The organism is Streptomyces albidicamelliae (genome assembly GCF_025642175.1).
Lineage (GTDB): Bacteria > Actinomycetota > Actinomycetes > Streptomycetales > Streptomycetaceae > Streptomyces > Streptomyces albidocamelliae.
The window spans coordinates 1-227366 of the sequence record NZ_CP106795.1 but is presented as its reverse complement, the minus strand read 5'-3'; the positions used below and the strand labels follow the sequence as shown (position 1 = coordinate 227366).

Below are 227366 nucleotides of genomic sequence, written 5' to 3'. Positions count from 1 at the left end.
AACGGGCGATCAGGCGCCCCGCGACGACCACACAGGCGGCGGCGGTTGGGTCGGCGACGCCAGTGGCATGCCGTGCGTCGCTCTGATCGACCTCCCAAGGCTCGCGCCTGGGATTCTTTCGCGATCGCGGGCATTCTCCTTCGAAGGCTAGTTGGGGGAGGGGGGTGACCCTTGTTTCGCGGCTCGCGTCCACCGCGGGAGGAACCCGTCTGGTCCGCCAGGGAGCTATGTCCCTATTGCGTAGATATTCTGTGAAGCGTGATCGAATCTGGAGGGCCGCGGCTGCGTCGTCGCCACGGCCTGGGCAGGTTCGTACGGATGTCGCCGGTTCTTCTGACCGTCGTGATCGCCGGCCTGGCGTACGCCACCCCGCCGGAGGTGGCATTCAGTCGCCTGCTGCCCGCGGCGCCGGCCCTCGCCGCCGCCATGTGGCCGGTGCTCCCCACCGTTCTGCTGGGGACGGTCTGCCTTCTGCTGATGATCGGTCTCAGCTTCGTGTTCCCCGGTCTGAACGCGTGGTGGACGTCCGCGGGGATCGTCGCGGTCACCGTGGCGGCCGCGTACGGAAGCCATGTCAGGCTGCAGCGGGAGCGGACCCTCATGCAGGTGCGGCTCGTCGCCGACGCGGCACAGCAGGTGGTGCTGAGTCCGATGCCGCGTCGCTGCGGGAGCATCGAGATCGAGTCGCTGTATCTCGCGGCCGCGGCGGAGGCGCGTATCGGCGGGGACTTCTACGAGGCCGTGGACACGCGATTCGGGGTCAGGCTGCTCATCGGTGACGTGCGCGGCAAGGGCCTGCCGGCGGTCGGGGCGGCCGCGGCGATCGTCAACGCCTTCCGCGAAGCAGCCCACGACGAGGCCGAACTGGTCGCCATCGCGCGGCGGCTGGACGCCAGCAGCATCCGGTACAACGCCGCGTTTCCCCCCGAGGGGACGATGGAGCGCTTCGCCACCGCCCTCCTCGTCGAGATCCCGCACGAGGGCGGGCGCATCGATATCCTGAACTGCGGGCACCCCCCGCCACTGCTCCTGAACCGGCGGGAACTCCGTTCCCTCGAACCCACGGCCCCCTCGCCCCTGCTCAACCTCGCGGGGCTGATCGGTGATCACTACAACGTCGACAGCTTCGACTTCATACCGGGTGACCTGTTGTTTCTCTACACCGACGGGATCGTCGAGACCCGTGCCGGCGACGGGGCGTTCTTCCCGCTGGCGGCGTGGATGCGCCGACAGCCGCCGACGGCGCCGCACGATCTGCTCACGGCCCTGCACCGCGACCTCGTCCGCTACAGCCGAGGACGCCTCGACGACGACATCGCGGCCCTCGCGGTGCGCCTGTGCGAACCCTGAGGCCGGCCGCGCGGTGGCCATGGCTCCGGAACGGGCTCACGGCTGCTCGTCCTGGTCCTCACCCTTTGGCCTGGAGTCTGTGTTAGTGTCATGCGTTTGCGTGGTCGTCGCGGTGGCGATTCTGCTGTTCGGTTCCGCTCGTGCGTAGCTGTTCGATCCTGCCGGGCCTTCCTCGGTACGTTCCTCTGCGGAAGGCTGTTCATGAAGCATCCCGATGGCTCAGGCATCGCCCACGGCGGTCCCGCCCGGCCCGGCGCCACGGCCCCGGCCGTCTCCTTCGCCGACCTGGACCTGCCGGTGGAGGTGCTGCGGACACTGAGCGGACTCGGGGTGCGCGAACCCTTCCCCATCCAGGCCGCCACCCTGCCCGACGCCCTGAAGGGGCGCGACGTCCTGGGACGCGGGCGTACCGGATCGGGCAAGACGCTCGCCTTCGGCCTGCCGCTGCTCACACGGACGGCCGGGCGGCGCGCCGAACCGAAGCAGCCTCTCGCCCTGATCCTCGTGCCCACCCGTGAGCTGGCCCAGCAGGTCACCGAGGCGCTGGCAACGTATGCGGAGGCACTGCGGCTGCGGATGGCCACGGTCGTCGGCGGCATGTCGATCGGCCGGCAGATCGCCGCGCTGCGCGAAGGAGCCGAGGTGGTCGTCGCCACCCCCGGACGCCTGCACGACCTGATCGAACGCAACGCCTGCCGCCTCGGACGGGTACGGATCACCGTCCTGGACGAGGCCGACCAGATGTGTGACCTGGGGTTCCTGCCCCAGGTCGTCGACGTGCTCGACCAGGTGCACCCCGACGGACAGCGGATGCTGTTCTCGGCCACCCTGGACCGCGACGTCGATCAACTGGTCCGCGACTACCTCCGTGACCCCGTCGTCCACTCGGTCGACCCGTCCGCGGGCGCGGTCTCCACGATGCGGCACCACGTCCTGGTCGTCCACGGCCCCGACCGCTGGGCCGTCACCACGGAGATCGCCGCCCGCGACGGCCGCGTGCTGCTGTTCCTCGACACCAAGCACGCCGTCGACCAGCTCACCCGGCATCTGCGGGCCAACGGGGTGCACGCCGGGGCCCTGCACAGCGGCAAGTCCCAGCCGCAGCGCACACGGACCCTCGCGCAGTTCAAGGACGGCCAGATCAGCGTCCTGGTGGCGACCAACGTCGCGGCCCGTGGCCTGCACGTCGACGACCTCGACCTGGTGGTCAACGTCGACCCGCCCACCGACCCCAAGGACTACGTGCACCGGGCAGGTCGCACCGCCCGCGCGGGGGAGACCGGCAGCGTGGTCACGCTCGTGCTCGCGGGCCAGCGCCGCGAGACGAGCCGCGTGATGGCGGAGGCCGGCGTCGAGCCGACCGTCACCAAGGTGCGCAGCGGCGAGGCGGAGCTGAGCCGGATCACCGGCGCCAAGGTTCCCTCCGGGACCCCGCTCGACGGCGGGGCCGCCGTCCCCCGCCAGAAGAACACCAACACTCCCTTCCGCGGCCTCGGCACCAGCAAGGACACCTCCCGCGGCGCCGGCGGCAAGTCCCGGAAGGCCGGCGAGGCCCGCAAGCTCGCCGAGGCCCGCAGGGCCGCCCAGGTGCGCCGCAACGGCTGAGAGCGGTTGCCCCAGGTTGCCCCGTCAGCTGAAGCTCCCCGGCCACCGGCTCGCGGATACCCGGACCGGCCTCACGACCGTCCCGCGCCCCCGCGCCCCCGCGCCCCCGAGCCCCGGGGCGAACGCTCCGGGCAGGGAGGGGATTTCCGCTGATACGGCGCGAGATGATGTTGCACGGCCCCGCGCCGTGCCCGGCATGACAAGCTGTGCCTGTCCACCCCCGAGCCCAGGAGGTCACCATGACCGCAGAGCCCGTCTCCACCGAAGGTTCGGAGCCGGCCGACCCGGAGACATCACCCCTGGCGCCGGACAGCGACGGCAACTACGACCTCAAGCGCAAGTTCCGCGAGGCCCTGGCGCGCAAGCGCGGTGCCCAGGCGGACGCCGCCGACGCCGCCGCCAACCCCAACGCGTCGAAGGTGCGTGCGGCGCACGGCCCGGCCGCCAGCCAGCGGTCGTTCCGGCGCAAGAGCGGCGGCTGAGCCCGACCGGTTCGGGATCCGCACGCCTCACCGGCACATTCGCTGGCCACTCGCCCGCAACGCGCGTCCCCGGGTGCGCGTTGCGGGCGAGGCGCACCCGGGCAGCTCGCCGCCAGGAGCGGCCCGGTCGGCGCGCCCCGGTCACGCCGCCGCGCCGGCGTCACGCTCAGGGCGTCCTGCCGCCGACGTCGCACGGGGCCGGCACGCAGTCGGCGGCGGCCCCCCGATGCGGCACGGCTCCCGCCGACCGTTCCCAAGCGCCCGAGCGGCTCATGCGTCGACGGGCACGCCAGGGCCGGGGACGTTGCGGAAGCGGAACGGCTCCGGTTCGCGACCGGGCTGGATGAACCAGCACTCGCCCGTGCCGTCACCGGTGAGGATCCGCACCACCGTGTCCGCGACGGTCTCGGCCGGGATGACCGGCATACCCTGCTCGGAGAGCATGCCGCGCAGGGGGTCGATGATCCGCGATTCGGCGAACCCGGGGCAGACCGCGTTGAAACGCACGTTCTCCGGCGCCAGAGCCGGCCCCAGGGAGCGGGCGAGTCCCACCACCGCGTGCTTGTTGGCCGCGTACAGGGGATCGAGCGGTACGGCCGCGAGACCGGCCAGGGACGCGGTCGCCACGATCGATCCTCCGCCGCGGGCCCGCAGCGCCGGCAGGACCGCGTGGGTACCGAAGACCACACCGTCGAGGTTGGCCCCCATCGCCCGCCGGTAGAGCGCGGGGGAGAAGTCCTCGCCGACGCCGCATCCGGTCGCCACGCCCGCGTTGAGCAGCGCGATGTCGACACCGCCGTACGTCTCCCGGGTGAACTCCACCAGGGCGTGGTTGGCGTCGAGGTCGGAGACGTCGCAGGCGCGGAAGTGGCCGCCGACCAGGTCGGCCACCTCCCGGCCGCCCCGCGCGTCGAGATCCGCGACGACCACGCGGGCCCCTGACTCCGCCAGCCTCAGCGCCGTGGCCCGGCCCAGCCCGCTGGCGGCGCCGGTGACGATCGCCACCTTCCCCCGAAGCGGGCTGTCGTCGTTCTGTTCGCGCCGCGGGGCGGCGACGCCCTCCGCGCCGGTCACGCCAGCTCCAGCACGAGCTTGCCGACGTTCTCGCCGCGGAAGAGCATCTGCAACGTCTCGGGGAAGTCGTCCACGGTGCCCCGCACCACATGTTCCTTGACCTTGATGCGGCCGTCGCCGATCCACGCGGAGATCTCCCGCGCGGCCTCCGCGTAGCGCTTGGCGTAGTCGAAGACGACGAAGCCCTCCATCCGGGCACGGCGCACCAGCAGCGAGAGGTAGTTGGAGGGCCCCTTCACGGGTGTGGCGTTGTTGTACTGGCTGATCGCGCCGCAGACCACGACGCGCGCGTGCATCGCCAGCCGGGTCAGCGCGGCGTCGAGGACGTCCCCTCCGACGTTGTCGAAGTAGACGTCGATGCCGTCGGGCGCGTGCTCACGCAGCGCCTTCCGGACGTCGTCGGCCCGGTAGTCGATCGCCGCGTCGAATCCGAGTTCGCCGGTGAGCAGCGCGCACTTCTCCGGTCCTCCCGCGATGCCCACGACCCGGCAGCCCTTGGCCTTCGCGATCTGTCCGACGATGGTGCCGACCGCACCGGCGGCCCCGGACACCACGACCGTCTCGCCGTCCTTCAGCGCGCCGACGTCCAGCAGACCGAAGTAGGCGGTCATGCCGGGCATGCCCAGCGCTCCCAGATACGTCGAGGGCGGGGCGAGTGAGGTGTCGACCTTCATCGCGCCCCGGCCGTCGGAGACCACGTACTCCTGGACGCCGAACGTGCCGACCACGTGATCACCCGGCTGGAAGTCCGGGTGGTCGGACGCGGTGACCTCGACGACCGACCCGGCGCGCATCACCTCTCCGATGCCCACGGGCGGCAGGTAGGAGGGCCGGTCGTCCAGCCAGCCGCGCATGGCCGGGTCGAGGGAGATGGCAAGCGTCCGCCCGGTGAACCGGCCCGGGCCCGGATCCTCGACGGGTTCGCTGCGGTGCTCCCAGTCCTCGGGCTTCACTTCGCCCACGGGGCGGGCTGCCAGACGGATCTGCCGGTTGGTCGCGGTCATCGCGCCTCCTGTCGTTGGCCGTTCCCCGCGACCATACCGACCAGTAGGTCGGTCCGTGGGAGTGATCTTCCCCACAAGTCGGCCGCGCACGCCAGGAGCTACGGTCCCGGGGGCGAGGACAGCCACCCGTCGAACGCTCACCGCTTCGACCTCGAAACGTGACACTCGCCAGCCTTATCAGGCATTCCAACCAGTCGGTATCGTGCGCCGTCACCATCGAGCTTCACCGCCGACCTCCCACGCACCCGAGCCGCACCGGAAGGCCTTGCGATGACATTTCCCGACGACAGCACGTACCCGTACCCGCCCCCGGCGGGTACGGGTTGGCCGCGGCCGCAGGCCGAGCCCCCCGCCCGTGACCCCTGGGGCGCATCCTCCGGGTGGCAGGCGCCGTACGGGCCCGGCGTTCCGCAGGACAACGCGTACACCTACGACGTCCACCGGCCCGACCCCTACGGGCAGACGCCCCGGCACCGGCCGTCCGCGTCCGGGGCGGACCGGCACGGCGGCGACCTCGACGCCCTGCGGTCCGCCTACCGCGTGCTCCGCCGCGTCTCCACGCTCACCGCGCTCGGTTCCTTCGTGGTGTACGTGCTGCTGTCCTGCTGGGCGCCGGACCTGATGGGGGCCGAGATCACCCATGATCTGAGCCTGGGCATGGCCCTGGGGGTCCTGCAGCTCGTCGTCACCTTCGCGGCGGTCCTCTGGTACGGCCGCAGCGCCGAACGCTCCGTGGACCCGCTCGCGCGGGCCGTGCGCGAGCGGGCGGTCCCCCGGACCGACCTGGAAGGCGGGGCGGCGAGATGAACGACTTCGGCACGGGGACGCAGACCGTCGTCCTCATCCTCTTCACCACCCTGGTGACCCTCACCCTGCTGATGTGCGTGCTGGCGGGCTCGGACCGTGACGACCTGACGGACTTCTACACCGGCTACCGCTCGCTCACGCCCCTCAAGAACGGCCTGGCGATCGCCGGCGACTACATCTCGGCGGCCACGGTGCTGAGCACCACCGGCATCATCGCGCTCGCCGGTTACGACGGTTACGTCCTGGCGGTCAGCACCGCCCTCTCGCTGGTGCTGCTGATGTTCCTGCTGGCCGAACCGCTGCGCAACGTCGGCAGTTTCACCATGGGCGACGTCCTGGCCCGCAACATGCCCGGGCGTGCGACCCGTATCGCCTCCTGCGCGGTGACGCTCAGCGCGACCCTTCCCTTCCTGGTCGTGCAGCTCTCCGGAGCCGGATCACTGCTCACCTTCATCCTGGGCCTCCCGCACGTGGCCGGCGCCAGGACGACGTGCATCGTCCTCGTCGGCAGCCTGATGATCATCTACGCGGCCCTCGGCGGCATCAAGGGAACCGCGCTCATCCAGATGATCAAGATCGTGCTCCTGCTCGGCACCAGCGCGGCCGTCGCCGTCCTCGTCCTCAACCGCTTCGACTGGAACCCCGAGGCGGTGCTCCGGGCCGCCCGGCAGGGCAGCGGAGCGGGCCCCGCCTTCTTCCAGCAGGGCCTTCAACTGGGCACCTCGGCCGTCGACCGGCTGGACTTCGCCAGTCTCCAGATCACCGTGATCCTCGGCGCGGCCTGCCTGCCCCACATCACGATGCGTCTGTACTCCGCGCGGGACGTGCCGGCCGTTCGCCGCTCCATGTCGTGGGCGGTCGGTACGGTCACCACGTTCTGCCTGCTGGTGATCATCATGGGTACGGGCGCGGCGGCGCTGGTGGGTTCGCGGTTCATCACCGCGGCCGACCCGCACGGAAGGGCGTCGGTGCTCATGCTGTCCCGGGCGCTCGGCGACGGCCCCGGTTCCGTGGGCACCACGGTTCTCTACGCGGCCATGGCGGGCACGGTGTTCATCACCCTGCTCTCCTCGGTCGCCGGAATGACCCTGGCCGCGGCCTCGTCGCTCGCCCACGACCTGTTCGCCCACGCCGTACGGCGGGGACGGGCCGCGCCCCGTACGGAGATGACGGTGGCGGCGTGGACGAGCGTGGCCGTGGGCATCGCCGCCATCGCGCTCTCCGTCCTGGTCCAGAACTGGGACGTCGCCGTGCTGACCACGCTGGCCATCTGCATCGGGGCGTCGGCCGTGGCCCCCGCGCTGACGTACTCACTCTTCTGGCGCGGCTTCACGCGCACGGGCCTGCTCGCGAGCCTGTACGGCGGCGCGGCCTGTGCGCTGGTGCTGATGGCCTTCTCCAAAGCCGTCTCCGGGACACCGGCCGCGGTCTTCCCGCACGCGGACTTCCATTGGTTCCCGATGCAGTCCACCGGACTCGTCTCCGTCCCGTTCGGCTATCTGGCGGGCTGGCTGGGCAGCCGTCTGGAGCACCGGCGCCGCGCCGCCCACAGCCAGGAGAGCCGGCGCCTGTACGAGGAGAGCGAGGCACGGCTGCTCGCCGCGGCCGAATGACCACAGCGGTGCGGGCGGACTGCGCAGACGGCCTCGGAACCGCCGCCGCGGTCCGCCCGCCCCTGAGCACCGGCGGACCCGGCACACCCGTGGCCGGGCTGTGCCGGGACACCACCCACCCGGCCCGCGACGGTCCTCGGGGACCGCGCCGCCGGCTCACTTCGTCAGCGGGCCGAACTCCTCGCGGGTGTCCACCGGCTTGCCGAACAGCTGCCACCGCTCGCCCTTGAACCGCATCAGCTGCATCGTCTCCAGCGGGAAGGCGTCGCCGTGGCCGGTGGACATGGTGACGCCGGGCAGCAGCATCCCCACCCGCACGTCCTTCAGGTTCCGCACCGCGTCCCGCAGCCCCTCCCTCGTAGGGCACTTCATCGAGTCCAGCGCCTTGTGCAGACTGGAGGCGACGGCCCAGCCGTAGGCGTTGAACTGATTGTCCGGGTCGGTGTCGGGGGCGTACTCGTGCAGCGCCTCCTTGTACGTCTTCACGTCCGGGTCGTCCGCCCACTGCGGATCGGCCGGGTCCTTGAAGTAGGTCGCGGAGACCACGCCCTGCACGTTCTTGAAGCCGACGGGCTTGAGCACCGCGGCGGACGACGCCACGTTGTTCACGATGTGCAGCGGGTTCCACCCGGTGTTCCTGGCGTCGGCGGCGAGGGCCTGGCTGCCGAACTTGGGGGTGGTGACGTCCAGCAGCACGTCCGCCTTCGAGCGGGACAGGCTCGCCATCTGCGCCGACACGGACGGGTCGGTCACCTCGTAGCTCTCCCTCGCGACCACCTTCACACCGCTGCCGGCGACCGCCTTCTCGAACCCGCCGAGCAGGTCCTTGCCGAAGTCGTCGTTCTGGTAGAGGACCGCCACCCTGGCCTTCGGCTTGGTGTCCTTGAGGTACTTGGCGTACACCCGCGCCTCGGCCACGTAGTTGGGCTGCCACCCGATGGTCCAGGGATGCCTGGCGTCCGTGCCCCAGACGGAGGCACCCGTGGCGACGAAGGGCTGCGGCACCTTCTGCTTGTCGAGGTAGTCCCACACGGCCGCCGTCGACGGGGTGCCCAGCGTCTGGAAGACCGCGAAGACCTTCTCCCGCTCGACGAGTCTGCGGGCCTCCTCGACCGCCTTCGGCGGCTGGTAGCCGTCGTCCCGGACGATGAACCGCACCTTGCGGCCGGCTATGCCGCCCTTGTCGTTGACGTACTGGAAGTAGGCGCCGACCCCTTTGCTGATCGTGCCGTACGCGGAAGCGGGTCCCGACAGCGGGTAGATCCCGCCCAGTTTGATCGTGTCGTCGGTGATGCCGGTGGTCTGCTGACCCTTGCAGGCACCGCCGGCGGCGGTGTCCCGGTCCGCCTCGTCCCGTCTGCTGCTGCAGGCGGTCATGGTGAGCAGGGCGGCGGTCGCGGCCGCGGCCGCCCGCAGAGCGGTCGTCTTGCGCATGTGATTCATTCCTTTTCCGTGCGGGGCGGAGCGCCCACGGGTTCGGCGTCGGCAACTGAGGGATCGGCAGCGGGAAGGGGCGCGGAGGCCGCGGATCCGGTCCGGGACCTCGGTTCCGCCTCCGTCGCGGGGTCGGCCTCCGGCGTCCCGTCGGGCGGGCCGGCGGTGCGGAGCGGGCGACGGGTTACCGCACTCAGGACGCGGACCGGAAGACCGGCCAGCCCGGTCGGGGCCACGAACATCACCGTGATGATCAGCAACCCGAACACCACGCCCGGCGCGGCCTCGCTGATGTCCTGCGAGAGGCTCGGCACGTACATCACGAACGCTCCGCCCAGCAGAGGCCCGTACAGCGAACCGAGTCCGCCGACCACCAGAGCGGCGAGCAGGGTGATCGACAGGACGAAGCCGAAGGAGTCGGGCGAGACGAAGCCGATCACCCACGTGTACAGGCACCCGGCGACCCCCGCGAACATCGAACTCCACGCGAAGGCCAGGGTCTTGTGCAGCGACAGCCGCACGCCCATGACCTCGGCGGCGCTCTCGTTGTCCCGCACGGCGCGCAGTGCCCGCCCGACCCGGGACCCCAGCAGGTTGCGGGCGAGCAGCAGGGCCACCGCGGCGACGGCGAGGACGACGAAGTACGTCCACTGGTCCTCGGCCAGCCCGCTCCACGCGGGCGGCTCCAGCTTGCTCACCGTCAGGCCCATGGAACCGCCCGTCACCGGTTCGAGCCGCTTGAGCAGGGGCGGCAGGAACACCGCGAACGACAGGGTGACCAGGGCCAGGTGCAGCCCGCGCAGTCGCAGGGCGGGCACGCCGAACCCGAGGCCCAGCAGGAAGCATCCGGCGGCCGCCACCGGCAGCGTGGCCAGGTGGCCGGTGCCGTACCGGTCGAGCATGACCGCCGCCGTGTAGGCCCCCGCGGCGAAGAAGGCGCCGTGCCCGAGCGAGATCTGCCCGCCGAAGCCGACCAGCAGGTTCAGACCGGCCAGCGCCACCGCGTACAGGAGCACCATGGTCAACTGGAAGACCTGGAACGGGGCCAGGTAGAACGGCGCGTAGACGACGACCGCCGCCACGACCGCCGTGATGAGCGCGGCCCGCAGCCGCCGGGCCCGTTCGGTGCCGAATGCCTCTGAGATCGTGCTCATGCCCGCTCCACCGCCGCCCGTCCGAACAGGCCCTCGGGCCGCACCAGCAGGACCGCCAGAATGATCACCAAGGGGACGCCCACCTTCAGATCGGCGCCGACCACGTCGACGTACGCCCCGGTCAGCGTCTCGGCGACGCCCACGGACAATCCGCCGACGACCGCACCGACGGGGCTGTCGAAACCACCGAGGGTGGCCGCGGCGAACGCGTAGATCAGCACCCCGCCCATCATGTTGGGCTCCAGGAACAGCACCGGGGCGACGAGCACGCCCGACACCGCGCCGACCGTCGCGGCCAGCCCCCAGCCGAGCATCAGCACCCGGCCCACCCGGATGCCCGACAGCCGGGCGGAGACCGGGTTGCAGGCGACCGCCCGCATGACCAGGCCGGCGGAGGTGTGCTGGAACAGCCCGTACAGCAGCCCCATCACGACGGCCACCACGCCGAGGATCCCGAGCGTCGACCAGTCCAGCCGCACGCCCGCCAGATCGATCCCGCCGTCGGGGAACGGCTGCGGGAAGTCCTTCACCGTGAACGACCACACCAGGCCGGCCAGAGCGTTGACGAACACGAACAGACCGACCGTGACGATGACCACCGTCAGCTCGGGCGCCCCCCGCACGGGGCGGATGACGATCCGCTCGACCAGCATGCCACCGGCGAACGACACCGCGAGGGTCACCGGCAGCGCCAGCCAGAACGGCATACCGGACGCGACCAGTTGCCAGGCGACGTACGTCGAGAGCATGGCCAGCTCGCCCTGCGCGAAGTTCACGATCCCCGTGAACCGGTGGATCAGCACCAGGGCCAGCGCGAGGCTGGCGTACACGGCCCCGGAGCCCAGCCCTTCCACCACTTGCTGGAGAAGATCGGTCACCGACCTCACCCGGCCTTCCGCGCGCCGACGGTGACACCGAGGTACACCTCGGCGACCTGCCCGTCCTCGCGGATCCGTGCGGCCGGCCCGGACAGCACCAGGCGGCCGGCCTCCAGTACGTGCGCCCGGTGCGCGATGCCCAGCGCGAGACGGGCGTTCTGCTCGACGACGACCACGGTGGTGCGTTCCTCCTCGTTGACGGCACGGACGATCTCGAACAACTCACGGGTGACCAGCGGCGCGAGCCCGAGGGACGGCTCGTCGAGGATCAGCAGCACGGGCCGCAGCATCAGCGCCCGGCCGACGGCGAGCATCTGCTGCTCCCCGCCGCTGAGGCTGCCGGCCGCCTGCCGCGACCGCTGACGCAGTCTGGGGAAGTGGCCGTAGATCCGCTCCAGGTCGGCCGCCACGGCCGCGCGTTCGGCGCGGCCCCGCCACCGGGAGCCGGTACGCAGGTGGGCGCCGATGCGCAGGTTCTCCTCGACCGTCAGGTCGTTGAAGGTGCCCCGGCCCTCGGGGACGTGCGCCACGCCGAGCCTGGCGGCCTGCTCGGGCGAGCGGCCCAGCAGCTCTGTGCCGTTCAGGGTGACCGAGCCACGGCCGCGGACCATTCCGCACAGCGCCCGCAGCATCGTGGTCTTGCCCGCGCCGTTCGGTCCGAGGACCGCGCACACCTCCCCACGGGCGACGGAGAAGTCGAGGCCCTGCAACACGCGGGCCTGGCCGTATCCGGCGTGCAGGCCGCTGACCTTCAGGAAGTCCGGCTCCGCGGCCGCCGGGGACTCGGCGGGACCGACGGCGGGCCCGCTCATGCGGCGACCCCCAGGTACGCCTCGACGACCGCCGGGTCGCGCTGGATCGCCTCCGGCGGCCCTTCGGCGATCTTGCGGCCGAAATCGAGACAGACCACCTTGTCGCACAGACCCATCACGAACCCCATGTGGTGTTCGACCACGACGAGCGTGAGGTCGAACTCCCGGCGCACCGACCGGACCAGATCCGCGAATTGTCCGACCTCACCGTGGCTGAGGCCGTTGACGGGTTCGTCCAGCAACAGCAGCCGGGGCCGCACGGCGAGCGCCCGCGCGAGCTCGACCCGTTTGAGAGTGCCGAACGGCAGTCCCGACGCCGGGTGCTCAGCGATGTCCGCCAGGCCGAGCCGGTGCAGCAAGTCGTCCGCCTGGTCACGCAGTTCCCTCTCCTCCCGCCGGACGCGGGGCAGCCGGAGTGCCGCGGCGAGGTGTCCGGTGCGCCCCCGGCTGTGGGCGCCGACCATGACGTTCTCCCGGACCGTGAGCCGCGGGAACAGGCCCAGGTTCTGGAAGGTGCGGGCGATGCCACGCCGGGCCACGGCGTGCGGAGCGAGGGCCAGCAGGTCCTCGTCCTCGAACCGCGCCTGTCCACCGACGGGAGTGCAGCGCCTGGTCAGGCAGTTGAACAACGTGGTCTTGCCGGCCCCGTTCGGTCCGATGAGCCCCACGGCGGTACCCGGCTCGACGGTGAACCCGACACCGTCCAGTGCCGTGATCCCGCCGAAGCGCACGGTGATACCGTCGACAGCGAGCATGGGTGACGCCCCTTCCGAGGTGCTGGGAGTTGGGCGAGCGTCACAGTAGGTGGGGGCTCTCCAGGCGCACATTGGGTGTGAGCACCCAACTTCCCGGCCTCCGGACTGTGCGCCGCGCACAGGTGATGGCAGACGTCTCACCCCGGGACTGTTGACGCGGCACGAGGCGGACGACGACGATCGGCGCCATGCCTCGCGGTCCCGCCCTGGGCACCCCCCGACTCTCCGAGCCGCTCCTGCGGGAGCGGTGGCGGATCCTGCACGCCGTCCACGACCGGGTCGAGGAGGTGGCGGAGACCGCCGTCGAGGTGATGCGCGCGGAGATCCCGTCGTACGCCCTGCAGGACGAGCCCTTCTTCGACGACGTGCGCGAGCAGGTGCTGGAGCACTACCGGATGCAGCTGGCGGCGCTCGCAGGTGACCGCGACATCGCGGCCGAGGACCTGGTCTTCAGCCGCGCGGCAGCGATGCGCCGGGCCCGCGCCGGGTTCGCCCTGGAGGACTGGATCAGCGCCTTCCGCGTCGGTCGGCAGGTGATGTGGGACGCGTTGCTTGACTGCGCGGGTACGTCAGCCGAGGCCCAGCAGGCCGCTCTGTCGCTCGTCACCCCGCTGATGCGCTACGTCGACTACGCCAGCACCCACGCCGCGCAGGCCTACGTCGAGTACCAGCAGCACGTGGTGGCGGACGCGGACCGCGAGCGCAGGGATCTCCTGGACCAGCTCCTGGCGGGCGTGGCACCGACGCGCGGTCCGCTCCTGGCCGCGGCCCAGGCGTACGGCCTCGGACCGCGCTCCCCGATGATGGCGGTCGTGGCGGTGTGCGTGGGCGACACACGCACGGGCGACCACGCCTCGGCCGAGAACGGCTATGCCACCAGCGCGTCGATCAGTGTCGCGGGGCCCTGGGCCGGCCGGACACTGGTCGTCGTGCGCCACGGTGAGGTGGTGGCCGTACCCGTGCTCCGGGCCGGCATGGACGCGGACGACGTATGCGCCCACTTCGAGGCCGTGCAGCAGCGGCTCGCGCGCCAGGGCACCATGCTCTGCATGGGCATCAGCACGGTCGCCCGCGGCGCCGCCGAACTGCCCCGGGCCTACGAGGAGGCGCGGGCCGCCCTCGACCTGGTGCCGACCACGGGCGGGGTGGCCGCGCTGCCGCGCCTGTCGCCCTTCGACTACCTGGCTCTGCGCGCCGACGACCTCGCGCGCCAACTGGTCGATCCCCGCGTACGGGCGCTCCTGGAGGAGGACCGCGAACGCGGCGACACCCTGGCCACCACCATCCGGGCCTTCGCGGAGGCGGACCTCAACCTGCGGCTGGCCGCCGGCCGGCTGCGGGTGCACCACAACACGGCGCACTACCGGCTGCGCCGGATCGAGGAGCGCACCGGCCGCAATCCGCGCCGGATCGCCGACCTCCTGGAACTGCTGGTCGCCCTCGCCATCCGTGACGGGGCCGGGGAGAGCGAGGAGTGCCCGTGAGCGGGATCATGGAGTCCGCGGGGACCGAGGCGGCACGTCAACTGCCGGGCGGCTGCGGCGATACGGGGGGCGCCGGGCAGGACCGGTCGACGCGGCACGCGCTTCTGGACGCCGCCCTGGACGTCTTCACCGAACGCGGTTACACCGACGCCGGCCTCACCGAGATCGCGGCGCGCTCCGGCATCCCGGTGGGCACCCTCTTCCAGCACTACGGCGGAAAGCGCGGGCTCTACCTCACCCTCTGGGAGGAGTTCCGGGAGGAACAGGAGCACCGGACCGCGGCCACACTGGCCGCCGAACGCAGCGGTGGTACGACCGACCCCATCGCCCTCTTCGTGGCGGGAGCCAGGGCGTACCTGGAGGGCGCCTGGGACAACAGGAAGCTCGGCAGACTCTTCGCAGACGACGACGGCCCCGCCGGCTTCGACGCGCTGCGCCGCCAGTGGGACCGCGCGTGGGTACGGCGCAACGCCCGGCTGTTGGAGGTGGACGAGCGGCGACGCGCCGGCCGCGTCCGGGTGAGCGTGCTGACGACCGTCATCGGCGGAGCGGCCCGTGAACTGGGCGACTGCGGCGACGAGACGGAGGCCCGGGAGATCGTGGACGAGGTGTGCGGCATCCTCATCCACCTGTCCGCACGGGCCGGCTGAGGCCGCCGGAGGCAGTGGTCCGTCAGCCACCGGCCTCACCGGTGCTGCTGGGCGAGCCACTACCGGTGGGGGAGGCGCTGGTGCTGCCCGAAGAACTGGCGGACGGACTGGCGGAGGGCCTCGTGGAAGGGGCTGCGGTCCGCGGAGGCGAACTCGGGCGACGGCTGCTGCTGGAGGCTCGGGGGCTCGGCGTCGCCCTCGCCGTCGGAGACGCAGACGGGGTGGGCGTGGCGGAAGGCCGAGAGGTCGGCGCGGTACCGCGACTCGCCGGCAGCGGACGCCGTACGTCGTCACCGCGACTGTCCCGGACGCCCTTGCGGGCCGGATGTGTGCTCGCCCGCTCCGGTGAAGCCTGGGGATCGGGTACGTCGGCCCCGGGCTCCTCCGGGGACGACTGATCCGGGACCGAGGCTGCCCGGGGGGCCGTCGACGGGGAGAACACCGTGGCGGCGCCCAGCCCCCCGAGGAGGGTGAAGGCGGCCGCGGCGAGGGACCGGACGGCGTACTTCTTGAGGGGCGCTGGACGGTCGTACCGGTCGCCCGGCAGGTCCATGGAGACAGTCGGTGATCCGGGAGGGGGCGAGCCGGGGGAGTTGGACCCGTCGATGAAGCGGGGCTCCAAGCGGGGCTCCGGCAGTGCGGCTTCGACGGCCGGAGCGCCGTCTCCCCGACCGCTCGGCTGTGCCACGGCGGGGTCGTAGGCCCCACACTCCGGGCAGGTCACAGCGCCGTTGAGCGTGCGGCTGCACGGGCTGCAGTAGTCCATCAAGCGCCCCTTTCGGTCCTACTGGGGCCAACGGGGGGCATCGCGCGGGTACTCATCCGCAGGAGCAAAAGTGGGCCAAGTAACTCCGTGGGGCGGGCGGTTGGACACCGGAGCGTGGTGGCCGGGCGGCTGCCGCCGAGCGGAGCGGGTGACTGGTCTACACCCTTGATGACTGGTCTAAACCCTTGACTGGTACAGACCAAAGCGGTTGAGTGTGCTTCCACACCCCCCACCACGGCCGCACCCACGCAGTCGCCGGACCGACCGGCCCGTGCGCTCGGGCCCCCGGCTCCGCGCTGCCCTTGTCCGGTGCGGCCGTGCTCCGCAAAGGAGTTGACCCTGTGTCGAAACGCCGCCTCTCCGCCGTGGTCACCGCACTCGTCCTGGGAACCACGGTGCCCGTCCTGCTGCCGGCCGCCGACGCGTCCGCCGCAGCGTGTTCGAGCTACCCGAGCTGGGTCGCCGGAAGGCAGTACAGGACGGGCGACATCGTGCGCTACTCCGACGGCAAGGCCTACATCGCCGAACACGACAACCCCGGCTACGACCCGATCATCAGCACCTGGTTCTGGGAGCCGTACGGCTGCGACAGCGGTTCCGGGACCCCGGTCGGCACCTTCGTGGTGAGCGAGGCCCAGTTCAACCAGATGTTCCCGAACCGGAGTTCCTTCTACACGTACAGCGGCCTGACCGCGGCCCTCAGCGCGTACCCCGCCTTCGCGAACACGGGGAGCGACGCGGTCAAGAAGCAGGAGGCCGCAGCCTTCCTCGCCAACGTCAGTCACGAGACCGGTGGCTTGGTGTACGTGGTGGAGCAGAACACCGCCAACTACCCGCACTACTGCGACTGGAGCCGCCCGTACGGCTGCCCGGCCGGACAGTCGGCCTACTACGGACGTGGCCCCATCCAGCTCAGCTGGAACTTCAACTACAAGGCTGCGGGCGACGCCCTGGGCATCGACCTCCTCAACAACCCGTGGCTGGTGCAGAACGACGCGGCCGTGGCCTGGAAGACCGGGCTCTGGTACTGGAACACCCAGACCGGGCCCGGCACGATGACGCCCCACAACGCCATGGTCAACGGCGCCGGCTTCGGCCAGACGATCCGCAGCATCAACGGCTCGCTCGAGTGCGACGGCAAGAACCCGGCCCAGGTCCAGAGTCGCGTGGACGCCTACCAGCGGTTCGCCCAGATCCTCGGGACGTCACCCGGGGGCAACCTCTACTGCTGATCGCCCTCCGCGAGGTCGCCGACCGGCGCGGCGCATCCCGCCATTGCCGCAGCCGGTGTGCGAGGTCGGCGGGTGTGAAGCGGGAGCAGTCGCCCGTGGCCGGATACGTGTCGGAGCCGACGAACGCCCACCCGGCGCCGGGAGGTAGGCGGAAGAACTACAGGCCCGAGCCCTCGTCCTGGAGTTGGACCCGGTCCTCGCCCGCCGCGCCGGCACCGACTTCGAAGCGGACGGCCGCGTACCGCGTGGTGCCGCAGCCGCCGTAGTAGAAGCCGCCCGGCTTCGGCCGGCGGAACCGGTGACCGGTCGCGACGCCGTAGGCGCGGGCGAGGCGTCGGACGTCGGGGACACCGACGCACGCCCGGCAACCCAGCTTTCTCGCCGCAGACTACAAGCCACCGACGGTGGCCGCGAGGGCTGTCAGCATCCTGCGCTGACAGCCGCTCGCGACGACTACGACCCGGCGGACCCGCCGGGGGGAGTGGCCCGGGTCAGCGGGTCGCGCTGCCCGCTACCCAGGCGCTCCACGGCATGTTCCAGTCGCTGAGGCCGTTGTCAGGGGACAGCGTGCTCTTGTCCTCGGAGTTCTTGATGACGACGACGTCGCCGATCAGCGAGTTGTCGAAGAACCAGGCGGCGGGCTGCTTGCCGTCGCCTCCACCCCTGACGTCCTTCAGGCCCACGCAGCCGTGGCTGGTGTTGAGCTTGCCGAAGACCGACTTGCCGCCCCAGTAGTTGCCGTGGATGAAGGTGCCCGAGTCCGTCAGGCGCATGGCGTGCGGCACGGCTTCGATGTCGTAGGAGGGCTTCCCGTCCTTCTCCGTGAGGCCGACGGTCGCGCCGTTCATACGGATCTGCCGGAACTTCTCGGAGATGACCATCCGACCGTTGTACGTCGGGTGCTCGTGGCTGCCGGACGAGATCGGGATGGTCTTGATCGTCTTGCCGTCCCGCACGACGGTCATCCGCTTCGTCTTGGCGTCGACGGTGCTGATCTGGCTCCGGCCGACCTTGAACGTGACCGTCTTCTGGAGGCCGAGGCGGGTGAGCTTCACGGTGACGGTGGAGCCGGCCTTCCAGTAGGACTCGGGACGGAAGTCCAGGCGATTGTCGTTGAACCAGTGCCCGACCACCTGCTGTCCGCTGCTGGAACTGACCTGGATCTCGGACTGCACGGCGGCCTTGTCGGTGATCGCCCGGTCGAAGTTGACCGTCACCGGCATGCCCACTCCGACGGTCGAGCCGTTCGTGGGGGAGACGTGCCCGATGAAGTCGTTGGCCGGGGAGACCGTGGTGATCGTGGCGTTACCGGCTGCGGAGCGCCCCTTGGCGTCCACGGCCTTCGCGGCGATCTGGTACTTGGTGGCCCGCTTGAGCGGACTGTTCGGCTTCCAGGACGTGCCGTCGGCGGAACGGGTGCCCGAGACCTCGGTACCGGTCGCGACCGCTGTCATGGTCACCTTGACGAGCTTGCCCTGGCTGACAGTGACCCCTACCGGGTCCGTGGTCCCGACGTTGTGGGCACCTTCGCCAGGCGTGATCGTTATTCGGGCATCGGACGCGTCCTGAGCGGGATCCACCGGCGCCTGCGCCGTTGGCTTGGGGTCGTTCCCGGCGTCATTGCTGCTGGTGGCAGCGGTGCTGGTGCCGCTGAGGGCGGTCACCGCGAGTACGCCGCCGAGCGCGCCGGCCAGGGTCACCAGCTTGGCGTGTCGTTTACGTGCCGTGAGCAAACGCTTCTCCCGTGTCAGTGGTCTGTGTGTGCCCGAGCAGGACGCCGGACAGCATGGTCCTGGCTCCATAACCCTATATAGCCATGTATCTATCCGAAAAAGGGCAAACTGTGGTGCAGCCCACGCATGTTTCGACTGGGTCGGCACCGGCCGAGGTGTGTCACGGCTCCACGATCCCCGTCGCGCCGAATCCGCAGGTCACACCCCTCGCGCGGCGCCTGGCCGGGGGCTTGCCGTGGCGGCCGTTCACTGTCCTGGCGCAGCTCTGCCCGCGCTGTCTCATCTGCCACGCACGCTGTCCCGGCCAGGCGAGCACATGTCCCGTGTGGCCAATCCGGTACACCGCTCCTCACCGAGATATGTGCCCGTTCTCGGAGCGCCAAAGGTCCGGGGAAGCAGACGTAGCGGAAGAGGTTGGCGCGTTCTCGTCGGCGAGCGGCGCGCCGCGACGGCTCAATGGCACTTTCGAGACGCGGGCGATGCGGCCCGCGTCGCCAGGGCGCGCCCCTGTGCGTCGTTCCGGCTGCGAAGCCGGCCCTGCCTTCCGGGTTCCGGTGGCAATGGCCGGGGGACACCAGCGGCCGGTTCCGCTCGGTCGTGCCGGTGCGGAGTCGGGGGACTACGGCTGGTGAGGGCCCGATCCGGGCGTGGATCGGTACCGGCTGCCGCCGCCCGCAGCGCCCCCCTCGCGCATGGCCGCCGTCCTCGCGTGCGGCCGGGCATCTGACGCCGGCGGACGCAGGTGCGTATCCCGGCGCACCGCGCCCGCGGCGGGATGTGCGCCACCAGGGTCGCCGTCGGCGCTGCAGCGATCCCGTCTCCTGGGCCTCGCGAAAGGTCCGGGGAAGGTGAAGGGCCGGTCCTGAAGCGGAGGTCGGAGGATCACCGTCCTGACATGCGGTTCAACTTTCATTAAATCGGTCGCCGGTCCGTCCGTGCCGAGATTGCACAGAGCACACCCGCGAAAGTCGCACCACCGCACAGCACGCCTTTTGCCTCCGCTTGGCTGGGCCCGAAGTATTACGGCGGTATTTCACGGGAAACGGAATGCGGTGCGCAGCCTTCCACTTCCGGCCCACGGCCTGACGCCCTCCGGAATTCGTAGCGCCGGCCGCGGTGGCCGGAAGTGCGGAAACGCGGTCCCCGCACCATCTGGCAACGATGTCCGGGGCGCGCCCGCGACGGATTCCCGACCGGGGCGACGTATTCCCTTCCTTTACGCCGTGCGGCAATCGCTTTCCCGGCGACTTTCGGGCACGGATGTATTTGCCCATGACCCCGTGGCGGAAAAGGAGCCTTGACCCCGGTGTGCGCCTGCTCCAGCTTTGATGCCGCCGACCGCCGGTCGGTTGCACATCCCGCTGAGAAGGGACTCGCTGTGAAGTCGACTGTCGCCATGAGCAAGAAGGCCGGCACGAAGAAGATTGCGGTGCGCCGCACCGGCGATGTGCGTCTGACGTCCGCCGCCTGTCAGTGCCCGTACTCCGTCCAGGCGTAACGATTCGCCTGCTGTTGGTACCGGTTCGTGCTCGGGTGCGCCGCGAGTCGGCGCGCCCGAGCACGTCCGGGCTCCGGGTCCTGAGGAGGACGAGTGACCGCTGACGGTCTCCTGTTCCACGAATTGAGCTTCGTACGCGAAGGCGACGACGTCGTGGTCGGCCGTCTGGACACGGGGTCCTACGCGGTCTTCCCGGCCGACGGGGCAGAGCTGCTGAAGCAGCTGACGGAGGGAATGCCGCTGACCGCGGCCGCGGACTGGTACGAGACCACCTTCGACGAGGAGGTGGACCTCGACGACTTCGTCGAGACCTTGCACGACCTGGGCTTCGTCCGTGAGGACGGCGGCCGGCAGGCCACCACCGCACCGGTCCCGGTACGCCTGCGCGGGCTCGGGCGCGCCGCGTTCTCCCCGGTGGCCTGGTGCCTGTACGCCGCCGTCGCCGCGGGATGGGCGTGGGCCGCGGCCGTCCACACGGACCTGGCCCCCCGTCCCTCGCACATCTTCTTCGTGCACTCGCTGCTGGTGGTCCAGCTCGTCATCACCCTCGGACAGGTGCCGCTTCTCCTCGTCCACGAGGGTTTCCACATCCTCGCCGGCCGCCGGCTCGGTCTGCCCACGCGACTGAGTCTGAGCAATCGTCTGACGTATATCGTCGCCGAGACCCAGATCAATGGACTTCTGAGCGTTCCGCGAGCGAAACGCTATCTTCCGTTTCTCGCCGGGATCGTCTGCGACGGAGTCGTTTTCGGTGCTTTCGGACTCGTCGCCGAGGCGACCCGGCACCCGGACGGAACCTTTTCCTTCACCGGCAGGCTCTGCCTCGCCCTGGCATTCACCGTCGGCGTCCGGATGCTCTGGCAGTTCCAACTCTATCTGCGCACCGACCTCTACTACGTGGCCGCCACCGCCTGGAACTGCCACGATCTGCACGACGCGGCCATGACGCTGCTGAAGAACCGGTTCTGGCGTCTGCTGAACCACCCGGACCGCGTCGTCGACGAGGAGCAGTGGACCGCCCGGGACCGCCGCGTCGGCACTTTCTACGGCCCCTTCATCGTGCTGGGCTATTGCGCACTGGCAGCCGTCACGATCTTCGTCAGCGTCCCGGTGACCGTCCAGTACGGCAGCATCGCCGCACGAGCGATCGGCTCCGGAGAACTGGACCCGGCCTTCTGGGACGCCGTGCTCTCCCTGTGCATGAACATCGCCCAGATCGTCGCTCTCGTGGTGCTGTCCCGGAGGAAACGCCGGAACAGCAAGGCGGGGCCCACCCACTCGTCGTCGTCCCCGGAGGTCGAACTCACATGACGCGCCACCTGAGGATCGTGGGCGAGAGGCGTGAGGACCGCCTCCGCACCGTCGCGGCCCACACCGACAAGGCACTCGTGGTCCGCTGCCACCAACGGCTGCGCGGTCCCTACACCGGCGTGGACACCGTACTGCGTGCCATCCTGCCCGAGGCTCATCTCCGCTGGCCCGACCTCGTGGACGAGCATCGTGTGGCCCTCCTGTACGGCATGCCTGAACTGGCGGAGATCATCGGGCCGCCACCGCGGACCCTGGCCGACGACGCCCCCTACGAGGAGCGGACGCGCTTCTTCGGCGCCGGCTGGATCCGCGCCATGAACCAGGGGATCGTCACCTTCCTCCTCGAGTACGCCCGGCGCCTCCAGACCGACGGAACCCCGGCCGACGAGGCCGCCGTACCGCTGGAGGTCGTCTTCGACGAGGTGCACGCCGCGGAGGCGACCACGCGGGAACTGCTCGCACTGCTGGTGCGCCGGGCCGACGCGCGCGTCCTGCGGATCGCGGTCGCGGCGAACGCGGGAACGCTGGCCGAGGAGTTGGACGCCGCACTCGGCGACGCGGTCACGCTCCCCGCCCCCCGTGACGGAGGGCGTACCCCGGTCCACCGCACCGACGCGGAACGCGTGGCCGCCTACGTCGACGGCGACTGCACCGACGACGATCCCGCGCTGATCCGCGCCTACCAGCAGGCGGACCCGCGGGAGGTCGCACTACTCCACGACCGGCGCGCCGACGCTCTGGAGGAAGTCGCCACCTGGGGTGCCCGCATGAGCGCGCTCACCCACCACCGGGAGCACGGCAGCGATCCGTCCGGCTCGGGACGGGCCGCCCTGCTGGCCGCACAGCGCCACGCGGTGGCGAAGGGGTTCTCCGCCGCCGTCGTCGACCTCGGCCTGCGCGGCCGCGGTGTGAGCGACCCGCGCGAACACGAGCACGACTACTGGGAGTTCACCCGGGAGGCGGCGGCCGCCTGCATCCCGATCGGCCGCCTGGAACAGTCCATGGAGCTGTACCAGGACCTGCTGCGCCGCTTCACCGACCCCAAGATCCACATGATGACCAGCTACGCCGTCGCCATGCTGCACACGCGCTTCCTGAGACCGCGCAACCACGAGCTGGCCGTCCAGTGGCAGCACAACGCGGTGGCCATCGCCGGCATCCTGCCCGACCCGGCCGAACGCCTCACCTACAGCGTCTTCCACGACAACGGCCTCGCTCTGGTCGAGATGCACCGCGGCAACCGGCACCGAGCCCTGGAACTGGTGGAGTCGTGCATCAGCCGCCTCGACGGCCAACTGGACGAGGACAGCTGGGTCCTGCACCGCTCCCAGCTGCTCTACAACCGGGCCCGCCTCCTCGTCGCCCTGGGCCGCCCCGACGAGGCCCACGCCGACTACTCACGCCTCGTCGACCTCGATCCCTACTACACGGACTACCTCTCGGAACGCGCCAGGATCGAACGTGACCGCGGCGACCTCGACGCCGCCCTGGCCGACTACGACCGCGCCGTACAGCTCGCGCCCCCCTTCCCGGAGCTGTACTACAACCGGGGTACGGCACGGGCGCAGCATGGTGATCACGAGGGTGCCCTGGACGACTTCACCCGCGTCCTGGAGATGGAGCCCGACGACCTCGACACGCGTGTCGCCCGCGCGGAGTTGCTGCTGGAGACAGGTGATCTCGACGGCGCCGAAGCGGATGCCGACACCGGTCTGGCACGGCACCCGGACGAGGTGCAACTGCTCTGCCTGAAGGGCACGGTCCTCCTGGAACGCGGCACGCTCGACGCCGCCCTTATCGCCTTCGACGGTGCCCTGCGCAAGGACCCCCGGTACCCGGCCGCGCTCGTCAACCGCGCCGTCGTCCACTACCGGCAGGAGCGGCCCGGCAGAGCCGTGGCGGACCTCACCGTGGCGCTCGACGTCGTCGGCGACGATCCCGACATCCTGCTCAACCGCGGTCTCGCCCACCTGGCCGACGGCCACACGGAGAGCGCGCTCGAAGATTTCGACCACGCCCTCACCCTGCCCGACGCCGATGTCGCCGAACTACGGCGGCAGCGCCAGCTGTGCGGCGGAGGGGGCGCCGAGTAGCGCCGACGAGGTTGCTTGCCGGGCCGGAGGAGTGCGGCCCTGCCACACCCGGGACCAGGCCGCGGCCGGTACCACGGCCTGGTGCGGGTAGCGACTCGGCAGCGACAAGAGGATCGATGAGGTGTGTCGGCCAGGCTCCCCTGCCGTGAGGAGCGTTCGTGGCGTTACCGCTCCCCTGGGGACTGACCGCGGGCATCATGTGGGCCATGACGCACACAGCCCGCCGGATGTTCGAGCTCCTGGAGCCGATCTGCCTCGTCACCTTCCTTGCCGACGAATGCAACGAGGAGCTGGCCGCGCTCGGCCATCGCACCTACTGGGACGGCTATTTCGCCAGCCGGGCCGCGCCGCTGGGGCGGGTACCGGCACAGGTCGTGCACGCCGCTTTCTACAGCTTCGCCGACGGGGAGGCAGCGCGGCACATTCCGAGTGCCTGGGAGACGATCCCGCCCGAGGCGTCCGTCGCCGCGCGGGAGCGGGGCAGTGCCGCCTCCGTACGACGGATCCTCGGCGAGGAGCTGGCCGGATCCCCGGGCCTCGTGCGCGCCGCAGACCTGACCACGAAAGCCGCGACGAGCGCGCCCACCGAAGGCCGGGTGATGTACGCCGGGATGCGTACCCTTCCGGTCCCGAGCGACCCGGTCGCCCGGCTGTGGCATTCCGCGACCATGCTGCGCGAGCACCGCGGTGACGGGCATGTCGCAGCGCTCGTCTGCGCGCGCATCGGCGGCACGGAGGCCCACGTGCTCTCGGCGCTCGCGGAGGGCATCCACCCGCCGGAGTCGTTCGGGCGCATCCATCACCTGCCCAAGGAGCGGCTCGCCGCGGTCATGGACGGCTTGCGCGAGCGCGGACTCGTCGACACCGACGGCCGGTTCACGGACGCCGGCCGCGAGACCCGGCAACGTATCGAAGCCCTCACCGACGAGCTCGCCGCCGCGCCGTACGACGCCCTGTCGCCCGCCGAGCTCGACGAGCTGGTCGCCGAGCTCGAACCCATCACCGCGAAGCTGGTCGCCGCGGGATCGCGGTGACCAGCAGGGGCTGACCCTTGGGGGTCGGCCGGCCCGGTCATTGCCTTTCGCCTCTCCGGAAGCTCCTGGAGGGCGTCACAAGTGTCCAGGCCCTCAGGACGGCTGGACCTCGTCGAAGAGGGCGAGGGCTGCCGCTGGGTCCGGGCTGACCAGGCGTTCCAGACCGGCCGTCGTGATCCGCGCCCACCGGCCGGCCCGTTCCCACATCCGTTCCTCGAAGGCGCGGACGGCCTCGTCGAGATCGTCCGGCCCGGCGGCGATGGACTCGGCGAGTTCGGCGCCTTCGAGCATCGCGAGGTTCGCGCCCGCCCCCAAAGGGGGCATCAGGTGGGCGGCGTCACCGAGCAGCGTCACCCCGGAGACGTGGGGCCAGGTGTGGGACACCGGGAGGACGTGGAGGGGGCGGTGGACGAAAGTGCCGCCGCGGCGGAGGAGTTCGCGGACGGGAGCGGCCCAGCCGTCGAACAGGGCGAGCAGGGCGGATCGCACGGCCTCGGCGTCGGCCCGGTCCAGGTGCGTGTGCCAGTCCAGCGGCGCGCGGAACTGGGCGTACACCTTGACGTGGCCGCCGCTGTTCCGCTGGGCTACGAGGGCTCGGTTCGCGCCGTACACGGCCATGGAGCCGTCGCCGATCAGCCGGGCGAGGTCAGGGTGTCGGGTGTCGACGTCGTCCAGGGCGGTCTCGACCGAGGTGACGCCGGTGTAGTGGGGTGTCACCGGCGAGACGGCCGGCCGGACACGGGACCACGCGCCGTCCGCACCGACCACGAGGTCGAACGCCTCCTGCCGTCCGTCCGCGAAATGGACCACTGCGCCCTCATCGGTGCCCGGCACCACCCGCGTCACGGCCCGCCCCCACCGGACGTCGAGGGTACCGAGCAGCAGGTCGCGGAGTCGGCCGCGGTCGATCTCGGGGTTGGCGCGCTCATCCGGGCGGGGGAGCCAGTCGCGCAGGACGGTCCCGTCCGCGTCCAGGATGCGCATGGCCTGACCCTCGGGACGGGACAGAGCCTCGAACTCGGCCAGCAGCCCCGCCTTTTCCAGCGCGAGCTGGCCCAGCCGCTCCTGGAGGTCCAGCGTGCCGCCCGGCGGGCGGGCGTCGGGGGCGGGGTCGCGCTCGAAGACGGTGACGGGGCAGTCGTGGCGGCGCAGGACGCGGGCGAACGTCAGACCAGCAGGGCCGCCCCCGACCACAGCGATGCGGTGTCTCATGTCGATACACTGTATTGAGACGGTACGTTGTATCGCAACAGTACGATCTAGGCATGACTGTGTGGGACCGGCCGGAGCCGCCGACTCGCCCCGTGCCGCTCGATCGGGATCGCATCGTGGCCGCCGCCATCGCGCTGGCCGACGAGGGCGGGCTGGAGGCCGTGTCGGTGCGCAAGGTCGCCGCCCGGCTGAACGCCGGCCCGATGCGGCTCTACGGCTACATCTCCACCAAGGAAGAACTGTTCGATCTCATGGTGGACGAGGTCCAGGCCGAGATCCTTCCCGAGGAGCAGCCCGGTGACTGGCGGGAGGCGCTGCGCACGCTCGCCCACCGCACCAGGCATGCCGCTCTCCGGCACGAATGGCTGGCCGACCTGCTCGGCGGCCGCCCGACCCTGGGACCGAACGGCCTCGCCGTGGCCGAGTCCACGCTGGCCGCCCTCGACGGCCTCGCCGACATCGACACCGTCATGCGCGCCGTGGAGACGGTCAGCGCCTACTACAACGGCGCGATCAGGCGCGAGATCGCGAACCTGCGGGCCGAGCGCGCCACGGGCCTGTCCAAGCGCGACTGGCAGCGCGCCTCCGGCCCGCACATCACGAGGATGCTGGCCACGGGCCGCTTCCCCGCGCTGAGCAAGGCCGTTCACGACGGCACGGAGGTGGACGCCGAGACGTCCTTCACGACCGGCCTGGACTGGATTCTCGATGCCGTGGCCACCAGACTCGCCCGGCCGCCGGCATGACTCGTCCCGGCCCGCTGCGCGGTCGTAGCGCCTCCTGCGTGTGGCCGTCCCGGTGAGTGCACAGTTCTTCCACCCGGAACGTCGAGCCGTGTGCGCAACCTCCCACCGGCTGCCGGGCTACGGACGGCCGTGGACCCTCGGTGGCCGGGCGCGCCGTCAGTGTCGCGAGTCCTTCGGCTGACGATGCGATACCTGCTTGCGTACCGTGCGCCACCGTGACCGCGCCTGCTCGACCACTGCGTCCCACTGTCTGCGCACCTCACGGTCGGTAGGACGGTCGCCCGCACGGATCCGGCGCAGCTCGTCCCGTACCTCTCGCCCCAGTGCCGCCGACGCGACCAGGGCGAGCATGGCGGTGAAGAGGGCGGAGATCAACGCGAAGACCGCACCCATCACCCCGTAACGGGCCGCGGAGGAGTTGAAGAGACGTGGCATGTAGATGCTCGCGCCCACTGAATACGCCGCCGTCAGAACAGCGCCTGTGACGCCGAAGGGGATCAGGTCCGGCCAGCCGATCCGTTTCGCCGACAACACCCATCCGCTCCAGACGAGGAACGCGGCGGTCACCGGGACCTCGCACACCACGGCGGCCAACCCCAGCGCGTGCCCGCCGAGAAGCGCGGACAGCACGGTGATGACCACCGCGTAGCAGCCGAGAGTGAGGATCCACCACAGGCCGTTGCGCGTGTTGCGCACACTGAGGGGCTTGAGTTCCCACGCCTGCTCGAAGAGTCGCTGTGCGGCGCGCGTGAAACTCAGCACCGAGATCGTCAGGAACACGATGCCGAGGATGCCCACGCTCGCGCTGGTCTCCTCGGCGGGGGAGAAGAGCGAGCTGACCGCCTCGGCGCCCGCACCGGTGAGGTTGTAGCGCTTGATGATCTGCTCTGCCGCGTCGTAGTGCCCGAAGACGGTGCCCAGGATGATGGAGACCGGGACGAGTGCGGTCAGAGCGCTGGAGGCCAGGGCCATCGAGCGGTCGAAACCCACGATCTTCTGGAACCGGTTGACGACGCGCAAGGCGAACACCGGCCGCAGCCAGAACGTCAGTGTTCTGAGAAGGCGCTCTCGATTGATCTCCGTCCTCCTGCCTTCCGCGAGGATGGGGCCTGTGCCGCGAACTCCAGAACGACCGGGGGCGCCCGACCAACCGTCGGGCGCCCCGGAGTCTCACTCCCCGTCCACGAGCTTCTTGTACGTCTTGGCGTCGAGCAGCCCGTCGAACCTTCCCTTCGCGGCCTTGATCTTGAAGAGCCACATCCCGTACGGGTCTCCGTTGACGTCTTCCGGGCTGTCCACGGCCTCCTCGTTGACCTCGATGACCTCGCCGCCCACCGGGGCGTAGAGCTCGGACGCCGCCTTGACCGACTCCACCGTGCCGATGGCGTCTCCCGCATCGACCACCTTGCCGACGGAGGGCAGCTCGAAGAAGACGATGTCGCCGAGGTTCCGCTGAGCGTGATCGGTGATGCCCACGGTGACGGTCCCGTCCTCCGTTCGGATCCACTCGTGGTCGTCGGTGTACGTGAGATCGGCGGGCACGTGGGACATGTCAGCTCCATCAGCCGTGGGGGATGCGGCACGGCCGCCACTGTCGGCGACCGGCAGGGACAGCTTGCTGTACGGCCCGGAGATGACGTGTATTTCGGCCCGCACGGTCCGCCGAGCGGGTGACGCGTGACGCACACCGGCGCAGAAGTGCGCGGCCCCGCGCGAAGCCGTGGTGGGGGCCTTGCGCCCCGGTACGGCCGCCTTCCACCTCGACGTCGCGGTACGGCCGCCTTCCGCCCCGGTTCGCGGTGCTGCCGTACTCGGGGGCCAGGGGTTCACGCTTCCTAGTGAGCCGAACCGGGCGCGGAGGCGGAGGCACCTGCGTCGTCATGGTCCGCGCAGGCCCGCGCGACCCGCTTCAGTGCCGAGGCAGTGGCAGGGTCACCCACCTTGGCGGGCTGTTCGTGGCCGCGCTCTTCGGCGTGCTCGCGGTGGAAATGCGACGGCGCCAACCGGTCGCCGGGACCGAGGTGCTCCTGCGTCGTGGTCTTGCCGGCCAACGCCTCGGCGGGGCCGGGGCCCGTGCCGGCCGGGGTCGACGGTACTGAGGCCCGGGCCGGCTCGTGCTGAACGCTTGCCTCCCGGACATCCGAGGTCGTGTCGTCGTACACGTCTGCCGCGGGGCGCGGCTGGGTCAGCCACGCGACGGCCGCACCGGTCACTGCGAGGGGCCACTCCACCACCCCCGCGAAGCCGAGCACACCGGCTCCGGTGTACACCGCCAGTCGGCGACCACGGGGAGAGACCGCTCCGATCCGGTTCAACGCGCCGTCGGTGATCTTGTTCAGCTGCTCGACACCGGGGATGCGGCGCAGTCCGGAGCCGATGAACGGCAGGGGCTGGGGCAGCTCCGATGCACTCGCCCTGACATGGCTCATAGCGGGCTCCCTCCGCGCGTCCTTCGAGAGTTCCACCCCCGAGTTTCCAGATCCCACGCTGTATACGCCCTGTGCGCCGCCGGCTCCGGGGGAATCAAGGTGAGTGTCCGGCTGCCTGTGCCGCTACTGGCGGAGCCTGGCCTCCACGCGGCCCTCGGTGACGCGGGTGTCGAAGGCGGGCTGAGGTGCGGTGGCGGGGCCTTGGACGTTCCAGCCGTCGGTCAGCCGGAAGAGGCTGCCGTGCCACGGACAGCGCAGGCAGCCGTCTTCGAGCGCCCCTTCCGACAGCGGGCCGCCGAGATGGCTGCAGTGCTCGGCGAGCACGTGCACCGTGTCGTCCGGCCGGCGTACGACGACCACGCCGACGTCCGCGACAGTGCGGCGTACCGGCTTGTCGTGGGGCAGGTCGCTCAGGTCGGCGACGTGGTGCCATCCCGGCCCCACCAGCTGTGCGACGGCTTCGGCATGGTTGGCCCCGGCGGCCTGCCGGTAGGCGAGATGTCCGCCGAGCGCGCCGCCCGCACCGATGACCGTCAGTCCTGCCCAGCCGAGCACTTTGCCCGCGGTGTGCCGTCCGCGGAGGCGGGCGCTGAGCGAGGTGGCGTACAGGGCGACGCCGGCGGCGTTGGCCGCGGCATGAACGAATCCGATCCGTTGCTGCGGCCGGTTGCAGTCCGCCCAGTCGACCCAGCCCGCCAGCGCGGCCGGGGCGGCCGCCATGAGGCCGGTGGCGACGAGGGTGCCTGCGGCGCGTCGCTGTCCGGGGAGCACGTCGAGCAGAGCCGCTGACAGCCAGCTGCCCACCGGTACCTGTACCAGCAAGGGGTGCACCGGGTGGCCGAGCCACCGGCCGTGCAGCCCGTCGCGGGCCCGGCCCAGCGGCGCCGCTTGGATCACCCGCTGCACGCGGTCGAGCAACCGGTCCGCGCCGGAGAACCGCTCCACCCGGTCGACGGCTTGCAGGACCCGGCCCGGGCCCTGGGCGTCGGGGGAGAGGCGCTCGGCCAGCGGAGGTATCCGATGCAGAACGTCACTGAGTTTCATCTGCTGCGAGTAGCCCCTCCGGCGGCTCGTAATCCGACACGATGCGAGGCGGGCGGTGGGTACCGCTGATTTGCGAACTTTAGTTCGATTTGCCGCATGCTGCCCGCGAGCCGTGGTTCAATCGTCACTGCTGGCCGGCCGGCCGGACCAGGTTGGCGCCAGAAGGAAACTTGACCAACTCAGCTCCCCGCAAGCTGCTGCGGTGACTGCTGAGGAGTCGTCACGAGGCGAAGTTGACGAACCGTCGGGTGCCCCGAAAATGCCAGCTCAGGTCCATCGCCACGCGGCTAGTGTGACCCAGTGACAGAATTCAACGTCCTCAGCGACAGCACTCCATGGCAGACCGGTTTCAAGGAGCGGTGGCGCGCCTCGTACGAGTCGGCAGGGCTCGGTGCGGCCGCGGCGGAGCGCATGGCCGGGGATTGGTGTACCGGCAACGACTGGACCGTCGCCGAGATCACGGACGCCGGTGCGCACGCGGGGTACGTCGCCGTGGCCGTGACCGACGTCAACGGCGCGCTCGCGGGCCGCATGGGCGACCTGCACCTTGACGTGTCCCATGCCGGCCGAGGGCACGAGCGGGCCGCCCGGGACTGGGCGGAGGGCTGGTGCGCGGAGCGCGGCGCACGCCGGCTGGACATACGCCTCACCGAGCCCGCCGGCGAACTGTTCGACGGCTACCGCATCCGCGGCCAGTTGAGGGCGCGTCGCGTGGGTTCCGCGCCGGAACCCACCAACGGCGTCACCGGACGGCCGATGACGCACGCCGAGTATCCCGATTGGCTGGCCTTCGAGAAGGACGCCTATGTCGGCGACATCGTCCGGTCGGGGGCCCTGAGCCCCGAAGAGGCCGTACGCAAGTCGGACCGTGACTTCGCCGAGTTGCTCCCGGAGGGCCTGTCCACGCCCGACAACACGTTCCTGGTCCTCGAGGCGGCGGGGGAGCGGATCGGCACGGGCTGGCTGAAGCACGGGTACGTCCCAGGAGTCAGCTACGGCTACTCGCTGCACGTCGAGGAAGCCCACCGCGGCAAGGGGTACGGGCGAGCGGCCATGGCGGTCGGCGAGCAGGCCACGCTCGCAGCCGGCGACTCGGTGCTGATGTTCACCGTCTGGGGCGGCAACGAGGTGGCGATGAACCTCTACACGAGCGCCGGCTACCGCATCGTGGAGGAAAGCCGTTCCGTCGGCCTTCCTCGCTCGGCGGCCTGACGCGACTCCCCTCTCGTCGTAGGCGGCCGATTCGCCGTGCGTGGCGCCGCGACTCGTCATGAGATGGCGTGTCCCGCACTGGGCCGCGCGCGTCACCGACGCCTGGGGCCAGTGACGCGCGCGGCCGGATATGTCCCGTCTTCATCCGGCACGGGCCGGTGAGGAGTTCGTCCGGTCGGCCGCCGCCCCGACGGCCCCGGTGCCTCGCGCGCGGCGGCACCTGTTCCGTTTCGCTTCGTGTCCAGCGCATGCGGCCTTCTCATGTGCAGTCGGCTCGAATGTGTAAGCGGTGAGCGTGCCGTGGACTTTCGAGCGCAAACCGAGTCACGGCAAGTCGAGAACCCGCCAAAAACCCGGCACGTGCATTGCTTGACTCGAACTCGGCGAAACTGTTAGAACATGTGACGGAAAACGGGGGCTGCCGCTCAGGGGTGGCGAAAGCAGGGCGGGGGGCGCTGCGTCAGGTATTTGTATTCCGGGGGTATCGGGCGCCGGCCCGACGTGTGCGCGTACCAGCAGCTCAGATCATTTCGGCATCGGACTGGGTGCCGTAATTCGGTCTGTCCGCATCCCAGGTGAGCGGATGGCTTCTCGACGCGCCCTTCATCTGCACCACTATACGGGAAAGTTGGCGTGAACAACACGCCCGCCCGTGCACTTCTGTTGCCTACAGGCTCATAGAACGGTGCGGTCACGTGAAAGCATATTTAGCCATTTTGCAGCTCAGGGACTACCGTCTGCTGTGGTCGGCCCTGGTATTGAATCTTCTGGGTGACGGCGCCAGTTACGCCGCGCTCGCCTGGATCACGCTCGACAAGGCCGGCGCCGCCGGCCTCGGCGTACTGGGTGTCTGTCTCACCCTCCCCGTGATCGTGGGCGGTGCGTTCGTCGGACCGCTTCTCGACCGGTTCTCCCGGCGCAAACTCTTCATATCCGACTCGGTGTTCCGCGGCTTCGTCGTCGCGCTGGTGCCGCTGCTGGCACTGGCCGGCGCACTGCACGTCTGGGTCCTGTACGTGGTCGCGCTGGTCTACGGACTGCTGAAGATCATCCCGCTGGCCGGCACACCCGCCGTCCTGCCCGAACTGGTCCCCGAGGACAAGCTCCAGGCCGCTTCCGGACTCGAAGCCACCGCCATGGGCGCCGCGAACGTCGTCGGACCCGCTCTCGGCGCATTGCTGATCACCGCGTTCGGCGCCCAGAACGTCCTGCTGCTGGACGCCGCCACCTACTTCGCCTTCGCCCTGCTGATCAGCATGATCGACGCGCCCCTCGCCCGGCCCGAACCGACCGGCGACGCCGTAGGCGAGAAGCCCGGCTGGAAACCCGTGTTCCGGCTGGTCACGCGAGACCGCTTCCTGCTGGTGCTCACCCTCTCCTTCGGAGCCTTCAACGTCTCCGCGGGGGCCCTGGTGGTCGCCCTGCCCTGGCTCGCCAAGGACGAGTTCCACGGTGGTCCCGGCGTGCTCGGCCTGATGCTCGCCGTCATGGCGGCAGGCGAACTGATCGGCTCCCTCGTCTCCGGTGCCGCGAAGACCTCCGAGAAGCAGATGCTGCGTATCGGCGCGCTGCAACTCCTGTCCGGCGCCGTGCTGTTCCTGCTCGTACCGAAGGCACTGCCGTTCATCCTGATCGGCCTGGTGCTCAACGGCATCCTGTCCGCGCCCATGACGGTCCTCGGCGGAGTGGTCCGCATGACCCGCGTGCCCAACGCCATGCGGGGCCGGGCGATGACCCTGATGCGTACCGTCATGGCCGGTGCGCTGCCGGCCGGCTCCGCCCTCGGCGGTGTGCTGCTGAGCGGCGACCACTACAGCCTGCTCATCCTGGTCGTCGCCTCGCTCGCCGTACTGCCCGGCGCCCTCACCCTGTTCCTGTTCCGCAACCTCGCCTTCCGGTTGGGGGTGACAGCAGCAGATGACCAGCGTGCGCAGCGGGACTCCGACCCGGACGCCGACGCCGTCCCCGCCGGTTCCTGACACCCGCCCCGACACCGACGGCGACGCCGTCCTCCTCGTCACCGACCACCCGCGCACCCGGGACGCCGCCGACACCGCGCTCGCCTCGGTGCGTCTGCGGAACGCGGCGACCCCGCACGACCTGGCGGCGTTCGCCCTCCTGCTGCACCGCTACACCGGTCAGCGGCGGCTGCTGCTCGACGTCGATCTGAGTGGACGCGGCGCGGGGGCGCTGACCCTCGCCGTCGAACCGGACGAACCCGCCTCCGCCCTGCTGGCCCGGACCGCACACGCGGCCCCGCACCGGCGCCCCGCGGAGACCGCCGTACGCTACGCCGACCACGCCGTGCCCGCGGGTTCGGCGGAACTCGAACTGACCCGGGACGGAACCGATCTGCTCCTGGGATACCGTCCCTCGCTGTTCGACGAGCCGACCGTACGGCGCCTCGGCGATCACCTCCGGCGCGTCGCCGCGTTCCTCGACCGCTCCCCGCAGGCCCCGGTGCACGCGGCGGACCTGCTGGGCGAGGATGAGCGGGCGCTCATCCTGGGCACCTTCAACGACACCTCCCGGCCCTACCCCGACAGCGCCGGCATTCCCGCCCTCTTCGGCGAGCAGGCCCGCAGGACCCCGGACGCGACGGCCGTCACCGACCGCTCCGGCCGGCTGACCTATGGCGAGCTCGACGCGGCAGCCGACCGGCTGGCCCACGCCATCCGGGCGGCGGGCGCACGACACGGCGAGCGGGTCGGCCTGCGCACCGGGCGTACCGCGGACCTCGTCGTCGGTGCGCTCGGCATCCTCAAGGCCGGCTGTGCCTACCTGCCGCTGGAGACGGGTCTCCCGGCCCGGCGTACCGAATGGCTGCTCGCCGACGCTTCGGTGCGCGTCCTGGTCACCTCACCCGAGGTGCCCGCGGACTTCGTCTTCGACGGGACGGTGCTCCACCCCACGGGCCACCCGTCCCCGCACCCCGCGGGTCACCCCTCACCGCACCCCGCGGACCACCTCACCGTGCCTCCCGCGGCGGCCGACCTCGCGTACATCTGCTACACCTCCGGAACCACCGGACAGCCCAAGGGCGTCGAGGTCACCCACCGCAACGTGGTGCGGCTGGTCAAGGGCACGGACTACGTACGGTTCGGGCGGCCCCTGCGGGTCCTGCCCACCGGCTCCATCGCCTTCGACGCCAGCACCTTCGAGCTGTGGGGACCGCTGCTGAACGGCGGCAGCGTGCACCTGGTGGACTCTGACGTCATCCTCGACGCACGCGCCCTCGGACGTGAGCTGGCCGCCCACGACATCACCACCCTGTGGCTGACGTCACCGCTGTTCAACCAGCTCGTGGAACAGGACGCCACCGCGTTCCGCGGACTGCGCGAACTCGTCGTCGGCGGCGACGCACTGTCGTCCGTACACGTCGCGAAGGCCATGACGGCCTGCCCCGGAGTCACCCTGGTCAACGGGTACGGCCCCACCGAGAACACCACCTTCTCGCTCACCCACCGCATCACCCGGGACGACCTGGGCCGGATACCGATCGGCCGCCCGATCGCCCACTCGACCGCCTACATCTTGGACGACCGGGGGCGGCTGTGCCCCGTCGGCGTCCCCGGAGAGCTGTGCCTGGGCGGGGACGGTGTGGCGCGCGGCTACCTCGGCCGGCCCGAGCTGACCGCCGAACGCTTCGTGCCGGACCTGTTCTCCCCGGGCGGCGGACGCCTCTACCGCAGCGGCGACCTGGCGCGCTGGCGGCCCGACGGCACCGTGGAGTTCCTCGGCCGGCGCGACCACCAGGTCAAGGTGCGCGGATTCCGCATCGAACCGGCCGAGGTGGAGAAGGCCATGCTCGGCCACCCGGACGTGGCGGAGGCCATCGTGCTCGCCCGCTCCCGTCCGGGCCGGGGCGAGAAGTACCTGTGCGGCTACTACGCCGGACCCCGCCCGCCCGCGCCGGAGGACCTGCGGGACCACCTCGCGCAGGCGCTCGCGCCCCACATGGTCCCCGCCCACCTCGTCCCCCTCGAGGCGCTGCCGCTGAACCACACCGGCAAGGTCGACCGCGCCGCCCTGCCCGACCCCGGCGGCGCCCACCTGCCGCCCGGCACACCCGCCGTCCCGCCGTCGGACGACATCGAGCGGGCCCTGGTGGACCTCGCCGAACAGGCCCTGGGCATCAAGGGCCTCGGCGTCGCCCATGATCTGCGCGACCTGGGCGCCGACTCCCTCACCGCCACCCTGATCGCCGCAGGCGTCCGGGAGGTACTCGGGCGTGACTGCCCCGTCAGCGCCGTACTGCGCTCGCGCACCCTGGGCGGACTCGCGGCGTTAGTGCGGGGGAGCGCCCCCGTCACCGAACCGGCGATCCGGCCCGCACCGCCCCGTCCCTCGTATCCGGTCACCCCGCAACAGCGTCGGCTGTACTTCGAACAGCTCAAGGACGAACGGGCCGTGCACTACAACGTGCCCATCACGCTCGCACTCCCCGCCCACACCGACACCTTGCGGCTGACCGACGCCCTGCGCCGGCTCACCCGGCGCCACGACGCGCTGCGCACCCGGTTCGCCGTCACGGACGACGGCGAGGTCGTGCAGCACATCGACGACGACGCCGAACCGTCGATCCAAGTCCACGACGGCGAACCCGGGCCCCTCGCCGCATTCGTCCGGCCCTTCGACCTGTCCGAGGCACCCCTGTGGCGGGCGGAGGTGCACCGCACACCGGCCGCCGTCACCCTGCGCCTGGACCTGCACCACATCGTGGTCGACGGCTACTCGCTGGCACCGCTGTTCGAGGACCTCGACGCCCTGTACGCGGGTGACGAACCCCCGCCCCCCACGCTCCGCTACCGCGACTACGCCGTCTGGCTGACCGGACCCGAGGGGCGAAGGCAGCAGAAATCCCAGGAGGCCTACTGGCGGCAGGAGTTCGCCTCCCCGCCCGACCCCGGCGACCTTCCCACGGACCGGCCGCGGCCGCCTCTGCGGGAACTCGCGGGCGATGTCGTCACCTTCGACCTGGGCCCGGACCGCACGGCACGCCTCCGGGAACTGGCCAGACAGCGGGACGTCACCCTGTTCGCGGTGCTCGCCTCGGCCTACGGCATCCTGCTCGGCCGGCTCAAGGGCACGGCGCACGTCACGTTCGGCACACCCGTCTCGGGCCGCACCGCCCCCGGACTGCACCGCACGGTCGGCATGTTCGCCCAGACGGTATGCCTGCGCGGCGACGCGGACCCCGCACTGCCCTACGAGACCTACCTGCGGCATACCACCCGCACCGCCGAGGAGGCCTTCGCCCACCAGGACTTCCCGTTCGACGACGTCGTCGCCCTCGCCGCGCCCGTACGCGACTACAGCCGCACCCCGCTGTTCGACGCCCTCATCGCCCTGCACAGCGGCCGCTACGCCGCGGTCGACTTCCAGGGCGCCCGGGTGCCGCTGCGCCTGGAACCCACCGGGCAGGCCGTCTTCGACCTCAACCTGCAGATCCATGAGGACGCCGGCACCCTGCGGGCCGCCTGGCAGTACGCCTCCGGACTGTTCCGCCGGGACACGGTGGAGGGCTGGCGCGACGACCTCGTGGCCCTGCTCGACGCCCTCGCCGCCGACCCGACGGCGCCACTCGGCGCCCTCTGTCCGGACCGCCCCGAGCGCCCGGCCCGGGCCGCCGCCGACATTCTCACCGCCGAACTCGACTTCGACCTCTGACCCGCCGGGCGCCCGGCGCCCACGCACCTGACGCGGTCACCCCCAACCGTCCAGGGGTGACCCACTGTGGCCGATCGGCCACCCCGCGCACACGTCCGACCCCACGTCGCTTCAGCGCAGGAGACATCGCATGCAATCGCTCGACCACGAGGCAGCACTCTCCGCACCGGACACGCACGACGGTCACTGGCGATCCCAGCTGGCCGCCCTCGCGCAGCCCTCCGGCTTCCTCCCCGACCTCCGGCCGCGCGACGGCCGACGCGCACCGGAGACCGGAACGCACGTCCGCCGCCTCGGTACGGCCCTCACCGAACGGCTCGACCGGATCAGCCGCGGCAAGCCCGACATGCTCCACGTCGTGCTCACCGCCGCGCTGGTCGCCCTGCTGGGCCGCCACACCGGCCAGGACGAGGTGACCGTCGCCCAGCCGACGCGCGGCGCCGCGCCCGAGTTCGCGGGCGGTCCCCTGCTGGTACGCGCCCGGCCCGGCGGCACCCTGCGCGAACTGCTGTCCAGGGTCTCGACCGCCGTACGCGAGGCCGAACAGCACCAGGACTTCGCGCTCGCCGAACTCGCCGCCCAGCTGGGTCGCTCCGACGTCTTCGAGACCGCGCTGGAACTGACGGACTTCCACGACCCCGGCCCGCGCACCCCGGGCGGCACCCGCTTCGTCGTCGCCCGCGAGGACGGCGAACTGGTGGTGAGCCTCCACTACGACCGCCACCGCTTCGCCGAGGACTCCATGCGGTACGCCGTCGCCCAGTACGCGCTGCTGCTGGATCGCGCCACGGCCGAGCCGGACCTGCCGGTGCACCGGATCGAGCTGCGCACCGCCGAGGACGACGCCGTCATCGCGGCGAGCAACGACACCCGGCAGCCCTTCGACGAAGACGCCACCCTGCACGGCCTGTTCACCGCCCAGGCGGCCCGCACGCCCGACGCACCGGCCCTCCTCACCGACGACACCACCGTCAGCTTCGCGGAACTCGACGCGCGCTCCGACCGGTTGGCCCACACCCTGCGCGAGCGCGGGATCGGTCCGGGCGCCATCGTCGCCCTGATCGCCGACCGCTCCCCGGAGCTGATCGCCGGCATCCTCGCCGTACTGAAGGCGGGCGCGGCCTACCTGCCGGTCGACCCCTCCTACCCCCGGTCGCGCATCGACTACCTGCTCGACGACAGCTCCGCCCGCCTCGTCCTGCACCAGGCCCGCTTCGCCGACGCCGCCGGCGCCACACCCGGGATCGACCTGGACGACGAAGCGTCCTACGCGGCCGACTCCGGGCCCGTCGCACCGTCGGCCGCCGCAGGGGACGCCGCCTACGTCATCTACACCTCCGGTTCGACCGGGCGCCCCAAGGGCGTCCTGGTGGAACACCGCAGCGCCGTCAACCGGTTGACCTGGATGCAGCGCGCCTACCCGATCGCCCCCGGTGACGTCCTCCTGCAGAAGACCTCCGTCTCCTTCGACGTCTCCGTCTGGGAGCTGTTCTGGTGGTCCTTCACCGGAGCCGCCCTCGCGCTGCCCGCCCCCGGCGCCGAGAAGGACCCCGCCGCGCTGCTCGCCGTGATCGAGAAGCACCGCGTCACCACCGTGCACTTCGTGCCCTCGATGCTCACCATGTTCCTGGGGCATCTCGCCCGGTTCGGCGACGGCACCGAACTCGGCACGCTGCGCCAGGTCTTCACCAGCGGCGAGGCACTGAACCCCACCCAGAGCGAGAAGTTCGCCGAACTCGTCCCCGGCGCCCGGCTCGTCAACCTCTACGGACCCACCGAGGCGACGGTGGACGTCACCCATCAGCCGGTGGCCGGCCTCGCCCACCTCGCCCGGCTGCCCATCGGCCGGCCCATCGACAACGTCCGGCTGTACGTACTCGACGCCGAGGGCCGCCGCAGCGCGGTGGGCGTCCCCGGCGAACTCCACATCGGGGGCGTCGGCGTGGCCCGCGGCTACCTCGGGCGGCCCGAGCTGACCGCGGAGAAGTTCGTCACCGGCGCGGCCGTACGCGCCGCCACCGGCGAGGAGCGGCTGTACCGCACCGGCGACCGGGCCCGTCTGCTGCCCGACGGCACGCTCGACTACCTGGGCCGCGTCGACCTCCAGGTGAAGGTGCGCGGCTTCCGCGTCGAGCCGGGCGAGATCGAGGAGCGACTGCGCGCCCACGACCAGGTGCGCGACGCGGCGGTGGTCGCCGTCGACGACGGCTGGCAGACCTCGCTGCGCGGCTTCGTCGTCCTGGACGGCGAGGTGAGCGAGACGGCGCTGAAGGAGCACATCCGCGAGGAGCTGCCGGAGTACATGATCCCGGGCCGTGTCCTGGTGCTGGAGCAGCTCCCGCTCACGCCCAACGGCAAACTGGACCGGGCGTACCTGCGCACCCCCGAAGCCCTGAGCAGGAGGGCACCCGCCCACGTGGCGCCGCGGGACGAGCGGGAGGAGACCCTCGCCGGCATCTGGCGGGACGTCCTCGGTGTCGCACGGGTCGGCGTACACGACAACTTCTTCGCCCTGGGCGGCAACTCGATCCATTTCGTCTCCGTGCTCGCCAAGTCCCGGGCGAAGGGACTCGACTTCACCTTCCAGCAGCTGTTCCGGCACCAGACCATCGCCCAGCTCGTCGAGTCCATCGACGGCGACGCCACGACCGGTGACGTCGTCGCGGACGTGGCGGCACGCGGCGCCTTCCAGCCGTTCGAGCTGATCTCCGAGGCCGACCGGGCCCTGCTGCCCGAGGACGCGGAGGACGCCTACCCGCTGTCCATGCTCCAGGCGGGCCTGATCTTCCAGACCGAGATCACCGGCGGCCTCGGCCAGTACCACGACGTGCTGAGCTACTCGATCACCGGCGCCTTCGACACCGAGGCGTTCACCGAGGCCGTCCGGCAGTTGACCGGCCGGCACCCGATCCTGCGCACCACCTACCACCTCACCGGCTACAGTGAGTTCCTCCAGATCGTCCACCGTGACGTGCCGCCGCCCTTGACCGTCGACGACCTGCGCCACCTCGACGAGGCCGGACAGGAGGCCTGGCACGAGGCGTGGCTGGCCCGCGAGAAGTCCCGCGCGTTCGTGTGGGAGGAGGGCGGCCTGGTCACCCTCCATGTGCAGGTGCTCGGCGACGACCGCTACCGCTACACGGTCAGCCAGCACAACTCGGCACTGGACGGCTGGTCCATCTCGCTGCTGCACACCCAGCTGTTCGAGCTGTACCACCAGATCCGCGAGGGCCGCGACACCTCACGCCCCCCGGTCGACAACCACCTGCGCAACTTCGTCGGCCTGGAACAACAGGCCCTGCGCTCGCCCGAGTCGAAGGACTTCTGGCGCTCGGTGCTGGCGGACCCGCGCCCCGCGAGCGTGCCGCCGCGGCCCGGCGCCGAGCACACCGACGACTTCACCGTCGTCCTGCGCGACGTACCGCTGCCCGCGGGGCTCGCGCGGCGCGTCGAGGCCACCGCCGACGCCCTGTCCGTGCCGTTCAAGGACGTACTGCTCGCCGCGCACATGAAGGTCCTCGGCCTGGTCACGGGCCAGGACACCGTGATGACCGGCTACGAGCACAGCGGCCGGCCCGAGCTGCCCGGCGCGGAGACCACGCTCGGCCTGCACCTGAACACCGTGCCCTTCCAGGTGGACGTGGCGAGCGGCACCTGGGCGGACCTCGTCCGCCGCGTCTACCAGGCCGAGCTGGACCTGCTGCCCCATCGCCGCTACCCCATGGCGAAGATGAAGCAGGACCTCGCCACCCAGCGCACCCTGTTCGAGACCACCTTCAACTTCACGCACTTCTACCTGCTGAAGAACCTCAGGCGACTGCCCGAGTTCTCCCTGCTGGGCATGCGCGTGGACTCGGAGACGGAGTTCCCGTTCCGGACGGAGTTCTCCCGCAACTTCTTCACCGACGAGGTCGAACTCTGCCTGCACTACCACACCCACCTCTACGACGAGGAGCAGATCGACCGGATCGGCGGCTACTTCGTCCGCGTCCTGGAGGCCATGACGACTGAGCCGGACGCCCCGCACGAGGCACGCCACCTGCTCGCCGACGAGGACGCGGCACTGCTGGGCCTCGCCCCCGCGGAGCAGCGCGCCGAGTCCGGCACGAGCGGTCCGGCCGACGGCACGGCCTCCGCGGCCACCCTCGCCCGCATACGTACGGCCTGGGCCGGCGTCCTCGGCCTGCCGGAGCAGGAGATCGGCGCCGACGCCGACTTCTTCGCCCTGGGCGGCAACTCGCTCTCCGCGCTCCGCGTGGTCCTGGAGCTCGACGGCCTTGTCACGCTGTCCGATCTGACCCGCGTGCCCCGCCTAACCGCCCTCGCCGCACTCGTCGACACCCGCGAACAGGACGACAAGGAGGAACTGCTCCACCTGCTGTCGTCCACCGCCGAGGGAGCCCGGGCCGCGGTCGTCTGCGTGCCCTACCCCTGCGGCCACCCGGTCAACTTCAAACCGCTCGCCGACGCCATCGGCGAACTCACCGACGAACTGGTGGTGTACGGGCTCGAACCGCCCGGGCACAACCCGAGCCGCCCGGGAGACTTCACCGACGTCATCGAGACGGTCGAGCGGACGGTGGCGAGGATCGAGGCGACTGCCGACCTGCCCCTGATCCTGTGGGGCCACTGCGGCGGCGCAGCCGTCACCGTCGAACTGGCCCGGGTGCTGGAGGAACGCGGATTCGACCTGCGGCACGTCTTCATCGGCTCCAAGCTGCTGCCGCCCGCGTCGGAGATGCGGGAGTCCATCGAGATGATCGAGAGCTGGACCGACGACGAGATCATCCGCTACATGGTCGACGAGACCGGCTACAGCGAACTGGACGGTCTCGACACCCGGTACACCGCGTTCACCGGCAGTCTCTTCCGGCACGACGTGTGCGGCGGCTACCGCTACTTCATCGGCCTGACCGACGACGGGCCCGACTGGCGCATCCAGGCGCCGGTCACGCTCGTCGTCGCCGACGACGACAAGGGGCTGGCCCACGCCGCCGACGTGTTCCGCTGCTGGGAACGCGTGGCCGACCACGTCGACTTCCAGCGGCTGTCCTCGGGCGGCCACTACTTCGTGCGGGGCAACCCCGCCGAGACCGGCGAACTCATCCGACGGGCCTGGGCGTCCGCGGCCGAACTGGAGAACTGACATGCGGATTCCCGTTCTGTGCTTCCCCTTCGCGGGCGCCGGCGCCTCGGCGTTCCGCCGCTGCCAGGAGTACGGCAGCGACACCGTCCTCCTCACCCCCGTCCAACTGCCCGGCCGTGAGGAGCGGTTCGGCGAGCAGCCGTACACCGACGTGGTCGCGGCGGTGGACGACCTGCTGCCCGCCGTGCTGGACCAGGTCGCGGGCAGCCCCGCCGTGGCCCTCTTCGGGCACAGCCTCGGCGCGGTCCTCGCCTACGAGATGGCACACCGCATCACCGCGCTCGGCCGGCCCGAGGTGGTCAAGCTGTTCGTCTCCGGTTCCCCCGGCCCCTGGACCAGGCGGGAGACCCGGGCCACCGGCCTGAGCGACGACGAATTCCTGCGACAGGTCCGGGACTTCGCCGGCTACTCCCATCCCGCACTCGAACACCCGGACCTGCGGGAGCTGCTGCTGCCGCCCTTGCGCGCCGACGTCGAGATGCACGAGAACTACCTCGCGCCCTCCCAGAAGCCGCTCACGGTCCCGGTGGTCTCGGTGCGCGGGGAGACCGACGAACTGGTCTCCAGGGAGCAGGCCGCCGAGTGGGAGGCGTCCACCACGGCCGGATGCCGCCAGGTTGAACTGCCCGGCGGACACATGTACCTGGTGGACTCGCCCGTCGGCCTGGTCCGGCTCCTGGACGCCGAACTCGCCGCGCCGGGGGTGCTCCGATGAGTCCGGTGCTCACCGCCGGCGCCCTCGCCGGCAAGGCCGCGATCGTCACGGGCGCGGCCCGGGGCATCGGCCGGGCGTGCGCGCTGGCGTACGCCCGGGCCGGGGCCGACCTGCTGCTCACCGACATCGGCCACGACCTGGACGGCGTGCCCTACCCGCTGGGCACCCCCGGGCAACTCGCCCACACCGCACGGCTCTGCCGTGAGCAGGGCCCCGGCATCACGGTGATCACCGCCGAGGCGGACGTCCGCGACCTGGACGCCGTACGCACGGTGGCCGACACCGCTCTGGACCGGTTCGGCCGGATCGACGTCCTGCTGAACAACGCGGGCATCGCCGCCCCGTCGGGCAAGACGGTGCACGACATCGCGCCCGACGAATGGGGCCTGATGCTCGACATCGACGTCTCGGGCGCCTGGCGCATGATCCGGTCCGTGGGCGCCGCCATGACCGGCCGCCGCTCCGGCAGCGTCATCAACGTCGCCTCCACCGCCGGCCTGGTCGGCTACCGGCACTTCGCCGGCTACGTCACGGCCAAGCACGCCCTCGTCGGGCTGACCAAGGCGGCCGCCCTCGACCTCGCGCCGTACGGGGTACGGGTCAACGCCCTGTGCCCGGGTTCGGTGCGCGACGACGACGCGGCCGAGGGCCGCATGCTCACGGAGATCGCCCGGTCCCTGGAGGTGCCGGTCGAGGAACACGAGGAGACCTTCGTGGCGGCCCAGCCCATGAACCGGCTGATCGAGCCGGAGGACGTGGCGGGGGCGGCCGTATGGCTCGGCTCCGACGACGCACGCCAGGTGACCGGTACGACCGTGACGGTCGACGGTGGCTTCACCAGCCGATGACGGGGGAGGGAACACGATGACCAACACGGACACGGACAAGCTGTGCCGGTCCATGGCACTGCGCGTGCACACCGGGGCCGACCCGCACCGGCTCGGCCGCGCGCTGGCACACGCCGCGAGCGGTGCCCGGCTGTGGGTGGAGGACGTACCGAGCGGCGCGGACAGCGAGATCGCCGCCCTGCACCGGGAACGCGAACTCTCCCGCTCCGCCGACCCGCACACCGGACCCGGTCTGCGCGTAGTCCTGCTGCGGTACCCGGACCAGGTCGCCGACCTGGTCGTGGTCGCCCACCGGGCGGTCCTGGCGGACCCGTACGAGCTGGCCCGGGCGGTGCTCGGCGAAACGGCCCCACCGGCCGCCGCGCCGGACGGCACGGTTCCGGCGGAGCACGGCGAGCGGCTGCGGGCGGCACTGAACGCCCTCGGCCGGACGGCGCCCCCCGAGTGGGGACTCGGCACGCCCGGTGACCCGGCCACCGGCGAGCACGCCTTCACGGTGCCCGCCGACGGCGCCCTCGCCCCCGAACTCACCCTGCGGGCCGCACTCGGCCTGGTGCTGGCACGCTGCACCGGCCGCGACGAAGTGGTGCTCGGCGTGGACGCGGAGCACGCCCTCACCCTCAGCACCGCAGGGGAACCCACGGTCGGCCAGTACCTCGAACGCGTACGGCGGGCCGTCCCGGCAGCCGGACTCGCCCCCGCCGTCGGCCTGTTCACCACCGACACCCCCGAACCGCTCACCGGCGAGGGCGTGAAGGCCGAGACCACCGCCGTCCGGCCCTTCCTCGCACCCCCGCACCACCTGTCACTGCACCTCGCCGACGACGGGTCCACGGTCCTCGCCGGCACCTGCCTCTACCGCCGCTCCGCCTTCGGCGCCGAGACGGTGCGCTGGGTCACCGGCATGCTCGCCACCGCCCACCGGTCCCTCGTCGCGGCCGACGCCGACACCCCGGTCACCGGCCTCGACCTGCTCGACGCGCCCCAGCGGCACGCCCTGGCCCGGCTCGGCGGCCTTCAGCCCCCGGACCAGGCGCCCGAGGAGCGGTCCGAGCGGATCGAACAGACCGTGGGAGGCTGGGCACGGCGCACCCCCGACGCGCCCGCCGTCACCTTCGGGGACCGCACCCTGACCTACCGGCAGCTCGACCAGGAGGCGGCCGGAGCCGCCGCCGGGCTGCGGCGGCTGGGCGTGCGCCCCGGCGACCGGGTCGGCGTCTGTCTCGACCGCTCCCTCGACCTCGTCGTGGTACTGCTCGCCGTGCTCAAGACGGGTGCCGCCTACGTCCCCATGGACCCGGCCTATCCGGGCGAACGGCTCGCCTTCACCACCGAGGACGCCGCACTGCGCCTGGTGGTCACCGAGTCCGAGGCGTTCCCCCGCACCGACGACGTACGGCTCGTACCGCCCTCCGCCCTCGCCGCCGACGGGGAACCGGACGACACCGCCGAGGAGCCGGCCGACGCCCCGGCCTACGTCATCTACACCTCGGGATCCACCGGCCGCCCCAAGGGCGTCGTCGTACCGCACCGCAACGTCGCCGCCCTGCTCGCCGCCACCAAGGACGACTTCGGGCTCGGCACCGACGACGTGTGGACGCTCTTCCACTCCAGCGCGTTCGACTTCTCCGTGTGGGAGATCTGGGGCTGCCTGATGACCGGCGGCCGGCTGGTCGTCGTACCGTACTGGGCGTCGCGGGACCCGGCGCAGTTCGCCGCGCTGCTCGCCGCCGAGCGGGTCACCGTGCTCAGCCAGACCCCGAGTGCCTTCGCACAGCTGACGCAGGTGGACCGGGACGAGCCGATCTCGGCATCCGTGCGTCTGGTCGTCTTCGGCGGCGAACCCCTGGACACCCGCCCCCTCAGGTTCTGGCTGGACCGCCATCCCGAGGAGGAGTGCCGCCTCGTCAACATGTTCGGCATCACCGAGACCACCGTGCACGTCACCGCACAGACCGTCACCCGCCACGAGGCGATCACCGGCTCGCGCTCCGTGGGCCGCCCCCTGCCCGGCTGGCACGTCTACGTCCTCGATCCCGAGGGCCGCGAACTGCCGCCCGGCGTCCCCGGCGAGATCCACGTCGGCGGCCGCGGAGTGGCGGGCCGGTACCTCAACCGCCCCGAACTGACCGAGCAGCGCTTCCTGCCCGACCCGCACGCCCCCGGACTCATGTACCGCAGCGGCGACCGCGGGCGGCTGCTGCCCGACGGCCGGCTGGAACACCTCGGCCGGCTCGACAACCAGGTGAAGCTGCGCGGCTTCCGCATAGAACTGGACGAGATCCGCAGCCGGTTGCTGGACGCGCCGGCGGTCGACGCGGCGGCCGTGGTGCTGCGCGAGGGCACCGACGGCGACACGGCGGGGGCCCGTCTCGACGGCTACGTCGTCTTCCGCGCCGACGGAGCCCTCACCGGCGACCTCCAGGACGTACGACGGCACGCGGCCCGCTTCCTGCCGGACCACATGGTGCCGTCCACCCTCACCGCGCTGTCGGCACTGCCGCTGACTCCCAACGGCAAGGTGGACACCGCCCGTCTGCCCCTGCCGCTCACGGACCAGGACACCGCCGTGCCCGAGACAGCCGGTGACGACCTCGCCTCACGGCTGCGCGCGGTGTGGGAGAGGCTCTTCGGTTTCCGGGTCGGCCCGGACGACGACTTCTTCACCCTCGGCGGCAACTCCCTGCTCGGTGTACGGCTGTTGGCGGCGATGCGAGAACAGGGCCTGCCCACGTTCCCGCTGCCCCAGCTGTATCTGCACCGCACGGTGAGCGCCCTCACGGCGGTCCTCGAAGGGGCGGGAGCCCGCACATGACCCTGCTGCTGATCGGCGCCGGCTCCCAGGCCTACCGCGCCTACCTGCTGCGCTCCGTGGCCGAGGAGTACGACATCCATCTGCTCGCCGACCGGGAGCCGACCTGGGAGACGCCGTACCTGAGCGGACACACGGTGCTGGACACCACGGACGTCGCGGCGATGCGGGAGGCGGCCCGCGCGCTTCCCTGCGAGGGAGTGCTGACCTGGGACGACACCAGGGTCGTGCAGACCGCCCGGCTGGCCGCAGGCCTCGGCCTGCCCGGCACCCCGCCCGAGGCGGCCCTGCGCTGCCGCGACAAACGGGCCACCCGCGAGGCCCTGGACCGCGCCGGGGTGCCGCAGGCACAGTCGATCCTGGTCACCTCGCTGCCGCAGGCCCGCGCCGCCGCGGCCCGGGTCGGCTACCCGCTGGTGCTCAAACCCCGCGCGCTGAACGCCAGTACGGGCGTCGTGAAGGTGGAGTCGGCCGACGCGCTGGCCCGCTCCTTCCGCCTCGCACGGGCGGCCACCGCCCCCGGGGCGCAGGAGGTGGCCCCCGGAGACGTCCTGGTGGAGGAGTACCTGGACGGACCCGAGGTCAGCGTGGACGCGGCCTGGCACGAGGGCCGAATGACACCGGCGTTCGTCGCCCGCAAGGAATGCGGGTTCGCGCCCTACTTCGAGGAGACCGGCCACCTGATCGACGGCGGGGACGCGCTGCTGTCCGACCCCCGTCTGCTGGAGGTGGTCCAGGCGGCCCACACCGCCGTGGGCTTCACCACCGGCTGGACCCACACCGAGCTGCGGCTCACCGCACGCGGCCCCAGGATCGTCGAGATCAACGCCCGCATCGGCGGCGACCGCATCCCCGACATCGGACGGCTCGCACTCGGCGTCGACGCCGCACGGACCGCGGCCCAGGTGGCCTGCGGGCGACTGCCGGAGCTGACGGCACGCGACCGCCGGGTCGCGGCCGTGCGGTTCCTGTACCCGGAGACGGACTGCATCGCGCGCGACGTGCGCATCGAGCCGGGCGCGCTGCCGGGCTCGGTGGACTCGGCGGAGGCGATCGCCCTGCCGGGCCAGGAGATCCGACTGCCACCGAACGGGCATGTGTCCGGCCGCTATGCGCTGATCACCGTGGCGGGGGAGAGCGCGGAGCAGTGCCGTGCCGATCTCGACAAGGCGTCCCAAGCGGTCGCCCTGGAGGTGCTGCGGGCGTTGTGAGGTCCTGGGGGGAGCAGCCAGTGTTCGCCGGGCATCAACCGTTCGGCTGGGCGGCGTTCGGTCGGGCGGCGCTCGGCTGGGCGGTGGTCCAGAATGTCTGCGCGGTGCCGCCGTCGGTCTGCTCGGTCTGCTCGGACGAGGAGCTGTCGACGAAGCTGTAGGGCGGCAGCGGGCCGTTGACCCGCAGGTCGAGGTGCGGGTGCCGCCGGCGGAAATCCTCGATGCCGGCCAGGAACCGCTCCGCTGACCGGCGGTCCACCAGGAAGGAGATGTTGGCCAGCCAGCCGGTGCTCTGCGCCCCGGCGCTGACGTGCGCGGCCAGTGGTGCGAGCGCCTGGTGCAACAGCTCCGCGTCGGTCACCTCGCGTTCCTGCACGGCGGCGGCGATCATCTCCCCGAGCCGCATCTTCTGCTCCTGCGTGCCGCCGCCGGCCTTCCGGTTCGCGTCCGCCAGCGACCGGATGACCTCCTGGTGCGCCATGATCTCGCGGAGGACGGCTTCCTCGTCATGGTTGGCCTTGACGTTGTACTCCGCCGTGCCGTCCAGCGCCTGCAGCCGCTCGAGGAAGTGTTCCGACCGCTCGGCGAGCACCGCGGTCACCGTGTCGTCGTCCACGGAGACACTGCCGAACCGCATCGGCAGCACCGTGCCCTCCGCTGCGGCCTCGTCCAGCACTCGCAGGTGGGCGAGCAGGTCCCGGCGCTTGGGCCGCAGCTCCTCGGGGGCGTCACTCACGATCGCGGCCAGCTCGCCCTGACGCATGACGCGTACCGGCCGCGGGGGCTCTCCGATGCCTTCGAGATCCTGGGGGAGAGGGGAGTGAGAAGCGCGGACGATCCCGTAGACATAGGTGCCCATCTTTCATTCCCCCCTCCTGCGCGCGGCCCGCTCACCCTGGCGCTCCCGGCCCTCGTCACGTGCCTGACCGAAGGCATCGGCGATCGTCTCGGCGGCGCCGGAGAGTGCTCCCTTGGTCTTGCCGCTGGCCCCGGACTCGGTGAGCTTCCCGGTGAGCTCGGTGAGGCCGGCCGGCTTGCGGGGCCCCGCTTCGAGGTCGAGGCGGTTGCAGGCCTCGGCGAAGCGGAGGTAGGTGTCCACACTGGCGACCACGACCCTGACGTCGATCTTCAGAATCTCGATGCCGACGAGAGAGACCCGGACGAACGCGTCGATCACCAGGCCACGGTCGAGGACGAGTTCCAGAACGTCGTAGAGGCCGCTTGAGCCGCCTCCGCCGCCCTGCTGCGTCACCATGGTCATCGCGACCAACCCCTTGTCATCTGCCTCTGCGGGGTTCCGCCGACGGACACCGTCGGCGGCAGCGCGTCGATCTCGCTGTCCCTCGCTGTGACGACGCCTAGGGAGGCGAGTAGCCCCACCACCCGTGATCAAACGCCAGTGCGAGAGGGTCGACGGCGATCAGACACACCGCGTGCCGGACCGCCGCCGACCGCGACCCTCGGGCGATCGGTCACAGAGCGTGAGAGCCTCGTCTCACACCGGATCGGTCCCGCTGTCTAGAGACCCAGCACTTCGCCGTACTTGATGGCTCCGTGGGGGAGTGCGAAGCCGAACGGGGTCAGCGACTTGCCCAGCGGGTACGTCTCCGTGGTGCTGGTCGGTGCGAACCAGACGCCACCGGACCTGGGCTCACCGGCGTTCTCCCCGGGCGCGCTCACCGCGGTGTCCCGCAGTCCGTCGCGGTTGTAGTCGCCGACGGCCACCTGAGCGCCGAAGCGGTCGCCGGCCTCGGCCGTGCCGGGCATGTTTTTGGTGCTCTGGCTGCGGGCCAGGCCGCCGTGGAGGCCGTGCTCCGTGCCGTTCATGGTCACGTATCCGCCCGCGTCCTTGACGGTGCCCACGTCCTCGCCGGGCACGCCGACCACCAGTTCCGGACGGCCGTCCCCGTTCAGGTCGCCCGCGGCCAGCGCGGCACCGAAATCGTCGCCCTCCTCGGCCGCACCCCCGACCTCGGGACTCGACTGGGTGATGCATTCGCTCTCACTGCCGAAGCCCGCGGTCTTCGAGCCCTTCAGCAGGAGCACCGCTCCACCGAGTCGGTCCACGCAATGCGTGCTCTCCGCCTCGGGGTTGGGCTGTACGAGGCCGACCGCGAGGTCGTCCGTGCCGTCCCGGTCGAAGTCGGCGGCGGCGAGCGAGCCGCCCCGGTCGGCGTCGGCGTACCACTGAGCCGGCTTGCCCTGGTGGTCCCAGCGCGTGAGGAAGGTGCCGGAGTCCTCCGCGCCCTGCCAGGTGGCGGCGAGGTCGTCCCGGCCGTCGCGGTCGAAGTCGCCGGTGACCAGGTCGCGGGTGGCGCCGCCCAGGCTGTAGCGGCGCAGGGTGGTGGTCACGCCGGCCGCGGTGAGGGGGCCCGGGCGGAACCGGAGCGAACCGCTCTCCTCGCCGTTCTCGCCGTACACGAGGTCGGTGTCGCCATCCCCGTCGTAGTCGCCCGTGGCGAGGGTGCGGCCAATGCTGCTGAACGCGCCCGCGCCCCTGGCCACGACGGTTCCCTTGACGTCCCATCCCGAGCCGTCCAGGACGGTGATGGTGCCCTCGTCCTTGCTCTGGTCGGAAGTGAGTGACTCGCCGCTGGAGCCGACGACGAGTTCGTAGACACCGTCGCCGTTCACGTCGACGGGTGCCACGGAGGACCCGAAGCGGTCGCCCGCCTCGGGCGTGCCGGGTATGCCGGCCTCTGCCTGGCTGATGACGCCGGTGGACTGGCTCGGGCTCTGCGGACCGCCGTAGATCACGCTGACGTAGCCGGCCTTGGCCTTGCCGTCCACCGTGGCGTCGGGCATGCCGACGGCGATGTCCGCGTATCCGTCGCCGTTGAAGTCGAACCGCGGAGTGGTCGTAGCGGCCGCGGCCGTTCCGGCGAGAGGCAGGGTGAGACCTGCGGCGGTGAGGGCCGCTACGGCGGCAATGGCGGCCAGGGTGCGTGCACGCACGGGGGAACTCCCGTAGTCGAAGGGGATGATGAGAACGGCGGTTCTCGGAGAGGTGACTCCTGAGGTGTACGAAGGGTTGCGTGAAGGTGGCCATTCGTCTTGCGAGGTCCGGCCCTGGTGAACGTGTTGGTCCGTGGCCTGGCCCTTGGCAACGCGCCATGGCACGTCCTGATGCGGGCCCCGAGGCATCGGTCGAGCGGAACCGGTGAGGCCACTGTGATGATCTTCGAGGCTTCTGCGCTCCTCCAGTGAGGCTCGACTGCCTCACTGAATCCACACCACGTCCGACTTGGTCGGGGCAGCGCATGCGCCTGCCCGATCGGCCAAGATCTACAAACTCCTTGGGGCAACCTTGACGAGAAGTGCAATGCCGAAGCGGCTGCTGGTCCGGACGGGGAGCGCGGTCGCGGCCATGACCCTTGCCCTCCTGGCCGCGCCACTGGCGGACACCGCGCACGCCTACAGCGCCACGTCGGGAACGCTGAGCTTCAACGGCGAGCCGGGCGAGCCCATTTCGGGAGGCCGGTCGTACGCGTACACATCCGGAGCGGTCCAGATGTTCGACGTCCAGGGCAGCACGGATGAGAACAGCCTCACTGTCGCGGTAGACGCGGAGCAAGGCACACTCTGGCGCCTCAACATCGCCGCGCCCGACGGCGAGAAGCTGACCGAGGGCACCACCTACACCGGAACGAAGCAATGGCCCGACGCCCAACCGGCGGATCCGGAACTCACGTTCAGCGGAACCGATGACGGGACCGAGAAGTGGTGCAATACCAGCTCCGGCTCGTTCACCATCGAGCACATCGCGTTCGGACCCTACGGCTACGTCCATGAGCTTGACGCATCCTTCGAGCAGTACTGCAACGGATCAACGGTGCCTCTGCGCGGCGAGGTTCACGCGGTCATGCCCGAGCCTCCGGTCGAACTGGCCATGGGGATCAAGGCCAGCCCCGAGGGCACGGTGGCCGTCCCGGAGGGCCGAATCGCCGTCGGTGGCACCGTGACCTGCAACAAGCCCGCGTCCGTCTCAGTCGTCGGCCAGGTCTTCCAGATCCAGAAGAAGGGCACACCGAGCGCAACGTACGACATCGCCGTGGCCTGCACGCCGGGCTCGCCCGTCCCATGGTCCGTCAGCCTCACCAGCCAGGAGCCCGGCACCGCCTTCCAACCCGGCCTCGCGACCATGCGCACCAGGGCCCGTGCAAACGACCGGGACTACCCGGTGACCGCCGACACCGGCCAGCAGGAGTCGCAGGTATGGCTCTCCAAGTCCTGATTCCAGCAGTATCAGCTGCCAGCGCTGGTGCGTATCCCCGCCTCTTGACCTGACCCGACCTGCCCTGACGCGCCCGCCGTGACTTGCGTCCGGCGGGCGCGTCCTTTTGGCGCGCAAGCCGGTCATGGGCCACCGCACCTCATGGCATCAAACGCAGAACCCTTGATGGCCTGATGTGACAGATCCTGGTCATTGCGGCCGCATCCGGCCCGGCGGGATGATCAGGCCATGTCCCCACCGCACCGCGTTGTGATCGTCGCCTTCCCCGGCATCGAGCTGCTGGATGTCACCGGCCCGGCCGAGGTGTTCTCCGTCGCCTCCCGGGTCGCCGGACCCGAACGGCCCGCGTACACCGTGCAGATCGCGACGGCCGACGGCGGCCCGGTGGTCACGTCCAGCGGCGTGCGGTTGATGGCTGATCTGACCCTCGACGACGTGACCGGCCCGGTGGACACCCTGCTCGTGGCGGGGGCGATCGAACTGGCCGACGGCGGCCGCGTGGAACCGGTGATCGACCGCGAGGTCACACACTGGCTCCGCCACGGGACTTGCCGGGCCCGGCGGATCGGATCGATCTGCGCGGGAGCGCACCTGCTGGCCGCTGCCGGGGTGCTGGAGGGCCGGCCGGCCACGACGCACTGGCTCACCGCGGGCAGACTGGCCGCCGAGCACCCCAGCGTGCGAGTCGACCCCGACCCGATCTTCATCCGGGACGGGCAGGTGTGGACATGCGCCGGCGTCACCTCCGGGATGGACATGGCGCTGGCCATGGTCGCCGAGGACCACGGCCAGGACCTCGCGCTCGCGACCGCCCGGATGATGGTGATGTACGTCAAACGCTCCGGCGGGCAGAGCCAGTTCAGCGTGCCGCTGTCCGTCCAGAGCGTCGAGGACGACCGGATCGACGAACTGCGGATGTGGATCGCCGAACACCTCACCGACGACCTCTCCCTCGAAGCGCTGGCGGCGCGCACACATCTGAGCGTGCGCCACTTCACCCGGCTGTTCCAGCAGCGGACCTCGACGACACCGGCCGCATACGTGGAAGCGGTCAGGGTGGAAGCCGCCCGCCGACTGCTGGAGGACAGCGACCGAAGCCTGCCGGAGGTCGCCGCCGTCAGCGGCCTCGGCTCCGTGGAGACGCTGCATCGCGCCTTCCGGAGGCGGTTGGGCACCACCCCGGCCGAGTACCGCCGCCGATTCTGACCCACCCCCACACCGCCCACCTGTCAGCCGGTGCCGCGTCAGCGCACCGGCCGAGCCTTGCCATGCCCGTACAGCAGGGCAGCGACCAGCCCACTTCGAAGGAAAGCCATGTCCCGCACCAAGGTCGTCCCCATCCCGGTCATGGGCCGCCACAACATCAACGCCTACCTGCTGCTCGGCCGCAGGCCCGTCATCGTCGACGCCGGCACCCCCGGCAGCGGCCGGAAGATCCTCGACCAGATCACCGCCCACGGTGTCGATCCCGCCGACGTCGCGCTGATCGTCATCACCCACGGCCACATCGACCACTTCGGCTCCGCCGCCGAACTGCACCGGCTCACCGGGGCCCCCGTCGCCGGACACATGGCCGACCTCGGGCCGTACCGCTCCGGCCGGGCCCGCGAACCGTACCTGCCCACCGGCCCTATGGGGCGCCTCATGGCACGCAACCGGAAGCTCCACGTTCGGGCCGAGCCCGTCGACCCGGCCGTGCTGATCCGCGGTGAGACCGGCCTGGAGGACTACGGGCTCGCGGCGCGCATCATGCCCACCCCCGGCCACACCGCCGGATCGGTCTCCGTCCTCACCGACGACGGAGACCTCGTCGCCGGCGACCTGATCGCGGGCTCTTTCATGGGCCTCGTCCCCGGCAGACCCGCCAACCCGCCCTTCCATGACGACCCTCGGCAGAACCTCGCCAGCCTCCACGAGATGCTCGCCCTCGACCCCATCAGCCTGCACGTCGGCCACGGCACGCCGCTCGATCCCGGCCGGGTCCGGCGGTGGGCCGAGAAGGAAGGTGACCGCCTGGCACGACTCGACGCCGCAGGGCGCCTCCCTGTCCGTGGCGAGTAACGCACTCACGGCGGCCCTGCACCTGGACGGCCTCCGACGGCCGACAGCCGCGTATGCCGCCCCTGGGCAGGCCCCATGGAGCGGGCGCGGACGGAGGTCGCACGGGTCGCCGGCCTGAGGTGTGAGGGTGCGTGTCCGGGCTCCGTCGCGCTCGCACCGGCGGGTGTGACGTGAGTCACGTATTTGTGATGTGCATTTCAGACAACCATCTTCGGCCATGGCGGGTCGTCCATGCGTACTCTTTCAGCCACTCACGTTCATGAGGTTCGTATGAAGCTTCGCCGGTCTCTGGCTCTCGCCGCCGCGACGGCCGCTCTGGCTCCGGCCGTCCTGCTGACGGCCTCGGCCGCCCACGCCGCGGACGACGACACCGCTTCCCCGACCGTCAGTGAGACGGCTCCCGCGGAAGAGCAGTCGACGCCCGCCGCCGAGGACACCACCCCGGCTGCCGAGGACACCACCGCGGCCGGCGAGGAGACGACTCCCGCCGCCGAGGACACTCCGCCGACGGCCGACGAAGACCTTCCCGCAGCCGCGCAGTCGTCTTCCAGCGCATCCGCGTCTGCATCCGTATCCGCGTCCGCTTCCGTGTCCGCCACCCCCTCGGCGTCCGCGTCGGGCGGCCCGTTCGAGTGCAACGAGGGCGAGGACAAGGTCCAGATCGACAAGGATCTGCACACCGGCCTCTCCGGCCTGCCGTCGAAGATCGTCGCGGGCAGCGGGTTCCACGCATTCCAGCTGAACGTGAACAACACCGGCGGCCGGACCTACCAGCGCGTCGACCTGGGCGTGTTCGCCGCCCAGATGAACGAGCAGGACTACTTCATCGACACCAGCCACCTCAGCCTGCAGTACAAGGACCCGTCCTCGGGCAAGTGGGTCGGCATCTCCCTGGACGAGAACGACGAGGGTGCCGGCTACCTCGGCTACACCGATGTGAAGGCCCACGAGTCCTTCTCCATCGATATGCGCCTGGCCGTCGACGCGAAGGCGCCGGCCGGCCTGGGCTACGCCATCAGCATCGGTATGTACGCCGATGACGAGGGCAACTGCGTCTTCTCCGGTGACGACAGCTTCTACGAGTTCGACATCCTGAAGGCCGGCGCGACGCCCGGCGACCCCGGTGACGCCAAGCCGCAGGGCGGCAAGAAGCCGCTGCCCAAGCACCAGCCCTCCGGCAACACCAAGATCGAGCCCCAGGGTCACCTCGCCGAGACCGGCTCCAGCTCGGTTCTGCCCGTGATCGCCCTGGCCGGAGGCGCTGCCGTGGTCGTCGGAGGCGGCGCGGTGTTCGCGGTGCGCCGACGCAAGAACGCGGACCAGGGCGCCGTAGCCTGACATTGGTGTCTGACCGGCTGAACGCGCAGGCTGCGTTCAGCCGGTCACAGGCCGGGCGGACTTGGGGCCGTGCCCTGTCTGGGAGTGGCGACCGGTGCTCCTGGGCGCCGCTGGTAGGTGATCTCGTCCGGCCGACCGCGTGAGGATGGGTCGCGCAGTTGGCCGTGGCGTGTTTCAGCTGCGAGGGACCCGTACGAAGGCCTTTCAGGCCCTTCTGGCGGCGGATGCGGTCACGGTCCCGGCTAGCGAGCCCTTCCACGGCCCGGGCCGTACAACATCTCTGGTCCGAACAGTGAGGTGACCATCGCCGTCTACCACGTCGGCTGACCCCCTCGCCGCATGGTGCCCTGTCCGCTCCTGGGGAAGGGCACACGGCGCGGGCGGTCATGGAGGCCCGCGCTGTCGAGTGTGCCTTCGTTGGCGGAGCGCGGCTCGCCGAGCGCCCGGCGGCGACACTCACGGTACGAGGGATGATCGTGCCCATGGCCGTCGAGCCGCTGGCCAGGGCCATTCGTTCGGTTGCCGGTGATCTGGTGCTGCATTGATCGGCCAGGCAGTTGCAGTCGAGGTATTCACCGGGGTGGAGCTGTTGGTCCGCCGGCGGTCGTGCGGGGCTGGCGCTCCTGTGCCTGCCTGCCGGCGTGAAGGGCGGTGAGGCCGAAGGCCAGTCCTCCGGCGATGAACCAGGGGTTCCAAAGTGCCAGCGTCCAGGCCCGCTGCTCACCGCTCACGGAAGGGTGCAGGTGCGTTGCGTCAGTCAGCAGCAGCACTTCGATGCCGATGCCGCGCGCGAGGAGGAGTGTGCTGACGCCCCAGCCCGACCACCGTGCCAGCCGAGCGGGGACGCCCTGAAGCGGGCACTTGGCGAGGATCCAAGCCAACACGGTGCCGAGCAGGCAGAGTGCGCCCACGCCCCACAGACCGGCTATGACGACCCACAGTGGTCGTTCCGTGGCCAGGGGACCGGCTGAAATGCTCAGCCCCACATCACCTCCCAGAGCCCAGTAGAAGTGCAGCCCGGCGAACACGGCCGCCCACGAGCCCGCGAGGCGCCCCCACAGCACGCGCCGTTCACAGCCGCCTGTCGCCGCCCGTTCGCGGTTCACCGCCGACCCTCGCGGTCCTCGGGCCGGTCTGCGCGCGGGACGTCCGTCTCCGGCACCACAAGGAAAGCGATGCCCTCGGTCAGGTCGACGCGCGAGAGGGGCGGTGCGCCGTCGCTCTCGTCGTCCCGCCGCAACAGCTCTACCCGCCGCTGCTCCAGCTCTGCCGTCTTGTTGCCGTTCACGGTGGCTGTGAATTCGTCGAAGGCGATGCTCGACAGGGACCGTCCGGTGCGCTTGCGTACCCAGGGGATCAAGCCCAGCCCGGTGAACCAGCGCCATGCGCTCTCCACGAAGGCGAACAAGATCAGAAGACATACGAGCGCCGGTAACGACGTGGCCCATATAGCCACAGTGAACCCCCATCTTCCGTAAGGCGGTCGGTAGTTGGGAAACGTCAAGGGGTGTGGCGTCGTTCCCATGGGGCGTGCTGTGCGGGATGTCCCGGGAGGCCGACGACCGATCCGCGAGTCGACCGCCGACGCGACCTGGGCGCGATCGTCATGACGGCACCGGCGATCACGTGTTTCGTGCTGAGTGTCCACGCCGAGTCATGAGGCTGCTACTGACCTACCGATAGCGCGACATCGCGTGTGAGGCGACACCATGTTGCCCCCGGAGTTCGGGGTTCGGCCGCTCTCTCACGTGGCTCGACGGAGGGTAGGCTTCCGGCTCGTCGTGGAGGGACAGGGGGCGTGCGTGAGTGAATTCGGGAAGTGCCGGCGCAGGGCTGTGGTGGCCGTCATGGTGCTGGCCACAGTGTTCCCGTCGGCCGGGTGTGGCACGGCCTCCGAGCCGGAGGGTTCTCGGACTCCCGGTCCGGCCGACACCAGCCTCCCATCGAAGGGCCATCAAGACGCTCTCACCTGGGAGTTCGCGCACATCGCTGACTTCGACGGTGAACTCACGGATGTCGCCGCCCTGGCCGAGGACGACATCTGGGCCGTCGGTTTCGAGAGGAACGGCGCGGCGGACCCCCGACTGCTGCACTACGACGGGAAGCGGTGGAAGCGCGAGCCCCTTCCCGGCGCTCTCGGCCCCACCGACTACGCGCCCGTGATCGACGAAGTCGGCGAGGACGTCCTGTGGATGCGCCCGCGGACCGACCGAGTGGGCACCGGCGTGAACCGCTGGGCACAGTGGGACGGCACCCGCTGGTCAGCAGTGCCGAGCCCGCCGCCGGGCAAGCTCGGACTCCTTGACGCAGCGGACCCGGACAACGTCTGGGCCCTCGCCGACGAGCAGACCGCTCTCCATTGGGACGGAACCCGTTGGACGACGACCCGGCTGCCCTACCGTGCGTCCGACCTCGAGGTGGCCGGGCCGGACGACGTCTGGGCGGTCGGCGGCAGATCCACCGGGCCGGGAACCCGGCTGAGCGACGGCGAACACTACGATCAGCCGGCCTCGATGCATTGGGACGGCACTTCTTGGCGGCCGGTCGAGACCCCGCTGGTGCGGTTCGCGGACCCCGTACCCCCGGAGCCGAGCGCCGGACTCAGCCAGGTCTTCGTTCTCGACAGCGGTGAGGTACGCGCCTACGGCATCAACAGCTTCAACCACGGCGAGGTCGAACCCGAACCCGCGGACGAAGCCATCCGGCTGCGCTGGACCGGATCGAAGTGGGTTGATCAGGAGTCAGTCCTCGGCCGCTGTGCTCGGCGCACGCCGGTGGGCCAGGACGACAAGGGCCTGTTCCTCGACGGCAATTGGTACCTGACCGACGACGGGCGATGCCTCAAGATCAAACGCCGTCGCCTGCCCCTGTCGACCGGTGCGGGCAAGGGTTCGCACCAGTCGCTGTGGCTGACGGAGATCCACCGGATACCAGGCACCGACGACTGGCTGGGCGCCGGAAAAGTCGAGGTAAACCAGTCCGGCGATCCCTTCAGCGCCCCTGTGGTCGTACGTCTGAAGCGCGGCGGGTGACCGTCTTCAATTGCGGAAGAGCATTGCGCGGATATGAGAAAGAGCATTGCGCGGACCGCTCGTCCTGCGCCCTTCCGGCGTCAGTGGGGCGTTGGGGTGCCCCGCCATATCAGCCCCTCACCTGGGGTGATGAGCGGCGCTGTGCCCCGGGGTGGACGGTAATCGTGCACAGCCTCTTGGTGGCACGGGTGAGGGCGACATAAAGGTCCCGCTCACCGCTGGGGCGGGCCGCAGCGATCTCCTCCGGGCCGACGACGACGATCGCGTCGAACTCAAGGCCTCGGGCCTCCGATGCCGGCACGAGGCGCGCCCACTGGGCGGCGCCGGCGGATGCCATGTCCTTGATCCGGGCATCCGCGCAGATCACGGCGAGCAGTTCGTCGGGGTGAGCTGCGGTCTGCGCCCGGAGTTCCTCGGTCACGGTGCTGGTGAGGGTGTGCGGGGATGCGGTGAGGTGGCGTGGAGGGGCCCCGTGGCGGATCGAGCGGCTTGGTGTCTGACCCGGGGCGATCCGTGCGAGCAGGTTGTGGGTGGTCGCCAGGATCTCGTGGGTCGTGCGGTAGCTGACGGTGAGGGTGTGCAGGGTGAACCGGTTGTCGAGATGCGGGCCCAGCGCCTGGGACCAGTCGCTTGCCGCCGTCGCCGGTCCCGCTTGGGCGAAGTCGCCGACCAGCGTCATCGATCGGGCCGGACAACGGCGCAGCACCATCCGCCACTGAAGGGCGGTCAGCTCCTGGGCCTCGTCGATGACGACGTGCCCGAAGGTGCGCTCCGGCGGCCCGTCCACGAGGTTGGCCACCTCGTCCAGCAGCGGGATATCGGCGTCCGTCCACGGACTGTCCGGAGAACGCAGTAGCCGGGAACGTTCGTCGTCCGTGAGCGACGGCAGGTGCGTGGTCATCGTGCGGGCGTCTGTCAGCAGGTCCCGGACGACCTCGTCGGGCATCAGCCGTGGCCACAGGACCTCCACGGCGTGGTCCACGTGGGCGTCGCCTTCGAGGTGGGCACGGAGGGCGTCCGCGTCGAACATCTCTGCCGGGTCCGTGGCCGGCGCGTCGTCGACGTCGAAACCGAGAGCACACAGGTCGGCCAGGGCCGCGGCGTCGAGATCCAAGCGGGTGTTCTCGGCGATGTCGGCGTCGATGCTTGCGAGGGCCTCGACGGTACGACGTTCCAGCGAGCTTGTGACGGTGCTGATCAGGCGGTCCTTGAACACCTCCCGCGCGCGGTTGTGCGCCAGGCCGCTCGTCGCAGCCGCCTCCCGGGCCGCCGTGATGTCCCCGCTGCTCAGGCGGACGCCTTCCTGCCCCACACGCACCGCGAATCCCTGGTCCCACGGCGCCTGCCGGGAACGCACCAGTCGTGCCAGTGCCTCGGCCAGCGTCAGGTCACCCTTGAGCCTGGCGACCTCGGCGGACGGCTCCACGATCTCGGGCACCATCCCGGTCAGGTCCGCGCACGTGGCCAGAAGGACGTCGCTTTCGCCGAGCGAGGGGAGCACCTGGGAGATGTAGTCGAGGAACCGTGGGTTCGGTCCGAGCACCAGGACGCCACGCTCGGCGGCCCGCGCGAAGGCGTACAGCACGTACGCCGCCCGGTGCAGGGCTACTACGGTCTTGCCTGTACCCGGTCCACCTTGCACCACCGTGACCCCCTGGTGCGGGGAACGGACGATCGCGTCCTGCTCCGCTTGCAGCGTCGCCACTGCCGCACGCATCCGCCCCGTGCGCTGGGCTTCCAGCGCTTCCGTCAGCGCACTGTCGCCGACGACGTCGCCGGGTGCAGGTGCGGAGCTGTCCAACAGTTCGTCGTTCACTGCACGGACTGCGCGGTGAACCAGACGCAGGTGCCGGCGGCGGCGCAGTCCCATCGGATGCACGGCCGTCGCCGTGTAGAAGGGGCGAGCCGCTTGCGCTCGCCAGTCGACGAGCAGCGGCAGGTCCAGGTCATCTGCAGGTAGGCCAACCCGTCCGATGTGCAGGACGGTTCCGTCCGCGCCGTCGATCCGGCCGAACACCAGCCCTTCCTCGGCGCCCTCCAGCCGGCGAAGCTGCCGCGACAGACGCTCCGCGGTCACATCACGCGCGTACACCTCGCCCGCGCTGTCGGCCGACGACCTCAGCACGTCCGCCAGCTCGGCCCGTACATCCGCCATCTGCTCATCGAGCCGCCCGTACATGGCGGACACGTGCGCCTGCTCCACCCGGACCTGTCCTGCGGCTTCCTCATTGAACTGCGACAACAGGTTTCCTCTCGACTCGACTCGGCCCTCCACTATGGAGTCGAATCTCCGCGAAAGTAAGGCTTGACTTACTTGTCCGAGTCGGCCGCCGGGGGGCTTCGTCGATGTGGACTCGGGTTCGGCTCACGCAGCCAGCCGGACGCCAGGATCTGCCGCTGCTGATGGATGACCCTCGGGTGTCCACTACACACGTGACGGTGGGGTTCGGTGCACACCGGCGCGTTGGCGGAGAACGCCGAGTTCGGGAGCTTGGCCGTCGCCGCGATTGGTGCGATCGGGTGATTGCGGGCATCTTGAGCAGTCCGCGCCCTAGGTCTCAGCGGATTACCGACGTCCGGACGCGACAAGCGGCCGACCGGCGGCGACTGCCGCCGCCACACGGAGGAAAGGCACTGAACATGACGTACATGGGCTCTCGGATGATGCGGAGTGCGGGGCTGATGGCCGCCGCGGGCGCGGTAGTGCTCGGTGGGGCCGCGGCTGCCTCGGCCGACAGCGGCGCGCAGGGGATTGCGGTCGGCTCGCCCGGCGTGCTGTCGGGCAACGTGATTCAGGTCCCGATCAACATCCCGGTCAACGCCTGCGGCAACACCGTCAACGTGATCGGCTTGCTGAACCCGTCCTTCGGCAACACCTGCGCCAACATCGGTAGGTGACGCAGTAGCAGGACCAGCGGGCCCACCGGTGGGTGGGCCCGTGCCTCTCGCAACAGGGCTGTGCCCACGCCCGGACCACGGCGGCGCCCACCCCGGTCCGCTGCTTTACGGAGCATGCTTTATGGAGCATCGCCATGGCGCGCGGCGCTCGCGCACATGCCCCGTTACCCGCGGAAGTAACTCCCACTTCGTATGCTTGTCAGCCAGAGGTAAGGGCACCTGGTGGCCAGGAGGTTGATAGCTATGGTTCCCCTGCTTCTGGTTCTTCTGCTGGCTCTGATCCTCTTCGGTGCGGGCTTTGCGCTGAAGGCACTGTGGTGGATCGCGGTGATCGTGCTCGTCGTGTGGCTGCTGGGCTTCGTCGTCCGTAGCGCGGACAGCGGCGGCCGCAAGGGTCGCTGGTACCGCTGGTAGACGGTACGAGGTGCGCTACGCGCGCGAAGCGATCGGGGCTCGGCCGGATAACGGCCGGGCCTCGCTCGCGTAAATGCCCGTGGCAGGCACGCGTTCGCATGCCAGTGATTCGCTCAGCACCTGCGCAGCCATGACACGGAGCCGCGTCCGCTATCCGTCACCTTCCGTCGCCACGGCGGCCCGGACCCGCTGCTCCTCGCGAGCAGAGCCGACGTCCCGTTCCAGAGGGGTGCGGCTCACCGCTGTCGCGAGATCCTCCAAGGCTTGCTTTTGCAGTTCCGCCTCGCGCCGCACGACCGGGCTCGCGTTGCCGGCGGCGTCCTCCCACGCGTGGAGCGCCTCCTCCACGCGTCCCCACTCCGGATTCCTGTGCTCGCGCACGGCGCCTGCTGCGTTCGCGGTGTCCGTCTCCAGGGCCTCGGCGAATCGCTCCGCTTCGGGGACGAAACGGCTGTCGGCCCGCGGGACGTGGCTCTCCATGAGCATCGCCGCCCGGCCGAACCCCTTGAGCGCCTCCTGTGCCTCCTGTGCCTCGCGCGACGTCAGGCCCCGGGGGCGGACCGGTTCCTGCCTTGCCCGGTCGTACGCTTCCTGCCAGGCGGCACGTGCCTCCCTGCTCTCCAGCAGTGCCCTGCGCATGTCAGCGTGATGTTTCCGGGTCGGTTCGGCGTAGTTGCGGAGCACCGCGGCGGCGTAGCGGCCGTTGGCGGCGAGCCAGTCCGCGAGCCGACTCGGCAGCCGGGGGGTCTCCCACGCGGGGAACACCACGTACGCCAGCATCGCCAGGGCCCCGCCGAGCAGGGTGAGTACCACCCGCTCCGGGACCGTCTGCTCCCATGCCTGGCCACCCATGCCGAGCAGGAAGACGACGTACGCGGCGGTGAAGCACTGGGAGTAGGCGTAGCCGGTACGGTTCAGCGTGTACGACAGGCCCGCCGAGACCACCGCCAGCGCGCCGGACACACGGGCGTCCGTGCCCAGGGCCCGCACCATGCCGGTGGCGAGTGCGACCCCCGCCAGGGTCCCGGCGAGACGGGCCACCGCACGCGCGTACGTACGGTGGAAGTCCGGCCGCATCACCATCACCGAGGCGATGGGCGCCCAGTAACCGTGACCCAAGGGCAGCCGGGCGGCGATCAGATAGCCGAGCGTCGCCACCGCCGCCAGGCGGACGGCGTGCCGGAACACGGGCGAGTCCCGGCGAAGCTCACGGCGGACCGCCCGGACGACGACCGGGACCAGCCGGAGCATCGTCGGGCGCACCAGGAACTGGGCGCCGGCGGGGCCGGGCGGCGTGGGCGTCGTCCCGCGCGCGCAGCCGCTCCCGGCGATCTCCAACGCCTCGCCGAGCAGTTCCACGAGCCGCTCGGCGGCTTGCCGCGCGGGGCCCTCCAGCACCTCGTGTTCCTCGTCGACCCGCAGGACGTCCGTGCTCTCGGGCCGCACCTCGGCGGGAGTCCCGCGGCGGATCGAACGGGCGGCCGCGTCCAGGACGTCGGCGGCCGCGTCGAGCAACTCCCGCGCGCGGTCCCGCCCGGGCCCCTCCGCCGGGGCGCCCACGTCGGGGTCGGCGAGCGCGGCGACCACCGGCCGAATGCGCTCGGCGAGTCCCCGGGGGCCGTGCAGGACGGGAGGACGCGTACGGGCCTGGGACGGCGTCACGGCGGCCGCGTCCCGGGCCGTCATCAACGGCTCCGGGTCGAACGGGGCGGTCGGGTCGTGCCGCAACCGGCGGGCGTAGTCCGCGACGGCGGCCAAGGCGTCGGCGAGCGCGTCACGATGCGCCCCCCAACGCCGGATCGGGAACAGCAAGATCAGCAGGGCCTGCGTCACGCCTCCGAGTGCGATGACCCCGGCGTGCTCCAGGGCTCGCCCGACGCTCGTGGGCAAGGTGATGGTCACGAGCATGCTGCCCACGGTCGTCGCTGCGACGATCCCGGCGGTCGATCCGACGGCCCACGCCATTCCCGCGGCGAAGGCCCATACGGCCAGCAGCGGCAGGAACGTCACGAGTCGCCCCGCCGCCAGATAGCCCACGAAGGTGCTGAGCGCCAGGCCCGCGCCCGCGCCGAGCGCTACCACCTTGCGCGGACGCCAGCTGCGCTGGAAGGTGGCCCCACCCGCGGAGTAGGCGCCGAGGGCGGCGGACGCGGCATACGCGGGGGAGACCAGCCACAGCGTCGGCCCGACGACGATCGCCACCCCAGCGGCCGTGCGCAGCGCGAGCAGGGGCTCCAGCCGCGTCTCCTCGATGGTGAGCGCGGATCGCACGACCTCCCCGAAGGTCCGCAGCCACGTCACGGGTGTCCGCCTGGCCGGAACGCCCTGCCGGGGCGCGTCGGCCTGGTCGGGGTGCGGCAACCGTCGGGCAAGGAAGCCTCCCGCACGGCCCGCGAACCGGTTGGCGGCCGCAGCCTCTGGACGGGGCGCTGCCACTGCGGACACCGCTGGACGTAAGCCGTCCGTCCTCCGGGCCGGAGCGCGGGCCATCGTCGTTGGTTCAGGTCCGGCCGGGGCGCGGCGATCGCCCCCGGCCCGGTCCGGGGGACGGGCAGATCGCCACCCGTCCCCCGGACCAGGCCGAGGGAGACAGGGGGCACGGCGGCCCCGAGTCCCTTACCGCTTATGGCCGTTCCCGTGTCCGTTCGGATGGAGGACCACCTTGGTCCAGCCCTCGTCACGGGCGTCGAAGTGCTCGTAGGCGGTGGGGGCCTCGTCCAGGCTGAGCTCGTGGGAGACGACGAAACTCGGCTTGGCCTTCCCGCCGGCGATCAGGTCCCGCAACGCCCGGTTGTACCTCTTCACCGGCGCCTGCCCGGTCCCCATGCGCTGGCCCTTGAACCACATCATGCCGAAGTCGATCGGCACCTTGCCCTGAGCTTCCAGCTCGCCCTGGGCCTCAGCGCCGCCGGGGTCCTGGGGCAGGAACACGCCCACCACACCGATGTCGCCCGTGAACCTGACCGAGTCGATCAGACCGTTGAGCGTGAGGCTGGCGTCCTCGTGGCCCTGAGGGTCGTGTGCCTGGTAGCCGACGCATTCGCAGCCGTTGTCGGCGCCCAGCCCGAGGGTGGCCTCCTTGACGACGTCCGCCGGGTTCTGCTCGGCGGTGTTGATCGGGATGGCCCCGATCTCCTCCGCCTTGCGCAGCCGGTCGGGCTGGTGGTCGGCCGTCCAGACGCGCCCTGCGCCCTTGAGGAGGGCGGAGTAGGTCGCCATCAGGCCGACGGGACCGGCCCCGAAGACGATGGTCTGGTCGCCCGGCTTGACATGGGCCATCTCGGTGGCGTGATAGCCGGTGGGGAAGATGTCCGCGAGCATCACGTAGTCGGTCTGCCGCTCGGCGGCGTCCTCGCCCAGACGCAGCGCGTTGAAGTCGCCGTAGGGCACGCGCAGCAGCTCCGCCTGGCCGCCCTGGTAGGGGCCCATGTCGGCGAACCCGTAGGCGGCTCCCGCGAGGGCCGGTTCCGGCTGCATGGTCAGGCAGTAGTTGGTCAGACCCTGCTCGCACTGCTTGCAGAAGCCACAGGCGATGTTGAAGGGCAGGACCACGTACTCGCCGACCTGGACCTTGCGGACGGCCGAGCCGACCTCCACGACCTCGCCCATGTTCTCGTGTCCCAGGGTGCGGCCGGACTCGAACGAGGTGCGGCCCTCGTACATGTGCAGGTCCGAACCGCAGATGTTGGTGGTGGTGATCTTGACGATGATGTCGCAGGGGTGTTCGATCTTCGCGTCCGGTACGTCCTTCACTGTGACCGTTCGCGGTCCTTCGTATACCGCTGCCTTCATGATGTCTTCTCTCAGTGCCACGGCATGACCGCGGCACGGCGCTGATGAGACGGCGCGACGAGCCTGACTCCCGGAAGTTGCCAGGGCGGGGTCCGTGGCTCCGGCACGTTTCTGCGGGCCGTTCACCCTGATCAGGTGGAACGGTGCTTCCGTCGGCGACCCGCTCGGCGGAGCTTCGGCGCTCCGGCGGCGTGCGGTGCGGGTCCCCATCGGCGTGCGATGCGAAACGACCCTTCAGCGATCGATCAGCGGATATTCCGTACTCGGACGGTCACCGGTCCAGGACCCCTCCGACTCCGGTCACTGGCGAGTCACCGTGGTCGTCCGCCGGCACGCTGTGCCGTTCCTGTTCGCGCCTGGAGTGGGCGGCCGCCCGGATCGCCTCGTCGCTCTCCAGACCGGATCCGCACCTGCGGCGCGACCCGGTGGCCGGGTGGTCTCGCCCACCAGCATCGTGTGCGAGTACGCCGACTGTGCGGCAACGGCGGGACCCGACCTGGCGCGCCAGTCCCGCAGCCCGGCGTGAGCGGTCGCGTGTGGCAAGAATGACCCCATGCACTTGGTGATCGCGGGTGGACACGGAAAGATCGCGCGCCGGCTGACCCGGCTGCTCTCGGCGCGCGGCGACAACGTCACAGGGCTGATCCGCAACCCGGACCACGCCGACGACCTGCGCGCGGACGGCGCGGAACCGGTGGTGTGCGATCTGGAGCACGCCTCGGTGGACGAGGTGGCCGGCCACCTCGGCGGCGCCGACGCGGCACTGTTCGCCGCGGGCGCCGGACCGGGCAGCGGCGCGGCCCGCAAGCAGACGGTGGACCGGAACGCGGCCATCCTCCTCGCCGACGCGGCCGAGCGCGCCGGGCTGCGCCGTTTCCTGGTGATCTCCGCGATGGGCGTGGACAGCCCGCCGCCGCCCGGCACCGACCCGGTGTTCGCCGCCTACCTGAAGGCCAAGGGAGAGGCGGACGCCGACATCGCCTCCCGTCCGGGACTGGACTGGACGATTCTGCGCCCGGGGATGCTGACCGACGACCCCGGCAGTGGCCGCGTCACGCTCGCCGAGCACACCGACCGCGGCCAAGTGCCGCGCGACGACGTGGCCGCGGTGCTCGCCGCTCTGCTCCACGAGCCCAGGACCGCCGGGCGCATCCTCGAGCTGATCAGCGGGTCCACCCCGGTCGAGGAGGCGGTGCGCGCCGTGGCCGGCGGCTGACGCCGCACTCCGCCCTCCACGAGGTGCGGATAACGACTCACACCCGTGCGCTTTCAAGGCGCTGCGCAGCGAGGCCAACACGATGTTCGTAGTCGCGATGCGCGGGGCTCCCTGGCAGTCACGGCCTCCGGCACCGGCCGCAGCAGTCGTGACTCATGATGGTCCGGTCGAACTTCGTGCTGCACATGTGACCGCGCGTGTAGTAGCCGCCTGCATGGTAGGTCCACCGGCCGACGGGTGGCTCGGTGTCCTCTCGCTTTCCTCCACCACCGTGGCAGCCGCAGTGATGGCGGGGGCGCTGTCCGGTCGCGGATCGCCTCTCCAGACCGCGCCGGATCGCCGTTCGCAAGGGTGCACTTTTCCGGCGCTGTCACCGGTTCTCGGCCCGCCTGCCGTCCAGCATTCCGTGCAGGTGTGCGACGGCGTTCTCGATGTCCGCGTATTTCTGCTGTGCGGCGCGTACCTCGGCCGAGAGCACACCGCAGCGGTGGACGCGCTCGAAATCGCCATAGGGGAACTTGTACCGGCCCTTGGTCTCCTCTCCCATCTCGTCGTCGATGCCCAGGTACCACTTGGCGTACTCGTGGAATCCGTGCTCCTCGAGGTAGGCGTTCTCGTCCGCGGCCGAAGGCCGGTGCTCGCTCCACTCGTCCCGGTCGTCCAGGACGATCCGGCCCTCTTCGGTCAGCTTCCTTGCGTGGTTGAACGCCATCGCGTTCCGTTTCACCGTCATGCCGTTCACCGCCCGGTCGACAGTCGTGTTCAGATGTCGGCTGCTGCCGCCTGGACATCCTGTCGTGCCTGCCCCATCAGCTCGCTCAAGTCGCCGACCTCAGGAGTGAGTTCCCGCGCGCGCGGCGCGACCTGCTGCAGCCATGCCGCAGTGGCCAGGGCCAGTTCGACGGCCTCCCGGGTACGCTCCTCGCCGAGCAGTTTCTCGACCTTGAAGGCAATGCTCGCAAGCGTGTCGTCATCGGTGGCAGGCACCAAGTAGGCCTCCAGGCCCGGCGGATACGGTGTCCGCTCCCGGTACTCACGCATCGCGGTCACGACCGCGGGCACCGCGCTGTACCTGTCGAGGAGGCCCATGAAGACGTACAGGCGGGCCACCAGCCGTGGCAGGCCGGGGTGCCCATCCAGCCAGGCCACCAGCTCGCGCTGATCACCGACGTGGTCCATGATCTGCGACATCTCCTCCGCGACCCGATTGGGCCAGGTCCAGTGGAAGGGCAGCAGCCGCGCCACCTGGTGGGCGAGCGCCGCCTCGCCCTCCGCGTCCAGCGTGCCTGCGACGAATTCGGCGACCTGCCTGCGGTCCAGTCCGTAGTCGGCCGGTGCCGCCCCGTCCTGTGAGCTCTGTGACGAGTCGTGGCGCAGACGCAGCAGCTGTGTGCCGATCTTGCTCAGTGTCCGGTTCCGCATTGTTCCTCCCGACTCGCGATAGGTTCTTCACCGTCCGGAGCGGCCGAACGACCAGCTCCCGCTCGGCTCCGTGCGAACCGCCCCACCAGCCGGGTGCGATACGCGTCGATGTCCTTGCTCATGACACCAGGGAGCCAGATGCCGAACCCGAAAGAGCGTCGTCGGTCTCTGTGACGTCCGCGAGTGGGGGTCCACGCGGCTGTGGACGCGGCGCCGCCCGTCGTGGACTCGGCAATCCGCTCATCGCACCTGGGACACGCAGTTCTGTTCTGCGCTTCCGGGGGGTGCCGCGGTGGTCCATCGTGTTCACCCTCCTGCAGTGGTTCGTCGAGCGCCGTCGCCCGCGCGACCCGCGAACGCAGGACGTGCGCGGGCCGCGCCGGCCCTGCCGGCGAGCGTCTCGCCCTCGCTGGTCCAAGCACACGGAGGGTCTCAGGCACTCCCCAGGGTGACGAACCGGGTGGCTCCACGCCTGCCTCTGGCGGGTCAGGAATGCACAGGTCCGGTCGCCCCACGAGTACGAGAGGACGGATCCACACATCTCGGGTACGCCGGCCCGTGAGCGGGTACGCGACATGCCCAAGGCTCCTAGGGACGGAGTGGTCCCATGGCCGGCGATCGGTCGCACAGCCTGTACCACCGCTGCGCCCACCGGAAGGGCAGCCTTCCGCGGGGCAGCGCCGGGCGGCATCCCACGGTCGTGCGCGGAGGGCCCCGCCCGCCCGCTCGCACCCCGGCCGACCATGCCCCCCGCGAACGGGTCGCGCTCTCCTGCGCTCGGTTCGGCACTCCGGACGAAGTCGAGATCCTGGGCCTGGCCATGGACCGCATAGCCGCCGCGGGGCTGTACCGTGCCGAGGCCGGATACCTCAATGTGAGCGGCGACCTCGTCCCCAGTCCAAGGGACGGGCAGATGCCTGCCTTGGCCGTGAGCCGGCGGGTGTGGGAGCTGGCCGGGCAGGACGGTAGCGTGACCGTACCCGGCAGGCCCTGGGGCCGGGCCCTGGGGCTACGCGGACTTGAGGGACTCCACGGCTACCTCGTGGTCACGTCCCGCTCCCGGCCCACCAAGGCCGAGCGAGCCCTGCTGGCCACGTTCGTCCAGCACACCGCTGCTGCGTTGTCAGCCGCCTTCGCACACCGCCGCCGACGCGAGGATGCGCTGGATCTGCACCGGCTGAGGGACGAACGCACGGCCCTCCAACGGCAGCTGATCTCTGTGGTGGCAGAGCTGGGCTACGAGCGAGCCGTTCACGCGCTCATGTCCGGCATCGCCGCCTCGGGTGGCGGCGAAGAAGCTGTCACCCGCGCACTGCACGGGCTCACTGGACTTCCTGCGCTGGTCGAGGACCGCTTCGGTCGGCTGAGGTCCTGGACCGGCCCCAGCCGCCCCGTCCCCTATCCCGAACCGGACCCACTGCGCCAGGAAGAAATGCTGCACGCCGTCGCCTGTCAGGCCGGGCCGGTGCGGGTAAGGGACCGGCTGATCACCCTGATCCGCCCGCACGGCGACATCCTGGGCGTGCTGGCCCTGGTCGATGCGCGGGACGAGGCCGACGAGCACACCGTACTCGCGCTTGAACACGCTGCCGCGGCTCTCGCCCCGGAGCTGGCGCACCTGCGCAATCTGGCCGAGGTGGAGCTGAGGCTGCACCGCGAGCTGGTGGACGACCTCCTGGCAGGGACGGACGAGGTGAGCGCCTACACCCGGTCCGAGGCAGTCGGACACGACCTGCACCGCAGCCACTACGTCGTCGTGGTGCAGTGGTCGAACCGGACCGCCGACGATTCCTTCGCACAGACCGTGGGGCGGGCGGCCACTGCCGTGGGCATGCGCTCGCTGCTGACCCGACGCTCCGACCACGTCGTCCTGATCGCCGACGACAAGCCGCATCCCCGCGCGCTGTACGAAGCGCTCGCCCGGGAGACCGGAACACGGTCCGGGACGATCGGGGTGAGCGCCCCTTCCGACTCCCTGATCGACATCCCCCACCACTACCGGGAGGCGCAGCGCGCCCTGGACGTGCGCCGCCACTCCCGTGAGCGCTACGGCACGACGTTCTTCGAGGAGCTCGGCCTCTACCGCATCCTGGGACCCGGCAACGATTACCAGGAACTGGAGTCGTTCGTGCGGGAGTGGCTCGGGCAGCTCATCGACTACGACTCCCGGCACCACGCGACCTTGGTGGAGACCCTGTCCCGGTACTTCGACTGCGGCGGCAACTACGACGAGACCGCAGAATCCCTCGCGATCCACCGCAGCACGCTGCGCTATCGTCTCCAGCGCATCCGCGACATCAGCGGCAACGACCTCGCGAACGTCGAGGACCGGCTGAACCTCCAGGTGGCGACCCGAGTGTGGAAGATCGTGCTGGGCAGGCCCGGCTGACGCCTCGCTGGAACTGCTGGGGGAGTGGTGTCCCAGCGGTGGAGTGGGGTGGGCCGGGCGGCGGAGGAGCATCCGGGCCGCCCTGCGGCTGCCGGGACGGCCGGCGACCTGGTCGGGCAGCCGGGTGCGGGCTGCCCAGTCCTGGAGCCCGGTCGCGGTGACCAGCACCGCCGGGAGGAGACCGGTGGGTCGGTCACGACGCGTCGCCTGCGGGCCACGATCTTCTTACCCGCATCCGTGCCGGCCCTCTTGATGCGCCTCCGGCAGCCAGAGCTGGAGGCGACGGTGAGAAAGGCGTCGTGGACTTCGGTGCGCCGTTCCCAGTGGACAGCGGGCTGACCAGGGCGCGAGCAACCGCACCGGCCCCGGCCTTGGCGAGAGTCCCGTTGCGCGCCCGTGAGGGCGTTCGGCGGGCGCCGACGGTTCGCCGTGTCTGCCCCGGATGCCGCGTGTCCACCATCGATATACACCGCATCGGTGCGCACCGCACGGCGGTGGTGTGGACCGGCTGCCGCTCGGCACGCACCAGGCGCCCGACGATTCCCCGGACTGACTGCGCTGGGGGCCGTGTCCACTCCTCAGGCGCTTAAGCACAACCCCTCCACCCCGGCCGCCGTCCACGCCGGCCCTTCCCGCGTCAACGTGAACGGCGCACCCAGGCGGCGAACGACGGCTCCGGCGCCGAGCGACGCCGCGCATACGGCCGGCCGGTCAGGTCGTCGCCTCCGTGGACCAGGTCGAAGGCCACGAAGTGCGCCGACAACTCCCGCGCCCGGCAAGTCGCTGCTGTAGCCGCTCGAACGCAGCCTGGTGGGCTCCGACACCCCCAACTGCCATGGAGACCGCGTCGACCGGCTCGCAGGTCAGCCCAGCACTTCTGCGATCGGGGCGTCGGCGTCCACGTAGCGCACGAGCTTGCGGTTCGCGAATTCCATGATGCCCACGTCGCCGAGTTCGCGCCCGTAGCCGGAGCGCTTGATGCCGCCGAAGGGCAGCTCCGGTCGGGAAGCGGTCGGGTGGTTGATCCATACCATGCCCGCCTCCAGCCGGTTCGCGACTCCGCGAGCACGTTCCGGGTCGGCGGCGAAGACCGCGCCACCCAGGCCGTAGGGGGAGGTGTTGGCCAGTGCCACGGCCTCGTCCTCGTCGGCGACCCGGTAGACCGTGGCGACGGGGCCGAAGAGCTCTTCCTGGTAGGCCCGCATGTCCGGTGTGACGTCGGTGAGAAGGGTCGGCTCGACGAAGGCGCCCGGCAGGTCGGGCCGCCCGCCGCCCAGCACCACCGTGGCTCCCTTGTCCACCGCGTCACGAACCTGCTCCATCAGGAGTTCCGCCGCGGCCTCGGAGGACAGCGGGCCGAGCGTGGTGGCGGGGTCGACCGGATCTCCCGGTTGCATCTCGCTCATCCGGTCGCGCAGCCCGGTGACGAAGGCGTCGTAGACGTCGGCGAGGGCGATGAAGCGCTTGGCCGCCACGCAGCACTGCCCGGTGTTGCCCATCCGGCCGAGGAACGCGGCGTACACGGTGCGCTCAAGGTTGTGATCGTCCAGCACGACGAAGGGATCACTGCCACCCAGCTCGAGGACGGACTTCTTGACATTGCGGCCCGCGATCTGGCCCAGGCTCACGCCCGCCCGCTCGCTTCCGGTCAGTGACGCTCCCTGCACTCGACAGTCATCGATGATCTTCCCGACGTCCGCGCCCCGGACGAAGAGATTGGTGTAGACCCCGGACGGCACACCCGTATCCGTGAACAGCTGCTCGATTGCCAGTGCGGACTGGGGACAGCTACTCGCGTGCTTGAGCAGGATCGTGTTGCCGAGGACGAGGTTCGGAGCCGCGAATCGGACGACCTGGTACAGCGGGAAGTTCCACGGCATCACACCGAGAAGGACGCCGAGCGGCTCGTTCACCAGCACGGCCGTCCCCTCGGGCACCGGCAGGGGTCGTTCTTCCAGCAACTCGGGGCCGTGCTCGCCGTAGTAGGTGAGGATGTCGGACGCGAGGTCGACCTCTGCACGGCTGGAGTCGATCAGCTTGCCGACCTCAAGGGTCAGGAGGTGGGCCAGTTCCTCCTTGCGCTCCCTCATCAGCCCGCCGACGCGTCGCACGACGGCCCCCCGGTCGGCCGTCGACCGGGCCCGCCAGTCGGGAAAGCTGCGGTGCGCCGCGTCGATCGCCCGCCCTACCTCCTCCGAGCTCAGCGGCGGGAATTCGCGAACCCTTTCACCTGTGTACGGGTTGACCGTGGCGATGGGGCTTCCCTGGGCAGTGACATGGGCGTCCATGACGCCTCCCTGGAGTCGGGGCACCTCGGGTTTCCACGCCCGGACCCGCTCACACGTGAGTCACGTCGAATCGGCAGAGTCGCCACCCGAGTTCGGCTACGTGACGCTCTCCTGTGTGGCTCTTCGTCTGTGTGCCGCGGACCGTGGGCGGGCGCGGGCCGGGCCGGCGTGGCAGGCTTGCAGGGGATCCGCGCCGTTCGTCGCAACACAGCAGCGAAGGAGGACGACGCATGGATGAGCAGGAATTCGTCCGCACCGTCGCCGAGCGCACCGGACTGAGCCGGCAGGAGGCGGCGGACCTGACCTGGGCCACGCTCGAGACGCTGGCCCACAGACTGAGCTCTGGCGAGGCCAGGGACCTGATCACCGAGCTCCCCGAGAGCCTCGCGGAGGCGGTGCGCCGGGGAACCACGGACCGCATCGAGCGCTTCGGCCACCACGACAGCGTTCGGCGCGTTGCCGAACGCACCATGCTCAAGGAGGAGGAAGCCGACCGGGGTGTGCGGACCGTACTTGCCGTGCTCCGCGAGGCGATCAGTGAGAAGGAGTTCAACGACCTGATGTCGCAGCTCGGAACGGACTTCTCCCAGGCCCTCGAATCCGCCGAGTGACCCGAGCCTTCGGCACGGCGCCCGTGTCGCGGCGCCGGCGGCCCGGACGCTGCGTGTGCACCGGGGCACCGTGGCTGACGCCCACGGATCGCCGGTCCCTCGCGGCCGCGATGGCGCGGGGGCACACGAAGGTGTGGTCATGACGGCTGACGTGCCCGAGACCTCCTGCGGCAGATCCGTGCGTGTCGTGCTGTTGGCCGACCCCGGACCGCCGTCGGAGATCACCCGGGCTTGGTTGCCCGACCATCTCCGCCGGGCAGTCCGTACCCGGGTCGGATGGCAGGTCGACACGATGACCGCTCCGCTCAGCATGAGAGCGTCGTCTCCTTCCTGCTGCCGGCCCCGTCCGTCCTGCGCACGTTCGTCGGACGGCAGGTCGGCGTCGGCGACTACTTCTTCCTGGCCCGGGTCGTCACCGCCATCGCGATGACCGGCGGGGGTCTCGGGACCAGCCTCGAAGGGGACCACAACGTGTCCGACGTCGCCTGTCGACGACGGCAGCGTGAGCGTCAGCGGACGCGGCGGCAGGTGTCGCGGCCGGAGCGAGGCGGACGCAGGGGGGCCGGACACCACCGACGGGTGACGCGTGGGCTGCTGCCCGGGCGTCACAGGGCGATGACGTGGAGGTCGACCAGATCGAGCAGCGCCCCCAGGGCCGAGCTGGGTCGCCGGGTCGACGACGTACCGAGATGCATGCTCCAGCGGAGCATGGTGTCGCGGACGTCGAGGACGTGCAGGCCGGGGGTGCGGGCAACGGCGAAAGCGGGCAGGAAGGCGATGCCGAGACCGTGCCGGACCAGTGCCGCCCCCATGTCGATGTCGGGCACTTCCAGTGCCACCCGGCGTACGACGCCCGCCGCCGCGAACGCCCGGTCGACCACCTCGCGGTTGCCGTAGCCCGGCGGGAAGTCCACGAAGGGCTCCCCGGCGAGGTCCGCAAGTGCCACCTTTCCCCGCTGCGCGAGCGGGTGGGCGGCGTTCGCCGCCAGGACGAGCGGCACGGTGGCCAGCTCCCGTGCGTCGATCCCTGCGGGCTTGCGTTCGGGCAGCGACAGGAAGGCCACGTCAAGGTCCCCACTGAGCAGCGCGCGCGCCAGTCCCGCCGAGCCGGCCGTCGCCAGCCGCAGCCGGACGTCGATCGCCGGATGCCGCGCGTGCAACTGCCCGAGGAGCGCAGGCAGGTCCACCACCTCGACCGAGGCCATGGCGCCCACGTTCACCGTGCCGCGCAGCGTGTCCTGTGCGGCGCGCACGGCGTCCTGGGCGGCCTGGGCGGCGTTCAGGGTGGCCCGAGCTTCCGGCAGGAGCGCCGCGCCCGCCCCGGTGAGCCGGACCTGTTGCGACGTGCGCTCGAACAGCGCGCAGCCGAGCTCGCGCTCCAGGGAGCGGATCGCGGCTGACACCCCTGACTGCACCACGTGCAGCCGACGGGCGGCACGCGTGAAACTCAGCTCCTCGGCGACCGCGATGAAGTGCTGCAACTGACGTAGCTCCACACCAGAAGTATCACTCACATTGCTGGAGCCCAGCAAAAAGATTCGTTGGCACTGATTCTGGCTGGTGAGGAGGATGGAAGACGCCATCCGCTTCCGCCCGAGGAGGGGTACCCCTGCCTGCCGTTCCGACGCCGCTGAGCCGTCCCACAGCCGACGCTCCCGACGACCCGACCCAGCCGATCCCAGCACCCGCTCCCGCCGAGCTGTCGCCCCGCGTCCCCGCCCGGCGCCGTGCCTCGCACACGAGCGGCTTCTGGTTCGTGGCCGTGGCGTTCGCCGTACTGATGGCCTTCGGCACCGCGCCGACCCCGTTGTGGCCGCTGTACGAGGCCAGGGACCACTTCGGCGCGACCACGGTCACGGTGGCGTACGCCTCGATGGTCGTGGGCGCAGCGGCCGCCTTCCTGGGACTGGGGCACCTGTCGGACCGGCTCGGCCGGCGGCGCATCATCGTCCCGGCGCTGGCGGTCGGCATCGTGGCGTCGGTCGTACTGATCGTGTGGCGGGACCTGCCGGGGCTGATCGCGGGCAGGATCCTGAACGGTGTCGGACTGGGGCTGATGGCCTCGACCGCGACGACGTACCTGCACGACCTTTACCACGAGGCCCGTCCGGAACGGGCGGGTTCGGTGCTGCCCGGCATCGTGGCCACCGCCGCGAACCTCGGCGGCCTGGCCTCAGGGCCCCTGGTCGCCGGAGCCGCCGCCGAGTGGCTCCCCATGCCCCTGATCACGGCCCAGGCGATCTTCACGCTCGCCATGGCAGTGTGCCTGACGCTGGTGCTGCGCACGCCGGAGACCGTGGACCTGGAGTTGCCCGCGGCTCGACCGCCCAGCAGGTTCGTCCTGCGTCCAGGCGGCCGGCGGGCGTTCGGCGCGGCCGGCGCGCTGGGCGCCTTCGCCTTCGCGATCCTCGGTCTGATCTCCTCCCTCGGGGCGAGCGTGCTCCACGGCACCCTGCACACCGACTCGCACCTGGTGGTCGGCCTGGCGGCCTTCCTCATGTTCGGTTCCGCGGCATCCGCCCAGCTGGTGCTGGGCCGTCTCCCACTGCCCCGGCTCCTGACGGTGGGGGCAGTGGCCTTCCCGGTCGGCCTGGTCCTGTGCGCCGTCGCCCTCTACCACCCGGCGCTCTGGCTCTACCTGGTCGCCGTGTCCCTGTCGGGAGCCGGCTCCGGGCTGCTGTTCAAGGGAGGAGTCGAACGTGCCGGTTCAGTGGCCGAGCCCACCTCACGCGCGGGGGTCCTCGCCGTGTTCTTCGTCGTCGCGTACCTGGGAATGGGCCTGCCCTCCGTCCTGTTCAGCATCGCCCTGCGGCACTTCGCCGTGCAGACCGCGATGATCGGCTTCGCGGCGGTCCTCTCCTGCGGAGCCGTTGTGTCGGTCGCCGTCGCGTTGCGCGACCGCGCACCCGGTCCCGGCGAGCTCCCGGCGCAGTCCGCTCGCCCCTCCTGACCGTTCCGCGGCGCATGCGACATCGATTGTCTGGGAGGCGCGGACCTGGGCACCCGGTGCGGGTGCGCGTGACACGGATTCGCGGCGGACGGGAGGCCCGAGATGTCTGCGGAATCGGCCAGAACGATCGCGCTCCCCGCCGGTGAGGAGATCGCGGCGCTCGGGCAGGGAACCTGGTACCTGGGCGAGGACCCGGCCCGGCGTGAACAGGAGATCGCCGCGCTGCGGCTGGGCGTCGACCTGGGCATGACCGTCGTCGACACGGCGGAGATGTACGGCGACGGCGCAGCCGAGGAGCTCGTCGGGGAGGCCCTCCGGGGGCGCCGGGACGAGGTCTTCCTCGTCAGCAAGGTGCTGCCCCGCCACGCCGACCGGAAGGGCACCGTCGCCGCCTGCGAGGGCAGCCTGCGGCGGCTCCGTACGGAGCGGCTGGACCTCTACCTGCTGCACTGGCGGGGACGGGGGCCGCTTGAGGAGACCCTCGCGGGATTCACCGACCTGATGGAGGCGGACAAGATCCGTCACTGGGGCGTGAGCAATCTCGACGTCGCCGACCTGGTCGAGCTGACGGCCCTCCCCGGCGGCGACGCCGTGGCCGTCGACCAGGTGTTGTTCAACCTCTCCCGGCGCGGCATCGAGTGGGATCTTCTCCCCTGGTGCCGTGAGGCCGGGGTGACGGTCCAGTCCTACTCGCCGATCGAGCAGGGGCGGCTGCTGAAGGTGGAGGCTCTGAGTGCCGTGGCCCGGGCGCTCGGAGCAACGCCGGCCCAGGTGGCACTCGCCTGGGTGCTGGCACAGGGGGTGGCCGCGATCCCGCGTTCCGGATCACCCGACCACGTTCGGGAGAACCGCGGCGCGATGGACCTCCACCTGCCTACCGAGGCGCTCGACGCCCTCGACGAGGCGTTCCCGCCACCCAGTGGGCCCACGCCCCTGGAGATGCTCTGAAGGAGTTGACAGGATGGCGCGCCCACTCGTCGTCGGAATGGGAGGTTCGCTGCGCTCTCCGTCGACCAGCCTCACCGCACTGCGTGTGGCGGTCGAGGGGGCGGCCGATGCGGGCGCCGACACCCAGGTGATCGATCTCAAGCGGCTGGATCTCCCGTTCTACACGTCCGAGCACAAGATCCCCGCGTCCGCCCGCCGGCTTGCGGACACCGTTCAGGCCGCCGACGCCCTGCTGTGGAGCAGCCCGACCTACCACGGGTCGGTCAGCGGCGCTTTCAAGAACGCGGTGGACTGGCTCGCCCTCCTGGCCGACCACGACCCGCCCTACCTCAGCAACAAACCCGTGGGGATGCTGACGACCGCCGGCGGAGTGCAGGGCCTGCAGGCGATCAACGCGATGGAGTTCATCGTGCGGTCGTTGCGCGGCTGGGCCGTGCCGCTGGTGTTCGCGGTCCCGCGGTCCTCCCGGGTCTTCGACGGCGACGGACGCCTCAGCGACCAGGCGGTCGCGGACCAGTTGCGCGGCCTCGGCGCGGAGGTGACCAGGGCGGCCCTGCAGTTCCGGGCGGAGGGCACGTGCGACTACGCGCAGGAACGGCCGTCCGGGGCCGTCCGGAGCTGAGCCCGGCCCTGTCACGTGGGGGGCGCCGAGGCCGGCTTCCTCACGACCCGGTCCGCTCCACGGGCCGCCGGTGCTCGCCGCGCGCCGCGAAGCGCCCGGGTGGGAAGTGCGGCAGCACGTGCTCGGCCAGTTCGTCGATCACTTCGGCGACCGGACGGCGGCTGTGCTTGAAGTTGATCATCAGCTGATCGATGCCGATGTCCTGCCAGGCCCGCATCATCGCCAGGAACGACACCCGGCCCACCGAGAAGCCCTGGTGGATGCGCCGGGGCAGGGCCAGCGGATCCTCGGTCAGATCCAGATAGGTGGCCTGCGCGTACGGCTTGAACCCACCGCCGTCGCCCCGGGTCAGCTCCCGCCACCGCTCGATGTTCTCGGCCTGCTGCTGGAGCGGCGGGGTGTAGTACAGCCAGCCGTCCGTGTTGTCGGCGATCCACCGGACGTCCTGCCTGCCGTGTCCCGTCATCAGTACGGGGATCCGCCGGTACACCGGCTTGGGCAGCAGATCGGTGCCGCGCATCCGGCCGAGCGGCGACTCCACGTGGGGGAACCGGTGCTCCAGGACGACACGGAAGTACTCCAGCGACTGCCGGAACCTCTCGGCCCGGCCGGCCAGGTCCTGCCCGAAGGCCGGGAACTCCACGGGCCGGTCACCGGTGGCCACCCCGAGCAGGAGGCGTCCGCCTGACAGTTGGTCCACCGAGGCGGCCGCCTTGGCGGTGTGCAAGGGATGCCGCAGCGGCATGACGATGCTGGCGGTTCCCAGTGTGATCGAGGTGGTGCGGGCACTGAGCTGTCCCAGGTACACCCACGGGTCGAAGACCTGCCCGGCGTCCCCGAAGCTCGGGTCCAGCAGCGGCACGTCACGGACCCACACCGAGGCGAAGCCGGCCCGCTCGGCCTGCTGGATCCGTTCTATGTGCCCGGCCAGGGACGGCACGGGCCCTTCGAAGCCCTCCAGGGGCGTAATGGCGCCAACGGTCATCCTGCCGCCGGGATACGCCCTGGCCATGGCCGCGTGCTCGGAGAACGGCCGCTGCGTTCCGCCTTCGACGTGCACTGGTGCGTCGGCTGAGGGAACTGTCGGTAGTGTCATGCGATCCTCCGGCGAATAGGTCGTGTCCGGGTCCGTATCCGTGCCCTGCTCCGTGCTGGGGCGCGTCGTTCCGGGACCCGTGACGCCCGCCGAGGTGGCGGTTTGCCATGCCGGACCTGCCAGCCGGGGATGACCCGGACGTCGCGGAAGAACAGCCCCTGCGGCGCCTCGGCCTCCAGGTCGCCCGAGGCGCCCGAGACGCAGGCCCCGCTCAGCCCGGGGCGCCGACGAGAGCCTCGAAGTCCCGGGGCAGCTGGGACATTACGTGGCGGAACTCTCCGTCACTGACCGCGTCCTTCAGGGTGCTCAGCTCGGCCCGTACGCCCTCGCGGGCCTCGTCCGGGCTCACCCCCGCTCGCCTGCTCACCCGATTGATGAACTCGTCGAGTCCGAAGCGTTCGGCCTCCGGAGTGGGAGAGACCAGCGGCTCCTTCAACGGCTTGGGCAGTTCGGACGCGAGGTCCTCCGCCTCACCCCTCGTGAGCCGCTCGGCCAAGGTTTCCAGGGTGGCGCGGGTGAGGGGCTCCGCCTTCTCCGGGGGGACAGGGGCGCGCCGGGTGATGGTGTCGAGGAAGGTGTTGTAGTCCATGAGTTGTCCTTCTTCCGATTTGCACTGCCTGGCGCGGGACCTGAGGCAGCCACCGAAAGGTGCGTCGTTTGTGTGGGGGTGGCGGCGGGCTGGTGCGCGTCATGGTGCATGCGGCTAGCAGAGGCCATTTCCATGCTCCGGATGTGGGCCACACCCTGCTTGCTCCCAGCGGGCGGAAAAGCGGCGGGCTCCGTAGACCTCGGAGCACAAGTGCAGTCGGTCCGCCACGGCAAAGGGGACACCGGCGCCGGTCTGCGTCAGGGCGCCGTGCCTGTGAGCTCGGTCGGCTTTCCGCCGTCGCGTTTCCCGCTCGTCGGGACGCCCTGACACAGTCCCGCTTCCCCGAGTCGGTCATGTCGTCCGGTCAGCGGCTCTCGTTCGAGGCGCTGTGACGCCGCGCCGCTTCCTGCGGAGGGACGGCGGCACGGCCGGCCCGGGGATGCCTGCGCGGTCCATGCTGCTCTGCCAGGGTAGGAGGGGGTGCTCTTTTTCGGCCTGGGGTGCGGAGGCGCTCAGCAGGCGGGCTCTGCGAATCTCGACCGGTACCAGCCGATGGCGGCGCTGGCGAGAGCGAACGACGCCGTCCGGTTCCCGGTGAGGAGGCGAGAGGCATGACCGTGATGGGTGTGTCGAAGTTCGAGAGGTTCTTCCGCGCCGCCGCAGGCCTCGACGTGGACAAGAACGACCTGAAGCGGTACGGCGACTTCGTCGACGCCAAGCTCTACGACCTCCTGGTCGTCGGCCAGGCGTCGGCCAAGGCCAACGGCCGGGACACCGTCGAACCGTGGGACCTACCGATCACCAAGGGCCTCCAGGAGAGCATCCACCGGTTCCGGCGGCTCGACGAGGAGGTCGAGTTGAAGCCGATCCTGGAACAGCTCGCCGCGCACCCTCCCCTCGACAGGACACCCACCCAGGAGACCGAAGAGCGCTACCCCGAGATCATCGGCGGTCTCAGCGTCGCCCTCTCCGAGACGTTCAAAATCATGTATCCGGATGTCAAGAACCCGCAGACCAGCCACTGGGACGGCGTGACCGCGGTGTTCGACCGGCTGCTGTAGCGGTCGCGCCCTTTCAGTATGAAGGCCGTTCCGACGGCAGCTCCGGGTGATCGCACACACACGCTCGGGGCACCCTCAGCCGCGTCCTGCAGCTCCCGGTCCGGAAAAGGGATCCGGACGGGCCCTGCCGCTCGCGTCGTACAACCACCGACTCCTGAAGGGAGCCATGCCATGACACAGGTACTGCGGGGGATGCGGGTGGCGATCCTGGCCACCGACGGCGTCGAGCGCGTGGAACTCGACCGACCGCGCGGTGCGCTGGAGGGCGCAGGGGCGAAGACCGAGATCGTCTCGCTCCGCCACGGCGAGATCCAGGCGCGCCAGTTCGACCTCAACGCGGCCGGAACCTTCCCCGTGGACCGCTTGGTCGCCGACGCCTCCGTCGACGACTACCATGCCCTGCTTCTGCCCGGCGGCACCATGAACCCCGACCAACTGCGCATGGACCGCGACGCGGTGCAGTTCGTCAAGGACTTCATGGCCAGCGGGAAACCGGTCGCATCGATCTGCCACGGCCCGTGGACCCTGGCGGAAGCCGACGCCGTGCGCGGCCGTCGCCTGACGTCCTGGCCCAGCATCCGCACCGACCTTCGCAACGCCGGCGCGGAGGTCGTCGGCGACCAGGAGGTGGTCGTCGACGGGCAGTTGGTCACCAGCCGCGGTCCGGCAGACCTGCCCGCCTTCTGCGCCGCCGTCGTGGAGCAGTTCGCCCAGGCGCAGCACCCCATGCCCGGCTGACCCGGCGGACTGGTCGCAGGCGGTGGGAGCGGGCGTTGCACGGTGGAGGCGGGTCCGCTCTCCACCCCACATGCCGGTCGGCCTTGGCGGTCGCCTCCGTACGGCCGCCGGTCCGTGGCGTCGCGCAGCCGCGTCGAGCCCGAATCGTCATCCCGCCTCCTGTCCTCGCAGACCGACCGCCGGTGCCACTTTTCGACCCGCTGGGCGCAGGCGGGGCGACCGGGTGAACAGCCACTCTTGGGCCTGTCGGGACCGCCCGGCGGTCCGTAGGCGGAAGGAGTGGCCATGACCGAGCACGCCCGCAGGGCCATTCCTCGGGCTGCTGAACTGGCTGGATCCGGACGTCTCCGGTCTGCTCCTCACGCTGTACGGGCTGATCTTCGGAGCGGTCGTCGGTGCGTTGCCGGGCGTGCTGTTGCACGCGGCCCAGGGCGGCCGCCGGAACATCGCCTCGGTCCGCTCGATGGAGCCCAGCCGGTACGACGTCGTGGTGGACGAGGACGTCGCCGACGAGGCCGTCCGCCTGGTCGCCGGGCTGGACAGCAGGGCCGGCGCGAACACGGAGAGCGCCTCCTCCAAGGGCGGCCGCCCGCGCAGCGACCCCGCCCCCAGCTGAACGAGTCTCGAAGCCGGGCGGACGGGGCGACCCGGCGAATGAACGGTCGCCGACGGACGTCGACCGCCGTGGAAGGAGTTCCTCATGGCCAAGGCAGTGGGCATCGACCTGGGCACCACCAACTCGGTGATCGCCGTTTGGGAGGGTGGCGAGCCGACCGTCATACCCAACAGTGAGGGCAACCGGACCACACCGTCCGTGGTGGCCTTCACCGACACCGGCGAGCGCCTGGTGGGCCAGCTGGCCCGCCGTCAGGCGATCCTCAACCCCAAGGGCACCATCTACTCGGCCAAGCGGTTCATCGGCCGGCACTTCGACGAGGTCTCCGACGAGGCCAAGGCCGTCGCCTACGACGTCGTCCCGGGGGACAACGGCGAGGCCCGCTTCAAGGTGCGTGACAAGCTGTACGCGCCTGAGGAGATCAGCGCCCAAGTGCTGCGCAAACTCGCCGACGACGCATCCAAGCAGCTCGGGGAGCGGGTCACGGAGGCGGTCATCACGGTGCCCGCCTACTTCAACGACGCCCAGCGCACCGCGACCCGTGACGCCGGACGGATCGCGGGACTGGAAGTGCTGCGGATCATCAACGAGCCGACGGCGGCCGCCCTCGCGTACGGCATGGACAAGAAGGAGCACGAGACCGTCCTCGTCTTCGACCTCGGCGGCGGCACCTTCGACGTGAGCATCCTCGACGTCGGCGACGGCGTGGTCGAGGTGCGCTCCACGGCGGGTGACAGCCATCTGGGCGGCGACGACTTCGACCGGCGTCTGGTCGACTACCTCGCCGACGACTTCCAGAAGGAGAACGGCATCGACCTGCGCAAGGACCCGCAGGCGCTGCAACGGCTGTTCGAGGCGGCGGAGAAGGCCAAGACCGAGCTCAGCTCCGTCACCCAGACCCAGGTCAACCTGCCGTTCATCACCGCGGACGCGTCCGGACCCAAGCACCTCACCGACTCGATCATGCGGTCCACGTTCGAGCAGATCACCGGCGATCTGGTGGAGCGCTGCCTCGGCCCGGTCCAGCAGGCCATGGCCGACGCCAAGGTCGGCGAGAACGACATCGACGAGGTCATCCTCGTCGGCGGCTCCACCCGCATCCCCGCGGTCCAGGCGCTGGTGCGCCGGCTGACCGGCGGCAAGGAACCCAACATGAGCGTGAACCCCGACGAGGTCGTGGCGCTGGGCGCCGCGATCCAGGCCGGGGTGCTGAAGGGCGAGGTCAAGGATGTCCTGCTGCTCGACGTCACCCCGCTGTCCCTGGGCGTGGAGACGCGCGGCGGAGTGATGACGAAGATCGTCGAGCGGAACACCACCATCCCGGTGCGCCGCAGCGAGACCTTCTCCACCGCCGAGGACAACCAGCCGGCCGTCGATGTGGTGGTCCTCCAGGGCGAGCGCGAGCGGGCCGCCGACAACCGGGCGCTCGGCCGGTTCCAGCTCACCGACATCCGGCAGGCGCCGCGGGGCGAACCCCAGATCGATGTCACTTTCGACGTCGACGCCAACGGCATCCTCAACGTCAGCGCACGCGACAAGGACACCGGCAAGGAACAGGGCATCACCATCAGTGAGAGCTCCAACCTCGACCGGGGTGAGGTCGAGCGCATGGTCCAGGAGGCCGAGCGCAACCAGGGCCAGGACCAGGCCCTGCGCGAGGCCGTCGACGCCCGCAACGAACTGGACGCGATCGCCTACCAGGTCGAAAAGCGCCTGAGCGAACTGGGCGACGCCGCGCCCGCGCACGAGAAGGCCCGTGCCGAGATGCTGGTGGCAGAGGCCCGCGACGCGGTCAAGAACGAGGCCGGAGTGGAGAAGACCAGGCCGCTGATCTCCGAACTCCAGCAGATCTACGCCGGGCTCGCCGCCCACCAGACCGAAACCGCGGCGGCGAGTGGTCCGTCGGACACCACCGGGCCGGACGGCTCCGGGCAGGGCGGTGCCGGCGCCGACGAAGACGTGATCGACGCCGAGTTCGACAAGGGCTGAGGTACTCGCCATGCCGATCCCTCCCCAGGACCGATCGTCCGACCCACCGCCCGAAAGCGCCGGACAACCGCCGCAGGGCCACCTGCCCGAGCCCGCGCCGCCGAGCACGCAGGCCGAACCGGGGCCCGACGCGGCCACCGGTCCGGCCGGGGGCGAGGACGAGTACACGGCCGCGCTGAAAGAGGTCGAGGACCGCTGGCGGCGTGCTCTCGCCGATCTGGACAACCTGCGCAAGCGACACGCCAGGGAACTGGACCGGGAGCGCGCGGTCGAACGCGCCCGCACGGCCGCGGCCTTTCTTCCCGTCATCGACAACCTCGAACTGGCCCTGGACCACGCGGGCTCCGATCCCGGGGCGATCGTCGAGGGGGTTCGCGCCGTGCGCGACCAGGCCGTGTCCGTCCTTGAGCGCCTTGGCTACGAGCGTCACGCCGAGACCGGCGTCCCGTTCGACCCCTCCCGGCACGAGGTCGTCGGCGTGGTCCAGGACCCCGACGCCGAACCGAACACCGTGGCGCAGGTGTTGCGCCCCGGCTACGGCGAGCCCGAGCGGCAGCTGAGGCCGGCCGCCGTGACCGTCGCCAAACGGGAGTGATCGGCCATGGCACGCGACTTTTACGAGGTTCTCGGGGTCCCGCGGGACGCGGACAAGGACGAGCTCCAGCGGGCGTATCGCAAGCTGGCCCGCAGGTACCACCCGGACGTCAACAAGGACCCCGCGGCGGAGGAGCGGTTCAAGGAGATCAACGAGGCCTTCAGTGTCCTGTCCGACCCCGACCAGCGGGCCCGTTACGACCGTTTCGGCGAGGACTTCCGGAAGGTCCCCGAGGACTGGGAGGAGCGGGTCGGTGCCGGCGCGGGACCCGGCGGCGGCTTCCGCTGGTCCACCGGGGACGGCCCCCGGGTCCGGTATGGCACCAGCGGCTTCGGCGCCGAGGGCGTCGACATCGACGACCTGTTCGGCTCGTTCTTCGGGGGCGCCGGGCGGATGCGTGTCCCCGGAGCCGACCAGGAGGCCGAACTGCCGCTCACCGTCGAGGAGGCCTACCGGGGAGGCCGTCGCACCGTCACGCTCGCCGATCCCACAGGGCAGCCGCGGCGGTACGAAGTCGACGTGCCACCGGGGGTCACCGACGGGCAGCGCATCCGGCTGGCGGGCGAGGGTGGCCGGGGCAACGGTGACGCCCCCGCGGGGGACCTGTACCTGCGGGTGCGGATCCAGCCGCACCCCCAGTTCCGCCTCGACGGCCGCGACGTCTACGTGCAGCTTCCGGTCACCCCCTGGGAGGCCGCGCTGGGTGCGACGGTTCCGGTATCCACGCCGAGCGGAGGGACGGCGAAGGTGGGCGTGCCCGCGGGCTCGTCCAGCGGCCGACGGCTGCGGCTGCGCGGTGAGGGCATGCCGAACCCGCGCGGCACGGACGGCAACCTCTACGCCGAACTCCGGATCATGGTGCCGTCCAAGCTCAGCGACCGGGAGCGCGCACTCTTCGAGGAGCTCGCCGCCGTCTCCTCGTTCGACCCCAGGAGGACACGATGAGTGACCCACGCGCCGAAGCGCGCCCGGCGTCTCCGCCGACAGCTCCCGGGCCGGCACGCGTCCAGTACGCGATCGTGCCGGTGCCCAGGCTCTCCCTGCAGACCGTGGCCCGCCGCTCCGGGGTCCATCCCGACCTCATACGCAGGTTCGTCGCTCTAGGCCTGGTCGAGGCCGAGCGCGACGCCTCCGGACGGCTGGTCTTCGAACCCACGGCACCGGCCGCCCTCGCCCGCGTCCAGCGGCTGCGCACCGGGCTGTGCCTCAACTACGCATCCATCGGCCTGGTGCTCGACCTGCTGGACCGCATCAGCATGCTCGAAGCCGCCCTGCGCCGCGCCGGCACGAGGAGTGAAACACCCCCATGGACATGAACCGTCTCACCCAGAAGTCCCAGGAAGCCCTCCAAGAGGCCCAGAGCGCGGCCGTCGGCATGGGGCACACCGAGGTCGACGGGGAACACCTGCTGTTCGCGCTTCTCGATCAGGAGGACGGTCTGATCCCGCGGTTGCTGCAACAGGCCGGCACCGAGCCGAAGGAGCTGCGCGCGGCCCTGCGCGACGAGCTTTCCCGCCGCCCGAAGGTCACCGGTCCCGGCGCGGCACCCGGCCAGGTCTTCGTCACTCAGCGCCTGTCCCGGCTGCTCGATGCCGCCGAGCGGGAGGCCAAACGCCTCAAGGACGAGTACGTGTCCGTGGAGCACCTCCTGCTCGCCCTGGCCGAGGAGGGGTCGGCGACCGCCGCCGGACGCCTGCTCAAGGAGCACGGCGTGACCCGGGATTCGTTCCTGAGCGCGCTCACCCAGGTCCGCGGCAACCAGCGCGTCACCTCCGCCAACCCTGAGGTGGCCTACGAGGCGCTGGAGAAGTACGGCCGCGACCTGGTCCTCGAAGCTCGGTCCGGGCGGCTGGACCCGGTCATCGGCCGTGATGCGGAGATCCGCCGCGTCACCCAGATCCTCAGCCGCAAGACCAAGAACAACCCCGTCCTCATCGGCGATCCCGGCGTCGGCAAGACCGCCATCGTCGAGGGCCTGGCCCAGCGCATCGTTCGCGGCGACGTCCCCGAGGGGCTGCGCGACAAGACGGTGTTCGCCCTCGACATGGGCTCCCTGGTCGCCGGCGCCAAGTACCGCGGCGAGTTCGAGGAACGCCTCAAGGCCGTGCTGTCCGAGGTGAAGGCCGCCCAGGGGCGCATCCTGCTCTTCGTCGACGAACTCCACACCGTCGTGGGCGCGGGTGCCGCCGAAGGGGCCATGGACGCGGGCAACATGCTCAAGCCGATGCTCGCCCGCGGCGAACTCCACATGATCGGCGCCACCACCCTCGACGAGTTCCGCAAGCACATCGAGAAGGACGCCGCCCTCGAACGCCGCTTCCAGCAGGTGCTGGTCGACGAGCCGAGCGTGGAGGACACCATCTCCATCCTGCGCGGACTGCGCGAGCGTCTGGAGGTCTTCCACGGCGTGAAGATCCAGGACACCGCACTGGTCTCCGCCGCCACCCTCAGCCACCGCTACATCACCGACCGGTTCCTGCCCGACAAGGCCATCGACCTCGTCGACGAGGCGTGCGCCCGGCTGCGTACCGAGATCGACTCGATGCCCGCCGAGCTCGACGAGATCACCCGCCGCGTCACCCGCCTGGAGATCGAGGAAGCGGCCCTGTCCAAGGAGACCGACGCCGCCAGCAAAGCCCGCCTGGAGGAACTGCGCAAGGAACTGGCCGACCTGCGCGGCGAGGCCGACGCCAAACGCGCCCAGTGGGAGGCCGAACGGCAGGCCATCCGCCGCGTGCAGGAACTGCGCCAGGAACTGGAGCAGGTCCGCCACGAGGCGGAGGAGGCCGAACGCGCCTACGACCTCAACCGCGCCGCCGAACTCCGCTACGGCCGCCTCCAGGACCTGGAGCGCCGGCTGAAGGCCGAGGAGGAGCAACTGGCCGCCAAACAGGGGCAGAACCGGCTGCTGCGCGAGGTTGTCACCGAGGAGGAGATCGCCGAGATCGTCGCCGCCTGGACCGGCATCCCCGTCGCCCGTCTCCAGGAGGGCGAACGCGAGAAGCTGCTGCGCCTCGACGAGATCCTGCGCGAGCGCGTCATCGGCCAGGACGAGGCCGTCAAACTCGTCGCCGACGCCATCATCCGCGCCCGCTCCGGCATCCGCGACCCGCGTCGCCCCATCGGCTCGTTCATCTTCCTCGGCCCCACCGGCGTCGGGAAGACCGAGCTGGCCAAGACCCTCGCGGCGGCCCTGTTCGACTCCGAGGAGAACATGATCCGCCTCGACATGAGCGAGTACCAGGAGCGGCACACCGTCAGCCGGCTCATGGGCGCACCACCCGGATACGTCGGCTATGAGGAAGGCGGCCAGCTCACCGAGGCCGTACGCCGCAAGCCGTACTCGGTGGTGCTGTTCGACGAGATCGAGAAGGCGCACACCGATGTCTTCAACACCCTGCTGCAGGTCCTCGACGACGGCCGCATCACCGACTCCCAGGGCCGTACCGTCGACTTCCGCAACACCGTGATCATCATGACGTCCAACATCGGCTCCGAGCACCTCCTCGACGGCGCCACCGCCGAGGGCGAGATCAAGCCGGACGCCCGCGCCCTGGTCATGGGCGAGCTGCGCGGGCACTTCCGCCCGGAGTTCCTCAACCGTGTCGACGACATCGTGCTGTTCAAGCCACTCGGTGAGCGGCAGATCGAGCGGATTGTGGAGCTGCAGTTCGACGAGCTGCGCCGCCGACTCGCCGAACGCCGCATCACCGTGGAACTCACCGAAGCGGCCCGGGAGTTGATCGCCCACCAGGGCTACGACCCGGTGTACGGGGCCCGGCCGCTGCGCCGCTACATCTCCCACGAGGTCGAGACGATGGTCGGGCGCGCCCTGCTGCGCGGCGACGTCCAGGACGGCGCGACGGTCCGCGTCGACGCCGAACACGGAGAGCTGGTGGTCACCTACGACCAGCCCGAGAAGGTGGAAGGAGCGCGGGCGGCATGAGCACGATGCGGGCGACGACCGTCGGATGTCCCCACTGCGGGCGCACCAACCGGGTGCCCGTGGCCGCGGAGGGCCGCCCCAAGTGCGGCCACTGCAAGCGGCCCCTGCCGTGGATGGTGGACGCGGGCGACGACGACTTCACCGAGGTCGCCGAGCGGGCCGACGTCCCCGTCGTGGTCGACCTGTGGGCCACCTGGTGCGGCCCCTGCCGCATGGTCAGCCCCGCACTGGAGAAGGTCGCCACCGATCTCGCCGGCCGAATCAAACTCGTCAAGGTCGATGTCGACAAGAACCCGCGACTGTCGCAGCGTTTCGAGGTCCAGGCCGTACCGACACTGCTGATCCTCGACCAGGGCGAGACAGTCGCCCGGCAGGCGGGGGCGGCGCCCGCCCCCGTGCTGCGCCAATGGGTGGAACAGTCGATCACCGCCCGGAAAGGGTGATTCGGATGACCCTGCACGCAGACCCCCACCTCGCGCTCGTCCGGCCGGTCCGGCCACTGACCCCAGAGGGGTGTCAGGAGTGTCTGATGCTCGGCGCCCCCTGGGTCCATCTGAGGCTCTGCCTGACCTGCGGGCACGTCGGCTGCTGCGACTCCTCGCCGAACAAGCACGCGCGCAAGCACGCAGCCGCCGTCGCCCATCCGATCGTGCAGTCGTTCCTGCCCGGCGAGGATTGGCGCTGGTGCTTCGTTCACGAGGCGTTCGTCTGATGTCCGGCGACCAGTCGCTGCCGGGCGAAGAACCGGTGCCGGAGAAAGCGGACGGGACCGCCTTCTGGGAGACCCCGGACATCTACGGCGCGTATCCGCGTCTTACGGAGGACCAGATAGCCCGTCTGTCGGAGCACGGGGAACGCCGGAACATGGCTCCGAACGACGTGCTGATCCGGGAGGGGGAGCGCTGCGAGACGTTCTTCGTCGTCCTCAGCGGTTCCGTCGCCGTCGTCGAGAACCACGGCACTCCGGAGGAGCACGTGCTGCGCGTGCACGGCCCCGGTCGCTTCATCGGCGAACTCGGCCTGCTGTACGGACAGGTGGCTTTCTACACCGCTGTCGCCAGGGAGCCGGGCGAGGTCCTCGTCGTCTCCTTGGACCAGTTGCGCCACCTGGTGTCCCAGGACTCCACCCTCGGGGACCTCGTGCTGCGTGCCTGCCTGTGCCGTCGCGCGCTGCTCGTCGGACAGGGCGCCGGCTTCCGCATCATCGGCTCGCGCTACTCGCCCGACACCAGACGGCTGCGCGAGTTCGCCGTCCGCAACCGGCTGCCGCACCGCTGGATCGACCTGGAGACCGACGAGGAGGCCGAAGAGTTGCTGCGCCGCTTCGGCGTCGGCCCGGAGGAGACACCACTCGTCATCTGGCGGGACACCACCTTGTTGCGCAATCCCAGCAACGCGGAACTGGCCCGGCTCATCGGCCTGCCGTCACTGCCCGCCGGAAACCGACACGGCGACGTTCTCATCGTGGGCTCCGGGCCCGCCGGCCTCGCCGCCGCGGTGTACGCCGCCTCCGAGGGCCTGAGCACCACGGTGGTGGAGGCGATGGCCACCGGCGGCCAGGCCGGCACGTCGTCCCGCATCGAGAATCTGCTCGGCTTCCCGTCCGGCATCTCCGGCGCCGAACTCACCGAACGCGCCGTGCTGCAGGCCGACAAGTTCGGCGCGAGCATCAGCCTTCCGCTGGAGGCGACCGGTCTCCATCCCAAGGACGAGGACCACTACGTCGTGGCGTTCGCCGACGGCAGCGAGATCGCCGCCCGCGCCGTCGTCCTGGCCATGGGTGCCCGCTACCGCCGGCTCCAGGTGCCCGGCATCGAACGCCTGGAGGGCACGAGCGTGCACTACTCGGCGACCGTCTACGAGGCCCAGCAGTGCCACACCGACCCCGTGGCCGTCGTCGGCGGAGGCAACTCGGCGGGCCAGGCGGTGCTGTTCCTCGCCGGGTACGCGCCGAAGGTGCACCTGCTGGTCCGAGGAGCCAGCCTCGAGGCCAACATGTCCCGCTACCTGGTCGACCAGGTCGAGCGCCATCCACGGGTGGAGGTCATGCTGCACACCGAGGTCACCGAGGTCATCGGCCAGGAGGTGCTGGAGGAGCTCGATGTGGTCGACAACCGCACGGGCGTGCATCGCCGGCTCGCGGTACGGAGCCTGTTCGTCTTCACGGGGGCCGAGCCGCACACCGACTGGCTGGCCGGCATGATCGCTCTCGACTCCCGCGGCTTCGTCCTCACCGGACCGGAGGCCCAGGAAGCCTGCGCCTACCCCGAGGTGTGGCACGGCCGCGGGCGCTCGTGCATGCCCCTGGAGGCCGGCCTGCCCGGGGTCTTCGCGGTGGGGGACGTCCGTAGCGGCTCGGTGAAGCGGGTGGCCTCCGCGGCCGGCGAGGGCGCGATGGCCATCCACTTCGTGCACCGGCACCTGGGGCACTCGGCCGTACCCGGCACCACGGGCACGTCCGCTGTCGCGGGCCACTCGGACGTCTCCCCACGCATGCGTCACAAGGAGTCCGCATGGCTCGCGTGACGAATGGCACCCGTCCACCGCCACGGCGGGGTGTCTGCTGGGTGATGGCGGCGCCGGTGGCTCCGCCTGGTCAGGGTCTGACGAAACCCCTTGCTCAATGGTCAAGAATCGTTGACCATTGGTCGCATGCCAAGCGACGATCTTCCCGAGACGTTTCACGTCACCACTGACGACCAGTTGCGCGCCGTCTCCAACCTGACGCGTCACCGGATCATGGCCGTGCTCCGCTTCGAGCCCGCGACGATCACGCAGATCGCCGAGCGAGTGGGCCTGGCGAAGGGGAGTTCCAGCTACCACGTACGGCTGCTCGAACGGGCCGGCCTGGTGAAGGTGGTGCGCACGCGGAAGGTCCGGGGGGTCACCGAGCGGTACTACGCCTTGGCCGCGCGGGCGATCGTGCTGCCCGATCCGGGTGAGGGAGGCCCGGATGTGCTCATGCGCCATGCGGTGGCGGACCTGGAAGCAGCGCCGGTGGATGGCGAGCGCCACGTGCGTATGGCGCATCTACGGCTCACCGACGAGCAGTTCGCGGAGCTGGGGGCCCGGCTGCAGGCACTGGCGGACGAGTACCGGGAGCAGTCCGATCCGTCGCTGCCGGACGCGTCGCTCGTCTTCGCACTGTTCCACCCGTCATCGCGCAAGCAGGCCGAGGGGGACGCCAAGTGACCGTAGACGTGCGGAAGCTGCCGACAGGGTTCGGGCGGCTGTGGACCGCCCAGACCGTGTCCTCGCTCGGTGACGGCGTGACGCATGCCGCGCTGCCGTTGCTCGCGTTGACGTTGACGCGGGACCCGATGGCGCTCGCCGTCGTCACGGCCGTGGGGACGCTGCCGTGGCTGCTCTTCGGGGTGCTGGGCGGTGCGCTGGTGGACCGCTGGGACCGTCGGCGCACGATGTGGGTCACGGACGCTGGGCGTGCGGTGGTGCTCGCGATACCGGCGGCAGCGGCCGCGCTCGACATGCTGAGCATTCCGCTGCTCGCGGCCGTCGCCTTCCTCCTCGGCCTCGGTGGACTCTTCTTCGACACGGCCGCCACGGCCTACCTGCCGGATCTGCTCGGCCGCGAACCCGCGCTCCTGGAGCGCGCCAACTCCCGCTTGCGTGGCACCCAGACCGCCGCGTCCGGCTTCGCGGGGCCGCCTGCGGGCAGCGCCCTGCTCGTGCTCGGGCGTGCGGTTCCGCTGCTCGCCGACGCGGTCTCGTTCGCGCTCTCCGCACTGCTCGTACGGTCGTTGCCTGCTGCCCCCCGGCGCGTACCGCAGGCCCGTGAGTCGCTGCTGCGGCAGGCGAGGGCCGGCGCCTCGTACGTGTTCCGGGATCGGCTGCTGCTCGGGCTGGCGCTGCGCCCGGCGGTCGGGAACATCGCCTTCCTCGCCGTGGAGACCGTACTCGCCCTCTTCGCGCACGATCGGCTCGGCATCGACACCATCGGCTTCGGTCTGCTCCTCACGGCGGAGGCCACCGGCGGTCTGCTCGGCGCGGGCATCGCCTCCTTCCTCGGCCGGCGACTCGGCACCGGCACCGCGCTGACCTGCACGGCAGCCGTCGAGGGCCTCGCCATCCTGGGCCTTGCCGCCGCCCCGAACCCGTACGTCGCCGGCCTCGCGCTCGCCGTCTGCGGCGCGGGCATGGGCGCCACGATGGTGCTCGGCCCGTCCCTCCGTCAGGCGATCGTCCCCGGCCACCTGATGGGCCGAGTCGCCTCCACCTCCCGCATGCTCGCCATGTGCGCCGCCCCGTTCGGCGCCCTTCTCGGCGGCTGGCTGGCCACCACCTACGACGTCCGCACCCCGCTCTACACCGCCGCCGGCCTCCTCCTCACGATGACGGCAGTCACGTCCACCATGACCAGTAACCGCCAGGTCGAGGCGGCGTTGCATGCCGCCGGGCTGCCTGAAGATCCAGATCGCTCCGAACCGGGCGATCCCGTGCGGGAGGGTGCCGTGTAGGACTCCGCGAGGCCGTTGAATCCGTGCTGAGCCCGGCTCGGCGTTCCTCGCCTCGGGCTCGGGGCGTCGGACGCCGGGCCTTCACGGGATGCGGCAGCACCTGGTTCAGCCTCCGAGATGGTGTGCAAGATGGAGCAGATCGGCCAGGTGCAGCACCCGTCCGTCGAATCCCGGGAGGGGGACATGGAGCGGCTGGGTCCAGCGGGCGGGGATGGCATCCAGCCCGTAGAAGGCCCCCGCGAGGCCTCCGGCCACCGCAGCGACGGTGTCCGTGTCGCCGCCGAGGTCGATCGCCGCGCGTATCGCGGCTTCGAAGCCGGTGGTGGTGCGTAGGGCCCAGACGGCGGAGCCCAGACAGGGCCAGACTGCACCGTTGAACTCGGTCGCCAGATCGGGGTGCCAGTCGGGCGCGAGGACGGTGGCGTAGCGGTCGCGGTGGTCGGGGTGTACATGGGCCAGGATGTCCGGGAGCGCGGCGAGGGGATCAGCGTCCTCGAATGCGACGCGGATGAGTTCGTGGACGATGGCGGTGCCTTCCCAGGCCGCTCGGTCACCGTGCGTGAGCGCAGCGATCCGGCGGGCCGCGTCCATGGTGGATTTCCGGCCGGTGGCAGCGAAGTGGACCGCCGAGGTCGATGCCCGCATCAAGGAGCCGTTTCCCGCTGCTCGTTGGTTGACCTGGACATGGATCGCGGCGGCGAGGTCCCAGGGCATGCCGTTGGTCAGGACGTCCTCGGTCTGCAGGCCGATGTCCTTCGGTTCTGACGCTGCCCACCGCTGGAAGCGGGCGAAGATGTCCGGCAGGTCCAGTCCGCCCCGCTCGAGTAGCGATTCCGCGACCAGGATCGCCATCTGCGTGTCGTCGGTGGCCTCGCCGGGGTTCCAACCACCGCCTCCGCACATCTCGTTACCGACACCAGGCGCGGGAAAGCGTGCGGAGAACGCTCCCTGGGGGCCGAACTCGAAGGGGCCACCCAGCGCGTCACCCACCGCTGAACCGACGATCGCACCGGCTGCCCGCTGAATCGGCTTCATTGGCGCAGGTTATCCGTGGCGCGCGGACGGCCCGGAGCCCGCAGCCGGCGGGTCGGCCACGTCCGCCACAGGCATCCGCGCTTGATCCAGGGCGGCCGGCACCAACCCTCCACGCCTCCGCGACCCGGCCGAAAGGAGTTGCGGCCGCAGTTGCACTCAGGGGTGCGCGGTCAACGTACGACTGGTCCTCTCAACCCACCATGGCTGGGTACCGCCGCTGCCGTGCCGCTCAATTCACGGTGGCGCTGCGGCGTTCGACGAGGACGACGTCGCGCCATGTGCCGCGGTGGCGGCCGATGCGTTCGCGGGTGCCGATGACGCGGAACCCGGCCCGCTGGTGCAGGGCGAGGCTGGCTGTGTTCTCCGGGAAGATGCCGGACTGCACGGTCCAGATCCCGGCGGCGTCCGTGGAGGCGAGCAGGGCGGTCAGCAGGGCCAGGCCCACGCGGCGGCCGCGGGCGTCGGGGTGGACGTACACGGAGTGCTCGACGACGCCCGCGTACGCGCACCGGTCGGATACCGGCGCCACCGCGGCCCAGCCGAGGACCCGGCCGCCGTCGAGGGCGACCAGGCGGTGGTCGGGCAGTTTGGCGGCGTCGAATGCCTCCCAGGCAGGGGCGGTGGTCTCGAAGGTGGCGTTGCCCTCGTCGATGCCGAGCTGGTAGATCGCCAGGACCTGCGTGGCGTGCTCGGGTCGCATGGGCGCGATGCGCACGCCGGTCGCGGTGTCGCTCATGCCGAGGCCTCGATGCCGAGTTCGGCGAGCAGTCGACGGATGCGCCGCTCGATCTCGTCGCGGATGGGACGGACCGCCGCGACGCCCTGCCCGGCCGGGTCGTCCAGTTGCCAGTCGAGGTAGCGCTTGCCGGGGAAGTAGGGACATGCGTCACCGCACCCCATGGTGATCACCACGTCGGAGGACTGCACCGCCTCCACGGTGAGGACCTTGGGCGTCTCGGCGGAGATGTCGATGCCGACCTCCCGCATGGCTTCCACCACGGCCGGGTTCACGGAATCGGCCGGTGCGGACCCGGCCGAGCGGACCTGCACGTGATCTCCGCCGAGGCGGGTGAGGAAGGCGGCGCCCATCTGGGAGCGGCCGGCGTTGTGCACGCAGACGAACAACACGGACGGGGTGGCGGAGGTGCTCATCGGGTCAGCGCGCTTTCATTGGCGGGACGGAGAGTGCCGACGGACTGCTGCCCGTCGTGGGGAACGACGACGTCGTCCTCGTTCACGGTGTCCGGGGGGCCGAAGCAGACGGCCGCCAGGCCCAGACCGGCGGCGGCGCCGACGAGTTGGGCGGCGAGGAACGGTGCCACGGACGCGGGCGCGATCCCGGCGAAGGTGTCGGTGAACGCCCGGCCGATCGTGACGGCAGGGTTGGCGAAGGAGGTGGAGGAGGTGAACCAGTAGGCCGCCCCGATGTAGGAGGCGACCGCTACCGGCGCCAGGTGCGCGCGGCCGGCGCGAGCGAGGCCGAAGATGAGCCAGACCAGCCCGGCGGTGGCGACCACTTCGCCGAGCCACAGGTGCCCGGCCCACCGGTCGTGCGTGGAGAAGTGCACCAGCGGCTTGCCGAACATGGCGTCCGCCAGCACGGCTCCCGCAATCGCCCCCGCGGTCTGGGCGGGAAGATACGCTGCGACGTCGCGCAAGGCGGGAGCGTCGCCGGTGCGCCGGCCCGTGAACCAGGCCGCGAGGGTGACCACCGGGTTGAAGTGGGCCCCCGACACCGGGCCGAGCAGAGCGATGAGCACGCCGAGGCCGAACACGGTGGCCAGGGAGTTGGCCAGCAGCTGCACCCCGACGTCGCGGGTCAGTTCGGCGGCCTGAACGCCTGAGCCGACCACCACGGCGACCAGCGCGGCCGTGCCGATACCCTCGACGGCCGCCCGCCTCACCAGCGGCGCCGCCGCGTTCACGCCGACACCTTCGCGGACACGGCGGGGGGCTGGAGCAGGGCGGACAGTTTCGCCAGGGCCTCGGGCAGCACCCAGTAGTACACCCACGTCCCGCGCCGCTCCGAACCGACCAGCCCGGCTTCCCTCAGCACCTTCAGGTGGTGGGAGATGGTCGGCTGGGAGACGTCGAACGGGCCGATGAGGTCGCACACGCACGCCTCGCCGCCCTCGTGCGAGGCGATCAGCGACAGCAGCCGCAGCCGGATCGGGTCCGACAGCGCCTTGAACATCCGCGACGTCTCCAGCGCGGCTTCCTCGCCCAGGGGCTCGCGGACCATCGGCGCACAGCACACGGTCTCGTCGTGCCCCAGCACCGGCAGACCAGCTTGTTTCGACATCCCTCAATATTGACAGCCATCGAATCCAGTGGCAAGGTCCGTCTGTATCGATGGACGTCGATACAAGCCATCCCGGAGGGGAGACCGCCATGTCCCGCATTCAGCTCGCCCTGCGCGTCGCCGACCTCGAAGCCTCGATCGCCTTCTACTCCAGGCTGTTCGACACCGAGCCCGCCAAGCGCCGCGACGGTTACGCCAACTTCGCCCTCACCGAACCCCCGCTCAAGCTCGTCCTCATCCAGGGCGAGCGCGGCGAGGACACCCGCCTGGACCACCTCGGCGTCGAGGTGGCCTCCACTGAGGCCGTCACCGCCGCCACCGGACGCCTCAAGGACGCCGGCCTGGCCACCTTCGAGGAGAACGACACCACCTGCTGCTATGCCCTGCAGGACAAGGTGTGGGTCCACGGCCCCGGCAAGGAGCCTTGGGAGGTCTACGTCGTCAAGGCCGACGCCGACACCATGGAGAAGGCCGGCGCCACCCCGGACACCTGCTGCGGCACGACCGCCTGATGCACTCCTGACGAGCAGGCCGTCGCCCAGGCCCAGGCCGCCCTGCCCGGGCATGGTCGGCTGATCGTCGCTCACCAAGAAGGATGAGATGGCTGGCCGTCCTGAATGCGGTGGGAGTCAGTCGACGGGGCGATCGCCCGGCGTGGGCGCGTGGTCGTCCTGGTCAACAACGCCGGCGTCAGGCCGCTGTCTTTCATGTCGGCTTGCGCGTGGACGACTGGAACCAGGTCATCGACGTCAACCTGCGCGGTGTGCTGCACGGGATCGCTGCCGTCCTGCCGTCCATGACCGAGCGACGCTCTGGTCACACCATCGATGTCGCCTCTACCGCCGCCTACCGCTCGGCCCCCCGCCGGCGTCGTGCACTGCGGCACCAAGTTCGCCGTCCGCGCGATCACCGACGGCCTGCGCAAGGAGACACGCGACCCGCGCGGAGCTGACCCAATCCGGCAGGGATGACCAGATGCAGGGCGCGGTGCGCACCGCACTGCGCGACGTCGGCATTGACGCCCAGGCCATCGCCGAGGCCATCGGCCACACGATCGGCCCGCCCGAGGACGTCAACGTCAGCGAGGTCATCGTCCAGGGAACGCCTCGGTCTGACCAGACAAACGGCTTCGCCGAGCACCCTGTAGCTGTGGGTTGTGCCTGCATCGGCCGGCCGGTGACGTGGCGGGGGAGAGCGGTGACCCGAGGACTCCTCCAACTGGCCTGCGGGGCACGGCTGCCGTCCTGGCAAGCCTCGCAGTCGGCCCTGCCGACCCGCGCGGAGGCCCGCAACACCGATGGTGCGGCCGCCAGCTCCACACCACCGCCCCTGTGCACCTGAGGGCCGGCGGCGGCACCACCAACGCTCCCGGGCCGTGCTGGAGACGGACACCGACTTCTACGCCGGGCGTCGTGGCTGGGAGAGCAGCGGCCTACTCGCCACCGGCTACCGGCACTGACAGCGCGGAGGGGGGCGTACCGCGGTGGCCCCGCGAGGCGACAAATGCACCGTGCCTGTCGCCGGGCTGCCGCGCTCCCCAGCCTAGGAGCTGTCCGGAAGGGGCGCGCTCGGTGATCGGCCACTCGTGCGGGCGTCGGCCAAGCCGCGGTCGGCGGCTCGGCCGTGTTCTCGGCACGATGGGCCCGCGCCACCGCTGGTCTGATCACGTATACCTGGACCGGATGCAAGCGGCCCGACATCTGTTCCGGGCCGCGCTCCGTATGGCTGCACGCTCCAGCCGGATACCGCTCCCACGCGAACCACCCCGGGCGGGCGATCCCGCCCGGGGTGGCGGTTGCGGTGGTCCGTAGGACGGCCGCAACCGCCCCAGTCCGCGTTCTGGCCGCTCGTCCGTTCGGTCGCCGTCTGCTCGCGGATCCCGCGCCGGACGACGTGAGATGGGATCGATCCGGTTGCGGGTGAGAAGCCACAGCCGAGGGGTACGCAAAAGTCATCTCGAAGCGGGTGCGCGCACCCGGTCTGGAGGAGAGCGTCATGCCGGCAGGTTCCAGTGCGAAGCGTGAGCGGCAGTACGAGCACGTCAAGGAGGGCGCGCAGAAGCGCGGTGCGTCCGCGGGGCGGGCGAAGGAGATCGCCGCGCGGACGGTCAACAAGGAGCGGGCGAGGTCGGGGGAGTCGCGGACGGCGAGCAAGACTTCTACCGCCGACAAGAAGTCCGCGTCGCAGCGCGGTGGCGAGCGCTCCCACCGCGGCGCGCAGGGGCCCACCCGCGACCAGCTCTACGAAGAGGCCAAGAAGAAGAACATCGAGGGCCGTTCCTCGATGAACAAGGACCAGTTGCGCAAGGCGGTTGGCCGCTGACTGGCAGGGCGCCGACGAGGGCCGACGGGTGTGAGGCCGTCGGCGGCGTCCGCCCCGGCAGCACGGCGCCCTTCAGGGATCCGTACCGCGTGTGTCACCGACGAGAAAGGCATTCATGCGTATTGCTCGCCGTTCCTTGTTAACTCGCTGGCAGCGCTGGCGCTCCGGGCCCACCCTGCGCATCCCGCACGGTGCCGACGACGTCGAGAACACCAACCGCAGGTTCCTGCTGTACGGCGTCATGCCCCTGTGGTTCGCGCCGGCTGTCGCCGACTGGGTGATGCACCGCCGCTCCGACATCGAGCACACGAGCGGTGTGCGCGAATCAGCGATCCACGCCCTGATGATGACAGAGGCGGGCCTGCCGGTGGTCGCGGGCCTGACCGCCAAGGTGAACCCGCTGGTGCTGTCGCTCATGGGCGGCGCCGCGCTCGCGCACGGGGCCACGGCGCTGTGGGACGTGTCGCTGGCCACCGACAAGCGTGAGGTCACGCCGATCGAGCAGCACATCCACAGCTTCCTCGAGGTGCTGCCGCTGACGGCCGCAGCCTTCACCGCCTGCTTGCACTGGGACCAGGTCCGCAAGGCCATCAGGGGCGGTGTCCGCGCAGACGACTGGAAGCTCCTTCCCAAGCAGCGGCCGCTGTCCGCCGGGTATCTCGGCGCCGTTGCCGCCGGAGTCGGCCTCTGCATCGTCCTGCCCTACGCCGAGGAGATGGTCCGCTGCGTGCGGGCCCGGCGCGACGACAGGAATGAAGCCCCCCGACAGCCGTAGCAGCGCCTCCCCACCAGACGGTGGCCGCCAGCCTCGTCCACGCGGCACGTGCGCTGAACGCGAAGCCCCTGCCTGCACCGCCGTCCTGATCACGGTCTGAAGCGGTGCGCATGAGCGGGCGAGACACGGCGCCGATCGCCCGGGCGCCCCGTGCTGGGGCGTGCCGCGCCGGGATGCCGGCCCGGTACCCATCGGGGCGGTCGGTCGCCGTGCTCCTGACGGGCGGCTGCCAACGTCCACCCATGATGATGATCAGCTTGTGGGCCCGTCCGCCCGTGGGAGGAGGCGCAGAGCCTCGTCCAGCGCCTTCTTGGTGGGCGCGGCCAGTGGTTTGTGGGTATGCGCCCAGGTGCGCGGTGCCGCGGACACCTCCGGACCCGGCACCGCGGCCTCTCACTGCGGTTGGTTCCGGCGCCACGGGGCCCGCGCCTTGACACTCACCGGATGAGCGGGCCCGTACAGGGGTGAGGTCCCTTTCCGGGGCCGCCCGTGTCCGTGACGAGGCCCTGGCGGAACGGCCCGAGGGCGGCTGCTCGGGGTGACACCGGCGCCCGCAGGTCAAGAGGAGCTTCCGGCGGGGCCGTGGCGGGTCGCCGTGTCCAGCATTCGGCACCGCTGGTCCAAGGCTGGCGTCGCGGGGGGCCGGGGGACGGGCCCGCTGCTTCGCCTCCGACGTCTCCCACGAGCTGCGCACCCCCCTCGCCGCAATGCTCGCCGTCACCGAGGTGCTGGGCGAGGACGCCGACCGGCTCGCGCCCGACACCGCGGCCGCCGTCCTGCTGATGAGCGCGGAGACGGGCGAACTGGCGGTGCTCGTGGAGGACTTGATGGAGATCTCACGGTTCGACGCGCGTGCCGCGGAATCCCGCACCGACGAGGTCGATGTCGTTCAGGCCATCCGCAAGACACTGTCGAGCCGTCACTGGAACGATGAGAAGCAGGTGACCACCGACCTGCCCGACGGCGTCACGGCCCGGCTCGATCCCCGCCGCTTCGATGTCGTCATCGCGAACCCGGTGGGCAACGCACTGCGGCACGACAGCGCGGTACGGCTCAGAGTGCAGCGGACCGCCGCCGACGCGACCGTGCCGCACCGGTCGGTGACGGACGCCACGGCCACCCCCGCGCAGCCCGTCGTCGAGGTCACCGAACACGGCACCGGCATCGCCGCGGACGCGCTGCCGCACGTCTTCGAACGCCTTTACAAGGCGGACGCGGCCCGCACCCGTTGCCCGCGCACGTCCTCGCTGCGCCTGTCGAAGAAGGCGGAGAGCTCGTCTTCGCGCAGGCCTTCGACAGCGGGTTCCGCGTCGGGAGGCGCGGCCAGGCGACACCGGGTCGACGGGCCGCCCCGCCGGCTGCGCGATGTCGCCCCCCCCCCGCTGTACGGCGGAACGCCAAGCCTGAGCCGGGCGCGTTCTGCCTCGATGTCGCCGCACCTTCCGGCTCCGGTGGTCGCGTGCTCCATCCGTACGTCACACAGGACTGGGCCCGCTGCTGTCGGGCTTGCTCGCATCGGCGCACATCCGGAGTGCACTGAGGCCGGCGGCGATCGCGGGTTCGTGCGCTGTGCCGTGGCGGACAGCGGTCTCGATTGTTCGAGTGAGCGTGCGGTCCGTCACTGGTCGTGCTGTCAGCACGGACGGGAGACGGACGGCGGCCATGTGTGGAATGAGGGCGGTGTGGCCCCCGGTTGCGGCGAGAGCGATCATCGCCGAGAAGTCGGTACAGGTGTGGCGGACCTGTGGGGTGAAGCCTGCCGCCCGGCAGGCCTGGAGGATGGCGTCCCCGCACGCCGTTTGGGCCGGGGCGGTGATCCACGGAGCGTCTGCGAGTTCCCGCAGATCGATCGCGGACCGCCCGGGGCGGGCCGCCGGATGGTCGTTCCGCAGGACGGCGACGAGTGGATCGGTGCGTAGGACTCGGATCTCGACGCCGGGATGCGCGGGTGTGGCCAGGTTTGCGTAGCGGTAGAGCAGAGCGATGTCGACGCGTCGCTGCAACAGGAGCCGCACGGCGGTTTCGGGCTCAGCCTCGGTGATGTGCAACCGCAGGTTCCGGTGGGTGCTCTCCAGAACCTCTCCGAAGGGGGCGGCTATCGGTGCGAGCGCGCTGGGGAAACAGGCGAGGTGAACGGGCCCGGTCGGTTCTCCGGTGCCGGTGCGGAGTCGGCTTCGGGCATGTTCGAGAGCGGCGAGCACGTTCTCGGTGTCGCTGACCAGCTGGTGGCCGGCGGCGGTGAGGTAGACGGAGCGGCCAGTGCGTTCCAGCAGGCGGGTTTCGGTCTCCTCCTCCAGCAGCCGTAGTTGCTGCGAGACGGCGGACGGTGTGACGCCGTGGAGCTCGGCCACGGCCGTCACCGTGCCGTGAACGGCCAGGTCGCGCAGGAGGATGAGTCGTCGAACGTCGAGCATTAGTTCATCTTAAATAAATGCTGTAGGGGATGTAGCTGGACAACGGGATGTGTGTCCGGCGACTCTGACTGCTTCAGCCAGGCCCCGAGCAGTGCCAGGAGAGTTCCGTGCGTGCCACCGTGATCTACGGCCCCAACGACGTCCGAATAGGGGAGGTGCCCGACCCGGCGGTTCGGAATCCGACCGATGCCGTGGTGCGGGTGGTGAACGCCTGTATCTGCGGGAGCGACCTGTGGGCGTACCGGGGCGTGGCGTCCCGGGTGGCCGGGCAGCGGATCGGCCACGAGTTCCTCGGCATCGTCGAGGAGGTCGGCTCAGAGGTGATCGGCTTCACGCGGGGCGACTTCGTGGTTGCCCCGTTCGTCTGGTCCGACGGTACTTGCGACTACTGCCGCGAGGGTCTGCACACGTCCTGCCCGCGGGGTGGCTTCTGGGGCGAGGTCGGCTCGGACGGCGGCCAGGGCGAAGCCGTCCGCGTCCCGTTCGCCGACGGCACCCTGGTCAAGCTGCCCAAGGAGGCCGCTGGGGAGGAGAAGCTGCTGCCGGGCCTGCTCGCCCTCTCCGACGTGATGAGCACCGGCCACCATGCCGCGGTCACCGCCGGCGTCCGGCCGGGCGTCACCGTGGCGGTGGTCGGCGACGGCGCGGTCGGTTTGTGCGGCGTCCTCGCCGCACAGCGCCTGGGCGCCGACCGGATCATCGCCCTCGGCCGGCACGAGCAGCGCACCACGATCGCCCGGAGTTTCGGCGCCACCGAGGTGGTCGCCGAGCGCGGTGAGGCCGCGATCGAGGCGGTCAAGGAACTGACCGGCGGTATGGGCGCGCACGCCGTACTGGAGGCTGTCGGCACCGAGGAGTCGATGCGCACCGCGATCTCCATCGCCCGGGACGGCGGAGCCGTCGGCTACGTCGGCGTGCCGCACGGCGGCAGCGCCGGCGTCGACATCATCCAGATGTTCGGCCGGAACGTGGCGCTTGCCGGCGGCGTCGCGCCCGCCCGCGCCTACATCCCCGAGCTGCTGCCGGACGTACTGTCCGGCGCGATCGATCCGGGCCTGGTCTTCGACCGCACCGTCGACCTGGATGGCGTGCCCGACGGCTACCGCGCCATGCACGACCGCGAGGCCCTGAAGGTCCGCATCGCCTTCTGAGATGGTCTGCCGTGCCTGCCTGCCACGACGAGGTCAGCCGCAGCGCCGGTGGGGGCCGCATCATCCTTTCTGTCCGAGGAGAGTTTCATGAAGATCGTGATCGCGGGCGGCCACGGCCAGATCGCCCGGCGCCTGGGCCGAGTGCTCGCGGCCCGCGGCGACAGCGTCGTGGGCATCGTCCGTAACCCGGCCCACAGCAGCGACCTGCGCGCAGACGGAATGAACCCCGTCGTCTGTGACCTGGAGAAGGCATCGTGCGACGACGTTGCCGCGATCCTGTCCGAAACCGACGCGGTGGTCTTCGCCGCCGGCGCCGGACCGGGCAGCGGCGCGGCCCGCAAACACACCGTCGACCACCAGGCCGCGGCCGTCCTCGCCGACGCTGCCCTGCAGGCAGGGGTCCGACGATATGTGATGGTCTCCACCCGTGGCGCGGGCAGCCCGCCCCCGGCTCATGCTGACGAAGTCTGGGCGGCCTACGTACATGCCAAGACCGCCGCGGACGAATACCTCATGGCCCTGAACCTTGAATGGACGATTTTGCGGCCGGCCGCTCTCACGAACGAGCCCGGCACCGGCACCGTTCGCCTCACTGCCGAGCGAAGCGTCGGCGAAGTCACTCGCGACGATGTCGCTCAGGTATTGGCGTCTCTGCTCGACACTCCCGCTACGGCCGGACTCGTCCTGGAGCTTGCCGAAGGACCCGATCCCATCCGCGCAGCGGTGACACATGCCGCAGAGACCCGCACGGGACAACCCGAGTTGCCCCGATAGAACAGACGCTGTGCCGGCGGAGAACCATCCGCCGGCCACCGTCCGCAGGGCGGGGCGACGCGTGAGCCCCCCACCTGCTTACCCACCCACCGGGTGAGGCTGCGCTGAAGCCGGCCCCTGTGTCTGTGGCCGGTGATGCCGCCGGTGCCTGTCTGGCCCGCCTGGCCGACGGCGCGTTGCGGGCCGCCCGACGCCGGCAGCGGCTGGCGCGCGCCGGGTTCGGCCTCGTCGCGGCCGCCGTGGTCGGCACGGCCTGGGTAGCCCTCGCGGACCGCGCGCCCTCGCGCGCACGTGGTTCAGGCCGCCACCGGGGACGGCAGCGGCAAGGCGGCCCCCGACTCCCTCCTGCCGGTCACCTCGTCCGTGGAGCACCCCTGGGCCCAGGGCAGCGGCGGCTACACCGTGCCCGCATCAGAGAGCGACCGGCGTTCTGCGTCCACGCCGACCGGGCCGGAGGCATGACCGACGTCCGTGTCGCCTCCGCGAAGGCCGAGAAGAGCACCGCCGACGGCACCTGGCAGGTCGAGGTAACCCTCAGCCCTGCCGACCGAACCCGCTTCGCCGCCCTCACCAGCTCCCTCGCGGAAGCTCCGGCCCCGCGCAACGGATTCGCCGTCATCATCGACGGCAAGCTGTGGGGCAACCCTTTGTGACCTCCTCGATCACCGGCGGCCGTCTCGACATCGTCGGGGCCCACGTCGGAGACCTCACGGGCGCCACCGCCCACGACCTTGCCCGCCTGCTGGATCCCGGCAGGTGAGTGGCCGCTTCTCGGAAGCCTGCCGAGGACCGTGGTCGAGGGGGCGGCTGAACGAGGGAGCCGCCGTCGCGTCAGGGCCCTTCATGCCGCAGCCGGCGCATCGCCAGGACAGGGGCCAGCACGGGGCCGCAACGGTCCTGAGGCGGCGTCCGCGCCGCGCGGGATGCGCTCTACGATCGCCAGACGTCGTCAGTGGGGGTTCGGTGCGAGCGCCTCGGTGAGGGACCCCGCGCAGGCGCCGTCCTCGCGGCCGTTGTCCGAGCCAGAACGGATCCTCCGCTCGACGGCACAGGCGAGACGGTGCGCTTCCTCACGAGGGTATGGCCCAGACTGTCATGGTCCGGGCCACACCCATGTGTGCTGCAGTGGTGAACCTTCGAGGGGGCGCGCGCTGCAGTCACTCGGGCCAGGGCCAGGCGCCCTGCCGCGGGCGGACCGTGCCGCAGAACGGACGGTCCGAGGACCGCACGCTTGGCCTGTGGATCACCGGACGACGAGACGGCGCTACCCGCACGTGGCGATCGCGCTTGCTGCCGAGGCGGCGGCTGCCGGGGCGGGCGGGGAGGCGGCGAAGCGTGGGTCGGGCCTAAGGAACAGATCGTGGACGCCCAGGAGGAAGAGCAGTCTGTCGACGGCCGGGCTGGCCGTGTGGAGGGCGATGGTTTTGCCCTGACTCAGGGCCCGTGGCCGCAGTTCCAGCAGGACGGCGAGGCCGGCGCAGTCGCAGAAGTCGAGATCGGCAAGGTGCAGATCGAGGCCGGTGGCGGAGTCGGCGAGTGCCTGAAACAGGCCGGGGCGCAGGGCGTGGGCCGAGTCGAGGTCCAGTTCTCCGCGGACGGTCACGCGGATCCGGCTCCCGCGCCGTTCGTACGCTGCCATGGCCAGGCTGGGCGGCGCGACCGGGGATGCGTTGTCTCTGCTGGCCGGGCTGGGGGTGCCCGGCGCCGTGGAGGGCTGGCCGCCGTGGGCAGGGGCATGCATGATTCACTCCCGCGTCTGGTTGCCGATCGTCTGTAGCGACGTACCTCTGATCGGAGATACGTCAACCGCAATGCGTGAACGATAGTACGTGTGTCTGGATGCGTGAAGGAGGGGTCGGGTAAACTCGCGGCATGGTTGGAGTGCCCGAGTCCCACACCGGTTGGACCTTCTTGACGAACCACGCCCGCGTACTTGCCGCCATCGCGGAGAACCAGAGCGCGCGGATACGAGACATCGCCGCGCACTGCCGGCTCACCGAGCGCGCGGTGCAGAAGATCATCGCCGACCTTGAGCAGGACGGTTACCTCTCCCATACGCGAGAGGGGCGCGGCAATACCTACCGGATCGAACCCACGAGGCGACTGCGCCATCCCACCGAGGCCGATCTGGGGCTGACGGTGGCTTCCTTGCTCTCTCTGCTCTTCCAGGACGAGGCTCGCCGCGGCGACCCAGTCAGCCGCCAAGCCCCCGCAGCCGTGCAGCCTGCGGCTTCGTGAAGCGGTCGTAGCGGCGCCGGATCACACCTCGTCCCCCTGCGCGGTGTCACGGGGGCGGTGTCATCGCAGCATCCCGACGTGTAGGGCTGTGCTCCCCGGCAGGACAGCGACGGGCAGCATGGCCAGCCCCAGCCCCGGACCCAGCCGCAGCATCCGACTACGAGACCCCCGCCCACACCGCACCATCCCCGTCACCTTTGAAGGCCTTCACGCATCCGTGAGTGAGTAACCCGCTATCAGCGCCGCAAGATGGCCACGGACATCGCAACCGGTCGTGTCAGAGGGCTCTGTTTGACGACAGCGTCTCCCTCGCCGCGAGTATGGCCCGGCAAGTCCGTTCGACGTTGTATGCGAGCCGGCGTCGTTGATGACGGTCAGCGTGTCGTGAGTGCCCTGGTGGCCGTGTGCAGGCGCAGGGATCCGCCGAGTTATTCATGCCTCCGTGTGCAGCAGGAACCCCATCGTGCTGCCCCGGCGGGGCAGGATGGCCGGCGCGGTTCTTCGGCTCGAGCACGAGCCGGGCACCCTGGTGTACGCCTGCAGCGAGGTCGAGGGAGCACCGAACCAGCGGCTCTTCTTCGAGCTGTATGCCGACCGGGCTGCCTACGAAGCACATGGGCGCCAGCCGCACGTTCAGCATTTCCTATGCGAAAGCAAGAAACACGCAAAAAAACGGAGATCGATCACCTCCGCCCGTACGTCGGCAAGTACCCCTCCGGGGCCGTATAGCAGGCCGGAAGACCCACACAGGCGCACCGGCCGCAGAACCTCCCGGCGCACTGAAGCCTGTGCCGCCGCGACCAGGGTGCCCGTACCGCGCCAGCCTGGCCCTGGCGAAGGGGGCGGTTGGCGGACATCGAACGGGCGAAGGAGTTCTACGGCCGCCTCGGCTGGAGGCTGGACCAAACGCCACCGGGAGTTGTCCAGTTCACCCCGCACGGCTCCGCATGCTCGGTCCAGTTCGGCACAGGCCTGACGTCGGCCGCACCCGGCTCGGGCAAGGGATATCTGAGCGTCCCCGATATCGACGCCGCCCGCACCGCGCTGCTCGCCGCCCGTGTCGAAGTCGATGCTGTCTTTCATCCCCGGCCCGACGGTCCGGTCGAGGGCCTCGTCCCGGAGCGACGCAGCTACTTTTCATGCGCCACCTTCCGTGATCCCGACGGCACACCTGGCTGCTGCAGGAGGTACCACCCGGCTCCCCGGCGGTGTCGAACCCGGCCCGGCGCCCTTCACTTCCCGGACCGATCTGGCGAGTGCGCTCCGACGCGCGGCAGCCGCCCACGATCCAGATGCCGTGCGTGGCTATCCGGTGCTTCGCCATACCGGGGATGTACTTGGACCAGATGTTCTCGTAGGTGACGAGTGCCTCAGAGCTGCACAGCGTGTAGAGACAGAGTTGCTGTCCGGCCGATTTGCCCCAGCCACTGCTCAAGACTGCGGGGCCCGGCTCCTGACCACTGCAGTCCGTCAGGCGCTCAATGCCAAGAGGTGGGGCCTCTCGGAGGACGAGGCCAATGACTCGAGGTGCTTGTGCTACGCCGCGCTAACGCTGGGCGGGATCCTCGTGGTCAGGCCGTCTTCCTTGGTGGAGTCGAGGCCCTCACTGTAGGCGCCGCCACCGCAGCCGTGGGATCGGCGAGTCAGCTTGATGCGCGGCGTCGAAGTCCCTGGGCAGATCGCGGTTCACGCGTCGTTGCCACGGGAGTTCGGCAGAGTGAAGGAAAGGGCCGGTCTGGGATCATGTGCCTGGGCGGCCCTCGCTCTTCCCTCAGGGATGTTTCATCCGCGCAGTCGGTCGGCGATGTCGGCCAGGTGGCGGCCCTGGTATCGCGCGGCCGCCAGCGTCGCCTCGTCCGGCCCCTCTCCGCCGCCGCTGGGCCAGCTCGTGCCGTAGGGGTTGCCGCCGGCCGCGTACAGCAGCGGGTCGGTGTATCCGGGAGGCACGATGATGCACCCCCAGTGGTAGAAGACGTTGTTCAACGACAGCAGGGTGGACTCCTGGCCGCCGTGGCGGTTCATCGCCGAGGTGAAGCTGGTGGCCGGCTTGTTGTGGAAGACGCCCGCCTGCCACTGGCGGCCCGTGCGGTCGATGAACTGCTTCAGCTGCGACGCCACGTTGCCGAAGCGGGTCGGCGTGCCGAAGGCGTAGGCGGTCGCCCAGTCCAGGTCATCCAGAGTGGCTTCCTGGACCTCGTGCTTGGTGGCGTCCACATGGGAGCGCCAGGCGGGATTGGCGTCGATGGCGGTGTCCGGCGCCAGCTCCTGCACGCGACGCAGCCGCACCTCGGCATTGCGGCTGGCGGCACCCTCCGCCACCGCCTGCGCCAGTTGGTGAACGTTTCCGGTGGCGCTGTAATACACCACGGCTACACGCACACTCATGAGTGAACTCCCACTGTCGACAGCACGTGCGCCCCACTGTTCTCACAATCCGGGCGCCCGGACGGTGACACACCAGGCGTATTCGCATACCTCATCCCAACGAAGGACGTGCACTGGCTCGAGCCCGCATGCGGTGATCGTCTTCGCGAGCTCGGGTGTGGCAATGCAGCATGGCCGCGCCGACATCGCATTTGCGTGCGCCGGACAGGCTGGCACGCATAGCCGCGGTCGGGGCGACGGTGTGCGTTTCTACGTCTTCAAGGGCCACCGCACGGAAGGTCTTGGGACGCTAGGCGCGGGGCGCTACCGGCGCGGGCTGGCTGGAACGAGGGAGAGCGCGCACGTGCCTGACACCGACCGCTTGTATGCCCTGTCCAGCGCCGACAACAACCCGTTCCGGCCGAGTGAGTCCGCTCCGGGGCTGCTGATCAACGATGCGGTGGTGGCCTGCGCTGGTATGTGACCAGCGAGCGGGAGGAGAACCTCGACGTCACCGCTCACGCCAGCGACGACGACGGCGCGACCTGGCGGCTACTGCCGGTCCGGGAACTCCTGGCCGACGCCGAGCGCGCCCTGGCCACCGCCCAACAGGCCCCAGACCGCAGGCTGGGCCGCGCGCTCAAGCCCTGCACGACGCCCTGGCCGCCGAGGCCGCCGACTGGCTCGACCATCGCCTGCGCTACGTCCAGCCGGACGACCCCATCCCCTACCGGCCCGAGGATCCGTCCCCGAGCGCGTGGCAGCGCGGCGGGCAGGTCTGGGCTCTCGCCCTCCGTACGCTACGGAGCCACCCTCCGCACCCCCTGACCGGCTCAGCCGCCTCATGCCCAGGGCCCGTCGCGCCCCGCGGACCGGCATCGTCGGGGGTGGCTGCGTGTGCGGCCCGTGGGGAACGTGGAGAAGGATCAGCGCTGATGGCAACTGGCACCATGAAGTGGTTCAACGCCGCCAAGGGGTTCGGCTTCATCCAGCAGGACGACGGCGGCCCGGACGTGTTCATCCACTTCTCCGCCGTCCAGACGACCGGCTGCGCGGAGCTGGCGGAGGGTGCAGCCGTCGAGTACGACGTCACCCAGGGGCCCAAGGGCACCCAGGCCGAGAACGTGGTTCCGCTCCGCTAGCATCGCCGCCTCGCCAGCCGCTGCCCCCGCCCAGGGCGCAGCGAGTCATGACGACAAGGCAAGCAGGTCTTCCACGCCGTCCGCTGAACCGGCCGCCGCGCAGCCCAACGGAGATGTGCCCCGATCGAGATCGAACGGCTCGCCGACGCGCGTCACGCTTCCATCCCCGTTCCGCCGACGCCTGCGGAGCCGGCGGTGCAGATGCACAGGCACTGCGGACGATGCCGCCTCTCAGCCGCTCGGGCCGGCGCCGCCGTCAATCGGCGGGTCTCCCGGAGGGGAGCTGTCTTCGTGCTCTTCCAGCAGTTCGAGGAGCGCGGCATCCGCTCTCCTTTGGTCTGCCTTGGTCAGCTCGACCGGTGCGTTGTTGTAGACGGTGTAGCGATCTGGATGGACGATGTTGGCGGCCCTCAATGTGAACGCCAACAGGGGGCGCCACCCCCTGCGATGGCCGACCCGCACCTGTATCTGGGCCTTGTAGTCACGGGCCTCCGGAAGGAATCCGGAAAACGGTGCCTCGAACTCGAGGAAGAGTTGTTGCGCTTCCCTGCCGGGCACGACGAAGCCGGCCGGCAGCTTCGCCTCCTCGTCCGGTCCCGGCTGGAGGCGGGACGGGGAAGACACCCACAGGAGTGGCAGATGAGAGGCGGGGTCGTCGGGGAAGGTCAGAATGACGTCCTGTACGACGATCGGCTTGGGACCGGTGTTGTGCAAAACCAGCGGCAGCCGCAGGCGTGCCGTGGAACCCTGGATGATCGCCGCGAAGGAATGAGGCTCCCACGCCCTTAGGCGCCCCTGTCGGGCGTGGAGCCACCAGAACGACGCGACGGTGAAGATCAGTGCGCAGGCTGATACCACGCTGGCGCCGGTAAGCGATGAGGACGCGATCTGCTCCGCCGCGACCATCCGCGAAACCACAGAGTCAGTCTGCCTGCCGCGCCGTAGGGATGCTAACCGGGCAAGTGGCCCCCGGAACGAATCAGAGGTCGGCGAGGACTACGCGCACCTGGACGGCTGGGCGGACCACGCGATTGATGGCGCCGCGGCAGATCGGCGGCGCGTGCATGCGACAGGGGGGCCTCGGCAGACACATTCGAGAGGAAATCACCCTCACACAATCGCCCGCGCGGGGCGGCGGTGGGGACCGGTGCCGTGCTGGTCCCAGCCTCGGTCGTCGCGCTCGTAACGGTTCCAGGGGTGCCGGTCCGACCTCTCGGACTTCCATCCACGCCCCTGGTCGCCCTGGTGGCAGCGACCGTCGCTGCTGTGCCAGGACGAGCCGGTGGCGCGGTCGTCGTGGTGCCAGCCACGGTTCTCGTCCCAGCAGTAACCCTGCTCGATCAGGTAACCGACGCCGTGGTCCCAACGGTAGTGAGAACAACCATACGTTGTATGGAAACGTCCGGGTTGCGACGGTGACACGCAGCACAGGCTCGGAAGCGCCAAGTCGGGTAGCCCCGACCTGGTCCCCTTCACCAAGTCGATGGCGTAACCATGCGAGCTTTTTGTGCGAACGCTCGTGAGCGGCTGACCGTCTCCCCGGCAGGCGTGCTCCCTGGAAGCACTCGGCCCGCATGAAACCCACAGGGACCAAGAACGCCCAGTCCCGAGACGTGCCGGGCCCGCAACGGCGGTTTGCGATCGTCGGAGGGCGGCGGGAGCATTTTCCTACAGGGCGCAACGGCCTGGCCAAGCCTCGAATGCCGGCGCTACTGGAGGAGAGACGCGCCCTCTGCGCTTGGCGGAAATCCTGAGAACCGTCCCACAGCCGCATGATCATGCCGTTACCGCCGTGGGGCCGACAGGCCGAGCGAAAGGAGTTGGCCCATGCGGATCGTCGTGGACCTGAATCGGTGTCAGGGATACGCGCAGTGCGTGTATTTGGCGCACGAGGTCTTCAGGTTGAGCGGTCAGGAGGCGCTCACCTACGAGCCGAACCCTGAGGACGAGCGGCGCCTGCAGGTCGAGCGAGCCGCTGCCGCCTGCCCGGTGCAGGCGATCGTGATCGACCGCTTGGACGGCGCGGAGCGGGGCGAGACGTCATGACCTTGCCGGTAACGGTCGCGGAGTTGGTGCGCGAGTTCAGGGCCAGCGCCCGGATCGTCGTCGTGGGTGCCTCTCTGGCCGGGCTGCGGGCCGCGGAGACCCTGCGCGAGGAGGGCTTCACCGGTTCTCTGACCATCATCGGCGACGAGCCGTACGAGCCCTACGACCGTCCGCCGCTGTCCAAGCAGGTGCTCAAGGGCTGGGTGCCGGCGGACCACACCAAGCTGCCCCGCATGCGGGAGGTGAACGCGGACTGGCGGCTCGGGGTGGCCGCCGTCGGGCTGGACCGGGCCACCAAGCAGGTGCTCCTGGCGAATGGCGAGCAGGTGCCCTACGACCGGTTGCTGATAGCCACGGGTACCCGCGCGCGGCAGTGGCCGAACCCGGACGAGGCCGCCTTGGACGGTGTCCACACGATCCGCTCGCGTGATGACGCGGAGCAGTTGCAGAAGGAGTTGGCCGAGCCGCCCTCGCGAGTGCTGGTCATCGGGGCCGGGTTCATCGGATCGGAGGTGGCCTCGGTCTGCCGGGAACTCGACATCCCGGTGACCGTCGTCGAGCGCGGTTCGGCGCCGCTGGTCGGCGCGCTCGGCGGGGTGATCGGGGAGATCGCCGCGCAGATGCAGCGCGACCACGGCGTGGACCTGCGCTGCGGGCTGGGTGTGTCGTCGCTGGAGGGCGACTCCGGCGGGCACGTGCGGCGTGCTCAGCTTTCGGACGGTTCGACCGTCGACGCCGATGTGGTCGTGGCCTCCCTGGGGTCGATTCGCAACGTGGAATGGCTGGAGGGTTCGGGGCTGGCGGCCGGCTTCTGGGGAGTCGGGTGCGACGCCGGCGGACGCGCCTTCGACATCAACGGCGTGGTCACCGACAGCGTCTTCGTCGCAGGCGACGTGGCGCGCGCTCCCCATGTGCTCTACGAGTACCAGTTCCTCGCGATGGAGCACTGGGACAACGCCGTTCTGGGCGCTGAGGCCGCGGCTCACAACATGGTCAATCTCGAGCCCCATTACCGTCCGCACCTGCTGCTGCCCGGCTTCTGGTCCGGTCAGTTCGGCGTGAACATCAAGTCCGTCGGAGTGCCGCCTTTCGGCGACGAGATCCTCTTCACCCAAGGCTCCGTCGAGGAACGCCACTTCGCCGCCGCCTACGGTCGCCGGGGCCGTATCGTCGCGGCCGTCACCTTCGATCACGGCAAGTGGCTGGAGTACTACGGAAAGCTGATCGAGCAATCCGGTCCGTTCCCGCCCCCGCCGCCGGGCTGGGACCAGCCACCCGACATGAAACCCATGCCGGCCGAGTTTCCGGATCCGCGGGTCCCGACGGCGATCCCCGACGTCGTCCTGACCGGCCACGCCCCGAGCGCGCGTACGGCCGAGTTCCGGCCGCGACATCACTGAACCGGCCGCCGACCGGGCGGCTCGGCGGACAGCATCCACAGTAAGAAGGAGGGGAGCCTCGTGGCCGAGGAAACCCCCTGGCAGCAGGCCCTGCGCTACGCCAACCGGGCCAACCCGTACCCCTTCTACGAGGAACTGCGCAAAACCCCGGTGGCGCGGCAACCGGACGGAACCTACGTCGTCAGCACCTACCGGGAGATCGTCGCGCTGCTCCACGACCCCCGGGTCAGCTCGGACCCGAGAAAGTCCCCGGCCCTGGCCGCGGCCGGTACCGAGCACTCGGGGGAACCAGCGGCTGAGCCGATCAGAGCGGCGCTGACCGAGCCGAACATCATCACCTGCGATCCGCCCGAGCACGACCGTGACCGCCGGACGATGATGCCGCACTTCGTCGGGCCGCCCCACGCGCCCCACCTGATCTCCGACCTGGAACCCGACATCCGCAGCCTCGTGGACGGCCTCCTGGACGGCATGAAGGGCAAGACCCGGATCGACGCCGTCGACGACTTCGCCTACCCCTTGCCGGTGACGGTGATCTGCAAGGTTCTGGGCGTGCCCCTGGAGGACGAGCCACGCTTCCACCACTGGATCGAAACGGCCCTGGACGCCCTGGACTTCGGCCCCGAGGCCGCCTCCGAAGAGGTCCAGAGCCGGCTGGCCGGGGCCCAGCAGGCCGTGCAGGACTTCGGACAGTTCGCAGCCGAGCTGCTCGACCGATACGCCGAGCAACCGGGACCGGGCATGCTCTCGGCCTTGGTCAACGAGGACGGCCCGGAAGGACGGATGTCCAAGGGCGTCCTGGTGAGCAATGCCCTGCTCCTGATCTTCGCGGGGCACGAGACCACGGTCAATCTCATCGCCCACAGCGTCCTCACCCTGCTGCGACACCCCGAGGCGCTCGAAAAGCTGCGCCGCCGACCGGAGCTGATCGTGCCCGCGGTGGAGGAGATGCTGCGCTTCGAGTCGTCGGTGCAGTTCTGGCACACCCGCTCCGCCCTGGAAGACATCGACATCGCGGGCACCACCATCCCGAAGGGGGCGCCGATCTTCCTGGTGTACGGCTCGGCGAACCGCGACCCCGAACGGTTCACCGACCCCGACGAACTCGATCTCGAGCGCCGTGACAACCAGCACCTCGGGTTCAGCCAGGGCATCCACTTCTGCTTCGGCGCCCCGCTCGCGCGCCTCGAGGTCCAGGTCGCGGTCGGTGAGTTCGTCCGCCGGGTGGAGAATCCCCGGCTCGTCGACGACCCGCCGCCGTACCGGCACAACCAGATCTTCCGGGGGCCCCGGCACGTCCTGGTCGACATCGACGGCATCCGCGCCTGACCAGGTTGTGTGTGAGGGATCGCCATGCGGGCTTTTCAACTGGTCGAGTGGAAGCATCCACCCGAGCTGCGCGAGGTACCGGTACCCGAGCCCGCACCGGGGCAGATCCTGGTGAAGGTCGCAGGCGCCGGTGCGTGCCACTCCGATCTGCACATCATGGAGGCACCCGGGCCACCACCCGGGCTCGCCACCGAACTGCCCTTCACCCTCGGCCATGAGAACGCGGGATGGGTGGAGAGCCTGGGAGCGGGCGTCACCGGGTTCACACTCGGGGAGCCTGTGATCGTCTACGGCTGCTGGGGCTGTGGCATCTGCGCCAACTGCCGCCAGGGCCGGGAGAACTACTGCCAGAACCTCGGCGGCCAGGGCCCGGGCCTCGGAGGCGGTCACGACGGCGGCATGGCCGAGTACCTGCTCGTCCCGGCGCCGCGCTACCTGATTCCGCTCGGCACCCTCGACCCCTGCCAGGCCGCCCCGCTCAGCGACGCCGGACTGACCGGCTATCACGCCGTCAAACGGTCGCTGCACCTCTTGGGCCCGGGGGCGACCGCGGTCGTGATCGGGGCGGGCGGTCTGGGCCAGATGACCATCCAGATCCTGCGCGCGCTCACCACGGCGACCACCATCGTCGCCGTGGACACCGACACGGGCAAGCTGAACACCGCCATGCACATGGGAGCCGACGAGGCCCTTCCCTCGGGCGACGAGGCGATCACGCGCATCAAGGACCTGACCGGGCAGCAGGGCGCTGAGCTCGTGCTGGACATGGTCGGCATCGAGCCCACTCTGCGGATGGCCGCGCAGATAGCCAGAACACTCGGCCACCTGACCATCGTCGGCATCGGCGGCGGTGCCCTGCCCGTCAACTTCACCAGCCCGCCGCACGAGTGCTCGGTCGCCTCGCCCTACTGGGGGACCCTCCCCGAACTGATGGAGGTGATCACCCTCGCCCAGCAGAAAAGGATCAGGATGCTGGTCGAGCACTTCCCGCTGGAACGCGCCAACGAGGCGTACCGGCTCCTGCACGACGGCAAGATCCAAGGACGCGCCGTCATCACTCCACATGCGTGAGTACCGGCGTCGACACGACTGAGATGCGTACTTCCGATGACGATCAGTCAGCCAAGGGACCGGTCCAGGTTGAGCGCCGCACTGATGAGCGCGAGATGGGTGAACGCCTGCGGGAAGTTGCCCAGTTGCTCGCCGGTGTGGCTGATCTCAACAGCGCAGCGTCCAGCACGTCGCCGCCCCCCTACTGGACGAACGCCTGCCGGGTGGGCGACCAGCCGTGATCCAGGATCCGCCAGTAGATCGTGTCCCGGACCGGGCCCCAGCGGTACAGCTCCGCGGGCAGTCCGCGGTTCAGCGCGATGCGGATGGCGTGGTCGATGGCCACCCAGCACATGAGACGGGAGTAGAGGAACTTCTTGTGTACGGCCCCGGCCGCGAGGTGCCCAGCAGGCGGATGGTAAGGCCGTGGTGCAGGCAGCTGAGCATGCGGTTGGAGAGGTTTCTCTGGGCTGCGGGGTGCCGGTCGCCGGGCCCCTCTGCGGGTGCCGGGAGCGCGGTGGGCTGAACCGTCAGGCGAGGTCGGGCAGTGGGCGCCGGGTGAGTTCGCGAGCGTCGTCCGCCGGGACGCCGAGCATCCGCAGGGCCATTTCGGCCAGGTCGGACGCGGCCTCGTCGCCGTCGAGGTCGGGGCGGGCCAGTCGGAGCGCCACGAGGGACATGAGGGTGCCGCCCACGGCGGTCAGGGCGGTGGTCGCGTCGGCGCAGGCGAAACGGCCCGAGGAGATGCCGATCTCCAGATCGCGCAGCGCTCGCGGGGCCAGGCCGCGGTCGGAGTGGATGTAGGCCAGACCGCGATCGCGAAGGATCCGCGTGAGCTCGGGGTGGGAGTCCGCCATCCTGGCGGTGAGCCGGAAACCGGCGGCGACCAGTTCGGCGGGGTCGTCGATCTCTTGCACCCGCTCATCGATGAGCTGTCCGAACTCTTCCAGGGCGTCGATGACCGCGGCGTCGAACAGTTCCGTCTTGGACTGGAAGTGGTTGTAGAAGGAGCCGAAACCCACGTCCGCGCGTTCGGCGATGGCCTGGATGCTGGCGCTGGTGTCCCCGGACTCGGCCAGGATCTGCCGGGCTGCACGGACGAGCGCCTGACGGGTCTCGGCACGGCGCCGCTCGAAGCGGTTCTTGGGCGGGGCTGACGTCGGCATACACCGAGTGTAACCGCCGACACGATGAGTGTGCCATTACTGATGAGATCATCAGTTATTTGTCCTCCCTCTATTGACGATGAGTGTCAGCAAAGTTGATGATTTCCTCATTACAGCAGTGTTGCTTGGAGGACACCCATGTCCCACACCCCTATCGGCAAGGCCGACCCGCCCACCCCCCACAAGGACCTCCACAGTGAGCAGGGGGCGCTTCGCGGTGAACACCCCGGCCGGTCCGCGAACCCGGTGATCAAGGTGGCCGACCTGGCCTGGCTGGAGTTCGAGAAGCCCGACCTGGACCGGGCCGAGACCTTCGCACGTGACTTCGGGTTCGCGATCGCCGCCCGCACCGAGGAGGCGCTGTGGCTGCGCGGCACGTTCGCGGGGCCGCCCTGCATGGTCATCCGGCGTGGTCATGCGAGCCGCTTCGTCGGGCCGGCCTTCCGTGCGGCCGAACGCACCGACCTCGACCGGCTGGCCGCCGCCACGGGCCATGCCGTCCGGGACATCGACGTGCCGGGCGGAGGCAAGTCGGTCTCCCTGCTCGACCCCTCCGGCCTGCCGGTCCGCGTCGTGCACTGCGGCGAGCAGCTGCCCGCGCTGCCCGAGCAGGAGCCGCTCCTTTTGAACTTCGGCACGGATCACCGTCGTACGCACACCACCCAGCGTCCCCCGCGCGAGCCGTCGCGCATTCAGCGCCTTGGTCATGTGGTGCTGGAGACCCGGTCGTTCGTCCGCGCCCTGGACTGGTACCTGGACACCCTCGGCCTGATCGTGTCCGACTTCCTGTTCCTCGACGGGCAGCGCCGGCGCGGGCCGACCATGGCCTTCATCCGCTGTGACCAGGGCAGCCTGGCCGTCGACCACCACACACTGGCCCTGCACCTGGGACCCGGCACCGGCTACGTCCACTCCGCCTACCAGGTCACCGACCTCGACTCGATCGCCGCAGGCGGCGAATACCTCGCCGAACGCGGCTACAAGCGCAGCTGGGGAATCGGCCGGCACGTCCAAGGCAGCCAGCTCTTCGACTACTGGCGCGACCCCGACCACTTCATGCTGGAGCACTTCGCCGACGGCGACCTGTTCTCCTGCGACCTCGAACCCGGCTGGGCACCGATGTCGGCGAGCGGCCTGGCCCAATGGGGCCCGCCCGTCACGCGCGACTTCCTGGGCGCCAACCCGTCGCCCGCCAAACTGCGCGAGGTCATCGCGGCCCTGCGCGACGACAACGAACTCGACCCCGCACGCCTGCTGGGCCTGATGAAAGCGATGAGCTCATGAGCACCAACGTCCTGCGCACGTCCGACGGCTGGTGGGTCGTCCTCCCCCAAGCTCTCGACTCCGCTCGAGCAGGGGGGACCCCCACCGAGCGCGCCGTCCGCATCGACACCAAGGCCGCCACCACCGCCGAACTGCTCGCCGACCGCGACGCGGTCCGCGAAGCGGCCGCCTCCACGAACAGCGGCACACCCGTCGTCGACCTGGCCGCGCTGCCCCCGGTCACCACCCCCTGCCGGGTGGTCGCCCAGATGGTCAACTACCGCAGCCACGCCAAGGACTCCGGTTTCACCGGCGACATCCCGCCCACCTTCTTCCGCAAGGCGTCCGGCTCGGTCAGCGGCCCCCACGACGCGATCGTCCGCCCGGCGCACGTGAAGTTCCTCGACTACGAGGTGGAACTCGGCCTCGTCATGGGCGCGCCCCTGCCCGTGGGCACCGTCGTCGAGGAGCAGGACCTGCCGCGGTACGTCGCCGGCCTGGTCCTGACCAACGACGTCAGCGCCCGCGACGTGCAGCTGACCAAGACCCAGTTCTACGAGAGCAAGTCCTACCCGACCTTCACCCCGACGGGCCCGTACCTGACCCTGCTGGATGCCGAGGACTTCGCCCATCTGCTGAACCTGCGGCTGCGGCTGAACGTCAACGGCGTGCCGCGCCAGGACCGCACGCTCGCCGACATGATCGTACGGCCCGCGCAGGCGCTCACCCTGCTCGCCCGCTTCCAGACCCTCGACCCGGGCGATCTGCTGCTGACCGGCACCCCCGGCGGCACCGCCCTGAAAGCCCCGCCCGCGCCGGTCGCGAAGGTCAGCGCACTGCTCCCGCCCGCGGTGAGGTGGAAAGCGTTCTTCAAGGGCCAGGCCAAGAACCCCCGGTACCTGCGTCACGGTGACCTCATCACCGCCACGATCGCCACCCCGGACGGGCGGCTCGACCTCGGTGAGCAGCGGACCGCCGTGACGGACGCGAGGTGAGCGCATCGGCCCGCAGGCAGGTCGTGATCATCGGTGCGGGACCGGTCGGGGTCACGGCCGCCCTCCTGCTCGCCCGGCACGGAGTGCACAGCCTGCTCCTCGAACGCCACCGGGGCATCTACCCCCTTCCACGCGCCGTCGTCGCCGACGACGAGATCTGCCGGATCCTGCAGAGCGTCGGCATCCACGAGGAGTTCGCCGCCGTCTCACGCCCGGCACCGGGCCTACGGCTGCTGGATCCGAAGCGCCGCCTGATCACCGAATTCCCGCGGTCACCCCACGGCCACCACGGCTTCGCCCAGACCAACATGTTCGACCAGCCCGAGCTGGAACGCCTGCTGCGGGGCGCCTTGGCACGCCGCCCCGAGTGCGAACTGTGGAGCGGCGTGGAGGCCGTGTCCGTCACGCAGCCCACCGACCCGACGGCTCCCATACGGGTGACCTTCCGCCGCGACGGCAGCGACGAGGAGGAGCACTTGTGGGCCGACGCCGTCCTCGGCTGCGACGGCGCGACAAGCCTCACCCGGCAGGCCATCGGCGCCGCATGGGAGGACTTGCACTTCGAGGAGAGCTGGCGGGTCATCGACGTGCGCACCAGCCGCCCGGTGCACAGCTGGGAGGGTGCCGAGCAGATCTGCTGCGCCACGCGCCCGGCCACCTACATGCGCATCGGCGAGGACCGTTACCGCTGGGAGTTCCGGCTGGACGCCGACGAGCAATTGGACGGAGCGGACGGACGCGAACGCCTGCGCGAGCTGGTCGCCCCCTGGGTGGACCTTCCGGCCGACGGGCCGCAGGACGACGACTTCCAGGTGATCCGGCAGGCCCAGTACACCTTCCGGGCCCGCCTCGCCGACCGCTGGCGCCGAGGGCGCATCTTCCTGCTGGGCGACGCCGCCCACCTCACCCCGCCCTTCGTCGGACAGGGCCTGTGCTCCGGCCTGCGCGACGCCTACAACCTCACCTGGAAACTCGCCCGCGTCCTGCGACAGGGCGCACACGAGAGCCTGTTGGACACCTACGAAAGCGAACGCAAGCCGCACGCACGGCACCTGATCCGCGTCGCGGTCGCCGTCGGCTGGGCCATGACCGGCGGCCAGGACCGCGGTGCGGCAGTGCGCCGGGCCGTCGTCGGCACGGCCTGCCGCATCCCCGGCGTGACCGCGGCGGTCGGCCGTGACCTCAGCCCCGCCCTGAGTGCCGGCCCCCTCGTACGGCGCCGCTCCCGGCTGGCTGGCCGGCAACTGGCCGGAACCATCTGCCCCCAGCCCTGGGTACGGCACGAGGGCGAGCAGGTCCGCCTCGACGACGTCCTCGGCGACTCCTTCACCGTCCTGACCGCGGTGCCGCCCACCGCACGGATGACGGCCGTGGCCACGGCACTGGGCACACCCCCGATCCACATCGACGACCTGGACGACGACGGCACGCTGGCCACCTGGCTGGCAGGCGGCCGCAGCGACGCCGTCCTGCTGCGTCCCGACCGTGTCGTGATGGACACCGTCCCCGCCGGCACCGGCGACTTCACGGGCACCGCCGCCTGGGCACCTCTGCTGCACACGAGCCGACCGGCCCCGGACACCCGTGCCGTTCCCCCGCCGAGGAGCACCACACCATGACCACCGCGCACCCCACGCCGAACCCGGCTCCCTTCTTCACGCCCGACCCGCAGACGGCCGCCCGCAGCCGCATCGCGGACTTCGCCCGGTGGGCCGCACGCCACCAGGGCGCCGGAGCAGTGCACGAACCCACCGACTACGAGGCGCTGTACCGCTGGTCCGTCACCGACCTGGAAGGGTTCTGGGAGGCGGTGTGGAAGTACTTCGACATCGACGCGACGACTCCCTACGAGCGCGTGCTGGCCGAGGAGACCATGCCCGGCGCTCGCTGGTTCTCGGGCGCCACCCTGAACTACGTCCACCACGCGGTGCGCCACCTGCACCCGGACGCCCCCGCGATCACCGCGCTGGACGAGACCGGAGCCGCCTACGAGATCACGGGCCGCCAGCTGCGCGCCCGCGTCGCCTCCGTCGCGGCCACCCTGCGCGACCTCGGCGTCACAACGGGCGACCGCGTGGTGGGCTACCTGCCCAACACGCCCCACGCCATCATCGCCTTCCTCGCCACGGCCAGTCTGGGTGCGGTGTGGTCGGTGTGCGGCCAGGACTACGCACCCAAGGCCGCCGCCGACCGCTTCGCCCAGCTGGAGCCGACCGTTCTCATCACCGCGGACGGCTACCTCTTCAACGGCACCACGCACGACCGCCGGACCGCCTCACTCGAACTGGCCGCCGCCCTGCCCACGCTGAAGGGCACGGTGCTCGTCGATCATGTGGGCCTCACCTGGCCCGAGGGCGGCGGCCAGTCGGGGCTGGTCGTTCCCTGGGAGGAAGCGGCCACCCGCGTCGAGTACCTCGCCATCACCCCGGTGCCGTTCGACCACCCGCTGTGGGTCGTGTTCTCCTCCGGGACGACCGGCCTGCCCAAAGGCATCGTCCACGGGCACGGTGGCGTGCTGCTCGAGCACCTGAAGACCCTGGGGCTGCACAGCGACCTGGGCGTGGGGGACAGGCTGCTGTGGTACACCACCACCCACTGGATGATGTGGAACCTGGTCGCCTCCACCCTGCTGACCGGCGCCACGACCTGCACCTACGACGGCAGCCCCGCGCCCCAGGCGCGCCCGGACCTCCTGTGGCAGCTCGCGGCCCGCCACAAGGTCACCGTCTTCGGCACCAGCCCCCACTACCTGCTGGCCATGGCGAAACTGGGCGTCGAACCCGCAGCGCACGACCTGTCGGCCGTCCGCGTCATCGGCTGCACCGGCTCCGCCCTGCCCGCATCCACCTACCCGTGGGTCCGCGACCATGTGGGCGCCGGCATCCACCTGGCTTCCATCAGCGGCGGCACCGACGTCGTCTCCGGGTTCGCCGGAAGCGCACCCACGACCCCCGTCTGGGCGGGGGAGCTGTCCGCTCCCCACCTGGGCGTGGCCCTCGCCGCCTACGACGCCGAGGGCACCGCGGTCTTCGACCAAGTCGGCGAACTCGTCGTCACCCGGCCCATGCCGTCGATGCCGGTGCACTTCTGGAACGACTCCGACGGCAGCCGCTACCGCGAGGCCTACTTCGGCGTCTACCCGGGCGTGTGGCGGCACGGCGACTGGATCACCCACACCTCCCACGGCTCGGTCATCGTCCACGGCCGCTCCGACGCCACCCTCAACCGCAACGGCGTACGGCTGGGCAGCTCCGATATTCACGACATCGTCGAACGCCTTCCCGGGATCACCGAAGCCCTCGTCGTCGGCGTGGAGGAACCCGACGGCGGCTATTGGATGCCGCTGTTCGTGGTCCTCGCCGACGGAGCCGTCCTGGACGATGCCCTGCGCGACCGCATCCGCGACGCGATCCGCACCGGCGCCTCACCCCGCCACGTTCCCGACGAGATCCTCGCGGTGCCGGCCCTGCCCCACACGAGAACCGGCAAGAAGCTCGAGGTCCCCGTCAAACGGCTTCTCCAGGGCGTCGCAGCCGACCAGGTCCTCAACCTCGGAGCCGTCGACAACCCCGAACTGATCGCCCACTTCGCCCGGCTGGGCGCGCAGCGCAGAAGGCGCTCGACAGACCACCCATGACCGTCGGAGAGCAGACCCGCCCCGACACCACACCATCCCCGCACCGAAGCATGAGAGAGAACGTGAGCATCACCGACCGCGCACCCCAGCTCCTCGATGTCCTCGACGACGCCGGGCGAAAGATCCTCTTCACCGAAGCCCGCACCGCGAACACCTTCGCCACCACAGCCGTCACCGACGACGAACTCGCCACCATCTGGGAGCTCGCACGCTGGTCGCCGAGCGCAGCCAACGGCCAGCCTCTGCGCGTGCTCTTCGTGCGCACCCGTGAGGGCAAGGAACGACTGATCCGGCATCTCGACGAGGGCAACCGGGCCAAGACCCTCAGCGCGCCGGCCGTGGCGATCCTGGCGTATGACGTCGACTTCCACGACCAGATGCCGACCGTCTTCCCGGCCCGCGGTGAGATGCTGCGAGCGGCGTTCGCCGACCAGACCGAGAAGCGCAAGAGCATCGCGGGCTACAACTCCGCCCTGCAGACAGGGGTGTTCCTGCTCGCGGTGCGCGCGGCGGGCCTCGCGGCCGGCCCCATGGCGGGCTTCGACAGGGCCGGCGTGGACGAGGAGTTCTTCGCGGGCACCAGCTGGCGTTCACACCTGGTGGTCAACATCGGTCATCCCGGTGCCGACCCTTGGTTCCCCAGGCTGCCCCGTGTCCCTGTCGAGGATGCCATCGCCTGGGCCTGACGACGACGTCGGCCCCGCAGCACCGTTGCGGCTGCGCCCGCTCGTGCCGCCAGGAGCGGCACGAGCGGGCGACCCCATGTCTGGTTGACTGCTGCCTTAGCGATCACCGCGAGTCGATCGCTCGCTGAGCGTCGCCGGCGCGTGGGGCCGTGCGCCGGCTATGAGGCGCCGGCGGGAAGGGGATCTGCTGGTCGCCGTGTGAGCGGCTGTCCTGCGTGGTCTCCCTCGTATACACGGGACAGGCCAAGACACCCGGTGGGCGAGCAGGGGCTTGTGAAGCCCGCTCCCGTCCACCGAGCGCCTCAAGCTACGAGCGCGGCTGAGTCCGCAGCGCAAGCGGCGTCAGCGTCACCAGTTGCGGTTTCCGTCGTGGCGGTTCGAGTCGCCGTCATGGCGGTAGGAGTCGTGGCCGCTCCGGTACGAGTTGTGGGCCCAGGGTCTGCAGCACGCCGACGGCACACTGACGACCAGCGGTTTCCTCTCGGCCGTCGTGCTGATGGCCTCATCGCCGTCGAGGCCCGCGCGGTCCAGCCGAAGAGCCACCAGGAACAGCAGGGTGCCGCCCAGGGCGGTGGTCGCATCGCCGCAGGAGAAACGGCCTCAGGCGATCCCGAGCTCCACATCGCGCAGGGCGCGTGGGGCGAGGCCGCGCTCGGAGTGGATGTGGGCCACGATCCGCGCGCGGTCCGACGAAAGCACCTCGATCCCCAACCCTTGGCGCCACAGCGGCACTTCGAGCCGTGGCCCGGCGGCGCTTGCTTCTCGATCTACCGGACCACAAGTCCCGCAGGACGGTGACTGACTCCCGGACGTGGATCCGGCCGTAGTCGAAGTCGAGCTGCTGTCCGCTGCACCCAGGGGTGTCTTGTCCGTGGACAAGAACAAGGGTGCGAGCTGGGCCGGGTGCCAACGCCGCGTCGGGGTCACCGCCCTGGCCGGGGACTCCTCCCCTAACCTGTGCCTGTGACCAAGAGTCCTGCGCATGCTCGGCCTCGTCGCGGACGACGCCCACGAGGTCACCCGTCGCCCGCTGCCCGATCCCGCCCGATGACCTCCTGCACCTGAAGCGCGGCCCTGTGCGGTGCTACGCCGGCGGCGACGAGGAACGCGGTTGCCGCAGCCTCGCCAGTGGGGTCAGCCCACGGGTATGCGGCGTTCTCCTCGGCGAGGGCCACCATGAGTGCCTCCAGTGCTTGAGCGAGGACGGGTGCCGGAAGGTGGTCCGCGAAGACGCCTTCGCGCTGACCGCGCCGTAGGGTTGCGACGGCTTCCGCGCGGGCCGGTGCCAGGGCGGTGCGGATCTCGTCCTCTCCCTGATGGCGCCGTCCCAAGGTGATGAGCATGCGGTAGTGGTCGCCCACCGTCCATGCCGCCAGCACCATCCGTGTCACCGCCTGGCTCGGGTCGGCATCCGCGGTACGGGCTCTGGCGAACGCCTGCCGGAGTTCATGGCCTGCTTCCTGTGTCAGGTCGGCGATCAGCGCGTGCCGGCTGGAGAAGTGTCCGTAGAGGGTGCGCCGGGCGACGCCGGCCGCCTGCGAGATGCTGTCGAGACTCGCGTCCGGGTCCTCCATCAGTTTCCGCCGGGCGGTCGCGAGGATGCGTCGGCGGTTGGAGTGAGCATCCCTGCGCTGCACAGTACGGCCCGGGGTGTCGGTCGTCTGCATGGCTCTTTCTCTCCACGACTGCCCGAAAGCCGTGGGCGCCGGTGCTCCTCACGCACCGGCGCCCACTCACCCCTGCCCAGGGTGGTTTGTTGTCCTGCTGACGGGCGTCAGGGGACGAGGATGAGGCGGATCGGGTCGCCGATCTTGTTCTCCAGTCGGTGGAGGGCGTCGGCGGCCTCGATGAGGGGGATGTGGTCGGTGATGGAGGGGGCCAAGTCGAGCCGTCCGGCCGCGGTCAGCTGCACCAGCTCGGAGACGGACTCGGGGGAGCCGCCGTAGTGCCCGCGGACCTGCTTCTGCAGGTAGTTGAAGGTCAGGCCCTCGGTGATGGTGAGCGGCCTCGGCGTGATGCCCACCAGGATCAGGGAGCCGCCCAGGCCGAGCACGGAGGCGGCCTGGTCGCGGACGGCGGGTACGCCGGCGCAGTCGAAGGCGAAGTCCAGGCCGCGTCCGCCGGTGGCCGCGCGGACCTGGTCGGCGAAGTCGGGGGCCGCCGGGTCCAGGGCCACGTCCGCGCCGAAGGCCAGGGCGCGTTCGCGGGCGCTGGGCAGCGGGTCGACGGCGATGATCGGGGCGGCGCCGACCAGGCGGGCCAGGCGCACGTTGTGCGCGCCGACTCCGCCAACTCCCCAGACTCCGACGGACTGGGCGGCACGGACGCCCGCGGTGGCGACAACGGCGGCGTACGGGGTGGATACCGCGTCGGGGATGATCGCCGCCTGGTCGAAGGGCAGGCTGTCGGGGATGGGGATGAGGGTGTCCTCGCGGACGACCACGTACTCGGCCCAGCCGCCGTCGTAGTCGATGCCGGCGGTCAGCATCTGGGTGCAGGGCCGGCGGCGCACGCATCCGGCGCACGTGCCGCAGGTCTTGCCTGCCTCCAGGGTGACGCGGGTGCCGACGGGCAGGCGGCGCTTGAGGTCGGGGCCGAGCGTGTGGATCACACCGGAGACCTCGTGGCCGACGGTGATCGTGTCGGAGGTGGCAAACAGTGGGACGAGGGAGCCGTCGAGCAGGTGGACGTCGGAGAGGCAGACGCCCGCTGCCTTCACCTCGATGAGGACCTCGCCCGGGCCCGGCACGGGGATCGGAACCTCCTCCACGGCAAACTTCTTGCTGTCCAGGTGGAAGCGTCCGGCGAGCATGGTGTCCATGGTGATCTGCTTTCTGTGAACGGCACAGCCCGGTGGATGTTCGGGCCTGGAGTGCCATGGGTGTCTGAATGGCTGGTGGGGCCGGGAGGCGTGCGGGGAGGCAGGACGTCCGCACGCCTCCCGGCGGCTAGGGGCAGCGCGCCTTGACGGCGTGCGGCGGCGGTCAGGCGAAGACGTCCTGCTGGTAGCGCTCGTCCGCTTCGAGCTGGGCGAGCCACTGCTGGGCGGTCTCGTCGTCGCTGCCGGTCTTCTGGCGGTGGATGGCGGCGAGTGCCTCGCGGACGGCGGGGGCCATGCGGCGGCCGTCACCGCAGACGTAGATGTACGCGCCGTCTTCGATGACCTGCCACACCGTGTCGGCGGCATGGGCGATGGCGTTCTGTACGAACCGGGCCGTGTGGCCGGTAACCGCGGAGTAGGCGGTGTGGACCTGGGCGATGCCGGCCTGCTCCCAGTCCTGCATCTCCTGGCGGTAGAAGTAGTCGTGTTCCGGGTGGCGGCAGCCGACGAACACCTGCGACACGCCCACCTGGATGCCGTTCGCGTGCTGTGTCGCCCGCTCCTCCAGGAAGCCGCGCAGCGGTGCGATGCCGGTGCCGGGGCCGATGAGGATCAGCGGCGTGGCGGGGTCGGCCGGCGGGGCGAACGTGGGGGAGGGCACGCGGACGTAGCCGTAGACGACGTCCCCGGGCTCCAGGCCCGCGACGTAGGCGGAGCAGGTGCCGCGGTACTGGCCGTCGCCGGACAGTGCCGGGCCCTCCAGCAGGCCGACGGTCAGGCGTACATGGCGCGGGTTGGCGGACGGGGCGGAGGAGATGGAGTAGAAGCGAGGGCGGATGGGGCTCATCATCTCCAGGAAGACCGCGAGCGGCAGCTCGACGGCCGGGAAGCGCTCCAGCAGGCCCAGGACGGAGATGCGCTTGCCGAGGATCTCCTTCTGGTAGCGCTCCTCAACCTCCTGGGTGTCGGCGGTGTACGCCTGGAGCTGCGGCCGGGTCCACGGGCACTGGGTGTACTCGGCGAGCGTCTGGATCTGGGAGCGGGTGGCCACGTCCTGCAGCTCCAGGAACTCGGTGAGCAGGATGCCGGCGGTGACCGGGGTGCCGACCGGCAGGTGGGTGCGGCCACCGGCCGGCTGGTCGAGCCGGAGCACCTGGTCGTAGTCGACGCCGAGCCGCCTCAGGGCGCGCTCCACCAGGGCGAGTTCGTTCTTGGCGAAGACGGCCAGGTGGTTGCCGGTGTCGTAGGTGACGCCCTCGGGCAGCTCGAAAGTGATGGACTTCGCGGACGGGCGCGGCGGCTCGATACTGAAGTCCCACAGGCCGGTCGCGTCGGCCACGAGCTCCTCGTTGGTCACCACGGTGAGCGGGTACGCCTGCTCGGAGACGATGGCGGGGCGCACGTCGGACTCGGTGAGCAGCTGGACCTGGAAGCGCGGGCCGCTCGCCTGGGAGGTGTCGGCGGCGTACTCCTCGGCCAGAGTGGCCCAGAGGGTGTCCATCCAGCGAGTGGCCATGCCGTCGAAGTCACCGGCGGCGTCGGCGACGCCGCGCTCGACGACCGGGGTGGCGCCGGCGGCCAGCAGGCCCTCCTCGATCCGCTTGGGGAATGCCTGGAAGGTGGCCACCCACTGGGTGTTGCCGGCGCCCAGCAGCGCGAACCGCACGTTCGACAGCGAGCCCTCGGGCAGCCCGGCGGCGAGCAGGTCGTCGAACCGCTGGGCGTTGTCGGGAGCATTGCCGTTGTAGCTGGCGGCGACGACGACGAGCAGGCCCTCGGTGGGCAGGTGGTCGCCCAGCTCGTCCAGGCTCATCAGGGTGGTGCCGAAACCGGAGCGCTCACCGCGGTCGGCGATGGTGCGGGCCAGGTCCTCACACGAACCCAGGCTGGAGCCGTACGCCACCGTCAGGTTCACACCCACACCGCTGACCGCGGCCTGGGCCTGGGTGTCGTCTGTCCTCAGGTCCACGGCACCGAAGACGTTCCGCTCGTGCTCCTTGCGGCGGCGCACGACCAGTTCGAAGTCGCCGGGCTTGCGGGTCAGCGCCTCCTTGACGTCCATCTTGTAGTCGGCCGTGTCGGAGAACTTGAACTTCTGCAGCACCAGCGCCAGGACCAGGCGGGCCTCGGTGAGCGCGAACTGCCGGCCGATGCAGGCACGCACGCCGTTGCCGAACGGCTTGTAGGCATGCGGGTGCTGCTTGGCGCGGTTCTCCGGCAGCCACCGGTCGATGTCGAACTCGTCGGGACGGTCCCATGCCTTGGGGTGGGTGTGCAGGGGACCCTCGAGGATGTTGACCCGCGTGCCCTTCTTCAGCTGGTAGCGGCCGCCGATGACGGTGTCCTCATGCGGCGCCTTGCCGATCAAAGGGATGGGGGCCCACAGCCGCAGGGTCTCGTCCAGGATCCGCGGGATGACGTCCATCTGCATGATCGTGTCGTAGTCCGGGACCGTGTCGCCGGGCATCAGCCGGTCCACCTCGGCGTAAGCCTGAGCCAGCACGTGCGGGTTGCGCATCAGCGAGTAGGTGGCGAACGACAGCAGGCCGCTGGTGGTCTCGTGGCCGGCGATCAGGAACGTCAGCACCTGGTCGCGGACGTTGTCGTCGGTCAGCGCCTTGCCGGTGTCCGGGTCGGTGGCCTCAAGCATCAGACCCAGCAGGTCCTCCTCACCGCCGCCCTTCCCCTCGCGGCGCTCCTTGATCACGCTCTCGACCAGGTCCTGCATCAGCCGGATGTTGTCGCGGTACTTCCGGTCGTCCGCCTTGCGCAGCTTGGTCATCATCGGCAGCTCCTGCGAGCGCCGCAGCGACTCGATCAGCGTCTCCAGCAGCGCGTTGAGGAAGGGGTGCAGCTCATCCTTGTCGAAGGAGTCGAACCGGTAGCCGAACCCCGACAGGGCGATCGTGTCCAGCGTCAGCCGGGTGTAGTCGTCGGTGATCTTGACCGGCTTCCCCTCCCTGGCCTCCCACTTGCCCGCCAGGTTCTGGGCGATCTCCAGCATCTGCCCGAAGTAGCCCTTCATGGCCCGCTGGCTGAAGGCCGGCAGCAGGATCCGGTGCGCCCTGCCCCATTCCTCTTCGTGCTGGTGCGCGGTGAACAGGCCCGCGTTCAAGAAGTCCCGGACATGGGCCAGCGGCGTCTTGTCGATCTGCTTGAAGAACCGCGTCTCGTCGCTGACCTCGGCCACCAGGTCCGGGTCATAGACGAAGACCTGCTCGATGCCGGCGATGTCCATGCCGTAGATGCCCTCGGGGAACTGCTTGGACAGTTCGGCGAAGTACTCGAACGGGTTGGTGGCGGGGATCTGCGGCGTGTGGCCGAGCAGGGGGACCCCGCGGGGGGACCGGATGGGACGCAGGTCGGTCTCGGGCTGCGTGGTCATGGCTGGCTCCTCTGCGTGGAGGGGGATGGGCAAGGGCGCGCTGCCCACACGTATGCCGTGGTGGCGCCGTACGGAAACATACATCGTATGGAAATGAAACCGTACGTGGTATGGAAAGTGATCGCAACCCCGGGTCTCCAGGTGGGGCTGTGGTGAAGCTCATTTCCATACTCCGTACGGAACTGGTACCGTACGAGGTATGGAAAAGAAGGTGAGACGCCCCCCGCGGGGAACGAGGAAGAGAGACGTGCCTCTGACGGAGGCCGGGATCTACGCCGCCGCCCTGCGGCTCATCGACGAGGACGGGGTCGAGGCGCTCACCATGCGCAAACTCGCCACCGCGCTCGACGCGAACCCGATGTCGCTGTACCACCACGTGCCGAACAAGGAAGCCGTGCTGCGCGGCGTGACGAGAATGGTCGGAGCGCAGTTCCGCACCGTGACACTGGAGGACGCGCCCTGGCAGGAGCGGATCCGCCTGCTCGCCACGGACTTCCGGACCCTGGCGCACCGTCACCCTAAGCTGCTGGCGTACTCGTTCAGCCACCAGCCCGACTTCATCCAGTCCAACGACCCGTTCTGGACCACCCTCACCGCCATCGTGGCCGCTGCCGGCGTGCCGCAGTCAGAGGTCTCGGAGATCGCCGCGCTGATGGTCGCCGTCGTCATCGGTGTCCTCACCGCAGAACTGAACGGCGCACTCAACCAGTGGTCGACCCTCACGTCCCACGGCCCTGAAGCCGGCGAAGACGGGGCCGACGCAGACCCTGGCTCTACGAGTGCGGCCCCTGAAGGCCCTGACCAGGACTACATGTTCCGCCTCGTGATGGACACGCTGATCATGGGCCTGGAAAGCCGCCTCACCGCCGGTCGTGACGGCGCCCGTGCCGGCGGCCATTGAGCCAGTCAGCTGAGACGCTGTGCCCCGGGCGTCGGCGCCTGAGGCGCGCCCGCATTCGGGCGCCAGCCTGATAGCGCCCGCATTCGGGCGCTATCAGGCTGCAACACACGGGAGCCCCCCCGTCACATCGGGTGAGACCGCCCGGCGGGGTGGTCCATGGTCGTTGGCTTGTTCCCGCCGGCCCTGGTCGTCACCGCCCTGCTCTACCGCCGGGGTGCGCCCCAGCAGAACGAGAACGCCGTACCTGTCGTGCGCATGTAGCGAGACAGGCAGTGCTGCGAGGGCCCCCCTTCGAGGGGGGCGGATGTCCCAGCGCGGCTGCGACTCGGGATCTATCAGCGGAAGGTGTACCAGGTGGAAGATCGAACAGATCCGCGTCTATTGCGCAGTCGTCCGGCCATGGTCGCGGCGGCCACCGCGTTGCTCACGGAAGGTGGGCTGGAGGCCGTGACACATCAAACGGTTGCGGCTCGTGCCGGCGTCGGCAGGGCAACCGTCTACCGCCACTGGCCGAGCCTTCTCCACCTCCGCCTGGCCGCGCTGGAGGTCGGCATGCCCCCTCTCCCCCCGGTACCCGAGGAGCTTCGGGCCGCTTCGGGCAACGATCCGCGAGCGGAGCTCATTTACCGTCTGAACGTGCTCGCCGAGCGTTGGGACGACGAGCAATCGGGGGCCGTCCTTGCCGCGGTCCTTGGGGGCTCACGGCACGACGAAGTTATGCGCCGCCTCCGGGAGTCACTGCTGAACCAGATCGCCGACGCCCTGCGTCCCGCGGTTACCACAGCCGTCGAGCGCGGCCAGCTCCGGCCCGACGTCACCCCCGAGATGTTCGCCATGGCCACGGCCGGGCCGCTGTCCTCGAGCGCTTCTTCGTCGGGAACCACCTGGGGCGCGACACCGTGAACGCCGTCGTGGACGCCGCTTTGCGAGGTGTAGCGGCTTGCGGCCACGAAGCAAGCCAGGCCATCCGTCCGACAGGTCTGCGCCCCGCAGGTGCGGGCTCCCGTCAGGCTCCCAAAGCCGTGGTGCTGGGGACCACCAAGTACATCGACGCAGCCTTCGGCCGGTACACGCCGAAGGTCAGGAGATCCGCGACGAGGACGTTGCGTGGCTGTCCCCGCTCATCACCAGAACTTCGACGTGCTGTCCGCGCCAATGCCACCCACGGACACGGTCCGACCACTGTCCTCGATGAGACAGCGGGAAATCGCACGGGCCGTCGCGGGCACGGCGGGTCCGTACCCCGGGTTCGGCGAACCGGTGCCGGGCACCACGACCGACAACGCCGCGACCACCTCGCCGCCGTCACGCACCGGCGCGGCCACGGTGCTCACCTGCCAAGGACGGCTCTGGTGGCCGACAGCGTGATCGCCGCGCCGTACCTCCGCCAGCACGCGACGCAGGGCGGCGGGGGTGCGGATGTCGTCGTCGCCGTGCTCCGGCGTGTAGGCGGTGATGGCCTGCTCCGGGACGGCCGGCGGTGCGAAGGCGTTCTCAATGACTTCATTGGGTCTTGATCCTGGTGCTTTGAGTCATCCGGGAAGGGTCATCGAAAGGGCTGTCCCCGGATTCAGAGGGTGCCCGGCCGACGGGAGCAGTCGAGGCCGCCACTGCCGGCCCGGGGCCATCACGGAGATGGGGCCAACGGGGGTTGCCGGACAGAGGGCGTCCTTGGTCTCAGTGATCGACGCTGTACAGGTCGTGGTGCTAGTGAACCGGCTCGTCACGGTCTCCACCCGCGGTTGCCGGGGCCCGGTCACGCAGGGCAGAGTCGTCCTTGGGCCGGGACGGCATGCTGTCCGAGAGGGCCGCCGGATACCGGCCCTTCCGGCCGCGTCACTCGTCGCAGGCCGGCCGTCAGCGCAAGGGTGAGTCCAAGATCGGCGTCAGGAGGGTCTCGTCGAGGCCGACGATCTGGCTAATGTCGAAGCCCTCCATGTCCGCCCGGAATTCAGGTCTCGACAGGTATGCGTCCTGCCGAGTGATTCGAGAGAGCGGTGCCCAGGAGCCAGGAGCAGGCTGGGTAGGGGAGGTGTGTTGCCGTGGCGCACTACGAAGCCATTTCGGTCGCCGAGGGTGCGGCAATGCTGGAAGCTCTCTTCCACGAGTCGCCGACTGGCCTGATGGTCTTGGACAGGGAGTTGCGCATCCTACGGATCAGCGCCAGCACGCCCGTCCTACGTACAGCACCCCCAGAAGAGATCATTGGCCGGCACTTCACCGAGGTGTATGACATTTCCGGGCCCGGTGAGGTCGAGGCGATGCTGCACGGCGTGCTGGAGCGCGGCGCGCCCATACGGGGACGACTGGTCGGGGCACGTCGGAAGGGCGCGCGGGGACCGGAGTGCCAGTTCCGCGTTTCGGCATCTCGCCTTGAGGACGGGCAAGGGAAGATCTTGGGGGTGCTGGCGGAAATAGTCGATGTCACCGAACGTGAGAAGGTACGCACCCGTCTGCGCGTGCTTGGATCGGTGCGCGAGCGCACGGGGCGGACCCTCGATGTGGTAGCCACCTGCGAGGAACTGGTGCAGGCGGTGGTACCGGATCTTGCCGACATCGCCGTGGTGGAAGTCGTGGACGCAGTGGTGCGCGGCGAGGAGCCTCCGCCGAGTCCTCTTGGACGGGATGTGCCGCTGCGTCGTGCAGCCGTCGGCCGCAGTGGCGGCGAAGAGCAGGTGCAGGCACATCCGGTGGGTGACGTGCGCTCCCTTCCGTTTCCGACGCCTTACGCGCAGACTCTGACGGACCTCAAGCCCCGACTCGTCGCCCTGGGCCCCGAAACGCCTTGGCTGGCGGCCGTCCCACCGCGCGCCGAGGTGATCCGCGCCTCCGGCGCCCACAGCCTCATCACCACACCCCTGACACTGCGGGGAACCGTGCTGGGGCTGTTGAGCCTATACCGCACCGACCAAGCCGACGTGTACGACCAGCGCGACGTCACCCTCGCCGTCGCAGTGGCCGCTCACACTGCGCTGTGCATCGACAACGCCCGCCGCTACACCCGCGAACACACCATCGCCTTGACCATCCAGCGCCATCTACTGCTTCCGCAGCCTGCCACGGGGACAACCGTTGAAACCGCGCACCTGTACGTGCCCTCCGACGTGGGCGGAGGCGGCAGTTTCGACACCTTCGCCCTCTCCGGCGGCCGTACCGCAATGGTGGTCGGTGAAGTAGCCGGTCAAGGCATCCATGCGGTCACCACCATGGGACAGATACGGACCGCCACGCATTCCCTGGCCGCGCTCGGCCTAGAGCCTGACGAACTCCTCGCCCGCCTCAACGACACCGCCATCAGCCTGGCCCAGGAGCGCGCAGTGCTGCCGCCCGACGATCCCATGCCGCTCACGGGAAGCTGCGCGTACGCGGTGTACGACCCACTCGCCCAGACCTGCACCATCGCCCTGGCCGGTCACCCGCCACCCGTGATCGCCCATCCCGATGGGAGCACCGAGATCCTGCACCTACCGAGCGGGCCTCCCCTGGGCAGTACCGAAGGACCCCCCTTCGCGGCGGGCAAGGTCCCCCTGACCGACGGCAGCGTCCTTGCCTTCTACAACCCGTCCCTGCTGTCCCAGTCCGCAGATGTCCTTCCACGGGTGCTGGCCCACACTGACCGGCCACTGCAGGATCTATGTGACGACGTGCTCTACCGGCTGGGTAACGACATCCGCCACAGCGAGGTGATCCTCCTCCTCGCCCGCACCCACCCATTCCCCGCGGACCAGGTCGCCGCGTGGCCTCTCGACCATCACCCCGAAGCCGTCGCCACGGCGCGTGCCCACACCCAGCAGCAGCTCACACGTTGGGGAGTGGACGAGGAAACCACCTACACCACCGAGTTGATCGTCAGCGAACTGATCACCAACGCCATCCGCTACGGCGCCCCGCCTGTGCACTTGCGGCTCATCAAGGACCGCACACTCACCTGCGAAGTCCGCGACAGCAATTCCCTCGCGCCGCGAGTACGCCACGCGAAGACCGTCGACGAAGGCGGCCGCGGCTTGTCGATCATCGCCCAGCTCACACAGAACTGGGGCGTCCGTTACTCCCCCCTCGACGGCAAGACCGTCTGGGCCGAGCAGACTCTCCCGCACGCGCCCTTGCCCTGCCCCCTACAGCGGCCATAGCGACACCGAGGTCGCCCCGATCGTCGCCGGCCGACCGTGCCGGACGAGAACGCGTCAGACCATCTGCGGCTGCTCGGCAGGTTATGACCGGCTCCGTCCTCGGCCAGGGATGGCGCCTGTCCAGCAACGGTGCAGCGGCTGGCGCCATTACCTGGGGAACTCCGCCACTGCCTTGCCGAGGTCGCGTTCGAGCTCACCGGGTGTTTGGAGGCCCCGCTTCGTGAGATAGTCCAGGCGCTCACGGCTTTCGGGCAGTGCAACCAGCCCGAGGAACATGGCCGAGTCGGATCGGACGTTCGCCGGCTGCGGCAGCGCGAGGTCATTGATCGCGTGCTTCGCGGCCCTGACCCCTGCGGGCGGGAAGCCAGCGATGCGCTTGGCCAGGCGCTCGACGAACCCGTCCAGTTCGGTGTCAGGCAGGGCTCGGTTGATCCAGCCATAGCGCTCTGCGAGGTCGGCGTCGAAGTCGTCGGCTCCGGTGACGGCCTCGATGGCGCGTGTTCTGCCGAGCCGCCGGGTCAGATGCTGGATTCCGCCGGCGCCGGGCAGGGCGCCGGTGCCGGACTCGAACTGCCCGAAGACCGCGTTCTCACGCGCAGCGAAAATCATGTCGCAGGCCAGGGCCAGTTCATTGCCGCCGCCACGGGCCCGGCCGCGCACCTTGGCGATGGTGATCACCGGGACTTGCGCCAGCTTGTACAGGAACATGCCGAGCGAGGCGTCACCAGGGCCCCCGGCCTTTGCGGCCTCTGCGGTGTACTGCGGGATCGCTGCGAGGTCCACGTGCGCCGAGAAGAATTCGGTTGAAGCGCTGTCGATGACGAGGACCCGCACACCCCCGGGGTCGGTGTCCAGCGCGTCGACGAGCGAGACCAGGTCACGGACGAGGTCGACACCGATGAGGTTGAGGGGGCCTGCATCGAGGGTGGCGAACAGGACGCCGGCCTCCTCTCGGGTCCGAATCGACGAGTAGGCGAAGTCCATGATCTTTCCTTCGTGGGGGAGGGAGGGGTGCTGGTCAAGGAGGAGGTTCTCCTGGATGACGTCGGCCACCGAGTGCTTTGTGTGACTCGAGTGCCTGCCAAGCCTCTCGCAGAAGCGGTTACACCGACTGCCGTACCGATTTCACCCGTTTGCACTGGGTGAGTCGGCTCGGTGAGGCGGGGCAGGCGGCGTCAAGCCCACCATCGTGCTGGTACACGGTGCCTTCGCCGACGGATCCAGCTGGAACGGGGTGATCACGCGCCTGCAGCAGGCGGGGTATCCGGTCATCGCTCCGGCGAACCCGCTGCGTGGACTGGCCAGTGACGCCGCGTACATCCACAGCGTGCTGAAGAGCGTGCACGGACCGGTCGTGCTCGTCGGTCACTCCTACGGCGGCTCCGTGATCAGCGAAGCTGCTGTCGGTGACGCCCATGTCAAGGCGTTGGTCTACGTCGCCGCCTTCGCCCCCGCTGAGGGGGAGAGTTCTCTGGAACTGTCCAACAAGTTCCCGGGGAGCACTCTCGGCCCCACCCTCAAGAACGTGCCTTTCCCCCTTCCGGGTGGGGGCACCGGCACCGACCAGTACATCAAGGCCGACAAGTTCCACGACCAGTTCGCCGCCGACGTGCCCAGGTCGGTGACCGACCTGATGGCCGCCACCCAGCGTCCCGTGGCCGCCTCGGCCCTCCAGGAGAAGGCCACCAAGGCCGCCTGGAAGACCATCCCCTCCTGGACTCTGATCACGACCGAGGACCGCAACATCCCGTCGGCCTCACAACGCTTCATGGCCCAGCGCGCCCATGCGCACACCGTGGAGGTCAAAGCCTCCCACGCTGTCGCGGTATCCCAGCCGGGCGCGGTCACCCGGCTGATCGAGCATGCCTCCCAGGCCGCCGGCACCACGACAACCGCGGCCGATCCTTCCGGCCCGACCCTCGCGAACACCGGCTCAGGGCGGCAGACCACGCACGCCATCACCCTCGGCAGCGCAGCCGCCGTGTCGGTGGCCGCAGGCTCGGTCGTCATCCTCCTTGGTCGCCGGTGGCGATCGGAGAACAGCGGTCGCTGAGGCACTACTACGGCCCCGCCCGCCGTTAGGGGACGGCCTGGTCCCGCTCCGTCGACCGCGTCGTCTCCTTCAATGGCCACAGCCAGGCTTCTGCCGGCAGACACAGGGAGTAGCGAGCGGTCGTCGGGCGCTGGGCAGTAGACCACAAAGCGCCACCAGCGCCTGGAGACGTACGCCCCTGTCCCGGGGAGGCAGGTAGGTGGCGAACGGGGTGATCACGGCGAGTGCGCTCTCCAGCACACGGTCACGCAACCGCCTGCGCAGTGCCACCACGACGGCGGCGCAGGCGGCGCCGATCGCGACCCCGCCCGCGTAGGCCAGCAGGAAACGTGCGGCGGTCCCCGGCAGGTGACGGCCTGTCCTTGAACCGCGACCCCCACGACCACCGCGTAGCGCGGTGCCGTCGTTGATCAGGCTCTCCGCCCGGAGGACGGTCCGGATCCTGCGGGGCAGCAGCCGGGCGACCGCCTGCACGGCGATGCCGTCGGTGGGGGCGACGACTGCGCCCAGGGCGAAGGCGAGCGGCCAGGCGAGGCCCAGCGCGTGCCCCACCCCGGCCACGGCGGCAGCGGTGGCCAGCACCAGGCCGGTCGAGAGCAGCACGATGCCGCGCAGATTCGTCCGGATCTCGCGGAGCGAGGTGGTCAGCGACCCCCAGTAGAGCAAGGGTGGCAGGAACAGCAGCAGAACGACCGGGGACGGCAGGGACGGCGTGCGGAACTCGGGGGTGAGACCGATCAGGCGGCCAGCCGCCACCAGCAGGACCGGCTCGTTCCAGCGCAGGCGGCGCGCCAGCCAGGCCATGGCAGGCACGGCCACGAGAATCACCACGATGACTTCCAGGCACCGCATGGGACACAGCCTTCCCGACGTGGGCAGCCGCCCCTGCCCCTGATGGTTCAGCCCTGGGCGAGTTCGGTCAGGGCATCGCGCCGGGTGGGCGTCCAACCGAGCTCACGGCGCGCCAGGGCGCCGCTGAACTGCTGGTCGAGGGCGAAGGCCTCGGCGATCGGACCCATCCGCCGTACGGCCTCCTCGACGGTCAGCGGCTCGATCCGGTCCGGGCATCCTGCGGCGCGGCTGAGGGCCCGCGTGACATCCGCCAGGGGAAGGTTCTGACCGCCGACCCCGGCGTACACGGAGCCGGCCGGGGCGTTCAGGGCGAGGACGTACAGCTCGGCGATGTCGTCGACATGGACCAGCGCCCAGTGGTTGGTGCCGTCCCCGATGCAGGGCACGGCACCCGCGGCGCGCCCCGGCTCGACGAAGAACGACTGTGCAAGTCCGCCGGAGCGGCCGTAGACCAACCCTGGCATCACCACCACCGGGTGCTCTCCGGCGGCAGCCCGGGCGAGCACACGCTTCTCGTTCTCCAGCCGCCAGGCGGTGATGCGCGGCGGGCTCAGCGGAGCATCCTCGTCGACGACCCCGTCGGTGTCGCCGTACACCCACACCCCGCCCGTGTGCACATAGGGACCGCTCCCCACCCCCTCCTGCAGCGCCTCGGCCGCCGCGCGGTCGATGTCCGCCGTGCCCTCGGCGTAGTCCACCCCGAGGTGGATGACCCCGTCGGCCCCGCGGGCCGCCTCATGGAGGACGTCGGTGTCGGTGAGCGCCCCCACAAGCGGGGTGGCACCGAGGTTTGCCACGATGCGCGCCGCGCGCTCGCTGCGCGCCAGCGCCGTCACGGCGATGCCGTGCCCGGTCAGTGCCCGGATCGTGGAGCGGCCGATGTAACCGGAGCCACCTGTGATGAAGATCTGCATCGCTCTCAGGGTCCTTGTCGGTGGAGGAGCGGCGGGGAATGCCGCCGCTCCTCCACCCTGGCCGCGTGCCGCGGCCGACGTCCAAGACTTCTTCTGTCAGCGGTGAGGCCCTCAGGGCATCAGCGCTGGGCAGCGGCGATGTCGGCGAACTCCGAGAGCAGTGGGGAGCGACGGCCGGCGCTCCAGGCAAGGCAGACCTCGTTCGGGCCGATGTCATCTATGGGCACATGCGCGACATCGGTGTGGATGTAGTAGGTCGCGGTGGACAGCGGGAGGACAAGGACGCCCCCGGACGTCGCGACGTGTTCCAGTTTCTCCTCGACGGTGGCGAACGAGGGCCGCGGTCCGGCTTCCTCGTCGCCGGTCCGCTCGGGGAGGTCACGCCACTCGGGGACGGCGTCAGGGTCCTGCAGCAGCCGCTCGGGTGCCAGATCCGCGATGACGATGGACTCCTTGTCCGCCAGCCGGTGGCCCGCCGGCACTACGGCGACGCGGGGCTCCCGGAAGAGCGGGCGCAGCTCCAGGCCGCGATGGTCGATGGGCAGCCGTACGTAGCTCACGTCGAGAAAACCCTCGTGCACGCCTTGGACCTGGTCGCTCCAGGAAGTGCGCACCACCTGCACACTCAGCTCGGGATGCCTGGCGGAGAAGGCGCGCACCGCGCCGGTCACGGTGATACCGGGCATGAAGCCGACCGTGAACGCCGTAGATCCTTTGGCGGCCTGCTGGACCCGGCGGTACAGGGCCTGCGCGCCAGCCAGCAGAGGGCGGGCATCTTCCAGCAGTTGGCGGCCGGCGGCTGTCAGCTCGGTGGTCTGCTTGTTCCTGGTGAACAACTGCGCGCTCAGCTCCTTCTCCAGCGCGCGGATCTGCCGGGACAGTACCGGTTGCGTGATGTGCAGCCGCTCGGCGGCACGGCCGAAGTGCAATTCCTCGGCCACGACCGCGAAGTAGCGCACCTTGCGCAGATCGACATCCACGACATCTCCCACCGTGCACAGGCTCTGCCCAGCCTAGTTCCTCCGGACCCTGTCGTCGGGGAGATCATTTGAGAGGCTTGGTCAACCCTGAGCACCTGCCGCGCCGGCTACATCACCGGCGCGGTTCTCGAGGCACGCGGCGGAAGCCTCGCGATCGGCTGACACCGCGCTGCCCGTCGCCCGCTGACCGATCTCGCCGCGGTCCATGACGAAGCCGCCACCGAGCGCCTGGTCGGCAAGCCATCCTGATTCCCGCCTGATCGAATTTCCAGCTGCCAGTCGCCTCCACGGTGTCACGCTGGGGGCGCTCTTCGGGACGCCCCCAGCGGGCTCCGGCACGCGGCCCGTCGTGTTCGCCCCGCGAGTCCGCAATGGTCAGCCGACTGTCAGCCGGGTGTGGGTGCGAGACGGAACACCGGCCAGCCGATCTCGGTACGCCAGGCTGTCGGATCCGGGTTGTCGCGAGGGCCGACGAGATAGGTCTCGTGCACTGGACCGTCAACCGAGAGGGCGTTGTCGACCACCCAGGCGCCGAGGCGGCCGTAGGTGACGTCGATGTCGTCATGCGGTCCGGGATGGACGACCACGGCAAGTTCGCCGGCCGGGAGACCCACCGGTCGCACCCGGCCTCGGGTCGGCGGGTTGGCCACAGGCCGGTAGACCATCGCCGTTCCCCGGCCGCGAGTGAACAGCTCGTTGGCGTAGCACCCACCCGGCGGCCCCAACGCCGGCAGACCGGCGACAGCGGCGTCGAGTTCGGCCATCGCCGCGTCGTACCAGGAGAACACCTCCTCGTAACCGACGTCGTCCTCGACCCCGGCGACCGTTCTGGCTGCCACCGGGCGGAGCTCGACCTGCAGGCCTCCGTCGTCGGGGCGTAGCAGGTTTCGCAGAGAGGTCACAGCGGCTCGGGTCCGGTCCAGTTCGGCCTCTAGCCGCTGCAAGTGGTCACCGACCAGGTCCGCGCGCTCTGCCGCGTCCTCGGTGGCGAGGATTTTGGCCACGGCGGCCAGCGGCACGTCCAGTTCACGCAGCCGGTGGATGACCTGAGCGGTAGGGATCTGGTCGCCGGTGTAGCAGCGGTAGCCACTGACGGGGTCCACCGAGGCGGGCTCCAGCAGCCCTGACTCGTGGTAGCGACGCAGGGTCCGCACGCTCAGGTGGGTCAATTGCGCGAACTCGCCGATCGTCAATCCGCAGGACATTCCCCCAGTGTGCATCCGCCGGGCTCGGTGCGCTTGACCCTCCCCCTGGGAGAGGCCCCATCGTGATCGACATGGGCCACCTGCCCGACCCGACCACGCCGCTCGCGACGCGGACCTCCCGCAGGAGCGATGGCTCCCGCTCTCGGGCCCCTGAGACTCGTCACCATCACGAACGGATCATGCAGTGCCTCTCACACTCGGACTCATCGGCAGCGGAGCGATCCGCACGGCCCTCGCCCGCCTGGCCGTCGCCGCAGGGCTCGACGTCGTCCTCAGCAATTCACGAGGACCCGAGACCCTCAGCGAGCTCGTCGACACCCTGGGCAGTCACGCCCGCGCGGCCACCCCGGCCGAAGCGGCGCAGGCCGGCGACCTGGTGGTGGTGACCGTCCCGCTGACGGCCCTCGACCGGCTCCCCGCGGACGCGCTGAACGGCAAGATCGTCCTGGACACGGGGAACTACCACCCCCAGCGCGACGGCCAGACGGCCGAGCTCGACAATGACGAGATCACGTCCAGCGGCCTGCTGCAGCGCCAGCAGGAGACCGGCCACCCGCTGGACCTCCTCGGATACGACGCGGTGGACATCGGCATGCTCGCGGACAGCTGGCGGAGCGAGCCGAACAACCCCGTCTACGTCGAGCCCTACCCCGGGGTGGCGCCCGAGGGGCTGGAGCCGAAGGAATGGTGGGTGTGGTCCCTGGAGGACCCCGGCACCCCCGTCGGTGCGGCGCAGGTCCGTGAGCTGGTCGCGAGCGCGGAACGGGGGCTGGTCGCGAGCGCGGAACGGGGGCCGTCGCGTGCCGGCCTCCTGCCGGCAGGACTCACCCTTTAGCCGGGCCTCCCCCCCCCACCCGATCAACTCACATAAGGCACCCCATGACCGACAGCACCGTTCGTATCGACATCGCCGACCTGCCCGCGGCCGTCCGGCAGTTCGTGGCCGCGCTCGACGCCCGGGACACCGCCGCGGTGGCCGGGATCCTGACCCCGCAGGCGAGCGTGACCGACGAAGGCCGTACCCACACCGGCATCCCCTCGATCACCGAGTGGATCGCCGACACCGCTTCCGCGTTCACCTACACCACCACACCGGTGGCCGCCGAGCGCGCCGGCACCGACCGGTTCACCCTCAGCCAGCACCTGGAGGGCGACTTCCCCGGAGGCAGCGTCGACCTCCACTACCGCTTCACCCTCGAGGGCGCACTGATCAGCAACCTGGTCATCACCCCCTGACCTCGGAGGAACTCATGAAGACATGGGTTCGTCACCGGCGGTACCGGTGGTTTCGGCAGGGCTTACGCCGACGTCGCGCTGGAGCTGGGCGACAACGTCGTACTGACTGCCCGCAGGCCCGGGCTGCTGAAGGAATGGGCCGACCTGCACGGTGCCGAGGCGCGTGAGCGGATCCTGCTGCTGGAACTGGACACCACCGACTCCCAGCAGGTCCGGGACACGGTCCGGGCCGCGGAAGCGCACTTCGGCGGGATCGATGTGCTGGTCAACAACGCCGGCCGCGGTTGGTACGGATCGGTGGAGGGCTCCCCGGAGGCGGATGTACGCCGTTCCTTCGAGCTGAACTTCTTCTCCGTCGTCGACCTCGTCCGCGCGGTGCTTCCCGGCATGCGGAAGCGGCGCAGCGGATGGATCGTCAACATGTCCTCGGTCGCCGGGATCGCGAGCGTGCCCGGTTTCGGCTTCTACAGTGCCGCGAAGTTCGCAGTGGAGGGCATGACGGACGCGCTGCGCGCCGAGGTAGAGCCGTTCGGCATCCAGGTCCTCGCCGTGGAGCCGGGTGCCTTCCGCACCCAGGCCTATGCCGGCTTCGCCGACGAGCCGGTGACCGAGACCGTGGAGGCCTACCGGGCGTTCGTGGAGACGGTGCGGGTGGCCATGGTCAGTCAGGACGGCCGCCAGCCCGGCGATCCCCATCGCGGGGTCAGGGCGGTGATCGACGCCATGGCGCAGGACTTTCCGCCCCGCCGCATCGTCCTGGGCAGCAACGGCTACGACGCCGTCCACGACCATCTGCGCGACGCCCTGGACGAACTGCGCGCCCAGGAGACCGCCTCCCGGTCCGCGGACTTCCCCGAAGCGGCCTAGAGGGCCCTGCGTCGCATCCCTCCCTCAGACATGCCGGTGATCCTGGCCTACCCAGGCCCGCGCGCGCAGGGCCGCCCGGCATGGGGCGAGCAGCGTCGACGTGTGGCCGATCCCACGGAGAATCATGGCTTGATCGGCAGCTGGGCGGGTACCTGCGAGGGGATTTTGTGAGTGGGGGAGCCGGTCATCGAGACCACTGCTGCCCTGGTCGGGGACGGCACGGACATCGCCCAGGCCCGTCACCTGGCAGCCGCCTTTCTCACCCGGGTCCAGGCCGAGCATGGCCTGCCCGTTTCGCAGCGCGCCCTGCACCTCACTCAGTTGGTGGTCAGCGAACTGGTCACCAACGCCCGTAAGTACGCTCCCGGCCCGGTGTTGCTGGATCTTCGTATCGCCGGTGACGCGGTCGAGGTCGTGGTGGGGGACTCCTACCCGGTGCTGCCGATCGCCCGGGCCGCGGACGCGGGCCGGGCAGCACGGTCTGGAGATCGTGTTGGCCGTCGCGCAGGTTTTTGAAGCGCAACGTGAGCCGGTCGGTAAACGCAACACCGCCCGCATCGCCCTCGCGGACGACCCGGGGTGGCGCCGTCTCGGGCCGCCAACCCCTGTAAGGACCGTCTGTGAGCTCCCGGCAGTCCGTTAGTCCGTTGTGGCGGAGGGGGTGAGGTGCTGAAGCACACCCGTAGGGCCATCGCGGGCATGCGCGCGAGTGTGCGACGGTGGGGGGACAACGAGATCGACCGGCCCCCTTGGGGCGCCGGTCTTTGAGAGTCGGGCGTTGCCCCCATCCCGGGCACCCGGCCCCCTGCCATCGCGTTCACCCTCTCTATTCGAGGGTGCTTCGTCTTTGGGCTCATCAACCTCCGGAAGGGGGCGCGCCCAGCATGAACTCCATCACCACTCTCAACGGCACAACCGCGACCATCACGGTGCGCAGTGACATCGACTTCGACACCCTGCCCCCGCTCCGCGCCGCGGCCGACGCGCTCCCCGCGCACGTGACCCACCTGCTGTGGGACCTGAACCACACGCTCTTCATGGACGTCGCCGGCCTGCACCTCCTCTTCGCCCCCACCCCGCCCGACCGTCAGGGTCGCCACACGACCGTCACGGGGCTGCGCCCGCAGCCGCTGCGGCTGCTGCGCCTGGCCGCGGAGGCGAACCCGGTGACCTTCAATCTCGATCATCTGCTCTGCGACGCACCTGCCACCGTGTGAAGGCGCCGGCCGCCAGCGGGTGGCAGCCAGAGCGGGAACCGTTCTCCTCGTCGACGGGGGCGGCTGGGGCCAACGAGGAAGTGGCTACAGCTCGAATTCGAGGTCGACGAGGTCGGTGAGTTCGACTTCGAGGCCGTGGGCGCGGCGGCCCTGGTCGCGGAAGTAGACCTCGCCGAGGGCCTCGGCCGCGAGTCGGCGGAGCTGGTCCTCGGTGAGGCCGGCTTCCTGGGCCTGGAAGAGACGGGCGGCGTGGCCGGGGGCAGGGCGAGGGTGAGGTGGCGTACGCGGGCGTCGTCGGTGCTGCCGGGGGCGGCGGTGTAGCCGAACCGGGCGCGGACGTCGATCATGATGCCGCCGGTGGTGGCCGCGGCCTGCTTCGCCTTGGCCCGGATCTGCGGCTGCCAGCGCACGCGGACCTCCCGTTCGAGACGGTCGGTGAGTTCCGGCCGGGGACTTTTTGATCTGGTTCTTCACATACCGCTCGACGGTGCGCCGGCTGATTCCGAGCAGCTCGGCCACGCGCCTCGTACTGCGCTGGGCCTGGCGGACCAGGCAGCGCATCTGGGCCCCAGCGGTCTTCGGGATGGGGCGCGTGAACGCGCCCTGGACCGCGCCGGTCGTGACCATCGACTGCTGCCCCCCTTGCTTCTCCTCCCTTGCTTCTACCCCCCTTGCTTCTACTCTCCGGTGTCTTTGGTGGTGACCTCGCCGGTCTTGATGTAGCGGGCGAGGTTGGCGACGTGGCCGTCACCGGCGAGCTGTTCGAGGATGTCGGCGCCCCACAGCACGCTCTGGGTGCCCTCGTGTTTGACCATCCCCGGAGAGACACCGAGCCGGAAACTGCCGGGCGCAGTCCTGCCGTCGGTGTCGTAGGGCAGGACGTCCAGCGGGCTGGGCCCGTCGGCGGCGTACACGGCGCAGTCCGGCGCCTCAGCATCTCCGCCGACGCGCAGGGGCGGGGCTACGGCCGCTTCGCCGTCGATGCCGTAGCCGACCTGATCCGCAGCCGGGACGGCGCGGAGATGTACGTCTGCTGGCACCCCGGCGCAGGTGGGCCCGGAAGGCTTCTACCTCAGCTTGGGTTCCCGGCCTACGGGGAGTCGACGGGAGTGAGTTGGTGGGGGTGTTGGACCTGTGACCCGCGCGGGTGCAGGTCCGTCGGGGGTGCCCGTGGAGTCCCCACCCGGCTCCTGTTGCACGGGCTCGATGCCAAGGTGTGCTTGACCTTGTCGCTGGCGGCAGGGTTGGACGATGACCGGCATGAACCGCACTGCACCGCCTACCAGCAGGATCGTCGCCGTCACGGGAGCCGGCACCGGGATCGGCCGGGCCACTGCCCGTGCCTTCGCCGCCGAGGGCGCCCACGTAGTCGCGATCGGGCGGCGAGTCGAGCCGCTCGAAGAGACCGCTGCCGGGGACGCCAGGATCACACCGCTGGCCGCCGATATCACTGCCGAGGGCGAGCCCTGTCGCATTGTCGAGGCCGTCCTGGAGATACACGGTCGGCTGGACGTGTTCGTCAACAACGCCGGTATCGTGCGCAGCGGCGCTCTGGGCATGCTGACGCCCGAGATGATCGAGGCTCAGCTCGCCACCAACCTCGTCGCCCCCATCCTCCTGGCTCAGGCCGCGCTGCCGCTCCTGGAGGCGTCGCGCGGGGTGATCATCAATGTCAGTACATCGGTGGGACAGCGGGCATGGCCGGGCAGCTCGGTCTATGCGGCGACGAAAGCCGCTCTGGAGCTGCTGACGCGCAGCTGGGCGGTCGAGCTGGCACCCCGCGGGGTCCGGGTGGTGGCAGTCGCGCCCGGTGCGATCGACACTCCCATCGGGGAGCACCAGGGTCTGACGCCGGAGCGGATGGCCGCAGTGCGGGATTGGCAGCTGGCCCACACCCCGCTGGCCCGGATCGGCCGCCCCGAGGAGGTGGCCTGGGCGATCGCCCAGCTTGCCGCCCCGGCCGCTTCGTTCGTCACCGGAGTGGTACTCCCGGTCGACGGCGGTGCGGTTGTGGCGTGATAGGAGTGGCCCGGGAGGTGGGACGGGTGCGGATCGGTGAGCTGGCCAGGGCAACCGGTACGACCGCTCGTGCGCTGCGGCACTACGAGCAGGCCGGACTCATTACCTCCGAACGGGCCTCCAACGGTTACCGCGTCTACGACGAGCGGGCCGTGGTGCGCGTCGGCAACATCCGCTACCTACTGGCTGCCGGGCTCACCCTGGACGACGTACGGGTGTTCCTGCCGTGCCTGGACGGTGATGTGGCTGCGGCACCGCCCTCGGACAGGGGCCTGCGGGTCGCGCTGCAACGTCTGGCAGTCCTCAACCAACGGATCGCCGCGCAGACCGAGGCCCGCGACCGGCTGGAAACCGCACTGCAGCAGGCAGTCGGTGGACAAGTCCGCCCGGTGGCCCAACCAACCGCCTCATCGGACCGGCCGAAGAACCCCGCCGTCGCTACGAACCCAACCGAGACTCGCAGGGACGCTCTGGCCGCCACTCCTGCGGCCACACCTGCATTACCGTGTCGGTTGCCTCGTCCGAGAGGGTGAGGCGACTGCGGGGCACGTCGTCAGGATCAGGGCGACCGCCTCATCAAGGGCGGCGATCTCCACCTGGGTGAGGGTTGGGTTCGCGGCCCGCCGGGCCCGGGCGTCAGCCAGCAGCATGCCGTCAGTCCCGCCGAGTTGACGCAACAAGGCGGGGAGTACCGCCCGGGCGATGTCGGCGGCGGCCGGCATGGTGAGCGCCGCCTGCGCGAGGATGAGCGCAGCCATCGCGGTGTCCAGGCCGGGAGGGCCCTCCTGGGCGGTGGCCCAGTCGATCACCACAGGGCCGTCCGTGGTGAGAAAGACGTTCTCCGGGTGCAGATCAAGGTGGACGATGCGGTGGGCGGGGTCGGCCCCGACCCGGGGCGGAATGGCGTGCAGCCGCATCAACAGACCGGCGAGCAGGCCGCCCGCCTGCTCGCCGCTGAGCGTGCCCGCGACCAGCGCCTCACGCATGGTCGGTCCCGAGAGCCGCTGCATCACCAGTTCCCCAGCCGCCGCGCCCGGCCACACCGCCGGGACCGGATACCCGTGCTCGGCCAGGTATGCCATCACGACCGCTTCACCGGTGGCGTCCTCCCCGTTTCGGTAGCGCCGCACCACACGCTTCTCGTCGAGTGCGAACACATCCGCTGTGCGCCCCGCCCCGACCAACTCCCCGATCTGCATCCGCCGAACTTACACCGAGCGCCGCCGAAGCTGCTTCGGGCCTCAATCACGAATTCTGTCGGCTCGCGGGGGGTGGCAGGCTGACCGCCCCCGCGGACCGGAGCCGGCCTGATCTGACAGAGACGGCCCTGGTGCCGCGCTGCGGAAATTTGGTGGCGCAGCGCTGGGGGACAGCAGCCAGGGGCCCCGAGGGAACTCGTTGGGGGCGACGGGTGAAGGAGAGATGAAAGCCCAAACCTTCGAAGCGTTTCCCAGGACGAGAGGAGCCCCGATGACCGTGGAGCCAGGCATCCGCACGGGGGCGGAGAGAGATGCCTCGGTAATTGCGCGGTCCCGGGATGAACCCGAGGCATTCGCCGTGCTCTTCGACCGGCACGCGGATGCGGTACACCGTTATCTGGCCCGTAGGCTCGGCGGCGAACCGGCCGACGACCTCATGGCGGAGACCTTCACCACTGCTTTCCAGCAGCGGCACCGGTACGACCCCGCGCGGGCCACGGGCGACGACGCCCGGCCCTGGCTGCTCGGCATAGCGACCAACCTGGTCAGCCGGCACCGTCGGGCCGAGGCCCGCCGGTTCAAGGCGTTGGCCCGCATCCCGGCTCCCGCCGACCACGAGGAGCCGCTGGCGGACCGGGCCGCGGCCCGGGTAGGGGCACAGGCCGTACGCCGCCAGCTGGCGGCGGCACTGGCCGCACTGCCCGCGCGCCACCGGGACGTGCTGCTGCTGGTGGCGTGGGGAGGTCTCGGCTACGAGGAGGTGGCCCAGGCCCTCGGTGTGCCCATCGGCACGGTCAGATCACGGCTGCACAGGGCTCGCAGCAAGCTACGCGAAGCGTTGGGCGGATCCGATCCGACGACACTGCGAGAGGTATCCGGCCATGACTGACGAACTCGAACTCCTGCGGGACTGGGACGCGGACGCGTCCCCGCTCAGCGAACCGACCCGAGCGCAGGCCCGCCACCGACTGCTCAACACGATTGCGCGCACGGAACGGCACCCCGGCGCCGCACCCAGCCGCCGCCACGCGCTGCGCCTCGCGACAGCCGCGGTGGCCACCCTGGCGGCTGCCGGCGCGACAATACTGATCACCGAGGACGCTGCCGACGAGGGCGGCCGCACCGACCGGGCGGGCACGGACACTCCGCGGATGCGTAACGCCGCCGCCGTGACGGTGCTGAACGGAGCGGCAGGGCGGGCGAGTAGGCGTGAGACGTCCGTGGCGCCGCGCGACGACCAGTTCATCTACTGGAAGCGGATCATCAAGGAGACAGCGCGGAAGACCGGCGCCGTCAAGTCCTATGTGGACGTGAACTGGGACTCGGTGGACGGCTCCAAGCGGTCCTTGACCATGGAGCTCGGGCGGGTGATCTGGGAGGAGCCCCTGGGGAAGAACGAGGGCGTGTGGCCGCCTCGGGAATGGAGCCAGCTGAAGAAGCTGCCCACCGACCCGGAGAAGCTCATCCGCGGCATCATCAGCCTCGGCAGGGCCCACAAGCCGATCGACGCTTTCAGCGCGTGGGACTGGTACGACGCCTACTTCATGCTCGGCAACCTCCTGAAGTGGCCGGTACTGCCCGACGGACTGCGCCCTGCCGCGTACGAGGCCCTGGCCCTGGTGCCGGGGGTCAAGGCGACCCCGGGGATGAAAGACTCCGCCGGGCGGACCGGGGTGGGGATCTCCTACCCCAGGGAATCGTCCGAGAAGAACAGATACTTGATCTTTGACCCGGAGTCGTATGAATTCCTGGGCTTCCGCGACGAGCGGACTTCGCGTTCCGGGAAGGAGACCTACATCCAACTGTCCCACGTGGTGGAGTGGGCAATCGTCGACCACTTGAGGCAACGCCCCTAGGCAGTGCGCTCAGGCTGCTCGGTCGTTGGTCCGGGAGTGACGCTACACAGATCCGCAGTGGGCGCGGATTGAGCCGTTGCTCCCGGACTGACCGTCGAAGGCGGTGGTCATCGGCGGGAACCAGCTGGGCCTTCGTGTCCAGTGCACCGTGTCGTGCCGCCCCGCGGTCACGGACCGAACCGGTCCTGCTGGGCACGCTGATCGTCGAAGCGGGCAGTCAGGTCGGGCCAGTGCTTGGACCACCGCCCCACGTCACCCGCTGACAGCAACCACCGTGAACGCAGGGCCTCATAGGGAAGGAAGCGGACACAGGTCCCCGTGGACCCGTCGGCTTCGACGGGCTGCAGGTCAGTCACAGGGATGCCATGCTCATAGCGCTGGCTCCAAGAGCCCTGAAGTCGGCGGTTGGTGTGAATAAGCCATTCGCTGAGCGCTGCGACGACGGACATGCCCCGACGTGGATGCCCGTCCGGAAGCCGCTCTGTCTCCGGAAGGTCGAAGAACCGAAGATCCTTCGTGGACATGACTGGCTTCTTCACCACTTGACCGTGTTCGTCGACCCGAGTGTCCGTGCCCCGGCCGTCGTCCCTCACCGATACCGAGCCGTCCGTATGCAGCGTGACCACACAGCTTCCCCCGCCCCGGCCGGCCGCCTCGTCCGCAGCGTAAGCGACGACCTCAAGAACAAGGTGCTCGGGGCCGCCAGGCGCGAACTCCGCGGGATTGTCACGGATCCGGCCTAGGTGGACCTTGTCCACGGTGCCGGCCCAATCGTGAGTGGTGTTGGCCCAGGAATTCCTTGATCCATCCATTCGCCAATTATCCTGCTACGTGCATGACGCTGCGTCATGCACTGACGGTGCCTCATGCAGACCTTGCGACCCCTATGAGGAGTTCGCCTCCAGCCGTGGCGACCTGCCCGCGCTCCGGAAAAAGATGGTGTTCTTACGGGTGACCGCGTCGAGCGCGTCCCTGGCGGCCGTCGTCCTGGTGGCCGGGCCGGGATCCAGGGGCCATGTGAGCGCGGTCGGCAGGATTCGCCGCTCTCGTACGGAGTGGCGAGCGACGCCCAGTCCGTACCGTCCAAGATCTTGTGAAGAGGCAGGTCGGAATGAGAGTGGTCGTCCGTCGTCCGGCTGCCGGTGGTGCATGTGAACGGCGCGCCCCGGGTGCCGGGCACGGGGAGAGGCGCCCGGAGTGGTTGATCGGGGACCAGCGAGCTCGCGATCACGGGCGGCCCCTTTCGGGAACCCATGCACGTTCGAATCCGGCCCTCTCCGCCCACGACGACGCCTGCGGCCACGTCGTCGGCCGGGCCGAAGCGGATCGGCCCGGCCGACGGCAACTCGTGGGTCAGGGACGCTGCTTGACCTTGTCGACGACGGCATAGCTTTCGAGCGTGAAGGTACGCTTGTACGTCTTCTTCTTCCCGCCGCTGTCGGAGATGCGGGTGTCGGCGTAGCCGAGGAAGTCGTAGGTGCCGTCTGCGAAGAGGAGGACATCGTTCGTCGGCAGGTTGTGGAACGGGTCCTGGTAGGCGATTGCGACACCCGCTCGCCCCTCGGTGTCCGTCACGCCGGGAGTCGCGGTGACGCCGGGAACCATGCCGAGTGCCTCGAACGCGGCCGCGCGCAGCCCCGGCGGCATCACCGGCGTCCGGTGAAGGAGGCCGACGATGCCGAACTCGATCATCGGCCAGTCCTGCGCCTTGATGCCGGACACCGACGTCGGCCTGCCGTGGACCAGCTGCTTGTGCACGGCGAGGACCAGGCCGGCGGGATCGGTGGGCAGCTTCGTCAACTCCTGCCACCGGGTCGGCGGCCAGATCGACTCGTTGGGCTTCAGCGGCTGTGACCACCAGCCCTTGCCCACCTCCATCGTCCACCCGCGTTTGGAGCCGTCCACCGAGCGCCAGTTCTCGTCGACGAAGGTCCGTGTCCGGCCCGTCGTGGACTCCGTCTCCCTGACGATCTCCTTTGTGTAGATGAACTGGTCGTCACGCGGGGCGAGCCGCTTCTCGTGCCGCCGCTCCGTGGCGGCGGCGGCCTCGAGGACGGTGGCGGCGCTGACCGGCCGCAGACGGGGAGAGATGGGGCCCGGCGCTGCCGCCGGCCGGTCCTCGCGGATGGCGCCGACCACCACCACCGCACCACCGGCGACGGCGGCCGCCACAGCGGTCGCCAGGGCGGCCCGGACGACCGGCCGGCCGAACAGGCGGGGCCGCAGTGCGCCCGTTGACACGGCGGCGCAGGCATCCCGTTTCCTCGCGCCCGCGCCCCTGCCCGCCCCGCGGGAGCGGGCCGGACCGTTATCCGGATGCCGGCCGATCCCTGCCAGCATCCGCTCCCGCCCGGCTGCCAGCCCTAGTGAGTCGGGACGGGGAATCTCGGTGCGCATCTGCCGCAGCAGGGTCATGTCATCCATCCGCGAACTCCTCGCGTACCGCGGTGGGGTCCACCCCACCAAGAGCCTTCTGGACCTTCTTGCGCGCCCGGTGCAGCCGCGAGCGCACCGTGCCGACGGGGATCTCCAACGCCTGCGCCACTTCCTCATAGGAGAAGCACTCCCAGGCGATCAGCAGGAGCACGTCCCGGTCGCCCTTGGAGAGATGGGCGAGCGCGGCGGCGAGCTGGCGGGTGACGGCGGTGGCGGCGACCCGGTCGTCGGTGCTGTCGTGGCCGTCAGCCACCACGGGATCGACGCTGGTCCTGGCCAGCGCGCGGTACTGCGTCACCTCCAGGCGCCGGTGCTGGGATATCAGGTTGCCTGCGATCCCGTAGAGCCACGGGCGCACCTCGCCCCTGGCCGGGTCGAAGCGCTGCCGGCGGTGGTACGCGACGAGGAAGGTCTCCGCCACGACATCGTCCGCCAGCCCGAGGCCCAGGCGGCGCGCGACGTAGCGGTGGAGGTCGGGGGCGTGCCGGTCGTACAGCGCGGCGAACCCCCGGGAGGCGTCGCGGTCCTGGAGCAGCGCCGCATCCTCAGCGGGATCTCGTCGACCCTCCGGTCGAGAGAGTGCTCTCACATGGAGCTCCTTGTGTGTCGTACCTCCGGGCGACTCGTGCCGCCCGGTCAATGCCACTCCGCAGGAGCGGGCGTTCGAGTTCACGCGCAGGCCCGGGCCCGGAGGTGCCGCTCAGCGACGGCGGCAAGGCACAGCGACGGTCGCTCCGCACTCGCTGGACGGCTACGCCCGGGACAAGTTCGACATCTGGTCCGGCCAGCCCGGCGGCTGTACCACCCGTCAGGCTGTCCTCGCCCGTGACGGGAAGAGGCGATCTGCACGAAGACGGGAACTTCCTCTACATGGACGTCTGGGAGGAGGACGCGATCTGGTTGGCGATCGTCTTCCGCAGGCTGGCACCCATGGACCTTGACCTGGTGTTCTGCGATGAGGGTCACACCTTCGACGTTCGTCTGCGGGCTGGGACGACCGAGGCCGAATTGACGGACCTGGTGAATGCTGCGGGTTGATCTCACCACGTGGCAGCGAGCTGGAGGACCAGGACGGCTTGGACAAGGTTCGTGATCCGGGTCGTCGAGGGGCGCAGTTTGCGGAGGAGGCGCCAGGACTTGAGGGTGGCGATGGCCTGCTCAACCAACGCACGGATCTTTGCTGGGACCGGTTGACGGCCTGCTGGCCACTGGAGAGGCTGTCCCATCGGCCGCGGTTCGGAAGACGGGCTGTGCCGCCTGCATAGCCCTGTCTGCCCAGCAGGTGATGTCGGCCTCGGCGAGTGCGTCGATGATGCCGTGCTTGCGCGCGGCCCTGACGTCGTGGACGGCGCCGGCCAAGGCTGGTGAAGCCCACATCAGACGCCCCATCGGATCAGCGTGACCTGCACGTTCATGCCGTGCTTCTTGTGTTTGCCAATAATGGGCGATTGCTCGGCGATTCGGTCGATGGGCAGGAGTGTCCCGTCCAGGATCACGTACGCCTTCCTCGACGCCGCTCGTACGGCTTCGGTGAGGGTGGGGGCGAGGGCGGCCAGGAGGTTGACGGCCTCGGTGATGTATCGGTAGGCGGTGGTGGTGCCGATCCCGAATCCCGCCGCGAGCAGGGCGTAAAGCTGGCCACTACACAGGTGGGCGAGGGTGAGCAGGGCCTGTCGGCCTGCGTTGCCGGACGGAGCGAACCGACGTACGACAGCCGGGTTCATGCTGCCTTACACGGCCTGCACGGGCCCGGTGCCGATGTGCGGCGTCACCCATTCGGCCGCAAGGTAAGCGGGACCTGATAGCCGCCAACGAGGTCACCCAGGGGGCCAGTGCGGGGAGGCGTCAATGGATCACTGGAAGACCTTCTGTTCCCGCGACTCCCACCCGAGGACCAGGCCAACGCGAACGGCGAACCCGGTGCACTTTAGCCGGGCCCCAACACTGGGATCGAGGACAGCGACTGACCGATGCCAGCGGTGCGAAGGCCCAGCGTGCACGACGCGGCACCCACCCTCAGTGACGCGGGCAGGAGTCCCAGCCGGATCAGCCCACAGGCAGACGCCACTATCAGCGGCACGCCTCACCTTCGGATCTCGAGATGCGGTCACCAGCACCTGCTGGCTACGCTCGCAGAGGGCCGGGGGGCTATGGCCCCAGGCCAGGCGCAGCAGCCGCCTCCTCCCCGCCCAGCGGAGACGAAGTCGTCCGCAGTCCCCACCTCTGCGGGGTTCGCCCCGCCACGAGAGGCAGGTTGCGATGAGGTTCACCCGCACCCGTACAGCAAAAGCCGCCGCGGCAGCAGTGGTCGCCGTTCCGCTCGCATTGGGTGGTCTGGCATCGCAGAGCCACGCACAGGGCGCGTCCCCGAGCCCCTCGGGGACGTTCGGTTCGGGCTGTTCGTCGATCGCCCAGAAGGCCAACACGGCGAAGGACAAGGTCGTCGAAGCCGCGGCCGCCTACCCCCAGCTCAGCCAATTGGTCGCGGCCACGGTCAGGGCGAAGCTGACCAGCACCCTCGACGGGAAGCCCGACATCACCATCTTCGCCCCGAACGACAAGGCCTTCCAGAAGGTCACCGTGTCCCAGCTCACCTCGCTGCTGGGCAACGAGGGTCAGCTGAAGAAGACGCTGAGCTACCACGTCGTCGACGAGAAGATTACCCCGGACCAGCTCTCCAAGGGCTCCTTCACGACGGTCGAGGGCAGCAAACTGACCACCTCGGGCTCGGGCACCGACTTCAAGGTCAACGGCGAGGCGAACATCGTCTGCGGTAACCTCCAGGCCGCGAACGCCACCATCTACGTCATCGACCAGGTTCTCCAGCCGCCGTCCTGACCTCCGCCCGTACAGGCTCGGCCACCATCGAAGCTTGTGGGGTCAGCACGACGAATCGTCATAACGCGCTCGTCGACGGCCGGGGCGGACTGGTGGTTTACGAGCAGGGCCTGGGCGGCCGGGAGACGCTCGTGGCCGCGGCCGTGAGGATCGCGCACGCCACCGGCAAAAGACTGACGATCGTCGACGCCGAACCACTCAGAGGGGCAACCGCCCACCTGGCCACGCAGCTCGGCCGACAGGATTCGTCCCCGACGCAGTGCTGGCCGTCCACGGGGACGTCCTGCGCAACCGGGTCCTGGTGGAGTCGCTGCGCGCCGCAGCCCGCGACTCCAGCGTCCACGGGCATCTCGTCGTCGCCCGCCACTCATACGGCAGCGCTGTCCTCGACGCCTCCACGCCGGATTCCGGCCCCGTCCTCGTCCAGCCGAACTCCGGGGGAGTCTTCTGGGTGACCCAGGACGAGTCGGCACGGCGGCCGGACATCTGGGCAGACCTGGAAACCAGGCGGCAGTTTCTCGCGGACCTCCGTAGCGAGGATCCGGAACGCAGGCGGCGGGCCATGGAGCTCCTCTCCCCGCAACGCCCGGCCGACCCTACCGAAGCCGACCTCATCTCTTACGAGGACATGCGCACGGTGCTTCAGGGCCCCGCAACCCTGCGGGCCGTGCAGGCCAAGGCCGCCGAGCTTCAGGCCGCCACGGAGCAACGCCTCAGACAGGCGGCCGAAGCCCTCGCCCCCCCGCGACAGCACCGGAGCGCCCCCACAGCATGCATCCAGGCCGAGCGGCCGGCAGCCTCTGCCCCCGGCCGCTCCACCCCAGCAGGGACCGCGCCCGTAGGAGCACCGACCGGACCAGCAGCACCCCCGGCTCACTTGTGTCCATCTTCCGTGGCGCCCGCCTCGTGCCGCGGCCGGGCCTGGCGCGCTGCGGGGCACCGCCCAGACCCGCTCTCGACTTCCCTTGAGTGTCACCCAGAGCTGCGACTCGTCGTCGCGCTGCAGGTAGCCGTGGATGAAACGATGCCGGAACCTCGAAGCCGTCGTCCTCCTCGCGGTAGCGGCGGCATGACCGTGGAGTCGGATGCCCATCCGCCCTGCCGCTCGCGAGAGCAGGACGGGAACATGCGCGTTCGGGCGGGTTAGCGTCCTGCGGACTTGGTTAGCGCGGCAATAAGGCGGTGCCGTACCAGGTAGCCGCCGACCGCTCCTCCGCCTCCGGCTATCACCATGACGACCGCGGCGTTGCCCCACCCGCCGTGGTCATATCCCGTAGGTGCGGCCAGGGCTGCAACGACGCAGGCCGTGAGCAGCGTGATCTTCCGGTGGGCGCGCTTGGCGTCATCAGGGGTCATGCGGTCAGTGTGTCAGCCTCCTCGGTCCCTGCGGCTGGCTGTGTGCGCTGCTGCTGGGCGCGGGGGGCCCTATGTCTTTGGTCAAAGGATACGAGGCCGCCTTGCACTCGGGGGCCGGGCAACATGATGGGGTGGCCGACCTGCTGTGGGATGACGTGAAGTGCTTCTTCGACCCTGAATTGATGGGGTCGTTGCCGGACGTGCGTGTCCCGAATGCCTCGTAGAGGATTGGCAGGCGGTCCTCGATCTTGTTGCGGAGAAGGGCTGGAAGTACCAGTACTCCGAAGGGGAGAGGGTGCTTCCAGTGCCCCGGGCGGAGGCTGTGCTGTCCCGTCCGACGGATGCCGAGTGCTCGGACCTGCGGGTCTGGCCGACTGCAGATGTGTTGGCGATCTTCCGTTTTCATGCCGACGATGAAGTCGACTTCGACGTCGACCTGCGCGAGTTGCAGGGCCAGGAGCGACTCGATGTTTTCTGCGGCTTCCTCCGAGAGATCGGCCGACGGCTGGGCAAGCCGGTGCTGATGGACCCGGAGGGCGGCTCCGGCCATCCAGTGCTCGGCTTCGATGTCGAGGCCGATTGAGTCGTTCTCCTTGCAGACCCGCAGGTCAGATAACCGCCGCGGACGGCTGGGGCTCGTAGAGGGTTCCGTCGCGGAGCATCGCGAACAAGACGTCGGCTCGTTTGGCGAGACAGAGCAGGGCCTGGGTGTGGTGCTTTCCCTGGGCGATCTTCTTGCCGTGGTAGGCCCGCGAGGCCGGATCGCTCAAGCCGGCCCACACAGCGCGCAGATCGATGCTGAGTCTCGCGGCCGCAACGTCCAGGTCCTGGCCGTGCCGGAGAGCGGTGATGATCCGGTTGGCCTCGGGGCCGGTGAGCGGGACGGGGTCGGTCATGCCAGCACCCTACGGGCGTGACGTGCCAGCTTTAGAACAAGGTGTCAGTGCTCTCAAAGTCCTCGGTGGGTGCCCGAGCCGGCGCGCGGGAGCGGCGGGGCCGCGGGGGCTCCGGGTCCTTCCCGAACAGTGCTTGGGTCCCACACTCGTCGGGCACGGCGGGCACCGGCCGGCACACGGCCGCGCCGACCAGGTTGAGCGGGGCGCAGCCGTCGAAGTCGGCGCGCTTCATACGGGTCCAGTCGCGGCCCTGGGGTATGGCGCTCACGTGCGGTCTCCTGTCTGCGCTCGGGGCCAGGGCGCGGGCCGCGCACCCGGCGGTGTCCGGTGCCGTGCGGCGCTCGCGTCCCACGGCGAGCCGCCTCGCCCCGGCGACCACCGTACGACGGACACGGAACATCATTTCGCCACCATCGCTTTCCCTCCCCGGCGACATCTCATCACCCCGAGCATCGGCCCTCGACCGGGCAGTGCACCACGAACCTTCCGGGTCCGAGGCGCCGACGGCACGCGCCGCCCGGATCGCGGCCCAGTCCCGTGAACGCTCCATGACCACCGCGCCCGCCGCACCACGCACCCATCCCGCCGCGGAACAGATCCTCCAGGCCCACAACTCCGCGCAGCAGCACCAGCCGGGCGTACACCCAGCTGGCCGCGGCTCATCGCTTGCCGAACCGGTGCCGTCGGAGGTGGTCAGCTGCCGGGGGTCTCCTAGATGATCTGTTCCAAGGGATCGTCTCCGCAGGTACCCACCAGGAGGAACCAGTGTCATACCCGCAACCGCTCACCCCCGAGAAGAAACTCGCCGATGCGAAGGAGCAGTTGAGCCTCCCGCGTATCGTCGTGATCTGCGGCTCGACCCGTTTCATGGCCGAGATGAGCGAGGCCGATCTGCGGGAGACCACAGCCGGAAGGATTGTCGTCAAGCCGGGTTGCGACATGAAGTCGCCGCACGAACTTTGGTCCGATCCTGTCGAGGCCGAGGCGCTGAAGGTTCAACTCGACGATCTGCACCGGGCGAAGATCCGGCTCGCTGATGAGGTGCTCGTAGTCGGCGGCTACATCGGAGACAGCACCCGAGCCGAAATCACCTACGCCCGGTCGCTGGGCAAGCCCGTGCGGTTCACGCACCCCGAAGTCGACCCCGAAGCCTGACAGCCCACCCCCACCCTCCGCAGGCACCCCGTTGGACCCGCCGTTCCTCGACCCCCTGATCCGTGTCCCGACGCTCGTACCGGCCGCTTACCGTCCCCTGCCTCCCGGCACGCCGCACATTCAGCCGGTCCCTCCGGCGACGCCTTCCGACCCGCGGTTCCCGCCGCTCACGCCCAGCCAGGGTCAGAACTTCCAGACCTGGCTCGATTCGCTGCGCAAGGGGGACATCTCCGGCGGCAGGCCGGCCGAGCAGGCCTACCAAAGACGCGTGTCGGGCTTCCCGGAGTTCGAGGTACCAATCCCAGCAGGAATCAGTCCGTCCAACACGCTCATGGTGGACGGATTCCGCAACCTCGACGGTGCTACCGCTCGCTGGAAGACCTCCGCAAGAACAACGCGACCGGCGACGGAGACTTCCTCTACAAGGGTGACCGCCTAGAACTCCGCAAGTACGCAGCAGCGCTCAACGACCCACGCAACAAGGAGATGCGCGGTGTCGAGACGGTCACCGACAACCAAGATGCCGTCCAGTACTGGCGCATCATGATGGCGGCCTACGGCGTCAAAGGCCATGCCCGCTACGTCCCCTGACCAGCCCATCCCCAGGAAGTACCGCTATGGAACCGGAAGAGATCGCGGAACTGCGCACCATGTTCGTCTTCACCCCACCGCGAGGGCAAAGCTGGGGGCTGACCTTCGAGGGATTCGAGGCCCGGCTGCGTACGCGGAATCCGGATGCGTTCATCCGCATCGATCACGAGGGAGACGGCCCGGTCCGCGGATCATCGATGATCTTCGGGATCACTTTCGACGACGAGACCCTGGAAGGCTCTGCCAGCCTCCAACCCGAAGGCGTGGCCATCCGGGAGTGCAACGCCCACATTGCAGCCCGCGTCGCCCTCTGGCTTCGCAACAACGTGGCACCGGTCGACGTACCCGTCATGTTCAACACAGACTGGGGAATCGAAGAAGGTCTGGAACCCACCCTCTTCCCCGACGCCACCCGCCCACGGATTGTGACGGCACTCGTGCAGCACGTCGAGGAGACCGGCGGCCTCGACTGATAGCGCCTCGACGGTCACCTGCACGACGAACCGGCCCTGCGCGGCTGGGCGTTCACCACACCCGGCCGGCCTAGTCATCGCTAACCCCAGCACCCTCGACCCGGCCGTCGACTTCGCACGCATGGCTGGAACAGGCACAGCGCGTCCATGCTGTGGGTTCTGGTTACGAGCGTGACCCTGCCGGAACCGCTGAACGGATTCATCGAGGACCAAGGGCCCTGCCCGAGCGCGACGAGTACATGGTCCGCCTCGAACGCTTCCTCACCGGCCTCCTCGCATCCCAGCAGGTCCCCGAACAACGCAAAGTGCTGCACCGGCACACGATCTGGCACCTGGTCCGGCGGCTTCGCCGACGCAACAACGGCCGCCTCATCATCCCCCAGCAGTTCATGTCCGCACGTCAACGCACCCACGCGGCCGTCGCCTTCCTGAACTGGCTCACAACCCACGACTGAACCCTGGAGACCTGCCGGCAGGCCGACCTCGACCGGTGGCTCACCGACGACTTGGCTACCTATCGCCAGACGGCCGGCCACTTCATCCGCCGGGCCCGCACCAACAACCTCACCACGGTCCATGTCCCAGCCGTCCGCTGGAACGGCCCCACCCAGCCCGCCGACCACGAACACCGCTGGAACACCGCACGCCGGCTCCTGCACGACGACACCCTCAAGCCCGAAGACCGCCTCGCCGGGCTGCTTCTCCTCCTCTATGCCCAAAGGCCCTCGGCACTCCACCGGTTGCCCACAGAGGACGTTGAGGTCGGCGCTCAGGAGGTACGTCTTCACCTCGGCAATGCACCCGTTCAGCTGCCCGAGCCCGTGGCCCAGCTGGCCCGCACTCTCGCTGCGAACCGCAAGGGGCACGCGACCATCGGCGCCCTGGTGCCGTCTCCATGGCTCTTCCCCGGTGGTCGGCCCGGACGCCCGATCAGCACCACACAGCTGACCCAGCGCCTGAACCAGCTCGAGATCCGGCCCAACCAGGCCCGCAGCACCGGCTTCCAACTCGCCACCGAGATCCCCGCCGCGATCCTCGCCCGCACCCTCGGCATCCACACCGACGTCGCCGTCGCCTGGCAGCGGATCTCCACCGGTGACTGGACGAACTACGCCGCCGAGATCAGCCAATGAGCCCCCCGATCGCACCAGCTAGGAAGAGACGTAGGTGACCCCCGATGATCAGCGCAGCACGAGAAGCAGCAGTACTGCGGCTTCCATCCGCAGTGGCGGCATCACCGGGTCGGTATCACCGGTGGATTGCCCAGCTCGTTGATAAGACGCCGGTACGTTTCGAAGGCCGGCTTGGGGGTGTAGTCGTCGCGCAGAAGACCGAAGCGGTGGAAGAGCCCCTCTCCGGTACTGTCGGCGTCTCGCAGGGCGAAGAACGAGTATCCGTCGATATGCAGGTCGGCGGCGAGGGCGGTCACGGTCCGGACGACGGTTTCCAGGACCGCGGCTTGTTGCTGCTCGCTGCGGCCGGGGCCGGTGGGCCAGCCGTTCTCGCAGATGCGTATCGCGACGCTGTCGGGGATACCGGCCTTCCTCAGGTCGGAGCGCCGGAACGCGGTAAGGACCGCGGTGACCGCTTCCGCCAACTGCTCGGCGGCGATGGGACGGAACACGTCCGGGAAGAAGTCCAGGCCGACGTAGTCCAGACTCTGCCGGAAGCGGTCGTCGGCCAGGGCGGCGAGCTCGGACCAGAAGGTGTCGGCCGGATTGAAGGTCGGCACGGCGTTGAAGCCGACCGCCAGGCTGTGGCCCAGAGCCCGGGCCTCCTGCTTGGCCGCGATAACCCCCTCGACGAGCGCGTTCAGGACGTTGGGGATGCTGCCGTCGACCACGGGCAGGTCGGCGTTGGGCTCTTCGCAGATCTGGACGGATGCCAGGTGCGGCTCACCGGTGCGGACGGCTTCGCGGACAAACTCCAGCCACCCCTCCAACTCGCCGGACGGCTCACGGAACTGCAACACGAGGTCCAGCTTGCGGCCCCGCTGTAGATACGTCTCGGGGTCGGCGGGCGTGGGCGGTTCCAGCGGCGTCACGGTGGCGGCGAACGACTGGTACGCGCGCACCAACAGGGTGGCCGTGTCGCCTTGGAGCGCGTCAAGCGCCTCGGTGATGCGGTCCGGCAGGTCCGGGCGGACCGGGCGGACGATGCCCTGGTCGTCACCCAGGATCCCACCGGGATAGATGCCAAAGTGCAGGGTCATGCCTGTCCCACCCCGAAAATCTTGGTGTCACTGCAAATTTGTGGTGACACTATCATTTGGGCATGGGCCTTCGAGAGATCAAAAAGCAGCAGACCCGCACGGCGATCGCTGGCGCGGCGCTGCCCCTCTTCCTGAAGCACGGCTTCGACCAGGTCACGGTCGCCGAGGTGGCACGGCAAGCAGGCGTCTCCACCAACACCGTGTTCAACTACTTCCCCACCAAGGAAGATCTCTTCTTCGACCGCCAGGCAGAGGTGGAGGGCCATCTCGGCGCACTGGTACGCAACCGTGCACCCGGCACCTGCCCAGTGGAGACCATCTGCAACGACCTGCTGGCCGCCCTGCGGCACGACGACCCCACGATCGGGCTGCACCCTGACGCGCCCCGGTTCTGGCAGGTCATCCACGACAGCGCGGCACTGCGCGCACGCGAACGCGAGATCAGCGAACGCGCCGAGACCGCGCTGACGACCGCCCTGGCCGAACATCCGCCGAACACCGCCAACGGACCGGATCCGGCCGACCACCCGATGCCCGCACTCCTCGCAGGCGCCATCGCCGGCACACACCGGGCAGCCCTGCGCGAACTACAACGACGCATCCTGTCCGGCGAATCACCCACAGACGCCCGCGACAGGGTCGCCACCGCGGCATTCCAGGCATTCAACCTGCTCTGCTCCGGACTCCACGCCGACGCCAACCAGACGTCGCAAGAGCTACGGCTCCCACAGTAACCCCGCAGCCCAGCCGAGGCATTCAGACAGTTCCAATACCAGACGTCACCATTGGTCTCCCTGCAACGGAAACGCGAAGCCGTCTCCAAACTCAGCGCCCACGTCGTCGACCACCAGGGCCTGCCCCGCCCCGCGACGCCTGTCCTCTACGAACTGCGATCGGTGGCCGTCCCCTACGGAGGCTGCACCGAGCCGAGCAACGTCAAAGCCGGCGGCAGCTCCTGCCCGATCCGCTTCCAGTGCGCCGGCTGCGGCTTCTACCGCCCCGACCCCTCCTACCTGTCCGCCATCGAGCAGCACACCAACGAACCGCGCGCCGACCGCAAAACCGCCCAGGCCATGGACGCCGCCGAATTCGTCATCACCGCACTGACCGCTCAGATCACCGCCTTCGAACAGGTCACCGACCGCATGCGGCGCAGCCTGGCGCTCCTGCCCGCAGCCGAGCGAGCCGAGATCGAAGAAGCCTCCGCCGTCCTGCGCAGAGCCCGCGCCGGAGTCTGCCGGCGCGGGCTGCCAGGCGCCGCCGACGGCTCCTCGGTACAGCCCAACGCATGCCGCGCGTGTTGCGGGCCGCGCGTGCCGCGCACTCGCGCGCCCCACGCGCGGTGGGTCCATCTGCTTTCGCACCGGGGCGGTAGTGGCGTGCTGCGGTGTCCTCGCTGACCTCCAGGGCGGCTGCGATCGCTGCCCAACCGCTGCCCAACCGCTGCCGGCCGCCCGGCCGGCGGCCACCGCGGCCGCCATCGCCTCGTGCGCGGCGTTCAGCAGCTCCAGGGCGGCGCGGGTGTAGGAGGCGGCGGGACGCCCCCGGTCCGGACGAGGCTGGTCCCAGGCCGGCTGCGCCCACCTCGGTTTGGCCGCCTCCTCGTCGAGGACAGCCGCCAGGCGCCTCGCCTCGCGCGCCACCGTGTACGCCGCGGACCGCAGCCGGTGCCGGTCCTCGCCCGTGGCGTCCAGCCGCGCCTCCTGGCGGACCAGGCCGCGCTCCAGGCGGTCGCAGAAGCGGCGGTAGCGGCCCCGGCAGCGTTCCGAGCAGTACCGCCTCGACCGCCCACCGAGTGCGCCGGCCTTTGCGAGCTGCTCGTTGCACCCGGGCCCCAGGCAGCCTGCCCAATGGCGATCTCGTGGAAGTGATCGTGGTGGGACAGCGATCCGGTGTTCCCTGGCCCAGGCGGCCGATCCGCCCAAAGATCTCACGGCGTACGCGAACGGTCTTCATCCGGGCGCTCGGTACCGGCTTGTCTTCAACGACCAGCAGTACGCGGTACTCGTCCGAACCCGCTTGAGCTGAGCAGGACCTCGCCACTACTACTGCCTTCGCGGGCGCCTTGGGCCGTGCAGGCAGTGACTCCATGCCGAGCGCCGCCAGGCGCTCGCGCTGCCTCTCGGCCAGGCCCTGCCACACCACATCCTGGCGCTGCCGCTCAAGCCACCGCCCGACGTCCACGCTGTCCATGGTCACCCCCGGGACGATCTCGCTCACGGTGGAGCCGGGCGCGAGCAGCTGCCCCCCAGTGGTCCTACGGCCGATGTACTGCAGGCGGCCAGCCGTGTCCTTGCGGCCCAGCAGCTGCGTGCGGGGCGCGGCAAGCGACCCGGCGACCGCGCCGATCACGGCCTCCGTGGTGACCCGCGTCTACTGGTGAAGCAGCAGTACTCCAGTGCTGCGCTATTCACTGCTGGGGCAGAGCCCGCCATTGGATGCTGGTGGCCGAACTCGGAACGCGATCCCGGCGATGGTGGCGGCCTTGATCCGGCGGATCTCGTCGCGGCCGTGCGCGGTGGCCCGCGTCTTGTTCAGGAGTGGCACATCCCGCCATGGCAGGGCCTTCAGCCACTGGTGCAGGGTGGGCTGATTGCCCTTGATCAGCGCGAGGTAGTGGGCGTGCTTGTCCTCGACGATGAAGCGCGCGTGGGCGGTCTGCGAGTGGAGGGCGTCGAAGGTGACCACCGTGCCGTGCAGGTTGAGCGGGGCAAGCAGGGGCTGGCAGACGGTGATCTCGTTGGTCGTGGCGTCTACCTCGCGCTGGGCGGTGACCAGACCGGTCCCCGTCATCGCGGCGAGCAGATGGACCTGGGTGCCGTCGGTGCGGCGGGCACCGCGCACGGTCTTGCCGTCCGCGGCGAGGGAGGGCAGGGGCCGCCGGTCGCTGTCGTTCTCCTCCTGGCCGGCGGCGCGTTCGCGCCCGGCGAGCCAACTTCCGACGGCTGTATCCAGCGCGTCGCCGTCGATGCGTTGGAGGACACGACGCACGGTGGCCGGGGCGACGGGGCCGCGGTCCGGCTCCCGATATGGGCCACAGAGCCGGGCCAGGACGTTGGGCGGGGCGTCGGCGGCCCACTCCGCGATCGCGGCCAGGGACTTTGCTCCGGCCAGGACCGCGCACGCGGCCAGGGAGAGGACGAAGGCGAGCGAGTGGCGTCGGGGCCCTGGTCCCGGCGGGGATCGGGCACCTGAGCCAGGCAGGTCAGCATGCCGGGGAGGTCATCGGGGACGGTCGGCGCGGTGTCGGCGAGTTGGCCCGGATGCACCGCCGGAACGACGCCGCCCTGCCCGCGTACCCCGTCGGTCACCGTCATCGTGGCGCCGACGGGAAACGCCCGTCACCCGCGAGCGGAGTGCGACGTCAGTGGATGCGGTGCTTCCGCCAGAAGGGGCCGAGGTCCCTGTGCGTCATCGACTGTGCGGCCTTCTTGAAGCCGGCGGTGGTGGAGACGCCGTACCAGTGGTCGTGCGCGTACTTCTTGATCAGGCGCGCCATGGTGCCGGCCCCGAGGACGTGCTCCAGGTCGGCCAGGACGCAAGGGCCGATCCCGTACACGACCTGGAAGTACTCGCCACGGTGTGTAGACCAGTAGGCCATCGAGTTGGTGAGCGCGGCGGTGGCGCTCGGCCAGGAGTCGTCCGGCGAGCATTCGAACCCGTCCCAGCGGTAGTAGCGCGCGTTGGCGTACTGAGCGAAACTCTCGTCCAGCCAGGGTGAGTTGTACTCGTCATTGCCCACGACGCCGTACCACCATTGGTGGGCGATCTCATGGACGGTGGCGCCGCCCTCCTCCTCGGTGCCGAGGATGACCAGGCCGGGGTACTCCATGCCGCCGGCGAACCCGGGGGTCATCACGAGGTCTATCTCGCCGTACGGATAGCGGCCGAACTCCCTGCCGAACCGGTCGATGGCGGCGACGCCGTCCTTGCGGTTGAGGCGGACACCGGCGGCGGGCGTGTTCGGCGACCAGTACGACTTCACGCGCACGCCGTCGGGCGAGGTCTGGGTCGCGGTGCGGAACGGGCCCGCTGCCCATGCGAAGTCCCGCATCCGCTTGGCAACGCTGTGGGTGACCGTACGCCCGGTACCGCCGGGGCGGGTCCATGTGCTGCCGGTCGCCGGGACCTTGAGGGCGGACGGGTGGTCGAGACGCACCCGGAAGTCGCTCGCCAGGGTGTAGAAGCTCTCGCCGTACGACACATACGGATCGAGGTGCCACCCCCTCGCGTCGTGCACGGCGAGGACCGGCAGCGCGTTGCCCAGGAAGCGGAACGCGCCTTCGCGGCCGAAGCGGTTGTTGCGTGCGGGCACGGTGAGGGCCACGTGGAAGGAGACGGCCGTCCGCTCACCGTGTGCGAGCGGCCTCGGCAGAGCGATGCGCAGCGCCGTGCACTTCGCGCCGGGGCGGCCCGGAGTGCCGCCGCGCACGTGGAAGACGCGGACGGGGGACGGCCTTCCGGATGTCCCGCAGCCGTCCTCGCCATTGCCCCACAGGCGTATGTACACCTCACGCAGGGGCCGGCTGGAGGCGTTGCGGAAGGACACCGTCTGTCGGCCCGCCCAGTGGGAGCCGTCGGCGTCGGCGCGCAGCTTCACGTCGTAGCTGGGGCGGTCGGGCGTCGCGGGTTCGGCCGCTCTCACCGCGGCGCCGGGCGCCGGGCCGGACGGCGTGCCGGCCTCGGCCACGGTGGAGCCTGCTGTCGCGAGCAGCGCGAGCAGGGCGACCAGCAGACGGCGACCGGTTCTTGAGGGGCCCATGGGCGACGAAGGCATGGCAGACGACATGCCAGCGGATCTTGTCACAGGGTTCCCCACGGCCGACACAGGCCCGCGCGAAGAGGGGAGGTCGGCTCCGCTTCAACCATTATCCCCGCAGCTCAAATCTTGCTCAGAGAATAGCTGATCGTGGCCCACAAGATCACGTCAAGGGTAACGTTCTCCATGTCGCCGCCTTTGGGGAATGGGGCGGAATTATCGTGGGGGAATTCACATGTATCGGGGAACCGCAACCTCGCTCGTTGCTGTCATTTTGAGCCTGGGCTTCCTGGGGGCTGGCGCCGCTCACGCCGAGCCCATAGATGACAGCGCTGGTGTTGGCGTTGCAGCCGAAGACACTGACAGCGGCTTGTTCACACCGACGGACAACACCATTGTGAAGCGGAGCGTTGCCGTGGACGAGGGAACCGGCAGCGTCGGTGCCGACGACCCCGACGGAATCGTCTCCGGTGGAGCCGGCTCCTGGGTCAAGGCAACTGGACGCAGGTATCTCGGCGAGCAGTGCGGCACCAGCAAAATCGGGAGCACCTCTGGCCACGGGGCAACCACTCTGACCCTGTCAGTGAAGAAGTCCGTCGCTACGAAGTGGAGCGCGACCGCCGCAATCACTACCGGCGCGGTCAGCGCGGGGATGGGCTTCGATGTGACCAAGACGTACGAGGTCACGGACCAGAGCGCCTACCCCGTCCCGAAGAAGAAGTTCGGAGTGATCGAAGCGTACCCGCTGTACGACGTGTACGGATTCAACGAGAGCAGCCGAGCTGACGGCAAGAAGATCGGTACTGGTAAGGTCACCAAGCCCGTCGGCGTGTGCTTCAACCAGTGGCTCAGCTAGCAGGCCTTGACGCAGTTGAGAGAAAAGGGGAGGCGTACGAGTGGCGAGCCGTGCAACCCAACATCTTGTCGTGACGGTCGTTGTCTCCCTGACTGCTCTCGCCTGCTCACCATCTCCGGACGGGGCGACGCATCCCGCCCGGAGTGAGGCATCGCAGGCCGCACCGCTCAAAGCTCTGCCCAAGATCAACATGGCAGGTCAGATAGCCAACATCGCCACGCCTGTACTCTCTCAGGTGAGCGGTCGCCTTATTGCGCAGGTTCGCAGCGGCCCGGACTATCTCCTTGCCTATACCACCGGGAAAAAGTGCGGACTTCTCGCGCTTCGCCCTGGCAGCCCGAATCCTGTGCAGATCAACATTACGGAAAATTGGCCCGCCGCTAAGGAGACCGGGCACGGTAATCTGCCGGGTGGCCCCTATCTGATCGCGACAGCCCCCTCCGCAACGACGGGCGGCTACGTAAAACTTCACTGTGGCGCGCATAGTGAAGTAGTTGAGTACTCGGTGCGCTCCGATGAGACGCATACCGCAAAACCAAGTACAGTCGGGTCAATCTCCGTCGTATCGAGCACCGGCCAAGAGCCGCTCGTCGTTGCCATCGGTAGCTCCGGCAGCCGCGATGCGCTCGCACGTCACTTCGGAATGAAGTGACAAGGCCCTACGCACCTTCACCCTCGCCCATGACATGGATGACGACCGGGCCGTGCCGTTCAGCCAAGCGTGCCACCGTCCGCAACGGCCGTCGAAGATGAGCCGTTGCGCGCAGGGGGCGGTGAATCACGAGTTGAAGCAGAGCGAGAACCACCTGATCTAGCCGTTTCCTTCAGATCATCGGATCGTTGGTTGATGTGTGTCGTTGACTACACCCAGTGGGCCCGCATTGAGCCGCTGTTGCCGGATCGGACGCCAAACGGGGTGTGCGGTGGCGTGATCACCGGCAGGTGATCGAGGCGATCGCGTTCAAGTACCGCCCCCGGACGCCTTGGATGGACCTGTCCGAACACTTCGGTTCGTGGAAGGGCGCCCGGCTGCGGATGTGGGCGGCCGACGGCACCTGGGAGAAGATTTTCACCGCCCTGCACACCGAGGCTGACGCCGACGGCGACCTGGAGTGGGTCGTCGCGGTCCATTCGACGATCGTGCGGGCTCATCAGCCCGCTGCCGGGGCCCGTCAGAAGGGGCCCCGGCCAGCGAGCCGACCGACCATGCCCTCGGACGGCCCCGCGGCGGGCTGACCTCGCCGCCGACGGCCGCGGCCGACGGGGTCGAGACGCGCCCATGGCGTCGACGTCCTCATCGCAGAAGCTGGATCGCCGGAGCGCTGCGACCGATGCGCAGTGCGCTGACCTGCATGGTCAGGTCTGTGGTCGGGGTGGCCAGCAGCCGTGGTCGGGGCGGTGCCGCGCAGCGCCGAGATGGCACTGCGCGCGGCTTGCGCATCCCAGTTGCTGTTGGCAGCAACATCGGCTGGGACATGCGCCGTGTCTTCCGCGACCACGGTGTCGATGACCTCGTGGACGCCTTCTTCCTCTCCTTCGAGTGCGGGGTGAAGAAGCCCGATCCCCGGATCTTCCAGATGGCGTGCGACAAGCTCGGAGTGGCGCCCGGCGATGCGCTCATGGTGGGAGACGAGCCTCTTGCGGACGCCGGCGCTGCCATGCTGGGGTGCCGGGTCCACCTAGGCCGTTTCCTTCAGATCATCGGATCGTTGGTTGATGTGTGTCGTTGACTGACGCCCAGTGGGCCCCCATTGAGCCGTTGTTGCCGGATCGGACGCCGAAGCGGGGTGGCCGGTGGCGGGATCACCGGCAGGTGATCGACGCGATCGCGTTCAAGTACCGCACTGGGACACCGTGGATGGACCTGCCCGAACACTTCGGTTCCTGGAAAGGCGCCCACAACCGCCTGCGGAAGTGGGCCGCCGACGGCACCTGGGAGAAAGTCTTCACCGCCCTGCTCGCCGAGGCGGACGCCGAAGGCGACCTGGGCTGGGTCGTCGCGGTCGACTCCACGATCGTGCGAGCTCACCAGCACGCGGCCGGGGCCCGTCAAAAGGGGCCCCGGCCGGCGAGCCGGCCGACCATGCCCTCGGACGCTCCCGCGGCGGGCTGACCACGAAGATCCACCTCGCTGCCGACGGCCGCTGCCGACCGCTCCCCTTCGTCATCACGCCCGGCCAGGCCGGCGACGCACCAGCATTCGAGCAGGTCATGGCCCGAATTCGAGTGCCCCGACGGACAGGCCGCCGCAGGCTGACACCGGAGGCGGTCTTGGCCGACAAGGCGTATTCGTCCCGGGCGATCCGCTATCATCTGCGGCGGCGCGGGATCCGGGCGGTGATCCCGCAACCCGCGGACCAGGCCGCCAACCGCAAGCGGCTCGGCCGCCAAGGTGGCCGCCCGCCAGCCTTCGACCGCGAGGCCTACAAGCAGCGCAACACCGTCGAGCGGTGCATCAACAAGCTCAAGCAGTGGCGCGGCCTGGCCACGCGTTACGACAAAACCGCGACCATCTACCTTGCCGGACTCCACCTCGCCGCCATCTTCATCTGGTCCGCGAGGTGATCCGAAGGAAAGGCCCTAGTCGATCCCTTGCCCGTTGACCAGCGCCCCGGCGCGCTGGCCGAGGTGCTCCAGCTCCTCTGACGTGCCCGACCAAGGCGACTTTCGGCGCGATGCTGAGGGCCGGCGACCGAATGGCCATCCTGACCCGGGCCTTGCCATCCTGACCCGGGCCTGAACTGTCTCGTCATACTGGTGGAGCCAGATCAACTTGGTACATCGGTGGAGCCACGAAACGCTGGTGCGCTGGTGCCCAAAGAAGTGCTTACAAACAACCACGAGACCCTCGACCTCACCCACTCCAGCAGCGACGGCCCACCCCTGATCACCCTCCTGCGCACCGCCGACACCGACGGCGCCACCCGCTGCCTGCTCCACCTCACCCACACCGCCACCGCCCTTCACCTCACCCTCACCACCGAATAAGCCCCCCGCCCCCACCGCCTCTGCGGCCGTGTCCCTGCCTGCCGCCGGGACGCGGCCTCACCCCTCGCCCCGCAACCACGCCAGCCCGGGCGCCGCGCCCCGCGCCCGCCCCGCAGCCCGAGCGCCCCGCCGCAGCCCTGCCCCGCTGCGGCCGCGTCTCGCCGCGGGGCCGGGGCTCCTCGCCGCGCTGCAGTCGCAGGGGGCGGGAGATGAGCGGCGGGGGAGGGATCCCCTCCCTGGTGTTCCGCGAGGAAGCTGGACGTCGGCCCGAGACGCGCCAGTAGGCTGCGCTGGCCATGGATACGAACGCCGAACCCGAGCAGAACCGGCACACCACAAACCCTGCTGGTCCGCCGATCCGGCAGCTGTTTCGGGGCGTCATCGCCGACCGCATGCCGGGCCCCGCCCGCCCCAGGCCGCGATGCTGTTCGACGCCGTGGCGGACCTGGTCAAGTCGCTTTGCGAAACCCGCACGGGCTGGACGAATCTTTCCTGGATCGGCGAGGCTCCTGGCTGTTTCCCGTCCGCCATCCCTGAGTGCATGCCGTGCGCTGCGTTGGACGGGTGCTACTGATGACACCTGAACTCGCGGGAGTAACTCATGCGGAAGATCGTCGCCGGGCTGTTCTCGTCTCTGGACGGCGTAGTGGAGGCTCCGGAGACCTGGAGCATGCCCTTCAGCACTGCCGAGACGGGCGCGGCCGTGCTGCGGCTGTTCGAGGACGCCGACACCGCTTTGCTGGGCCGCGGTACCTACGAGCAGTGGAGCGCGTTCTTCCCGTACGCCACCAACGAGCAGGTGCCCACCGCCGAATGGATGAACTCCTCTCCCAAGTACGTCGTTTCCTCGTCACTGACCAGCGTCGAGGAGTGGAAGAACAGCCGGCTGGTTACCGGCGACGACGTCGACGGCCAGATCCGAGCGCTGAAGGAACAGCCCGGCGGCACCATCAACGTCGGCGGAAGCATCACTCTGGTCCAATGGCTCATGCGCAATGGGCTGCTGGACGAGCTCTACCTGCAGATCAACCCCATCGTCGTCGGCAGCGGCCGCACCCTCGCTGACGGCGACCAGATCCCCATGACGCTGGCGTCCAGCCGCACATTCGCCAACGGCGTCATCGAAGCGCATTACACCCTTCGGACCCGCTGAAAGGCAGTGCGCGATCACCGGTGAGCCGCTGCGATGAGGGAGGGCGGGATGACGCGGAGGCCGTCGGTTGATCAAGCCGTGGGGCTCCTTGAAGGCGAGCTGAGGGCGGGGCAGCGCGCGCTCGCCGACCTTGGCACGGAAGACGTCTGGCAGGCTTTCCTCCGCTTCGGCCGACGGCTGTTCGACGTCTCGGAAGCATCTGACGGTGACGGCCTTCTTTTCCAGTACGGAACCTACTCATTCGACGGTTCTCCGACGTTCACGGTCGACCTGACACGGCAGTTCCAGGTATGCGACGCCGATGGTGATCACGACCATTACGTGCAGGTCCACTGCGAGGTCCGCTACGGAACCGGACCTGCCCTGGAAGCCCTGGGAAGCTTCAACTCGTGGTTCTTCCACGATGCTGGTGATGATCTCGAAGAATGGGCCCAAGAGCTGACCGCACTGTCAGCGTGGACAGCGGTCAGAACGCTCACGCCGACCGAGATCAGGGTCTTTCAGGAGCAGGTGTAGTCGCTCAACCGCGCCCCATGGCGCGTTCTCCCGTCCGCCGGGACGGGCGTACGGGTTGCCGATCCGGACTTCGGGAGAAGGCGGCTCCGCCCCGCCGGTGGCGGCGGAGCGGGGCACAGCCAACGGCATCCAGTCCCGAGCCGGGCACCGGCGGGCTGCGCCTGTGAGGCGGCCTCGGCCGCCGGGTGGAGCATCCTCGTCCGGGCCGGGCGGTGAGGAAGCCGTCCGAGGGCTTCGTCAGGCTGGCTCGTGGACGACGAGCTGGTTCCGCTCGCCGTCGAAGATGTCGGCCAGGACGATGGCCTCCTGACGGTGCCCGCTGAACAGACCCTGCCGATCGACGTGCACGGTCAGGACGTCGTGGCTGTCGATCACTTCAGAAATACCGCGCGTGCCGATCGTGTCCGACCATGCATCCAGGTTCCGGCCGAACCATGCCGGAAGCCCGCATGGCTCGCTCACGGCGTCCCAGAAGTCGTCAAGGGTCTCGATCATCTGACCGCGAAGGTCGACGATCAGCTCGCTGTCCGCCATCGCAGCAGAGTAGCCAGACCTCGCTACTGGATACTCCAGCGGTGGGGGTGGCCGGGGTCTTCGGGGCAGGCGAAGATGTTCAGTTCGCCCCAGCGGCCCACGGTGACCTGTGTCGGCGTCGCGTAGGGGTGCGGGGGCCGGTTCTGCTCTTCCATGGGCTTCCAGCTGCCGCTGCCGCCGTCCCATTCCGAGCTGTCGATGGTGAGCAGCAGAGGCATCGAGGCGCCGCAGGTCCGGCAGTTCATGGGCGCTGGGTCGGTGGTGTGCCAGGAGGCGAAACCGCCGACGCGCCACCCCGGTGGGATGGACAGGTCGTACTGGTAGCCCACCGGCGTGGGGGCGTCGTCGTCGGCCGTGTGCTCGGTTTCCTCCTCCAGCGCCTCTTCCCAGGCGTCGATCCGGGCGCACAGCTCCTCCGGGAGGAGGCCGGCGAACGGGTAGGTGGCCACCTGCTCCGGGTGCAGGACGCAGGGCTCGGGTAGGTATCCGTCGAAGCCGACGACCTGCGGCTGCGGCGGCTGTTCCAGCGCGTGGTCGACTTCCCACGACCGGCGCCAGCGCAGGTCGAGCAGCATGCCGTGGCCGGTCGGGCCGTGCGCGTCGAAGGGGCACCAGAACACCTGCAGCAGGTCACAGTCGTCCGGGCCGGCCGGCAAATCGGGGACGTCGCGGCGGTACAGCTGAGCCACGCCGATCAGCGGCAGGGCATCTGCCGGGCCGGCATCCTCGACCCGGTGCTTCTGGCCGAGCCGATCCAGCAGTTGTCGTTCGTCGTCGGTGGGACCGGTGCTCAAGTCCCGCTGCCAGGCGGCGGCCAGGATTTGCCGCTGTTGGTGAATGTCCGCCGGGCGCCGGCCACGCGCGTGGGGGTGTGCCTCGGTGCACACCGGCCAGGGTTCGCCCGCGGGCCACAGCAGCGGACCGCCGACAGAGCTGTCCGCCATCTCCGGCCGTCCCGGGCGCGGATGGAGCCGGGTGGTGGTGCCCCGGTGGGCGGCCAGCTCTGGGAACAGTTCCTCGACATCGAGCGGGCGCGGCGGTGTGGTCCTCGACATGACCGCGACCCTAGACGCCTGCTCACGAGCAGGATGCAGCGCCTTCTACGACAGCCTGCCGATCCGCCGTCAAGGCGCGTTCTCCCAGAGGGCCCGCTCGATGCCGCCGGGCTACGGCCCTCTCCGGGCTGCTCGACGTGGCGCGGGGCTGCCATGATCAGATCATGTCCGTTGACGCCGCCCTCGCAGCACGAGCAGCCCTGCGTGAGCATCTGCGCCGGCACTTCCCCGGCCAGGTCATCGATGAGCTCCCGGGAGTCGAGGGCCCCATCGAGGAGCGCGTGCCCGGATTCCGCGTGTTCCGAGTACGCCCGAACAGCCCGGGCGGCTGGTGGGTCTATGTGACGTCCGGCTGCTGGGCTGCGACCCAGCAGGACGGTCACGGCACGGAGTTCTTCCTCGCGGCGCCACGCGACGAATGGGTGAACCTGGAGAGCGTCTCCATGAACGCCTACTACCACTGCGGACCCAACCACCACCGACTGGATGTCGGACACACCGTCCCCATCGGCCGGCCGTGGCTGGATGACTCCCGCTGCGACCACTACCTGATCAGCCTGCCCTACCCCTACTGCCCCGACTTCGAAGTCTGCGCATGGGACGAAACAGCCCACGCGCAGATTCTCTGGCTGCTGCCGATCACCAAGGCCGAGAAGGACTACCGACGCGAACAGGGCCTCGAGGAACTCGAAACCCTCTTCGACGAGCGAGCGATCAACCCGGTCGATCCACATCGCGCCTCCGTCGTCTGACCACGAGAGGGATCACGCCCCATACACAGGGACTGCCGGCGGCATCCAGTTCTGACCCGGGCCTTCCCCGACGACCTGACGCTGCGCCGTCGTCTGGCCGGGGTGTACCGGCTCTGCGGCGACGTAGCCGAGGCCGGACGCTGGATGTACCTCGAGGAGGACCGCGACGCCGGCGAGAGCGCCGCCTTCGAGGACCGGTACGGGTCTCCCGGGTGGCGGATGAAGGCGCTCGCCTGGCACGGGCCCGAGGGGAAGGCCGCCACCGCCTTCGCGAAGGGGCAGCCGGTCGCGGTGCGGACGCCTGCGCCGAGGAGTTGGGCCACCCCGTCGACTGGGACGACCCCGCCTCCTACCAGGACGGCCTGGGAAGCGAGGGCGAGGAACCCTCCCGGCCGTGGACGGTCGGCGGTGTGCTGGCGGGCACCGGCTGCCTGGTCGCAGCCCTCAGGTTCCTCGCGATCTGGGTGAATGGACTCATTGCCCTCTTCGACTGACTCAGGTGCCGCTTCTACGACCCCGCCGTCCCCGTCGCCCGCCGCACGCCGCCGCCGACGTCCTCGACCGCTCATGACTGCGTGCGCGCAGCCGTGGATCGGCGAAGCGTCCCCAGCCGCTCAACGAGCGCCCGGCGGATGACAAACTGCACCCTGATCCGACCGAGTGCGACCGGTCGCCGGCGGCCGGCACCGGTCCGGCGGACCTCGCGCAAGGCCTCGACCTGCTGCTGGCCGGTGACCGTGCCCTGACTACGGCGGGGCGCTAACCCGATCATTGACCCATGAGACCCGAAGTGCAGACGTTCGTCGCCGACGGCCCGCTTCCGGACTGGGATGCGAACGAGGAAGAGATCGACAGACGTGAACAGCAGCTCCAGGCGATCCCCAGGCCGGTCACTGGAGAGGAAGCCAAGGCACTCGTCTCCTGCTTCGGCCCAGACGACTGCTACGGCGTCGCCTGGACGCTTCTGCACCTCATCGAGACCGGTCCGAACCCTGTCCTAACCACCGGCCCCGGGCCGAACGCCAACGAGTGGCACCAGCGGCTCTACGACCGTGCCGTGAACGGCGGACTCATTCCCTGACCTATCCAGTAGGCACGCCCGCGCACTGCTCGCCATCGGGGCGACGTCACGTCATGTCATCGAGTGCCGATCGTCGGCGCACCCGCTGGTCGCGCCGGAACCCGTGTACACGCCGACGTTCGGGAACAAAGCCACGTGGGCCAGGATGGGCGTGTGACGACCTGGTTCCGCACCTACTACGAGGACGAAGACCTGTGGCTGTACTTCGAGGCCGATGACGAGGGCTGGGCCACGCGTCATGTCGAGGTCCGGGGAACAGACGCGCGGCCGGTGACGGCGGCCTCCCTAGAAGAGGTGCTGCACTTGCGTGACCACGCCGACCCGCCGGCGATGGACCGCTATGAACGGCAGTACGGCGTTCTCGCCGACGCCCCCTTGGACGGCTGGCAGACCCAGCCCCAAGCAGCAGAGATCTCCGCGGAAGAGTTCGAGCAGCTGTGGGCTGACGCACGGCGAATCCTGGGCGGACCAAGCTGACCTGACGCGCTAAGAGGTCCTAACAGAAGCTGTTGATCATGTGAGTCCTGCCCTTGCTTGACAAGATACCGGCGGTTGCCGACGTCGTCGGCCGGCCCAGACACCGGCCCGACGCGCTTCTTGCCGACCGCGGCTACGACCACGACAAGTACCACAGACTGCTGTGGCAGCGCGGCATCCGCCCGGTCATCGGGCATCCCGCTGGGTGGTCGAGCGCACCATCGCCTGGCTGCACGGCTTTCGCCGCCTGCGGATCCGATGGGAGTGACGTGACGACATCCACGAGGCCTTCCTCGGCTCGGCACCTGCCTGATCACCCACCGCCCCGTCCGACGCCTTTGTTAGGACCTCCTACTGACCTTCAAAGCGTGGTGTCGTGAGGGGTCGGCGGGGCGTGATCTCGGTGGTCTGTTCCAACCCAGGCGGTAGGAACTCGATCGCTCTGGCTGTGGTCGTTGCGCTAGAAAGGGCCGGTGACCTTTACTGTTGAGCGAACAGACGCACGCACATGGCCTGATGAGCAGATGCAGGAGCTCTTCAGTGAGGGCTTCCCGGAGTTCATCTCAGCCGATCGGCTGGCCAAGCAGTACATCGGCAGAATCAGGGAGTGGTTCGCCGACCTTGATCTCATGCTGGTGGACGACCGCGGTGTGCCTGTCGCGGCCGGCTGGGGTATCCCGATCCGGTGGGACGGGCGAACAGAGACACTCCCCACTGGCTACACCCAGGCCACGATTCGCGCTGTGGAGGGCCGAGAACAAGGCATCGAACCCGACACTCTGGTGATCTGCGGGGCAATCGTCACCCCTTCGCGCAAGGGACGCGGCCTGGCCGGGGAGACCCTCAAGGCGCTGCGCCAGCTCGCCGAGGATGCAGGATGGCCGCGCGTTATAGCGCCGGTGCGCCCGACGTTGAAAGCCCGCTACCCGCTGACGTCCATCGATGCCTTCATGAGGTGGACCCGCGAGGACGGTATGGCCCTGGATCCATGGATTCGGACGCATCAGCGTCTGGGCGCCCGCGTTCTTGCAGCGGCTCCCGAGTCGCAGACTATGACCGGCACGATCGCTGAGTGGGAGCGTTGGACCGGCATGGTGTTTCCCGAAACGGGTGGCTACGTCATCCCTAAAGGGCTGAGCTTGCTACAGCTCGACCGTTCTGCTGATCTGGGCACCTACGTAGAGCCCAATGTTTGGATGCAGCACGTCTGAATCCTGAAAGCGCTCGCCGGCCACGGTGTTGAGGGCGTGATGTCGTCATGGTGGCTGGCCTTGCAGGCCGGTGCCGGTAAGGCAGCCGTCGAGGACGTCCTGGCGGTACTGGAGCTGGCGCAGGCCGCGCCGGACGGCATTGATCAAATCATCGGGGTCGGCGAACGCGCGGTTGGCTGTGGTGGTGCGTCGCAGGACGGACCAGATGCCCTCGACTGGGTTGAGGTCAGGTGCGTAGGGCGGGAGTTGGAAGACGGTGAGCCAGTCGCGGTCGGAGATGTAGCGGTGCAGTCCGGCAGTCAGGTGGGTGTTGAGGTTGTCCCAGACGAGCACGATCGGGCCACCGAGCTGCTGGTGGGCGCTCTGGACCAGGTCGCGGTAGTCCTTCCAGGAGAAGCTCTTGCGCTCGTCGGGCCGGGCACCAGTCTTGTAGCAAGCCAGGGCCGCCACCGATAAGCGGCGGCGCGAGCGGCCCCGTACGCGGACCACGGGGGTGTGGCCGCGGCGGGACCAGGTGCGGGTGGCCGGCGGCGTCATCGAGAAGCCGGCCTCGTCCTCGAAGACGAGCCAGGCATCGAGCGCCGCCACGGTCCTTCCACCTGGAGCCAGGTCTCCTTCGCCCAGCCGTCCACCAGGCTCTCGTCCCGCTCGATCGCCCGCCGGGCCGGCACCTGGCAGCTCCAGCCGTGCCGCTTGAGCAGGGCGGCGACCCCTTGCGCGGTGTAGCTCTTGTGGAAGCGGCGCCCGATCAGCGTCCTGATCCGCGACAGGGTCCAGGTCTTGTCCGGCCAACCGTGTGCCGCCGGCCCCTTGGCCAGCTCCCGCTCCAGCACGGCGAACAGTTCGTCGCTGAGCAGCGGCAGCGAGCCCGGACCCTTCGAGGCCAGGGCTCTCGGTCCACCCTGCGACCAGGCCTTGCGCCAGCGCTGTACGGACCGGATGCTGACCCGCAGGTCGTGAGCGATGACCGTGTTCTCGTCGCCCTGGCTGAACCGCTCGGCCGCCTCCCAACGCAATTCCTCGCGTAGGGACCGCCGTTCGTCGGTCAGCCCGCCCCCCTGTGGATACCTCATGCGGTCGGCGTACCGCAGGGATCACGAAACGTCAGCCCCGACGACACCACGCTTTGAAGGTCAGTAGGTGTGGGCGGGGGCCTTCTCTTCGGACGGCGCGGGCTCGGCGTTCGCTGTGTTCGGTGGGGGACTTCCTGGCGCAGTACATCACCGAGCCCTGCTGGTTGATCTTCTCGATCGACTGCACGAGTCCAGGTCGTCCAACATGACATGCAGCCCGAGGGGGCCCAGCGTCGGATGCCGGAACGCGCCGGGAACCGTGTCGATCAGGGTGAACCCGAGACGCACGTACCAATCGCGCGCATGAGGCGTACCTGTTGCGGCGTGCCGGTCGTGATCATGGACTCTTAATGAGTGCTGCCGTCGGCCTCTGAGGTGGCAGCATGCCGTGCCATGGCAGACGACAGCACGAGCAGGTTTCAGGCAGGCCAGACGGGACTCATCGTCAGGATCCCGGATGCGGAGCTTGCGGTCCGCGCATGGCGTGAGCGGTTCGATCCATCAGCCCAAGCAGGGGTTCCCGCCCATGTCACTGTGCTCTTCCCGTTCCTCGATGAGAGCCGAATAGATGCACGTGTGCGCTCGGGGCTAGCTGCCACGATCGGCAGTCATCATGCCTTCGACCTGCGGTTTGAGAGCTGTGGCCGGTTTCCAGGGGTGCTGTATCTCGCTCCTGAGCCAGACACGCAGTTGCGGCGGCTCACTGAGGTGATCGCCGACCGTTGGCCCGAGGCCCCTCCCTACGGGGGCCAGTTCACCGAGATTGTGCCCCACCTGACCGTCGCCGACGGCCAGGACGATGCAGTTCTGGATGAGATTGAGGCCGACCTGCTCGGCAGACTCCCGCTCACGGCGCGCGTCTCGTCAGTTGACCTCATGGTGCATGACGGCGCGAAGTGGCAAGAGCGGACGTCGTTCGCCCTCCTTGGGTGAACGGGCCGGGAGCTTGGCGCTGGTCCGCCGCAACGGGCAGCGGACCAGCAAGAGACGTCAGTCAGCCGGCTTCGACCTGCTCAGCGCGGGCTGAGGTAGACGGGCAGGGCTTCGCGGAGCGCGAGGTCTGTGTTTCGTCCGCGGTCGGGTAGTTGGTCGGCGGTCAGGGTGCTGAGCAGCGTATGAAGGACCGCATCCCATGAACGTGACGTGCATCAGGTGCGGTTGACAGGACGCGCTTGCCTCTGCGGCAGGGGCATTCAGCCGGACGAGCCCGGCAGCGCCCTGACGGCCCGCGTTGTCATCACGTCGGGGCCACGCCGCGGGCCGGCACTTTCGAAAGACTTCTTTCGAGCGTATCGTTTCGAAGTATGTCTTCTGAAGATGCGCAGGTCTCTCCGCGCGGTCATCGCAGGCTCACTGACCCGAAGGCCATGCGGGCTGTCGCTCATCCCACTCGTCTTGCCCTGCTGGAGGCTCTGGCCCGGCGTGAGCCGCTGACCGCGAGCGAGGCCGCGCAGATGGTGGGGGAGTCGCCGACGAACTGCGCCTTCCATCTGCGGACCTTGGCCAAGTACGGCTTCGTCGAGGAGGCCGGGGGCGGCACGGGTCGCAGTCGTCCCTGGCGGCGTGCGCACATCGGTTTCTCCGTCGAGGGTTCCGATTCCGCGGGGGATCCGGAGGCCACGATCGCCGCTGCCGCGCTCAGTGCGGTGCTGTGGGACTCGTGGCTGGAGCGGATCCGCAAGGTCGCTGCCGTGCGTTCCGCGTTCCCTGAGCACTGGAACAAGATCACCAGCTTCGCCGAGTCGGTCTTCTACCTCACCCCGGAGGAAGCGGAGTCATTCCAGGAGGACCTGAACGCGTTCTTCTTGCGCTACCGCGACCGGCTCGACGATCCGTCGCTGCGCCCCGAAGGCGCCGTCCCGATGGAGCTGGTCCAGTTCACTTTCCCGGCCGACGCCCTGCGCCCGCTGGAGGACTGACCGTGCGTGCCCTCCTCGCCCGCCGCGACGTCCGCCTGCTCGTCCTGGCCAGGATGATAGACACGGCCGGGAGCAACGCCCTGTGGATTGCCCTCGGTATCCGGGTCAAGGAACTCACCGGCAGCAGTTCCGCCGCCGGGCTCACCTTCTTCGCCTTCATCCTCGGGACCCTGGCAGCGCCCCTGGGCGGCGCCCTGGCCGACCGGGTGCGCCGGCGGCCGCTTCTGATCGTCCTGAACCTGGCCTGCGTGGTAATGCTCCCGCCCCTACTGTCGGTCCACGACCGCCACGACGTCTGGGTCTGCTACGTCGTCATGGTCATGTACGGGCTGGCCAGCGGCGCCACCGGTTCGGCCATGACGGCGCTCACCCAAACACTGATCCCGCCCAGGCAACTGGGCGACGCCAACGGCCTGCTGCAGACCCTGCTGCAGGGCCTGCGCCTGATCGCCCCGCTCCTGGGCGCAGGAGTCCTGGCCGCCTACGGCCTCGGCCCACTGGTGGCAGGCGACGCGGTGACCTTCGCCCTCGCAGCCGGCCTCCTCGCACTGATCCGGCATCGCGAGGAACGCCCGCAGCCCACGCAGCACGAGGAACCCGGGGCCCGCATCGCCGCCGGCTTCCGCTACATCGCACGAACCCCCGCACTACGGCAGGCGACCATCGCCGTGGTGATCGCCGTTGTCGCCTTCGGATTCTCCGAGTCGGTGCTCTTCGCTGTGGTCGACGAAGGACTGCACCGCCCGCCCGCCTTCGTCGGCCTGCTCAGCTCCCTGCAAGGCGCTGGCGCCATAGCCGCCGGGATGGCCGCCGCAGTGCTCATGTGGCGCGCAGGGGAGGAAAGAACCGTGATGCTCGGCCTGGCCTGCGCCGCCGCGGGCTTCCTCCTGGACGCCGCCCCCACGAATCTCACCGTCGCGACCGGCACCCTGCTCATCGGCGCCAGCCTGCCGTTGATCGTCGCGGGCGTCATGACCTTCTTCCAACGGCGTACGCCCGCCCCGCTCATGGGCCGAACCGATGCCGCGCTGAATGTGCTGATCGCAGTGCCGCAGACGACGGCGATCGCCGCCGGAGCCGCGCTGATCGCGCTGGTGGACTACCGCGTGATGCTCGCAGCCATGGGGACGCTGATGGCCGCTGCGGCGCTCTATCTGGCAACACGCACGACTCATCAACCGAGCGAGAAAGAAGTCGACACCCGCCTGGCAGGAGAGCACCACTGGTGACGCAAGGGCCCAGGGGAAGGCCCACGGTCCGGTGGATGAGCACGCTCATGCGGTGCCGGTGCCGCCCACACACCCTGCCGCCGGATCGGCCTGTGCCGGGCCGACGGCAGTCGCTACGTTGGTCCGGTGACGACCGTCTCCGCTCGGATGACGTCGGCCTGGCCGGCCTTCGGCGGTTGCCGGCCAGGCGGTGGAGCGGTTGATCAGCCCGCTTCTGCGTGTTCGGCAAGGACCCAGAGCTGATCCTCGGCATCAGCGCTGCGGGGGCCTGGCGGGGAGGCGATCCGGCGTTCGCGGCCGCATGCGACGCGGTCAGCGCCGCCTCGCCCCTGTGCGGGGCCAGCAGGGTCATCCGGCTCACTCCCCAGCGCGTGGCCCCTTTCCTCGGGAAACCGAGCAAGCCGGGCACCACCGTCATCGCGGCCGCCGCCATCGGCATGAGCAGTCCCGTTGCGACGCCGCATCCACCAGAGCGATCAGGCGTCGAGGCCCCTGTGGTTGTCGCGCACGCGGGACCGTTGCCGGGACAGCGCACCGAGTAGGGTGCTGTGCCGTTCCGACATGTCCCCTTGGAAAGGCTCCAGTTGAGCACGCCGCCACCCCCAGACCAGCCGCCTGCAGGGCCTTTCGCGCAGGCGCCGGGACCGTACGCCCCGACACCGGCGCCGTACCCGCAGGCCCCGGGGCCCTATCCGCTCCCGGCCATCTGCCAGGTGTGCGGGGCCGCGCCTGCCGCGCCGGTGACGGTCCGGGGCCACCAGGGCATGGTGGTGGTCATGCGGTTCCTGCGGCGTCAGGGGGTGTTCTGCCGCACCTGCGCGCTGGCATCCTTCCGGGACATGCAGGCGGACACGATGGTGATGGGCTGGTGGAGCCCGCTGTCGGTGCTCATCACCCCCTTCGTGCTGCTGGCCAACCTCAGTGCCCTGTCCGGCATCCGGCGAATCCCCGAACCGGCGCCCGGGTGGCGGCCCCCGTTGGACCCGGGCAAGCCGGTGTTCCGGCGGCCGGCCGGCATCCTGGCCCTCGTCCCGCTCAGCCTGCTCGGCCTCGTGGTGCTCGCCGTGCCGCTGCTCCTGTTGGTCGGCATGCTGGCGGGCCCGGACAGCGGCGACGGCCACCCGCCCCTGACCGCCGGCTCGTGCGCCCGCAACGACGCCCCCTGGCCCGAGCAGAGCCTCCGGCCGGTCGGCTGCGGCTCCTCGCAGGCGCAGTACCGCGTCGTCGACCCGATGGACGGCCCCTGCGCGTCCCGGGACTATGTCGCCGACCCGGAGTACAGCAAGGACGGCGTGACGAGCCTGTGCCTGCACGCGTTGAAGCGCTAGCAGGCGGACAGGCTCACGACTCATTGGCGCAGCGGCGCCAGCCGGGCATACGCCTACCTGCCAGGCTGAAAGCGGGTGGTGTCAGGCGGTGAGTGCGCCGCGCAGGCTTGCGCGGCAGGTGATGACGGTGCCGAGGCCGACGAGTTGCAGGGTGCGCAGGACGGAGTCGTGCACGCCGGCCAGGCGCAGCCAGCCGCCTGCCACGGGCCGGTCGCGGGCGCACGTCGCCGCTGTTGCTGCGCTGTGGTGCCGAGTCCGTCGCGCGCCTCGTCCGGTCCGGCGGGCCGAACCGGACGAGGCGTCACCGGAGCGCCTAGCCGGCGACTTGGACCTTGTCGGCCTGCAGGCCCTTCTGGCCGTGAACGGCTTCGAAGGTGACCTTCTGGCCTTCCTTCAGGGACTTGAAGCCGTTTCCTTCGATCGCCCGGAAGTGGACGAACAGGTCGGGCCCGGATTCGGGCGTGATGAAGCCGTATCCCTTTTCCTCGTTGAACCACTTCACAGTGCCGTTCTGGCGCTCGGCCATGGTTTCCCCAGTTCACGTCGCGGTCGGTCGTCGGCGGTGCATCGTCGCCGAGACGATCCTCACCGGGCTGCGGTCCCGCGCGCCCAGAGCGCGGCCCGGAATCACTCCAAGGGGGCTATGGAGCCGACCTTCCTTCGGGCCGCGCCCACGCACTTCGTGCAACTGGGTCGAGGAGGTGGGGGCCGTTGTTGTGGACGTTGTTGACGGCCGTGGAGACGGGGCGGGCGTTGAGGTGCCCCCCTGCGGGCTGGTCGAGGAGGGCGCGCAGCTCGTCGGCGTCATGGTGGGTGGGGTCGAGCCAGGCGTCGTAGTGGTCGGCGGTGAGGGCCAGAGGCATGCGGGGGTTGTGGCTTCGGTGGTGATCATGGTGCAGGTCGTCAGCCAGGCGGTCGGGTCGTCGTCGTGGGGGATGGCGGGGTCGCGCCAGTACTCGTACAGGGCGGCGAGCGCCATCACCTGGTCGTCTTCGGGGTGGATGAACAGGCCCCTTAGCCGTCTGGACGACACAGGGAAGCTCAACGTCCATCCCCATTCGGTGATCGGATACAGCACGTTCATCACCGCCGAACGGCTTCCGTGACCAAAGACGTGGGGTGGGCCGGGGCGCCTGCACGCGCCCGGCCCACCCCACCGGTTCAACAGCTCAGGTCACAAGGTCCAGAAGCAGTCGGCCTTGAGGAACGCTTCGGCCGTCTGGCGTCATCCAGGCGACGTGGCCGCAGCACATGGTCGAGTGCGCGGGTGTAATCGCCACCAGGTTGAGGCTCCGGCCGGTGCCGCGCCCGGGAGACGGGACTCCGGTTTGCCGACCCGCCCACTCAACCTCCCCGGATGCGCAGGTGTTTGATTTGATTTCCTCCTCTTCCAAGGCGAGCATGGCGGGGGCCGGCGGGGGATGCCGGCGACGGGGAAACGGGGAGGACCAGACATATGGCCTGGGACGAGTGGGAGCAGTTGAAGGCGGCCGCGGCGACCCGCGGCTCCACCCGCATGCAGCTGAACCACATTCCGATGGATCCGGGTGGCAGCGGTGCCTCGGGCAAGCTGAAGTCGCAGAAGAAGACCTGGACGATGGCCGGCGAGGACACCAAGGGTCTCCAGGACGACATCGGCAAGGCGCTGGGCAAGCTGGACGACGGGCAGTCCGGCCTGGGGGAGACGTCAGGGTGTGAGTCCGTGGCGGCCCAGAAGGAGCTGTATGACTCCTGGAAGAAGTACGTGGCCGGCGTCAAGGGCCGCTGTGGTGAGCTGGGCGGGCTGATGGAGCGGTCCGGGCACGACCTGTCGAAGTCGGATGGTGAGGTGAGGGCCGAACTGGACAGGGCCGCGGCCAAGTACAAGGACACCGACGCCGTCGGCGGCCAGGCGAAGGGCCGGTGACGGGACGGTCATGGACATAGCGACGCTGAAGGCGCTGAAGCCCGCCGAGTTCGAGGAAGCTGCCGACGGATACCGCGCCACGAGCGACATGGCGAGTACGGCCAAGGAAGCGATCGAGAACAAGATCGCCCCGAGCCTGCGCAACCAGCTTGAGGGCAAGGCGATGGAGGCCGCCGTCGGGGAGCTGAAGGAGCTGGGCAAGAACTTTCACTACATGCAGACCGAGTGCGCGCTGGCCAGTACGGCGCTGAATGGTTTCGCCTTCGACATGGCGGCGGCCAAACGGAAGCTGGATGCGGCTCTGGAGGACGCGAAGGCGGCAGGCTGCACGGTCGGTGCGGACGGCTCGGTCTCCTTCCCGGCGGGCGGCAAGGAGACCGAAGGGAAGGTGCCCGAGGGGGGCACGGTGTCGGCCAGCACCAGCTCGACGGACCCGGCGGCGAATGCGATCGAGCAGCAGGCCATCCACATGCACCCGAATCCCAATTTCGGCAAGGCAGTCGGGTTCGCGAACCGCATCGGTGACGCGCTGAAAGAAGCCACCGACGCGGACACGAAGTGGGCTCCGAAGTTGCGGGCGCTGAGGGCCGACGACGACCTGAAGGTCTCGGACAAGGACTGGGCCGACGTCAAGTCCGACCAGGACGGCGTGAGCGAGGCCGGCAAGAAGTACCTCGACTCTCTGCCCCACCCGCCCAAGGACGGCGACCCGAAGGACAACGCGGCCTGGTGGAAGGGGCTCACCGAAGAGCAGAAGTCTGCCTACATCTCCATGCGTCCCGACAGCGTGGGCAAGCTCGACGGCTTGCCTTCCACCGTGCGCGACGAGGCCAACCGCATTGTCCTGGACGAGACCCGGGCCCGCTACCAACTGGAATTCGACCGCATCCCAAAACCGCCGAAGAACGAGTGGACCACCATCTCCGAGCTCGGCTGGTCGTCCAGAGTCCACACCGACGAATGGACGGACTGGTACAAGAAATACGGCGAGCGGTACGACCACCTCGACTAGTCGCTGCACGGTATGCAGGACATCCAGGGCCGCTTCGACAAGACGGGTGAGCGGGGGCTTCCCGAGGCCTACCTGCTGGGCTTCAGCGCCGAGGACGACGGCCGCGCGATCGTGGCCAACGGGAACCCGGATACCGCGGACCACCAAGCCGTCTACGTGCCGGGCACGACGTCGGACCTGAACAGCATCAACGGCAACATCAACCGGATGGTCAACGTCTGGGACGTGGCCCACTCCAAGTCCGGCGGTCAAACCGTCTCCACGATCACCTGGCTGGGTTACGACGCGCCGGACGAAGTCGTCAAGGACGCGCGCAACGACAGCTACGCACGCGACGGTGCGCCCGCGTTCAACAAGTTCCTCGACGGGCTCGACGCCTCACACTCCGGTGACACACCACCGCACCGCACCGTGATCGGTCACTCGTACGGATCGACCCTCATCGGAGCCGCAGCCCAGACGGGGACCCTCAACGCCGACGACGTCGTCTTCGCGGGCAGCCCCGGCGTCCTGGTGTCCGGCGCGGACGAGATGGACGTCCCCAAAGGGCATGTGTGGAACCAGGAGGGCGGCTCGGACCCGGTTCCGGAGCTCGGCCGCCCTTTCCTCGGCGGGGACGGCACCATCATCCCCAGCGACCCGGACTTCGGCGCCAATCAGATGGCGACAAACACCCATGGGCACGGCGGTTACTGGGACCCCGGCTCCAAGAGCCTGTTGAACCAGGGGCTGGTCGTTGTCGGCAAGGGCGACGACGTGGAGCTGAAGCCGTCGTACGGCCCGTTCGGGCCTCCCGGTTCCTGGGACCATGTGAAGTAGGAGAGACTCCCTGACGTGAAGATCAAGCTGGGCGTCCTCGCAGTCGCCATACCCCTTGCGCTCACTACCCTCACCGGATGCAACATGACTGACAACGGTTCCGACGTCCCCTCCGCCGGCACGAGCACGTCGAGTGACGCCGCTGACAAGGTGGAAAGCGTATCCAGCGGTATCTACGAACTGCTCGGTGTAAAAGGCAAGACGTCCGACAGCCGCGCAACCGTGACGGAGTGTTCAGGCAAGGACCCCGACAAGTACTTCCGGGTCCTCCACCCGTGGAGCTTCACCCCGGCGTCCCCCGATGACCTCAAGGTAGCCATGGAACGACTCAGGGCTGCACTGCCGAAGCGCGGCTGGAAGATCGTCGAGTACGGGCCCGACACCAGCAAGAACAAGAACCTGAGGCTCACGGCTGACAACGACGCGAAGAAGGCCAGTGTGCACATCATTCAGATGGCGAAGGACAATCCTCCGATGCTGAGCGTGGATGTCATCTCCGGCTGCTATCAGGTCCCGGACGGCCAGGAGGTGGAGCACTTCTAACGGCAACACCGTTTAACGGCAACACCGTTGACCTGGCGTCGCAGGTCCCTACCCGGCGCTTGCGGCCGGGAACGGGGCCCGGCCCCCTTCTTCGTCTGCCCGGGCCTGCCCGCGTCCCCCGCCCGGCAACGCGGCCGACCTTCGCCCCGCCGGCCAGGCCGTTGGCGCCGCCGCCGGCGGACCGCCGGGTGGAGCGCCGCAGACAGCCGCGCGTGCCGTACTCCCGCACCACGGGAACGGCCCGCCCCTCTACGCCCTGTCCAGCGCGTACAACCATCCCTGGCTGTCCGACGTTGGCGGACCCGGGCTGCTGATCAACGATCCGGTCATGGCGATGCGCTGGTATTTGACGGCCGAGCGCGAGGAGAACCTCGCGGTGACCGGCCACGTTAGCGACGACCACGGCGCCACCTGGCGGCCGCTCCTACCGCGCGAGCTCATGGCTGACGCTGAGCGGGCCCTGGCCGCGACGGCAGACGACGGCGGTCCGCAGGCCCGGCAGAGCGCCGGCATCCTCCGCGACGCGCTGACCGCCGAGGCAGCCGACTGGCTCGACCATCGCCTGCGGTACGTGCAGCCGGACGACCCCACCCCCTACCGGCCGGACGAGCCCTCGCCCGAGTCCTGGCGGCGCGGCGGGCACATCTGGGCCCTGGCCCTGGGCACCCGCCCCGACGAGCAGGTGCTGAGACACCTCACCGCCCGCTTCACCACCCCGCAGACCGAAGGCGCCACGCTGCTGCGCACCGGCGCCGCCGAGATGCTGGACGCGCTCGCCCTGGCCGAAGCGCCCGCCCACGGCGAGAGCGCCCAACTCCTGTCAGCCCTGGGCCTCTTGAACCGCATGGCCTTCGGCTTCGAGACCGGCCAGCTCGACACACTCGCCGAGGACGCCCAGCGCAGCATCCTGGATCACCTGGTCACCGTGCACCCGGCCACTGCCCCTGTGGCCGAAGCCCACCCCGAGCCCGGACAGGGCGCCAACATGGCGGCCCGCGCCTACCTGCGTCGCCTGTCCCTCATCGGCCCAGCCGGGGAACCCCGGTTGCTCGACGATGCTGCCGCGGCCCTGGCCGAGGCGGTCACGGCCGCCGAGCAACAACCCGGCCGGACCCCCGACCCCAGCGCCACGGCCAGGCAGGCACCGGCGATTCCCGGCTACCCCAAGCACCTGGAAGGAGACCTCCAGGCAGCCGCTCAGTGGCGGCTGATCTCACCGGCGGCCCGGCGCGCCGCCGAGCAGACGATGGACCGGCTCTTCCGCGCCACCACTGTTCTCGCCGAGGCCACCGCCGCGGCCGATGTGCACCAACCGTTTTCCCCGCAGCAGGAAGCGGCGCTGCTCTCCCGCGGCAGCCTGCACCAGGAGCTGGACGAGCTCACCGCACGCCACGCACTGCTCATGCACGCCGGCGTCCTGGCCGACGCGGAGGCAGCCGCCGAACCCGCGAAGCACGCGGCCGTCGTCGCCGCCGCGCAGGCCACCGAAGTCGAACGCCAGCCCGGCACCGCCGCGGAGATGGCCGCGGCCCGCGACGCCTTCATGGCCCACGTCAACGAGGCCGAAGACCGGATCGCCAAGACGCTCACAGAGCAGCGCCGGCTGACGGTCGAGGCGCTGGGGCGGATCTTCCCCTACGCGGTGACCAGCACCGGCCGGCACACGGTACGCAGGAACCTGCTCGAGAACTCCGGGCTCGGCCTCGACGCCTACCACCAGGCCTACCGGGCGATCGGCGAGAGCGCCCGCCGGCTTGAGAGTGCGGAAGCCGCCTACCGCAGCGGCACGGTGCCCTTCGGCCGCCCGCCCGTTTCGCATGACGACGTCGAGCAGGCCCGCGCAGCGCTGCAGCGAGCCGAGACCCGCTTCGCCGACCTGCGCATCAGCCGTCCCAACACCCTCCGCGCACTCAGGGCCCTCGACGGCGCAGTGCATCACCGACCGTCTGGGTCCGAGGCGCCGGCCGCACGCGCCGCCCGGATCGCCGCGCAGTCCCGGGAACGCACCGCAGAGACCGCGCCCGCCGCACCACGCACCCAGCCCGCCGCTGGTGCCGCGGAACAGGTTCGCCAGGCCCACCACTCCTCCGCACAGCAGCAGCCGGGCGTACGCCCAGCCTGACCGCCCAACGCCGCCGCCCGCACCCGCTACCGGCGCCACCCGGGCATCCGGTGCGCGCCGATACTCCTGCAGCGTTGCGGTGCGAGGCCCGTCGCGCGCCTTGTCCGCCTGCATCTGGGCAGGTACCGACGTACCGACGCCCTGCTGGCAGCGGCTCGGGTTCCCCGCGGGCGGCCTTCTGAGGGTGGTCCACGGCGCCGTTCTCCCTTGACCCGGAGTCGGCAGAGCAGTGGCCGCGTTGCGCCCGGGACGGCCCGCGGGGCCCTAAGATCGTTTTCGACCTTTTAGGACAAACGAGAGGGTTGCACAGTGCTTGAGGGCGGTGTGTCCGGCGAGGGCGACGGCACGATCCAGATCAGCGTGCGGTCCGAGGACGGCCATGAGGTCCACTTTCGGGTCAGGTCCACGACACAGATGCAGAAGGTCATGCGTGCCTACTGCGAGCGGGTAGGGAGCTCACTTGACGCGGTGCGGTTCCTCTTTGACGGCGAGCGGGTCAGGGGTTACCAGACCGTCGGGGTACTCGCCCTGGTAAGCGGTGACACCATCGACGCGATGGTTGAGCAAGTAGGCGCCTGAACTGCCCTTGTCGCCGAGGTGAGGGCTGGGAGGCAACGATGGATCTGGACGCTGTCGCCGATGAGCTCTACGGCCTGGCCCCGGGCGTCTTCACCGCCGCCAGGGATGAGCGTGCCCAGGCCGCGCGAGCCGCGGGCGATCGGGAGCTGGCCGAGGAGATCCGCCGGCTGCGCCGCCCGACGCTGTCGGCGTGGGCGAACGTGCTGGTGCGCGAACAGCCCGACGAAGTGCAGCGTCTGGTGCACCTGGGTGAGGCGCTGCGCCGGGCCCACCAGGATCTCGACGGCGGGCAGCTGCGAGAGCTGTCGGCGCAGCAGCACCAGGTCACTCGCGCTCTGGCCCAACAGGCGGGCCAGAGCGCCGCCCGGGCCGGGCAGCCGGTCAGCGACGACACACGGCAGGAAGTCCAGGACACCCTGCACGCGGTGCTCGCCGACGCCGACGCAGCCCGGCAGTGGGCGAAAGGACGCCTGACCAAACCGCTGAGCGCCCCGGCCGGCTTCCCCGCGCTCTCCCGCCAGCCCGCCCCGCCCGCAACGGTCCGCCGCACCGAACCCGCCGACGAGGTCGCGGACCGGGATGCCACGTCCGCACGCCACCGCGAGCAACAAGAAGAGCGCCTTGAGCAGGCCCGCCGGCAGGCGGCTGACGCCGAGCAGCACCTCCACGCCCGGGAAGCGCACCTGACCGCCGCGGAAGAGAAGCTGAGCCGGGCGGAGGAAGAGCAGCAGCAGGCCGAGCAGCGCGTCGATGACCTGTCGAGGCAGCTCAAGGACGCCGAAAGCGCCAAGCAGCGGGCCCGTGAGGCCGCCCGCAGGGCCCGTGACCTTACACGGGCCGCTGACCGGGCCGCCCGTGAAGCCCGGCGCCGAGCCCACGACACGGCCGCCCACGCCGACCACCTCGCCGCCTGCGGCGGCCGCTGGTTGCGGCGCTGTGGGTGGTGCCGGTTCCGCCGCGCGCCTCGGCCGGCCCCGCCCGCCGGGGCCGGCCGAGGCGTCACCGGAGCTCCTAGCCAGCGACTTGGACCTTGTCGGCCTGCAGGCCCTTCTGCCCCTGGACTGCTTCGAAGGTGACCCTCTGGCCCTCCTTCAGGGACTTGAAGCCGTTCCCTTCGATCGCCCGGAAGTGCACGAACAGGTCGGGCCCGGATTCGGGCGTGATGAAGCCGTATCCCTTCTCCTCGTTGAACCACTTCACGGTGCCGTTCTGCCGCTCAGCCATGGCTTCCCCAGTTCACTAGCGGTCGGTCGTCGGTGGCGAATTCACCGCAACGATCCTCACCGGGCTGTGGCCCAGCGCGCCCAGAGCGCGGCCCGGAATCACTCCAAGGGAGGCCGCTTCACCGAGAGCGCAGTCTCGGTCGCCTGCCTCCGGTCACCGGTGAGCACGCCGTCCCCGGCCCGCTCATGCCCCGCGTGCCCGCGGCCGCTGCCAGGTCTGGCCGCTTACAGCGGGCCCCTGTGTCTGTTACTCACTTTCGGGTGAACGGATCCGTGGTGGTGGGGTGGCGCGTCCTGGCGGATGGTTGCCTCAGGCCTGTGTTTCTGCGGGCGCGCGCCCCTGATATGCCGTCAATCCGGTGCACACACGTCGTAGATGGTTGATACATGCGAGTTGTAGGCACAGCATGGTGCCAGGCAGCGTCTCGGGCCTGGCAGGCGGCGAGCACCTCGGCGGGATCCTCGGTGACGTACACGCCGAGCGTCGTGTCGTCCTCGTCGAACGCGAACCGGGCGACGACCCGGGAGTCGAACAGCCAGAAGTCGTGATCGGGCACACGCAGCTGTTCCGCGCGGGCGCGGGGCAGGTTGCGGATGTCCTCGCCCGCGGCCACGTTGCCGGGCGCGCTCGCGAGGAGGAACCGCTGGCCGTCTGTGGCGGGGGCGTCGACCAGGCGCACGCGCTCGAACCGTTTCCCGGCGGCGGTCTGCTCTACGACGTTCTCCCGCCATGTGTTGGCCGGCTCGGCGGCGATGTCCTCACCGGCCTGCCAGCATGCCCACTTCGGGCTGCGCCGGTCGGAGGCGTACCCGCGGCGCGTCTCCAGCCGCCAGGCGGTGTGCCGGAACTCGCGGAACAGGTGGGCGATGGACAAGAACGGTTGTAGCTCGGGGGCGTCGGTCCTCGGCGCGAACCGGGTGATTAGGCTGCGCGGGACGCGCACGAACGTCTCGGATGGCTTCACGTCGCGCAGCTGCACCAAGTGGCCGGGGTCGGTCTCCCGGTCCCCTTGCACGAGGATCTCGCCGGTTCCCTCGATCTCGTACAGGGTGGGGCAGTCACCGTCGTCGCTGGTGGTGCCGATGAACCTGAGTGCCATGGACGCCCTCCGTTCTTCCTGTGGGGGGGGCCAGCATGATGCGCATTGCGGCAGCGTGCCGAAGGATTGCAGACGATTGCACGGGAGGTGGCGGTGCAACAGCGGCTCGGGCGGGGCGATCAGCGATCGTGGAGAAGGGCGACCGCTTCGGCGAAGTCGGCATGCGCGGGTTGGAAGGCTCGTGCCGCGAGGAGGAACATCGATCGGTCGGTGAGGGCGCGTGCGAGGCGTGCGGGGTTGTCGGGCAGGCGGCGGGCGAGCGTCACACCCTCGTCGAAGTATGGCGTGAACCGCTCCTCGAACAGGTAGGGGCGGTCGCCTTCGCGGACGGCCGCGCGTATGCCGATCCTGCGTTGGACGTCGACCAGCTCGGGCAGCCGGTCGGCCTCGCGCAATCTCGCCGCCTCCGCTTCGAGGCCCGGCAGCATGCCGAGAAAACCGTCCCGCACGTCGCGCGACCATCCGAGCTCCGTGCCGAACGGCGGCATCGGGGACTCGGGGCTCGCGGCGGGTTCGGCTGCCCGCCCCGACAGGACGAAGAGCGTCCTCCACCACCCGAGGATGCAACTCCAGTTTTTCGGCTCGCCCGTGGTTGCGAGCTCCTCCAGGACACTCAGGGCCTCTCGCCGGGCGGCTGCAGCACTCGCCTCATCCCCGACGGCCTCCCGCATCCGGGAGAAGTGAACCAACTCCCAGGTGAGTATCGCCAGAGCGGTGCGCTGTTCAGCCGCCTCGAGCCGGGTATCCTCCAGGAGCTCGCGGAAGACGGTCGATGCGGCGTCGTGCAGCCCGGCGCCCTCCAGGTTCGCCGACCACCGCACCATGTTCCAGAAGGAGTGCTCCGGGATCCCGTTCCGGGCGGCCTCTTCGTCGAGCTCCGCGGCCTCCCTGAAGCGCCCCTCCTCGGCCAGAACGCTCGCCAGAGGCTCGCTTCGGCCGGCCTCGGCCAGCTCCACACAGATTGCATGTCCTTCCGCCCGGCGCCCGAGGGCGAACAACGAAGCCTGATAGGCGTCCAAGGCCCGGCGCAACCGCTCCGCCCGGTTCGGCGCCCCGACCTCTATCCTGCGAGCGGCTCGGGAAGCCTCCGCGGCGAGCGCGAGGTCCACCTTCGGATCCCGGCTCTCGTGGCGCAGCGCGAGCAGGGCGTCGACCAGCTTCGGCACGTACGCCCTCGGACTCACCTCGGCCAGAACCCGGTACGCGCCGACCAGTTCGGCCCGACTCGGCCGTCCGGACCCCAGCAGCAGTACGCGGGCCCTAAGCACCGCGTCGTGATCGATCGTCACCAATTCCCCTGTCTGTGGATGACGCACGAAGGAGATTCTGAGAGACAGGGAACGGACCGGACAAGCCTCGCGAACTGTGCGTTCCGTCCTACGAAAAACGGTGCTGACCTGTCATGATGGACATGCTTTCGTCCTGAATCTACGAGCGGGGAGCCGTACCGAAGGCTCCCGCACCGCACACAGCACCCCAGCTCGACCCCGCTACAACGATGCGCCCTGTGGTGAGCGACGAGGAGCGAAGCCGCATCCGGCACGGCCTCCGTCTCGGGCAGTGGTTGACCGGGCGGGTGAGCCGGGTTCCGACATCTCGACCACCGACAAGATCAACTGGGACGGGTCAATAGGCTCTTGGCTCCGCGCTGGTGGTATGCCGGGCCGGCGGATGTCCGGGCGCGCTTGCAGCGGTTCGGGGTGATCGACCGCGCCAGCGTCAACGAAGGCTCCTCGGGCCATCGAACCCGCCAGGATGGGCGTGTGACGACTTGGTTCCGCACGAACACCCTCCGCGCCCTTAGGCCTCTCGACCGGGCAGTGCATCAAAAGCCTTCTGGGTCCGAGGCGCCGACCGCGCGCGCCGCCCGGGATCGCGGCGCAGTCCCGTGAACGCGGCGCAGCGACCGCGCTGAGGGCGTACGGGCCAGGGCCGAAGCCCTGGCACGGGAGCGCGACGATGCGGGCACCCGCCGCGCCGCGTAAGCGAGGCGGGTGCGGGCGCTAGCCGGCGGTCGCGGTCGCGGCTCAGACAACTTGCTCAGTCGGCCTCGGCCACCTGTTCCACCAGCCTGCGGAGCTTCTGTCGGTCGGCGCCGAGGAGTTCGCCGACCTTGGCTCCCTTGAAGTAGGTCTGGAACGTGGGCATGGCCCTGATGCCGGCTGCCGCGGACACCTCTTCAAGGTCGTCGACGTCGACGACCGTGAACCTGATGGCGCTGTGCTCCGGCGCTGTCGAAAGACGCTCGAATTCCGGCTTGATGACTTTGCAGGGGCCGCACCAGGTCGCTGTGAACAGCACGACGACTCTCGAACCGGACGCGATCAGCGCGTTGAACTGTTCCGTGCTGGTCACCTCGATCACGGCTCTCCCGTACCTCGCGGTGGCGGGAGCCTCCACCCTTCCCTGCGGCATCGTCAACGGCCGGCGCATCATCCCTCCCAGTGCCCGCCCGGGCTCCGCATCCAGCCAGTCCGGGCGGGCGCCGCCGCGTCCCCCCAGGCGGGGCACCACGAGGGGTCGATGTCCTCCAGCTGCTCGCGCCGCCCTACTGTCAGCGCCCCGGCCGCCGACTTCACGGGCAGCGCCTCGGCCCGCCGCTGCGGGTCAGGCGCCGCCGACAGACGAGGACGCGAGCCCCGTTGCAGGCCAGTCGCCGCTGGCGACGGCAGGTGCAAGACAGCGACCCGACAGGGGGCGGTGCTTGGACGCGGACGGCCGCCTTCTCGTCGGAGCAGGCGACGGTGGCTGCAGCAGGCTGCCCCGCCAGCGCTTTCCGGGCAGCACTAGGGTGAAGGCGTCCCCCATGCACATGCCTTGGCCTGCGCGGTGTCGGTGTAGTGCCGCCGGAGTTCCCGCTGCGGCACGGCCGAATGTTCACGAGCCTCGACAGCGCCGCGCCGTCCTCGCGAGCCGACCACGGTCGCCGGTATGTGAGCAGTCTGGGTACGGAGGTCCTCCGGGCAGGTTGATGACGACTGGTGCATGAGTTCAGGAGCAGACCGCGGCGAGAGCGGCGGTGATGGCGGCCGCAAGAGTGAGCACCGCGGCGAGCGTGACAGCAGCCTGCTTGAGCGCAGCGGGGTAGGTAGCGCCGTCCAAGCGGGCAAGTTTGGCCGCGCCGGCGGCAGCCAGCAGCGCCAGGACGATCACGAGTGCGGTGGTGAGCAGAACGACTACGACGGACACGGCAAGCTCCCTGTACACGGTGGCGTGTTGACGTGACCGAGGGTCGCGTAATGGGTGTTCACCAGGGTTCGCTGGGACGAAGATGAACACCGGCGAACACATCACGCTCGGGGGGCGAGCAGGTGCATGACGAGCACACCGAACACAACCAGGCGCTCACTCAACTGCGCAGGAGACTCAGTGAGGGACTAGCCTGTGCCCGGTTGACCAAGACGCAGCTCGCCGCCAGGGCCAAGCTGGGGCGTACAACCGTGCAGAAGGCCTTCCAGCCCGGCGGGCTTGTGCCGTCGGCTGAGACAGTGGCGGCGCTGGCCCACGTACTGCGGCTGCCGGAAGGTGAATTGCTGGAGCTGCAGGAGACCGCGGCCGCAGCGACTGCCTCCGAGGGTTCTGACGGGACGATCATCACCGGGCAGTTGCCTGCGCACGTCGACCCGGCGCTGTTTACTGGCCGCGAAAACGACAAGCAGCGGCTGCTGGAGCTGCTGAGGCCGGGCCACAGCCAGCGGCCAGTGCTGGTGGCGGCAGTCGCAGGACTGGCCGGCATCGGCAAGACCGAACTTGCTTTGCAGACCGCCCGGTGCGCGCTGATGAAACCCGGCTGGTTCCCCGGTGGAGTGCTCTTTCGCGACCTGCACGGATACGATCCACGCCGCCGCGTTTCCCCCAATGCCGCGCTGGACAGTCTGCTGCGCACCCTGGGCATCCGCAGCGAACAGATACCCGGTGACCTAGATGACCGAGCCGCGAAGTACCGGTCGGTGCTGAGCACATACGTCCGCCAGAACCGGCGGATCTTGGTGATCCTCGACAATGCCGCGACCGTCGAGCAGGTCCAGCCACTTATACCCTCCGATGGCAGCACCGCGGTCCTGATCACTTCGCGCCACAACTTGGGTCTCTGGCAACGCGTTGAGCTCAACGTGCTTGCCCCCGAGGCCGCCATCGACCTGATCCGCAAATCGCTGCAGCAGGTTCACGGCGCGAGCGACATCCGTTGCGACCAAGACCCCTATAACGCGCGGCAGATCGCCAGCCTATGCGGATATGTACCCCTTGCCCTGCAGATCGCCGCCGCCCTGCTTGCCGACACCCCCAGCCGTCCCCTTGCTTCCCTGAGCCAGTCCCTGTCCGGCGTCCATCACCGACTGGACCAGCTCACCCGCGAGGACCGTGCTGTCCGCGCCGCCTTGGACCTGTCCTACAAACACCTGAGCCAGCCCCAGGCCAGGATGTTCCGACTCGTCGCCCTCAACCCCGGCCCCGATCTGTCCACCGAAACAGCCGCTCACCTGGCCACCGCCGACCACCTGCACACCGAGCAACTGTTGCAGGATCTCCGCCGTGCCCATTTGATCGAACCCGGAACTGTCTGGGGACGCTGGCGCCTGCACGACCTGGTGCGTATCTACGCGAATGAGTGTGCCGCCGAGGAGCCCACGAGACCGGAGGATGTCAGGCGGCTTCTCACGTACTTCCTGGAACGGGCAACGCAAGCCAACGATTACGTACTCGACCTGGCGGACGTGACGCCCAGCGGCTTCCCCGATCGAACCCAGGCACTCGCATGGCTGGACGCAGAACGTGACAATCTGCTCGCCGCAGCGACCTTGGCGAAGACCACCGGACACACCGACATTGCCCGGGACCTACCCATGGCCGTCGAGACGTACCTCTCCACGCGTGGCTATCTAGAAGAGTGGCGTGCAATGGCCGCGCTCGCCGTCCGGGCCGCGCACGACTTGAACGATCGGCGCGGAGCAGCTCGCGCTGGTGTGGCGCTCAGCGACGCCCTGCGTGAGATGAATGCCGTCGATGAAGCGATCACTGAGGCACGCACGGCTGCGGAGATCTTCCGCAGCCTTGATGACCAACCCGGCCAGGGCTCGGCCCTGCGTGCCCTCGCCCAGACCCTGGGGCGCGCCGGGCGCCACGAGGAGTCGCTCCGGATGTCCCAGCAGGCCATCCCGCTGCTGCGGCAAGGCTCCAACCAGCACGTCGCAGCGGTAGCACTGATGAATTACGGCGCTGAGCTGCGGGACGTCGAGAGATATGGCGAGGCTATCGATGCCTTGCAGGAGGCTCTGGCAGTGCTGTCCCAGACCAGTCGGAGCGTGGAATCTATCGCGCTGATAAACCTCGCTGAAGCACTGGACGGTGTTGGTCGACGGGCCGAAGCCATCAGTACTCTCCAACAGGCCATGGCGCGTGCCCTCGAAGCAGGCGGACGCTGGGAAACCGGCACTGCAGCGGCGGCCTCGTTCTTCCTGGCAACGATCCTCGAGGAGGACGAACAGCACCGCCAGGCGAGCCTCTCGTTCCAGCAGGCTGCCGAGCTCTCCAAGAAGGCGGGCCATGCCAGTCGCGCAGCGGCGGCGTTCACAGCTCTGGGGGGATCCTTGATAACCCAGCAGCGCCATGAGGAGGCTGCGGATGCGATCGGTGAGGCGCTCGCCCTCACTCGCCGCACGGCCGAGGCCACCACTGACGACCCCGGGCCGGAACTGGCCGAGCTCCTGATGATCCTCAGCATTCCGCTCGTCAAACTGCGGCGCTTTGATGACGCCGTCAACACCCTCCGCGAGGCCCTGGCCATCCTCCAGCGACTGACCGACGAGGATCCGCACACGTCCGAATCGGACTTAGCCCCAGCGGTAGAGATGCTCGCCGGGGTGCTGTCTCATGACGACGACCAGTTGCCGGCGGCCCTGGAGTCCACGGCAGAGGCGGTCGAGATCAACGCAGCCATCGTCCGCTTCCACCACCTTAGGAAGACACGCCATCGCCGCTTGGGCCCAGACCACCCCGAAACCCTGAGAGCCCGGCACGACCTCGCCTGGTATTGGGGGGAGGCCGTGGATGCGGCGGGCGCGGTGTCCCGGTTCACCGAGTTGCTGGCCGACCGGGAGCGGGTGCTGGGCCCAGACCACCCTCACGCCCTCGCCACCCGGCAAGACCTCGCCTACTGGCGCGGGGAAGCTGGGGATCCGGCGGGTGCGGTGGCTGCGTTCACCGAACTGCTGGCCCACCAGGAACGGCTACTGGGCCCAGACCACCTCGACATCCTCGCCACCCGGGGCAGTCTGGCGTACTGGCGCGGAGAAGCAGGGGATCCGACGAATGCCGTCACTGGGTTCACCCAGCTCCTCGCCGACCAGGAACGGGTACTCGGCCCAGACCACCCCGACACCCTCGCCACCCGGCACAACCTCGCTTGGTATCGAGGGGAGGCGGGGGATCCATCGGGTGCCACGGCCGCGCTGGCCCAGCTTCTCGCCGACCAGGGACGGGTACTCGGCCCAGACCACCCAGAGACGCTTCACGCCCGACACGACCTCGCGCATTGGCAACAGGTGGCAGGAGAAGAAGGCGATCACGGTGTCGGGTAACGATGGCGGACCGACACTCGCCTGCCGCGTACGAACTGCCCGCGTGGAGCGCGCAGGGACCTTGATCTGCTCGCGCGAGCTGGCCCCGGTGCTCGCCCTGGGGGAGGGCGAGGACTGACACGACGGCCTGCAAGGGGAACGTGAAAGTGCGGGGCTCTGCACTGACACCGGTGCCCGGGCGCTGCACTCTGGGTGCCACGTGCAGCCCAACATACGGCGGTTGCACCGATGTTGCGGTCGGTGGCCGCCGGGACGGGGGAGCTGTCCGGGCCGGTGGGCAGTGCAGGTAGCCGAACAAGATCAGTCGGATCGGGTGCAAGGGAGCCTCCTGCTCGGAGTGAAGGGCCAGAACGTGTGGCGCGCCGTGCCCGGCCACCGCACGCCGGATCCTGCACGGCTACGCGGTCTGGCACCACCTGCGCCGGCTCCGCCGGCGCATTGAGACCTGGCCCGAGCTTCTCGACTGGACTGCCCACCTCATGGAAAAGGGCTGGCTCATCCCCACCGACTGGGACGACGTCCTCCGGGGCGTCCATGGCGGACTGCATCGACTCGTCTTCCTCGCCGATCCCGGCAAGGAAAGCTGATGGCCTAGGACGTCATTTCACTTGGTAAGCCGGCGGTGACATATGAGGGTCGCGGCGATGGCGGTGAAGGCGAGGAAGTGTTCCGGCTTGCGCTCGTAACGGCGGTGGAGGCGTCGGCAGCCGGACAGCCAGGACACGGTCCGCTCCACGACCCAGCGGTGTCGGCCCAGGCGTTGGGATGACTCGACGCCTTTACGGGCGAGACGGTGCCGGATGCCACGGGAAGCGAGCCATTGCCGCAGTTAGCGGTAGTCGTAGCCCTTGTCACCATGGAGCTTGCCAGGCCGTCGCCGTCGCGGGCCTCGAGGGGAACGGATGGGCGGAATGCCGCGGACCAGCGGGATGAGAGCCTGGCTGTCGTGGAGGTTGGCGGCGGAGATGCCGACCGACAGGGGCAGGCCCTGGCGGTCCACGATGAGGTGGATTTTCGATCCCGTCTTGCCCCGGTCGGTCGGATTCGGTCCGGTCAGCTGCCCCCTTTGAGGGCCCGCACGCTGACGGAGTCGATCGCGCACCGCGACCAGTCAAGCTCGCCCCGGGCGCCGAGTTCGTCCAGGACTAGGCGGTGGAGCTTGGCTCAGACCCTGACCTCGGTCCACTCGGTAAACCGGCGGAAGGCGGTCACCCCGGACAGACCGAAGCCCGCCGGGAGTTGATTCCAGGTGCAGCCCGACGTGGCGACGAAAACGATCGCGGCCAGCACCTCGCGGTCCCCTCGCCGGCGGTGCCCTCCACCTTGCGGGCGAACCGGTGCAGGCGGCACCACCCGCTGGAACAACGTCCACAACTCTTCCGGCGCCATCCGCTCGACAAGCGCAGCAGTCATCACCCCAGACTGCCGCAAGATCACGCCAACTGAAATGGCGTCTAAGCAGCCAGGCGACGGGGACCGGGTTGTCGAGGGCGACGTGCGCGATGACCCATTGGGCGGGGTGGTGGTCGTTGGGGTGCAGGGTGTGGAGGTGGCTGACGAGGCTGACCGCGGCGTGGGGGTCGCCGTGAGTGGTGGCCTTTTTATGGAGTTGGGCGGCGTCGCGGTACAAGCCGCGGTCCCAGGCGGCGTCGCCGAGTGCGTTCAGGTCGGTTGGGTGGGCGTGGTGGGCGGCCGCGGTCCAGAAGTCGATGGGAGGAATGATCTCGGCGCGGTGGCGCCGGCCGTGCTGTTCGAGGTACTCGGCCAGCAGGTAGCGCGGCCCTTGAGGCCTTGGGGCGGATAGATCGGCGGAGATGCCACTCGCGGTGGGCCGGCGGTGGGTGCGCTGGTTGCGGGGTCCGCTGGTGGTGACAAGGGTGAGGATGCCGGGGATGCCGTTGCAGGGCGTCGTGACGTAGGCGAGCGCCTTGCTCAACCAGTCACCCTCGAGAGTGTCGTACTCGTGGTCGTCGAGGTAGCCGGGGGTGGCGTCGGCGAGCCAGTCCAGCGGGATATGGAGGCCGGCGCCCAGGCGGCGGGCGTCCATCGCGGCGTGGATGAGGGCCCGGGTGGCCCCCCGGGCCGCGTCGTAGCAGTCCATCAGGAAGGGCACGCCGGCCAGGTATTACAGTGCAAGAAGGCGGTGATGTGCGACACAGCATCGACGGCATAACTGGATCAGGCAGGCGGGGGTCCTGGAGGTGCGTCCTGCGGGGCGGGATCCTGCTGCGCGCCGGGCACGTTGGTCCCTGCTTGGATAAAGCCGTCGACCACGCGCCCGAGGGCTGCGGCTCGCTCCGGATCGCCGAGCCGGCCCGCGAGATGCTCCGCCGCGAGCAGGTAGCCGCCTGCGAGTGGCTCGCGGAAGTAAAAGCGGGCTTGCTCGACCGAGACTCGGTAGGTAGCGAGGAGCGTTGAGGAGATGTAGCCGCTTAGCGCCGTCACGAATGCCGTCAGCGACGCGAGAGTGACCGCTGTGGCGGTCTTGGACGCCAGTCCTACACCGACGGCACCTGCTGACACAAGGAGAGCAGATGCCCCCATCACCCATTGCGCCAGTTGAAAGGCCGACTTCGCTTGGCTGGTCGAAAGTCTGTGATACTCCTCCAACAGTGCCCGATTGGCTACCAGCGGCGCATTTCCCTCGTCCGCAGAGTCGAGCTCCGCCATCCGGACTGAGAACTCTCCGCTCATCAGGACAGCCTCGAATGCGGCGCGCCTATTCGCTCGGCGGATAGCAACAGCAACTCTGGCGGAAACGCCAACTATGAGAAGCCCAAGCCCCCATCCCCAAGAGGCACCGTGGTAGAGCCTTATTTTGGAAGAAGTAAGCCCGGATATGAACCAGGAAAGGAGGATATAGGCACCAGGAATAAAGCAGAGCCAAGAAATCGCTCTACCAATCGCCAAGTCACGTGAAGAACTTGCTTTGACGGCAGACCCCGCCTTCTCCGCACGCGATCTCGCCAGGGCCCGAGCCTTCTCGACAACGGGGCTGACCGTGGCCTCCTCCTGAGTCTCTTCCGCACCCGCTACCGGACCCGAGGGGTGCGCTGCTTCTGCGTCTGGTTCTTCAGTGGGCGAGTCGGTCATGGCTCCCTGTTCTGATGACGAACTTGCGATGCATGGGCTGCGTCTCAACCGGGGGCGCTGTGCAGACTTCAGGCGGCGACCGGGATGCCACCAGCGCATCCGCGGCATCGAACAACTCGGACTATGAAGCACCCCCCGCCCCAACCTAGCGGATGAGACGTACTAACTGATCGTTTCAGAAAGAGATCCGTCAGGAAGGCCTCGAAGGCTGAAGGCAGGCGCCATTGGCCTGCCGCGTGGTAGGCATGAGCGGTGATTGGTCGCCTCCCGCTCGACGAGCAGCTCGCTGCCCTTAGGTCCGTGCTGTCCCGTAACGAGGTGCTGGTAGAGGTGTTGAACCGCACGGCTCGATTGGGGCTGCCGGGCTGGTACCTGACGGCAGGCTGCCTGTTCCAGACCGTCTGGAACGTGGCCACGGACAGGCACCCCACCAGCGGGATCAAGGACTACGACGTCTTCTACTTCGACGATCACGATCTGTCATGGGAGGCGGAGGACGCTGTGATCAAGGGCGCCGACGATGCCTTCACTGGCTTGCCAGCAGAGGTCGAGGTCCGTAACGAGGCCCGCGTCCACCTCTGGTACGAGCAAAAGTTCGGCGTTGCGTGTGCTCCCTATACCTCCACCGAGGCTGCCATTGACAGCTTCGCTGCTACTACCTGCTGCTTGGGCGTTCGTCTGGAACGGGACGGGCAGTGGCGCGTCTATGCACCGCATGGGCTTGCCGACGTGTTCAATCTCGTCGTCCGGCCCAATCCCGTGCTTGCTCCGCGCGAGGTGTACGAGACCAAGACCGCCCGCTGGCGGCAGCAGTGGCCCGAGCTGACTGTGCTCGACTGGCCCTGAGAGCCCACCACTCTGACGCCTGCTTCAACGTGATGCGTGAAGTCGACGCAGACAGATGATGCTGCACGCGAGTTGAAGCAAGCCGACGTGGAGGTCAGCGCGCCGTTCGTAGCGGACACGGATGAGCTTGAACTGGTGCAGCCAGGCGAAGGTGCGCTCGACAACCCAGCGCACCTTGCCGAGGCCGGAGCCGTGAGCGGCACCGCGTCGGGCGATCAACGGTTTGACGCCGCGCTTCCAGAGCAGGCGGCGGTACTTGTCGAAGTCGTAGCCGCGGTCGGCATACACCCGTCGGGGCTTGTGGCGAGGTCGTCCCGGCAGGCCCCGGATCGGCGGGACAGCCTCTAGCAGCGGGAGGAGCTGGGTGACGTCGTGGCGGTTGCCGCCGGTGAGCGTGACGGCGAGTGGGGTGCCGTACCGGTCGACGATCAGATGGTGCTTCGAGCCGGGACGCGCGCGGTCGACAGGCGAGGGCCCGACTTGATCCCCCTTTCAGAGCTCGGACGTGCGAGCCGTCCACGGAGCAGTCGTCCAGGCCCAGAAGGCTGGCGCGACGAAGCTCGCTCAGCAGGGCGGCGTGCAGGCGCGGCCAGACGCCGGCCTCGGTCCAGTCCCGCAGTCGGCGCCAAGCCGTCACCCCGGAACAGCCCACCGCCTCCGAGGGGACGTCACGCCACGCGACACCGGTCCGCAGCACGTACATGACTCCCGCGAGGGCCGCCCGGTCGGGAACACGCAGCCGGCCGGGATAGCGCTGCCGCCGCTCGGGAGCAGGCGGCAACAGCGGAGCCACCCGCTCCCACAGGTCATCCGGAACAAGATCAGCACGCATTCAAACACCCTGCCGACCAAGATCGCCGGGCACAAGCCCCGCGGCTCAGCTCATTCTGTAACGAGCAGTAAAGCAACGGAGCGGTCGAAGGGGCCCGCTCCAAGAGGTTGATGTCATGCCACTGGCACGACACAGGGCATCCCGCTGGTAAGAGTGACCACCCGTCAAGGCAGGCGAGCTTCGGCCGGAGAGCGCAGTTGCGGTCAGTGGCGCGGAATCGGCGGTGGACGGGGACTCCTGAGGGGCGAGGTTCAGCCAGCGCGCGCACACGCCGAGCACTCGATTCGGGCTGCGCTCTGAGGCATCGTCACCACTATGCGGCATTCGTCCGGTTGACCGGATTGATCGTCAGAAGCTGCAAACTGAGGTATCCGCACTGGTCAGAGATTTGGGCGTGAGCAGCCTCACACCCGATTGACCGCGTACTGTCACCCACCGTTTACTCTTCACGACCATACAAAATTCATACACGGGGGGAACTGGTGAAGCCTGTGCGGGCCGACGTGACGTCGGCGCGGAGGGCCCGAAGAGCCTGCCTTCTCAGCGGCGTCGCGGCCGCGCTCCTGCTGTCGGGACTGCCCGGGCTGCCGGCTGCGGCAGCCGTCAGGACGTCGACGACTGCCGACGCGGAGCCCGGAGCGGTGAATGAGGCCACCGCCTCTGCCCAAGCCCGCCGGTCGGGCCAGAAGGTGGAAGTGACGGCCGACCGTACCGAGTACTCCACGACCGAAGCGAACCCTGACGGCTCCTTCACACTGCGGCAGTCCACCACTCCTCAGCGGGTGAAGGAGAACGACGGCGGTTGGGGTGAGGTCGACCCCGCGCTGGAGCGCGGCGCGGACGGCCGAGTTGCTCCCAAGGGTGCGGTCGTGGACCTGTCGTTCTCCGGTGGCGGGTCCGGCGCGGACATGATCCGTCTGGGCAAGGACGGACGGTCGGTCACTCTGGGCTGGCCCGGCGCTCTGCCGAAGCCCACGGTCGACGGTTCAACGGCCACGTATGCCAACGTGTTTGACGGCGTGGATCTGCAACTGACAGCCACGGCCGAAAGCTATCGGGAAGTCCTCGTCGTCAAGACCGCCGAGGCGGCACAGAACACCGCCCTGGAGCAGGTTAAACTCACGGCCTCTGGCGACGGTCTGTCCCTCGTGCCCGGAGCAGGCGGAGGCCTGCGGGCCATCGACGAGGACGGCAACGCCATCTTCAAGGGGCCCGCCGGCCAGATGTGGGACTCAGCTGGCGACAGCGAGACAGGCCCCCAGACTCAGCTGATGCGCACCGACACCCCCAACCCCGCGGGCAGTCAGCCGCAGGACGATCCGTCACAACCAGGCGACGGCGACGCCACGGCGGTCCTGCCGGTCAAGGTCGATGACGGCGCGGTTGCCGTGCACCCGGACCTGGACCTGCTGCGTGGCAAGGGCACTGTCTACCCCGTCTACATCGACCCGCCGTTCGGCGTGGGTGTCTCGGAGCGCACGAAGATCTCCTCCGACGGCGACAAGTTCTGGATGTTCGACGGGGATAAGGGCGTCGGCAAATGTGGCACGGCCGACGGCTACTACTGCGGTGGCGGCTACGTCGACCGCATGTACTTCGAGTTCGCCCCGACCACGCTGGCCGGGAAGTACGTCCTGGACGCCACCTTCCGAGCGAAGGAGACCTGGTCGTTCAACTGCGACCCGCACACGGTCGACCTGGTACGTACCGACAACATCTCCGAGGGCACCCGATGGCCTGGTCCGAAGCAGCTCGACCTCATGGTGGATCAGAACGTGGCAGCGGGCCGCGGAGATCTGTGCAGTCCTGATCAACCCGACAGATGGATCGACTTCAACGACAGCTCCAAGGAATCGAACGAGAACCTGAAGAGCACCGTTCGGTCCTTCGCAGACGGCAAGTTCAGCAGGCTGACGTTGATGCTGCGCGCCCATGATGAGAGCGATCCGCGCGCATGGAAGCGTTTTGACGACAGCGCCGAGCTGCAGGTCGAGTACGCCCACAAGCCGGGCGTGCCCGCAGACGTCGGCATCATCCCGGGTGAAGGAAAGACGGGGTACTGCAACAAGTCTTCCTCCAGCCCGCTTGTCGTGACGCGTACGGATCCGATGGTTCAGGCTCGCGTCGAGACGCAGGTCGAGTCACATGAGGGGGATGAGGAAGGGTCCTTGCAGGCCGAGTACGTCGTCGAGCGTGGCGACGATGCTGCCTGGCATCAGGTGTGGACCGGGCACATGCCGGACACTGGCTGGCACCCCGACGGAACGCTGCAAAAGCTGCGCACCACCGACCGCGCCGACAAGGGCCTGTACCGCTATAAAGCCCGGACCCAGTCTCACTGGTCCTACGCCGGCAAGAGCGGTGACTTGTGGTCGTCATACAGCTCTTGGTGCTACTTCAAAATCGACTCTTCGGCGCCCAAGGCACCGCGCATCACCTCCGTTTCCCCGTACACCGAGTGCGCGACGGTGTGTGAGGGCAAGGGCGGTCCCGGCGTTCCCGGCTCGTTCACCTTCCAGCCGAACACCGCGGACATTGACAACTCCGGGCATACCGATGTCACCGCCTACCAGTACAAGCTGCTGTCCACCTCGGCCAAGACGGTCACCACGACCCCGCTGAAAGCCCAGGTCAAGGACGTGACGCCGCCACTGTCGGGTACCCAAGTGCTGACGGTGTGGGCCATCGACGTCCACAACCGTCCGGGAACTCCCACCGAGTTCGTTTTCAAGGTGCAGCCAGCGACTCCCGAGGTGGGCCGCTGGCACCTCGACAGCCCACCCGGCTCAGGCATCATGACGGCCAAGGACACGGCCACCGAGGGCACCCGCCACGACGCGACCCTCGTGGGTGACGCGGGAACCGGCTGGTCAACCCGGGCCCGCCGCGGCGACGCCGACAACTCGCTGCGCTTGAACGATGACACCACTGACCCCGCGAAGCAGACCGGATACGCCGCCACCTCGACGCCGGCGATCAATACGCGGGACTCGTTCACCGTTTCGGCCTGGGTGCAGTTGTCGAACGCCTCTGCCAATCGCGTCGTCCTGTCCGAGCCCGGCACGAACGGCAGCTCCTTCGCCCTGTACTACTCCGCGACCTACAAGAAGTGGGTGTTCAACCGCACAGACAAGGACGCGAACAGCCCCGTCATCATCCGCTCGCTGGCCGACCACGACAACCCGCCGCTGAACGTGTGGACGCACGTGGCCGGGGTGTTCAAGACGGAAGGTGACGACAACGAGCCCGACACCGATCCGACCAACGACACCATCCAGTTGTTTATCAACGGCCAGCCCCAGGGCCAGCCGGTCAACCTGTCCAAGGCGACTGGCACCTACACACCTTGGGCGGCCACCGGCGGCCTGCAGTTCGGGCGTTCCAGAAGCTCCGGCGCCTACGGCGAGTACCACTTCGGTCTCATTGACGAAGTCGCGGCGTGGCAGCGCGCACTCCAGCCGGAGGAGGTCGCCGAAGAGGCCCGGCTGAACCAGGCCGGTGTCCCCGCCAACGAGCTCGTGGCGCAGTGGGATGCCAGCTCGGCCAAGGGCACCGAAGTCCCCGAGTCCACGGCCTATCCGCTGCCGGCGATGAAACTGTCGACCAGCGGGGCGACCTTGAACGAGGATGACAACGCCCTGTTCCTGAACGGTACGGCCGGCTACGCCGCCTCTACGGGCCCTGTGGTGGATGAGACCGGCTCGTTCACGGTCTCGGCCAGTGTCCGCCTGGACGCAGAGACGCTGAAGACGAAGCCGGCCGGCTACCAGGCTCAGGTGGCCGGGCAGCGCATGGGCCCGGAGTCCTCGTGGGCGCTGTGGGTAGTCAAGCGTACCGCCGACGTCTACCAGTGGAAGTTCACCCGCACCGCCGTGGACTCCACCGGCAAGGTGACCCAGCAGGCAGAAGTCGCCGCCGGCGACGCAGCAGAAACCGACAGCTGGGTGCAGCTCACCGGCGTCTTCGACGGCCAGGAGTCCTGGGAGTGGACCGACTCGTCAGACGGCAGCAAGACGGAGACCCGCTATGGCAAGTGCCACCTGTATGTCGGTCCGTTCGACCAGGCAGCTGACACCTCCACCTTCACCTCGCCGCAGCAAGGCAGCGGCGACCTGAGTCTTGGACGAGGCACGGCCGCCGGTTCCACCGGCAACTACCTGCCGGGCGCCTTGCAGGGACTGAGGGTCTGGACCGGGGCCATGACCGCCGACCAGGTGCGCTCCCAGATCATCGACAGCGCCTGACCTCTGCGCCGCCGCCGGCGGCCCGCTCACCGAGCGGGCCGCCCGCGGCGTCAGATCCTGCTCTGTCCCTATGCCGTGCAACCCGTCACCCACGACACCCACCCGGCCAGACGCCCTCGCCGGGCAAATCGTAGGAAGAACCCATCATGAATCCCTTTGGCATACCCCGGCCTCCAACGGGCCGCGGGCCTCTGCCCCAAAAGCCCTGGGCTAGGCGCATTGCCGCCGTGACCGGCCTGGCACTGCTGCCGAGCCTGCTGACTCCAGTCGCTTTCGCCGCGGACACCGATCCGCTGGGCCGCCCGCACCTGAAGGCTCCTCACGCCACCAAGGTCAGCCCGTTCACCGCCAAGGTGAACAAGAAGGCCGCCGCCGCAGTGAAGAAGGCGGCGCAGGCCGACCAGACTGCCGCTGCGCGCGCCCGCCAGGACCAGCAGCGCAAGGTGACCTGGCCGAAGGCCGGCAAGGCCCAGCTGAACGTGCCCCGCACAGGAACCCACACGGCACAGCCTGGCTCGCTTCCGCTCACTGTCGCCGCACCCAGCAAGGGCAAGGCAGTCACATCCGTGTCCGTAGAGGTCCTCAGCCAGAAGACGGCCAGCAAGCTGGGCGTCAAGGGCGTGGTCCTCAAGCTGACCGGGCCGAAGACCGGTGGCAGGGCCCGGCTCGGCATCGACTACTCGGCCTTCGCCTCCGCCTACGGCGGCGACTGGGCCGGCCGCCTCCAGCTCACCCGCCTGCCCGACTGCTCCCTCAAGAATCCGTCGGCGGCCAAGTGCCGCAAGCGCACGGTCCTGGACGCGGTGAACCACCGCGAGAAGGACAGCATCTCGGCGCCGGTGAGCCTCGCCTTCGGTGGCCAGCCGATGATGCTCGCGCTCGCGGCGGGAACCACGTCCGGCGCCGGAACGTACAAGGCAACGCCGCTGTCCGCGTCCTCGACCTGGGAGGCCGGCGGCTCGTCCGGCTCATTCACCTGGTCCTACCCCCTGCGCGTACCGCCCGCGGCGGCCGGCCCGCAGCCGGACCTGTCCATCTCCTACGACTCCGGCGCCATCGACGGGCAAACCGCGAACTCGAACAACCAGGGCAGCCAGATCGGCACCGGCTTCGACCTGACCTCGTCCTACGTCGAACGCAAGTACGGCTCCTGTGACGACGACGGCCAGGACGGCAAGTACGACCTGTGCTGGAAGTACGACAACGCCTCCCTCGTCCTGAACGGCAAGGCGACCGAGCTGGTCAAGGACGACGAGACGGGGACGTGGCGGCTCAAGGACGACGACGCCTCCACCGTCACCCACTCCACCGGAGCCGACAACGGCGACGAAGGCTCCACCGGCTCCGACGGCCAGGGAGAGTACTGGACGGTCGTCACCGGTGACGGCACCAAATACGTCTTCGGCATGAACAAGCTCGACGGCGCGAGCGCCGACGACCGCACCAACTCGGTGTGGACCGTGCCCGTCTTCGGCGACGACCCCGTCGAGCCCGGCTTCACCGGCGGCGACACATTCGCCGAACGCTCCAAGAACCAGGCCTGGCGCTGGAACCTCGACTACGTCGAGGACACCCACGGCAACGCCTCCTCCTACTGGTACACCGCCGAGCACAACAACTACGACAAACTCGGCGACGACAACACCGGCACCGACTACGTCCGCGGCGGCTACCTGAAGGAGATCCGCTACGGCCAGCGCGCCGGCGCCCTGTTCTCCGCCTCCCCGGCCGCCTCGGACAAGGTCGTCTTCACCTACGACGAGCGCTGCCTCGCGTCCGGTACCGGCTGCGACTCGCTGACTAAGGACACCCGGGACAACTGGCCGGACGTGCCCTTCGACGCGATCTGCAAGGACGGCGACAAGTGCACCGGCAACGTCGGCCCGTCCTTCTTCACCCGCAAGCGCCTGACAGCGATCAGCACCTACGCCTGGAACGCGGCGGCCACCACCCCGGCCTTCGACCCGGTGGACGTCTGGTCGCTCAAGGAGCTGTACCTCGACCCTGGCGACACTGGTGACTCCACCGACCAGTCGCTGTGGCTGGACGAGATCAAGCACACCGGCAAACGGGGCACGGACCTCTCCCTGGATCCGGTCAAGTTCAGCCACGTCATGCTGCCCAACCGCGTCGACGGCACGGCTGACGACATCCTGCCGCTGAACAAGCCCCGCCTGAAGACCGTCACCTCCGAGACCGGCGCCCAGACGATCGTTTCCTACCTGGAAGCCGACTGCACGGCGGCTGGCACCAAGCCCAAGGTCGACGAGAACACCAAGCGCTGCTATCCGGTCTACTGGTCGCCGAACGGGGAGAAGGATCCCAAGCTCGACTGGTTCCAGAAGTACCCGGTCAGTTCTGTGTCCACCACCGACCCTGAGGGTGGCTCCGAAGCGGTCCAGCACAGCTACCAGTACACCGGCGGCGGTGCCTGGCACTATGACGAGGACCCGATGACGCCCGCCAAGGAGCGCACCTGGTCCATCTGGCGCGGCTACCAGCAAGTCACCCACCTCACCGGCGTCTCCACCGGCACGCAGAGCAAAGAGACCACGCTCTACCTGCGCGGCATGAACGGCGACCGCGTCCTCGGCTCGGACGGCAAGACGCCCGACGCCGACCAACGCAAGACCATCGAGGTCTCCGGCATCAAGGCCGGCAAGATCACCGACTCCGAGCAGTACGCGGGCTTCACGCGCGAGTCGGTGACCTACAACGGCAGCACAGAGGTCGGCGGCACGATCAACGACCCGTGGTCGAAGCGCACGGCGACCCAGCACAAGTCCTACGCGGACACCGAGGCGTACTACGTCCGCACCGCCGCCACCCACACCCGCACCAACATCACCAGCAAGAGCACCCCGGTCGACCGCGTGCGCACGGTCAAGACGACCTTCGACGACTACGGCATGGCCGAAACCGTCGAGGACGAGGGCGACGACGCGGTACAGAACGACGAGAAGTGCACGCGCACCTGGTACGCCCGCAATGACGCCAAGGGCCTCAACTCCCTCGTCTCGCGCACGCGCACCGTCGCCGCGACCTGCGCGACAGCCGACTCGGCCCTCGACCTGCCCACCGACTCCAAGCGAGCCGGCGACGTCATCTCCGACGCCGCCACCGTCTACGACGACACCACCGCCACCAGTTGGTCGGCGACGCAGAAGCCCACCAAGGGCGACGTCACCTGGACAGGACGTGCCAAGGGCTACGGCACCGACGATGCCCCCACCTGGCAGAAATTGTCCAAGACCACCTACGACGGCCTCGGCCGCCCCAGCACCGTCACTGACACCAACGACCTGCCAGTCTCCTCGACGACCTACACGCCGACGGACACGGGCCCGCTGACATCGACGGCAGTCAGCGACGCGAAAACGTACAAGACCACCACCACGGTGGACTTCGCGACCGGCGCGACCCTGAAGGTCACCGACCCCAACAACAAGGTCACGGAAAGCGAGTACGACAGCCTCGGCCGCATCACCAAACTGTGGCTGCCCAATCGGCTGAAGGCACTCAGCAAGACGCCGAACTACGTCTACGACTATCACGTCACCAGCGCGGACCTGTCCTGGGTGTCCACCGGGACGCTCAAGAACGACGGCTCCAGCTACAACACCTCCTACGAGTTCTACGACTCCCTGCTGCGCTCACGCCAGGTGCAGACCCCGACCCCGCAAGGCGGCCGGCTCATCTCCCTGACCCTCTACGACGCACGCGGCCTGGCCGTCAGCCAGCAGTCCGACATCTGGGACAGCACCTCAACCCCCAGCACCAAGGCCGCAGAAATCTCCGGAGGCCAGGCTCCTCTCCAGACCGACACGACCTATGACGGAGCAGGCCGCGCCACCAAGGCAGTGACGAAGATCCACGGGGTCCCCCGCTGGACGATCGACACCTCCTACACCGGTGACACGGTCGCCACCACCGCCCCCGCCGGGGGCCAGGCCACCGCGGTGACCACCAACGCGCTGGGACAGACCACGCAGCGCCGCGAGTACGCCGGCCCCGTACCGACCGGCACGAACTACACCACCACCGACTACAGCTACACTCCAGCCGGCCAACAGGAGACGATCACCGGCCCGGACCAAGCCAAGTGGTCCTACACCTACGACCTCTTCGGCCGACAGGTCACTGCCACCGACCCGGACAAGGGCAAGAGCAGCACCGAGTACAACAGCCTCGACCAGGTCGTCAGCATTACTCCGAACGACGACACGGCCAAGAAGCTGCTCTACGAGTACGACCAGCTGGGCCGCAAGACGGGCATGTGGCAGCAGGACAAGTCCGACGCCAACAAGCTCGCCGCGTGGGGCTTCGACGCGGTGGCCAAGGGCCAGCAGGACACCGCCACCCGCTACGACGGCGGGGCCACCGGCAAGGCCTACACCGAACAGGTCAAGACCTTCGACGCCATGTACCACCCGACGAGCAGCCAGCTCGTCCTGCCCGACACGGAACCTCTGGTCTCCGGGGGGTACGTGGCCAAGACGCTATCGTTCACCACGGGCTACAACCTCGACGGCTCGATCAGCCAGTACTCCGCTCCCGCGGCGGGCGGCCTGGCCGCCGAAACGGTCTCCTACACCTCAGGCGCCCTGGGCCAGCAGCTCACCGCGAAGGGAACCACCGGATACCTGCAGGGAGCGGCCTTCTCCCCGCAGGGCGACCTGCGCCAGCTCACCCTGGGCATGGACGGCGCATCGTCGGCGAAGAAGGCCTACCTCAACTGGGACTACGAAGAAGGCACCCGGCGCCTGACCCGCTCCTTCGTCACCGACGACGTGCACGGCTACATGCCGCAGGAGCTCAAGTACACCCAAGACGACGCCGGCAACGTCACCTCCATCTTCGACGCCACCACCCAGGGCGGCACGGCCAAGGCCGACTACCAGTGCTTCGCCTACGACGGCAACCGCCGCATGACCGAAGCATGGACCCCGAAGACCGCTGACTGCGCCACCTCCGGCCGCGCCATCGCCAATCTCGACGGCGCAGCCCCCTACTGGACCTCATACACCTACACGACCGCAGGCCAGCGCAAGACAGAAACCCAGCACACCACGTCCGGCGACAAGGCCACCACCTACACCTACAACGACACGACCGACACCAAGCCGCACACGCTGGACAAGGCCACCGGCGCCCGCGCTGGCAGCTACACCTACGACAAGAGCGGCAATACCCTCACCCGCCCCGGCCCCACAGCCCAGCAGACACTGGCATGGAACACTGAAGGCGACCTCTCCAAGCTCACCGAAAGCACCAAGGAGACCAGCTACCTCTACGACGCGGGCGGCGAACTGCTCCTCCGCCGCGCCAAGGGTGACGGCGACACGATCCTGTACCTGGGCGCCGGGACGGAACTCCGTCTGACGACCAAGGGCACGACGAAAACCGCCTCCGGCACCCGCTACTACACGGCGAACGGCCAGACCATCGCCGTCCGCACCGCAACGTCCGGTATATCCGGCACCAAGCTGAACTTCCTGTTCAGCGACCACCACGGCACCTCTAGCCTTGCCGTGGACGCGACGTCGTACGCGGTCACGAAGCGATACAGCACCCCGTTCGGAGCCTCCAGGGGCTCCAAGCCGACGTCCTGGCCCGACGACAAGACGTTCCTCGGTAAGCCGACCGATGACACCACCGGCCTGACCCATGTCGGAGCCCGCGAATACGACCCGAACATCGGCCAGTTCATTAGCGTCGACCCCCTGCTGACGCTCGACCAGCACCAATCACTCAACGGCTACGCCTACGCCAACAACACACCCGTCACTTCCAGCGACCCCACGGGCGAGGCGGCGTGCATGCAGGACGGGGTGTGCGGTGGCACGAAGTCGCTCGAAGAGTGGGAGAAGAAGCACGGCAAGGAATACGGAGACGGTCGCCTCGGTGGCGGCAGCGGGACCGGCACAGCTTCGACAAACAGCTCTGGCAACATCAGCGACGGCCAAGCCATGGTCAGCGGTGATGGGCAAGTTCTCGCCTGTGCATATGGGCATTGCATCGGGAACGTCGGGCCCGGTGACTTCGAGACCAACGTCGGTAACTTCTTCTTCGGAGCCGGCCGACCGATCGCCCAAGCCCTCGACGTAGCGAGCGCGCTCGTTACCTCTGCCTGCGTCGTCGAGCACGAGTGCCTTACCGAGCAGTACGACGAGTGGGGTTCCAAGCACGGTTGGAGTGCGGATTCGCAAGCAGCCCTTATGGGTTCCTCGGTGCCCTTCCTCGGAAGGGGAAGAGCCGCGGCTGAGCGCCCGCCCACTGGCGAGCATCCGCCAGTGTCCATCCCTCGCGGTCCCGGTGCTCGAACACCGTCAGAAGCAAAGATGCGCCCTAATGATGCTCAGCGCATCCAAAACGCCGCCGATAAGTCCGGCTATCCCATCGTCGTGGTTGGCAGCCGAGCGGGAGGTACAAGTCATGCCACATCGGATTGGGACTACATTCTTTACGGTCCAGCAAAGGCTCGAAATAGAATCAAGAACTCTCTGCCGAGAGGGACGGGTGATGGAGAGGGGAGCGGGCGTGGGCGCGACTTCTGGCAAGGCAACAATCCGGCGGCCTGGAGAACCTATACGAAGCTGGAACCTGAAAAGCCGTACGTGGTATTCACTCCCCGATGAAGAGTAGAGGCGGGAAGTGATGCAAGTACCTTCAGGGTTGGCTAGTTGCGATACTCCGACTGCTCGCGACGAGGAGAATTGCAGGTGCAAGTGAGACAGTGGCATGCGTGGCGTATTAGTCGGGTGCTACGCTCGTAATAGCTACGTGACCGTGTCAGTGAGTAGCCCCGGCCATTGGAGTGCGGCCGGGGCTACTCAGCAGTCGCTGACGCGCCGAATTCAGTCGACCTTACCCGGGTGCCCGGCCTCTCCTAGCCCTACGGAAGCCATGCGGCGGTGGTTGTGCCTGTTCGAAGAATATGACATGATTGCGTAATGAGTACTGATAAGTCGAATGGCCTGCGTCAATGGGGGAGAGCTCTATTCGAGCGGCAGCGGCAGCCGGTGATTTGGGCAAGTCTAGTCCTCAAGGCCGCCACCCTAAGGCTGGGAAGCACGCCCGAAATAGATGAAATCTTGCAGATGGCGGCCGATGAAACCCAGTGGAGTCATGGTCGCGATTTTTTCGACCGAGTTCGACATGTAAGCCTAGAAGCTGAAGATCGCCCTGCCGTGCAACTCCTTTTTCGGCTGGCTGAACTTGTTGGGAAGCTTGCCCACAATGCTGCAGGCCCTCCTCCATACTTCGACCATCACTCTGGCTGGCAAGTGGGTCCTGTTGCCTACCGCCTTGCAGTTGAAGTAGAAGACCCATCGCTGCAGGACGGGTTGGCGACCGCGCTGGGTGATTGGCCGCTCGTGTAGTCCAGCGGGGACGGACTCGGCATTGATGCTTTTTTCGACCTGACGGTTACCTTGGGATGTTGGGCCAGCGGACTGCCCAGTCCGAGACCCGTGACGACTTATCTGCGGCTGCAGACCATCGCAGTCAGGCGCTCACCACGGCGGAGGGGCGGCCGTCGAACGGCCGCCGTGGCGTTACCGGTATCTGTCGTCGTGGGTGGCGAGATGCGCGCTGCGTCGCTCAACTGCTCGCGCCACCAAGTCATGGCCACTGTGTTCGCATCAGGAATAAGTCAAGGCCGTGATGAGTGGGAGGGAGACGCGTTGTTGCTCACTTTCAGGTGAACTCGTTCGCGGTGGTGGGGTGGCGGGTCCTGGCTGCCCGCTGCAGCGGGAGATCGCCGCGCCGGCCGGCTGTCCGCCGAGTTCGCCGACGTCGCCGAGCGCGCCACCACCGCCCGGCTGACCGGCCTGCTCGAACACGCCCTCGGCACCGACCGCGCGGCCTCCTTCATGGCCGCCGACGCCTACCCGGCCCTCGTCCGCGCCCTCCACGGCGCGGAGCGGGCCGGGTTCGACCTGCCCCGCCTGCTGGCAGGCACGGTGCCCGCCCGGGGCTTCACCGACGCCGACGACCCTGCCGCCGTGCTGACCTGGCGGCTGCGCCGACGCATGGCGGACGCCGCCGACGCCCAGCAGAAGGCAGATCCCGGACGTCCGCTGGCCGCCCTCGCCCTGGCCCAGCTCCACACCCTGGACCGGCTCGCCGCCTCCCACCGGGCCGTGGCCCGGGAGGTGCTCAAGGCCGCCGACGCCGCCTTCACCCACCTGCCCACCGAGGTCACCACCCGAGCCGGCCACACCCACCCCGCCTGGGACCAGCCCGATGGGGTCCCTGTCCCGCCACGAACTCGGCACCCAACTCAGCACCGTCCGCGGCCAGATGCGGCACGCCCAGGCCAGCCGCACCCCGCTCTCACCCGCGGCCCGGCATCTGATCGCCGCCCTCACCTACGAGTCCCAGCTGCGCCGCGCCCTCGCCTGGCGGGACGCGGCCCGCGAGGACTACCAGCGCGAGCGAACCACCAACACCACCACCCCAGGCGCCGCCTCGACGGCCGCCGTCCGCCGCACCCTCGCCGCCCGGCGCGCCACCACGGCCCAGCGCCGGCGGTTCGCGCGCGCGGCACTGGCCCGCGCCGAAGCCGTCACCGGCAAGATCCACGCCGAGCTGCTTCTGCGCGAGCGGCTGCCCGATCACCCGCCCCACCGGCCCAACTACCGCGGGGAGATCCCCGACTGGGTCGCCGACCGGCACGCCCTCGTCCACCCCGACACCCCCGCGCACTGGGTCACGCACCTTGCCGAACGGCATCGCATCCTGGCCCGCTCTCTGGCCGACCGCGGCCACACCCTGGCCGCGAGCCCGCCTGCCTGGGGCCGCCCTCTGGGCCCACCGCCGCCCGCCACCGCGCCCCGGCGCCGCCATGCCTGGGCCAGCACGGCAGCGCTGGTGGAGCTGTGGCGCACCCGCCACGCCATCACCGCGGTGCCCGGTCTGGGCCCGCGCCCCGCCAATCCGGACGATGCTGCGGCGTGGGATGACCTGGATGCCCGCGTCCGGGCCCTGACCGGCCGGCGCCGCCCGCTCACCCTGCCGCCGCCCGACGCTCCCGCCTCCGTCATGATCGCCGCCGCCCTCAACCACCTCGACGCGCCGCCGCCCGCCGGGCCCCTGCCCGACCACCCCGCCCTGCGCGACCCCTTCGGCGTCGCACCCCTGTCCTACGGCGCACTCGACGCCCGCACCGCGCGGCGCGCCCTGGCCGCCGTCCTCGCCGGCGAACCGCTGCCCGAGTCCTGGATGGACGAGATCACCGCCCCCGGAATGGACGACGAGGACGAGGACGAGCAGCGCACCTACACCAAGCTGATCACCGCCGTCAGCGACTACCGGCGCCGCCACCACCGGGCAGGTCCCGACCCCCTCGGGCCACGCCCGGCGGGCCTTGACGGCGACGAGTGGGACCACCTCACCGACGCCATCGACTTCTACACCCACGCCCGGATCGAGCGCCGCCTGGAACAGATGCGGGCCCGTACCGCGGCCGAACGCGCCGCCGTTCTGCCAGCCACTTCACCCCTGCGCCAGCCCCTGCCTGAGCCGCACCGCCCCGGCCACTGGCCGTCCGCCCGCTGAGCCTGTCGCCTAACCTCCTCCTAGTTGGGGGGGTGGCATGGAACAGGTGGTCGTCGAATCCGTCTCGTACCTGGCGGTGTGCCAGAGCTGCGGTGCGCGAATGGAATGCCGGGGAACGCAGGCCCTCGCGGGCGGCCGCCTGCGGTGGGACGTCGAGTCATCGTGTTCCGCCTGCCACGACGCACTAGCCGTGTGCGGCGGCACAGTGCCGGCCGAACGGCGCGAGCAGATGCTCGCCGAAAACGGACCCGCCAGGCTGCACGTGAGCGGCCCATCGGCCACCGCGGTCGCCATCATGCGGGTGCTGCGCACAGAGCTCGGTATCGACCTGGCGAGCACCAAAGCCGTGGCCCGGCGGGTGGTGAACGGTGAGTACGCGGGGACGCTTCCCGAGATGGAGCACCTGGCTCGCCAGCTGAGGAAGGCCGGCATCGCGGCCGCGGCAACACGCGAATGATCACGGCGCGGAGAAGACCCGAGGGTTCCGCGCAACACTCATGCGCGCGGCCACGGTGATGGAGGGGCGGCGGGGGCGCCTTCCAGGGGAAGGTGATCACGGTCGTACTCCGACTCCAGCCAGTCCTCCTTCACGAAGAGAGGGCGCGTCATCCGTACGCCGCCGACGTCCTGTGAGCGCAGAAGGACCCCCAGATCGGTCAGGGCGAGAGAGTCATCGGGGGTGTAGAGCAGGCAACTGCCGTGCTCGGCGGCGTAGTTAAGGAGGAACTGGTGCCCCTGCTGAGGGGTGCGGCCGGCCAGCGCGAAGCCCGCGAGGAGGACCTGCGGACCGGTGAACGCATCCAGGGCAACGCAGGCCAGCGTGCCCGCGTCGTAGAAGACACTCACCCCGTCGGCGAACTCTTCCTGCCCGTACGGGCCGCCCGCCTGCTTCGGCGGCCCGCAGGCCCGTAGCGTGTCAGCGACGTCGGCCCGGCTCATCTCGAACCGCAGTGCCCCCACCCCGGCTCCAGGGAGCAACTCCCAGTGCTCCCGTGTCTGGCTCGCGCTCACGTGATCCACCTTTCCAGGGAACATCCTCTCCACCGGCTCCCGGCTCCGGGCCGGGCCTACTGTCCGACCCGGGAGCGGGTGGCCCATAGTGGACCGAAACCACCGAACAACCAGAACGGACGGCCGTGACGAGCGCCTCTCCCGAAACCTCCACCGACCGTGTCCCGGGGCGGGCCTGGACGATCCGCCTCACCGGGCACAGCGACCGCTCCGCCACGGTCTCCTGCAGCACCGCGGCCTGCCGGATGCCCCCGCGCTCCAAGGACCTGGCCGCGCTGCGCGCGTTCGCCGCGCAGCACGCCGCCGCGCACGCGAAGGCGGCCACCGTCCGCCCCAACGCCTGGTGCCACTGCGGCTCCACCCGGTGCGAGGCACACCCGGAAGCCAGGACGCACTGCGCCGGCGCCGTGACCCTCATCCTGCGTCACGACCCCACCGTGGGCCGCGTCTGGACCATCGAAGAAGTCTGCGCGGCCTGCGCCCCGCTGATCCCGCACGCCACCGTCGCCGCCCGCGCCGCACGCCCCCGCCGCACGGCTGAGCAGCCCGCCGCCGCGGTGCCGGCTCCCGCCCGGGCGGGTGTCCCCGGCGGGTTCTCCTCACCCGACACGGCCCCCGCCGACGGCGCTCCGGCTCCCGGCCGCCGCTCGGGCCGGCGCCCGCCGCGCCCCCAGCGCCGCCGCACCGGCCAACGCTGACCAGCAACAGGTCCGGGGGAGCGTATGGAAGAGCCAGGGTTTTGTGTCCTGCTGGTGGAGGCCGGCGGCCGGAAGACAGACGCGGTGCGTGCGATCCGCACGCTCACCGGACTCAGCCTTTTCGAGAGCAAGCTGCTGCTCGACCGTGCACCCGCAGAGGTCACGGAGCCCGTCTGGTTCGAAGCCGCTCAGGACGCGGCTAGGGTGCTGGAAGGCGCGGGTGTGCACGCGACGGTGGTGTGCGACTGGTGCGACCGCACCGTCAACCGGGGGGGACGGCCCGCTCGATCCGGGCCCGTGCGCGGGGCCGTGGTGGCCTGCCGAATCATGCCGGGCAAGTCACCCACCGGCGAGGGACTCTTGACGAACGCACCGCCCCGTCGAAGAGACAGGTCCCGTGGGGCTGTCGCGAACCGGTCCGAGGCCGGGGGGTGACCGACGGTTCCGTTCGCGTATTGTTCGGCCGGTAGTCCGCTGGTCGAGCGGCGGGCCCTGCCCCAGACCGACCGGCACCGTGAAGCGTCAGGCATGTGGAGGTCGGATCAACCGTGTGGACCGAGGCCGTTGGAGCCCTGCCGGGCACCGCAGTCCTCCAGCCCCCGGCACCGCAGTCCGCGCTGGAACGCTGCGCCGCCGTCCTCGGCCACCCGCTGCCTGCAGATCTTGCTGCGCTGCTCCGGGAGAGCAACGGCATCGAGGACGAGTACGGAGACGGGCTCATCTGGTCCGCCGAGCAGATCGCGTCCGACAACCGGACCCTCCGCGACGACGCCGCCCTCGCCACCCTGTACATGCCGTTCGCCCCGCTGCTGTTCTTCGCGGACGCGGGCAACGGAGACCTCTTCGCTCTCCTGTCCAGGATCGACCGGCTCGACGTGTTCGTGTGGAACCACGAGAACGACAGCCGTACCTGGGTGGCACCGAGCCTGGCCAAGTACGTGGAATGGCGGCTGACAGGGAAGATCGAGCTGTAGCCCGGTGGTCGTGCTCTGGCTCCCGGCCGCCGCTCGGGCCGGCGCCCGCCGCGCCCCCAGCGCCGCCGCACCGGCCAACGCTGACCACGGGCAGGGGGGCGTTCAGGACTGGGTGACCGGGCATGCCGTCCGGGGTGGTCGCGGGCGGCTATCCAGAGGATGAGGTCGCGGGCGATGGTGTCGATGCCGTCTGCCGTGGTGACCTCGTGCTCGCGGCGTGCGGTGTCACGGCGGACGATCTCGTAGCCGCCTTCGTCCCGCGCGGCCACCGTGGCGTACCAGGCGGGATCGTCTCCGTCGGGCTGGACCACCACAAACGTGTTGTCGGAGTCGTTGAGGTCGCTGAGCATCATGAACAGGGCGTCCTCGGAGGGGGCGTCGATGCGGTCGCCGTTCTCGCTGTCAGCGCCGTAGTACAGATCCCTCATCGCTGCCCTTCTCGTTGCGGTGCTGGGCGCCCCGTGGATGTCCGTGGCCCATGCCATGATCCGGCCTCATGATTGACCGTTCGTTTTCGCATGCCTGGCTGGCCTCGTGGACGAGCAGGGTCTCAAAGACCCTGAAGGCAATGACGGACGAGTTCGAGCGGCGGTACGGCTTTCCCGCGGGAGTCAACGAGGTCCGGCCGGCCGACCACACCGACCAGGTCGCGGCTCGCACGCTGGCCCAGCACCGCATCGTCCCTGCCGACCTGGTGCACTTCTACGCCAGCATCGGCGACGTCACCTGGGCAGACGTCGGCAACGGCTACTTCGTCGACTCGGCAGCTGATGTCCTTCTCCGGTTCCAGCAGTACGAAGCTGTCGATGTCGGCATGGACCATAGGGACCGTGGCCTGGTCATCGGCTCGAACGGTGGCGGCCTGTCCTATGTGGCCGGCCCTCGCGGAGTGATCTACCGGACGCGAACGGCATCGCTGGACGAATCCGAGCTGGACCGGGTCGCTGATGACCTGCGCCAGTTTCTGGAGCTGCTGGAGCAGTCCCTGACACGGTTCGTCAGCCACGGCGAGCCGGGATGCCTTTAGCCAGCGGGTCGTACCGGGCCTGCAGTCCGGCCGGCGGTCACCGTGTGCGGGCCGCCCTGCGGGACAACTGCACCGGCCTCGACGCGACTGGGTCCCGCCTGGCGGAACGGGCCGGGCGGCCGCCCGGGCGGGTGGTGGGGGTGCGGGCAAGCTGCCGGGTAGCCGCCGTCCCCGGGCCGTGCGGCGTCCCCTTCGCCGAGCAGAAAGCGCTGTTGATGAGGTCCGCGACCAGGGGGCGGGCCGGCCGGGCCGCCTCCCTGCCGAACTCCTCCAGGCTCCTGCTGCCCCAGTACTCGGCGAAGTTGAGGGCCGTGTAGTCGTGCCCGGTCATCGCGTTGAAGGCCTCGATCGCCTCGCCCGCCGCTTTCGGGCGGGTTTCCAGCGGATCGCCGATCCGCTCCAGCTCGGCGAGCAGCTCCTCGAGCCGCTGCCGGCTCACGGGCGGGGGCAACGACTCCGGTCTCAAATCCACGGCCGAATTATGTCCGTCCATGCCGACACGCCGCGCCGAGTCCTGTGAGTGCAGGATCCGGCAGCACAGGCCGACGCCCGGCTGGCCGATGACCGACCGGCTCCCTCCGGCCCGACCTGGTAGCCCGGCCTCTGCGCGGCCCCCAGGAGGCCGGGCCCTGCGGCGAGGTTCGCTGAACCGCCCTGCTGCGCCGCCTTGGGCGGTCATGGCTTCAGGAAGACGGCCAGGGCTGTGAAGGCGGCCAGGGCGATGCCGATGGCCGGAACGAGACTCGGGTAGAGCACGGCGATCAGTGCGACGAACGCGGTCCCGATCAGCTCCACCTGTTGCGTGCCCACCTCGCCTCCGGCGCCGACCCCGCCGCCCTCACCCGCGACTCCCAGCTCGGCGGCGTGAAGATCGGCTCCTGGCTGGGGCGTCACCACCTGGTCGGCTCTCGCCGACGGTCAGCAGCAGCTGTTGACCGCCCTCGGGCTCACCCCCGAGGCGAATCCGCTGGCTCCCGCCCGCCGGGCCCGCCGCCCGTTCGAGGAGACCGTCCAGCTGCTGGAGCTCTTCTTGCACCGCGAGGGCCGCATCCTGGCCGCCCGTGAGACGGTCCGTGTCGACGGCGATACCGTCCGGATCGGCGCCTGGCTCGCCGAGGCCCGCACCAAGCACCGCGCCCGCCAGCTCCCCGACCACACGTACGCCTGGTCGCCGCTTTGTTCTAGGGGGACTGGACGGCAGGGGACGCCGTGCCGGCTGTCCCCTGGCGTAGACGCCTGCCGCGTCCGGCCTCACAGGTGTGCTGGTACACCGTGAAGGATGTGCCTGCTGCCGTACCGTGCCGAAGCGGCGGCGGCCAGGATCTTGTGGAGGGTGGTTGGTCCGCTGCCGCCGGGGGAGCCGCTCTTTCCCTTCCCCCACGCGTAGGTGGCGACCAGTGCCTCTCGGAGCGTCTCGCGCGCCAGCGTTTGGCGACTATCAACGTCGCCTGCGCCCGGCTGACCCGGGTGTCCCCGGTGAAGGAGTGGGGAGCCAGTGCCGAAGGCCAGGGGGTGATTCCCGGCTGTGACGCAGCTCCTGTCGCCCCCGGGGGAGGCCGCCGTACCGTTGTGCGCACCTTCCCGCCCGGGCGCGCAGTGCCCGCGACCGGATCACCCACACCGGAACACCCAGGACAGGCGGGTATACGCACAGGACGGTCCACCATGCCCACCGCGCTCTCGCCCGTCATCGCCGCCTCCGCACGCTGGCTGCTGGCGGCCTTCCCCCCGGCCACCGGCCCGCTGAACCAGGCCCTGGCCGAAGCCCAGGCAGGCCATGCGGCCACCATCGCCGCCGCCCTGCGCTACCCCACCGCGCTGGACGCCGAACTGCTGGACCTGCTCGGCCCCGGCGGCTCCGGCCGGCTGGACTTCGTCACCGGCGCCGACGCACCCCCGCTGACGGATGCCACCCACGCCTGGCGCACCCAGGTCGACGAGACCGTCGTCAGCTGGGCGGCCTGCCTGCTGGCCGACGCCGACCTCGCCGCCCTGGCCGCCGCCTGCCTGGCCGCCACCCACCACGGCTCCGACAGCGTGGGCGACGCGCGCCGGCTGACCATCCCCAGCCCGCGCGACCACCGCGCGGCCCCCCTGCTGCGCCACCCGGACTTCCTCGGCCCGATAGCGGACCTCCACCGCGAGACCCTCCTCGACCTCCTCGGCGCCGCCCCGGCCGTCACCGCCCCCGAACCCGGGTGACCACCGAGCCCGGACGACCCCAGGCAGCCGGCCACCGTCGGGCCGCCACGGCCCGTCGCGCTCAGGGCGCCTTGCACAGAGCCGGGGTGGCTGGCGGCTACTGGTCGGGGTGGACGGCTTGGACGCCGGTGCCGGCGTAGGCCTTGGGTCAAGGTGAGCAGATACCGTCCGCCTGGGTGAGCGGCGGAGGGCCGGGCGGCATGGATGGCGTGGACGGCGGCCTAGGAGTGCCCGAAGCGCAGCAGTTCGGTGGCGGTGACAGCGGCGTCGGTGTCGATCGGTGGCGGTGACGGCGGCGTCGGTGTCGATCGGTGGCGGTGACAGCGGCGTCGGTGTCGAAGGCCTCGATGCGGATGAACCGCAAGCCTTTGATGTAGCCGAGCAGCCCGGGCCGCTCCGCGTCGCCGGCAGTCAGGGACAGCACCGGCGCGTGCAGGTCGCCGAGCCCGCCGGAGGCCTGGACGTAGAACGCTGCGACAGCTTCGTTGAGCGGATTCTTCGGGTCGAACAACGCACCCGCGGTTGTGTGGTCCAGGATGACCGCGATCCCCGCCACTACGCGGCTGCCTGCGGGTTGTGCGCAGCGCTGCCCAGTCGCTTGAGCAGGGCCCTGGCCTTCGCCTGGGCCTCCGGGCTCGCCGCGCCGCCGAGCTCAGGTGCCTTAGAACTCCTATCAGAATGATCTTTGAGGTGGTTGGATCGCTCCGGGAGTGACGATCCGGGGGTGTGGGGTGGCTCGGCCGAAGCCGTGGCATGTCGAGGACGAACTGTGGGCGGTGATCGAACCGCTGCTACCGAAGGTCGAGCGCCGCACTCGCTATCCCGGGCGCAAGCGGCATCCTGACCGGCTGGTGTTTCAGGGCATTCTGTTCGTGCTGCACACCGGCATCGCCTGGGAGCACCTGCCGCAGGAAGTCGGCTTCGGCTCGGGCATGACCTGCTGGCGCCGCCTGGCCGAGTGGACCAAGGCCGGCGTCTTGCCCCGGCTCCACGAGGTCCTCCTGGCCGAGCTCCGCAGGGCGGGCGTGCTGGACTTCTCCCGGGCATCGGTCGACGGCTCTCACATCCGGGCGCTAAAAGGGGTCACAAGACAGGACGAAGCCCTGTCGACCGGGGCAGGACGGGCAGCAAGCATCATCTGATCACCGATGCCTCCGGCATCCCGCTCGCCGTCACGCTGACCGGCGGCAACCGCAACGACGTCACCCAGCTCATCCCGCTCCTGGAGGCCGTTCCGCCCGTGCGGGGCAAGCGCGGCCGTCCGCGGCGGCGCCCCGACGTCGTCCTCGCTGACCGCGGATACGACCACGACAAGTACCGCCGCCTGGTCTGGGGACTGGGGGTGAAACCGCTGGTCGCCCGCCGCGGTATCGAACACGGCTCCGGACTGGGCACTCAACGCTGGGTTGTCGAGCGTGCTTTCGCCCACCTGTACTCGTTCCGCCGCCTGCGAATCCGCTGGGAGATCCGCGACGACATCCACGAAGCCTTCCTCACCCTCGGATGCGCACTGATCTGCTGGCGACGTCTGAAGGCGCCCCGCTGCAGTGAGGCCGAGGCGGCTGTTGCAGGATCTGGGGGTCGGGTCCCAGTTCCAGGAGGTATCCCATCACCATCATCACGCACGAGGACCCGATCGGCCGAGGTCCCACCAACTACATGATCCACGCCGACCTGTCGGACCGGCAGGACGGCTGGCGCGAGCAACTGTGGACCCACCAGCTCACCGAGGACACGTTCGAGGTGGCCTGTCTGCCGTTCTTCACCTACGGAATCTGCTACCGCGACGTCGTGACCATCGACAGTAACCACTTGCTGACCAGGGTCATGGGCAAGTCCGGCCACCGGACCCTTCGCGTCGCACTCGTCGTGGAACATGCAGACCGAAACCGGATACACGAGCGCCTGCACGGCAAGACTGTCGACGCCGGTCTGCCACACGAGTGGCTCCAGGACACCTATCTTGCCGTTGACCTCCCGCCTGACTCGGACGAAACATCCTTCGTCGAGGTGCTGGAGCCCCTCGCTCAGGCTGGCACCCTCCACTGGGAGCTCGACTCCTGACCCGAAAGGTCATTCCGTTAGGAGTTCTTAGTGGGCGTCCTGGTCCCGGCACCGAGAAGGTCCCCGCAGAAGATCCGCGCGCTGCGCAGGGTTCAGTCGGGCACCGGCAACTGACCGCGACGACTGCATGAGGCCTGCACTGAACGTGGTGCAGGCCACCTTCGCACGGGCGGCAACCCCGATGTGCGGGCGGGGACGAGTCGGCGCCCGAAGAAGGGCGGAGCGCCAGGTGGCCTGGTGACGGCTGGGGAGGGCGAGGGTGCACCGGCGGTGACGAGGGCTCAGGTATTCGCTGCCATGGGCTGACCTCGAAGCTCACGTCTTGCTCAGGAATCGTGCGGAAGCTGGCCGTCCGCCGCAGGGCGCTGTCAGGATCACGTCAGCCGCCGAAACTGATCGCGGGTGGTTACGTCCCAGGGCGAGGGAGCCCTGACACGCCTGCAGTACCGCCCGCTGAGGAAGCCGACCTCGCCGAGGACACGCCGTCCTGTGGCAACTGCGGCAAGGGCAAGAAGCACAAGGTCACCGTCTACATGCCACCGCATGGGCCAGGCCCTCTGGGAGGATTGAGATGTCACGTGGAACGCTCACCGGACTGAGCATGGCGTGCGTTGCGCTGCTCGTTCCCCTTGCCGCCTGCTCTACGGATCATTCCGAGGCCAAGAAGTCGTCGCAGCCCACGCGGTCGACCGGGCCGTCGGCGACGGTTTCACTCGTTCCTGGCACCTCGGGTCCCGGGGTACACGAACCTCCGGAACTGGATGCTGACGAGACACTCGCCGGACGCCAGCAGGTGACCGGCGGGAACGCCACTGTCGCCTACCGCAGGGGCAGGAGGGGCGACGCGCTGATCGTTGCAGTGCGCTGTCAGGGACCGGGCAGAATCAAAGCTACGGTGCGCTCCGTGCACGTCTCCTTCTCCCTCGACTGCCCGGCAGGCCAGGTGAGCACCACCTACAACCAGGTCGGCATCGGCCGTGTGGACCGCGGTGGTGTGGTGTCCGTCGAGGCACCCTCGGCTGTGCGCTGGTCCGTGACGATCGGTCGCGGCGTCCCGGCGGACGTCGAATCCCCTACAGCAGCAACTGAATCGCTCTGACTAATCACGCGGGCTCAGTTCGCGAGCAGGGCGATGGCGATGACCACCGCGAGCATCAGCACCAGGCAGCCGCAGGTGGTCAGCGCGTCGCGCCGGGCGCCCCTGGCTCCCTCCTCGGTGTCTGCCCGCCAGGACGGGTCGAGGACCACCTCACCGGACTCGATTGCCGCCACCACCCGTTGGACCTCCGCGTAGGAGTACACGGTGAAGGTGGACTCGCCGAGGGTTCCGTAACTCTTCTGCTCTTTGGTGCCCACCCCGTGGGCGGAGGCCACCTGGGGCACGTACTTGCGTCTGATCGTCCAGAGAGTGGCGGCCTTGTCGGCCGTCACCCAGTTGAGGCCCGGGGGCGGCACTTCCGGCGTGGTCATGCCCGCCATGGTGCCGCTGAGGGCGGCACGAGGCATCCGCAGATTTGCGTAAACCGCTACGCAGCGCCGTGGGCCACTCGGCTGCGGGTGCCAGGCCTTCGAGGGGCGGGCCAGCCCGTTGATTCAGGGCGAGCAACTCTGGCCGCCTTGCCGCCCGCTTGCCGGTTTCGGCCCGGGGCGCGACTTCTCCTCATGGATGGGACAGGCAGTCCATTGCGAGGAGACCGGGGTTTTCGGCTGTCCCCGGTGGTGTCACGTCCCGAAATCCGGGGGGCGTGACCCCGCCGGGGTGGTTCCGGCCTGCTGGAACCGAGGCGAGGGGCGCCAGGTGGGTGCCTCTTCACTATGAGCGGGAGAAATACCATGGCTTGCAGGTTTCGGAAGAACTCCGTCCGTGTGGGTGTCTCGGCCATCGTGGTGGCGGTCACGGGAGGCGTCGTTCTCCCCGCCACGACGGCGATGGCGGCGCCGACGACCGAGGTGACCACCGTCTCGTCCGAAGTGGACCCGTTTGCCCCTCCGCCGGAGCAGCAGCGTTACGGGCCGGCCCAGGCCCCTCCGAACCCTTACAACGGCCCTCCGGTGGTGACCTGGGGGGCCGGGGAGCACTCCGGCGGAGTCTGATAAGCCGCAGGAGGAGCCGGTGGCCCCGCCGAATGAGGAGCCGGAGGGCCCCCGGCGGAGTGATTGATGCTCAGTAGCCGAGGTGGGTTGTGACCTGCGGGTTTGTCGTGGTCGTCGACGACTCGGCTTGTCGCCGCCGACCAGTGCGAAAACGAGCTGGCCGGCCACGCCGCAGCATGCCGATCCCGACAGCGAGGCCCGGGCCCGCAGCACGGTTCAGGCTCACGTTCCAGCTCTGCTGACCCGCCGGTGCCGAATGCCCAGCGGTTCGCCTCGCCCTCGCCAAACTCGCCGTGGGTTTCCCGACAGACCACACCCTGCCCGCTTTGACGCCGCTGGCACTGCAGCGGCAAGGGCCGCCGATTACACCGCTTTCGGCGGCGTCCAGCGTACCGTGCGCTGCCCCGAATGCCGCGGTGACGGCAAGGCCAAGCGATCACCGCCACCGCGCTCACCCCGGCCGAGCCCGTCGTCCTCATTACCGACGACCGTCTCGCCCTGGCTTTCCCTCCCCTTGGACGCCCGTCTCGCCCTCGCTGTCGATGGCCCGGCTCCGCATCGAGAGCCGCTGCACAGTGTGTGCTGCGAGGCGTACGGAGTGGGAACTGGGGTGGGTGTGGCTACGACTGGTGCGGTTCTGGTGCGTCCTAGCCGTTGACGTCGAGCGTTGTTCCGTAAAGACGGTCCACCTTCAGACGGATGACCATTCGGCGCTCGGCGACCAGCTGTTCCAGAAATGCATCTTCGTTCTCCGGCTTCACGGCCGATGGAATCATCCCGAGCAGCTCTTGGCCGACCGCGTCGCCGGGAACCGTCGTGGTCTCGGAGACCTCGGCCTCGCCTTCGGCAACGGCGAACGACCACACGTCATCGCCCTGCACGTGCAGCGCCGCACGCGGGTCGCGCCGCAGGTGCCTGACCTTGATGCGGTCGGCCGTCGTCGAGAACCGCACAAGGCGGGCCTCGGAGTCCCAGCTGTAGAGCATGGTGGTCAGGTGGGGGTGTCCACTGCGCTTGACGGTGGCGAGCGTGCCGAACTGCTGCTTGCCAAGCAGGTCGCAGAGGGCTGCGTCGGACAGTGAGCGAGGCGCT

General features: G+C 69.8%; 201 protein-coding genes and 17 pseudogenes. 134 read left to right on the top strand and 84 right to left on the bottom strand.

Annotated features, from left to right (window positions below; translation table 11 throughout):
* Positions 1 to 318: 318 nt before the first annotated feature.
* The 3 genes from N8I86_RS01085 to N8I86_RS01075 all read left to right on the top strand — a co-directional run bounded on the left by N8I86_RS01085 (position 319) and on the right by N8I86_RS01075 (position 3437).
* The gene (locus N8I86_RS01085; RefSeq protein ID WP_263276787.1) at positions 319 to 1350 is read left to right on the top strand and encodes a PP2C family protein-serine/threonine phosphatase; all 1032 of its coding nucleotides are present in this window, start codon (positions 319 to 321) and stop codon (positions 1348 to 1350) included.
* A gap of 201 nt (positions 1351 to 1551) precedes the next feature.
* The gene (locus N8I86_RS01080) at positions 1552 to 2955 is read left to right on the top strand and encodes a DEAD/DEAH box helicase (RefSeq protein WP_263276786.1); all 1404 of its coding nucleotides are present in this window, start codon (positions 1552 to 1554) and stop codon (positions 2953 to 2955) included.
* Between the two features lie 239 nt (positions 2956 to 3194).
* Positions 3195 to 3437: a DUF5302 domain-containing protein gene (locus N8I86_RS01075; protein ID WP_073896402.1), complete on the top strand. Its 243-nt coding sequence runs from the start codon at positions 3195 to 3197 to the stop codon at positions 3435 to 3437.
* A 270-nt stretch (positions 3438 to 3707) separates the two neighbouring features.
* Here the strand turns inward: N8I86_RS01075 and N8I86_RS01070 are convergent, their stop codons facing one another.
* Together N8I86_RS01070 and N8I86_RS01065 are read right to left on the bottom strand one after the other, a co-directional pair.
* A complete protein-coding gene (locus N8I86_RS01070) occupies positions 3708 to 4511 on the bottom strand; it encodes an SDR family NAD(P)-dependent oxidoreductase (RefSeq protein ID WP_263276785.1) in 804 nt (267 codons plus the stop codon).
* Positions 4508 to 5515: an NADP-dependent oxidoreductase gene (locus N8I86_RS01065; protein WP_185091522.1), complete on the bottom strand. Its 1008-nt coding sequence runs from the start codon at positions 5513 to 5515 to the stop codon at positions 4508 to 4510. Before N8I86_RS01065 ends, N8I86_RS01070 begins: the two co-directional genes overlap by 4 nt.
* A gap of 270 nt (positions 5516 to 5785) precedes the next feature.
* Here N8I86_RS01065 and N8I86_RS01060 point away from each other — a divergent pair, with 270 nt between their 5' ends.
* The gene (locus N8I86_RS01060) at positions 5786 to 6322 is read left to right on the top strand and encodes a DUF485 domain-containing protein (RefSeq protein WP_263276784.1); all 537 of its coding nucleotides are present in this window, start codon (positions 5786 to 5788) and stop codon (positions 6320 to 6322) included.
* Complete coding sequence (locus tag N8I86_RS01055; RefSeq protein WP_263276783.1) at positions 6319 to 7935, top strand: sodium/solute symporter; 1617 nt, start codon at positions 6319 to 6321, stop codon at positions 7933 to 7935. The genes N8I86_RS01060 and N8I86_RS01055 overlap by 4 nt, the downstream gene beginning before the upstream one ends.
* A gap of 156 nt (positions 7936 to 8091) precedes the next feature.
* Here N8I86_RS01055 and N8I86_RS01050 read toward each other — a convergent pair whose 3' ends face one another.
* Genes N8I86_RS01050 through N8I86_RS01030 form a run of 5 tightly spaced genes read right to left on the bottom strand, consistent with a single transcriptional unit; the run spans position 8092 to position 12968 of the window.
* A complete protein-coding gene (locus N8I86_RS01050) occupies positions 8092 to 9369 on the bottom strand; it encodes an ABC transporter substrate-binding protein (RefSeq protein WP_263276782.1) in 1278 nt (425 codons plus the stop codon).
* Between the two features lie 5 nt (positions 9370 to 9374).
* Positions 9375 to 10523 carry a branched-chain amino acid ABC transporter permease gene (locus N8I86_RS01045; RefSeq protein WP_263276781.1) on the bottom strand — a complete coding sequence of 383 codons (1149 nt, stop codon included), beginning with the start codon at positions 10521 to 10523 and terminating at the stop codon, positions 9375 to 9377.
* Positions 10520 to 11401, bottom strand: a complete 882-nt coding sequence (locus N8I86_RS01040) for a branched-chain amino acid ABC transporter permease (RefSeq protein ID WP_073896863.1) — start codon at positions 11399 to 11401, stop codon at positions 10520 to 10522. Before N8I86_RS01040 ends, N8I86_RS01045 begins: the two co-directional genes overlap by 4 nt.
* A 5-nt stretch (positions 11402 to 11406) precedes the next feature.
* Positions 11407 to 12213 (bottom strand): ABC transporter ATP-binding protein, encoded by an 807-nt coding sequence (locus tag N8I86_RS01035; protein WP_263276780.1) that lies wholly within the window; start codon positions 12211 to 12213, stop codon positions 11407 to 11409.
* On the bottom strand, positions 12210 to 12968 hold the full coding sequence (locus tag N8I86_RS01030) for an ABC transporter ATP-binding protein (protein ID WP_073896447.1): 759 nt from the start codon (positions 12966 to 12968) through the stop codon (positions 12210 to 12212). The genes N8I86_RS01035 and N8I86_RS01030 overlap by 4 nt, the downstream gene beginning before the upstream one ends.
* Before the next feature lie 188 nt (positions 12969 to 13156).
* Here N8I86_RS01030 and N8I86_RS01025 point away from each other — a divergent pair, with 188 nt between their 5' ends.
* From N8I86_RS01025 to N8I86_RS01010, 4 genes are all read left to right on the top strand, one after another.
* A complete protein-coding gene (locus tag N8I86_RS01025; protein ID WP_073896450.1) occupies positions 13157 to 14452 on the top strand; it encodes a PucR family transcriptional regulator in 1296 nt (431 codons plus the stop codon).
* Positions 14449 to 15102 carry a TetR/AcrR family transcriptional regulator gene (locus N8I86_RS01020; protein WP_263276779.1) on the top strand — a complete coding sequence of 218 codons (654 nt, stop codon included), beginning with the start codon at positions 14449 to 14451 and terminating at the stop codon, positions 15100 to 15102. The genes N8I86_RS01025 and N8I86_RS01020 overlap by 4 nt, the downstream gene beginning before the upstream one ends.
* Before the next feature lie 80 nt (positions 15103 to 15182).
* A complete protein-coding gene (locus tag N8I86_RS01015; protein WP_263276778.1) occupies positions 15183 to 15500 on the top strand; it encodes a hypothetical protein in 318 nt (105 codons plus the stop codon).
* Positions 15501 to 16209: 709 nt separating this feature from the next.
* On the top strand, positions 16210 to 17100 hold the full coding sequence (locus N8I86_RS01010; RefSeq protein WP_123439360.1) for a glycoside hydrolase family 19 protein: 891 nt from the start codon (positions 16210 to 16212) through the stop codon (positions 17098 to 17100).
* Between the two features lie 491 nt (positions 17101 to 17591).
* Here N8I86_RS01010 and N8I86_RS01005 read toward each other — a convergent pair whose 3' ends face one another.
* On the bottom strand, positions 17592 to 18833 hold the full coding sequence (locus N8I86_RS01005; RefSeq protein ID WP_263276777.1) for a L,D-transpeptidase: 1242 nt from the start codon (positions 18831 to 18833) through the stop codon (positions 17592 to 17594).
* Positions 18834 to 20424: 1591 nt separating this feature from the next.
* Here N8I86_RS01005 and N8I86_RS01000 point away from each other — a divergent pair.
* The 3 genes from N8I86_RS01000 to N8I86_RS00990 all read left to right on the top strand — a co-directional run bounded on the left by N8I86_RS01000 (position 20425) and on the right by N8I86_RS00990 (position 24769).
* Complete coding sequence (locus tag N8I86_RS01000; RefSeq protein WP_263276776.1) at positions 20425 to 21642, top strand: hypothetical protein; 1218 nt, start codon at positions 20425 to 20427, stop codon at positions 21640 to 21642.
* Positions 21639 to 23735 carry a tetratricopeptide repeat protein gene (locus N8I86_RS00995; protein WP_263276775.1) on the top strand — a complete coding sequence of 699 codons (2097 nt, stop codon included), beginning with the start codon at positions 21639 to 21641 and terminating at the stop codon, positions 23733 to 23735. Before N8I86_RS01000 ends, N8I86_RS00995 begins: the two co-directional genes overlap by 4 nt.
* Positions 23736 to 23941: 206 nt before the next feature.
* Complete coding sequence (locus N8I86_RS00990; RefSeq protein ID WP_123439904.1) at positions 23942 to 24769, top strand: SCO6745 family protein; 828 nt, start codon at positions 23942 to 23944, stop codon at positions 24767 to 24769.
* A 93-nt stretch (positions 24770 to 24862) separates the two neighbouring features.
* Here N8I86_RS00990 and N8I86_RS00985 read toward each other — a convergent pair whose 3' ends face one another.
* Positions 24863 to 25981 (bottom strand): FAD-dependent oxidoreductase, encoded by a 1119-nt coding sequence (locus N8I86_RS00985; RefSeq protein WP_263276774.1) that lies wholly within the window; start codon positions 25979 to 25981, stop codon positions 24863 to 24865.
* Between the two features lie 53 nt (positions 25982 to 26034).
* Here N8I86_RS00985 and N8I86_RS00980 point away from each other — a divergent pair, with 53 nt between their 5' ends.
* Positions 26035 to 26727, top strand: a complete 693-nt coding sequence (locus tag N8I86_RS00980) for a TetR/AcrR family transcriptional regulator (RefSeq protein ID WP_073896469.1) — start codon at positions 26035 to 26037, stop codon at positions 26725 to 26727.
* A 156-nt stretch (positions 26728 to 26883) separates the two neighbouring features.
* On the opposite strand, the gene N8I86_RS00975 is transcribed toward N8I86_RS00980, so the two are convergent.
* The 4 genes from N8I86_RS00975 to N8I86_RS00960 form a co-directional block, all read right to left on the bottom strand.
* Positions 26884 to 27756, bottom strand: a complete 873-nt coding sequence (locus N8I86_RS00975; protein ID WP_263276773.1) for a YihY/virulence factor BrkB family protein — start codon at positions 27754 to 27756, stop codon at positions 26884 to 26886.
* 141 nt (positions 27757 to 27897) lie between these two features.
* The gene (gcvH, locus tag N8I86_RS00970) at positions 27898 to 28278 is read right to left on the bottom strand and encodes a glycine cleavage system protein GcvH (RefSeq protein WP_263276772.1); all 381 of its coding nucleotides are present in this window, start codon (positions 28276 to 28278) and stop codon (positions 27898 to 27900) included.
* Between the two features lie 284 nt (positions 28279 to 28562).
* A complete protein-coding gene (locus tag N8I86_RS00965; protein ID WP_263276771.1) occupies positions 28563 to 29156 on the bottom strand; it encodes a hypothetical protein in 594 nt (197 codons plus the stop codon).
* A gap of 123 nt (positions 29157 to 29279) precedes the next feature.
* Complete coding sequence (locus tag N8I86_RS00960) at positions 29280 to 30200, bottom strand: Rieske 2Fe-2S domain-containing protein (protein WP_263276770.1); 921 nt, start codon at positions 30198 to 30200, stop codon at positions 29280 to 29282.
* A 300-nt stretch (positions 30201 to 30500) separates the two neighbouring features.
* Between N8I86_RS00960 and N8I86_RS00955 the strand changes: the two genes are divergently transcribed.
* From N8I86_RS00955 to N8I86_RS00920, 8 genes are all read left to right on the top strand, one after another.
* Entirely contained in the window at positions 30501 to 31412 is a 912-nt protein-coding gene (locus N8I86_RS00955) for a GNAT family N-acetyltransferase (protein WP_263276769.1), read from the top strand.
* Between the two features lie 716 nt (positions 31413 to 32128).
* On the top strand, positions 32129 to 33391 hold the full coding sequence (locus N8I86_RS00950; RefSeq protein WP_263276768.1) for an MFS transporter: 1263 nt from the start codon (positions 32129 to 32131) through the stop codon (positions 33389 to 33391).
* On the top strand, positions 33330 to 37082 hold the full coding sequence (locus N8I86_RS00945) for an amino acid adenylation domain-containing protein (RefSeq protein WP_263276767.1): 3753 nt from the start codon (positions 33330 to 33332) through the stop codon (positions 37080 to 37082). Before N8I86_RS00950 ends, N8I86_RS00945 begins: the two co-directional genes overlap by 62 nt.
* A gap of 130 nt (positions 37083 to 37212) precedes the next feature.
* Entirely contained in the window at positions 37213 to 42228 is a 5016-nt protein-coding gene (locus N8I86_RS00940) for a non-ribosomal peptide synthetase (RefSeq protein WP_263276766.1), read from the top strand.
* A gap of 1 nt (position 42229) precedes the next feature.
* Positions 42230 to 42943 (top strand): thioesterase II family protein, encoded by a 714-nt coding sequence (locus N8I86_RS00935; protein WP_263276765.1) that lies wholly within the window; start codon positions 42230 to 42232, stop codon positions 42941 to 42943.
* Entirely contained in the window at positions 42940 to 43791 is an 852-nt protein-coding gene (locus tag N8I86_RS00930) for an SDR family oxidoreductase (protein WP_073896493.1), read from the top strand. The genes N8I86_RS00935 and N8I86_RS00930 overlap by 4 nt, the downstream gene beginning before the upstream one ends.
* A 16-nt stretch (positions 43792 to 43807) precedes the next feature.
* Complete coding sequence (locus N8I86_RS00925; protein WP_263276764.1) at positions 43808 to 46606, top strand: non-ribosomal peptide synthetase; 2799 nt, start codon at positions 43808 to 43810, stop codon at positions 46604 to 46606.
* Positions 46603 to 47814: an ATP-grasp domain-containing protein gene (locus N8I86_RS00920; protein WP_263276763.1), complete on the top strand. Its 1212-nt coding sequence runs from the start codon at positions 46603 to 46605 to the stop codon at positions 47812 to 47814. The genes N8I86_RS00925 and N8I86_RS00920 overlap by 4 nt, the downstream gene beginning before the upstream one ends.
* A gap of 34 nt (positions 47815 to 47848) precedes the next feature.
* Here the strand turns inward: N8I86_RS00920 and N8I86_RS00915 are convergent, their stop codons facing one another.
* From N8I86_RS00915 to N8I86_RS00905, 3 genes are all read right to left on the bottom strand, one after another.
* On the bottom strand, positions 47849 to 48673 hold the full coding sequence (locus N8I86_RS00915) for a GvpL/GvpF family gas vesicle protein (RefSeq protein ID WP_263276762.1): 825 nt from the start codon (positions 48671 to 48673) through the stop codon (positions 47849 to 47851).
* 3 nt (positions 48674 to 48676) lie between these two features.
* Positions 48677 to 49075, bottom strand: coding sequence for a gas vesicle structural protein GvpA (locus N8I86_RS00910; protein ID WP_073896498.1), 399 nt, complete (start codon positions 49073 to 49075; stop codon positions 48677 to 48679).
* A 257-nt stretch (positions 49076 to 49332) separates the two neighbouring features.
* Positions 49333 to 50769, bottom strand: a complete 1437-nt coding sequence (locus N8I86_RS00905; RefSeq protein WP_263276761.1) for an FG-GAP repeat protein — start codon at positions 50767 to 50769, stop codon at positions 49333 to 49335.
* Between the two features lie 367 nt (positions 50770 to 51136).
* Here N8I86_RS00905 and N8I86_RS00900 point away from each other — a divergent pair, with 367 nt between their 5' ends.
* The 4 genes from N8I86_RS00900 (at position 51137) to N8I86_RS00885 (ending at position 55447) form a co-directional block, all read left to right on the top strand.
* A complete protein-coding gene (locus tag N8I86_RS00900) occupies positions 51137 to 52048 on the top strand; it encodes a hypothetical protein (protein ID WP_263276760.1) in 912 nt (303 codons plus the stop codon).
* Positions 52049 to 52276: 228 nt separating this feature from the next.
* On the top strand, positions 52277 to 53254 hold the full coding sequence (locus tag N8I86_RS00895; RefSeq protein ID WP_263276759.1) for a GlxA family transcriptional regulator: 978 nt from the start codon (positions 52277 to 52279) through the stop codon (positions 53252 to 53254).
* A 108-nt stretch (positions 53255 to 53362) separates the two neighbouring features.
* Positions 53363 to 54109 (top strand): MBL fold metallo-hydrolase, encoded by a 747-nt coding sequence (locus tag N8I86_RS00890; RefSeq protein WP_263276758.1) that lies wholly within the window; start codon positions 53363 to 53365, stop codon positions 54107 to 54109.
* A 270-nt stretch (positions 54110 to 54379) separates the two neighbouring features.
* The gene (locus N8I86_RS00885; RefSeq protein ID WP_263276757.1) at positions 54380 to 55447 is read left to right on the top strand and encodes an LAETG motif-containing sortase-dependent surface protein; all 1068 of its coding nucleotides are present in this window, start codon (positions 54380 to 54382) and stop codon (positions 55445 to 55447) included.
* A 572-nt stretch (positions 55448 to 56019) separates the two neighbouring features.
* Here the strand turns inward: N8I86_RS00885 and N8I86_RS00880 are convergent.
* A complete protein-coding gene (locus tag N8I86_RS00880) occupies positions 56020 to 56553 on the bottom strand; it encodes a DUF3995 domain-containing protein (protein ID WP_263276756.1) in 534 nt (177 codons plus the stop codon).
* Positions 56550 to 56855, bottom strand: coding sequence for a DUF6191 domain-containing protein (locus N8I86_RS00875; RefSeq protein WP_263276755.1), 306 nt, complete (start codon positions 56853 to 56855; stop codon positions 56550 to 56552). The genes N8I86_RS00880 and N8I86_RS00875 overlap by 4 nt, the downstream gene beginning before the upstream one ends.
* Before the next feature lie 439 nt (positions 56856 to 57294).
* Here N8I86_RS00875 and N8I86_RS00870 point away from each other — a divergent pair, with 439 nt between their 5' ends.
* Positions 57295 to 58479 carry a hypothetical protein gene (locus N8I86_RS00870; RefSeq protein WP_263276754.1) on the top strand — a complete coding sequence of 395 codons (1185 nt, stop codon included), beginning with the start codon at positions 57295 to 57297 and terminating at the stop codon, positions 58477 to 58479.
* A 109-nt stretch (positions 58480 to 58588) separates the two neighbouring features.
* Here N8I86_RS00870 and N8I86_RS00865 read toward each other — a convergent pair whose 3' ends face one another.
* Positions 58589 to 60658, bottom strand: a complete 2070-nt coding sequence (locus N8I86_RS00865; RefSeq protein ID WP_404830867.1) for a HelD family protein — start codon at positions 60656 to 60658, stop codon at positions 58589 to 58591.
* 482 nt (positions 60659 to 61140) lie between these two features.
* Here N8I86_RS00865 and N8I86_RS00860 point away from each other — a divergent pair, with 482 nt between their 5' ends.
* Complete coding sequence (locus N8I86_RS00860) at positions 61141 to 61377, top strand: chaplin (RefSeq protein ID WP_073896514.1); 237 nt, start codon at positions 61141 to 61143, stop codon at positions 61375 to 61377.
* Between the two features lie 243 nt (positions 61378 to 61620).
* The gene (locus tag N8I86_RS00855) at positions 61621 to 61791 is read left to right on the top strand and encodes a DUF5670 family protein (protein WP_059247750.1); all 171 of its coding nucleotides are present in this window, start codon (positions 61621 to 61623) and stop codon (positions 61789 to 61791) included.
* A 150-nt stretch (positions 61792 to 61941) separates the two neighbouring features.
* On the opposite strand, the gene N8I86_RS00850 is transcribed toward N8I86_RS00855, so the two are convergent.
* The gene (locus N8I86_RS00850; RefSeq protein ID WP_263276752.1) at positions 61942 to 64092 is read right to left on the bottom strand and encodes an FUSC family protein; all 2151 of its coding nucleotides are present in this window, start codon (positions 64090 to 64092) and stop codon (positions 61942 to 61944) included.
* Between the two features lie 315 nt (positions 64093 to 64407).
* Positions 64408 to 65583: a glutathione-independent formaldehyde dehydrogenase gene (locus N8I86_RS00845; RefSeq protein ID WP_263276751.1), complete on the bottom strand. Its 1176-nt coding sequence runs from the start codon at positions 65581 to 65583 to the stop codon at positions 64408 to 64410.
* A gap of 553 nt (positions 65584 to 66136) precedes the next feature.
* Between N8I86_RS00845 and N8I86_RS00840 the strand changes: the two genes are divergently transcribed.
* Positions 66137 to 66799: an SDR family oxidoreductase gene (locus N8I86_RS00840; RefSeq protein WP_263276750.1), complete on the top strand. Its 663-nt coding sequence runs from the start codon at positions 66137 to 66139 to the stop codon at positions 66797 to 66799.
* Positions 66800 to 67169: 370 nt separating this feature from the next.
* On the opposite strand, the gene N8I86_RS00835 is transcribed toward N8I86_RS00840, so the two are convergent.
* Positions 67170 to 67532 carry a hypothetical protein gene (locus N8I86_RS00835; protein ID WP_073896889.1) on the bottom strand — a complete coding sequence of 121 codons (363 nt, stop codon included), beginning with the start codon at positions 67530 to 67532 and terminating at the stop codon, positions 67170 to 67172.
* A 29-nt stretch (positions 67533 to 67561) separates the two neighbouring features.
* The gene (locus tag N8I86_RS00830) at positions 67562 to 68221 is read right to left on the bottom strand and encodes a hypothetical protein (protein WP_263276749.1); all 660 of its coding nucleotides are present in this window, start codon (positions 68219 to 68221) and stop codon (positions 67562 to 67564) included.
* A gap of 607 nt (positions 68222 to 68828) precedes the next feature.
* Here N8I86_RS00830 and N8I86_RS00825 point away from each other — a divergent pair.
* Entirely contained in the window at positions 68829 to 70610 is a 1782-nt protein-coding gene (locus N8I86_RS00825) for a helix-turn-helix domain-containing protein (protein WP_263276748.1), read from the top strand.
* Positions 70611 to 71473: 863 nt separating this feature from the next.
* On the opposite strand, the gene N8I86_RS00820 is transcribed toward N8I86_RS00825, so the two are convergent.
* Positions 71474 to 72898 carry an NAD-dependent succinate-semialdehyde dehydrogenase gene (locus N8I86_RS00820; RefSeq protein WP_263276747.1) on the bottom strand — a complete coding sequence of 475 codons (1425 nt, stop codon included), beginning with the start codon at positions 72896 to 72898 and terminating at the stop codon, positions 71474 to 71476.
* Positions 72899 to 73128: 230 nt separating this feature from the next.
* Between N8I86_RS00820 and N8I86_RS00815 the strand changes: the two genes are divergently transcribed.
* On the top strand, positions 73129 to 73509 hold the full coding sequence (locus N8I86_RS00815; protein ID WP_073896530.1) for a DUF2267 domain-containing protein: 381 nt from the start codon (positions 73129 to 73131) through the stop codon (positions 73507 to 73509).
* A gap of 605 nt (positions 73510 to 74114) precedes the next feature.
* On the opposite strand, the gene N8I86_RS00810 is transcribed toward N8I86_RS00815, so the two are convergent.
* Positions 74115 to 75005, bottom strand: coding sequence for a LysR family transcriptional regulator (locus tag N8I86_RS00810; protein WP_263276746.1), 891 nt, complete (start codon positions 75003 to 75005; stop codon positions 74115 to 74117).
* 113 nt (positions 75006 to 75118) lie between these two features.
* Here N8I86_RS00810 and N8I86_RS00805 point away from each other — a divergent pair, with 113 nt between their 5' ends.
* The 3 genes from N8I86_RS00805 to N8I86_RS00795 all read left to right on the top strand — a co-directional run bounded on the left by N8I86_RS00805 (position 75119) and on the right by N8I86_RS00795 (position 78029).
* Positions 75119 to 76459: an MFS transporter gene (locus tag N8I86_RS00805; protein WP_404830866.1), complete on the top strand. Its 1341-nt coding sequence runs from the start codon at positions 75119 to 75121 to the stop codon at positions 76457 to 76459.
* 102 nt (positions 76460 to 76561) lie between these two features.
* Positions 76562 to 77407, top strand: coding sequence for an aldo/keto reductase (locus N8I86_RS00800; protein WP_263276744.1), 846 nt, complete (start codon positions 76562 to 76564; stop codon positions 77405 to 77407).
* A 13-nt stretch (positions 77408 to 77420) separates the two neighbouring features.
* On the top strand, positions 77421 to 78029 hold the full coding sequence (locus N8I86_RS00795; protein WP_263276743.1) for an NADPH-dependent FMN reductase: 609 nt from the start codon (positions 77421 to 77423) through the stop codon (positions 78027 to 78029).
* Positions 78030 to 78069: 40 nt separating this feature from the next.
* Here N8I86_RS00795 and N8I86_RS00790 read toward each other — a convergent pair whose 3' ends face one another.
* The 3 genes from N8I86_RS00790 to N8I86_RS00785 form a co-directional block, all read right to left on the bottom strand.
* Entirely contained in the window at positions 78070 to 79041 is a 972-nt protein-coding gene (locus N8I86_RS00790; protein WP_073896896.1) for an LLM class oxidoreductase, read from the bottom strand.
* Between the two features lie 80 nt (positions 79042 to 79121).
* On the bottom strand, positions 79122 to 79340 hold the full coding sequence (locus N8I86_RS39180) for a glycogen debranching N-terminal domain-containing protein (protein ID WP_404830865.1): 219 nt from the start codon (positions 79338 to 79340) through the stop codon (positions 79122 to 79124).
* Positions 79337 to 79714: a DUF2267 domain-containing protein gene (locus N8I86_RS00785; protein WP_123439399.1), complete on the bottom strand. Its 378-nt coding sequence runs from the start codon at positions 79712 to 79714 to the stop codon at positions 79337 to 79339. Before N8I86_RS00785 ends, N8I86_RS39180 begins: the two co-directional genes overlap by 4 nt.
* A 611-nt stretch (positions 79715 to 80325) precedes the next feature.
* Between N8I86_RS00785 and N8I86_RS00780 the strand changes: the two genes are divergently transcribed.
* The 13 genes from N8I86_RS00780 to N8I86_RS00720 all read left to right on the top strand — a co-directional run bounded on the left by N8I86_RS00780 (position 80326) and on the right by N8I86_RS00720 (position 93134).
* Positions 80326 to 80775: a DUF1931 family protein gene (locus N8I86_RS00780; RefSeq protein ID WP_263276742.1), complete on the top strand. Its 450-nt coding sequence runs from the start codon at positions 80326 to 80328 to the stop codon at positions 80773 to 80775.
* 171 nt (positions 80776 to 80946) lie between these two features.
* The gene (locus N8I86_RS00775) at positions 80947 to 81513 is read left to right on the top strand and encodes a type 1 glutamine amidotransferase domain-containing protein (RefSeq protein WP_073896544.1); all 567 of its coding nucleotides are present in this window, start codon (positions 80947 to 80949) and stop codon (positions 81511 to 81513) included.
* Between the two features lie 409 nt (positions 81514 to 81922).
* Positions 81923 to 82129, top strand: coding sequence for a hypothetical protein (locus N8I86_RS00770; protein ID WP_263276741.1), 207 nt, complete (start codon positions 81923 to 81925; stop codon positions 82127 to 82129).
* Positions 82130 to 82213: 84 nt separating this feature from the next.
* On the top strand, positions 82214 to 84118 hold the full coding sequence (dnaK, locus tag N8I86_RS00765) for a molecular chaperone DnaK (RefSeq protein WP_263276740.1): 1905 nt from the start codon (positions 82214 to 82216) through the stop codon (positions 84116 to 84118).
* 10 nt (positions 84119 to 84128) lie between these two features.
* Positions 84129 to 84713: a nucleotide exchange factor GrpE gene (locus N8I86_RS00760; protein WP_073896550.1), complete on the top strand. Its 585-nt coding sequence runs from the start codon at positions 84129 to 84131 to the stop codon at positions 84711 to 84713.
* A gap of 6 nt (positions 84714 to 84719) precedes the next feature.
* Positions 84720 to 85658 carry a J domain-containing protein gene (locus N8I86_RS00755; RefSeq protein WP_263276739.1) on the top strand — a complete coding sequence of 313 codons (939 nt, stop codon included), beginning with the start codon at positions 84720 to 84722 and terminating at the stop codon, positions 85656 to 85658.
* Positions 85655 to 86029 carry a chaperone modulator CbpM gene (locus tag N8I86_RS00750; protein ID WP_263276738.1) on the top strand — a complete coding sequence of 125 codons (375 nt, stop codon included), beginning with the start codon at positions 85655 to 85657 and terminating at the stop codon, positions 86027 to 86029. The genes N8I86_RS00755 and N8I86_RS00750 overlap by 4 nt, the downstream gene beginning before the upstream one ends.
* Entirely contained in the window at positions 86020 to 88659 is a 2640-nt protein-coding gene (clpB, locus tag N8I86_RS00745) for an ATP-dependent chaperone ClpB (protein WP_073896554.1), read from the top strand. The genes N8I86_RS00750 and clpB overlap by 10 nt, the downstream gene beginning before the upstream one ends.
* Positions 88656 to 89102 carry a thioredoxin gene (gene trxA / locus N8I86_RS00740; RefSeq protein ID WP_073896556.1) on the top strand — a complete coding sequence of 149 codons (447 nt, stop codon included), beginning with the start codon at positions 88656 to 88658 and terminating at the stop codon, positions 89100 to 89102. The genes clpB and trxA overlap by 4 nt, the downstream gene beginning before the upstream one ends.
* A 5-nt stretch (positions 89103 to 89107) precedes the next feature.
* Positions 89108 to 89371 (top strand): UBP-type zinc finger domain-containing protein, encoded by a 264-nt coding sequence (locus tag N8I86_RS00735; RefSeq protein WP_263276737.1) that lies wholly within the window; start codon positions 89108 to 89110, stop codon positions 89369 to 89371.
* The gene (locus N8I86_RS00730) at positions 89371 to 91185 is read left to right on the top strand and encodes an FAD-dependent oxidoreductase (protein ID WP_263276736.1); all 1815 of its coding nucleotides are present in this window, start codon (positions 89371 to 89373) and stop codon (positions 91183 to 91185) included. The genes N8I86_RS00735 and N8I86_RS00730 overlap by 1 nt, the downstream gene beginning before the upstream one ends.
* Before the next feature lie 126 nt (positions 91186 to 91311).
* Positions 91312 to 91851, top strand: coding sequence for an ArsR/SmtB family transcription factor (locus N8I86_RS00725; protein ID WP_263276735.1), 540 nt, complete (start codon positions 91312 to 91314; stop codon positions 91849 to 91851).
* Positions 91848 to 93134, top strand: a complete 1287-nt coding sequence (locus N8I86_RS00720; RefSeq protein ID WP_263276734.1) for an MFS transporter — start codon at positions 91848 to 91850, stop codon at positions 93132 to 93134. Before N8I86_RS00725 ends, N8I86_RS00720 begins: the two co-directional genes overlap by 4 nt.
* A 105-nt stretch (positions 93135 to 93239) precedes the next feature.
* On the opposite strand, the gene N8I86_RS00715 is transcribed toward N8I86_RS00720, so the two are convergent.
* The 5 genes from N8I86_RS00715 to N8I86_RS00695 all read right to left on the bottom strand — a co-directional run bounded on the left by N8I86_RS00715 (position 93240) and on the right by N8I86_RS00695 (position 96471).
* Complete coding sequence (locus N8I86_RS00715) at positions 93240 to 94169, bottom strand: ADP-ribosylglycohydrolase family protein (RefSeq protein WP_263276733.1); 930 nt, start codon at positions 94167 to 94169, stop codon at positions 93240 to 93242.
* A gap of 229 nt (positions 94170 to 94398) precedes the next feature.
* Positions 94399 to 94905 (bottom strand): GNAT family N-acetyltransferase, encoded by a 507-nt coding sequence (locus tag N8I86_RS00710; protein WP_263276732.1) that lies wholly within the window; start codon positions 94903 to 94905, stop codon positions 94399 to 94401.
* Positions 94902 to 95321 carry an arsenate reductase ArsC gene (locus N8I86_RS00705; RefSeq protein ID WP_073896570.1) on the bottom strand — a complete coding sequence of 140 codons (420 nt, stop codon included), beginning with the start codon at positions 95319 to 95321 and terminating at the stop codon, positions 94902 to 94904. The genes N8I86_RS00710 and N8I86_RS00705 overlap by 4 nt, the downstream gene beginning before the upstream one ends.
* On the bottom strand, positions 95318 to 96094 hold the full coding sequence (locus N8I86_RS00700) for an aquaporin (RefSeq protein ID WP_263276731.1): 777 nt from the start codon (positions 96092 to 96094) through the stop codon (positions 95318 to 95320). Before N8I86_RS00700 ends, N8I86_RS00705 begins: the two co-directional genes overlap by 4 nt.
* Complete coding sequence (locus N8I86_RS00695) at positions 96091 to 96471, bottom strand: ArsR/SmtB family transcription factor (protein WP_073896573.1); 381 nt, start codon at positions 96469 to 96471, stop codon at positions 96091 to 96093. The genes N8I86_RS00700 and N8I86_RS00695 overlap by 4 nt, the downstream gene beginning before the upstream one ends.
* Positions 96472 to 96560: 89 nt before the next feature.
* Between N8I86_RS00695 and N8I86_RS00690 the strand changes: the two genes are divergently transcribed.
* The 6 genes and pseudogenes from N8I86_RS00690 to N8I86_RS00665 all read left to right on the top strand — a co-directional run.
* Positions 96561 to 96983 (top strand): ArsI/CadI family heavy metal resistance metalloenzyme, encoded by a 423-nt coding sequence (locus N8I86_RS00690; RefSeq protein WP_073896575.1) that lies wholly within the window; start codon positions 96561 to 96563, stop codon positions 96981 to 96983.
* 83 nt (positions 96984 to 97066) lie between these two features.
* Positions 97067 to 97423 carry an SDR family NAD(P)-dependent oxidoreductase gene (locus tag N8I86_RS00685; protein WP_263276730.1) on the top strand — a complete coding sequence of 119 codons (357 nt, stop codon included), beginning with the start codon at positions 97067 to 97069 and terminating at the stop codon, positions 97421 to 97423.
* A 23-nt stretch (positions 97424 to 97446) separates the two neighbouring features.
* Complete coding sequence (locus tag N8I86_RS00680; RefSeq protein WP_263276729.1) at positions 97447 to 97812, top strand: hypothetical protein; 366 nt, start codon at positions 97447 to 97449, stop codon at positions 97810 to 97812.
* A 654-nt stretch (positions 97813 to 98466) separates the two neighbouring features.
* On the top strand, positions 98467 to 98793 hold the full coding sequence (locus tag N8I86_RS00675) for a plasmid stabilization protein (protein WP_073896580.1): 327 nt from the start codon (positions 98467 to 98469) through the stop codon (positions 98791 to 98793).
* Positions 98794 to 98908: 115 nt separating this feature from the next.
* On the top strand, positions 98909 to 99568 hold the full coding sequence (locus N8I86_RS00670) for a diguanylate cyclase (protein ID WP_263276728.1): 660 nt from the start codon (positions 98909 to 98911) through the stop codon (positions 99566 to 99568).
* 635 nt (positions 99569 to 100203) lie between these two features.
* Positions 100204 to 100797 (top strand): annotated as a pseudogene (locus N8I86_RS00665) (sensor histidine kinase); the annotation flags it as partial.
* Positions 100798 to 101043: 246 nt separating this feature from the next.
* Here the strand turns inward: N8I86_RS00665 and N8I86_RS39175 are convergent.
* Positions 101044 to 101982, bottom strand: coding sequence for a LysR substrate-binding domain-containing protein (locus N8I86_RS39175; protein WP_404830770.1), 939 nt, complete (start codon positions 101980 to 101982; stop codon positions 101044 to 101046).
* Between the two features lie 107 nt (positions 101983 to 102089).
* Here N8I86_RS39175 and N8I86_RS00655 point away from each other — a divergent pair, with 107 nt between their 5' ends.
* The 4 genes from N8I86_RS00655 to N8I86_RS00640 all read left to right on the top strand — a co-directional run bounded on the left by N8I86_RS00655 (position 102090) and on the right by N8I86_RS00640 (position 104560).
* Positions 102090 to 103133 carry a zinc-dependent alcohol dehydrogenase family protein gene (locus tag N8I86_RS00655; RefSeq protein WP_263276726.1) on the top strand — a complete coding sequence of 348 codons (1044 nt, stop codon included), beginning with the start codon at positions 102090 to 102092 and terminating at the stop codon, positions 103131 to 103133.
* Between the two features lie 87 nt (positions 103134 to 103220).
* Entirely contained in the window at positions 103221 to 103907 is a 687-nt protein-coding gene (locus N8I86_RS00650; RefSeq protein ID WP_263276725.1) for an NAD(P)H-binding protein, read from the top strand.
* 291 nt (positions 103908 to 104198) lie between these two features.
* Positions 104199 to 104369 carry a hypothetical protein gene (locus N8I86_RS00645; protein ID WP_263276724.1) on the top strand — a complete coding sequence of 57 codons (171 nt, stop codon included), beginning with the start codon at positions 104199 to 104201 and terminating at the stop codon, positions 104367 to 104369.
* Positions 104366 to 104560 carry a hypothetical protein gene (locus N8I86_RS00640; protein ID WP_073896587.1) on the top strand — a complete coding sequence of 65 codons (195 nt, stop codon included), beginning with the start codon at positions 104366 to 104368 and terminating at the stop codon, positions 104558 to 104560. Before N8I86_RS00645 ends, N8I86_RS00640 begins: the two co-directional genes overlap by 4 nt.
* 611 nt (positions 104561 to 105171) lie before the next feature.
* Here the strand turns inward: N8I86_RS00640 and N8I86_RS00635 are convergent.
* A complete protein-coding gene (locus N8I86_RS00635; protein WP_263276723.1) occupies positions 105172 to 105546 on the bottom strand; it encodes an STAS domain-containing protein in 375 nt (124 codons plus the stop codon).
* A gap of 233 nt (positions 105547 to 105779) precedes the next feature.
* On the opposite strand from N8I86_RS00635, the gene N8I86_RS00630 reads away from it, so the two are divergent.
* The 3 genes from N8I86_RS00630 (at position 105780) to N8I86_RS39165 (ending at position 107507) form a co-directional block, all read left to right on the top strand.
* A complete protein-coding gene (locus N8I86_RS00630; protein WP_073896591.1) occupies positions 105780 to 106145 on the top strand; it encodes a helix-turn-helix transcriptional regulator in 366 nt (121 codons plus the stop codon).
* 484 nt (positions 106146 to 106629) lie between these two features.
* Positions 106630 to 107121: a putative quinol monooxygenase gene (locus N8I86_RS39170; protein ID WP_404830864.1), complete on the top strand. Its 492-nt coding sequence runs from the start codon at positions 106630 to 106632 to the stop codon at positions 107119 to 107121.
* Positions 107043 to 107507, top strand: coding sequence for a hypothetical protein (locus N8I86_RS39165; RefSeq protein WP_404830863.1), 465 nt, complete (start codon positions 107043 to 107045; stop codon positions 107505 to 107507). Before N8I86_RS39170 ends, N8I86_RS39165 begins: the two co-directional genes overlap by 79 nt.
* Positions 107508 to 107927: 420 nt before the next feature.
* Here the strand turns inward: N8I86_RS39165 and wrbA are convergent, their stop codons facing one another.
* A complete protein-coding gene (gene wrbA, locus N8I86_RS00620) occupies positions 107928 to 108530 on the bottom strand; it encodes an NAD(P)H:quinone oxidoreductase (protein WP_263276722.1) in 603 nt (200 codons plus the stop codon).
* Between the two features lie 914 nt (positions 108531 to 109444).
* On the opposite strand from wrbA, the gene N8I86_RS00615 reads away from it, so the two are divergent.
* Complete coding sequence (locus N8I86_RS00615) at positions 109445 to 109651, top strand: cold-shock protein (RefSeq protein WP_263276721.1); 207 nt, start codon at positions 109445 to 109447, stop codon at positions 109649 to 109651.
* A 231-nt stretch (positions 109652 to 109882) separates the two neighbouring features.
* Here N8I86_RS00615 and N8I86_RS00610 read toward each other — a convergent pair whose 3' ends face one another.
* Positions 109883 to 110569 (bottom strand): hypothetical protein, encoded by a 687-nt coding sequence (locus N8I86_RS00610; protein WP_143611320.1) that lies wholly within the window; start codon positions 110567 to 110569, stop codon positions 109883 to 109885.
* Positions 110570 to 111478: 909 nt separating this feature from the next.
* Between N8I86_RS00610 and N8I86_RS00605 the strand changes: the two genes are divergently transcribed.
* From N8I86_RS00605 to N8I86_RS00590, 4 genes are read left to right on the top strand one after another with little or no spacing between them, the layout of a single operon-like run.
* The gene (locus tag N8I86_RS00605) at positions 111479 to 111697 is read left to right on the top strand and encodes a ferredoxin (RefSeq protein WP_263276720.1); all 219 of its coding nucleotides are present in this window, start codon (positions 111479 to 111481) and stop codon (positions 111695 to 111697) included.
* Positions 111694 to 113097, top strand: coding sequence for an NAD(P)/FAD-dependent oxidoreductase (locus N8I86_RS00600; protein ID WP_073896599.1), 1404 nt, complete (start codon positions 111694 to 111696; stop codon positions 113095 to 113097). The genes N8I86_RS00605 and N8I86_RS00600 overlap by 4 nt, the downstream gene beginning before the upstream one ends.
* Positions 113098 to 113157: 60 nt before the next feature.
* Complete coding sequence (locus N8I86_RS00595) at positions 113158 to 114426, top strand: cytochrome P450 (RefSeq protein ID WP_263276719.1); 1269 nt, start codon at positions 113158 to 113160, stop codon at positions 114424 to 114426.
* A gap of 24 nt (positions 114427 to 114450) precedes the next feature.
* Complete coding sequence (locus N8I86_RS00590) at positions 114451 to 115497, top strand: NAD(P)-dependent alcohol dehydrogenase (protein WP_263276718.1); 1047 nt, start codon at positions 114451 to 114453, stop codon at positions 115495 to 115497.
* Between the two features lie 47 nt (positions 115498 to 115544).
* Here N8I86_RS00590 and N8I86_RS00585 read toward each other — a convergent pair.
* Both N8I86_RS00585 and N8I86_RS00580 read right to left on the bottom strand, forming a co-directional pair.
* A pseudogene (locus N8I86_RS00585) lies at positions 115545 to 115855 on the bottom strand (hypothetical protein); the annotation flags it as partial.
* 151 nt (positions 115856 to 116006) lie between these two features.
* Positions 116007 to 116642, bottom strand: a complete 636-nt coding sequence (locus N8I86_RS00580; protein WP_263276717.1) for a TetR/AcrR family transcriptional regulator — start codon at positions 116640 to 116642, stop codon at positions 116007 to 116009.
* A gap of 138 nt (positions 116643 to 116780) precedes the next feature.
* On the opposite strand from N8I86_RS00580, the gene N8I86_RS00575 reads away from it, so the two are divergent.
* The 5 genes from N8I86_RS00575 to N8I86_RS00555 are packed head-to-tail and all read left to right on the top strand — an operon-like array spanning position 116781 to position 123223.
* The gene (locus N8I86_RS00575) at positions 116781 to 117926 is read left to right on the top strand and encodes a VOC family protein (RefSeq protein WP_263276716.1); all 1146 of its coding nucleotides are present in this window, start codon (positions 116781 to 116783) and stop codon (positions 117924 to 117926) included.
* Positions 117923 to 118900 (top strand): fumarylacetoacetate hydrolase family protein, encoded by a 978-nt coding sequence (locus N8I86_RS00570; RefSeq protein WP_263276715.1) that lies wholly within the window; start codon positions 117923 to 117925, stop codon positions 118898 to 118900. Before N8I86_RS00575 ends, N8I86_RS00570 begins: the two co-directional genes overlap by 4 nt.
* Positions 118897 to 120519 (top strand): bifunctional 3-(3-hydroxy-phenyl)propionate/3-hydroxycinnamic acid hydroxylase MhpA, encoded by a 1623-nt coding sequence (gene mhpA / locus N8I86_RS00565; protein WP_263276714.1) that lies wholly within the window; start codon positions 118897 to 118899, stop codon positions 120517 to 120519. The genes N8I86_RS00570 and mhpA overlap by 4 nt, the downstream gene beginning before the upstream one ends.
* Positions 120516 to 122537: an acetoacetate--CoA ligase gene (locus N8I86_RS00560; RefSeq protein ID WP_263276713.1), complete on the top strand. Its 2022-nt coding sequence runs from the start codon at positions 120516 to 120518 to the stop codon at positions 122535 to 122537. Before mhpA ends, N8I86_RS00560 begins: the two co-directional genes overlap by 4 nt.
* A 50-nt stretch (positions 122538 to 122587) precedes the next feature.
* Positions 122588 to 123223 carry a malonic semialdehyde reductase gene (locus N8I86_RS00555; protein ID WP_263276712.1) on the top strand — a complete coding sequence of 212 codons (636 nt, stop codon included), beginning with the start codon at positions 122588 to 122590 and terminating at the stop codon, positions 123221 to 123223.
* 348 nt (positions 123224 to 123571) lie between these two features.
* Here the strand turns inward: N8I86_RS00555 and N8I86_RS00550 are convergent, their stop codons facing one another.
* From N8I86_RS00550 to N8I86_RS00535, 4 genes are all read right to left on the bottom strand, one after another.
* Positions 123572 to 123766: a hypothetical protein gene (locus N8I86_RS00550; protein ID WP_263276711.1), complete on the bottom strand. Its 195-nt coding sequence runs from the start codon at positions 123764 to 123766 to the stop codon at positions 123572 to 123574.
* A 473-nt stretch (positions 123767 to 124239) separates the two neighbouring features.
* The gene (locus tag N8I86_RS00545; protein WP_263276710.1) at positions 124240 to 124890 is read right to left on the bottom strand and encodes a TetR/AcrR family transcriptional regulator; all 651 of its coding nucleotides are present in this window, start codon (positions 124888 to 124890) and stop codon (positions 124240 to 124242) included.
* Positions 124891 to 124997: 107 nt separating this feature from the next.
* Positions 124998 to 126044, bottom strand: coding sequence for a zinc-binding dehydrogenase (locus tag N8I86_RS00540; protein WP_263276709.1), 1047 nt, complete (start codon positions 126042 to 126044; stop codon positions 124998 to 125000).
* 163 nt (positions 126045 to 126207) lie between these two features.
* Positions 126208 to 129429 (bottom strand): bifunctional cytochrome P450/NADPH--P450 reductase, encoded by a 3222-nt coding sequence (locus N8I86_RS00535; protein WP_263276708.1) that lies wholly within the window; start codon positions 129427 to 129429, stop codon positions 126208 to 126210.
* Positions 129430 to 129628: 199 nt separating this feature from the next.
* Here N8I86_RS00535 and N8I86_RS00530 point away from each other — a divergent pair, with 199 nt between their 5' ends.
* Both N8I86_RS00530 and N8I86_RS00525 read left to right on the top strand, forming a co-directional pair.
* Positions 129629 to 130330: a TetR/AcrR family transcriptional regulator gene (locus N8I86_RS00530; protein ID WP_263276707.1), complete on the top strand. Its 702-nt coding sequence runs from the start codon at positions 129629 to 129631 to the stop codon at positions 130328 to 130330.
* 345 nt (positions 130331 to 130675) lie between these two features.
* Entirely contained in the window at positions 130676 to 131233 is a 558-nt protein-coding gene (locus N8I86_RS00525; RefSeq protein ID WP_263276706.1) for a TetR/AcrR family transcriptional regulator, read from the top strand.
* 221 nt (positions 131234 to 131454) lie between these two features.
* Here the strand turns inward: N8I86_RS00525 and N8I86_RS00520 are convergent, their stop codons facing one another.
* Positions 131455 to 131787, bottom strand: coding sequence for an IclR family transcriptional regulator domain-containing protein (locus tag N8I86_RS00520; protein ID WP_263280032.1), 333 nt, complete (start codon positions 131785 to 131787; stop codon positions 131455 to 131457).
* Between the two features lie 585 nt (positions 131788 to 132372).
* Between N8I86_RS00520 and N8I86_RS00515 the strand changes: the two genes are divergently transcribed.
* Entirely contained in the window at positions 132373 to 134460 is a 2088-nt protein-coding gene (locus N8I86_RS00515; RefSeq protein ID WP_317633580.1) for an ATP-binding SpoIIE family protein phosphatase, read from the top strand.
* Positions 134461 to 134607: 147 nt separating this feature from the next.
* Here N8I86_RS00515 and N8I86_RS00510 read toward each other — a convergent pair whose 3' ends face one another.
* A complete protein-coding gene (locus N8I86_RS00510; protein WP_263276705.1) occupies positions 134608 to 135513 on the bottom strand; it encodes an enoyl-CoA hydratase/isomerase family protein in 906 nt (301 codons plus the stop codon).
* Between the two features lie 133 nt (positions 135514 to 135646).
* Between N8I86_RS00510 and N8I86_RS00505 the strand changes: the two are divergent.
* Positions 135647 to 136336, top strand: a pseudogene (locus N8I86_RS00505) (alpha/beta fold hydrolase); the annotation flags it as partial.
* 246 nt (positions 136337 to 136582) lie between these two features.
* Here N8I86_RS00505 and N8I86_RS00500 read toward each other — a convergent pair.
* From N8I86_RS00500 to N8I86_RS00485, 4 genes are all read right to left on the bottom strand, one after another.
* Positions 136583 to 137344, bottom strand: a complete 762-nt coding sequence (locus N8I86_RS00500; RefSeq protein WP_263276704.1) for a cation:proton antiporter domain-containing protein — start codon at positions 137342 to 137344, stop codon at positions 136583 to 136585.
* 68 nt (positions 137345 to 137412) lie between these two features.
* Complete coding sequence (locus N8I86_RS00495; RefSeq protein ID WP_263276703.1) at positions 137413 to 138279, bottom strand: NAD-dependent epimerase/dehydratase family protein; 867 nt, start codon at positions 138277 to 138279, stop codon at positions 137413 to 137415.
* A gap of 119 nt (positions 138280 to 138398) precedes the next feature.
* On the bottom strand, positions 138399 to 139259 hold the full coding sequence (locus N8I86_RS00490) for a LysR family transcriptional regulator (RefSeq protein ID WP_263276702.1): 861 nt from the start codon (positions 139257 to 139259) through the stop codon (positions 138399 to 138401).
* Between the two features lie 386 nt (positions 139260 to 139645).
* Positions 139646 to 140452 carry a MerR family transcriptional regulator gene (locus N8I86_RS00485; protein ID WP_263276701.1) on the bottom strand — a complete coding sequence of 269 codons (807 nt, stop codon included), beginning with the start codon at positions 140450 to 140452 and terminating at the stop codon, positions 139646 to 139648.
* Between the two features lie 196 nt (positions 140453 to 140648).
* Here N8I86_RS00485 and N8I86_RS00480 point away from each other — a divergent pair, with 196 nt between their 5' ends.
* The 5 genes and pseudogenes from N8I86_RS00480 to N8I86_RS00460 all read left to right on the top strand — a co-directional run bounded on the left by N8I86_RS00480 (position 140649) and on the right by N8I86_RS00460 (position 143784).
* The gene (locus N8I86_RS00480) at positions 140649 to 141299 is read left to right on the top strand and encodes an NADPH-dependent F420 reductase (protein ID WP_263276700.1); all 651 of its coding nucleotides are present in this window, start codon (positions 140649 to 140651) and stop codon (positions 141297 to 141299) included.
* Positions 141300 to 141343: 44 nt separating this feature from the next.
* Positions 141344 to 141700, top strand: a complete 357-nt coding sequence (locus N8I86_RS00475) for a nuclear transport factor 2 family protein (RefSeq protein WP_263276699.1) — start codon at positions 141344 to 141346, stop codon at positions 141698 to 141700.
* Between the two features lie 78 nt (positions 141701 to 141778).
* Positions 141779 to 142567, top strand: a complete 789-nt coding sequence (locus N8I86_RS00470) for an SDR family NAD(P)-dependent oxidoreductase (RefSeq protein ID WP_317633641.1) — start codon at positions 141779 to 141781, stop codon at positions 142565 to 142567.
* Positions 142568 to 142738: 171 nt separating this feature from the next.
* A pseudogene (locus N8I86_RS00465) lies at positions 142739 to 143178 on the top strand (ATP-binding protein).
* Between the two features lie 273 nt (positions 143179 to 143451).
* On the top strand, positions 143452 to 143784 hold the full coding sequence (locus N8I86_RS00460) for an STAS domain-containing protein (protein ID WP_263276698.1): 333 nt from the start codon (positions 143452 to 143454) through the stop codon (positions 143782 to 143784).
* A gap of 84 nt (positions 143785 to 143868) precedes the next feature.
* On the opposite strand, the pseudogene tpg reads toward N8I86_RS00460, so the two are convergent.
* Both tpg and N8I86_RS00450 read right to left on the bottom strand, forming a co-directional pair.
* Positions 143869 to 144411 (bottom strand): annotated as a pseudogene (gene tpg, locus N8I86_RS00455) (telomere-protecting terminal protein Tpg).
* Between the two features lie 50 nt (positions 144412 to 144461).
* Positions 144462 to 144707 (bottom strand): annotated as a pseudogene (locus tag N8I86_RS00450) (telomere-associated protein Tap); the annotation flags it as partial.
* 328 nt (positions 144708 to 145035) lie between these two features.
* Between N8I86_RS00450 and N8I86_RS00445 the strand changes: the two are divergent.
* A complete protein-coding gene (locus tag N8I86_RS00445) occupies positions 145036 to 145803 on the top strand; it encodes an SDR family NAD(P)-dependent oxidoreductase (protein WP_263276697.1) in 768 nt (255 codons plus the stop codon).
* A 26-nt stretch (positions 145804 to 145829) separates the two neighbouring features.
* Positions 145830 to 146198, top strand: a pseudogene (locus N8I86_RS00440) (MerR family transcriptional regulator); the annotation flags it as partial.
* Between the two features lie 105 nt (positions 146199 to 146303).
* Here N8I86_RS00440 and N8I86_RS00435 read toward each other — a convergent pair.
* Entirely contained in the window at positions 146304 to 147002 is a 699-nt protein-coding gene (locus N8I86_RS00435; RefSeq protein ID WP_263276696.1) for a phosphotransferase, read from the bottom strand.
* 271 nt (positions 147003 to 147273) lie between these two features.
* Between N8I86_RS00435 and N8I86_RS00430 the strand changes: the two genes are divergently transcribed.
* Positions 147274 to 147891: an RNA polymerase sigma factor gene (locus tag N8I86_RS00430; RefSeq protein ID WP_263276695.1), complete on the top strand. Its 618-nt coding sequence runs from the start codon at positions 147274 to 147276 to the stop codon at positions 147889 to 147891.
* Positions 147884 to 148858: a CU044_5270 family protein gene (locus N8I86_RS00425; protein WP_263276694.1), complete on the top strand. Its 975-nt coding sequence runs from the start codon at positions 147884 to 147886 to the stop codon at positions 148856 to 148858. The genes N8I86_RS00430 and N8I86_RS00425 overlap by 8 nt, the downstream gene beginning before the upstream one ends.
* 167 nt (positions 148859 to 149025) lie before the next feature.
* On the opposite strand, the gene N8I86_RS00420 is transcribed toward N8I86_RS00425, so the two are convergent.
* From N8I86_RS00420 to N8I86_RS00410, 3 genes are all read right to left on the bottom strand, one after another.
* Positions 149026 to 149616: an ATP-binding protein gene (locus tag N8I86_RS00420; RefSeq protein WP_263276693.1), complete on the bottom strand. Its 591-nt coding sequence runs from the start codon at positions 149614 to 149616 to the stop codon at positions 149026 to 149028.
* A 595-nt stretch (positions 149617 to 150211) separates the two neighbouring features.
* On the bottom strand, positions 150212 to 151282 hold the full coding sequence (locus N8I86_RS00415; protein ID WP_263276692.1) for a CU044_5270 family protein: 1071 nt from the start codon (positions 151280 to 151282) through the stop codon (positions 150212 to 150214).
* Positions 151275 to 151883 (bottom strand): RNA polymerase sigma factor, encoded by a 609-nt coding sequence (locus N8I86_RS00410; RefSeq protein WP_123439443.1) that lies wholly within the window; start codon positions 151881 to 151883, stop codon positions 151275 to 151277. Before N8I86_RS00410 ends, N8I86_RS00415 begins: the two co-directional genes overlap by 8 nt.
* 281 nt (positions 151884 to 152164) lie before the next feature.
* Between N8I86_RS00410 and N8I86_RS00400 the strand changes: the two genes are divergently transcribed.
* Positions 152165 to 152332: a hypothetical protein gene (locus tag N8I86_RS00400; protein WP_263280224.1), complete on the top strand. Its 168-nt coding sequence runs from the start codon at positions 152165 to 152167 to the stop codon at positions 152330 to 152332.
* 2 nt (positions 152333 to 152334) lie between these two features.
* Here N8I86_RS00400 and N8I86_RS00395 read toward each other — a convergent pair.
* Positions 152335 to 152979, bottom strand: a pseudogene (locus N8I86_RS00395) (transposase family protein); the annotation flags it as partial.
* A gap of 574 nt (positions 152980 to 153553) precedes the next feature.
* Between N8I86_RS00395 and N8I86_RS00390 the strand changes: the two are divergent.
* Positions 153554 to 154132 (top strand): fasciclin domain-containing protein, encoded by a 579-nt coding sequence (locus tag N8I86_RS00390; protein ID WP_263276691.1) that lies wholly within the window; start codon positions 153554 to 153556, stop codon positions 154130 to 154132.
* A gap of 1143 nt (positions 154133 to 155275) precedes the next feature.
* Here the strand turns inward: N8I86_RS00390 and N8I86_RS00385 are convergent.
* Positions 155276 to 155488: a hypothetical protein gene (locus N8I86_RS00385; RefSeq protein WP_263276690.1), complete on the bottom strand. Its 213-nt coding sequence runs from the start codon at positions 155486 to 155488 to the stop codon at positions 155276 to 155278.
* A gap of 131 nt (positions 155489 to 155619) precedes the next feature.
* Between N8I86_RS00385 and N8I86_RS00380 the strand changes: the two are divergent.
* Positions 155620 to 156071, top strand: a pseudogene (locus tag N8I86_RS00380) (hypothetical protein).
* A gap of 25 nt (positions 156072 to 156096) precedes the next feature.
* Here N8I86_RS00380 and N8I86_RS00375 read toward each other — a convergent pair.
* Positions 156097 to 156258 (bottom strand): annotated as a pseudogene (locus tag N8I86_RS00375) (IS110 family transposase); the annotation flags it as partial.
* Between the two features lie 157 nt (positions 156259 to 156415).
* On the bottom strand, positions 156416 to 156652 hold the full coding sequence (locus N8I86_RS00370; protein WP_263276689.1) for a hypothetical protein: 237 nt from the start codon (positions 156650 to 156652) through the stop codon (positions 156416 to 156418).
* Between the two features lie 497 nt (positions 156653 to 157149).
* Between N8I86_RS00370 and N8I86_RS00365 the strand changes: the two genes are divergently transcribed.
* From N8I86_RS00365 to N8I86_RS00345, 5 genes and pseudogenes are all read left to right on the top strand, one after another.
* Positions 157150 to 157539: a DUF4406 domain-containing protein gene (locus N8I86_RS00365; protein ID WP_263276688.1), complete on the top strand. Its 390-nt coding sequence runs from the start codon at positions 157150 to 157152 to the stop codon at positions 157537 to 157539.
* A 268-nt stretch (positions 157540 to 157807) separates the two neighbouring features.
* Positions 157808 to 158130 (top strand): annotated as a pseudogene (locus N8I86_RS38950) (restriction endonuclease fold toxin-2 domain-containing protein).
* Positions 158131 to 158156: 26 nt separating this feature from the next.
* Positions 158157 to 158603 carry a hypothetical protein gene (locus N8I86_RS00355; RefSeq protein ID WP_263276687.1) on the top strand — a complete coding sequence of 149 codons (447 nt, stop codon included), beginning with the start codon at positions 158157 to 158159 and terminating at the stop codon, positions 158601 to 158603.
* A 239-nt stretch (positions 158604 to 158842) separates the two neighbouring features.
* Positions 158843 to 159058: a hypothetical protein gene (locus N8I86_RS00350; RefSeq protein WP_263276686.1), complete on the top strand. Its 216-nt coding sequence runs from the start codon at positions 158843 to 158845 to the stop codon at positions 159056 to 159058.
* A 51-nt stretch (positions 159059 to 159109) separates the two neighbouring features.
* Positions 159110 to 159736, top strand: a complete 627-nt coding sequence (locus N8I86_RS00345) for a hypothetical protein (RefSeq protein ID WP_263276685.1) — start codon at positions 159110 to 159112, stop codon at positions 159734 to 159736.
* 101 nt (positions 159737 to 159837) lie between these two features.
* Here the strand turns inward: N8I86_RS00345 and N8I86_RS00340 are convergent, their stop codons facing one another.
* Positions 159838 to 160815 carry a hypothetical protein gene (locus tag N8I86_RS00340; RefSeq protein WP_263276684.1) on the bottom strand — a complete coding sequence of 326 codons (978 nt, stop codon included), beginning with the start codon at positions 160813 to 160815 and terminating at the stop codon, positions 159838 to 159840.
* Between the two features lie 62 nt (positions 160816 to 160877).
* On the opposite strand from N8I86_RS00340, the gene N8I86_RS00335 reads away from it, so the two are divergent.
* Both N8I86_RS00335 and N8I86_RS00330 read left to right on the top strand, forming a co-directional pair.
* The gene (locus N8I86_RS00335; RefSeq protein WP_263276683.1) at positions 160878 to 161549 is read left to right on the top strand and encodes a TetR/AcrR family transcriptional regulator; all 672 of its coding nucleotides are present in this window, start codon (positions 160878 to 160880) and stop codon (positions 161547 to 161549) included.
* Positions 161550 to 161600: 51 nt separating this feature from the next.
* Positions 161601 to 162215 (top strand): hypothetical protein, encoded by a 615-nt coding sequence (locus N8I86_RS00330; RefSeq protein ID WP_263276682.1) that lies wholly within the window; start codon positions 161601 to 161603, stop codon positions 162213 to 162215.
* A gap of 1006 nt (positions 162216 to 163221) precedes the next feature.
* On the opposite strand, the gene N8I86_RS00325 is transcribed toward N8I86_RS00330, so the two are convergent.
* Both N8I86_RS00325 and N8I86_RS00320 read right to left on the bottom strand, forming a co-directional pair.
* On the bottom strand, positions 163222 to 163929 hold the full coding sequence (locus N8I86_RS00325; RefSeq protein ID WP_263280028.1) for an ISAs1 family transposase: 708 nt from the start codon (positions 163927 to 163929) through the stop codon (positions 163222 to 163224).
* 250 nt (positions 163930 to 164179) lie between these two features.
* Positions 164180 to 165577, bottom strand: coding sequence for a M1 family metallopeptidase (locus N8I86_RS00320; protein ID WP_263276681.1), 1398 nt, complete (start codon positions 165575 to 165577; stop codon positions 164180 to 164182).
* Positions 165578 to 165809: 232 nt separating this feature from the next.
* Between N8I86_RS00320 and N8I86_RS00315 the strand changes: the two genes are divergently transcribed.
* The 8 genes from N8I86_RS00315 (at position 165810) to N8I86_RS00280 (ending at position 171087) form a co-directional block, all read left to right on the top strand.
* Positions 165810 to 166430 (top strand): hypothetical protein, encoded by a 621-nt coding sequence (locus N8I86_RS00315; protein WP_263276680.1) that lies wholly within the window; start codon positions 165810 to 165812, stop codon positions 166428 to 166430.
* 70 nt (positions 166431 to 166500) lie between these two features.
* Entirely contained in the window at positions 166501 to 167082 is a 582-nt protein-coding gene (locus tag N8I86_RS00310) for a hypothetical protein (RefSeq protein ID WP_263276679.1), read from the top strand.
* Positions 167083 to 167348: 266 nt separating this feature from the next.
* Positions 167349 to 167666, top strand: a complete 318-nt coding sequence (locus tag N8I86_RS00305; protein ID WP_263276678.1) for a transposase — start codon at positions 167349 to 167351, stop codon at positions 167664 to 167666.
* Between the two features lie 95 nt (positions 167667 to 167761).
* Positions 167762 to 168160, top strand: a complete 399-nt coding sequence (locus N8I86_RS00300) for an HAD family hydrolase (protein WP_404830768.1) — start codon at positions 167762 to 167764, stop codon at positions 168158 to 168160.
* Positions 168151 to 168995, top strand: a protein-coding gene (locus N8I86_RS00295; protein ID WP_404830767.1) for an IS5 family transposase whose coding sequence is annotated in 2 segments (ribosomal slippage) — positions 168151 to 168481 and positions 168481 to 168995 — 846 coding nt in all. Because the reading frame shifts where the segments join, the coding sequence is not laid out codon by codon here. Before N8I86_RS00300 ends, N8I86_RS00295 begins: the two co-directional genes overlap by 10 nt.
* A 246-nt stretch (positions 168996 to 169241) precedes the next feature.
* The gene (locus N8I86_RS00290; protein WP_263276677.1) at positions 169242 to 169418 is read left to right on the top strand and encodes a hypothetical protein; all 177 of its coding nucleotides are present in this window, start codon (positions 169242 to 169244) and stop codon (positions 169416 to 169418) included.
* A gap of 601 nt (positions 169419 to 170019) precedes the next feature.
* Entirely contained in the window at positions 170020 to 170571 is a 552-nt protein-coding gene (locus N8I86_RS00285) for a dihydrofolate reductase family protein (RefSeq protein ID WP_263276676.1), read from the top strand.
* Between the two features lie 48 nt (positions 170572 to 170619).
* Complete coding sequence (locus N8I86_RS00280; protein ID WP_263276675.1) at positions 170620 to 171087, top strand: hypothetical protein; 468 nt, start codon at positions 170620 to 170622, stop codon at positions 171085 to 171087.
* A gap of 237 nt (positions 171088 to 171324) precedes the next feature.
* On the opposite strand, the gene N8I86_RS00275 is transcribed toward N8I86_RS00280, so the two are convergent.
* Both N8I86_RS00275 and N8I86_RS00270 read right to left on the bottom strand, forming a co-directional pair.
* Entirely contained in the window at positions 171325 to 171621 is a 297-nt protein-coding gene (locus tag N8I86_RS00275) for a barstar family protein (RefSeq protein WP_263276674.1), read from the bottom strand.
* A gap of 23 nt (positions 171622 to 171644) precedes the next feature.
* The gene (locus N8I86_RS00270) at positions 171645 to 172676 is read right to left on the bottom strand and encodes a hypothetical protein (protein WP_263276673.1); all 1032 of its coding nucleotides are present in this window, start codon (positions 172674 to 172676) and stop codon (positions 171645 to 171647) included.
* 164 nt (positions 172677 to 172840) lie between these two features.
* Between N8I86_RS00270 and N8I86_RS00265 the strand changes: the two genes are divergently transcribed.
* The 6 genes and pseudogenes from N8I86_RS00265 (at position 172841) to N8I86_RS00240 (ending at position 176197) form a co-directional block, all read left to right on the top strand.
* Positions 172841 to 173428 carry a suppressor of fused domain protein gene (locus N8I86_RS00265; RefSeq protein WP_263276672.1) on the top strand — a complete coding sequence of 196 codons (588 nt, stop codon included), beginning with the start codon at positions 172841 to 172843 and terminating at the stop codon, positions 173426 to 173428.
* Positions 173429 to 173530: 102 nt separating this feature from the next.
* Positions 173531 to 173922, top strand: a pseudogene (locus N8I86_RS00260) (DUF6584 family protein).
* Between the two features lie 284 nt (positions 173923 to 174206).
* Positions 174207 to 174509, top strand: a complete 303-nt coding sequence (locus tag N8I86_RS00255; protein WP_263276671.1) for a hypothetical protein — start codon at positions 174207 to 174209, stop codon at positions 174507 to 174509.
* Between the two features lie 153 nt (positions 174510 to 174662).
* Positions 174663 to 174986 (top strand): hypothetical protein, encoded by a 324-nt coding sequence (locus N8I86_RS00250; protein WP_263276670.1) that lies wholly within the window; start codon positions 174663 to 174665, stop codon positions 174984 to 174986.
* 44 nt (positions 174987 to 175030) lie between these two features.
* Positions 175031 to 175331, top strand: a pseudogene (locus N8I86_RS39160) (transposase); the annotation flags it as partial.
* Between the two features lie 179 nt (positions 175332 to 175510).
* Positions 175511 to 176197, top strand: coding sequence for a hypothetical protein (locus N8I86_RS00240; protein ID WP_263276669.1), 687 nt, complete (start codon positions 175511 to 175513; stop codon positions 176195 to 176197).
* A gap of 45 nt (positions 176198 to 176242) precedes the next feature.
* Here the strand turns inward: N8I86_RS00240 and N8I86_RS39555 are convergent.
* A protein-coding gene (locus tag N8I86_RS39555) for an IS630 family transposase (protein WP_450167933.1) occupies positions 176243 to 177270 on the bottom strand; the annotation gives its coding sequence in 2 pieces (ribosomal slippage) (positions 176243 to 176824 and positions 176827 to 177270; 1026 coding nt in all).
* Positions 177271 to 177663: 393 nt separating this feature from the next.
* On the opposite strand from N8I86_RS39555, the gene N8I86_RS00225 reads away from it, so the two are divergent.
* From N8I86_RS00225 to N8I86_RS00205, 5 genes are all read left to right on the top strand, one after another.
* Positions 177664 to 178203: a 2'-5' RNA ligase family protein gene (locus tag N8I86_RS00225; RefSeq protein WP_263276667.1), complete on the top strand. Its 540-nt coding sequence runs from the start codon at positions 177664 to 177666 to the stop codon at positions 178201 to 178203.
* A gap of 371 nt (positions 178204 to 178574) precedes the next feature.
* Entirely contained in the window at positions 178575 to 179189 is a 615-nt protein-coding gene (locus tag N8I86_RS00220; protein WP_450167930.1) for a winged helix-turn-helix domain-containing protein, read from the top strand.
* A gap of 2 nt (positions 179190 to 179191) precedes the next feature.
* Entirely contained in the window at positions 179192 to 180418 is a 1227-nt protein-coding gene (locus tag N8I86_RS00215) for an MFS transporter (protein WP_263276665.1), read from the top strand.
* A gap of 218 nt (positions 180419 to 180636) precedes the next feature.
* Positions 180637 to 180960: a hypothetical protein gene (locus N8I86_RS00210; RefSeq protein WP_143611385.1), complete on the top strand. Its 324-nt coding sequence runs from the start codon at positions 180637 to 180639 to the stop codon at positions 180958 to 180960.
* Between the two features lie 234 nt (positions 180961 to 181194).
* Positions 181195 to 181746, top strand: a complete 552-nt coding sequence (locus N8I86_RS00205; RefSeq protein ID WP_263276664.1) for an LppU/SCO3897 family protein — start codon at positions 181195 to 181197, stop codon at positions 181744 to 181746.
* A gap of 81 nt (positions 181747 to 181827) precedes the next feature.
* On the opposite strand, the gene N8I86_RS00200 is transcribed toward N8I86_RS00205, so the two are convergent.
* The 3 genes and pseudogenes from N8I86_RS00200 to N8I86_RS00190 all read right to left on the bottom strand — a co-directional run.
* A complete protein-coding gene (locus N8I86_RS00200; RefSeq protein WP_263276663.1) occupies positions 181828 to 181950 on the bottom strand; it encodes a hypothetical protein in 123 nt (40 codons plus the stop codon).
* Positions 181951 to 182059: 109 nt separating this feature from the next.
* On the bottom strand, positions 182060 to 182272 hold the full coding sequence (locus N8I86_RS00195; protein WP_073898771.1) for a cold-shock protein: 213 nt from the start codon (positions 182270 to 182272) through the stop codon (positions 182060 to 182062).
* A gap of 115 nt (positions 182273 to 182387) precedes the next feature.
* Positions 182388 to 182758, bottom strand: a pseudogene (locus N8I86_RS00190) (SOS response-associated peptidase); the annotation flags it as partial.
* 444 nt (positions 182759 to 183202) lie between these two features.
* On the opposite strand from N8I86_RS00190, the gene N8I86_RS00185 reads away from it, so the two are divergent.
* From N8I86_RS00185 to N8I86_RS00160, 7 genes are all read left to right on the top strand, one after another.
* Positions 183203 to 183652: a hypothetical protein gene (locus N8I86_RS00185; protein WP_263276662.1), complete on the top strand. Its 450-nt coding sequence runs from the start codon at positions 183203 to 183205 to the stop codon at positions 183650 to 183652.
* A gap of 10 nt (positions 183653 to 183662) precedes the next feature.
* Positions 183663 to 184664, top strand: coding sequence for a hypothetical protein (locus N8I86_RS38945; protein ID WP_317633579.1), 1002 nt, complete (start codon positions 183663 to 183665; stop codon positions 184662 to 184664).
* Between the two features lie 12 nt (positions 184665 to 184676).
* Positions 184677 to 185483: an alpha/beta hydrolase gene (locus N8I86_RS38940; RefSeq protein WP_317633578.1), complete on the top strand. Its 807-nt coding sequence runs from the start codon at positions 184677 to 184679 to the stop codon at positions 185481 to 185483.
* Between the two features lie 15 nt (positions 185484 to 185498).
* The gene (locus tag N8I86_RS00175; RefSeq protein ID WP_263276661.1) at positions 185499 to 186026 is read left to right on the top strand and encodes a hypothetical protein; all 528 of its coding nucleotides are present in this window, start codon (positions 185499 to 185501) and stop codon (positions 186024 to 186026) included.
* 328 nt (positions 186027 to 186354) lie between these two features.
* Positions 186355 to 188148: a hypothetical protein gene (locus N8I86_RS00170; RefSeq protein ID WP_263276660.1), complete on the top strand. Its 1794-nt coding sequence runs from the start codon at positions 186355 to 186357 to the stop codon at positions 188146 to 188148.
* A 324-nt stretch (positions 188149 to 188472) separates the two neighbouring features.
* Entirely contained in the window at positions 188473 to 188727 is a 255-nt protein-coding gene (locus tag N8I86_RS00165; RefSeq protein WP_198960502.1) for a ubiquitin-like protein, read from the top strand.
* A 38-nt stretch (positions 188728 to 188765) separates the two neighbouring features.
* Complete coding sequence (locus tag N8I86_RS00160; protein ID WP_263276659.1) at positions 188766 to 189803, top strand: hypothetical protein; 1038 nt, start codon at positions 188766 to 188768, stop codon at positions 189801 to 189803.
* Here N8I86_RS00160 and N8I86_RS00155 read toward each other — a convergent pair.
* The 5 genes from N8I86_RS00155 to N8I86_RS00135 all read right to left on the bottom strand — a co-directional run bounded on the left by N8I86_RS00155 (position 189739) and on the right by N8I86_RS00135 (position 194239).
* The gene (locus N8I86_RS00155; protein WP_073898962.1) at positions 189739 to 189951 is read right to left on the bottom strand and encodes a cold-shock protein; all 213 of its coding nucleotides are present in this window, start codon (positions 189949 to 189951) and stop codon (positions 189739 to 189741) included. The genes N8I86_RS00160 and N8I86_RS00155 overlap by 65 nt on opposite strands.
* Positions 189952 to 190201: 250 nt before the next feature.
* The gene (locus tag N8I86_RS00150; protein ID WP_263276658.1) at positions 190202 to 191050 is read right to left on the bottom strand and encodes a DUF6879 family protein; all 849 of its coding nucleotides are present in this window, start codon (positions 191048 to 191050) and stop codon (positions 190202 to 190204) included.
* A gap of 119 nt (positions 191051 to 191169) precedes the next feature.
* A complete protein-coding gene (locus N8I86_RS00145; RefSeq protein WP_263276657.1) occupies positions 191170 to 192339 on the bottom strand; it encodes a hypothetical protein in 1170 nt (389 codons plus the stop codon).
* Between the two features lie 751 nt (positions 192340 to 193090).
* Positions 193091 to 193414: a thioredoxin family protein gene (locus N8I86_RS00140; protein ID WP_263276656.1), complete on the bottom strand. Its 324-nt coding sequence runs from the start codon at positions 193412 to 193414 to the stop codon at positions 193091 to 193093.
* Positions 193415 to 194041: 627 nt separating this feature from the next.
* A complete protein-coding gene (locus tag N8I86_RS00135; RefSeq protein ID WP_263276655.1) occupies positions 194042 to 194239 on the bottom strand; it encodes a hypothetical protein in 198 nt (65 codons plus the stop codon).
* Positions 194240 to 194442: 203 nt separating this feature from the next.
* Between N8I86_RS00135 and N8I86_RS00130 the strand changes: the two genes are divergently transcribed.
* Complete coding sequence (locus tag N8I86_RS00130; protein ID WP_263276654.1) at positions 194443 to 197628, top strand: tetratricopeptide repeat protein; 3186 nt, start codon at positions 194443 to 194445, stop codon at positions 197626 to 197628.
* 604 nt (positions 197629 to 198232) lie between these two features.
* Here the strand turns inward: N8I86_RS00130 and N8I86_RS00125 are convergent.
* Both N8I86_RS00125 and N8I86_RS00120 read right to left on the bottom strand, forming a co-directional pair.
* Positions 198233 to 199041 (bottom strand): annotated as a pseudogene (locus N8I86_RS00125) (IS5 family transposase).
* Between the two features lie 765 nt (positions 199042 to 199806).
* The gene (locus tag N8I86_RS00120; RefSeq protein WP_263276653.1) at positions 199807 to 200322 is read right to left on the bottom strand and encodes a hypothetical protein; all 516 of its coding nucleotides are present in this window, start codon (positions 200320 to 200322) and stop codon (positions 199807 to 199809) included.
* A 651-nt stretch (positions 200323 to 200973) separates the two neighbouring features.
* Here N8I86_RS00120 and N8I86_RS00115 point away from each other — a divergent pair.
* On the top strand, positions 200974 to 201567 hold the full coding sequence (locus N8I86_RS00115; protein ID WP_263276652.1) for a nucleotidyltransferase family protein: 594 nt from the start codon (positions 200974 to 200976) through the stop codon (positions 201565 to 201567).
* A gap of 24 nt (positions 201568 to 201591) precedes the next feature.
* On the opposite strand, the gene N8I86_RS00110 is transcribed toward N8I86_RS00115, so the two are convergent.
* Positions 201592 to 202399 (bottom strand): IS5 family transposase gene (locus tag N8I86_RS00110; RefSeq protein WP_404830766.1). Its coding sequence is split into 2 segments (ribosomal slippage): positions 201592 to 202060 and positions 202059 to 202399, totalling 810 coding nucleotides; the frame shifts between segments, so codons are not numbered across the junction.
* A 641-nt stretch (positions 202400 to 203040) separates the two neighbouring features.
* On the opposite strand from N8I86_RS00110, the gene N8I86_RS00105 reads away from it, so the two are divergent.
* From N8I86_RS00105 to N8I86_RS00095, 3 genes are all read left to right on the top strand, one after another.
* A complete protein-coding gene (locus N8I86_RS00105; protein ID WP_263276650.1) occupies positions 203041 to 206643 on the top strand; it encodes a laminin G domain-containing protein in 3603 nt (1200 codons plus the stop codon).
* Positions 206644 to 206789: 146 nt separating this feature from the next.
* On the top strand, positions 206790 to 213281 hold the full coding sequence (locus tag N8I86_RS00100) for an RHS repeat-associated core domain-containing protein (protein ID WP_263276649.1): 6492 nt from the start codon (positions 206790 to 206792) through the stop codon (positions 213279 to 213281).
* A 315-nt stretch (positions 213282 to 213596) separates the two neighbouring features.
* Positions 213597 to 214025 carry a hypothetical protein gene (locus tag N8I86_RS00095; protein ID WP_263276648.1) on the top strand — a complete coding sequence of 143 codons (429 nt, stop codon included), beginning with the start codon at positions 213597 to 213599 and terminating at the stop codon, positions 214023 to 214025.
* A gap of 261 nt (positions 214026 to 214286) precedes the next feature.
* Here N8I86_RS00095 and N8I86_RS00090 read toward each other — a convergent pair whose 3' ends face one another.
* Positions 214287 to 214832 carry a hypothetical protein gene (locus N8I86_RS00090; RefSeq protein WP_263276647.1) on the bottom strand — a complete coding sequence of 182 codons (546 nt, stop codon included), beginning with the start codon at positions 214830 to 214832 and terminating at the stop codon, positions 214287 to 214289.
* Positions 214833 to 214890: 58 nt separating this feature from the next.
* Here N8I86_RS00090 and N8I86_RS00085 point away from each other — a divergent pair, with 58 nt between their 5' ends.
* A complete protein-coding gene (locus tag N8I86_RS00085) occupies positions 214891 to 216204 on the top strand; it encodes a hypothetical protein (protein ID WP_263276646.1) in 1314 nt (437 codons plus the stop codon).
* Positions 216205 to 216241: 37 nt separating this feature from the next.
* A complete protein-coding gene (locus tag N8I86_RS00080; protein ID WP_263276645.1) occupies positions 216242 to 216661 on the top strand; it encodes a hypothetical protein in 420 nt (139 codons plus the stop codon).
* A 38-nt stretch (positions 216662 to 216699) separates the two neighbouring features.
* Here N8I86_RS00080 and N8I86_RS00075 read toward each other — a convergent pair whose 3' ends face one another.
* Positions 216700 to 217215: a hypothetical protein gene (locus tag N8I86_RS00075; RefSeq protein WP_263276644.1), complete on the bottom strand. Its 516-nt coding sequence runs from the start codon at positions 217213 to 217215 to the stop codon at positions 216700 to 216702.
* Between the two features lie 125 nt (positions 217216 to 217340).
* Here N8I86_RS00075 and N8I86_RS00070 point away from each other — a divergent pair, with 125 nt between their 5' ends.
* The 3 genes from N8I86_RS00070 (at position 217341) to N8I86_RS00060 (ending at position 218887) form a co-directional block, all read left to right on the top strand.
* Entirely contained in the window at positions 217341 to 217913 is a 573-nt protein-coding gene (locus tag N8I86_RS00070) for a hypothetical protein (protein ID WP_263276643.1), read from the top strand.
* Positions 217914 to 217937: 24 nt separating this feature from the next.
* A complete protein-coding gene (locus N8I86_RS00065; RefSeq protein ID WP_263276642.1) occupies positions 217938 to 218348 on the top strand; it encodes a ribosomal protein L7/L12 in 411 nt (136 codons plus the stop codon).
* A gap of 95 nt (positions 218349 to 218443) precedes the next feature.
* Positions 218444 to 218887: an SMI1/KNR4 family protein gene (locus tag N8I86_RS00060; protein WP_263276641.1), complete on the top strand. Its 444-nt coding sequence runs from the start codon at positions 218444 to 218446 to the stop codon at positions 218885 to 218887.
* Between the two features lie 125 nt (positions 218888 to 219012).
* On the opposite strand, the pseudogene N8I86_RS00055 reads toward N8I86_RS00060, so the two are convergent.
* Positions 219013 to 219315, bottom strand: a pseudogene (locus N8I86_RS00055) (hypothetical protein); the annotation flags it as partial.
* Positions 219316 to 219455: 140 nt separating this feature from the next.
* Here N8I86_RS00055 and N8I86_RS00050 point away from each other — a divergent pair.
* Complete coding sequence (locus tag N8I86_RS00050) at positions 219456 to 219914, top strand: SMI1/KNR4 family protein (protein WP_263276640.1); 459 nt, start codon at positions 219456 to 219458, stop codon at positions 219912 to 219914.
* Positions 219915 to 219951: 37 nt separating this feature from the next.
* Here N8I86_RS00050 and N8I86_RS00045 read toward each other — a convergent pair whose 3' ends face one another.
* Both N8I86_RS00045 and N8I86_RS00040 read right to left on the bottom strand, forming a co-directional pair.
* The gene (locus tag N8I86_RS00045; protein ID WP_263276639.1) at positions 219952 to 220386 is read right to left on the bottom strand and encodes a hypothetical protein; all 435 of its coding nucleotides are present in this window, start codon (positions 220384 to 220386) and stop codon (positions 219952 to 219954) included.
* A 203-nt stretch (positions 220387 to 220589) separates the two neighbouring features.
* Positions 220590 to 220724: a hypothetical protein gene (locus tag N8I86_RS00040; RefSeq protein ID WP_263276638.1), complete on the bottom strand. Its 135-nt coding sequence runs from the start codon at positions 220722 to 220724 to the stop codon at positions 220590 to 220592.
* 855 nt (positions 220725 to 221579) lie between these two features.
* Here N8I86_RS00040 and N8I86_RS00035 point away from each other — a divergent pair.
* The gene (locus N8I86_RS00035; protein WP_263276637.1) at positions 221580 to 222116 is read left to right on the top strand and encodes a hypothetical protein; all 537 of its coding nucleotides are present in this window, start codon (positions 221580 to 221582) and stop codon (positions 222114 to 222116) included.
* A gap of 148 nt (positions 222117 to 222264) precedes the next feature.
* Here N8I86_RS00035 and N8I86_RS00030 read toward each other — a convergent pair whose 3' ends face one another.
* Complete coding sequence (locus N8I86_RS00030; protein ID WP_263276636.1) at positions 222265 to 222672, bottom strand: PIN domain-containing protein; 408 nt, start codon at positions 222670 to 222672, stop codon at positions 222265 to 222267.
* Between the two features lie 175 nt (positions 222673 to 222847).
* Between N8I86_RS00030 and N8I86_RS00025 the strand changes: the two are divergent.
* The 3 genes and pseudogenes from N8I86_RS00025 to N8I86_RS00015 all read left to right on the top strand — a co-directional run.
* Positions 222848 to 223644 (top strand): annotated as a pseudogene (locus N8I86_RS00025) (IS5 family transposase); the annotation flags it as partial.
* Positions 223645 to 223775: 131 nt separating this feature from the next.
* A complete protein-coding gene (locus N8I86_RS00020; protein WP_263276635.1) occupies positions 223776 to 224180 on the top strand; it encodes a DUF4265 domain-containing protein in 405 nt (134 codons plus the stop codon).
* A 904-nt stretch (positions 224181 to 225084) separates the two neighbouring features.
* Positions 225085 to 225279: a hypothetical protein gene (locus N8I86_RS00015; RefSeq protein ID WP_263276634.1), complete on the top strand. Its 195-nt coding sequence runs from the start codon at positions 225085 to 225087 to the stop codon at positions 225277 to 225279.
* 14 nt (positions 225280 to 225293) lie between these two features.
* On the opposite strand, the gene N8I86_RS00010 is transcribed toward N8I86_RS00015, so the two are convergent.
* Together N8I86_RS00010 and N8I86_RS00005 are read right to left on the bottom strand one after the other, a co-directional pair.
* Entirely contained in the window at positions 225294 to 225650 is a 357-nt protein-coding gene (locus N8I86_RS00010) for a hypothetical protein (RefSeq protein ID WP_263276633.1), read from the bottom strand.
* A gap of 1271 nt (positions 225651 to 226921) precedes the next feature.
* Positions 226922 to 227366 (bottom strand): PPOX class F420-dependent oxidoreductase (locus N8I86_RS00005; RefSeq protein ID WP_263276632.1); only part of this gene is annotated, 445 nt, incomplete at its 5' end.

What these genes read in the sequence shown, in the direction of transcription:
- N8I86_RS00460 (WP_263276698.1), top strand. Translation starts at nt 143,452, where the DNA reads ATGAACTCCATCACCACTCTCAACGGCACAACCGCGACCATCACGGTG.
- clpB (WP_073896554.1), top strand. Translation starts at nt 86,020, where the DNA reads ATGGACATGAACCGTCTCACCCAGAAGTCCCAGGAAGCCCTCCAAGAG.
- N8I86_RS00735 (WP_263276737.1), top strand. Translation starts at nt 89,108, where the DNA reads ATGACCCTGCACGCAGACCCCCACCTCGCGCTCGTCCGGCCGGTCCGG.
- N8I86_RS01065 (WP_185091522.1), bottom strand. Translation starts at nt 5,515, where the DNA reads ATGACCGCGACCAACCGGCAGATCCGTCTGGCAGCCCGCCCCGTGGGC.
- N8I86_RS00150 (WP_263276658.1), bottom strand. Translation starts at nt 191,050, where the DNA reads ATGGCACTCAGGTTCATCGGCACCACCAGCGACGACGGTGACTGCCCC.
- N8I86_RS00780 (WP_263276742.1), top strand. Translation starts at nt 80,326, where the DNA reads ATGACCGTGATGGGTGTGTCGAAGTTCGAGAGGTTCTTCCGCGCCGCC.
- N8I86_RS00775 (WP_073896544.1), top strand. Translation starts at nt 80,947, where the DNA reads ATGACACAGGTACTGCGGGGGATGCGGGTGGCGATCCTGGCCACCGAC.
- N8I86_RS00050 (WP_263276640.1), top strand. Translation starts at nt 219,456, where the DNA reads ATGACGGACGAGTTCGAGCGGCGGTACGGCTTTCCCGCGGGAGTCAAC.
- wrbA (WP_263276722.1), bottom strand. Translation starts at nt 108,530, where the DNA reads ATGAGTGTGCGTGTAGCCGTGGTGTATTACAGCGCCACCGGAAACGTT.
- N8I86_RS00845 (WP_263276751.1), bottom strand. Translation starts at nt 65,583, where the DNA reads ATGAAGGCAGCGGTATACGAAGGACCGCGAACGGTCACAGTGAAGGAC.
- N8I86_RS00920 (WP_263276763.1), top strand. Translation starts at nt 46,603, where the DNA reads ATGACCCTGCTGCTGATCGGCGCCGGCTCCCAGGCCTACCGCGCCTAC.
- N8I86_RS01025 (WP_073896450.1), top strand. Translation starts at nt 13,157, where the DNA reads ATGCCTCGCGGTCCCGCCCTGGGCACCCCCCGACTCTCCGAGCCGCTC.
- N8I86_RS00840 (WP_263276750.1), top strand. Translation starts at nt 66,137, where the DNA reads ATGCACTTGGTGATCGCGGGTGGACACGGAAAGATCGCGCGCCGGCTG.
- N8I86_RS01080 (WP_263276786.1), top strand. Translation starts at nt 1,552, where the DNA reads ATGAAGCATCCCGATGGCTCAGGCATCGCCCACGGCGGTCCCGCCCGG.
- N8I86_RS00945 (WP_263276767.1), top strand. Translation starts at nt 33,330, where the DNA reads ATGACCAGCGTGCGCAGCGGGACTCCGACCCGGACGCCGACGCCGTCC.
- N8I86_RS00785 (WP_123439399.1), bottom strand. Translation starts at nt 79,714, where the DNA reads ATGGACTACAACACCTTCCTCGACACCATCACCCGGCGCGCCCCTGTC.
- N8I86_RS00495 (WP_263276703.1), bottom strand. Translation starts at nt 138,279, where the DNA reads ATGCAGATCTTCATCACAGGTGGCTCCGGTTACATCGGCCGCTCCACG.
- dnaK (WP_263276740.1), top strand. Translation starts at nt 82,214, where the DNA reads ATGGCCAAGGCAGTGGGCATCGACCTGGGCACCACCAACTCGGTGATC.
- N8I86_RS00185 (WP_263276662.1), top strand. Translation starts at nt 183,203, where the DNA reads ATGGCCTGGGACGAGTGGGAGCAGTTGAAGGCGGCCGCGGCGACCCGC.
- N8I86_RS00755 (WP_263276739.1), top strand. Translation starts at nt 84,720, where the DNA reads ATGGCACGCGACTTTTACGAGGTTCTCGGGGTCCCGCGGGACGCGGAC.
- N8I86_RS00280 (WP_263276675.1), top strand. Translation starts at nt 170,620, where the DNA reads ATGACGCGGAGGCCGTCGGTTGATCAAGCCGTGGGGCTCCTTGAAGGC.
- N8I86_RS00415 (WP_263276692.1), bottom strand. Translation starts at nt 151,282, where the DNA reads ATGGATGACATGACCCTGCTGCGGCAGATGCGCACCGAGATTCCCCGT.
- N8I86_RS00385 (WP_263276690.1), bottom strand. Translation starts at nt 155,488, where the DNA reads ATGACCCCTGATGACGCCAAGCGCGCCCACCGGAAGATCACGCTGCTC.
- N8I86_RS00275 (WP_263276674.1), bottom strand. Translation starts at nt 171,621, where the DNA reads ATGGCGGACAGCGAGCTGATCGTCGACCTTCGCGGTCAGATGATCGAG.
- N8I86_RS00795 (WP_263276743.1), top strand. Translation starts at nt 77,421, where the DNA reads ATGGCGCGCCCACTCGTCGTCGGAATGGGAGGTTCGCTGCGCTCTCCG.
- N8I86_RS00685 (WP_263276730.1), top strand. Translation starts at nt 97,067, where the DNA reads ATGAGATGGCTGGCCGTCCTGAATGCGGTGGGAGTCAGTCGACGGGGC.
- N8I86_RS00335 (WP_263276683.1), top strand. Translation starts at nt 160,878, where the DNA reads ATGGGCCTTCGAGAGATCAAAAAGCAGCAGACCCGCACGGCGATCGCT.
- N8I86_RS00980 (WP_073896469.1), top strand. Translation starts at nt 26,035, where the DNA reads ATGACTGTGTGGGACCGGCCGGAGCCGCCGACTCGCCCCGTGCCGCTC.
- N8I86_RS01030 (WP_073896447.1), bottom strand. Translation starts at nt 12,968, where the DNA reads ATGCTCGCTGTCGACGGTATCACCGTGCGCTTCGGCGGGATCACGGCA.
- N8I86_RS00635 (WP_263276723.1), bottom strand. Translation starts at nt 105,546, where the DNA reads ATGGCAGCGTACGAACGGCGCGGGAGCCGGATCCGCGTGACCGTCCGC.
- N8I86_RS00320 (WP_263276681.1), bottom strand. Translation starts at nt 165,577, where the DNA reads ATGGGCCCCTCAAGAACCGGTCGCCGTCTGCTGGTCGCCCTGCTCGCG.
- N8I86_RS00815 (WP_073896530.1), top strand. Translation starts at nt 73,129, where the DNA reads ATGGATGAGCAGGAATTCGTCCGCACCGTCGCCGAGCGCACCGGACTG.
- N8I86_RS00315 (WP_263276680.1), top strand. Translation starts at nt 165,810, where the DNA reads ATGTATCGGGGAACCGCAACCTCGCTCGTTGCTGTCATTTTGAGCCTG.
- N8I86_RS00205 (WP_263276664.1), top strand. Translation starts at nt 181,195, where the DNA reads ATGCGGTTCCTGCGGCGTCAGGGGGTGTTCTGCCGCACCTGCGCGCTG.
- N8I86_RS00340 (WP_263276684.1), bottom strand. Translation starts at nt 160,815, where the DNA reads ATGACCCTGCACTTTGGCATCTATCCCGGTGGGATCCTGGGTGACGAC.
- N8I86_RS00830 (WP_263276749.1), bottom strand. Translation starts at nt 68,221, where the DNA reads ATGCGGAACCGGACACTGAGCAAGATCGGCACACAGCTGCTGCGTCTG.
- N8I86_RS00530 (WP_263276707.1), top strand. Translation starts at nt 129,629, where the DNA reads ATGGAAAAGAAGGTGAGACGCCCCCCGCGGGGAACGAGGAAGAGAGAC.
- N8I86_RS01045 (WP_263276781.1), bottom strand. Translation starts at nt 10,523, where the DNA reads ATGAGCACGATCTCAGAGGCATTCGGCACCGAACGGGCCCGGCGGCTG.
- N8I86_RS00555 (WP_263276712.1), top strand. Translation starts at nt 122,588, where the DNA reads ATGAGAGAGAACGTGAGCATCACCGACCGCGCACCCCAGCTCCTCGAT.
- N8I86_RS00100 (WP_263276649.1), top strand. Translation starts at nt 206,790, where the DNA reads ATGAATCCCTTTGGCATACCCCGGCCTCCAACGGGCCGCGGGCCTCTG.
- N8I86_RS00225 (WP_263276667.1), top strand. Translation starts at nt 177,664, where the DNA reads ATGGCAGACGACAGCACGAGCAGGTTTCAGGCAGGCCAGACGGGACTC.
- N8I86_RS01055 (WP_263276783.1), top strand. Translation starts at nt 6,319, where the DNA reads ATGAACGACTTCGGCACGGGGACGCAGACCGTCGTCCTCATCCTCTTC.
- N8I86_RS00825 (WP_263276748.1), top strand. Translation starts at nt 68,829, where the DNA reads ATGGCCGGCGATCGGTCGCACAGCCTGTACCACCGCTGCGCCCACCGG.
- N8I86_RS00430 (WP_263276695.1), top strand. Translation starts at nt 147,274, where the DNA reads ATGACCGTGGAGCCAGGCATCCGCACGGGGGCGGAGAGAGATGCCTCG.
- N8I86_RS00095 (WP_263276648.1), top strand. Translation starts at nt 213,597, where the DNA reads ATGAGTACTGATAAGTCGAATGGCCTGCGTCAATGGGGGAGAGCTCTA.
- N8I86_RS38945 (WP_317633579.1), top strand. Translation starts at nt 183,663, where the DNA reads ATGGACATAGCGACGCTGAAGGCGCTGAAGCCCGCCGAGTTCGAGGAA.
- N8I86_RS00270 (WP_263276673.1), bottom strand. Translation starts at nt 172,676, where the DNA reads ATGTCGAGGACCACACCGCCGCGCCCGCTCGATGTCGAGGAACTGTTC.
- N8I86_RS00160 (WP_263276659.1), top strand. Translation starts at nt 188,766, where the DNA reads ATGGATCTGGACGCTGTCGCCGATGAGCTCTACGGCCTGGCCCCGGGC.
- N8I86_RS00890 (WP_263276758.1), top strand. Translation starts at nt 53,363, where the DNA reads ATGTCCCGCACCAAGGTCGTCCCCATCCCGGTCATGGGCCGCCACAAC.
- N8I86_RS00820 (WP_263276747.1), bottom strand. Translation starts at nt 72,898, where the DNA reads ATGGACGCCCATGTCACTGCCCAGGGAAGCCCCATCGCCACGGTCAAC.
- N8I86_RS00925 (WP_263276764.1), top strand. Translation starts at nt 43,808, where the DNA reads ATGACCAACACGGACACGGACAAGCTGTGCCGGTCCATGGCACTGCGC.
- N8I86_RS00195 (WP_073898771.1), bottom strand. Translation starts at nt 182,272, where the DNA reads ATGGCCGAGCGCCAGAACGGCACTGTGAAGTGGTTCAACGAGGAAAAG.
- N8I86_RS00010 (WP_263276633.1), bottom strand. Translation starts at nt 225,650, where the DNA reads ATGACCACGCCGGAAGTGCCGCCCCCGGGCCTCAACTGGGTGACGGCC.
- N8I86_RS00960 (WP_263276770.1), bottom strand. Translation starts at nt 30,200, where the DNA reads ATGAAACTCAGTGACGTTCTGCATCGGATACCTCCGCTGGCCGAGCGC.
- N8I86_RS00580 (WP_263276717.1), bottom strand. Translation starts at nt 116,642, where the DNA reads ATGCCGACGTCAGCCCCGCCCAAGAACCGCTTCGAGCGGCGCCGTGCC.
- N8I86_RS00650 (WP_263276725.1), top strand. Translation starts at nt 103,221, where the DNA reads ATGAAGATCGTGATCGCGGGCGGCCACGGCCAGATCGCCCGGCGCCTG.
- N8I86_RS00605 (WP_263276720.1), top strand. Translation starts at nt 111,479, where the DNA reads ATGCGGATCGTCGTGGACCTGAATCGGTGTCAGGGATACGCGCAGTGC.
- N8I86_RS39175 (WP_404830770.1), bottom strand. Translation starts at nt 101,982, where the DNA reads ATGCTCGACGTTCGACGACTCATCCTCCTGCGCGACCTGGCCGTTCAC.
- N8I86_RS00570 (WP_263276715.1), top strand. Translation starts at nt 117,923, where the DNA reads ATGAGCACCAACGTCCTGCGCACGTCCGACGGCTGGTGGGTCGTCCTC.
- N8I86_RS00255 (WP_263276671.1), top strand. Translation starts at nt 174,207, where the DNA reads ATGAGACCCGAAGTGCAGACGTTCGTCGCCGACGGCCCGCTTCCGGAC.
- N8I86_RS00855 (WP_059247750.1), top strand. Translation starts at nt 61,621, where the DNA reads ATGGTTCCCCTGCTTCTGGTTCTTCTGCTGGCTCTGATCCTCTTCGGT.
- N8I86_RS00710 (WP_263276732.1), bottom strand. Translation starts at nt 94,905, where the DNA reads ATGAGCGACACCGCGACCGGCGTGCGCATCGCGCCCATGCGACCCGAG.
- N8I86_RS00540 (WP_263276709.1), bottom strand. Translation starts at nt 126,044, where the DNA reads ATGGACACCATGCTCGCCGGACGCTTCCACCTGGACAGCAAGAAGTTT.
- N8I86_RS00220 (WP_450167930.1), top strand. Translation starts at nt 178,575, where the DNA reads ATGTCTTCTGAAGATGCGCAGGTCTCTCCGCGCGGTCATCGCAGGCTC.
- N8I86_RS00350 (WP_263276686.1), top strand. Translation starts at nt 158,843, where the DNA reads ATGGTCCGCCTCGAACGCTTCCTCACCGGCCTCCTCGCATCCCAGCAG.
- N8I86_RS00065 (WP_263276642.1), top strand. Translation starts at nt 217,938, where the DNA reads ATGGAAGAGCCAGGGTTTTGTGTCCTGCTGGTGGAGGCCGGCGGCCGG.
- N8I86_RS00900 (WP_263276760.1), top strand. Translation starts at nt 51,137, where the DNA reads ATGCCGAAGCGGCTGCTGGTCCGGACGGGGAGCGCGGTCGCGGCCATG.
- N8I86_RS01075 (WP_073896402.1), top strand. Translation starts at nt 3,195, where the DNA reads ATGACCGCAGAGCCCGTCTCCACCGAAGGTTCGGAGCCGGCCGACCCG.
- N8I86_RS00910 (WP_073896498.1), bottom strand. Translation starts at nt 49,075, where the DNA reads ATGACCATGGTGACGCAGCAGGGCGGCGGAGGCGGCTCAAGCGGCCTC.
- N8I86_RS00170 (WP_263276660.1), top strand. Translation starts at nt 186,355, where the DNA reads ATGGCGATGCGCTGGTATTTGACGGCCGAGCGCGAGGAGAACCTCGCG.
- N8I86_RS00835 (WP_073896889.1), bottom strand. Translation starts at nt 67,532, where the DNA reads ATGACGGTGAAACGGAACGCGATGGCGTTCAACCACGCAAGGAAGCTG.
- N8I86_RS00085 (WP_263276646.1), top strand. Translation starts at nt 214,891, where the DNA reads ATGGGGTCCCTGTCCCGCCACGAACTCGGCACCCAACTCAGCACCGTC.
- N8I86_RS00995 (WP_263276775.1), top strand. Translation starts at nt 21,639, where the DNA reads ATGACGCGCCACCTGAGGATCGTGGGCGAGAGGCGTGAGGACCGCCTC.
- N8I86_RS01035 (WP_263276780.1), bottom strand. Translation starts at nt 12,213, where the DNA reads ATGAGCGGGCCCGCCGTCGGTCCCGCCGAGTCCCCGGCGGCCGCGGAG.
- gcvH (WP_263276772.1), bottom strand. Translation starts at nt 28,278, where the DNA reads ATGTCCCACGTGCCCGCCGATCTCACGTACACCGACGACCACGAGTGG.
- N8I86_RS00615 (WP_263276721.1), top strand. Translation starts at nt 109,445, where the DNA reads ATGGCAACTGGCACCATGAAGTGGTTCAACGCCGCCAAGGGGTTCGGC.
- N8I86_RS00400 (WP_263280224.1), top strand. Translation starts at nt 152,165, where the DNA reads ATGGACGTCTGGGAGGAGGACGCGATCTGGTTGGCGATCGTCTTCCGC.
- N8I86_RS00390 (WP_263276691.1), top strand. Translation starts at nt 153,554, where the DNA reads ATGAGGTTCACCCGCACCCGTACAGCAAAAGCCGCCGCGGCAGCAGTG.
- N8I86_RS00435 (WP_263276696.1), bottom strand. Translation starts at nt 147,002, where the DNA reads ATGCAGATCGGGGAGTTGGTCGGGGCGGGGCGCACAGCGGATGTGTTC.
- N8I86_RS00690 (WP_073896575.1), top strand. Translation starts at nt 96,561, where the DNA reads ATGTCCCGCATTCAGCTCGCCCTGCGCGTCGCCGACCTCGAAGCCTCG.
- N8I86_RS01085 (WP_263276787.1), top strand. Translation starts at nt 319, where the DNA reads ATGTCGCCGGTTCTTCTGACCGTCGTGATCGCCGGCCTGGCGTACGCC.
- N8I86_RS38940 (WP_317633578.1), top strand. Translation starts at nt 184,677, where the DNA reads ATGCAGGACATCCAGGGCCGCTTCGACAAGACGGGTGAGCGGGGGCTT.
- N8I86_RS00895 (WP_263276759.1), top strand. Translation starts at nt 52,277, where the DNA reads ATGTCCCCACCGCACCGCGTTGTGATCGTCGCCTTCCCCGGCATCGAG.
- N8I86_RS00965 (WP_263276771.1), bottom strand. Translation starts at nt 29,156, where the DNA reads ATGAGCCATGTCAGGGCGAGTGCATCGGAGCTGCCCCAGCCCCTGCCG.
- N8I86_RS00725 (WP_263276735.1), top strand. Translation starts at nt 91,312, where the DNA reads ATGCCAAGCGACGATCTTCCCGAGACGTTTCACGTCACCACTGACGAC.
- N8I86_RS00990 (WP_123439904.1), top strand. Translation starts at nt 23,942, where the DNA reads ATGACGCACACAGCCCGCCGGATGTTCGAGCTCCTGGAGCCGATCTGC.
- N8I86_RS00240 (WP_263276669.1), top strand. Translation starts at nt 175,511, where the DNA reads ATGCAGGAGCTCTTCAGTGAGGGCTTCCCGGAGTTCATCTCAGCCGAT.
- N8I86_RS00930 (WP_073896493.1), top strand. Translation starts at nt 42,940, where the DNA reads ATGAGTCCGGTGCTCACCGCCGGCGCCCTCGCCGGCAAGGCCGCGATC.
- N8I86_RS00715 (WP_263276733.1), bottom strand. Translation starts at nt 94,169, where the DNA reads ATGAAGCCGATTCAGCGGGCAGCCGGTGCGATCGTCGGTTCAGCGGTG.
- N8I86_RS00800 (WP_263276744.1), top strand. Translation starts at nt 76,562, where the DNA reads ATGTCTGCGGAATCGGCCAGAACGATCGCGCTCCCCGCCGGTGAGGAG.
- N8I86_RS00575 (WP_263276716.1), top strand. Translation starts at nt 116,781, where the DNA reads ATGTCCCACACCCCTATCGGCAAGGCCGACCCGCCCACCCCCCACAAG.
- N8I86_RS00985 (WP_263276774.1), bottom strand. Translation starts at nt 25,981, where the DNA reads ATGAGACACCGCATCGCTGTGGTCGGGGGCGGCCCTGCTGGTCTGACG.
- N8I86_RS00265 (WP_263276672.1), top strand. Translation starts at nt 172,841, where the DNA reads ATGTCCGTTGACGCCGCCCTCGCAGCACGAGCAGCCCTGCGTGAGCAT.
- N8I86_RS00860 (WP_073896514.1), top strand. Translation starts at nt 61,141, where the DNA reads ATGATGCGGAGTGCGGGGCTGATGGCCGCCGCGGGCGCGGTAGTGCTC.
- N8I86_RS00750 (WP_263276738.1), top strand. Translation starts at nt 85,655, where the DNA reads ATGAGTGACCCACGCGCCGAAGCGCGCCCGGCGTCTCCGCCGACAGCT.
- N8I86_RS00705 (WP_073896570.1), bottom strand. Translation starts at nt 95,321, where the DNA reads ATGAGCACCTCCGCCACCCCGTCCGTGTTGTTCGTCTGCGTGCACAAC.
- N8I86_RS39170 (WP_404830864.1), top strand. Translation starts at nt 106,630, where the DNA reads ATGGCCGGCGCGGTTCTTCGGCTCGAGCACGAGCCGGGCACCCTGGTG.
- N8I86_RS00080 (WP_263276645.1), top strand. Translation starts at nt 216,242, where the DNA reads ATGGAACAGGTGGTCGTCGAATCCGTCTCGTACCTGGCGGTGTGCCAG.
- N8I86_RS00640 (WP_073896587.1), top strand. Translation starts at nt 104,366, where the DNA reads ATGACCGACGTCCGTGTCGCCTCCGCGAAGGCCGAGAAGAGCACCGCC.
- N8I86_RS00870 (WP_263276754.1), top strand. Translation starts at nt 57,295, where the DNA reads ATGGTGCTGGCCACAGTGTTCCCGTCGGCCGGGTGTGGCACGGCCTCC.
- N8I86_RS01060 (WP_263276784.1), top strand. Translation starts at nt 5,786, where the DNA reads ATGACATTTCCCGACGACAGCACGTACCCGTACCCGCCCCCGGCGGGT.
- N8I86_RS00560 (WP_263276713.1), top strand. Translation starts at nt 120,516, where the DNA reads ATGACCACCGCGCACCCCACGCCGAACCCGGCTCCCTTCTTCACGCCC.
- N8I86_RS00020 (WP_263276635.1), top strand. Translation starts at nt 223,776, where the DNA reads ATGATCCACGCCGACCTGTCGGACCGGCAGGACGGCTGGCGCGAGCAA.
- N8I86_RS00475 (WP_263276699.1), top strand. Translation starts at nt 141,344, where the DNA reads ATGACCGACAGCACCGTTCGTATCGACATCGCCGACCTGCCCGCGGCC.
- N8I86_RS00680 (WP_263276729.1), top strand. Translation starts at nt 97,447, where the DNA reads ATGCAGGGCGCGGTGCGCACCGCACTGCGCGACGTCGGCATTGACGCC.
- N8I86_RS00120 (WP_263276653.1), bottom strand. Translation starts at nt 200,322, where the DNA reads ATGAGCGGAGAGTTCTCAGTCCGGATGGCGGAGCTCGACTCTGCGGAC.
- N8I86_RS00885 (WP_263276757.1), top strand. Translation starts at nt 54,380, where the DNA reads ATGAAGCTTCGCCGGTCTCTGGCTCTCGCCGCCGCGACGGCCGCTCTG.
- N8I86_RS01050 (WP_263276782.1), bottom strand. Translation starts at nt 9,369, where the DNA reads ATGCGCAAGACGACCGCTCTGCGGGCGGCCGCGGCCGCGACCGCCGCC.
- N8I86_RS00590 (WP_263276718.1), top strand. Translation starts at nt 114,451, where the DNA reads ATGCGGGCTTTTCAACTGGTCGAGTGGAAGCATCCACCCGAGCTGCGC.
- N8I86_RS00935 (WP_263276765.1), top strand. Translation starts at nt 42,230, where the DNA reads ATGCGGATTCCCGTTCTGTGCTTCCCCTTCGCGGGCGCCGGCGCCTCG.
- N8I86_RS00675 (WP_073896580.1), top strand. Translation starts at nt 98,467, where the DNA reads ATGCCGGCAGGTTCCAGTGCGAAGCGTGAGCGGCAGTACGAGCACGTC.
- N8I86_RS00355 (WP_263276687.1), top strand. Translation starts at nt 158,157, where the DNA reads ATGGAACCGGAAGAGATCGCGGAACTGCGCACCATGTTCGTCTTCACC.
- N8I86_RS00445 (WP_263276697.1), top strand. Translation starts at nt 145,036, where the DNA reads ATGACCGGCATGAACCGCACTGCACCGCCTACCAGCAGGATCGTCGCC.
- N8I86_RS00545 (WP_263276710.1), bottom strand. Translation starts at nt 124,890, where the DNA reads ATGCAGACGACCGACACCCCGGGCCGTACTGTGCAGCGCAGGGATGCT.
- N8I86_RS00865 (WP_404830867.1), bottom strand. Translation starts at nt 60,658, where the DNA reads ATGTACGGGCGGCTCGATGAGCAGATGGCGGATGTACGGGCCGAGCTG.
- N8I86_RS00155 (WP_073898962.1), bottom strand. Translation starts at nt 189,951, where the DNA reads ATGGCTGAGCGGCAGAACGGCACCGTGAAGTGGTTCAACGAGGAGAAG.
- N8I86_RS00600 (WP_073896599.1), top strand. Translation starts at nt 111,694, where the DNA reads ATGACCTTGCCGGTAACGGTCGCGGAGTTGGTGCGCGAGTTCAGGGCC.
- N8I86_RS00790 (WP_073896896.1), bottom strand. Translation starts at nt 79,041, where the DNA reads ATGGCCAGGGCGTATCCCGGCGGCAGGATGACCGTTGGCGCCATTACG.
- N8I86_RS00425 (WP_263276694.1), top strand. Translation starts at nt 147,884, where the DNA reads ATGACTGACGAACTCGAACTCCTGCGGGACTGGGACGCGGACGCGTCC.
- N8I86_RS00630 (WP_073896591.1), top strand. Translation starts at nt 105,780, where the DNA reads ATGGTTGGAGTGCCCGAGTCCCACACCGGTTGGACCTTCTTGACGAAC.
- trxA (WP_073896556.1), top strand. Translation starts at nt 88,656, where the DNA reads ATGAGCACGATGCGGGCGACGACCGTCGGATGTCCCCACTGCGGGCGC.
- N8I86_RS00915 (WP_263276762.1), bottom strand. Translation starts at nt 48,673, where the DNA reads ATGGGCACCTATGTCTACGGGATCGTCCGCGCTTCTCACTCCCCTCTC.
- N8I86_RS00285 (WP_263276676.1), top strand. Translation starts at nt 170,020, where the DNA reads ATGCGGAAGATCGTCGCCGGGCTGTTCTCGTCTCTGGACGGCGTAGTG.
- N8I86_RS00760 (WP_073896550.1), top strand. Translation starts at nt 84,129, where the DNA reads ATGCCGATCCCTCCCCAGGACCGATCGTCCGACCCACCGCCCGAAAGC.
- N8I86_RS00035 (WP_263276637.1), top strand. Translation starts at nt 221,580, where the DNA reads ATGCCCACCGCGCTCTCGCCCGTCATCGCCGCCTCCGCACGCTGGCTG.
- N8I86_RS00670 (WP_263276728.1), top strand. Translation starts at nt 98,909, where the DNA reads ATGCGTATTGCTCGCCGTTCCTTGTTAACTCGCTGGCAGCGCTGGCGC.
- N8I86_RS00730 (WP_263276736.1), top strand. Translation starts at nt 89,371, where the DNA reads ATGTCCGGCGACCAGTCGCTGCCGGGCGAAGAACCGGTGCCGGAGAAA.
- N8I86_RS00695 (WP_073896573.1), bottom strand. Translation starts at nt 96,471, where the DNA reads ATGTCGAAACAAGCTGGTCTGCCGGTGCTGGGGCACGACGAGACCGTG.
- N8I86_RS00300 (WP_404830768.1), top strand. Translation starts at nt 167,762, where the DNA reads ATGCGCAGTGCGCTGACCTGCATGGTCAGGTCTGTGGTCGGGGTGGCC.
- N8I86_RS00535 (WP_263276708.1), bottom strand. Translation starts at nt 129,429, where the DNA reads ATGACCACGCAGCCCGAGACCGACCTGCGTCCCATCCGGTCCCCCCGC.
- N8I86_RS00940 (WP_263276766.1), top strand. Translation starts at nt 37,213, where the DNA reads ATGCAATCGCTCGACCACGAGGCAGCACTCTCCGCACCGGACACGCAC.